General features: G+C 56.1%; 201 protein-coding genes, 8 tRNA genes, 3 rRNA genes and 2 pseudogenes (2 of these 214 running past the window's edge). 140 read left to right on the top strand and 74 right to left on the bottom strand.

Annotated features, from left to right (window positions below):
* The 9 genes from rluD to BJF97_RS21795 form a co-directional block, all read left to right on the top strand.
* Nucleotides 1–484, top strand: partial view of a 23S rRNA pseudouridine(1911/1915/1917) synthase RluD gene (rluD, locus tag BJF97_RS21840; protein WP_032694814.1) — the final stretch only. The gene continues 497 nt to the left of window position 1, outside the view; 484 of the gene's 981 nt are visible here — the last part of the coding sequence; its start codon lies beyond the left edge, outside the window; it ends in the stop codon at nt 482–484.
* The gene (gene yfiH, locus BJF97_RS21835) at nt 481–1,212 is read left to right on the top strand and encodes a purine nucleoside phosphorylase YfiH (protein ID WP_014226432.1); all 732 of its coding nucleotides are present in this window, start codon (nt 481–483) and stop codon (nt 1,210–1,212) included. The genes rluD and yfiH overlap by 4 nt, the downstream gene beginning before the upstream one ends.
* A 127-nt stretch (nt 1,213–1,339) precedes the next feature.
* Complete coding sequence (gene clpB / locus BJF97_RS21830) at nt 1,340–3,913, top strand: ATP-dependent chaperone ClpB (RefSeq protein WP_014226431.1); 2,574 nt, start codon at nt 1,340–1,342, stop codon at nt 3,911–3,913.
* A 451-nt stretch (nt 3,914–4,364) separates the two neighbouring features.
* A 16S ribosomal RNA gene (locus BJF97_RS21820) occupies nt 4,365–5,903 on the top strand.
* An 87-nt stretch (nt 5,904–5,990) separates the two neighbouring features.
* Nucleotides 5,991–6,065, top strand: a tRNA-Glu gene (locus BJF97_RS21815).
* A gap of 190 nt (nt 6,066–6,255) precedes the next feature.
* Nucleotides 6,256–9,272, top strand: a 23S ribosomal RNA gene (locus BJF97_RS21810).
* Nucleotides 9,273–9,472: 200 nt separating this feature from the next.
* Nucleotides 9,473–9,588, top strand: a 5S ribosomal RNA gene (gene rrf, locus BJF97_RS21805).
* The 16S, 23S and 5S rRNA genes sit together here with 1 tRNA gene alongside, the layout of an rRNA operon.
* Nucleotides 9,589–9,849: 261 nt before the next feature.
* On the top strand, nt 9,850–10,305 hold the full coding sequence (locus tag BJF97_RS21800; RefSeq protein WP_032694273.1) for a DUF4385 domain-containing protein: 456 nt from the start codon (nt 9,850–9,852) through the stop codon (nt 10,303–10,305).
* Between the two features lie 273 nt (nt 10,306–10,578).
* Complete coding sequence (locus BJF97_RS21795) at nt 10,579–11,877, top strand: MFS transporter (protein ID WP_004853296.1); 1,299 nt, start codon at nt 10,579–10,581, stop codon at nt 11,875–11,877.
* 2 nt (nt 11,878–11,879) lie between these two features.
* Here the strand turns inward: BJF97_RS21795 and BJF97_RS21790 are convergent, their stop codons facing one another.
* The 5 genes from BJF97_RS21790 to trxC all read right to left on the bottom strand — a co-directional run bounded on the left by BJF97_RS21790 (nt 11,880) and on the right by trxC (nt 17,602).
* Nucleotides 11,880–12,206 (bottom strand): YfiM family lipoprotein, encoded by a 327-nt coding sequence (locus BJF97_RS21790; RefSeq protein ID WP_014839230.1) that lies wholly within the window; start codon nt 12,204–12,206, stop codon nt 11,880–11,882.
* Nucleotides 12,207–12,245: 39 nt separating this feature from the next.
* Nucleotides 12,246–13,601, bottom strand: a complete 1,356-nt coding sequence (gene pssA / locus BJF97_RS21785) for a CDP-diacylglycerol--serine O-phosphatidyltransferase (RefSeq protein WP_014230410.1) — start codon at nt 13,599–13,601, stop codon at nt 12,246–12,248.
* A 93-nt stretch (nt 13,602–13,694) separates the two neighbouring features.
* Nucleotides 13,695–16,373 carry a bifunctional acetate--CoA ligase family protein/GNAT family N-acetyltransferase gene (locus tag BJF97_RS21780; protein WP_014839229.1) on the bottom strand — a complete coding sequence of 893 codons (2,679 nt, stop codon included), beginning with the start codon at nt 16,371–16,373 and terminating at the stop codon, nt 13,695–13,697.
* 35 nt (nt 16,374–16,408) lie between these two features.
* Nucleotides 16,409–17,107 carry a tRNA-uridine aminocarboxypropyltransferase gene (locus BJF97_RS21775; RefSeq protein WP_032694272.1) on the bottom strand — a complete coding sequence of 233 codons (699 nt, stop codon included), beginning with the start codon at nt 17,105–17,107 and terminating at the stop codon, nt 16,409–16,411.
* Nucleotides 17,108–17,176: 69 nt separating this feature from the next.
* The gene (gene trxC, locus BJF97_RS21770; protein WP_004104599.1) at nt 17,177–17,602 is read right to left on the bottom strand and encodes a thioredoxin TrxC; all 426 of its coding nucleotides are present in this window, start codon (nt 17,600–17,602) and stop codon (nt 17,177–17,179) included.
* A 203-nt stretch (nt 17,603–17,805) separates the two neighbouring features.
* Here trxC and BJF97_RS21765 point away from each other — a divergent pair, with 203 nt between their 5' ends.
* Both BJF97_RS21765 and tnpA read left to right on the top strand, forming a co-directional pair.
* Entirely contained in the window at nt 17,806–18,879 is a 1,074-nt protein-coding gene (locus tag BJF97_RS21765) for a tRNA/rRNA methyltransferase (protein ID WP_004123719.1), read from the top strand.
* A gap of 167 nt (nt 18,880–19,046) precedes the next feature.
* Nucleotides 19,047–19,481: an IS200/IS605 family transposase gene (tnpA, locus tag BJF97_RS21760; protein ID WP_014228411.1), complete on the top strand. Its 435-nt coding sequence runs from the start codon at nt 19,047–19,049 to the stop codon at nt 19,479–19,481.
* Nucleotides 19,482–19,564: 83 nt separating this feature from the next.
* On the opposite strand, the gene ung is transcribed toward tnpA, so the two are convergent.
* The gene (ung, locus tag BJF97_RS21755; protein ID WP_014230405.1) at nt 19,565–20,254 is read right to left on the bottom strand and encodes a uracil-DNA glycosylase; all 690 of its coding nucleotides are present in this window, start codon (nt 20,252–20,254) and stop codon (nt 19,565–19,567) included.
* Between the two features lie 311 nt (nt 20,255–20,565).
* On the opposite strand from ung, the gene grcA reads away from it, so the two are divergent.
* Nucleotides 20,566–20,949 carry an autonomous glycyl radical cofactor GrcA gene (gene grcA / locus BJF97_RS21750; protein WP_004104596.1) on the top strand — a complete coding sequence of 128 codons (384 nt, stop codon included), beginning with the start codon at nt 20,566–20,568 and terminating at the stop codon, nt 20,947–20,949.
* Between the two features lie 45 nt (nt 20,950–20,994).
* Here the strand turns inward: grcA and srmB are convergent, their stop codons facing one another.
* Nucleotides 20,995–22,326, bottom strand: a complete 1,332-nt coding sequence (gene srmB, locus BJF97_RS21745; RefSeq protein WP_004853282.1) for an ATP-dependent RNA helicase SrmB — start codon at nt 22,324–22,326, stop codon at nt 20,995–20,997.
* A gap of 132 nt (nt 22,327–22,458) precedes the next feature.
* Between srmB and trmN the strand changes: the two genes are divergently transcribed.
* The gene (gene trmN, locus BJF97_RS21740) at nt 22,459–23,199 is read left to right on the top strand and encodes a tRNA(1)(Val) (adenine(37)-N(6))-methyltransferase TrmN (protein ID WP_032693322.1); all 741 of its coding nucleotides are present in this window, start codon (nt 22,459–22,461) and stop codon (nt 23,197–23,199) included.
* Here the strand turns inward: trmN and nadB are convergent.
* A complete protein-coding gene (gene nadB, locus BJF97_RS21735) occupies nt 23,184–24,803 on the bottom strand; it encodes an L-aspartate oxidase (protein ID WP_032693323.1) in 1,620 nt (539 codons plus the stop codon). The two genes, trmN and nadB, sit on opposite strands and share 16 nt — an antisense overlap.
* Nucleotides 24,804–25,227: 424 nt before the next feature.
* Between nadB and rpoE the strand changes: the two genes are divergently transcribed.
* From rpoE to acpS, 11 genes are all read left to right on the top strand, one after another.
* The gene (gene rpoE / locus BJF97_RS21730; RefSeq protein WP_004104583.1) at nt 25,228–25,803 is read left to right on the top strand and encodes an RNA polymerase sigma factor RpoE; all 576 of its coding nucleotides are present in this window, start codon (nt 25,228–25,230) and stop codon (nt 25,801–25,803) included.
* Nucleotides 25,804–25,835: 32 nt separating this feature from the next.
* On the top strand, nt 25,836–26,486 hold the full coding sequence (gene rseA, locus BJF97_RS21725; RefSeq protein ID WP_004853279.1) for an anti-sigma-E factor RseA: 651 nt from the start codon (nt 25,836–25,838) through the stop codon (nt 26,484–26,486).
* Entirely contained in the window at nt 26,486–27,442 is a 957-nt protein-coding gene (gene rseB / locus BJF97_RS21720; RefSeq protein ID WP_004853278.1) for a sigma-E factor regulatory protein RseB, read from the top strand. The genes rseA and rseB overlap by 1 nt, the downstream gene beginning before the upstream one ends.
* Nucleotides 27,439–27,918: a SoxR-reducing system protein RseC gene (rseC, locus tag BJF97_RS21715; RefSeq protein WP_014230402.1), complete on the top strand. Its 480-nt coding sequence runs from the start codon at nt 27,439–27,441 to the stop codon at nt 27,916–27,918. Before rseB ends, rseC begins: the two co-directional genes overlap by 4 nt.
* 185 nt (nt 27,919–28,103) lie before the next feature.
* Nucleotides 28,104–29,903, top strand: coding sequence for a translation elongation factor 4 (lepA, locus tag BJF97_RS21710; RefSeq protein WP_004853275.1), 1,800 nt, complete (start codon nt 28,104–28,106; stop codon nt 29,901–29,903).
* Nucleotides 29,904–29,918: 15 nt separating this feature from the next.
* Nucleotides 29,919–30,893 (top strand): signal peptidase I, encoded by a 975-nt coding sequence (gene lepB / locus BJF97_RS21705; protein ID WP_014230401.1) that lies wholly within the window; start codon nt 29,919–29,921, stop codon nt 30,891–30,893.
* A 226-nt stretch (nt 30,894–31,119) separates the two neighbouring features.
* Entirely contained in the window at nt 31,120–31,800 is a 681-nt protein-coding gene (gene rnc / locus BJF97_RS21700) for a ribonuclease III (RefSeq protein ID WP_004104573.1), read from the top strand.
* A complete protein-coding gene (gene era / locus BJF97_RS21695) occupies nt 31,797–32,702 on the top strand; it encodes a GTPase Era (RefSeq protein ID WP_004104571.1) in 906 nt (301 codons plus the stop codon). The genes rnc and era overlap by 4 nt, the downstream gene beginning before the upstream one ends.
* A gap of 198 nt (nt 32,703–32,900) precedes the next feature.
* Nucleotides 32,901–33,638, top strand: coding sequence for a DNA repair protein RecO (gene recO / locus BJF97_RS21690; protein WP_004853269.1), 738 nt, complete (start codon nt 32,901–32,903; stop codon nt 33,636–33,638).
* An 11-nt stretch (nt 33,639–33,649) separates the two neighbouring features.
* Nucleotides 33,650–34,381: a pyridoxine 5'-phosphate synthase gene (gene pdxJ, locus BJF97_RS21685; protein WP_014839220.1), complete on the top strand. Its 732-nt coding sequence runs from the start codon at nt 33,650–33,652 to the stop codon at nt 34,379–34,381.
* Nucleotides 34,381–34,761, top strand: a complete 381-nt coding sequence (acpS, locus tag BJF97_RS21680; protein WP_014230399.1) for a holo-ACP synthase — start codon at nt 34,381–34,383, stop codon at nt 34,759–34,761. The genes pdxJ and acpS overlap by 1 nt, the downstream gene beginning before the upstream one ends.
* A 46-nt stretch (nt 34,762–34,807) precedes the next feature.
* On the opposite strand, the gene BJF97_RS21675 is transcribed toward acpS, so the two are convergent.
* On the bottom strand, nt 34,808–35,068 hold the full coding sequence (locus tag BJF97_RS21675; protein ID WP_004114478.1) for a YfhL family 4Fe-4S dicluster ferredoxin: 261 nt from the start codon (nt 35,066–35,068) through the stop codon (nt 34,808–34,810).
* Between the two features lie 166 nt (nt 35,069–35,234).
* Nucleotides 35,235–36,083 carry a MurR/RpiR family transcriptional regulator gene (locus BJF97_RS21670; protein ID WP_014230398.1) on the bottom strand — a complete coding sequence of 283 codons (849 nt, stop codon included), beginning with the start codon at nt 36,081–36,083 and terminating at the stop codon, nt 35,235–35,237.
* A 209-nt stretch (nt 36,084–36,292) separates the two neighbouring features.
* Here BJF97_RS21670 and yfhb point away from each other — a divergent pair, with 209 nt between their 5' ends.
* The gene (yfhb, locus tag BJF97_RS21665; protein ID WP_004853258.1) at nt 36,293–36,928 is read left to right on the top strand and encodes a phosphatidylglycerophosphatase C; all 636 of its coding nucleotides are present in this window, start codon (nt 36,293–36,295) and stop codon (nt 36,926–36,928) included.
* 58 nt (nt 36,929–36,986) lie between these two features.
* Complete coding sequence (tadA, locus tag BJF97_RS21660) at nt 36,987–37,493, top strand: tRNA adenosine(34) deaminase TadA (protein ID WP_014230397.1); 507 nt, start codon at nt 36,987–36,989, stop codon at nt 37,491–37,493.
* Here the strand turns inward: tadA and mltF are convergent.
* Complete coding sequence (mltF, locus tag BJF97_RS21655; protein WP_014839219.1) at nt 37,490–39,106, bottom strand: membrane-bound lytic murein transglycosylase MltF; 1,617 nt, start codon at nt 39,104–39,106, stop codon at nt 37,490–37,492. The genes tadA and mltF overlap by 4 nt on opposite strands.
* A gap of 174 nt (nt 39,107–39,280) precedes the next feature.
* Here mltF and purL point away from each other — a divergent pair, with 174 nt between their 5' ends.
* The 5 genes from purL to glnB all read left to right on the top strand — a co-directional run bounded on the left by purL (nt 39,281) and on the right by glnB (nt 47,613).
* Entirely contained in the window at nt 39,281–43,168 is a 3,888-nt protein-coding gene (gene purL / locus BJF97_RS21650; RefSeq protein ID WP_032693171.1) for a phosphoribosylformylglycinamidine synthase, read from the top strand.
* 562 nt (nt 43,169–43,730) lie between these two features.
* Nucleotides 43,731–45,167 (top strand): sensor histidine kinase, encoded by a 1,437-nt coding sequence (locus tag BJF97_RS21645; protein WP_148673421.1) that lies wholly within the window; start codon nt 43,731–43,733, stop codon nt 45,165–45,167.
* Nucleotides 45,168–45,180: 13 nt separating this feature from the next.
* Nucleotides 45,181–45,885, top strand: coding sequence for a two-component system QseEF-associated lipoprotein QseG (qseG, locus tag BJF97_RS21640; RefSeq protein ID WP_032693159.1), 705 nt, complete (start codon nt 45,181–45,183; stop codon nt 45,883–45,885).
* The gene (gene glrR, locus BJF97_RS21635; protein WP_014230390.1) at nt 45,872–47,209 is read left to right on the top strand and encodes a two-component system response regulator GlrR; all 1,338 of its coding nucleotides are present in this window, start codon (nt 45,872–45,874) and stop codon (nt 47,207–47,209) included. Before qseG ends, glrR begins: the two co-directional genes overlap by 14 nt.
* 65 nt (nt 47,210–47,274) lie before the next feature.
* Nucleotides 47,275–47,613: a nitrogen regulatory protein P-II gene (glnB, locus tag BJF97_RS21630; protein ID WP_002914032.1), complete on the top strand. Its 339-nt coding sequence runs from the start codon at nt 47,275–47,277 to the stop codon at nt 47,611–47,613.
* A gap of 58 nt (nt 47,614–47,671) precedes the next feature.
* On the opposite strand, the gene hmpA is transcribed toward glnB, so the two are convergent.
* Entirely contained in the window at nt 47,672–48,862 is a 1,191-nt protein-coding gene (gene hmpA, locus BJF97_RS21625) for an NO-inducible flavohemoprotein (protein WP_032693157.1), read from the bottom strand.
* A 325-nt stretch (nt 48,863–49,187) separates the two neighbouring features.
* Here hmpA and glyA point away from each other — a divergent pair, with 325 nt between their 5' ends.
* Nucleotides 49,188–50,441 carry a serine hydroxymethyltransferase gene (gene glyA / locus BJF97_RS21620; protein WP_009654385.1) on the top strand — a complete coding sequence of 418 codons (1,254 nt, stop codon included), beginning with the start codon at nt 49,188–49,190 and terminating at the stop codon, nt 50,439–50,441.
* Nucleotides 50,442–50,496: 55 nt separating this feature from the next.
* On the opposite strand, the gene BJF97_RS21615 is transcribed toward glyA, so the two are convergent.
* The gene (locus BJF97_RS21615) at nt 50,497–50,919 is read right to left on the bottom strand and encodes a DoxX family protein (RefSeq protein ID WP_025106587.1); all 423 of its coding nucleotides are present in this window, start codon (nt 50,917–50,919) and stop codon (nt 50,497–50,499) included.
* Between the two features lie 73 nt (nt 50,920–50,992).
* Nucleotides 50,993–52,189, bottom strand: coding sequence for an ROK family transcriptional regulator (locus BJF97_RS21610; RefSeq protein ID WP_032693156.1), 1,197 nt, complete (start codon nt 52,187–52,189; stop codon nt 50,993–50,995).
* Between the two features lie 112 nt (nt 52,190–52,301).
* Between BJF97_RS21610 and BJF97_RS21605 the strand changes: the two genes are divergently transcribed.
* From BJF97_RS21605 to BJF97_RS21590, 4 genes are all read left to right on the top strand, one after another.
* Entirely contained in the window at nt 52,302–55,577 is a 3,276-nt protein-coding gene (locus tag BJF97_RS21605) for a DUF5107 domain-containing protein (RefSeq protein ID WP_032693155.1), read from the top strand.
* 70 nt (nt 55,578–55,647) lie between these two features.
* The gene (locus BJF97_RS21600; RefSeq protein WP_025106590.1) at nt 55,648–57,084 is read left to right on the top strand and encodes a sugar porter family MFS transporter; all 1,437 of its coding nucleotides are present in this window, start codon (nt 55,648–55,650) and stop codon (nt 57,082–57,084) included.
* On the top strand, nt 57,084–57,920 hold the full coding sequence (locus BJF97_RS21595; RefSeq protein WP_014230378.1) for an aldose 1-epimerase: 837 nt from the start codon (nt 57,084–57,086) through the stop codon (nt 57,918–57,920). Before BJF97_RS21600 ends, BJF97_RS21595 begins: the two co-directional genes overlap by 1 nt.
* A gap of 77 nt (nt 57,921–57,997) precedes the next feature.
* On the top strand, nt 57,998–59,131 hold the full coding sequence (locus BJF97_RS21590; protein WP_014230377.1) for a 3-phenylpropionate MFS transporter: 1,134 nt from the start codon (nt 57,998–58,000) through the stop codon (nt 59,129–59,131).
* Here the strand turns inward: BJF97_RS21590 and csiE are convergent.
* Nucleotides 59,128–60,405 (bottom strand): stationary phase inducible protein CsiE, encoded by a 1,278-nt coding sequence (csiE, locus tag BJF97_RS21585; protein ID WP_032693153.1) that lies wholly within the window; start codon nt 60,403–60,405, stop codon nt 59,128–59,130. The two genes, BJF97_RS21590 and csiE, sit on opposite strands and share 4 nt — an antisense overlap.
* Nucleotides 60,406–60,529: 124 nt before the next feature.
* Between csiE and BJF97_RS21580 the strand changes: the two genes are divergently transcribed.
* Nucleotides 60,530–61,168 (top strand): DUF1007 family protein, encoded by a 639-nt coding sequence (locus tag BJF97_RS21580; RefSeq protein WP_014839209.1) that lies wholly within the window; start codon nt 60,530–60,532, stop codon nt 61,166–61,168.
* Nucleotides 61,159–62,139, top strand: a complete 981-nt coding sequence (locus BJF97_RS21575; RefSeq protein WP_032693152.1) for a nickel/cobalt transporter — start codon at nt 61,159–61,161, stop codon at nt 62,137–62,139. Before BJF97_RS21580 ends, BJF97_RS21575 begins: the two co-directional genes overlap by 10 nt.
* Nucleotides 62,140–62,193: 54 nt before the next feature.
* Here BJF97_RS21575 and suhB read toward each other — a convergent pair whose 3' ends face one another.
* On the bottom strand, nt 62,194–62,997 hold the full coding sequence (suhB, locus tag BJF97_RS21570; RefSeq protein WP_004853221.1) for an inositol-1-monophosphatase: 804 nt from the start codon (nt 62,995–62,997) through the stop codon (nt 62,194–62,196).
* A gap of 120 nt (nt 62,998–63,117) precedes the next feature.
* Here suhB and trmJ point away from each other — a divergent pair, with 120 nt between their 5' ends.
* From trmJ to sseB, 11 genes are all read left to right on the top strand, one after another.
* Nucleotides 63,118–63,858 carry a tRNA (cytosine(32)/uridine(32)-2'-O)-methyltransferase TrmJ gene (gene trmJ / locus BJF97_RS21565; RefSeq protein WP_025106595.1) on the top strand — a complete coding sequence of 247 codons (741 nt, stop codon included), beginning with the start codon at nt 63,118–63,120 and terminating at the stop codon, nt 63,856–63,858.
* A 237-nt stretch (nt 63,859–64,095) separates the two neighbouring features.
* Nucleotides 64,096–64,587: a Fe-S cluster assembly transcriptional regulator IscR gene (gene iscR / locus BJF97_RS21560; protein ID WP_004853217.1), complete on the top strand. Its 492-nt coding sequence runs from the start codon at nt 64,096–64,098 to the stop codon at nt 64,585–64,587.
* A gap of 176 nt (nt 64,588–64,763) precedes the next feature.
* Entirely contained in the window at nt 64,764–65,978 is a 1,215-nt protein-coding gene (iscS, locus tag BJF97_RS21555) for a cysteine desulfurase (protein WP_004134936.1), read from the top strand.
* Between the two features lie 26 nt (nt 65,979–66,004).
* Complete coding sequence (gene iscU / locus BJF97_RS21550) at nt 66,005–66,391, top strand: Fe-S cluster assembly scaffold IscU (protein WP_002913991.1); 387 nt, start codon at nt 66,005–66,007, stop codon at nt 66,389–66,391.
* Between the two features lie 19 nt (nt 66,392–66,410).
* Nucleotides 66,411–66,734 (top strand): iron-sulfur cluster assembly protein IscA, encoded by a 324-nt coding sequence (gene iscA / locus BJF97_RS21545; RefSeq protein WP_004104506.1) that lies wholly within the window; start codon nt 66,411–66,413, stop codon nt 66,732–66,734.
* A 73-nt stretch (nt 66,735–66,807) separates the two neighbouring features.
* On the top strand, nt 66,808–67,323 hold the full coding sequence (gene hscB / locus BJF97_RS21540) for a co-chaperone HscB (RefSeq protein WP_004104505.1): 516 nt from the start codon (nt 66,808–66,810) through the stop codon (nt 67,321–67,323).
* A 15-nt stretch (nt 67,324–67,338) separates the two neighbouring features.
* A complete protein-coding gene (gene hscA, locus BJF97_RS21535) occupies nt 67,339–69,189 on the top strand; it encodes a Fe-S protein assembly chaperone HscA (RefSeq protein WP_014230372.1) in 1,851 nt (616 codons plus the stop codon).
* A gap of 1 nt (nt 69,190) precedes the next feature.
* Nucleotides 69,191–69,526 (top strand): ISC system 2Fe-2S type ferredoxin, encoded by a 336-nt coding sequence (fdx, locus tag BJF97_RS21530; protein WP_004104503.1) that lies wholly within the window; start codon nt 69,191–69,193, stop codon nt 69,524–69,526.
* A gap of 1 nt (nt 69,527) precedes the next feature.
* The gene (gene iscX / locus BJF97_RS21525) at nt 69,528–69,728 is read left to right on the top strand and encodes a Fe-S cluster assembly protein IscX (protein ID WP_004104502.1); all 201 of its coding nucleotides are present in this window, start codon (nt 69,528–69,530) and stop codon (nt 69,726–69,728) included.
* Nucleotides 69,729–69,834: 106 nt separating this feature from the next.
* The gene (gene pepB, locus BJF97_RS21520) at nt 69,835–71,121 is read left to right on the top strand and encodes an aminopeptidase PepB (RefSeq protein WP_014230371.1); all 1,287 of its coding nucleotides are present in this window, start codon (nt 69,835–69,837) and stop codon (nt 71,119–71,121) included.
* A 111-nt stretch (nt 71,122–71,232) separates the two neighbouring features.
* Nucleotides 71,233–72,009 (top strand): enhanced serine sensitivity protein SseB, encoded by a 777-nt coding sequence (gene sseB, locus BJF97_RS21515; protein WP_014230370.1) that lies wholly within the window; start codon nt 71,233–71,235, stop codon nt 72,007–72,009.
* A 39-nt stretch (nt 72,010–72,048) separates the two neighbouring features.
* Here the strand turns inward: sseB and sseA are convergent, their stop codons facing one another.
* The 3 genes from sseA to BJF97_RS21500 form a co-directional block, all read right to left on the bottom strand.
* Nucleotides 72,049–72,894, bottom strand: coding sequence for a 3-mercaptopyruvate sulfurtransferase (sseA, locus tag BJF97_RS21510; RefSeq protein WP_014230369.1), 846 nt, complete (start codon nt 72,892–72,894; stop codon nt 72,049–72,051).
* Nucleotides 72,895–73,018: 124 nt separating this feature from the next.
* A complete protein-coding gene (locus BJF97_RS21505) occupies nt 73,019–74,203 on the bottom strand; it encodes an amidohydrolase (protein WP_032693150.1) in 1,185 nt (394 codons plus the stop codon).
* A gap of 35 nt (nt 74,204–74,238) precedes the next feature.
* Complete coding sequence (locus BJF97_RS21500; protein WP_014230367.1) at nt 74,239–75,450, bottom strand: hypothetical protein; 1,212 nt, start codon at nt 75,448–75,450, stop codon at nt 74,239–74,241.
* Nucleotides 75,451–75,850: 400 nt separating this feature from the next.
* On the opposite strand from BJF97_RS21500, the gene BJF97_RS21495 reads away from it, so the two are divergent.
* From BJF97_RS21495 to der, 10 genes are all read left to right on the top strand, one after another.
* Nucleotides 75,851–80,797 (top strand): alpha-2-macroglobulin family protein, encoded by a 4,947-nt coding sequence (locus BJF97_RS21495; protein WP_064388254.1) that lies wholly within the window; start codon nt 75,851–75,853, stop codon nt 80,795–80,797.
* The gene (gene pbpC / locus BJF97_RS21490; protein ID WP_032693148.1) at nt 80,798–83,122 is read left to right on the top strand and encodes a peptidoglycan glycosyltransferase PbpC; all 2,325 of its coding nucleotides are present in this window, start codon (nt 80,798–80,800) and stop codon (nt 83,120–83,122) included.
* Between the two features lie 170 nt (nt 83,123–83,292).
* Nucleotides 83,293–83,724 (top strand): nucleoside-diphosphate kinase, encoded by a 432-nt coding sequence (gene ndk, locus BJF97_RS21485; protein WP_004114414.1) that lies wholly within the window; start codon nt 83,293–83,295, stop codon nt 83,722–83,724.
* A 413-nt stretch (nt 83,725–84,137) separates the two neighbouring features.
* Nucleotides 84,138–85,304: a bifunctional tRNA (adenosine(37)-C2)-methyltransferase TrmG/ribosomal RNA large subunit methyltransferase RlmN gene (locus tag BJF97_RS21480; RefSeq protein WP_004123586.1), complete on the top strand. Its 1,167-nt coding sequence runs from the start codon at nt 84,138–84,140 to the stop codon at nt 85,302–85,304.
* A 277-nt stretch (nt 85,305–85,581) separates the two neighbouring features.
* The gene (rodZ, locus tag BJF97_RS21475; protein WP_032693147.1) at nt 85,582–86,559 is read left to right on the top strand and encodes a cytoskeleton protein RodZ; all 978 of its coding nucleotides are present in this window, start codon (nt 85,582–85,584) and stop codon (nt 86,557–86,559) included.
* Nucleotides 86,560–86,585: 26 nt separating this feature from the next.
* Complete coding sequence (gene ispG, locus BJF97_RS21470; RefSeq protein WP_004104485.1) at nt 86,586–87,707, top strand: flavodoxin-dependent (E)-4-hydroxy-3-methylbut-2-enyl-diphosphate synthase; 1,122 nt, start codon at nt 86,586–86,588, stop codon at nt 87,705–87,707.
* A gap of 91 nt (nt 87,708–87,798) precedes the next feature.
* Nucleotides 87,799–89,073: a histidine--tRNA ligase gene (hisS, locus tag BJF97_RS21465; RefSeq protein WP_014230362.1), complete on the top strand. Its 1,275-nt coding sequence runs from the start codon at nt 87,799–87,801 to the stop codon at nt 89,071–89,073.
* 34 nt (nt 89,074–89,107) lie between these two features.
* On the top strand, nt 89,108–89,728 hold the full coding sequence (locus BJF97_RS21460; RefSeq protein ID WP_004853194.1) for a YfgM family protein: 621 nt from the start codon (nt 89,108–89,110) through the stop codon (nt 89,726–89,728).
* Nucleotides 89,729–89,738: 10 nt separating this feature from the next.
* Nucleotides 89,739–90,917 carry an outer membrane protein assembly factor BamB gene (gene bamB / locus BJF97_RS21455; RefSeq protein WP_004104478.1) on the top strand — a complete coding sequence of 393 codons (1,179 nt, stop codon included), beginning with the start codon at nt 89,739–89,741 and terminating at the stop codon, nt 90,915–90,917.
* Between the two features lie 115 nt (nt 90,918–91,032).
* On the top strand, nt 91,033–92,511 hold the full coding sequence (gene der / locus BJF97_RS21450) for a ribosome biogenesis GTPase Der (protein WP_014230361.1): 1,479 nt from the start codon (nt 91,033–91,035) through the stop codon (nt 92,509–92,511).
* Nucleotides 92,512–92,573: 62 nt separating this feature from the next.
* Here der and BJF97_RS21445 read toward each other — a convergent pair whose 3' ends face one another.
* Genes BJF97_RS21445 through BJF97_RS21440 form a run of 3 tightly spaced genes read right to left on the bottom strand, consistent with a single transcriptional unit; the run spans nt 92,574 to nt 94,873 of the window.
* Nucleotides 92,574–93,836: an O-antigen ligase family protein gene (locus BJF97_RS21445; protein ID WP_032693145.1), complete on the bottom strand. Its 1,263-nt coding sequence runs from the start codon at nt 93,834–93,836 to the stop codon at nt 92,574–92,576.
* A gap of 6 nt (nt 93,837–93,842) precedes the next feature.
* Entirely contained in the window at nt 93,843–94,379 is a 537-nt protein-coding gene (locus tag BJF97_RS34345) for a stealth conserved region 3 domain-containing protein (RefSeq protein WP_148722760.1), read from the bottom strand.
* A 50-nt stretch (nt 94,380–94,429) separates the two neighbouring features.
* Nucleotides 94,430–94,873 carry a Stealth CR1 domain-containing protein gene (locus tag BJF97_RS21440; protein WP_070082981.1) on the bottom strand — a complete coding sequence of 148 codons (444 nt, stop codon included), beginning with the start codon at nt 94,871–94,873 and terminating at the stop codon, nt 94,430–94,432.
* A gap of 438 nt (nt 94,874–95,311) precedes the next feature.
* Here BJF97_RS21440 and BJF97_RS34805 point away from each other — a divergent pair, with 438 nt between their 5' ends.
* Entirely contained in the window at nt 95,312–95,470 is a 159-nt protein-coding gene (locus BJF97_RS34805; protein WP_158657240.1) for a hypothetical protein, read from the top strand.
* Between the two features lie 35 nt (nt 95,471–95,505).
* Nucleotides 95,506–95,721 carry a zinc ribbon domain-containing protein gene (locus BJF97_RS21435; RefSeq protein ID WP_032693143.1) on the top strand — a complete coding sequence of 72 codons (216 nt, stop codon included), beginning with the start codon at nt 95,506–95,508 and terminating at the stop codon, nt 95,719–95,721.
* Here BJF97_RS21435 and BJF97_RS21430 read toward each other — a convergent pair.
* The 3 genes and pseudogenes from BJF97_RS21430 to xseA all read right to left on the bottom strand — a co-directional run.
* Nucleotides 95,718–96,062, bottom strand: coding sequence for a protealysin inhibitor emfourin (locus tag BJF97_RS21430; RefSeq protein ID WP_014230358.1), 345 nt, complete (start codon nt 96,060–96,062; stop codon nt 95,718–95,720). The two genes, BJF97_RS21435 and BJF97_RS21430, sit on opposite strands and share 4 nt — an antisense overlap.
* Nucleotides 96,059–97,087, bottom strand: coding sequence for a M4 family metallopeptidase (locus tag BJF97_RS21425; protein ID WP_032693141.1), 1,029 nt, complete (start codon nt 97,085–97,087; stop codon nt 96,059–96,061). The genes BJF97_RS21430 and BJF97_RS21425 overlap by 4 nt, the downstream gene beginning before the upstream one ends.
* 68 nt (nt 97,088–97,155) lie before the next feature.
* Nucleotides 97,156–98,542, bottom strand: a pseudogene (xseA, locus tag BJF97_RS21420) (exodeoxyribonuclease VII large subunit); the annotation flags it as partial.
* 158 nt (nt 98,543–98,700) lie between these two features.
* On the opposite strand from xseA, the gene guaB reads away from it, so the two are divergent.
* Nucleotides 98,701–100,167 carry an IMP dehydrogenase gene (gene guaB, locus BJF97_RS21415; protein WP_014230355.1) on the top strand — a complete coding sequence of 489 codons (1,467 nt, stop codon included), beginning with the start codon at nt 98,701–98,703 and terminating at the stop codon, nt 100,165–100,167.
* 68 nt (nt 100,168–100,235) lie between these two features.
* Nucleotides 100,236–101,813, top strand: a complete 1,578-nt coding sequence (guaA, locus tag BJF97_RS21410) for a glutamine-hydrolyzing GMP synthase (RefSeq protein ID WP_004853173.1) — start codon at nt 100,236–100,238, stop codon at nt 101,811–101,813.
* Nucleotides 101,814–101,950: 137 nt separating this feature from the next.
* Here guaA and BJF97_RS21405 read toward each other — a convergent pair whose 3' ends face one another.
* Nucleotides 101,951–103,147 carry an MFS transporter gene (locus BJF97_RS21405; protein WP_032693138.1) on the bottom strand — a complete coding sequence of 399 codons (1,197 nt, stop codon included), beginning with the start codon at nt 103,145–103,147 and terminating at the stop codon, nt 101,951–101,953.
* A 98-nt stretch (nt 103,148–103,245) separates the two neighbouring features.
* Here BJF97_RS21405 and BJF97_RS21400 point away from each other — a divergent pair, with 98 nt between their 5' ends.
* Nucleotides 103,246–104,133 carry a LysR family transcriptional regulator gene (locus BJF97_RS21400; protein WP_014230353.1) on the top strand — a complete coding sequence of 296 codons (888 nt, stop codon included), beginning with the start codon at nt 103,246–103,248 and terminating at the stop codon, nt 104,131–104,133.
* Nucleotides 104,134–104,147: 14 nt separating this feature from the next.
* On the opposite strand, the gene BJF97_RS21395 is transcribed toward BJF97_RS21400, so the two are convergent.
* The gene (locus BJF97_RS21395) at nt 104,148–104,339 is read right to left on the bottom strand and encodes a YfgG family protein (protein ID WP_009654356.1); all 192 of its coding nucleotides are present in this window, start codon (nt 104,337–104,339) and stop codon (nt 104,148–104,150) included.
* 370 nt (nt 104,340–104,709) lie between these two features.
* Here BJF97_RS21395 and BJF97_RS21390 point away from each other — a divergent pair, with 370 nt between their 5' ends.
* Nucleotides 104,710–106,929, top strand: a complete 2,220-nt coding sequence (locus BJF97_RS21390) for an EAL domain-containing protein (protein WP_014230351.1) — start codon at nt 104,710–104,712, stop codon at nt 106,927–106,929.
* Nucleotides 106,930–106,968: 39 nt separating this feature from the next.
* On the opposite strand, the gene ppx is transcribed toward BJF97_RS21390, so the two are convergent.
* Complete coding sequence (gene ppx / locus BJF97_RS21385; protein ID WP_004853121.1) at nt 106,969–108,510, bottom strand: exopolyphosphatase; 1,542 nt, start codon at nt 108,508–108,510, stop codon at nt 106,969–106,971.
* Nucleotides 108,511–108,513: 3 nt separating this feature from the next.
* A complete protein-coding gene (gene ppk1 / locus BJF97_RS21380; RefSeq protein WP_070082980.1) occupies nt 108,514–110,574 on the bottom strand; it encodes a polyphosphate kinase 1 in 2,061 nt (686 codons plus the stop codon).
* Nucleotides 110,575–110,751: 177 nt separating this feature from the next.
* On the opposite strand from ppk1, the gene BJF97_RS21375 reads away from it, so the two are divergent.
* Nucleotides 110,752–112,425: a hypothetical protein gene (locus tag BJF97_RS21375; protein ID WP_032693137.1), complete on the top strand. Its 1,674-nt coding sequence runs from the start codon at nt 110,752–110,754 to the stop codon at nt 112,423–112,425.
* Nucleotides 112,426–112,428: 3 nt separating this feature from the next.
* On the opposite strand, the gene bglB is transcribed toward BJF97_RS21375, so the two are convergent.
* On the bottom strand, nt 112,429–113,526 hold the full coding sequence (gene bglB, locus BJF97_RS21370; protein ID WP_032693135.1) for a beta-galactosidase BglB: 1,098 nt from the start codon (nt 113,524–113,526) through the stop codon (nt 112,429–112,431).
* Nucleotides 113,501–114,955, bottom strand: coding sequence for an MFS transporter (locus BJF97_RS21365; RefSeq protein ID WP_032693133.1), 1,455 nt, complete (start codon nt 114,953–114,955; stop codon nt 113,501–113,503). Before BJF97_RS21365 ends, bglB begins: the two co-directional genes overlap by 26 nt.
* 422 nt (nt 114,956–115,377) lie before the next feature.
* On the opposite strand from BJF97_RS21365, the gene BJF97_RS21360 reads away from it, so the two are divergent.
* Complete coding sequence (locus tag BJF97_RS21360; protein ID WP_032693131.1) at nt 115,378–116,736, top strand: glycoside hydrolase family 28 protein; 1,359 nt, start codon at nt 115,378–115,380, stop codon at nt 116,734–116,736.
* A 43-nt stretch (nt 116,737–116,779) separates the two neighbouring features.
* On the opposite strand, the gene purN is transcribed toward BJF97_RS21360, so the two are convergent.
* Nucleotides 116,780–117,421 (bottom strand): phosphoribosylglycinamide formyltransferase, encoded by a 642-nt coding sequence (purN, locus tag BJF97_RS21355; protein WP_014230347.1) that lies wholly within the window; start codon nt 117,419–117,421, stop codon nt 116,780–116,782.
* Nucleotides 117,418–118,455 carry a phosphoribosylformylglycinamidine cyclo-ligase gene (gene purM, locus BJF97_RS21350; RefSeq protein ID WP_004853107.1) on the bottom strand — a complete coding sequence of 346 codons (1,038 nt, stop codon included), beginning with the start codon at nt 118,453–118,455 and terminating at the stop codon, nt 117,418–117,420. Before purM ends, purN begins: the two co-directional genes overlap by 4 nt.
* A 265-nt stretch (nt 118,456–118,720) precedes the next feature.
* On the opposite strand from purM, the gene bglK reads away from it, so the two are divergent.
* The 5 genes from bglK (at nt 118,721) to BJF97_RS21325 (ending at nt 124,045) form a co-directional block, all read left to right on the top strand.
* Complete coding sequence (gene bglK, locus BJF97_RS21345; protein ID WP_014230345.1) at nt 118,721–119,614, top strand: beta-glucoside kinase BglK; 894 nt, start codon at nt 118,721–118,723, stop codon at nt 119,612–119,614.
* Between the two features lie 9 nt (nt 119,615–119,623).
* Entirely contained in the window at nt 119,624–121,054 is a 1,431-nt protein-coding gene (locus tag BJF97_RS21340; protein ID WP_032693130.1) for a 6-phospho-beta-glucosidase, read from the top strand.
* 182 nt (nt 121,055–121,236) lie between these two features.
* Nucleotides 121,237–121,863, top strand: coding sequence for a uracil phosphoribosyltransferase (gene upp / locus BJF97_RS21335; RefSeq protein ID WP_004123492.1), 627 nt, complete (start codon nt 121,237–121,239; stop codon nt 121,861–121,863).
* A gap of 95 nt (nt 121,864–121,958) precedes the next feature.
* On the top strand, nt 121,959–123,248 hold the full coding sequence (gene uraA, locus BJF97_RS21330) for a uracil permease (RefSeq protein ID WP_004853099.1): 1,290 nt from the start codon (nt 121,959–121,961) through the stop codon (nt 123,246–123,248).
* Nucleotides 123,249–123,343: 95 nt separating this feature from the next.
* Complete coding sequence (locus tag BJF97_RS21325; RefSeq protein ID WP_211800913.1) at nt 123,344–124,045, top strand: DnaA inactivator Hda; 702 nt, start codon at nt 123,344–123,346, stop codon at nt 124,043–124,045.
* A gap of 26 nt (nt 124,046–124,071) precedes the next feature.
* On the opposite strand, the gene arsC is transcribed toward BJF97_RS21325, so the two are convergent.
* On the bottom strand, nt 124,072–124,431 hold the full coding sequence (gene arsC / locus BJF97_RS21320; RefSeq protein ID WP_004853095.1) for an arsenate reductase (glutaredoxin): 360 nt from the start codon (nt 124,429–124,431) through the stop codon (nt 124,072–124,074).
* Between the two features lie 9 nt (nt 124,432–124,440).
* Nucleotides 124,441–125,904, bottom strand: coding sequence for a beta-barrel assembly-enhancing protease (bepA, locus tag BJF97_RS21315; RefSeq protein WP_032693128.1), 1,464 nt, complete (start codon nt 125,902–125,904; stop codon nt 124,441–124,443).
* 229 nt (nt 125,905–126,133) lie between these two features.
* Here bepA and BJF97_RS21310 point away from each other — a divergent pair, with 229 nt between their 5' ends.
* A complete protein-coding gene (locus BJF97_RS21310) occupies nt 126,134–127,201 on the top strand; it encodes an AI-2E family transporter (RefSeq protein WP_004123481.1) in 1,068 nt (355 codons plus the stop codon).
* A 78-nt stretch (nt 127,202–127,279) separates the two neighbouring features.
* On the opposite strand, the gene bcp is transcribed toward BJF97_RS21310, so the two are convergent.
* Nucleotides 127,280–127,750, bottom strand: coding sequence for a thioredoxin-dependent thiol peroxidase (gene bcp / locus BJF97_RS21305; protein ID WP_004104423.1), 471 nt, complete (start codon nt 127,748–127,750; stop codon nt 127,280–127,282).
* Nucleotides 127,751–127,753: 3 nt separating this feature from the next.
* Nucleotides 127,754–128,323, bottom strand: coding sequence for a glycine cleavage system transcriptional repressor (locus BJF97_RS21300; protein ID WP_004123480.1), 570 nt, complete (start codon nt 128,321–128,323; stop codon nt 127,754–127,756).
* Nucleotides 128,324–128,476: 153 nt separating this feature from the next.
* Here BJF97_RS21300 and dapA point away from each other — a divergent pair, with 153 nt between their 5' ends.
* From dapA to ypfH, 6 genes are all read left to right on the top strand, one after another.
* Nucleotides 128,477–129,355, top strand: coding sequence for a 4-hydroxy-tetrahydrodipicolinate synthase (gene dapA, locus BJF97_RS21295; RefSeq protein ID WP_004853086.1), 879 nt, complete (start codon nt 128,477–128,479; stop codon nt 129,353–129,355).
* Between the two features lie 16 nt (nt 129,356–129,371).
* Nucleotides 129,372–130,406, top strand: coding sequence for an outer membrane protein assembly factor BamC (gene bamC / locus BJF97_RS21290; protein WP_032693127.1), 1,035 nt, complete (start codon nt 129,372–129,374; stop codon nt 130,404–130,406).
* A 108-nt stretch (nt 130,407–130,514) separates the two neighbouring features.
* Entirely contained in the window at nt 130,515–131,228 is a 714-nt protein-coding gene (gene purC / locus BJF97_RS21285) for a phosphoribosylaminoimidazolesuccinocarboxamide synthase (protein ID WP_004104417.1), read from the top strand.
* A 119-nt stretch (nt 131,229–131,347) separates the two neighbouring features.
* Nucleotides 131,348–132,214 (top strand): KPN_02809 family neutral zinc metallopeptidase, encoded by an 867-nt coding sequence (ypfJ, locus tag BJF97_RS21280; protein WP_014839185.1) that lies wholly within the window; start codon nt 131,348–131,350, stop codon nt 132,212–132,214.
* Between the two features lie 12 nt (nt 132,215–132,226).
* Nucleotides 132,227–134,227 (top strand): tRNA(Met) cytidine acetyltransferase TmcA, encoded by a 2,001-nt coding sequence (locus BJF97_RS21275; RefSeq protein WP_032693125.1) that lies wholly within the window; start codon nt 132,227–132,229, stop codon nt 134,225–134,227.
* A gap of 77 nt (nt 134,228–134,304) precedes the next feature.
* Nucleotides 134,305–135,003, top strand: a complete 699-nt coding sequence (ypfH, locus tag BJF97_RS21270; RefSeq protein WP_004853078.1) for an esterase — start codon at nt 134,305–134,307, stop codon at nt 135,001–135,003.
* Between the two features lie 584 nt (nt 135,004–135,587).
* Here ypfH and BJF97_RS21265 read toward each other — a convergent pair.
* Genes BJF97_RS21265 through BJF97_RS21255 form a run of 3 tightly spaced genes read right to left on the bottom strand, consistent with a single transcriptional unit; the run spans nt 135,588 to nt 137,303 of the window.
* Nucleotides 135,588–135,791, bottom strand: coding sequence for a YpfN family protein (locus BJF97_RS21265; protein ID WP_004123464.1), 204 nt, complete (start codon nt 135,789–135,791; stop codon nt 135,588–135,590).
* Between the two features lie 27 nt (nt 135,792–135,818).
* Nucleotides 135,819–136,946 (bottom strand): succinyl-diaminopimelate desuccinylase, encoded by a 1,128-nt coding sequence (dapE, locus tag BJF97_RS21260; protein WP_032693122.1) that lies wholly within the window; start codon nt 136,944–136,946, stop codon nt 135,819–135,821.
* Between the two features lie 3 nt (nt 136,947–136,949).
* Entirely contained in the window at nt 136,950–137,303 is a 354-nt protein-coding gene (locus BJF97_RS21255) for an ArsC family reductase (protein ID WP_014839182.1), read from the bottom strand.
* Between the two features lie 386 nt (nt 137,304–137,689).
* On the opposite strand from BJF97_RS21255, the gene ypfM reads away from it, so the two are divergent.
* Complete coding sequence (gene ypfM, locus BJF97_RS34330; RefSeq protein WP_100181659.1) at nt 137,690–137,749, top strand: protein YpfM; 60 nt, start codon at nt 137,690–137,692, stop codon at nt 137,747–137,749.
* A 137-nt stretch (nt 137,750–137,886) separates the two neighbouring features.
* On the opposite strand, the gene acrD is transcribed toward ypfM, so the two are convergent.
* Nucleotides 137,887–141,000, bottom strand: a complete 3,114-nt coding sequence (acrD, locus tag BJF97_RS21250) for a multidrug efflux RND transporter permease AcrD (protein WP_004853071.1) — start codon at nt 140,998–141,000, stop codon at nt 137,887–137,889.
* Nucleotides 141,001–141,381: 381 nt separating this feature from the next.
* Here acrD and aegA point away from each other — a divergent pair, with 381 nt between their 5' ends.
* From aegA to BJF97_RS21235, 3 genes and pseudogenes are all read left to right on the top strand, one after another.
* On the top strand, nt 141,382–143,346 hold the full coding sequence (gene aegA / locus BJF97_RS21245) for a formate-dependent uric acid utilization protein AegA (RefSeq protein WP_014230339.1): 1,965 nt from the start codon (nt 141,382–141,384) through the stop codon (nt 143,344–143,346).
* Between the two features lie 58 nt (nt 143,347–143,404).
* Nucleotides 143,405–144,002, top strand: a pseudogene (gene nudK / locus BJF97_RS21240) (GDP-mannose pyrophosphatase NudK).
* A 65-nt stretch (nt 144,003–144,067) separates the two neighbouring features.
* On the top strand, nt 144,068–145,135 hold the full coding sequence (locus BJF97_RS21235; RefSeq protein WP_032693170.1) for a DUF1176 domain-containing protein: 1,068 nt from the start codon (nt 144,068–144,070) through the stop codon (nt 145,133–145,135).
* On the opposite strand, the gene tkt is transcribed toward BJF97_RS21235, so the two are convergent.
* Complete coding sequence (gene tkt / locus BJF97_RS21230) at nt 145,104–147,098, bottom strand: transketolase (RefSeq protein WP_014230336.1); 1,995 nt, start codon at nt 147,096–147,098, stop codon at nt 145,104–145,106. The genes BJF97_RS21235 and tkt overlap by 32 nt on opposite strands.
* Before the next feature lie 289 nt (nt 147,099–147,387).
* Between tkt and maeB the strand changes: the two genes are divergently transcribed.
* From maeB to eutR, 18 genes are all read left to right on the top strand, one after another.
* Nucleotides 147,388–149,667 carry an NADP-dependent oxaloacetate-decarboxylating malate dehydrogenase gene (gene maeB, locus BJF97_RS21225; RefSeq protein WP_004853066.1) on the top strand — a complete coding sequence of 760 codons (2,280 nt, stop codon included), beginning with the start codon at nt 147,388–147,390 and terminating at the stop codon, nt 149,665–149,667.
* Nucleotides 149,668–149,826: 159 nt separating this feature from the next.
* Nucleotides 149,827–150,162, top strand: a complete 336-nt coding sequence (eutS, locus tag BJF97_RS21220) for an ethanolamine utilization microcompartment protein EutS (protein WP_004123425.1) — start codon at nt 149,827–149,829, stop codon at nt 150,160–150,162.
* 12 nt (nt 150,163–150,174) lie between these two features.
* Nucleotides 150,175–150,654, top strand: coding sequence for an ethanolamine utilization acetate kinase EutP (gene eutP, locus BJF97_RS21215; RefSeq protein ID WP_032693119.1), 480 nt, complete (start codon nt 150,175–150,177; stop codon nt 150,652–150,654).
* Entirely contained in the window at nt 150,632–151,324 is a 693-nt protein-coding gene (gene eutQ, locus BJF97_RS21210; RefSeq protein ID WP_032693118.1) for an ethanolamine utilization acetate kinase EutQ, read from the top strand. Before eutP ends, eutQ begins: the two co-directional genes overlap by 23 nt.
* Nucleotides 151,321–152,124: an ethanolamine utilization cob(I)yrinic acid a,c-diamide adenosyltransferase EutT gene (eutT, locus tag BJF97_RS21205; RefSeq protein WP_032693116.1), complete on the top strand. Its 804-nt coding sequence runs from the start codon at nt 151,321–151,323 to the stop codon at nt 152,122–152,124. The genes eutQ and eutT overlap by 4 nt, the downstream gene beginning before the upstream one ends.
* Nucleotides 152,121–153,137, top strand: coding sequence for a phosphate acetyltransferase (pta, locus tag BJF97_RS21200; RefSeq protein ID WP_032693114.1), 1,017 nt, complete (start codon nt 152,121–152,123; stop codon nt 153,135–153,137). Before eutT ends, pta begins: the two co-directional genes overlap by 4 nt.
* Nucleotides 153,138–153,178: 41 nt before the next feature.
* A complete protein-coding gene (eutM, locus tag BJF97_RS21195; RefSeq protein ID WP_000387720.1) occupies nt 153,179–153,469 on the top strand; it encodes an ethanolamine utilization microcompartment protein EutM in 291 nt (96 codons plus the stop codon).
* A gap of 114 nt (nt 153,470–153,583) precedes the next feature.
* The gene (gene eutN / locus BJF97_RS21190) at nt 153,584–153,871 is read left to right on the top strand and encodes an ethanolamine utilization microcompartment protein EutN (protein ID WP_032693111.1); all 288 of its coding nucleotides are present in this window, start codon (nt 153,584–153,586) and stop codon (nt 153,869–153,871) included.
* Nucleotides 153,872–153,882: 11 nt separating this feature from the next.
* Complete coding sequence (locus tag BJF97_RS21185) at nt 153,883–155,286, top strand: aldehyde dehydrogenase family protein (protein WP_032693110.1); 1,404 nt, start codon at nt 153,883–153,885, stop codon at nt 155,284–155,286.
* 10 nt (nt 155,287–155,296) lie between these two features.
* A complete protein-coding gene (eutJ, locus tag BJF97_RS21180) occupies nt 155,297–156,136 on the top strand; it encodes an ethanolamine utilization protein EutJ (protein ID WP_032693109.1) in 840 nt (279 codons plus the stop codon).
* Nucleotides 156,126–157,313, top strand: coding sequence for an ethanolamine utilization ethanol dehydrogenase EutG (gene eutG, locus BJF97_RS21175; protein ID WP_032693107.1), 1,188 nt, complete (start codon nt 156,126–156,128; stop codon nt 157,311–157,313). The genes eutJ and eutG overlap by 11 nt, the downstream gene beginning before the upstream one ends.
* Nucleotides 157,314–157,507: 194 nt before the next feature.
* Nucleotides 157,508–158,740: an ethanolamine utilization protein EutH gene (eutH, locus tag BJF97_RS21170; protein WP_032693104.1), complete on the top strand. Its 1,233-nt coding sequence runs from the start codon at nt 157,508–157,510 to the stop codon at nt 158,738–158,740.
* Nucleotides 158,737–160,140 (top strand): ethanolamine ammonia-lyase reactivating factor EutA, encoded by a 1,404-nt coding sequence (gene eutA / locus BJF97_RS21165; protein ID WP_032693102.1) that lies wholly within the window; start codon nt 158,737–158,739, stop codon nt 160,138–160,140. The genes eutH and eutA overlap by 4 nt, the downstream gene beginning before the upstream one ends.
* An 11-nt stretch (nt 160,141–160,151) precedes the next feature.
* Nucleotides 160,152–161,513: an ethanolamine ammonia-lyase subunit alpha gene (eutB, locus tag BJF97_RS21160; RefSeq protein WP_032693100.1), complete on the top strand. Its 1,362-nt coding sequence runs from the start codon at nt 160,152–160,154 to the stop codon at nt 161,511–161,513.
* A gap of 20 nt (nt 161,514–161,533) precedes the next feature.
* Nucleotides 161,534–162,427 carry an ethanolamine ammonia-lyase subunit EutC gene (eutC, locus tag BJF97_RS21155; protein WP_032693169.1) on the top strand — a complete coding sequence of 298 codons (894 nt, stop codon included), beginning with the start codon at nt 161,534–161,536 and terminating at the stop codon, nt 162,425–162,427.
* Nucleotides 162,428–162,436: 9 nt separating this feature from the next.
* The gene (gene eutL, locus BJF97_RS21150; RefSeq protein ID WP_004853042.1) at nt 162,437–163,096 is read left to right on the top strand and encodes an ethanolamine utilization microcompartment protein EutL; all 660 of its coding nucleotides are present in this window, start codon (nt 162,437–162,439) and stop codon (nt 163,094–163,096) included.
* A gap of 10 nt (nt 163,097–163,106) precedes the next feature.
* Nucleotides 163,107–163,589 carry an ethanolamine utilization microcompartment protein EutK gene (gene eutK, locus BJF97_RS21145; protein ID WP_014230327.1) on the top strand — a complete coding sequence of 161 codons (483 nt, stop codon included), beginning with the start codon at nt 163,107–163,109 and terminating at the stop codon, nt 163,587–163,589.
* Nucleotides 163,590–163,637: 48 nt separating this feature from the next.
* Nucleotides 163,638–164,690, top strand: coding sequence for an HTH-type transcriptional regulator EutR (eutR, locus tag BJF97_RS21140; RefSeq protein WP_032693167.1), 1,053 nt, complete (start codon nt 163,638–163,640; stop codon nt 164,688–164,690).
* A gap of 114 nt (nt 164,691–164,804) precedes the next feature.
* On the opposite strand, the gene hemF is transcribed toward eutR, so the two are convergent.
* Nucleotides 164,805–165,704: an oxygen-dependent coproporphyrinogen oxidase gene (gene hemF, locus BJF97_RS21135; protein WP_014839170.1), complete on the bottom strand. Its 900-nt coding sequence runs from the start codon at nt 165,702–165,704 to the stop codon at nt 164,805–164,807.
* The gene (gene amiA / locus BJF97_RS21130) at nt 165,704–166,579 is read right to left on the bottom strand and encodes an N-acetylmuramoyl-L-alanine amidase AmiA (RefSeq protein ID WP_004870750.1); all 876 of its coding nucleotides are present in this window, start codon (nt 166,577–166,579) and stop codon (nt 165,704–165,706) included. Before amiA ends, hemF begins: the two co-directional genes overlap by 1 nt.
* A gap of 211 nt (nt 166,580–166,790) precedes the next feature.
* Here amiA and BJF97_RS21125 point away from each other — a divergent pair, with 211 nt between their 5' ends.
* The 9 genes from BJF97_RS21125 (at nt 166,791) to cysM (ending at nt 174,296) form a co-directional block, all read left to right on the top strand.
* On the top strand, nt 166,791–167,216 hold the full coding sequence (locus tag BJF97_RS21125) for a GNAT family acetyltransferase (protein ID WP_004853033.1): 426 nt from the start codon (nt 166,791–166,793) through the stop codon (nt 167,214–167,216).
* Nucleotides 167,203–167,652, top strand: a complete 450-nt coding sequence (locus tag BJF97_RS21120; protein ID WP_004853030.1) for a DUF2919 domain-containing protein — start codon at nt 167,203–167,205, stop codon at nt 167,650–167,652. Before BJF97_RS21125 ends, BJF97_RS21120 begins: the two co-directional genes overlap by 14 nt.
* A gap of 63 nt (nt 167,653–167,715) precedes the next feature.
* Complete coding sequence (locus BJF97_RS21115) at nt 167,716–168,291, top strand: RpoE-regulated lipoprotein (RefSeq protein ID WP_014839169.1); 576 nt, start codon at nt 167,716–167,718, stop codon at nt 168,289–168,291.
* 93 nt (nt 168,292–168,384) lie between these two features.
* Nucleotides 168,385–169,284 carry a Dyp-type peroxidase gene (locus tag BJF97_RS21110; protein ID WP_032693095.1) on the top strand — a complete coding sequence of 300 codons (900 nt, stop codon included), beginning with the start codon at nt 168,385–168,387 and terminating at the stop codon, nt 169,282–169,284.
* 225 nt (nt 169,285–169,509) lie between these two features.
* Entirely contained in the window at nt 169,510–170,526 is a 1,017-nt protein-coding gene (gene cysP, locus BJF97_RS21105; protein WP_014230322.1) for a thiosulfate/sulfate ABC transporter substrate-binding protein CysP, read from the top strand.
* Nucleotides 170,526–171,359, top strand: coding sequence for a sulfate/thiosulfate ABC transporter permease CysT (gene cysT, locus BJF97_RS21100; RefSeq protein WP_004123378.1), 834 nt, complete (start codon nt 170,526–170,528; stop codon nt 171,357–171,359). Before cysP ends, cysT begins: the two co-directional genes overlap by 1 nt.
* Nucleotides 171,359–172,234, top strand: coding sequence for a sulfate/thiosulfate ABC transporter permease CysW (gene cysW, locus BJF97_RS21095; RefSeq protein WP_014230321.1), 876 nt, complete (start codon nt 171,359–171,361; stop codon nt 172,232–172,234). Before cysT ends, cysW begins: the two co-directional genes overlap by 1 nt.
* The gene (cysA, locus tag BJF97_RS21090; RefSeq protein WP_014230320.1) at nt 172,224–173,318 is read left to right on the top strand and encodes a sulfate/thiosulfate ABC transporter ATP-binding protein CysA; all 1,095 of its coding nucleotides are present in this window, start codon (nt 172,224–172,226) and stop codon (nt 173,316–173,318) included. Before cysW ends, cysA begins: the two co-directional genes overlap by 11 nt.
* 66 nt (nt 173,319–173,384) lie before the next feature.
* A complete protein-coding gene (cysM, locus tag BJF97_RS21085) occupies nt 173,385–174,296 on the top strand; it encodes a cysteine synthase CysM (protein ID WP_014230319.1) in 912 nt (303 codons plus the stop codon).
* On the opposite strand, the gene BJF97_RS21080 is transcribed toward cysM, so the two are convergent.
* From BJF97_RS21080 to ptsJ, 3 genes are read right to left on the bottom strand one after another with little or no spacing between them, the layout of a single operon-like run.
* The gene (locus BJF97_RS21080) at nt 174,293–174,700 is read right to left on the bottom strand and encodes a YybH family protein (RefSeq protein WP_032693094.1); all 408 of its coding nucleotides are present in this window, start codon (nt 174,698–174,700) and stop codon (nt 174,293–174,295) included. The two genes, cysM and BJF97_RS21080, sit on opposite strands and share 4 nt — an antisense overlap.
* Nucleotides 174,701–174,745: 45 nt before the next feature.
* Complete coding sequence (locus tag BJF97_RS21075) at nt 174,746–175,453, bottom strand: type 1 glutamine amidotransferase (protein ID WP_009654866.1); 708 nt, start codon at nt 175,451–175,453, stop codon at nt 174,746–174,748.
* Between the two features lie 14 nt (nt 175,454–175,467).
* Nucleotides 175,468–176,766, bottom strand: a complete 1,299-nt coding sequence (gene ptsJ, locus BJF97_RS21070; RefSeq protein ID WP_070082979.1) for a MocR-like B6 salvage transcription factor PtsJ — start codon at nt 176,764–176,766, stop codon at nt 175,468–175,470.
* 82 nt (nt 176,767–176,848) lie between these two features.
* On the opposite strand from ptsJ, the gene pdxK reads away from it, so the two are divergent.
* Nucleotides 176,849–177,715 (top strand): pyridoxine/pyridoxal/pyridoxamine kinase, encoded by an 867-nt coding sequence (pdxK, locus tag BJF97_RS21065; protein WP_032693092.1) that lies wholly within the window; start codon nt 176,849–176,851, stop codon nt 177,713–177,715.
* A complete protein-coding gene (locus BJF97_RS21060; protein ID WP_004104337.1) occupies nt 177,712–177,951 on the top strand; it encodes a hypothetical protein in 240 nt (79 codons plus the stop codon). The genes pdxK and BJF97_RS21060 overlap by 4 nt, the downstream gene beginning before the upstream one ends.
* A 41-nt stretch (nt 177,952–177,992) precedes the next feature.
* Here the strand turns inward: BJF97_RS21060 and crr are convergent, their stop codons facing one another.
* The 5 genes from crr to cysZ form a co-directional block, all read right to left on the bottom strand.
* Nucleotides 177,993–178,502 (bottom strand): PTS glucose transporter subunit IIA, encoded by a 510-nt coding sequence (crr, locus tag BJF97_RS21055; RefSeq protein ID WP_000522253.1) that lies wholly within the window; start codon nt 178,500–178,502, stop codon nt 177,993–177,995.
* Between the two features lie 42 nt (nt 178,503–178,544).
* Nucleotides 178,545–180,272, bottom strand: coding sequence for a phosphoenolpyruvate-protein phosphotransferase PtsI (gene ptsI, locus BJF97_RS21050; RefSeq protein WP_032693091.1), 1,728 nt, complete (start codon nt 180,270–180,272; stop codon nt 178,545–178,547).
* A 44-nt stretch (nt 180,273–180,316) separates the two neighbouring features.
* Nucleotides 180,317–180,574, bottom strand: coding sequence for a phosphocarrier protein Hpr (gene ptsH, locus BJF97_RS21045; RefSeq protein WP_002913505.1), 258 nt, complete (start codon nt 180,572–180,574; stop codon nt 180,317–180,319).
* A 381-nt stretch (nt 180,575–180,955) separates the two neighbouring features.
* The gene (gene cysK / locus BJF97_RS21035) at nt 180,956–181,927 is read right to left on the bottom strand and encodes a cysteine synthase A (RefSeq protein WP_032693088.1); all 972 of its coding nucleotides are present in this window, start codon (nt 181,925–181,927) and stop codon (nt 180,956–180,958) included.
* Nucleotides 181,928–182,086: 159 nt separating this feature from the next.
* Entirely contained in the window at nt 182,087–182,848 is a 762-nt protein-coding gene (gene cysZ / locus BJF97_RS21030) for a sulfate transporter CysZ (RefSeq protein ID WP_009654873.1), read from the bottom strand.
* 230 nt (nt 182,849–183,078) lie between these two features.
* Between cysZ and zipA the strand changes: the two genes are divergently transcribed.
* From zipA to BJF97_RS21015, 3 genes are all read left to right on the top strand, one after another.
* The gene (gene zipA / locus BJF97_RS21025) at nt 183,079–184,098 is read left to right on the top strand and encodes a cell division protein ZipA (protein WP_032693086.1); all 1,020 of its coding nucleotides are present in this window, start codon (nt 183,079–183,081) and stop codon (nt 184,096–184,098) included.
* Nucleotides 184,099–184,172: 74 nt separating this feature from the next.
* Nucleotides 184,173–186,197 carry an NAD-dependent DNA ligase LigA gene (gene ligA, locus BJF97_RS21020; RefSeq protein ID WP_032693084.1) on the top strand — a complete coding sequence of 675 codons (2,025 nt, stop codon included), beginning with the start codon at nt 184,173–184,175 and terminating at the stop codon, nt 186,195–186,197.
* Nucleotides 186,190–186,408, top strand: coding sequence for a DUF3820 family protein (locus tag BJF97_RS21015; RefSeq protein WP_004123346.1), 219 nt, complete (start codon nt 186,190–186,192; stop codon nt 186,406–186,408). Before ligA ends, BJF97_RS21015 begins: the two co-directional genes overlap by 8 nt.
* On the opposite strand, the gene BJF97_RS21010 is transcribed toward BJF97_RS21015, so the two are convergent.
* Nucleotides 186,405–187,403, bottom strand: coding sequence for a bile acid:sodium symporter family protein (locus tag BJF97_RS21010; protein WP_004852990.1), 999 nt, complete (start codon nt 187,401–187,403; stop codon nt 186,405–186,407). The two genes, BJF97_RS21015 and BJF97_RS21010, sit on opposite strands and share 4 nt — an antisense overlap.
* 89 nt (nt 187,404–187,492) lie before the next feature.
* On the opposite strand from BJF97_RS21010, the gene BJF97_RS21005 reads away from it, so the two are divergent.
* From BJF97_RS21005 to BJF97_RS20990, 4 genes are all read left to right on the top strand, one after another.
* Nucleotides 187,493–188,419, top strand: a complete 927-nt coding sequence (locus tag BJF97_RS21005; protein ID WP_032693079.1) for a LysR family transcriptional regulator — start codon at nt 187,493–187,495, stop codon at nt 188,417–188,419.
* Between the two features lie 121 nt (nt 188,420–188,540).
* Nucleotides 188,541–189,374 (top strand): xanthosine phosphorylase, encoded by an 834-nt coding sequence (gene xapA, locus BJF97_RS21000; protein ID WP_014230309.1) that lies wholly within the window; start codon nt 188,541–188,543, stop codon nt 189,372–189,374.
* A 60-nt stretch (nt 189,375–189,434) separates the two neighbouring features.
* Nucleotides 189,435–190,691 carry a nucleoside permease gene (locus tag BJF97_RS20995; RefSeq protein ID WP_014839157.1) on the top strand — a complete coding sequence of 419 codons (1,257 nt, stop codon included), beginning with the start codon at nt 189,435–189,437 and terminating at the stop codon, nt 190,689–190,691.
* Nucleotides 190,692–190,789: 98 nt separating this feature from the next.
* A complete protein-coding gene (locus tag BJF97_RS20990) occupies nt 190,790–191,674 on the top strand; it encodes a LysR family transcriptional regulator (protein WP_014839156.1) in 885 nt (294 codons plus the stop codon).
* A 314-nt stretch (nt 191,675–191,988) separates the two neighbouring features.
* Here the strand turns inward: BJF97_RS20990 and BJF97_RS20985 are convergent.
* From BJF97_RS20985 to BJF97_RS20970, 4 genes are all read right to left on the bottom strand, one after another.
* Nucleotides 191,989–192,064, bottom strand: a tRNA-Lys gene (locus tag BJF97_RS20985).
* Between the two features lie 4 nt (nt 192,065–192,068).
* Nucleotides 192,069–192,144 (bottom strand) — tRNA-Val (locus BJF97_RS20980).
* Nucleotides 192,145–192,190: 46 nt separating this feature from the next.
* A tRNA-Val gene (locus BJF97_RS20975) sits at nt 192,191–192,266 on the bottom strand.
* Nucleotides 192,267–192,310: 44 nt separating this feature from the next.
* Nucleotides 192,311–192,386 (bottom strand) — tRNA-Val (locus BJF97_RS20970).
* Between the two features lie 259 nt (nt 192,387–192,645).
* Here BJF97_RS20970 and gltX point away from each other — a divergent pair.
* A complete protein-coding gene (gltX, locus tag BJF97_RS20965; protein WP_014230306.1) occupies nt 192,646–194,064 on the top strand; it encodes a glutamate--tRNA ligase in 1,419 nt (472 codons plus the stop codon).
* A 60-nt stretch (nt 194,065–194,124) separates the two neighbouring features.
* On the opposite strand, the gene BJF97_RS20960 is transcribed toward gltX, so the two are convergent.
* Complete coding sequence (locus BJF97_RS20960; protein ID WP_032694850.1) at nt 194,125–194,517, bottom strand: YfeC-like transcriptional regulator; 393 nt, start codon at nt 194,515–194,517, stop codon at nt 194,125–194,127.
* 4 nt (nt 194,518–194,521) lie between these two features.
* Entirely contained in the window at nt 194,522–194,875 is a 354-nt protein-coding gene (locus BJF97_RS20955; RefSeq protein WP_004852968.1) for a YfeC-like transcriptional regulator, read from the bottom strand.
* Between the two features lie 219 nt (nt 194,876–195,094).
* Here BJF97_RS20955 and BJF97_RS20950 point away from each other — a divergent pair.
* The 3 genes from BJF97_RS20950 (at nt 195,095) to BJF97_RS20940 (ending at nt 197,669) form a co-directional block, all read left to right on the top strand.
* Nucleotides 195,095–195,170, top strand: a tRNA-Ala gene (locus BJF97_RS20950).
* Between the two features lie 41 nt (nt 195,171–195,211).
* Nucleotides 195,212–195,287 (top strand) — tRNA-Ala (locus tag BJF97_RS20945).
* Nucleotides 195,288–195,488: 201 nt separating this feature from the next.
* Nucleotides 195,489–197,669, top strand: a complete 2,181-nt coding sequence (locus BJF97_RS20940) for an EAL domain-containing protein (RefSeq protein ID WP_032694849.1) — start codon at nt 195,489–195,491, stop codon at nt 197,667–197,669.
* A 42-nt stretch (nt 197,670–197,711) separates the two neighbouring features.
* Here the strand turns inward: BJF97_RS20940 and BJF97_RS20935 are convergent, their stop codons facing one another.
* Nucleotides 197,712–198,914: a NupC/NupG family nucleoside CNT transporter gene (locus tag BJF97_RS20935; RefSeq protein WP_004104312.1), complete on the bottom strand. Its 1,203-nt coding sequence runs from the start codon at nt 198,912–198,914 to the stop codon at nt 197,712–197,714.
* A 346-nt stretch (nt 198,915–199,260) separates the two neighbouring features.
* On the opposite strand from BJF97_RS20935, the gene BJF97_RS20930 reads away from it, so the two are divergent.
* Nucleotides 199,261–200,496 (top strand): Nramp family divalent metal transporter, encoded by a 1,236-nt coding sequence (locus BJF97_RS20930; protein WP_025106644.1) that lies wholly within the window; start codon nt 199,261–199,263, stop codon nt 200,494–200,496.
* A gap of 42 nt (nt 200,497–200,538) precedes the next feature.
* Here the strand turns inward: BJF97_RS20930 and BJF97_RS20925 are convergent, their stop codons facing one another.
* Both BJF97_RS20925 and mgrA read right to left on the bottom strand, forming a co-directional pair.
* Nucleotides 200,539–200,889: a DUF2502 domain-containing protein gene (locus BJF97_RS20925; protein WP_014230302.1), complete on the bottom strand. Its 351-nt coding sequence runs from the start codon at nt 200,887–200,889 to the stop codon at nt 200,539–200,541.
* Between the two features lie 130 nt (nt 200,890–201,019).
* Nucleotides 201,020–202,012: an L-glyceraldehyde 3-phosphate reductase gene (gene mgrA / locus BJF97_RS20920; RefSeq protein WP_014230301.1), complete on the bottom strand. Its 993-nt coding sequence runs from the start codon at nt 202,010–202,012 to the stop codon at nt 201,020–201,022.
* Nucleotides 202,013–202,188: 176 nt separating this feature from the next.
* On the opposite strand from mgrA, the gene BJF97_RS20915 reads away from it, so the two are divergent.
* Nucleotides 202,189–203,850 (top strand): alpha-keto acid decarboxylase family protein, encoded by a 1,662-nt coding sequence (locus BJF97_RS20915; protein WP_032694848.1) that lies wholly within the window; start codon nt 202,189–202,191, stop codon nt 203,848–203,850.
* On the opposite strand, the gene BJF97_RS20910 is transcribed toward BJF97_RS20915, so the two are convergent.
* Nucleotides 203,847–205,082: an ion channel protein gene (locus BJF97_RS20910; RefSeq protein WP_014230299.1), complete on the bottom strand. Its 1,236-nt coding sequence runs from the start codon at nt 205,080–205,082 to the stop codon at nt 203,847–203,849. The genes BJF97_RS20915 and BJF97_RS20910 overlap by 4 nt on opposite strands.
* Before the next feature lie 253 nt (nt 205,083–205,335).
* Here BJF97_RS20910 and glk point away from each other — a divergent pair, with 253 nt between their 5' ends.
* The gene (gene glk, locus BJF97_RS20905; protein WP_014839151.1) at nt 205,336–206,301 is read left to right on the top strand and encodes a glucokinase; all 966 of its coding nucleotides are present in this window, start codon (nt 205,336–205,338) and stop codon (nt 206,299–206,301) included.
* Between the two features lie 44 nt (nt 206,302–206,345).
* On the opposite strand, the gene BJF97_RS20900 is transcribed toward glk, so the two are convergent.
* The gene (locus BJF97_RS20900) at nt 206,346–207,089 is read right to left on the bottom strand and encodes a LytR/AlgR family response regulator transcription factor (protein ID WP_032694853.1); all 744 of its coding nucleotides are present in this window, start codon (nt 207,087–207,089) and stop codon (nt 206,346–206,348) included.
* Between the two features lie 11 nt (nt 207,090–207,100).
* On the bottom strand, nt 207,101–208,780 hold the full coding sequence (locus BJF97_RS20895) for a sensor histidine kinase (protein ID WP_161506375.1): 1,680 nt from the start codon (nt 208,778–208,780) through the stop codon (nt 207,101–207,103).
* Nucleotides 208,781–209,178: 398 nt separating this feature from the next.
* On the opposite strand from BJF97_RS20895, the gene alaC reads away from it, so the two are divergent.
* Nucleotides 209,179–210,417, top strand: coding sequence for an alanine transaminase (gene alaC, locus BJF97_RS20890; RefSeq protein WP_009654875.1), 1,239 nt, complete (start codon nt 209,179–209,181; stop codon nt 210,415–210,417).
* Nucleotides 210,418–210,458: 41 nt separating this feature from the next.
* On the opposite strand, the gene ypdK is transcribed toward alaC, so the two are convergent.
* Nucleotides 210,459–210,530, bottom strand: a complete 72-nt coding sequence (gene ypdK / locus BJF97_RS34325) for a membrane protein YpdK (RefSeq protein WP_077777854.1) — start codon at nt 210,528–210,530, stop codon at nt 210,459–210,461.
* A 366-nt stretch (nt 210,531–210,896) separates the two neighbouring features.
* Nucleotides 210,897–212,084 (bottom strand): cyanate transporter, encoded by a 1,188-nt coding sequence (locus tag BJF97_RS20885; RefSeq protein WP_014839149.1) that lies wholly within the window; start codon nt 212,082–212,084, stop codon nt 210,897–210,899.
* Nucleotides 212,085–212,250: 166 nt separating this feature from the next.
* Between BJF97_RS20885 and cynR the strand changes: the two genes are divergently transcribed.
* Nucleotides 212,251–213,183: a transcriptional regulator CynR gene (gene cynR, locus BJF97_RS20880; protein ID WP_014230296.1), complete on the top strand. Its 933-nt coding sequence runs from the start codon at nt 212,251–212,253 to the stop codon at nt 213,181–213,183.
* A 180-nt stretch (nt 213,184–213,363) separates the two neighbouring features.
* Here the strand turns inward: cynR and BJF97_RS20875 are convergent, their stop codons facing one another.
* Together BJF97_RS20875 and BJF97_RS20870 are read right to left on the bottom strand one after the other, a co-directional pair.
* Complete coding sequence (locus BJF97_RS20875; protein ID WP_032694846.1) at nt 213,364–214,227, bottom strand: hypothetical protein; 864 nt, start codon at nt 214,225–214,227, stop codon at nt 213,364–213,366.
* A gap of 595 nt (nt 214,228–214,822) precedes the next feature.
* Nucleotides 214,823–215,077 (bottom strand): hypothetical protein, encoded by a 255-nt coding sequence (locus BJF97_RS20870; protein WP_004852922.1) that lies wholly within the window; start codon nt 215,075–215,077, stop codon nt 214,823–214,825.
* Between the two features lie 670 nt (nt 215,078–215,747).
* Here BJF97_RS20870 and BJF97_RS20865 point away from each other — a divergent pair.
* Entirely contained in the window at nt 215,748–216,083 is a 336-nt protein-coding gene (locus BJF97_RS20865; protein ID WP_014230292.1) for a lysozyme inhibitor LprI family protein, read from the top strand.
* Between the two features lie 81 nt (nt 216,084–216,164).
* Here the strand turns inward: BJF97_RS20865 and BJF97_RS20860 are convergent.
* Together BJF97_RS20860 and BJF97_RS20855 are read right to left on the bottom strand one after the other, a co-directional pair.
* Nucleotides 216,165–216,236 (bottom strand) — tRNA-Arg (locus BJF97_RS20860).
* Nucleotides 216,237–216,310: 74 nt separating this feature from the next.
* Complete coding sequence (locus BJF97_RS20855) at nt 216,311–217,207, bottom strand: formate/nitrite transporter family protein (RefSeq protein ID WP_032694845.1); 897 nt, start codon at nt 217,205–217,207, stop codon at nt 216,311–216,313.
* A 257-nt stretch (nt 217,208–217,464) separates the two neighbouring features.
* On the opposite strand from BJF97_RS20855, the gene mlaA reads away from it, so the two are divergent.
* Nucleotides 217,465–218,226, top strand: coding sequence for a phospholipid-binding lipoprotein MlaA (mlaA, locus tag BJF97_RS20850; protein ID WP_014230289.1), 762 nt, complete (start codon nt 217,465–217,467; stop codon nt 218,224–218,226).
* Nucleotides 218,227–218,288: 62 nt separating this feature from the next.
* Here mlaA and fadL read toward each other — a convergent pair whose 3' ends face one another.
* Complete coding sequence (gene fadL, locus BJF97_RS20845; protein ID WP_014839142.1) at nt 218,289–219,653, bottom strand: long-chain fatty acid transporter FadL; 1,365 nt, start codon at nt 219,651–219,653, stop codon at nt 218,289–218,291.
* Between the two features lie 371 nt (nt 219,654–220,024).
* Between fadL and BJF97_RS20840 the strand changes: the two genes are divergently transcribed.
* From BJF97_RS20840 to sixA, 4 genes are all read left to right on the top strand, one after another.
* On the top strand, nt 220,025–220,309 hold the full coding sequence (locus tag BJF97_RS20840) for a YfcZ/YiiS family protein (protein WP_014230287.1): 285 nt from the start codon (nt 220,025–220,027) through the stop codon (nt 220,307–220,309).
* A 159-nt stretch (nt 220,310–220,468) separates the two neighbouring features.
* Complete coding sequence (gene fadI / locus BJF97_RS20835) at nt 220,469–221,779, top strand: acetyl-CoA C-acyltransferase FadI (protein WP_032694844.1); 1,311 nt, start codon at nt 220,469–220,471, stop codon at nt 221,777–221,779.
* Nucleotides 221,779–223,923 (top strand): fatty acid oxidation complex subunit alpha FadJ, encoded by a 2,145-nt coding sequence (fadJ, locus tag BJF97_RS20830; RefSeq protein WP_032694843.1) that lies wholly within the window; start codon nt 221,779–221,781, stop codon nt 223,921–223,923. Before fadI ends, fadJ begins: the two co-directional genes overlap by 1 nt.
* A 209-nt stretch (nt 223,924–224,132) precedes the next feature.
* On the top strand, nt 224,133–224,618 hold the full coding sequence (gene sixA, locus BJF97_RS20825) for a phosphohistidine phosphatase SixA (RefSeq protein ID WP_014230284.1): 486 nt from the start codon (nt 224,133–224,135) through the stop codon (nt 224,616–224,618).
* 19 nt (nt 224,619–224,637) lie between these two features.
* Here the strand turns inward: sixA and smrB are convergent, their stop codons facing one another.
* Entirely contained in the window at nt 224,638–225,189 is a 552-nt protein-coding gene (gene smrB, locus BJF97_RS20820) for an endonuclease SmrB (protein ID WP_004123257.1), read from the bottom strand.
* Nucleotides 225,190–225,356: 167 nt separating this feature from the next.
* Between smrB and prmB the strand changes: the two genes are divergently transcribed.
* The 6 genes from prmB to BJF97_RS20790 are packed head-to-tail and all read left to right on the top strand — an operon-like array spanning nt 225,357 to nt 229,907.
* On the top strand, nt 225,357–226,289 hold the full coding sequence (prmB, locus tag BJF97_RS20815) for a 50S ribosomal protein L3 N(5)-glutamine methyltransferase (RefSeq protein ID WP_009652591.1): 933 nt from the start codon (nt 225,357–225,359) through the stop codon (nt 226,287–226,289).
* Between the two features lie 37 nt (nt 226,290–226,326).
* Nucleotides 226,327–227,415 carry a chorismate synthase gene (aroC, locus tag BJF97_RS20810; RefSeq protein WP_014230282.1) on the top strand — a complete coding sequence of 363 codons (1,089 nt, stop codon included), beginning with the start codon at nt 226,327–226,329 and terminating at the stop codon, nt 227,413–227,415.
* Nucleotides 227,416–228,240 (top strand): penicillin-insensitive murein endopeptidase, encoded by an 825-nt coding sequence (gene mepA / locus BJF97_RS20805; RefSeq protein ID WP_014230281.1) that lies wholly within the window; start codon nt 227,416–227,418, stop codon nt 228,238–228,240. It begins immediately after the preceding gene.
* A complete protein-coding gene (locus BJF97_RS20800) occupies nt 228,240–229,049 on the top strand; it encodes a sulfite exporter TauE/SafE family protein (RefSeq protein WP_014230280.1) in 810 nt (269 codons plus the stop codon). The genes mepA and BJF97_RS20800 overlap by 1 nt, the downstream gene beginning before the upstream one ends.
* The gene (locus BJF97_RS20795) at nt 229,049–229,597 is read left to right on the top strand and encodes an elongation factor P hydroxylase (protein ID WP_014230279.1); all 549 of its coding nucleotides are present in this window, start codon (nt 229,049–229,051) and stop codon (nt 229,595–229,597) included. Before BJF97_RS20800 ends, BJF97_RS20795 begins: the two co-directional genes overlap by 1 nt.
* A 31-nt stretch (nt 229,598–229,628) precedes the next feature.
* The gene (locus tag BJF97_RS20790) at nt 229,629–229,907 is read left to right on the top strand and encodes a YfcL family protein (protein ID WP_014230278.1); all 279 of its coding nucleotides are present in this window, start codon (nt 229,629–229,631) and stop codon (nt 229,905–229,907) included.
* A 54-nt stretch (nt 229,908–229,961) separates the two neighbouring features.
* Here the strand turns inward: BJF97_RS20790 and mnmC are convergent, their stop codons facing one another.
* Nucleotides 229,962–230,686 carry the 3' portion of a bifunctional tRNA (5-methylaminomethyl-2-thiouridine)(34)-methyltransferase MnmD/FAD-dependent 5-carboxymethylaminomethyl-2-thiouridine(34) oxidoreductase MnmC gene (mnmC, locus tag BJF97_RS20785; protein WP_032694852.1) on the bottom strand. Its footprint extends 1,264 nt past the window's final position, so the window shows 725 of its 1,989 coding nt (coding positions 1,265–1,989); its start codon lies off the right edge, out of view; the stop codon is at nt 229,962–229,964.

The following is a 230,686-nucleotide window of genomic DNA, read 5'->3' as shown; positions in this document are numbered from 1 at the left end:
AATCACCCGCGAGTATGAAGCGGTGGCGATTGGTCACATGACCGCTGGCGGAACGGTGGAAGAACCGATTAGCCGCCACCCGACCAAGCGTACGCATATGGCGGTACATCCCATGGGAAAACCTGCGGTGACGCACTATCGGATCATGGAGCATTTTCGCATTCATACTCGTCTGCGTTTGCGCTTGGAGACTGGCCGTACGCATCAGATTCGCGTACACATGGCGCACATCACTCACCCGCTGGTGGGCGATCAGGTCTATGGCGGGCGCCCGCGTCCGCCTAAAGGCGCATCGGAAGAGTTCATCACCGCTCTGCGTAAGTTCGATCGCCAGGCCCTGCATGCCACCATGCTGCGTTTATACCATCCGATGAGCGGCATTGAGATGGAATGGCATGCGCCAATTCCCCAGGATATGGTTGATTTGATTGATGCCATGCGCGCTGATTTTGAAACCCATAAAGACGATATTGACTGGCTATGACTAAACTGATTGTACCGCAATGGCCAATGCCGGAAGGCGTGGCAGCCTGTAGTTCCACGCGCGCTGGCGGGGTGAGTTTGTCGCCATACGATTCACTTAACCTCGGTGCCCATTGCGGAGACAATCTGCAGCACGTAGAAGAGAACCGTCGGCGTATGTTCGCCGCTGGCGGTCTTCCGTCATACCCGGTGTGGCTGGAGCAGGTTCACGGTACGGCAGTGTTAAAGCTCGACGGCGGGCCGTACGAGTCAAAGCGTGCTGATGCTTCATACTGCAATGTGCCGGGTACGGTATGCGCGGTGATGACCGCTGATTGCCTGCCGGTGCTTTTTTGCAACCGCGCGGGAACGGAAGTTGCGGCTGCTCATGCCGGCTGGCGGGGCCTTTGTGAAGGCGTGCTGGAAGAAACCGTGGCCTGTTTTGCCGATAAACCGGAAAACATCATGGCCTGGCTTGGGCCCGCCATTGGGCCGGACGCGTTTGAGGTTGGTCCGGAGGTGCGTGAGGCCTTTATGGCAAAAGATACTCAGGCGGAGCGCGCATTTCGTCCTGCAGGTGAAAAGTATTTTGCTGATATCTATCAGCTTGCGCGTCAGCGGCTGGCGAGCGTTGGCGTTGAGCAGATTTTTGGCGGTGACCGCTGTACCCTCAGCGAAAAAGATGATTTTTTCTCTTATCGTCGCGACAAGACGACGGGTCGTATGGCAAGTTTCATCTGGCTGATATAACCTCCCGAACTAAGACGATCCAGAAGGCAAACTTATTTTTGCATAGTTCAGGTCTTTAACCTTGAATAATTGAGGGATGACCTCATTTAATCTCCAGTAGCAAATTTGACCTGTTATGGGAGGAGTTATGCGTCTGGATCGTCTTACCAATAAATTCCAGCTTGCTCTTGCCGATGCCCAGTCCCTTGCACTCGGGCACGACAACCAATTCATCGAACCTCTTCATCTTATGAGCGCCTTGCTGAATCAGGAAGGGGGATCGATACGTCCTTTATTAACTTCGGCGGGCATCAATGCCGGAGAGTTGCGCACCAATATTGAACAGGCGTTGAGCCGATTGCCGCAGGTGGAAGGTACCGGCGGCGATGTTCAACCGTCCCAGGATTTAGTGCGTATTCTGAACCTTTGCGACAAGCTGGCGCAAAAGAGAAAGGACAACTTTATTTCGTCAGAGCTGTTTGTTCTGGCAGCGCTTGAATCACGCGGCACGCTGACCGACCTTTTAAAATCCGCCGGGGCCACAACCGCCAACGTGAGTCAGGCGATCGAACAAATGCGCGGAGGTGAAAGCGTGAACGATCAGGGAGCCGAAGACCAACGTCAGGCCTTGAAAAAATTTACCGTCGATCTGACCGAACGTGCTGAGCAGGGCAAGCTTGACCCGGTGATTGGCCGCGATGAAGAAATTCGTCGTACGATTCAGGTTCTGCAGCGCCGTACCAAAAACAACCCGGTGCTGATTGGTGAACCCGGTGTAGGTAAAACGGCCATTGTTGAAGGGCTGGCGCAGCGGATCGTCAACGGTGAAGTGCCGGAAGGGCTGAAGGGGCGCCGGGTGCTGGCGCTCGATATGGGCGCGCTGGTGGCGGGTGCCAAATACCGCGGTGAGTTTGAAGAGCGCTTAAAAGGCGTTTTGAATGACCTCGCCAAGCAGGAAGGCAACGTCATCCTGTTTATCGATGAGCTGCACACCATGGTGGGTGCGGGTAAAGCGGATGGCGCAATGGACGCCGGTAACATGCTGAAACCGGCGCTGGCGCGCGGTGAGCTGCACTGCGTGGGCGCTACGACGCTGGATGAATATCGCCAGTACATTGAGAAAGACGCCGCGCTGGAACGTCGTTTCCAGAAAGTATTCGTGGCGGAGCCGACCGTTGAAGATACCATTGCGATTTTGCGTGGTCTGAAAGAACGTTATGAACTGCACCACCACGTGCAGATCACCGACCCGGCGATTGTTGCGGCAGCCACGCTGTCTCATCGCTATATCGCCGACCGACAGCTGCCGGATAAAGCTATCGACCTGATCGATGAAGCTGCATCCAGCATTCGGATGCAGATTGACTCAAAACCGGAAGAGCTGGACAGACTCGACCGTCGCATCATTCAGCTCAAGCTGGAACAGCAGGCGCTGAAGAAAGAGTCTGATGAAGCCAGCATTAAGCGGCTGGATATGCTGAATGAGGAGCTGGCCGATAAAGAACGTCAATATTCAGTCTTAGAAGAAGAGTGGAAGGCTGAAAAAGCATCGCTCTCCGGAACCCAGACGATTAAGGCTGAGCTGGAACAGGCGAAAATCGCTATTGAGCAGGCGCGTCGCGTCGGCGATCTGGCGCGGATGTCCGAGCTGCAGTATGGCAAAATCCCGGAGCTGGAAAAACAGCTGGCGGCGGCAACGCAATCCGAAGGCAAGACGATGCGTCTGTTGCGTAATAAAGTTACGGATGCGGAAATCGCGGAAGTGCTGGCTCGCTGGACGGGTATCCCGGTGGCCAGAATGCTGGAAGGCGAGCGTGAGAAGCTGCTGCGTATGGAGCAGGAGCTGCATAGTCGCGTCATTGGTCAGAACGAAGCGGTCGAAGCGGTATCGAATGCGATCCGCCGTAGCCGTGCCGGATTATCCGATCCTAATCGTCCAATCGGCTCGTTCCTGTTCCTGGGCCCTACCGGTGTAGGTAAAACAGAACTCTGTAAAGCGCTGGCCAACTTTATGTTTGATAGCGACGATGCGATGGTACGTATCGACATGTCAGAGTTTATGGAGAAACACTCCGTTTCACGTCTGGTTGGGGCGCCTCCGGGATACGTCGGTTATGAAGAAGGCGGCTATCTCACTGAAGCGGTCCGCCGTCGTCCTTATTCCGTCATCCTGCTGGATGAAGTGGAAAAAGCGCATCCGGATGTCTTTAACATTCTGCTGCAGGTACTGGACGATGGACGTTTGACTGACGGGCAGGGGAGAACGGTCGACTTCCGCAATACGGTCGTCATCATGACCTCTAACCTCGGTTCGGATCTCATTCAGGAACGTTTTGGTGCCCTGGACTATAGCCACATGAAAGAGCTGGTTCTGGGCGTGGTTAGCCAAAGCTTCCGGCCGGAGTTTATCAACCGTATTGATGAAGTGGTGGTATTCCACCCGTTAGGTGAAAAACACATTGCTTCTATTGCGCAGATTCAGCTGCAGCGGTTGTATAAACGACTTGAGGAACGCGGCTATGAAGTTCACCTCTCTGATGAGGCACTGAAGCTGCTGAGCGAAAACGGTTACGATCCGGTTTATGGCGCACGTCCTCTGAAACGTGCTATCCAGCAGCAGATCGAAAACCCGTTGGCGCAGCAGATTCTCTCTGGTGAGCTAATACCGGGTAAAGAAGTGCAGCTGGTTGTGAAAAACGACCGGATAGTGGCAGTGCAGTAAATCACAAAACAGCAAAAACGGGCCCGCCGGGCTCGTTTTTGTTTAAAAACCAGGCGATAATGTATTCTCAGCTGCAGCTTTGGTTGAAAAATAAGCGGATGGAGTTTTTTTTTGAAATTCCTCTTGCCACTTCAGAATTACTCCCTATAATGCGCCTCCACTGACACGGAACAACGGCTTACAGCCCGCCGGGTCAGCGGGATTCAGCGATGAATGCCGGCAGAGAAAAGCGAAATTAAACGCTTGACTCTGAATGAGGAAAGCGTAATATACGCCACCTCGCAACGGTGAGCGAAAGCCGCGTTGCACTGCTCTTTAACAATTTATCAGACAATCTGTGTGGGCACTCAAAGTGACATGGATTCTTAACGTCGCAAGACGAAAAATGAATACCAAGTCTCTGAGTGAACACGTAATTCATTACGAAGTTTAATTCACGAGCATCAAACTTAAATTGAAGAGTTTGATCATGGCTCAGATTGAACGCTGGCGGCAGGCCTAACACATGCAAGTCGAACGGTAGCACAGAGAGCTTGCTCTCGGGTGACGAGTGGCGGACGGGTGAGTAATGTCTGGGAAACTGCCTGATGGAGGGGGATAACTACTGGAAACGGTAGCTAATACCGCATAACGTCGCAAGACCAAAGAGGGGGACCTTCGGGCCTCTTGCCATCAGATGTGCCCAGATGGGATTAGCTAGTAGGTGGGGTAACGGCTCACCTAGGCGACGATCCCTAGCTGGTCTGAGAGGATGACCAGCCACACTGGAACTGAGACACGGTCCAGACTCCTACGGGAGGCAGCAGTGGGGAATATTGCACAATGGGCGCAAGCCTGATGCAGCCATGCCGCGTGTATGAAGAAGGCCTTCGGGTTGTAAAGTACTTTCAGCGGGGAGGAAGGCGATAAGGTTAATAACCTTGTCGATTGACGTTACCCGCAGAAGAAGCACCGGCTAACTCCGTGCCAGCAGCCGCGGTAATACGGAGGGTGCAAGCGTTAATCGGAATTACTGGGCGTAAAGCGCACGCAGGCGGTCTGTCAAGTCGGATGTGAAATCCCCGGGCTCAACCTGGGAACTGCATTCGAAACTGGCAGGCTGGAGTCTTGTAGAGGGGGTAGAATTCCAGGTGTAGCGGTGAAATGCGTAGAGATCTGGAGGAATACCGGTGGCGAAGGCGGCCCCCTGGACAAAGACTGACGCTCAGGTGCGAAAGCGTGGGGAGCAAACAGGATTAGATACCCTGGTAGTCCACGCTGTAAACGATGTCGACTTGGAGGTTGTTCCCTTGAGGAGTGGCTTCCGGAGCTAACGCGTTAAGTCGACCGCCTGGGGAGTACGGCCGCAAGGTTAAAACTCAAATGAATTGACGGGGGCCCGCACAAGCGGTGGAGCATGTGGTTTAATTCGATGCAACGCGAAGAACCTTACCTACTCTTGACATCCAGAGAACTTAGCAGAGATGCTTTGGTGCCTTCGGGAACTCTGAGACAGGTGCTGCATGGCTGTCGTCAGCTCGTGTTGTGAAATGTTGGGTTAAGTCCCGCAACGAGCGCAACCCTTATCCTTTGTTGCCAGCGATTCGGTCGGGAACTCAAAGGAGACTGCCAGTGATAAACTGGAGGAAGGTGGGGATGACGTCAAGTCATCATGGCCCTTACGAGTAGGGCTACACACGTGCTACAATGGCATATACAAAGAGAAGCGACCTCGCGAGAGCAAGCGGACCTCATAAAGTATGTCGTAGTCCGGATTGGAGTCTGCAACTCGACTCCATGAAGTCGGAATCGCTAGTAATCGTGGATCAGAATGCCACGGTGAATACGTTCCCGGGCCTTGTACACACCGCCCGTCACACCATGGGAGTGGGTTGCAAAAGAAGTAGGTAGCTTAACCTTCGGGAGGGCGCTTACCACTTTGTGATTCATGACTGGGGTGAAGTCGTAACAAGGTAACCGTAGGGGAACCTGCGGTTGGATCACCTCCTTACCTTAAAGAACCTGCCTTTGTAGTGCTCACACAGATTGTCTGATAGATGTAAAGAAGCAAGACGGCTGCGAAGTCGCGACACCTCGTGTCCCCTTCGTCTAGCGGTTAGGACTCCGCCCTTTCACGGCGGCAACAGGGGTTCGAATCCCCTAGGGGACGCCACTTGCTGGCTGTGAGTGAAAGGCACAACCAACCGATATCTCAAAACTCATCTTCGGGTGACGTTTGAGATATTTGCTCTTTAAAAATCTGGATCAAGCTGAAAATTGAAACGACACACAGTTAATGTGTGTTCGAGTCTCTCAAATTTTCGCGACACGAAGATGTTTCACGAAACATCTTCGGGTTGTGAGGTTAAGCGACTAAGCGTACACGGTGGATGCCCTGGCAGTCAGAGGCGATGAAGGACGTGCTAATCTGCGAAAAGCGTCGGTAAGGTGATATGAACCGTTACAGCCGGCGATGTCCGAATGGGGAAACCCAGTGCAATTCGTTGCACTATCGTTAACTGAATACATAGGTTAACGAGGCGAACCGGGGGAACTGAAACATCTAAGTACCCGAGGAAAAGAAATCAACCGAGATTCCCCCAGTAGCGGCGAGCGAACGGGGAGCAGCCCGGAGTCTGAATCAGCTTGTGTGTTAGTGGAAGCGTCTGGAAAGTCGCAGGGTACAGGGTGATACTCCCGTACACTAAAACGCACAGGTTGTGAACTCGAAGAGTAGGGCGGGACACGTGGTATCCTGTCTGAATATGGGGGGACCATCCTCCAAGGCTAAATACTCCTGACTGACCGATAGTGAACCAGTACCGTGAGGGAAAGGCGAAAAGAACCCCGGCGAGGGGAGTGAAAAAGAACCTGAAACCGTGTACGTACAAGCAGTAGGAGCCCCACCACCAAAGCGTTTCGCTTTACGTGGTGCGCAAAATGCGTAACGACAGCATGATGGACGGTTAACGGAGCGTAAGCGACGTTCAACATCCAGAATCAGGCAGTGGAGCGTTTTGGGGTGGGGTGACTGCGTACCTTTTGTATAATGGGTCAGCGACTTATATTCTGTAGCAAGGTTAACCGTATAGGGGAGCCGCAGGGAAACCGAGTCTTAACTGGGCGTTAAGTTGCAGGGTATAGACCCGAAACCCGGTGATCTAGCCATGGGCAGGTTGAAGGTTGGGTAACACTAACTGGAGGACCGAACCGACTAATGTTGAAAAATTAGCGGATGACTTGTGGCTGGGGGTGAAAGGCCAATCAAACCGGGAGATAGCTGGTTCTCCCCGAAAGCTATTTAGGTAGCGCCTCGTGAACTCATCTTCGGGGTAGAGCACTGTTTCGGCTAGGGGGTCATCCCGACTTACCAACCCGATGCAAACTACGAATACCGAAGAATGTTATCACGGGAGACACACGGCGGGTGCTAACGTCCGTCGTGAAGAGGGAAACAACCCAGACCGCCAGCTAAGGTCCCAAAGTCATGGTTAAGTGGGAAACGATGTGGGAAGGCCCAGACAGCCAGGATGTTGGCTTAGAAGCAGCCATCATTTAAAGAAAGCGTAATAGCTCACTGGTCGAGTCGGCCTGCGCGGAAGATGTAACGGGGCTAAACCATGCACCGAAGCTGCGGCAGCGACACTATGTGTTGTTGGGTAGGGGAGCGTTCTGTAAGCCGTTGAAGGTGGCCTGTGAGGGTTGCTGGAGGTATCAGAAGTGCGAATGCTGACATAAGTAACGATAATGCGGGTGAAAAACCCGCACGCCGGAAGACCAAGGGTTCCTGTCCAACGTTAATCGGGGCAGGGTGAGTCGACCCCTAAGGCGAGGCCGAAAGGCGTAGTCGATGGGAAACAGGTTAATATTCCTGTACTCGGTGTTACTGCGAAGGGGGGACGGAGAAGGCTATGTTGGCCGGGCGACGGTTGTCCCGGTTTAAGCATGTAGGCGGATGTTCCAGGTAAATCCGGAACGTTATCAACGCTGAGGTGTGATGACGAGGCACTACGGTGCTGAAGTGACAAATGCCCTGCTTCCAGGAAAAGCCTCTAAGCATCAGGTAACATCAAATCGTACCCCAAACCGACACAGGTGGTCAGGTAGAGAATACCAAGGCGCTTGAGAGAACTCGGGTGAAGGAACTAGGCAAAATGGTGCCGTAACTTCGGGAGAAGGCACGCTGATGGTAAGTGAAGCGACTTGCTCGTGGAGCTGAAATCAGTCGAAGATACCAGCTGGCTGCAACTGTTTATTAAAAACACAGCACTGTGCAAACACGAAAGTGGACGTATACGGTGTGACGCCTGCCCGGTGCCGGAAGGTTAATTGATGGGGTTATCCTCGCGGAGAAGCTCTTGATCGAAGCCCCGGTAAACGGCGGCCGTAACTATAACGGTCCTAAGGTAGCGAAATTCCTTGTCGGGTAAGTTCCGACCTGCACGAATGGCGTAATGATGGCCAGGCTGTCTCCACCCGAGACTCAGTGAAATTGAACTCGCTGTGAAGATGCAGTGTACCCGCGGCAAGACGGAAAGACCCGTGAACCTTTACTATAGCTTGACACTGAACACTGGTCCTTGATGTGTAGGATAGGTGGGAGGCTTTGAAGTGTGGACGCCAGTCTGCATGGAGCCATCCTTGAAATACCACCCTTTAATGGCTGGTGTTCTAACGTGGGCCCGTAATCCGGGTTGCGGACAGTGTCTGGTGGGTAGTTTGACTGGGGCGGTCTCCTCCTAAAGAGTAACGGAGGAGCACGAAGGTCAGCTAATCCTGGTCGGACATCAGGAGGTTAGTGCAATGGCATAAGCTGGCTTGACTGCGAGCGTGACGGCGCGAGCAGGTGCGAAAGCAGGTCATAGTGATCCGGTGGTTCTGAATGGAAGGGCCATCGCTCAACGGATAAAAGGTACTCCGGGGATAACAGGCTGATACCGCCCAAGAGTTCATATCGACGGCGGTGTTTGGCACCTCGATGTCGGCTCATCACATCCTGGGGCTGAAGTAGGTCCCAAGGGTATGGCTGTTCGCCATTTAAAGTGGTACGCGAGCTGGGTTTAGAACGTCGTGAGACAGTTCGGTCCCTATCTGCCGTGGGCGCTGGAGAATTGAGGGGGGCTGCTCCTAGTACGAGAGGACCGGAGTGGACGCATCACTGGTGTTCGGGTTGTCATGCCAATGGCATTGCCCGGTAGCTAAATGCGGAAGAGATAAGTGCTGAAAGCATCTAAGCACGAAACTTGCCCCGAGATGAGTTCTCCCTGACCCTTTAAGGGTCCTGAAGGAACGTTGAAGACGACGACGTTGATAGGCCGGGTGTGTAAGCGCAGCGATGCGTTGAGCTAACCGGTACTAATGAACCGTGAGGCTTAACCTTACAACGCCGAAGATGTTTTGGCGATTTGAGAAGACAACAATTTCAGCATTGATTACAGATTTTCGGGAACGAAAGATTTTACGCTGAGGCAAGGCGGCAAATGAAGTAAAGGAAGGAGCATACTGTAGTATGTGACTGACTTTACGAATGCAGCCAACGCAGCATCGGTGTAAAAGATTCGTTTCTGACAACAGAATTTGCCTGGCGGCACTAGCGCGGTGGTCCCACCTGACCCCATGCCGAACTCAGAAGTGAAACGCCGTAGCGCCGATGGTAGTGTGGGGTCTCCCCATGTGAGAGTAGGGAACTGCCAGGCATCAAACAAGTGAAGAGCCCATCCTGACGGATGGGCTTTTTGCGTTTTTGTCGTCTGAACCGACCGGACATCGGTTTACCCATAAAATCCATCTCCGCGGTCATTTCTGCCTTTTACTCCCTGCTTTCATCCACATCTTCATAATAATAACCTGCCGGTTTATGCGGGCTCTCTGTATAAAGATACAGAAGATTCCACTAGCCACACTTCCGTCTTATGTACCAGGCTTATAATGTCTATCAGCCAGCCCGTGAGAAAATAATGGCCATTAAGCCTTTTAATTACCAGCAAGACTTTTCCAGCATCGATTTTCGCCAGCATCCGGAGCTTTATCAGGTAGGAAGAGGTGAACAGGGCGTTTTGTTGGTTGAACCCTATAAAAGCGAAATTCTTCCCTACTGGCGCTATAAAGATGAAGCATCGGCGATTGAATCTGCCAGGAGAATTTATCAGCTCTTCGAGTTTTATCGACAGCAGAATGATTTTGTCGGTATGGATATGGCGCGCAAATTTATTCAGATGGGCTACACCCGGGCAAGGCGTTATGCCAATTACAAAGGCGGTAAAAAATACGCGAAGGAGGGTCACCTGAATTCGCGAGGTAATGATCCTGTTAAGGCGGCAGCTGCGGCAGTTTTCAAACAATGGTGGGATAAGCTTCGTCAGGATGAAGATTATCTCCAGCGAAAAAAGAAACATCAGTCTCATTGGGGATAATTTTAAGCATCGATCTTCCTGCCTCACATAAATTTGTGCCGCAATGTCGCCTGTATAAAAACCTGTTCTGGCCCGCTATTCACCATATTTCACTTAGCTAATCCTGAAGAATCTCCTTTTAATCGCGAAAACCTGCAGTACGAAAAAAAATGTGAATGGCATCACAAACTAAAAAATAACAATTATATAACATTTGATTTACTAATCGATTTGTCTGATTGGGCGGGGTCACCCGACGCGGCAGATTGCAGTCTTTGCTGGAGCAGAATTACAATGACAGAAAGCAGTATTAGCGAACGCGGATCCCAGGATCAGGGGGATACCCGGCGCCGTATATGGGCAATTGTGGGGGCGTCATCAGGGAATTTGGTGGAATGGTTTGATTTCTACGTCTATTCATTTTGCTCACTCTACTTTGCGCACATCTTCTTTCCTTCTGGCAACACCACTACGCAATTGTTACAAACTGCAGGGGTATTTGCGGCGGGTTTTCTGATGCGTCCGATCGGGGGATGGATATTCGGGCGCATTGCTGACCGCCGTGGACGTAAAACCTCTATGCTTATCTCCGTATGCATGATGTGTTTTGGTTCACTGGTGATTGCCTGCCTGCCGGGTTATGCAACGATAGGGACCTGGGCACCGGCTCTGCTGCTACTTGCACGCCTGTTCCAGGGCCTGTCCGTTGGCGGAGAATACGGTACCAGCGCGACCTATATGAGCGAAGTCGCGGTGGAAGGAAAGAAAGGTTTCTATGCCTCATTTCAATACGTCACGCTGATTGGTGGGCAACTTCTGGCCGTGCTGGTTGTAGTTGCCTTACAGCAGATCCTCAGCGATGAAGAGCTTCATGCCTGGGGATGGCGTATCCCGTTTGCGCTTGGCGCAGTCCTGGCTATCGTTGCCCTGTGGCTGAGACGACAGCTGGACGAAACGTCTAAACAGGAAACGCGCGCGTTAAAAGAAGCGGGATCGTTTAAAGGATTATGGCGTAACCGTAAGGCATTTATCATGGTGCTCGGATTCACTGCCGCAGGGTCGTTAAGCTTTTATACCTTTACAACCTATATGCAGAAATATCTGGTCAACACCGCAGGCATGAGCGCGGGCACCGCCAGCATGATTATGACCGCTGCCTTATTTGTTTATATGCTTGTTCAGCCGCTTTTCGGCGCGCTTTCGGATAAGATTGGCCGCCGGACCTCAATGCTCTGTTTTGGCGTACTCGTCACCGTCTTCACTGTCCCGATTCTCAATGCATTACAGAACGTGAGTTCACCGTATGCGGCATTTGCTTTAGTGATATGCGCCCTGTTGATAGTAAGCTTCTATACCTCAATCAGCGGCATTCTGAAGGCCGAAATGTTTCCTGCTCAGGTACGTGCCCTGGGGGTTGGACTCTCTTATGCGGTGGCCAATGCGCTATTTGGCGGCTCGGCAGAGTATGTCGCGCTGTCGCTAAAATCAGCGGGAATTGAGCACGCCTTTTACTGGTACGTGACCGTCATGGGCGCGATTGCCTTCCTGGTCTCCCTGACGCTGCATCGTAAAGGCAAGGGGCTACGTTTGTAGCATTACTGATGTGCCAGCTGCCATACCGCATAGCCGGTAGTGGCACCTGCCACATCCCAGGCAAAATCTTTCCAGCTCCAGCCGCTCCCTGACGGGCGGCTGTCCCATAGCTCCTTCGATGCCCCTAAGCTCACGGAAAACATAAAGCCTATAGCGGCACTCCGGTCGCGGCTATAGCCCTGATGCTGGGCATATTCGTTGCCTGCGGCGGAAAGCATGGCTGAGGCGAGGAAGTGTTGGGCTTTATCCTGGCCGCTCCATGAATCATTAGCCATATGGCTGCAGCCAGTCAGTAATAATAATGGGGCAATAAGCATGATGACGCGCATACTAATTCCAGAAAAAGCCCCGCTGGGCGGGGCGTGAATTCAGAGAATACGGCTGATAAGGCGGTCGATTCGAATACGTCGCAGGCGCCTGATCAATTTGCGTACCTTTATCGGGTAATCGGCAATACTTTGCAAATCGCGATAGTGCTGAACGATCGTAGTATGTTTGCGGATGAGATTGAGCTCTTTTTCACGCATTGCGCCGAGCTGGTGTTTTGGATCGTGGATAAGTATCGCGTTTTCCAAATCCAGCCGCCATGCGCGCGGGTTCAGGTTATTGCCGGTCAGCAGCATCCATTCGTCATCAACCCACATGCCTTTCAGGTGGTAGCTGTTATCGTCGTCCTTCCATAAACGGACAATCAGCTGATCGGTATTGACATAATACTGCAGTCGGCTCAGGAAGCGTCGCAGATTGATTTCGTAAAGATAGGGCAGCGCGCCGATAATTTTAAACGGCTGATCTTCCGGAATATAGAAATCATTAGCGGTTTTATCACCAACGATAATTTCGACTTTCTTCCCGCTACGCAGCAGCTGGATGATATTACGTACCAGCAGAGCGGGCAGGTTGAAATAGGGGGTGCAGATAGTCAGCTTATGCTCAGCGCAGGGCATCAAATGAAAAATGGTTTTATTCAGCAGACTCGTCTTCCCGAGGCCCACTAACGGAGTGACCGACAGCTGGTCATCGTCAGCATTGCCGATAAAATGATAGCTGCTATCGCGGAGCTCCTGGCGATACTGGCGGATGTCATTTTTGATTTCCGGACTTTTTGGCCGATCGGCCCTGTCAAGGCGGTTAACGCCACGCCCTTGCACCAGGTTATTCTCAACCCAGTCGAACATCACATCAGCCATTTTACCGTTGCGAATGCACTGGTAGCGGTCGTAGCGATACTTATCGTGTTGATGCAGGTAAACATCATTCAGACTGGCGCCGCTGTAGAGAACGCTGTCATCAATGATAAAACCTTTGAAGTGGAGGACGCCGAGCGCTTCCCGGGTATTGACCGGAACGCCATAAACCGGGATATCGACACCGGGATTTTCCTGCGCCATGCGGCAGTACCAGTCGGCATTGGTGTTTGACGCCGCGACGCCAATACGCCCGCGCTGGGCGCGATGCCAGTCGACCAACACCTGAACATCTAATTCGGGACGCTGACGCTTAGCGTCATAGAGCGCCTGCAAAATTCCTTTGCCGCCATCATCCTGTTCCAGATAAAGCGCAATGATACAAATACGCTGGGTGGCTTGAGCTATCCTGGCCAGTAACGCTTGCCGAAAATCTGCCGGAGCGTAAAAGAACTCGATATCATCAACTGACTGAGAAAGCTTAGGGAGTTGGGCAAGGTGTTGTTGATGTTTATTGCGTTTAAATTTTGACAACATCACAGTGCGTTTCTTCTCTGTTTATTGAAGGGTCTTCTGTACCATGCAGACGACGTAAGCGGGCAATAATACCATTACTACCCGTTAAAGTAGTCAACAATTGCGGCCAGCCGTTTGTAATTGCTCAGGTACAAGCTGTAGAGACAAACTGACAATTCCATCTTCAAGCTGAATATCAACCGAGAATCCTAGCTTTCTGGCGAGTCCGATCATGCCTTTATTATTCGGCATGGTAATGCCATTCAAACGCTGCAGGCCGTGGTTTTGCGTGTAGGCAATCAGCTTTTCCAGGAGCTTGCGGCCTAACCCCATACCCTTCAGGTCGGAGCGCACCAGTACAGCAAACTCGGCATCGATATTATCCGGATCGGAGATCGCTCGCGTTACGCCGAGGATCTCGTTCCCCTCGGCGGTGGTGCGCACAGCAACAAAGGCCATTTCTCGATCGTAGTCGATCTGCGTCATATTGGCTAAATCATCATGAGTAAATTCGTTGATTTCGCTGAAGTAACGATAATAAAGATCTTCTTTCGTGACCTGAGCGATAAAGGCCATAAGCTGCGGCTCATCTTCCGGGAGGATGGGACGGAAAAGACAGCGTTCGCCATTCTTCATCACCACCCACTCCTCCTGCTGCTGAGGGTAAGGGCGTATGGCCAGGCGACTTTCACTATCGCCGGTAAACGGTGCGAGAGTTAACGTGACATCAAGCGCGGTAAACTCGTGGCCGGAAGCCAGAAGAGGGTGAATATCCAGGCGCTGTATTTCCGGACAGTCGACGATCAAATTCGATACCTGTACCAGTAGCTGGCTCAGGCCAGGAATATCGAGAGGGCGCAGCGCGCTGCGGCCGCGCACTTTTTTACTTTTGATGGCCTGGATAACCAGATAGCGCGCAAGGTTCATATTCAACGGCGGGAGCGCGACGGCGGCCTGATCCTCAGCCCGCCATTCGACGCCGCCTTCCCCCAGCATGATCAGCGGCCCAAAAACCGGATCGTGCTCAACGACAACCCGCAGCTCCTGCGCCCCGGCGCGATTAGCCATGCTTTGCACCAGCAGCCCGTGAATACGCGCCTGAGGCCAGGTCATTTTGACGCGATCGATAATCGCGTCCGCGGCCTGCTGTACCTCGGTAGCCGTGCGCAGATAAAGCATAACCCCCTGAACTTCCGACTTGTGCGGAATATCAGGCGAGCGCAGCTTCAGAGCGACGGGGTAGCCAATCTGCTCGGCAATATGTACAGCCTCGGCGCTATCAGCGGCAATCCACGTCGGCAGGGTATGAATACCGTAAGCATGCAGAACGGGGCTCACTTCATGGGTATCCAGCGACGTTGCGCCTTCATTCATTGCCCGTTGCAGCAGGTTGTGCGCTTCGGCAGCGTTAGTGGTTAACGAATTTGACAGGACCGGGGTTTCCCTGAGCTGTTTCTGGTTACGCCGGTACTCCACCATGTGCATAAAAGCGGTAATGGTTCCTTCAGGCGTTCGATAGGTCGGCAGCCCCGCATCGCTAAACAGGCGCCGCGCTTCTTGTGAAGAGAACTCACCGCACCAGTTGGTAAGAACCGTAACGTATTTGCCGCGCGGGTGGCGCTTCAGGGCGTCAATCAGCGCCAGCGCGCTCTCTGTTCCCGGTGCGGCAGCGCTGGGAGAGTGGATCACCAGCAGCGCATCGTAGTCATGGCTATCCAGCAGTACGTTCAACGCTTTGAGGTAATGCTCGCTGCTGGCGTCATCGCGTAGATCCAGCGGGTTGGCAATATCGATGGTTTCAGGTAATGCCTGACGAAGAGCGCTGCTGGTCTCTTCGCTGAGCGCGGCGAGTTTGCCGTTACGCAGCCAGAGCTCATCCAGCGCCAGCGCAGCCGGAGCGGCGCCGTTGCTGATTATCATCAGTTTCTCGCCGCGCAGCGGGCGCATGTGGCTGAGGGTTTCGACCGCTGAGAACAGCTCGTGCGTGTCCTGTACGCGCAATAAACCTGCGCGCTGAATAGCGGCGTCCCAGGCCGGATCCATGCCAGAGTTGACGTGCAGAAGCTTCTGCGCAGCCGGACTGCGTCCGCTTTTAATCACCAGGATCGGCTTATTACGCGATGCGCTACGGGCCGCTGAGACAAAACGACGGGCATCGCTGAGGTGTTCGAGATAAAGCAAAATGGCGCTGGTTTTACTATCGCGAGCGAGGAAATCAAGCAGGTCATCAACGTCGATGTCCAGACTATCCCCCAGCGCAATAAAGTAAGAAAACCCCATCTCACGCTGCTGGGCCCAGTCGAGGATGGTATTGGAGACCGCCGCCGATTGCGAAATAAACGCCAGTTTGCCGCGATGAATAGGCACCGGCGAAAAGCTGGCGTTGAGGCCCTGCCACGGCGCAAGCAGGCCAAGGCTGTTAGGGCCAAGCAGCCGCATCTGGTAGCGGGAGGCGCATTCAAGCAGCGCGGGATACTGTTCGGGGATGGAGGAGAGAATGATGCAGGTTTTGCACCCTTTTTGCCCCAGCGCTTCCAGCAGCTCAAGATTTCGGCGGGCGTTAGTACAAAGCACGGCGAGATCGGGCGTGAAGGGCAGACTGTCGACGTCAGGCCAGGCCAGTACGCCCTGAACCGCTTTCCACGCTGGCGTTACGGGGAGAACGGGGCCGCTAAATCCGCCCGCCAGCAGGTTGCGCATCATCAGATAACCGGCGCGCTGTGGTTTCATTGATGCGCCAATAACGGCGATCGACTTTGGCCGCAGCAATGCTTCCAGGCCTCGTTGGCTCATACCGGTCTCCTTTGATCCCCAGTGACCGGATGATTTTAAACGTTTTCTGTCAGTTGTGCTGTGATACTGCCCTTATGCTGAGTTTTTCCTGCCAGGTAGCGCGTTCTGAATAAGCTGAAGTGCCCGCCAAGGGCCGTGGCTGCGCTTTTATCCCCCGCGAGATCCAACAGCGCAATCGCGACTTCGGCAGTACAGTATTGGCCTTCTGCGTGAGCTTCCCGCAGGTGATAAGTGGAGATACGCGACAGATCGACGGAAATCATCGGCAGCGCGTCAAGCCAGGGGCTTTTACGGAACATTTTTCGCGCTTCGGGCCAGGTGCCGTCGAGCATAATAAACAGCGGTGGTTTACCCGGGGGCGGTGAATCAAGTACCTGACGCTCCGGGCCAGCATAAGAGGCAGGAAAAACCACCATCGGCTGATATTGCGCGTCGGCGACGAGATCGAGAAGCGCCTGCGGCGGTTCGGTTCGTGACCACTGAAAGGCCTCCGTATCCGGCAGTATATCGGCAATCAGGCGACCGGTATTGCTGGGCTTCATTGGCTCGGTATCGAACATCACCAGGCAAAAACGGCTGGCGGCAGCAGCCGGCTTGAGGGTGGCGCAGAGGCACTGCTTCAACGGCAGCAAGCAACGCTGGCAGCGGTGGATACGGTTGCCGCGAGCAAGAAAAGGCCGGGTGGCGCGCGCGAGGCGTTCGGCGCGAAGGCGAAGGACGGCGTTATCAGTCATGGGGATCGCTAAGAAAAAACGCCATTGTCGCAGAGGAGAAAACGGGGCACAAGCGGTGCCCCGTGAGGTTTACTGCTGGCCTGCTTCGTTTAGCCAGCTATCGAAAGGTGCTTTAGGTACGGCACCATTGAGCATGTCGATAACTTCGCCATTTTTAAACATCATAATGGTCGGGATGCTGCGAATGCGGAAGCGAGCGCTCAGTTCACGCTCCATCTCGGTATTCACTTTCACGAAACGCATTTCGCCGCTGCGTTCTTCAGCCACATCTTCAAAGATTGGCGCAAAGTTACGGCAGGGGCCACACCACGGCGCCCAGAAATCAACAACCACGGGCAGATCGTCCTTCAGCAGTTTATCCAGCGTTGCCCCGGTCGCGTTGATCACATCGCCATCAAAAAGATCGTGACCGCAGCGCCCGCATTTCGCGCCATCGGCGCTACGATCGTCGGGGATGCGGTTCAGAGCCTGACAACTGGCACAAACGGTATTCATAACTAACCTCTGGTTATGGGTTGCAGCGCGGCACGTGGCCGATTTGTTTCTGTAATGTTACATATTATCGATGCACTGCGAATAAAGGACAATGAGTTTTATTCAATGAATACGATAGACTCAGGCTTTTAAATGAAATAATGGCTAAGTGATGGCACATCGGGTAATCTGCGCGCTTCGCGCAGCGCAGGTGGAGAAAATGAATGAGCGACGACGAACTGAAAAATAAAAGCGGCAAGGTCAAAGTGATGTATGTCCGCAGTGATGATGATTCTGACCGACGTACCCATAACCCGCGTACCGGGAAGGGCGGGGGACGTCCAGGAAAGTCTCGTGTTGACGGTCGTAACCGCCCTGCGCGCGATGAAAAAGAGAGCCGCGGTGGCGATCGTAAACGTGACGATCGCAAGCGTGAAGGCTTTGGCGGCGAGGGCTCCTCTCCGTGGCGTACCGTATCCCGCGCGCCGGGCGATGAGGCGCCGGTAAAAGCGGATCACGGCGGGATCAGCGGAAAAAGCTTTATCGATCCTGAAGTGCTGCGCCGCCAGCGCGCGGAAGAAACCCGCGTTTATGGTGAAAACGCCTGCCAGGCGCTCTTCCAGAGCCGTCCGGACGCCATCGTTCGCGCCTGGTTTATCCAGAGCGTGACCCCGCGCTTCAAAGAAGCTCTGCGCTGGATGGCGGCGAATCGTAAAGCCTATCACGTGGTCGATGAAGCAGAGCTGGCGAAAGCGTCCGGCACTGAACACCACGGCGGGGTTTGCTTCCTGATTAAAAAGCGCCACGGCACTTCCGTTGAGCAGTGGGTGGCTAAAGCCGACGCTGAAGATTGTGTTCTGGCGCTGGAAGATGTCGGCAACCCGCACAACCTCGGCGCGATTATGCGCAGCTGCGCGCACTTTGGCGTCAAAGGCGTGATTGTGCAGGATGCCGGCGTTATGGAGTCCGGCGCCGCGATTCGTACTGCGGAAGGCGGCGCGGAGCACGTTGAGCCGATTACGGGCGACAGCTTCATCGATACGCTCGAGCGCTTCCGTAAAGCGGGCTACGCGATTGTTTCTACTTCCAGCCATAACGGGACTCCGCTGTTCAAAGCCGAGCTGCCGAAGAAAATGGTGCTGGTGTTAGGGCAGGAGAGTGACGGTCTTTCTGACGCCGCTATCTCCAGCGCCGATCTGAACATCGCGATTGAAGGCACCGGCAACGTTGAAAGCCTGAACGTGTCCGTAGCAACCGGCGTGCTGCTGGCTGAATGGTGGCGGCAGAACAAGGCGTAACACCCTGTCTCAGAGTCAAAATGCCAGCGTAATGCTGGCATTTTTATTGTCATCCCTAAACCACCTCCTAGGGAGGTGGTGATTGCTCCTGTAAGGCTATAGCCTGAAGAATGCCCATGTCGGAATATCTCTGCTTACTCACCACAAGTAAAAGGAGACAAACCGACATGGGACTTTACAGGAGTTCATCACATGTATATTGGCGTTGCAAATACCACATAGTCTGGACACCCAAGTACCGATTCAGGATCCTGAAAGATAAGCTGGGTAAGGAGCTGTACAGGACGATCTATATCCTCTGTGGAATAAAGGATTGTGAGGTTCTGGAGCTAAATGTTCAGCCCGATCATGTACATCTGGTCGTCATCATTCCACCAAAGATCTCGATATCAACTCTGATGGGCCATCTAAAAGGACGCAGTGCCATCAGGCTTTATAACCGTTTTCCACATATCAGGAAGAAGCTATGGGGGAATCATTTTTGGTCGCGAGGCTACTTTGTCGATACGGTGGGAGTGAATGAAGAAATTATCAGACGATATGTGAGGCATCAGGAGAAAACGGAACAAACGTATGAACAGCAGATGGAATTGCTAGAGTAATCAGCGGAAGGTGACAATAGCCCCCCTTACAGGGGGCATTCTCAAAAGCCACCTTCTCAGAAGGTGGTCTTTTACTTTCAGAGCTATTCGCTTTCAGCCGGTAGCCTGGGCAGCCAGTCAATGGGCGCTTCGCCGCGTTCGGTCAGCCACTGATTCGCCTGCACGAAATGATTACTGCCAAAGAACCCGCGGTGGGCGGAGAGCGGCGACGGATGCGGCGCTTTGAGCACGCAGTGGCGCTGGCGATCGATTATCGCGCCTTTCTTCTGCGCATGCGAACCCCACAGCAGAAAGACGACGCCTTCCCGATGCTGGTTAATCAGCGAAATGACTTTATCGGTAAAGGTTTCCCAACCGAGGCTGGCGTGAGAGTGCGCTTGTCCGGCACGTACCGTTAATACGGTATTGAGCAGCAACACGCCCTGGCGCGCCCAGCTTTCGAGATAACCGTGAGTCGGGCGCTGAAAGCCTGGTATCGTCCCTTCCAGTTCTTTGTACATATTCAGCAGCGATGGCGGGATCTGAATGCCCGGTAGAACCGAGAAGGCGAGGCCGTGCGCCTGCCCGGGTCCGTGGTAAGGATCCTGGCCGAGAATCACCACTTTAACGTCGCTTAGCTCAGTATAACGAAACGCGTTAAAGACATCTTTTTGCGGGGGATAGATGGTGATTCCCGATTGCCGCTCGTCAGCAACGGTTTTCAGGGTATTAACAAAATAGGGTTGCTGCTTCTCTTCTGCCAGCACGTCATGCCAGGTTAATGGGGCGGTCATTTTGCTCTCCTGCAAAGTGTCATTGCCATAGCTTAACTGCATCTTTCAACATCACAAAATTTGCCCCACGCGATTGACGTTCTTTATGCAAAAAAAATTGAAAACTTACAAATTTATTTGGTGGGTGGCATGGCGTAACTTGATGTAAAACAATAATATCCGCCTATGACCACTTTTGTGATGTGGTTTTTGTTGATTTAAATCAAAGAATGCCGGGGGTACGGCTGATATATATACACTCATAGAACAATGGTTTTACCAATTGGCCGCGAAGGCCAATAATCGAACAAACCCTGCCTGGGAGGCATAAAATGATTACTGGTATCCAAATTACTAAAGCTGCAAACGACGACCTGCTGAACTCTTTCTGGCTGCTTGATAGCGAAAAAGGCGAAGCCCGCTGCCTGTGCGCGAAAGCCGGTTTTGCTGAAGATGACGTGGTTGCAGTGAGCAATCTGGGTGAAATCGAATACCGTGAAATCCCGGTAGACGTGAAGCCTGAAGTCCGCGTTGAAGGCGGTCAGCACCTGAACGTTAACGTGCTGCGTCGCGAAACTCTGCTGGACGCGGTTGAACATCCGGAAAAATACCCGCAGCTGACCATTCGCGTGTCTGGCTATGCGGTACGCTTTAACTCTCTGACTCCGGAACAGCAGCGCGACGTTATCGCCCGTACTTTTACTGAAAGCCTGTAAGATTCCGTTTTAATGTGAAAACGCCGGGATATCCCGGCGTTTTTTTTACTCTTCGTTTGACTTCTGCGGAGCATCCGCTGCGCTTGGTTTACGACGCTTACCAATGTTTTTGGTATCGCGATGGCGTTTTTTCACGCGCGGTTTCTCTTTTTCTTTCTCTTTCTTCTCTGCACGCTTGGCTAAAACCTTCTTGGAAGGTTTACCGGTTTGCTTCTCGCTGGGTGCGCGAGTGGTCGGGCGCAGTTCATCGATGACGCGGGCTTTTAACGGCTCTTCAATATAGCGGCCAATTTTACCCAGCAGCAGATGGTCGTGGGCTTCGACCAGAGAGATGGCCGTTCCCTTTTTACCCGCGCGTCCGGTACGACCGATACGGTGCAGATAGATGTCGGCCGTGCGCGGCAAGTCGAAGTTGAAAACGTGACTGACGTCCGCGATGTCGATCCCGCGCGCGGCAACGTCGGTGGCGATTAACACGTTAATACGGCCATCGGTCAGACGGCTAATCGCTTCATTACGTTTTGCCTGCACCATCTCGCCTTCCAGCCAGCAGGTGTTGATACCCGCTTCACGCAGCCAGCCCGCCAGCTCATGCACGCGCTCGCGCTTACGGACGAAGACGATAGAACGCGTCGCTTCCGGCTGCTTTAGCAGATGGACCAGCAGAGCGGTCTTATGCTTGACGTCATCGGCGCGGTAATACCACTGGTGAATCTTTTTACGCTCGCGGGTGGAGGGGGTCGCAGAGACTTCCACCGGTTCTTCCAGCAGACGCTCAGCAAAATCTTTAATGGCGTCACCTTCGAGGGTGGCGGAGAACAGCATGGTCTGTTTACGCCAGCGGGTTTCACCGGCAATGTGTTCGATATCCTGCGCGAAGCCCATGTCCAGCATGCGGTCCGCTTCATCAAGGATCAGCGTTTCAACGGCGCGGCAATCAAAGTTTTCTTCTTTAATATATTGCAGCAGGCGACCGGTCGTGGCGACCACGATGTCCTGGTTCTCGCTGAACACTTCGGCATGGTTCATATAGGCGACACCGCCGGTGATCGTGGCGATATCCAGATGAGTATGTTTTGCCAGCTCACGCGCATGGTCGGCAACCTGCATCGCCAGTTCGCGCGTGGGGGTCAGGATAAGAATGCGCGGCGGACCAGACTTCTTGCGCGGAAAATCGAGCAGATGCTGCAACGCTGGCAGGAGATACGCCGCCGTTTTACCGGTGCCGGTCGGGGCTGAACCGAGAATATCACGGCCATCAAGCGCAGGCGGAATAGCGGCGGCCTGAATGGCTGTCGGGCGTGTGAAACCTTTATCCTGGAGGGCGTCCAGCAGGTTTTCGTCGAGTTCAAGTTCGGAAAAAGTCGTTACAGTCATGATCTACCTCTGAGTGGACCGCCGATTATAGACGTTACGGACGCAATGTTCATCTGTTTGTAAGGCTATCTGTTCTCCGGTATTGTGCATAGCCTTAAGCTCAGGAGTTTTTTGCCCGCAAGGTTATCGAGGATGTCCCAGTCGAAGTTCGCGCTGCCGCGCAATGGTTTTACGTTTAAGCAGTTTTTTGTCGCCCACGATCGCTGTGCGATGAAAGTGGGTACCGACGGCATTTTACTCGGCGCATGGGCCCCCATCGCTCAGGTTAAGCGCGTGCTGGATATCGGCGCGGGCAGCGGTCTGTTAGCGCTGATGCTCGCGCAGCGAACCGGCGAGGCGGTCATCGTGGATGCCGTGGAGCTGGATGAAGAAGCGGCAGAACAGGCGCGAGAAAACGCCGCGGATTCTCCCTGGGCCGAGCGCCTGCAGATTCATCAGGCGGATATTCAGCAATGGCAGCCGCAGCAAACCCGGCGCTATGAGCTGATTGTCAGCAATCCGCCTTTTTTCGCTGAAGGTGTACCTTGCGCCACCTCGCAGCGCGAGCAGGCTCGCTATACCTCCTCCCTCGATCACGCAACATTATTAACCTGCGCCGCCGAGCTTATTACGGAGGAGGGGGTTTTCTGCGTCGTGCTTCCGGTCGACATTGGTAACGCCTTTGTGCAGCGGGCGCAGAATATGGGCTGGCATCTGCGTCTGCGTACCGACGTGGCGGAAACGGAAGTGCGCCCGCCGCATCGGGTTCTGTTGGCTTTTTCGCCGACGGCGGGGGAGGAGTGCTTTAGCGACAGATTGGTCATCCGTGGGCCAGAGCAGCAGTATTCCGAAGGATTTACCGCTCTGACCCAGGACTTTTATCTTTTTATGTGAGCCAGCGGCGAGAGCACCGACGGCCCGCTCTCCGGCAACTGGTCAGGATAGTCCAGCGTATAGTGAAGCCCGCGGCTCTCTTTACGCAGCATGGCGCAGCGCACAATCAGCTCGGCAACCTGCACCAGGTTTCGCAGCTCCAGTAAATTATTGGAGACGCGGAAGCGGGCGTAGTATTCGTCCAGCTCCTGCTGCAGCATAGTAATGCGGCGCAGGGCGCGCTCAAGACGGCGGGTGGTGCGCACGATGCCGACATAATCCCACATCAGCAAGCGCAGCTCATGCCAGTTGTGCTGAATCACGACCAGTTCATCAGGTATTTCAACCTGGCTTTCGTCCCATGATGGCAGTTCATTGACCGCCTGCGCGAACGGCAGACGCTTAACGATATCTTCGGCGGCGGACCACCCGTAGACGAGGCACTCAAGCAATGAGTTTGATGCCATCCGGTTAGCGCCGTGTAATCCGGTATAGCTTACTTCGCCGATGGCATACAGCCCGTCGACGTCGGTGCGCCCGTGATCGTCAACCATGACGCCGCCGCAGGTGTAGTGCGCGGCAGGAACCACGGGCACCGCTTCTTTTGTCAGATCGATGCCCAGCCCCAGCAGCTTCTCGTAGATCATCGGGAAGTGGTGGCGAATAAATTCTGCCGGTTTATGGCTGATATCCAGATACATGCAGTCAGCGCCAAGGCGCTTCATCTCATGATCGATGGCTCTGGCGACGATATCGCGCGGAGCCAGCTCGCCGCGCTCGTCAAAGTCCGGCATAAACCGCGTGCCGTCAGGGCGTTTCAACAGCGCGCCCTCGCCGCGCAGCGCTTCCGTCAGCAGGAAGTTGCGCGCTTGCGGATGGTACAGCGCGGTTGGGTGGAACTGATTAAATTCGAGGTTGGCGACCCGGCAGCCGGCACGCCAGGCCATCGCGATACCATCGCCGGAAGAGACATCAGGATTCGTCGTATATTGATAAACTTTAGCCGCGCCGCCGGTAGCCAGCACCACGGCCTTTGCGCTACAGGTTTCAACCGCTTCTTTATTACGATTCCAGATCCACGCACCCACCACCCGGCGCGTGCCGGGCAGGCCGATTTTATCGGAGATAATAAGGTCAACGGCGTTACTGCGTTCCAGTATGCGGATATTTGGGTGGGCCAGCGCCTGGCTCACCAGGGTAGTCTCAACGGCTTTACCGGTCGCATCGGCGGCGTGGAGAATTCTGCGGTGGCTGTGACCTCCCTCGCGGGTCAGATGGTAGCTCTCTTCGCCGTTCGCCTGAACCTGAGTATCAAACAGCACGCCCTGATCGATTAGCCACTGAACGCAGGGTTTGGCGTTGCTCGCCACGAATGAGACCGCATGGCGATCGCAAAGACCCGCTCCGGCTATCAACGTATCCTCGATGTGCGAGTCAACGCTATCGGTTTCATCAAATACGGCGGCAATACCGCCCTGAGCGTAGAAAGTAGAACCTTCACTGATAGGGCCTTTGCTGAGAACCGTGACCGCGCAGCGTTCCGCCAGGCGTAAGGCAAGGGATAATCCGGCAGCGCCGCTGCCAATAATCAGCACATCACAGGAGGAATCGGAAGTTGTTTTCATGGCCTTTGTTTAATTTACTAAACACAATAAGCGAACAATAGCACCAGCCAGCGAGAAATCGTACATTTTTTTTACTCAGCGTTGTGAGGACTAAACATAACGGCGTAATGAGGCGGGCTGTAAATGGAAAAAAGGTTTTGCGAAGCGGCTCGTGAGCTTCAGATTTTATAGTGAAATAAAAGCCGGGTTACGTTACCCTTCTGGCGGGTCTTGCGCTTTTTCTTATTATCTTACATATCGTTTAGCGACCGGGACATATAATGAGAGATAACAATCCGTCAGCCGGTGCCGGACGAAAAACAAAGGCGTAACGGAACTTTATTGTTTTCAGACACTCCAACCCTCTGCTTGCTCACTTGATGCAGTAATTGGGTGGTGTTTTTGAATACGCATGGGAATTGGGTTTGGGGAGACATTACCTCGGATGAGCGAGCAGTTAACGGATCAGGTCCTCGTTGAACGGGTCCAGAAAGGAGATCAGAAAGCATTTAACCTGCTGGTGGTGCGCTATCAGCATAAGGTTGCAAGTCTGGTCTCCCGCTACGTGCCGCCGGGCGATATCGCTGACGTTGTTCAGGAATCGTTCGTTAAAGCATGGCGTGCGCTGGATTCTTTCCGGGGGGATAGCGCTTTTTACACCTGGTTATATCGCATCGCCGTAAACACGGCGAAGAATTATCTGGTTGCTCAGGGACGCCGTCCGCCATCCAGCGATGTTGATGCGAATGATGCTGAAAACTTCGAAAGTGGCGGGGCATTGAAAGAAATTTCGAACCCTGAGAACTTAATGTTGTCAGAAGAGCTGAGACAAATAGTTTTTCGTACCATTGAATCGCTTCCGGAAGATTTACGCATGGCAATTACCTTGCGGGAGCTGGATGGCATGAGCTATGAAGAAATAGCCGCCATCATGGATTGTCCGGTGGGTACAGTGCGTTCGCGCATCTTCCGGGCGCGAGAAGCTATTGATAATAAAGTTCAACCGCTAATCAGGCGTTGACGATAGCGGAATACTGGAAAAGGGTATCAGGCATGCAGAAAGAAAAACTTTCGGCCTTAATGGATGGTGAAACGCTGGATAACGAACTGCTCAACGAGCTGGAGCGTTCATCTGAAATGCAAAAAACCTGGGAGAGCTACCATCTCATCCGCGATACGCTGCGAGGCGATACGAGTGAGGTGCTCCATTTTGATATCTCAGCTCGCGTCATGGCCGCCATTGAAAACGAGCCCGTTCGTCAGACGGTTCCTCTAATTCCTGAATCTCAGCCCGCACCGCACCAGTGGCGTCAGATGCCTTTCTGGCAAAAAGTACGCCCGTGGGCCAGCTCGCTTACCCAGATGGGCGTTGCCGCGTGCGTATCCCTTGCTGTGATTGTCGGCGTTCAGCAGTATAATGGCCAGTCTGATTCATCCCAGCAGCCAGAGGCGCCGGTGTTTAACACCATGCCGATGATGGGTAAGGCCAGCCCGGTCAGCCTGGGCGTGCCGGCGGATGCTTCGGCAGGTAGCGGTCAGCAGGCTCAGGTGCAGGAACAGCGCCGCAGAATTAATGCTATGCTGCAGGACTATGAATTGCAGCGTCGCCTGCATGCGGAACAGCTTCAGTTTGGCCAGGCCCAGACTCAGCAAGCCGCTGTTCAGGTGCCGGGCTATCAAACTTTAGGAACACAATCGCAGTAATGAAGCAACTTTGGTGTGCCATGTCGCTCATGGCAGGCAGCCTGTTCTTCTCCGTCAACGCCTCGGCTGATACATCGTCCGGGGCGTTGTTGCAGCAGATGAACCTGGCCAGCCAGTCCCTTAATTACGAGCTTTCTTTCGTCAGCATCAACAAGCAGGGTGTTGAGTCGCTGCGTTATCGACACGCTAAACTAAACAATCGCACCCTGGCACAGCTGCTCCAGCTTGACGGGCCGCGTCGGGAGGTGGTGCTGCGCGGAACGGAAATCAGCTATTTTGAGCCCGGACTCGATCCTTTCACCCTGAACGGCGACTATATCGTTGATTCGCTGCCTTCATTGGTCTACTCCGACTTTAAACGTCTGTCATCCTATTACGACTTCATTTCCGTGGGGCGGACGCGTATTGCCGATCGTTTATGCGATGTTGTGCGCGTCGTGGCTCGCGATGGCACCCGCTATAGCTATATCGCATGGTTAGATGCTGAAACTAAGCTGCCTCTGCGCGTCGATCTGCTTGACCGCGACGGCGAAACGCTTGAGCAGTTCCGCGTCGTCTCGTTCAACGTTGGCGATAACGTTAGCGCCAGTATGGAAACCCTGTCTAAGGCTAACCTGCCTCCGCAGCTGTCGGTGCCGGAAGGGGGCAATAAGGCCAACTTTAACTGGGCGCCGACCTGGCTGCCGCAGGGCGTGGCCGAAGTCTCCAGCAGCCAGCGTCGTCTGCCCACTTTCGATGGCCCGGTAGAGTCCCGTTTGTATTCCGATGGGCTGTTTAGTTTCTCTGTCAATATCAATCGCGCCACGGCAAATAGCAGCGATCAGCTGCTGCGTACCGGCCGTCGTACCGTGGCGACTACCGTGCGTGATAACGCAGAGATAACCATCGTTGGCGAGCTGCCGCCGCAAACGGCGAAGCGTATTTCCGATAGTATTAAATTCAGGGCAGTACAATGATTAAAGAGTGGGCGACGGTCGTTTCCTGGCAAAATGGCGTTGCGCTGGTGCACTGCGATGTGAAAGCCTCCTGCAGCAGCTGTGCTTCTCGCGCCGGTTGCGGAAGCCGGGTGCTGAATAAGCTTGGGCCGCAAACCAGCCATACCCTTAGCGTCCCCTGCGAACAGCCGCTGTCGGCCGGGCAAAAAGTCGAACTGGGCATTGCCGAAAGCAGCCTGCTCGGGTCGGCGGTATTGGTTTATATGGCGCCGTTAGTCGGTTTGTTCGTGATGGCATCGATATTCCAGGTGCTGTTTGCCAACGACTTTGCCTCGCTTTGCGGGGCAATTTTGGGCGGCGTTGGCGGGTTTCTGGTCGCTCGCGGTCTTTCGCCTGGCTTAGCCTCCCGGCAGTCGTGGCAGCCGGTTATTATCAGCGTCGGTTTACCGCCAGATTTAGTCCGCATTGAGACGCCTTCCTCCCAGCTGGGTCAGTGATTTCACTGGCCCTTATCTTTATTTACAACTCCCGCAGGAACTCATCATTTACTCCGGTTATGCTAGCGGTAAGAGCATTTCCTGGTTTCGTGGATGTAGTGTAGAATGCGGCGTTTTCGGATTAAAAAACGTCAGGCACAGAACAGCGGCCTCATGATTCGCGTAAGGCATAATTAACTCTAAATATGAAGAATATACGTAACTTTTCAATCATCGCTCACATCGACCACGGTAAGTCGACATTGTCTGACCGTATTATCCAGATTTGCGGTGGCCTTTCCGATCGTGAAATGGCAGCCCAGGTTCTGGACTCCATGGATCTTGAACGTGAGCGCGGTATCACTATCAAGGCGCAGAGCGTCACCCTGGATTACAAAGCGACTGATGGCGAAACCTATCAGCTGAACTTTATCGACACCCCCGGCCACGTCGACTTCTCTTATGAAGTTTCTCGTTCGCTTGCCGCCTGTGAAGGCGCTTTGCTGGTGGTTGATGCCGGCCAGGGCGTCGAAGCCCAGACGCTGGCTAACTGCTATACGGCGATGGAAATGGACCTTGAAGTCGTACCGGTCCTGAACAAAATCGACCTGCCCGCAGCCGATCCGGAACGGGTAGCGGAAGAGATTGAAGACATCGTTGGTATTGATGCCACCGATGCGGTGCGCTGTTCAGCGAAGACCGGCGTTGGCGTACCGGACGTGCTGGAGCGCCTGGTGCGCGATATTCCGCCGCCGGAAGGCGATCCGGAAGCGCCGCTGCAGGCTCTGATTATCGACTCCTGGTTTGATAACTACCTCGGCGTCGTTTCTCTGGTGCGTATCAAAAACGGCACCATGCGCAAAGGCGATAAAATTAAGGTGATGAGTACCGGGCAGGTGTATAACGCCGATCGCCTGGGCATCTTCACGCCGAAGCAGGTGGACCGTACCGAGCTGAAATGCGGCGAGGTAGGCTGGCTGGTTTGCGCCATTAAAGACATCCTTGGCGCGCCGGTCGGCGATACGCTGACGCTTGCGCGCAACCCGGCAGATAAAGCGCTGCCCGGCTTTAAAAAGGTGAAACCGCAGGTCTATGCCGGCCTGTTCCCGGTCAGCTCCGATGATTATGAAAACTTCCGCGACGCGCTGGGCAAACTGAGCCTCAACGATGCTTCTCTGTTCTATGAGCCGGAAAGCTCTACGGCGCTGGGCTTCGGTTTCCGCTGCGGCTTCCTGGGTCTTCTGCATATGGAGATCATCCAGGAGCGCCTGGAGCGTGAATACGATCTGGATCTGATCACCACGGCGCCGACGGTAGTCTATGAAGTCGAAACCACCTCGAAAGAGGTTATCTACGTCGACAGCCCGTCGAAGCTGCCGCCGCTGAACAATATTCAGGAGCTGCGCGAGCCAATCGCGGAGTGTCACATGCTGCTGCCGCAGGAGTTTTTGGGCAACGTCATCACCCTGTGTATCGAAAAACGCGGCGTACAGACCAACATGGTCTACCACGGCAATCAGGTTGCGCTGACCTATGAAATCCCGATGGCGGAAGTGGTGCTCGACTTCTTCGACCGACTGAAGTCTACCTCCCGCGGCTATGCGTCGCTGGACTACAACTTCAAGCGCTTCCAGGCTTCCAACATGGTGCGTGTGGATGTGTTGATTAACGGCGAGCGTGTGGATGCGCTGGCGCTGATCACGCATAACGACAATGCGCCATACCGTGGCCGCGAACTGGTAGAGAAGATGAAAGAGCTGATCCCGCGTCAGCAGTTCGATATCGCTATCCAGGCTGCCATCGGCAACCATATTATTGCCCGCTCTACCGTCAAACAGCTGCGTAAAAACGTCCTGGCGAAATGCTATGGCGGCGACGTCAGCCGTAAGAAAAAGCTGCTGCAGAAGCAGAAAGACGGTAAGAAACGCATGAAGCAGGTCGGTAACGTTGAGCTTCCGCAGGAAGCGTTCCTCGCCATTCTGCACGTTGGTAAAGACGGCAAATAACCCTAAGGAGTTGGCATGGCGAACATGTTTGCCCTGATCCTGGTCATCGCTACTGTGGTGACGGGTCTGTTGTGGTGCCTGGATAAGTTTATCTTTGCGCCAAAACGTCGCGAAAGTCAGGCCGCTGCGCAGGCGGCGACCGGCGACCAGTTGGACAAGAAAACGCTGAAAAAGGTCGGCCCGAAACCGGGCTGGCTGGAAACCGGCGCGTCAATCTTCCCGGTACTGGCGATTGTGCTGGTGGTTCGCTCATTCATTTATGAGCCCTTCCAGATCCCCTCCGGCTCGATGATGCCGACGCTGCTGATCGGCGATTTTATTCTGGTTGAGAAGTTTGCCTACGGCATTAAAGATCCGATTTACCAGAAGACGCTGATCGAAACCGGACATCCGAAGCGCGGCGATATTGTCGTCTTTAAATATCCGCAAGATCCGCGCCTGGATTATATCAAGCGTGCGGTCGGTTTACCGGGTGATAAAGTGACTTACGATCCGATTGCCAAGCAGGTCACTATCCAGCCGGGCTGTAGTTCTGGCCAGGCCTGCGGCAACGCGCTGCCGGTCACTTACTCCAACGTTGAGCCGAGCGATTTCGTACAGACCTTCTCCCGCAGCAACGGCGGCGAAGCGACCAGCGGTTTCTGGCAACTGCCGAAAGGCGAGACGAAAGCCGATGGCATCCGTCTGGCCGAACGTAAAGAGACGCTGGGCGAAGTGACGCACCGTATATTGACCGTACCGATTGCTCAGGACCAGGTGGGGATGTATTACCATCAGTCCGGTCTGCCGCTGGCGACCTGGATTGTCCCGCCGGGGCAGTATTTTATGATGGGTGACAACCGCGATAACAGCGCCGATAGCCGTTATTGGGGCTTTGTGCCGGAAGCGAATCTGGTGGGTAAAGCAACCGCAATCTGGATGAGTTTCGAAAAACAGGAAGGCGAATGGCCTACCGGCGTACGTTTATCGCGTATCGGTGGTATCCAGTAAATCTTTCCTGCTTTATTCACGCTGCCGACGCAATAACGGCAGCGTGAATTATTTAAAATTTAAATCTATTCAAACTAACGACATCCCTTGTCGTTGCGTATAGAATATCCCCCCGAAGTTTTAGGTTGTCTCTCGTAAGATTGACACAGCACACGAAACCGCGTTGGTTTTTACTCAGGTCGGTTTCGTGTGCTGCATTTTTGACGCATTCATCTATTGGTAACGCATGAACCCCATCGTAATTAATCGGCTTCAACGGAAGCTGGGCTACACTTTTCATCATCAGGAGCTGTTGCAACAGGCATTAACTCACCGCAGTGCCAGCAGCAAACACAATGAGCGCCTGGAATTTTTAGGCGACTCAATATTGAGCTTTGTGATCGCGAACGCGCTCTATCATCGTTTCCCTCGGGTAGACGAAGGCGATATGAGCCGCATGCGCGCGACCCTGGTACGAGGCAACACGCTGGCAGAAATCGCCCGCGAGTTCGAATTAGGTGAATGTCTGCGTCTTGGGCCGGGTGAACTGAAAAGCGGGGGCTTTCGCCGTGAATCTATACTGGCGGACACCGTTGAAGCGTTAATCGGCGGGATTTTCCTCGACAGCGATATTCAGAACGTTGAGCGCCTTATTCTCTCCTGGTACCAGAGTCGTCTGGATGAAATCAGCCCGGGTGACAAGCAAAAAGATCCGAAGACGCGCTTGCAGGAGTATCTGCAGGGGCGCCATCTGCCGCTGCCGTCTTACCTGGTGGTACAGGTTCGCGGTGAAGCGCACGATCAGGAATTTACTATCCACTGCCAGGTTAGCGGCCTGAGTGAACCGGTGGTTGGCACGGGTTCTAGCCGTCGCAAGGCGGAGCAGGCTGCCGCCGAACAGGCGCTGAAAAAGCTGGAGCTGGAATGAGCGAAGAAAAGAACTACTGCGGATTTATTGCCATCGTTGGTCGTCCAAACGTGGGCAAATCCACATTGCTGAACAAGCTGCTCGGGCAGAAGATCTCGATCACTTCCCGAAAAGCGCAGACGACGCGTCACCGCATCGTTGGTATTCATACTGAAGGCCCGTATCAGGCGATCTACGTCGATACCCCGGGCCTGCATATGGAAGAAAAACGCGCGATTAACCGTCTGATGAACAAAGCGGCAAGCAGCTCCATTGGCGACGTAGAGCTGGTTATTTTCGTCGTTGAAGGTACCCGCTGGACGCCGGACGACGAGATGGTGCTCAACAAGCTGCGCGATGGTAAAGCGCCGGTGATTCTGGCGGTCAACAAAGTCGATAACGTACAGGAAAAAGCCGATCTTCTGCCGCACCTGCAGTTCCTTGGCAGCCAGATGAACTTCCTTGATATCGTGCCGATTTCCGCGGAAACGGGGCTGAACGTTGATACCATCGCCGGTATCGTGCGTAAGCATCTGCCGGAAGCGATTCATCACTTCCCGGAAGATTACATCACCGACCGCTCTCAGCGCTTTATGGCTTCCGAGATCATTCGTGAAAAGCTGATGCGTTTCCTCGGCGCTGAACTGCCGTATTCCGTTACCGTGGAAATCGAACGTTTTGTAACCAACGAGCGCGGCGGCTACGATATCAACGGTCTGATTCTGGTTGAGCGTGAAGGGCAGAAGAAGATGGTGATTGGCAACAAAGGGGCCAAAATCAAAACCATCGGTATCGAAGCGCGTAAAGACATGCAGGATATGTTTGAAGCGCCGGTTCACCTCGAGCTGTGGGTGAAAGTGAAGTCCGGCTGGGCTGATGACGAACGCGCGCTGCGCAGTCTCGGTTACGGCGACGATCTCTAAGTTTGGATACTCTATGGCTTTCGAGGTGCAGGACAAAACACAAAGTGTTTTGAACAGCGCTTGCGCTGGCTGCGAAGGAGCGAGGCCAGAGGCTGAGTCACGCGGCAAGACCGCGAGTCCCCGGAAGCTTACTTCAGTAAGTGACTGGGGTGAGTGGGCGCAGCCAACGCACCTGCGGCTTGAAAGACGACGAGTATGATGGAAGGCTGGCAACGCGCTTTCGTACTGCATAGCCGTCCCTGGAGCGAAACCAGCCTGATGCTGGACGTCTTCACGGAAGAATCCGGCCGCGTGCGCCTTGTGGCTAAAGGCGCACGTTCCAAACGTTCGAACCTCAAAGGCGCGCTTCAGCCTTTTACTCCCTTACTGCTTCGCTTTGGCGGGCGCGGCGAAGTCAAAACGCTGCGCAGCGCGGAAGCCGTCTCGCTGGCGCTCCCTCTCAGCGGCATCACGCTCTACAGCGGCCTTTACGTCAACGAACTTCTCTCTCGCGTGCTTGAGCACGAAACGCGCTTTTCCGAACTCTTCTTCGATTATTTGCACTGTATCCAGTCTCTGGCTGGCGCAAGCGGCTCGCCGGAACCGGCGCTACGGCGTTTTGAACTGGCGCTGCTGGGGCATCTGGGATATGGCGTGGATTTCCTGCACTGCGCCGGCAGCGGAGAAGCGGTTGACGACGCAATGACCTATCGCTACCGTGAAGAAAAAGGCTTTATCGCCAGCGTGGTTATTGATAACAACACCTTTACCGGGCACCATCTTAAGGCGCTGGCGAGCCGTGAATTTCCGGACAGCGATGCGCTGCGCGCGGCAAAGCGTTTCACCCGTATCGCCCTGAAGCCCTATCTGGGCGGGAAGCCGCTAAAAAGTCGCGAGCTTTTTCGTCAGTTTTTGCCCGCGCGGGCAGCGCGAGCCGATAAAACAAATAACGATTAACGAGGATTGTCATGGCTGAATTACTGTTGGGGGTCAATATTGACCACATTGCGACATTACGCAACGCTCGCGGTACCGCTTATCCGGATCCGGTACAGGCGGCCTTTATCGCCGAGCAGGCCGGCGCTGACGGTATTACCGTCCATCTGCGCGAAGATCGTCGCCATATTACCGATCGCGATGTCCGTATTTTGCGCCAGACGCTGGATACCCGCATGAACCTTGAGATGGCGGTGACGGAAGAGATGCTGAAGATTGCCTGTGAGACTCAGCCCCATTTTTGCTGCCTGGTACCGGAAAAACGTCAGGAAGTGACCACCGAAGGTGGACTGGACGTGGCGGGCCAGATCGACAAAATGCGCGACGCCTGTAAACGCCTTGCCGATGCCGGTATCCTGGTTTCGCTGTTTATTGACGCGGACAACGCGCAAATTAAGGCCGCAGCGGACGTTGGCGCGCCTTATATCGAAATTCACACCGGATGCTACGCTGATGCGCAAACTGACGCTGAGCAGGCAAAAGAGCTGGAGCGTATTGCCAAAGCGGCGACCTATGCCGCCAGCCTGGGGCTGAAGGTTAATGCCGGTCACGGTTTGACCTACCATAACGTGAAGGCCATTGCCGCGCTGCCGGAAATGCACGAGCTGAACATCGGCCACGCGATCATTGGCCGTGCGGTGATGAGCGGCCTGAAAGAGGCGGTGGCGGAAATGAAGCGCTTGATGCAGGAAGCGCGCGCCTGATGGCCATTCTCGGACTGGGTACTGATATTGTAGAAATTGCCCGTATTGAAGCGGTAATTGCCCGCAGCGGCGATCGTCTGGCGCGTCGCGTCCTGAGCGATAGCGAGTGGGCGATATGGGAACAGCATCAGCAGCCGGTCCGTTTTCTGGCCAAGCGTTTTGCCGTTAAAGAAGCGGCGGCCAAGGCGCTTGGTACCGGCATCCGCAATGGGCTGGCGTTTAATCAGTTTGAGGTTTACAACGACGAGCTGGGTAAGCCAAAGCTGCGATTGTGGGGCGAAGCGAAGAGTCTGGCCGAGCGCATGGGCGTAAGCAGCATTCACGTGACGCTGGCCGACGAGCGTCACTATGCCTGCGCCACGGTGATTATCGAAAGCTAGAGTGTTACAGGCCGGAGAGGTCGGTTAACGCCGCCATCCGGCAATATCACAGTTTGTCCGCGTGGTGCAGCAGGACAAACTTATCCCACAGCTGCTCTTCATTTTCGTTATGGGCCGGATCTTTCAGAATGGTATTTGGGATCGGGCACACCTTCTGGCAGGTCGGCGTATCATAGTGGCCAACGCATTCGGTGCAGCGATCGCTGTTAATTTCATAAATGCTATCACCCATGGATATCGCCTCATTCGGGCACTCCGGCTCGCACATATCGCAGTTGATGCATTTTTTGGTGATTAACAGCGCCATCAGGAAATTCTCAGAAACAACACAAACAGGGCGGGCATTATACGCTCATTTTCCGCCCGGGCCAGCTCTTTTCCACCGCGGGGCGACCATCCGCAGCGGAGAAATTTTGCCCGGCCTGAGCCAATAAGAGAGAGTGTGCTTTTGACAGCGGGCAGGGCACTCGGGGTTACACCAGCTTTTTCACCAGCGCTTCGCTATGGCGAATCCGCTCCGGAGCGTGCTCAAGATCCTGCTGCACCAGTCCCATAAACAGAAGATCGGTCAACATCATTTGCGCGCTGGTGGAGGAGATCGCAGCGCTACGCGTGGCCTGCTCTTCCGCAATGGTGTACAGGCACAGCGTCGCCTGCTGCTGAAGCGCGTTGGGGTTAAAACCGGTGATCGCCAGGATCTGGCTTCCTACCCGCAGCGCTTCACCGGCCGCCATATTGATCTCGCGTCGTTCACCGGAATAGGAGATGGCCAGCAGCAGATCGTCCGGAGACATCGCCTGTACCGTCGCCAGCAGGGCGTGCATATCCTGTTCTGATACCGCGTTAATGCCGATTTTCATCAGCTTCCAGCTAAAGTTTCTCGCCACCAGGCCCGACGCGCCGATGCCGGTAATGATGACCCGACGGGCGTGGCGCAACAGCGTGACGGCTTCCAGCAGCTTCTCTTCGGTGTTGACGTCCAGCGAGGCGTGCATGGCCGCGACGTTATCTTTAATCAGCTTTTCGCCAACCAGGCGCAGGGGATCGTCACCGCGAATCTGGTTATGCACCGGTACGGATTGCGGAGTCGGCGCGCTTGCCAGGGCTTCGCTCAACGCCAGCTTTAACGCCGGGAAGCCTTTGAACCCCATCTTCTGCGCAAATTTCACTACGCTTGACTGGCTGACGCCGGCTTCGCCCGCCAGCTGCTGCGAGCTGAGGTGGCGGGTTTGATCCGGTTGAGCCAGAATGAAATCGGCCAGTTTTTTATCGCTTGCGGCCAACGTCGGATAGCGCTGGCGAATACGGGTCAAACAGTTCATAGCGGCTCCGGAGGACAGCTTCACCCTCGGCTGAAAGAATTTTGTATTCGATTATAAGAGGATTATCGCGAATTAAAAATTCTGTGCCTAAGATTTCTCGGCAAAGACGTTTTCTTAATACGGATTCAACAGCAGCGTATGTTTTCGCTATTGGCGACGTAAGGCTGTTAAGCTATTGGTTATCATGCGATCGTTCAGGGGAGTGGGTTTTGAATAGCAGCACGCGGAGAGTGGTTTTCTTTGATCTGGATGGAACCTTGCATCAGCAGGATATGTTCGGCAGCTTTTTGCGCTATGCCCTGCGCCATCAGCCGCTGAACGCGCTGCTGCTGCTTCCTTTATTGCCGGTTATCGCGGCCGGACTGATGTTATACGGTCGCGCCGCGCGCTGGCCGATGAGCCTGCTGCTCTGGGCATCAACCTTCGGACGCAGCGAGCAGCAGCTTAAACGCCTGGAGGCCAATTTTGTTCGCTGGTTTCGCCAGCACGTCACGGCATTCCCGGTTGTTCAGGCGCGGCTTAAACATTATCTGACCAGCACGGACGCTGACGTCTGGCTGATCACCGGTTCGCCGCAGTCGCTGGTTGAACAGGTCTATTTTGATACCGCCTGGCTGCCGCGGGTGAATCTGATCGCCAGCCGAATGGAGCGACGCTACGGCGGTTGGGGGTTAACCCTGCGCTGTCTCGGTAATGAAAAAGTGACGCAGCTGGAACAAAAGATCGGCGCACCGCTGCGCTTGTATAGCGGCTACAGCGACAGCGAGCAGGACAACCCGCTGCTCTCTTTTTGCCAGCACCGCTGGCGGGTGACGCCGCAGGGCGATCTTCAGCAGTTAGAATAGTGTGTAATACATAGCGCCCATGTATAATGCGCCCCGCTTTTCTGCAGGAGTGCCCGCTTTGTCTGACCATGAATTAAATGATGAATACTGGATGCGTCACGCCCTGACGCTGGCTAAACGCGCCTGGGAAGAGGGCGAGGTGCCGGTCGGCGCCGTGCTGGTGCATAATCATCAGGTCATCGGCGAGGGCTGGAATCGGCCCATTGGCCGCCACGATCCCACCGCGCACGCCGAGATTATGGCGCTGCGTCAGGGCGGGCTGGTGTTGCAAAACTATCGCCTGATTGACGCAACGCTGTACGTTACTCTCGAGCCCTGCGTGATGTGCGCCGGGGCAATGGTGCACAGCCGTATTTCCCGACTGGTGTTTGGCGCCAGGGATGCGAAAACCGGCGCCGCCGGGTCGCTGATTGATGTGCTGCATCATCCGGGCATGAACCATCGGGTAGAAATAGCGGAAGGTGTTATGGCGGAGGCCTGTTCCGGCATGCTGAGCGATTTCTTCCGCTGGCGGCGGGAAGAGAAAAAAGCGCTAAAGCGAGCGGGCCAACAGGCGCAAGATTAATGCCCCATTCCGGGGATTTTTAATTTTGCGTTATCGACCAGCGTTTCGGCGCGAAAGTTAAAAAAGGACCTGGTGTACTGCTCTTCTTTATCCAGCTCATCCGGCATGACCGCCGGATAGTGTTCGCCTAAGGCCGCCATCTGCGCGTCTTTTTTCTCTTTTTCAGAGAGATAGCCCACGAGGCTAATATGATATTTGCGGATATTTTCGACGTAGGCGTAGGCTTCGTGCCCGCGTGCAAAGCCGTACTTCAGTCGGCTGTAGTAGTTTTTCTGGCTTAGCAACGGCAGACGCTGCTTCACATCGGCCCAGCTATTCGGGTTGCCTTTCTGCTTTTTGGTCAACGCCATCGCGTCAAGCATGTGCGCGTAGCCCATATTATAAGCCGCCAGCGCAAACCAGATGCGCTCGTCCTGTGGGACCGACTCCGGCACTTTATTCATCATGTCCTGTAAATAACGCATGCCGCCGTCGAGGCTTTGCTCGGCGTCGGTACGATCGGTCAGGCCCAGGCTTTGCGCCGTATTGCGGGTCAGCATCATTATCCCGCGAACGCCCGTCGGAGAGGTGGCCTGCGGATCCCAGTGCGATTCCTGCCATGAGATAGCCGCCAGCAGCCGCCAGTCTATCTGTCGGGCGTATTTTTCAAACATCGGCTGCAGGTCAGGGAGGACGCTCTCCACGGCGCGCAGGAAGGTGCGGGTGTCAACGTAGTCAAAATCGTTGCCGTGGCCGAGGTATTTCTCCTCCAGCCTCGCCAGGGTGCCATCTTCGTTAATGTTATTGAAGAAATCGAGCATTGCCGCCGGCAGGGAATTATCCTCACCTTTTTCGCTAAACCAGGTGACCGGCTGTTCGTCGCTGATATCGAGGGCGACGGCCAGCTCCGGGTGGACGCGCTGGAACAGACTGACGGCGACCGAATCAGCGACGGTATAGTCGAGTTTGCCATCGATAACCGCCTGCATCAGCGCCGTCGTGCCGCGCTTATCGTCCACGTGCCACTCAAGGTCGGGATATTTTTGCTTTTTCAATGCCTGGAGATCGTTAATCGCCACGTGCCCGGGAGCGATGGCCAGCTGCGCGGCGGTGATGTTTGCCAGGGTGCGCGGACGCAGGTTGCCTTTGCGATACACCAGCTGTTGCGAAACGGAATAGTAGGTCGGCCCGACCTGATAGTTTTTCACCCGCTCGGAGTTGTAGACCAGCCCGGCTGCCAGCATGTCGGCTTTGCCTTCATCGAGGTCGTCGAATAGCTGGCTGATATTCTGCCTGACGGTGACTTTGAGCTCGACGCCGAGGTAGTCGGCAAACTGCTGCGCCAGCTCATAATCAAAACCGTAGGTCTTGTCATTGATGGTCGCGAAGGTCATCGGCGAATTAATGGTGCTGATTCGCAGTTCTCCGCGCGCCATGATCCCCGCCACGCGGTTTTCTGGTTTTCCCATCCACGGGAGAGACGGCCACAGGGCAGCCGCCAGCAGGAGGGTCACAATGCCGATGAGCAGATAATTAATCTTTAGTTTTTTCAGATAGTTAATCTTCTGCAGCTTCGCGTTCCTCAGCAGATTATGACCAGAAAAAGTAAAAGGTTGTCCTGGAATGAGCGGCATTTTGCTTAAGAATGCGCCAGTTGGCAACTTATTCGCGAGATGAGTCACATTAATTGATAAACCCCGGCAATCATTTTATTTCTACGCAAACGGTTTCGTCGGGGCGCAGGATTCACTATAATGGCGCCCGTTTCCCCCCTGGCTCACCATGAAAGCTTCGAAGACGAGAGACTTATGATGGAAATTTTGCGTGGTTCACCTGCACTGTCGGCATTCCGTATCAATAAACTGCTGGCACGTTTCCAGGCGGCCAACCTTCCGGTCAGCACCCTTTATGCCGAGTACGTTCATTTTGCCGACCTCAGCGCCCCGCTCAGCGGCGACGATCGCGAGAGCCTGGCAAGATTGCTCAAGTATGGCCCGAACTTAAGCAGCCATACCCCGACCGGCAAGCTACTGCTCGTTACCCCCCGTCCCGGCACCATCTCTCCCTGGTCTTCTAAAGCTACCGACATCGCCCATAACTGCGGCCTGTCACAGGTTTTGCGCCTGGAGCGCGGCGTGGCGTATTACGTCGAAGCGAGCAGCCTGAATGACGAACAGTGGTCGCAGGTGGCGGCCGAACTGCATGACCGCATGATGGAAAGCGTCTTTGGCGCGCTGGAAGAGGGTGAAAAACTCTTCGCCCACCATCAGCCAACCCCGGTCACCAGCGTTGATCTGCTGGGCCTGGGCCGTCAGGCGCTGATTGACGCCAACCTCCGTCTGGGGCTGGCGCTGGCGGATGATGAAATCGACTATCTGCAGGATGCTTTCCAGAAGCTGGGTCGCAACCCGAACGATATCGAACTCTATATGTTCGCGCAGGCTAACTCCGAGCACTGCCGACACAAGATTTTTAACGCCGACTGGGTCATTGATGGCGAAAAGCAGCCGAAGTCGCTGTTTAAAATGATCAAAAACACCTTCGAGAAAACCCCGGACTACGTGCTGTCTGCTTATAAAGACAACGCCGCGGTAATGGAAGGTTCAGCCGTGGGGCGCTACTTCGCCGACCACGAAACCGGCCGCTACGACTTCCACCAGGAAGACGCGCATATTCTGATGAAGGTCGAAACCCATAACCACCCGACGGCAATCTCTCCGTGGCCGGGCGCGGCGACCGGTTCCGGCGGCGAAATTCGCGATGAAGGCGCCACCGGGCGCGGCGCGAAGCCGAAAGCGGGTCTGGTGGGCTTCTCGGTTTCCAACCTGCGTATTCCGGGGTTTGAGCAGCCGTGGGAAGAGGATTTCGGTAAGCCGGAGCGTATCGTCACCGCGCTGGATATCATGACCGAAGGCCCGCTGGGCGGCGCGGCGTTTAACAACGAATTTGGTCGTCCGGCGCTCAACGGTTACTTCCGTACCTATGAAGAGAAAGTGAGCAGCCACAACGGCGAAGAGCTGCGCGGCTATCACAAGCCCATTATGCTGGCGGGCGGTATCGGCAACATTCGCGGCGAACACGTGCAGAAGGGCGAGATCGTCGTCGGCGCGAAGCTGATTGTTCTCGGCGGTCCGGCGATGAACATCGGTCTTGGCGGCGGCGCGGCCTCTTCAATGGCTTCCGGCCAGTCCGATGCCGATCTCGATTTCGCCTCCGTACAGCGCGACAACCCGGAAATGGAACGTCGTTGCCAGGAAGTTATCGACCGCTGCTGGCAGCTGGGCGACGCTAACCCGATTCTGTTTATCCACGACGTCGGCGCCGGCGGTCTGTCGAACGCGATGCCTGAACTGGTCAGCGACGGCGGACGCGGCGGTAAATTCCAGCTGCGCGATATCCTCAGCGATGAGCCGGGCATGAGCCCGCTGGAGATCTGGTGTAACGAATCGCAGGAACGTTATGTGCTGGCGGTCGCGCCGGAGCAGCTGCCGCTGTTTGATGAGCTGTGCCGCCGCGAACGCGCGCCGTACGCGGTGATTGGCGAAGCGACCGAAGCGCTGCATCTGAGCCTCGACGATACTCACTTTGACGATCGCCCGATCGACCTGCCGCTTGACGTGCTGCTGGGCAAAACGCCGAAAATGACCCGCGACGTGCAGACGCTCAAAGCCCAGGGTCAGAGTCTGGAACGCCAGGGAATCACTATTGCCGACGCGGTGAATCGCGTGCTGCACCTGCCGACCGTGGCGGAGAAAACCTTCCTCGTCACCATCGGCGACCGTACCGTCACCGGTATGGTGGCGCGCGATCAGATGGTGGGTCCGTGGCAGATCCCGGTGGCTAACTGCGCGGTGACCACCGCCAGTCTCGACAGCTACTATGGCGAAGCCATGTCCATTGGCGAACGCGCGCCGGTGGCGCTGCTGGACTTTGCCGCTTCCGCCCGTCTGGCGGTCGGCGAGGCGCTGACCAACATCGCGGCGACGCAGATTGGCGCGCTCAATCGCGTGAAGCTGTCGGCAAACTGGATGGCCGCAGCCGGTCACCCGGGCGAAGACGCCGGTTTATATGAAGCGGTAAAAGCGGTTGGCGAAGAGCTCTGTCCGGCCCTCGGACTGACCATTCCGGTGGGTAAAGACTCCATGTCGATGAAAACCCGCTGGCAGGAAGGCACTGAACAGCGCGAGATGACCTCTCCGCTGTCGCTGGTGATTTCCGCCTTTGCTCGCGTGGAAGACGTACGCCGTACCGTCACCCCACAGCTCGCGACCGAAGACAACGCCCTGCTGCTGATTGATTTAGGCAAGGGGAACAATGCGCTGGGCGCGACCGCGCTGGCGCAGGTTTATCGTCAGCTTGGCGATGTGACCGCCGACGTGCGCGATGTCGCGCAGCTGAAAGGCTTCTGGGACGCAATGCAGGCGCTGGTGGCCGAAGGTAAGCTGCTGGCGTGGCACGACCGGTCTGACGGTGGCCTGCTGGTCACGCTGGCCGAGATGGCCTTTACCGGCCACTGCGGCGTCAAGGTTGATATCGCCGCGCTCGGCGAGGATCGTCTGGCCGCGCTGTTTAACGAGGAGCTTGGCGGGGTGATTCAGGTTCGTGCCGCCGACCGCCAGGCGGTGGAAGCGCTGCTGGCCGCTCATGGTCTGGCGGATTGCGTTCACTATCTTGGCAAGGCCACGACGGGCGATCGCTTTGTCATCGAGGCCGACGGTCATCCGGTATTCAGCGAAAGCCGCACAACGCTGCGCATGTGGTGGGCAGAAACCACCTGGCAAATGCAGCGTCTGCGCGATAACCCGGAGTGCGCCGACCAGGAGCACGAGGCGAAAGCCAACGATGCCGATCCGGGCCTCAACGTGAAGCTCTCCTTCGATATCAATGAGGATATCGCTGCGCCTTATATTGCCACCGGCGCGCGTCCGAAGGTTGCGGTGCTGCGCGAGCAGGGCGTGAACTCCCATGTAGAAATGGCCGCGGCGTTCCATCGCGCGGGCTTTGATGCCATCGACGTGCACATGAGCGACCTGCTGGCGGGCCGTACCGGTCTTGCTGACTTCCAGGCGCTGGTGGCCTGCGGCGGCTTCTCCTACGGTGACGTTTTAGGCGCGGGTGAGGGCTGGGCGAAATCGATTCTGTTCAATGAGCGGGTTCGCGACGAATTTGCCACCTTCTTCCATCGTCCGCAAACCCTGGCGCTGGGCGTGTGCAACGGCTGCCAGATGATGTCTAACCTGCGCGAGCTGATCCCGGGCAGCGAGCTGTGGCCGCGCTTTGTGCGTAACCAGTCCGACCGCTTTGAAGCCCGCTTCAGCCTGGTTGAAGTGACCCAGAGCCCGTCTCTGCTGCTGCAGGGGATGGTGGGGTCAATGATGCCGATTGCCGTATCCCACGGTGAAGGGCAGGTGGAAGTTCGCGATGGCGCGCATCTGGCGCAGCTGGAAAGTAAAGGCCTGGTGGCGCTGCGCTTCGTCGACAACGTCGGTAAGGTGACGGAAAACTATCCGGCTAACCCGAACGGTTCGCCGAACGGTATCACCGCGGTGACCAGCGAAAGCGGGCGCGCGACCATCATGATGCCGCACCCGGAACGCGTGTTCCGCACCGTGTCGAACTCCTGGCATCCGGAAAACTGGGGCGAAGACAGCCCGTGGATGCGTATTTTCCGCAACGCGCGTAAACAGCTGGGCTAAAACCGCTCACAAATCGCATTAAGCCTCCTGCCCGCGCAGGGGGCTTTTTTATTGGTGAGGCGTATCGACAGCAGGTGTCGGGGATCGCCGACAAACGCGCTATAGCGGTGTCGTCAAAAGGTGACACTTAACATATTGATTTATAATAGCATTGCTAAACCATTCATCCGGTGTTGCTAATCAGCGACACTTTGCGCGAAAACCGACCATCATCATTCATGCCCATGAATAGTAAAAAGGTATTATATTTCATTGTGTTAATAAAATGTTTTGAGATGTGGCATAGTTCGTGCATAATCATAACCAGTGGCTCATTCACCTTCTTATGTCAGCCCCTTCGGGACGCGCTACATAAACTTCGAATGACGCACAAACAGGTGCCTGCCGTCCAACTCCTGATAACAGCTCCGCTTTATCAGTCATCGGGCGAAACGTCGAGTAAGGCACCGCCTCATTTCTTAATAAAGCCAGGCTCCTGTAGCCTGGCTTTATTATTTCCGGCGTAGATGTTTATTGCGTCCTCGGTTAGCATCGTCATGAGCTAATGATTGAGACCCTATCCGTGAAGCGACTCTCCCTTTTCCCCCGTTCGCTGCGCCAGCTGGTCACGCTATCCTTCGTGCTGATCCTGCTGCCGCTGCTGGTGCTGGCATGGCAGGCGTGGCAAAGCCTCAACGCGCTGAGCGCGCAGGCGGCGCATATCAACCGTACTACCCTTATCGACGCCCGCCGCAGCGAAGCGATGATTAACGCATCGCTGGAGATGGAGCGTAGCTACCGTCAGTACTGCGTGCTGGACGATCCGACGCTGGCGCGGGTCTACCAGAATCAGCGCCAACGCTACAGCGAAATGCTTGATGCTCACGCGGGCGTCCTGCCCGATGAGAAAATCTGGCAGGCGCTGCGTCAGGATCTCGACGATCTGGCCGAGCTGCAGTGTAAAAATAGCGGTCCGGCGGCGAAGTCAGCCGCCAGCCTGGAAGCGTTTGCCTCGGCCAATAGCGACATGGTGCAGGCAACCCGAACGGTGGTCTATTCGCGCGGGCAGCAGCTGCAGCAGGAAATCGCCGAGCGCGGGCAGTTCTTCGGCTGGCAGGCGCTGGTGCTGTTCCTGCTCAGCCTGGCGCTGGTGCTGCTGTTCACCCGCATGATTATCGGCCCGGTGAAGGGCATTGAGAGAATGATCAACCGACTGGGGGAGGGGAAGTCGCTGGACGACGCCGCGCTGTTTACCGGTCCGCGCGAGCTGCGCTCCGTCGGTAAACGCATTATCTGGCTGAGCGAACGCCTTGCCTGGCTGGAGTCCCAGCGTCATCAGTTCCTGCGCCATCTTTCCCATGAGCTGAAAACGCCGCTGGCCAGCATGCGCGAAGGGACGGAGCTGCTTGCCGACCGGGTGGCCGGGCCGCTGACGCTCGAGCAGCAGGAGATCGTTGAAATTCTCGATAACAGCAGCCGCAACCTGCAAAAGCTGATCGAGCAGCTGCTGGATTACAACCGTAAACAGGCCGATGGCCCGATTGCGCGCGAGACGGTAAACCTGGCCGAACTGGTGGAAAATGTGGTTTCTGCCCATAGCCTGCCGGCAAGAGCTAAAATGATGCATACCGAACTGTTGCTCAGCGAGCGTTTATGCGAAGCGGAGCCCGCTCTGCTGGTGAGCGTCCTGGATAATCTCTACTCCAATGCGGTGCACTATGGTGCTGAATCCGGTAACATTCGCATTCATAGCTATCGGCACGGCGAGCAGGTGCGCATTGACGTCATTAACGACGGCGAGCCGATCCCGTCCGCAGAAAGAAACATGATTTTTGAGCCTTTTTATCAGGGAAGCCACCAGCGTAAAGGGGCGGTAAAAGGCAGCGGTCTGGGGCTGAGCATTGCCCGCGACTGCGTACGGCAAATGCAGGGCGAGCTGAGCCTGGTTGATGAGAAGTCAGGGCTAATCTGTTTTCGTATCACGCTCCCCGTCGCCGAGTCTGGAAAAAATAACGTATAACTATCGGGTGAATATGTCCCACTTCTTCGCATTTGTCCGTCCCCTCAGGGGATGGCTGCTGTCAGGCATGTCCTGCCTGGCGCTGGCGGGATGTTCCGCCTCTACATCACCACACGCCGCGGATGGCAAAACGCTCTCCGCGCTGCCGCAGCATCAGGTCGCCGATTTTCTTTCGGTGGAGTGCGCCGACATCTGGAGCCTGCAAAGCGAGGCCAGTGATAAAAACCCGCTTTACTGGCTGCGGGGAATTGACTGCGCGGACCGCCTTGCTCCGGTACAGGCGCGGGCTGAAGCCCGGCAGCACGATGCCGACAGCTGGCAGGATGCCTTTAAACGCGGCATTTTACTGGCCGATGCCAAAATCACGCCCAACGAACGTCGCGATCTGGTGGCCAGTCTGGATGCCTTCAGCCCGCAAATCGCCGCCCAGGTTCGCCCGCTTTATCAGCTCTGGCGCGATGCCCAGGGCCGGCAGCTTCAGCTGATTGAGGAGCGCTCCCGCTACGCCAAATTGCAGCAGACAAGCGATGCGGAGCTGGAGACGCTGCGTCAGCAGGAAATTGAACTTCGCAGTCAGCTCGAACTGACGACCCGCAAGCTGGAGAATCTCACCGACATCGAGCGCCAGCTCTCCAGCCGTAAACCCGGCGGGAACTTCAGCCCGGACGCCGGGCACGGCGGCGAGAAGGTCCCGGAGGTGATTCATGACGATCCGTAAACCCGCCCGTCTGCTGCTGGTGGACGACGATCCGGGGCTGCTAAAGCTGCTGGGCATGCGTCTTGTCAGCGAAGGATACAGCGTACTGACCGCCGAGAGCGGGCCGGAGGCCCTGCGCACGCTGAGCCGTGACAAAGTCGACCTGGTAGTCAGCGACCTGCGGATGGACGAGATGGACGGCCTCCAGCTGTTCAGCGAAATCCAGAAGGTTCAGCCGGGAATGCCGGTGATCATTCTCACCGCGCACGGTTCCATTCCGGACGCCGTTGCCGCGACCCAGCAGGGCGTATTTAGCTTTCTCACCAAGCCGGTGGATAAAGACGCCCTGTATAAAGCGATTGATGACGCGCTGGAGCAGAGCGCACCCACCACCGACGAGCGCTGGCGCCAGGCGATTGTGACCCGCAGCCCGCTGATGGAGCGTCTGCTGGAGCAGGCCGGGATGGTGGCGCAGTCGGACGTCAGCGTGCTGATTAACGGCCAGAGCGGTACCGGCAAGGAGATTGTCGCCCAGGCAATTCATAACGCCAGCCCGCGCCGCGATAAACCTTTTGTCGCCATTAACTGCGGCGCGCTTCCCGAGCAGCTGCTGGAGTCGGAGCTGTTTGGCCACGCCCGCGGCGCTTTTACCGGCGCGGTCAGCAATCGCGAGGGGCTATTCCAGGCCGCAGAAGGCGGGACTCTGTTTCTTGATGAAATCGGCGATATGCCGGTGGCGCTGCAGGTTAAACTGCTGCGCGTCCTGCAGGAGCGTAAAGTGCGCCCGCTGGGCAGCAACCGCGATATCGACATTGATGTGCGGATTATTTCTGCGACCCATCGCGACCTGCCGAAGGCCATGGCGCGCGGCGAGTTTCGCGAAGATCTGTTTTATCGTCTCAACGTGGTGAATCTGAAAATCCCGCCGCTGGCCGAGCGTACGGAAGATATTCCGCTGCTGGCGAACCATCTGCTGCGCCAGTCCGCCGATCGCCACAAACCCTTTGTTCGCGCGTTCTCCACCGATGCGATGAAGCGGCTGATGGCCGCAAAATGGCCGGGCAACGTGCGCCAGCTGGTGAACGTGATTGAGCAGTGCGTGGCGCTAACCTCTTCGCCGGTCATTAGCGACGCCCTGGTGGAGCAGGCGCTGGAAGGGGAAAACACCGCGCTGCCGACCTTTGTTGAGGCGCGGAATCAGTTTGAGCTCAATTACCTGCGCAAGCTGCTGCAAATCACTAAAGGCAACGTCACGCATGCGGCGCGGATGGCGGGGCGCAACCGCACCGAATTTTATAAGCTGCTGTCGCGCCACGAGCTCGACGCTAACGACTTTAAAGAGTAGCTCCGGATGATGGCGCAAGTTATGATACGGTTAGCAACCGGTTACGCGACTAAAACAGGAACACCATGAAAAAGATTGATGCGATTATTAAACCCTTCAAACTGGATGACGTGCGTGAAGCGCTGGCCGAAGTCGGCATCACCGGTATGACGGTAACGGAAGTGAAAGGCTTTGGCCGTCAGAAGGGGCATACCGAGCTGTATCGCGGCGCGGAGTATATGGTCGATTTTCTGCCGAAAGTGAAAATCGAAATCGTTGTCACCGATGATATCGTCGACACCTGCGTGGATACCATTATCCGTACGGCGCAGACCGGCAAAATCGGCGACGGTAAGATCTTTGTTTTCGATGTCGCGCGCGTGATTCGTATCCGCACCGGCGAAGAAGACGACGCGGCGATTTAAGCTGACAAACCGAATGGCGGCCCGATACTTTCCGGGCCGCCTGCCTTTATCGCTCTGTTTATAGCACCTTGTGCGGGCCGAAGCACTCGTAATGGATGTTGTCGCTGCCCACGCCAAGCCCTACCAGCTGCTTCGCGGCAAACTGCATAAACGCCACCGGGCCGCAGAGATAGAACTGCATCTGCGGGTCGCCGATCTTGTCGGCCAGGGCCGTTAAATCCATCAAACCTTCGCTGTCAAACGCGCCGGCGTCACGGTCCGCTTCGCTCGGGCTGCGGTACCAGACGTGAGAAGTAAACTTCGGCAGGGTTTCACCCAGCGCTTTCACTTCCTCCGCGAAGGCGTGCACTTCGCCATTCTCTGCCGCGTGGAACCAGTTCACCTGCGCCGGATGCTGTGCTTTTGCCAGCGTGTCCAGCATCGCCAGCATCGGCGTCTGACCGACGCCGCCGGAGAGCAGCGTGACCGGCGTTTCCGGCGCCACGTTGAGGAAGAAATCGCCGGCCGGCGCGGCCAGGTAAATCACGTCGCCTTCTTTCGCAGAATCATGCAGCCAGTTTGAAACCTGGCCGCCGTTTTCACGCTTAACCGCAATGCGATAGCCTTTGCCGTCGGGTTTGCGGGTCAAAGAGTACTGACGAATTTCCTGATGCGGAAAGCCTTCCGGCTTCAGCCAGACCGCCAGATACTGGCCTGGATGATATTCCGCTACCGCGCCGCCGTCGACCGGCTCAAATTCAAAGCTGGTAATTAGCGCGCTGCGCGGCGTTTTTTTGACGATGCGGAATGCGCGGGTGCCTTCCCAGCCGCCGGTTTTGCTGGCGCTTTCGCTGTAGATTTGCGCTTCACGATTAATAAAGACGTTGGCCAGCACGCCGTAGGCCTTGCCCCAGGCATCCAGCACTTCCTGACCCGGGCTGAACATCTCGTCAAGGGTGGCCAGCAGGTGGGTGCCGACAATATTGTACTGCTCGGGCTGGATCTGGAAGCTGGTGTGCTTCTGGGCGATTTTTTCCACCGCCGGCAGCAGGGCGGGCAGGTTCTCAAGATTGCTGGCATAGGCGGCAATGGCGTTGAACAGCGCCTCGCGCTGGTCGCCGTTGCGCTGATTACTCATATTAAAGATTTCTTTGAGTTCGGGATTATGAGCAAACATGCGGTCGTAAAAATGAGCGGTCAGTTTCGGACCGGTTTCAACCAGCAGAGGGATGGTGGCTTTCACCGTAGCGATGGTTTGTGCGTCGAGCATAGCAGCTTCCTTTATAGGTTATCTTAATGATGCATTTAAAATGCATCTTATAAAAATAACCCTGCTTTGTAAATGGTTCTTTAACACTTTCCCATAAGGCAGTTACAACATGAATTATTTGCATCACAAACCTGAAAAGAAATCCGTTGATAATCGAAGGTGCTTTATTGCTCAAAGCCTTGTGTAACGCGGAGCCAATCGTTTGCGTAAAATCCTTTGTCAAGACCTGTTATCGCAGAATGATTCAGTTATACTGTGGGCCGTTGTCCAGGTGGACCGCCTTTTTAGGCCGAAATTTTATTGTTAGCTGAGTCAGGAGATGCGGATGTTAAAGCGTGAAATGAACATTGCCGATTATGATGCCGAACTGTGGCAGGCTATGGAGCAAGAAAAAGTACGTCAGGAAGAGCACATCGAACTGATCGCCTCCGAAAACTACACCAGCCCGCGCGTTATGCAGGCGCAGGGCTCTCAGCTGACCAACAAATACGCTGAAGGATATCCGGGCAAGCGCTACTACGGCGGCTGTGAATACGTCGATATCGTAGAGCAGCTGGCTATCGATCGCGCCAAAGAGCTGTTCGGCGCTGACTACGCTAACGTGCAGCCGCACTCCGGCTCCCAGGCTAACTTCGCGGTCTATACTGCACTGCTGCAGCCGGGCGATACCGTTCTGGGTATGAACCTGGCGCAGGGTGGTCACCTGACTCACGGCTCCCCGGTCAACTTCTCCGGCAAACTGTACAACATCATTCCTTACGGCATCGATGAGTCCGGTAAAATTGACTATGAAGACATGGCTAAGCAGGCTCAGGAACATAAACCGAAGATGATTATCGGTGGTTTCTCCGCTTATTCCGGCGTGGTTGACTGGGCAAAAATGCGCGAAATCGCTGACAGCATCGGCGCATACCTGTTCGTCGACATGGCCCACGTTGCCGGTCTGATCGCCGCTGGCGTTTACCCGAACCCGGTTCCGCATGCTCACGTCGTGACCACCACTACCCACAAAACCCTGGCCGGTCCGCGCGGCGGCCTGATCCTGGCGAAAGGCGGCAGCGAAGAGCTGTACAAAAAACTGAACTCTGCCGTATTCCCGAGCGCCCAGGGCGGCCCGCTGATGCACGTTATCGCGGCGAAAGCCGTTGCGCTGAAAGAAGCGATGGAGCCGGAGTTCAAAGTTTACCAGCAGCAGGTAGCGAAAAACGCGAAGGCAATGGTAGAAGTGTTCCTGAACCGCGGCTACAAAGTGGTTTCCGGCGGCACTGAAAACCACCTGTTCCTGCTGGATCTGGTCGATAAAAACCTGACCGGTAAAGAAGCGGACGCTGCGCTGGGCCGTGCTAACATCACCGTCAACAAAAACAGCGTGCCGAACGATCCGAAGAGCCCGTTTGTGACCTCCGGCATCCGTATCGGTTCTCCGGCGGTCACCCGTCGCGGCTTTAAAGAAGCGGAAGTGAAAGAGCTGGCCGGCTGGATGTGCGACGTGCTGGACAACATCAATGACGAAGCGGTCATTGAGCGCGTGAAGGGTAAAGTTCTGGATATCTGCGCACGCTTCCCGGTTTATGCGTAAGCGTTAGCGTTGACATCAAAAAGGCCGCTGATGCGGCCTTTTTTGCGTCTGTTGATTAGCGGCGGTCGAGCGAAATCGCCCCGGGACCGGTTATCGCCAGCAGCAGGAAGGCGCCGGCAATACTGATGTTTTTCCAGAAGTTAATCATGTTCGGCAGAACCGCATCGCCGGTCATATCCCAGTAGTGATGGCCAATCACCGCTGTACCGAGGGTATAAAAAATAAAGATCACCGCCAGCGGGCGGGTGAAAAAGCCCAGCACAATTAAAATGGCCGCCGGCACTTCCATAATAATGGCAATGATGGCCGCAAGCGTTGGCATCGGCGCGCCGGAGGAGGCCATGTACTGCACCGTGCCGCTAAAGCCGAGCAGCTTGGGATAGCCGAAAAGAATAAACAGCACCACCACCGCGATACGCGCAATCAGCAGCAGCAGAGAGCGGGAGGAGCCAAAGTCAAAGTAGCGTAGAGTGTTCATAATCAGCTCGTTATGAGAGACGTGTGATTTAAACGTAATACACAAATTTGCGCTCCGCCACGTCCGCTGACGATTAACGCAGCGTTTGCAGCTGTTCCTCCACGTACAGATAACCGATCCCCATCAGCTGCTGGGCGCGGGTCAGTTTGCCAAAGCCGATTTGAGTGGCGTGCGCTCGCGGCGTATCGCCGTGGTCAAAGGGATTAAAGCCGGTTTGTTTAACGATACTTTCCAGCCATTGTTCGCCAAAGGCGCAGCTGCGTCCGTATAGCCAGATCTGATTAATATTCAAAATATTTAAGAAATTATAAAGGCTTAAGCCAATGGCGTTGGCCGCGCTATCAACCCATGCGCGAATATGCACGTCTCCCTGTTCCCAGGCTTCAATGAGCGATGCCGTGGTTAATTGCTCGGGAGAGCGCTGCGCTTCCGGCTGCGTTTTAAGCCACATCCGCGCCTGCTTTTTCAACGCGCTGAGGGACGCTACGGTTTCGAGGCAACCGTATCTCCCGCAGTCGCAGGCCCTGCCGTCAGGATTCACAATCGTGTGTCCTATCTGCCCGCTGCCGTAGAGGCTTCCTCGATAAATCTGATCGTTAATCACAAATGACGAGCCGATACCGTAATCGACGTTAATCACGCAAAAATCCGGCTGTATACCCTGATGCTGCCACTTCTCCGCCAGCGCCAGCATCACGCAGTCATTATCCACCCGCACCTGCACGCCGAGCTGTTCCTCCAGCAGATACTTTTTTTCAATCGGCGTTTTCCAGCGCGCCTGGGGCATGGTTTGTGACACCCCGGTTACCGGATCAACCTGCCCATGAACGCCAAGCGCGAGATTGATGCTGTGCTGCGGGTAGCGGCGGTGTATACGTCGCCAGCATTCCACGATGGCCTCCAGAAGGGCCTGCGGCGTGGGGGCATCGATGGGCAAATGCTGGTGACCGTCAACCGCCAGCAGTCGGGCATCGGCAAGCTGATACTCAATGCTGGTCGGCGTGATATTCATGCATAGCGTCCAGGCACCGTGTTCGGGGATCTGGTAGCTTCCGCTGTTCACGCCGCGCTTGCTCATTTTTTCCGTGGAATGGCCGATCAATCCCTCGCTAAGCAGTTCGGCAAGAATGTTGCTCACAGCCGGAATAGAGAGCCCGGTGAGCTGGGAAAGCTGGGATTTACTGAGCTGTTTCTCCCGCCAGAGGTGGGAGAGAAAAATAGATTTGTTGGCCTGCCTGACCCGGGCGTTATTCAAACCGGTGCGCTGCATACACTTAACTCCCTTAACTATATTGCGTGAGCGTTGCGCATTTTAGCAGCTAAATGGCGATATAAACTCCTCTCATAGCAAGTTTTACTTTATTTCGTTTAGTGGAGGCGTCATGTACGGTTCGGTTAAGGTCTGGCAGGAAACAATTACATTACTTACGTGGACGACGGGGGCGGAGGATCCGAACCCCATGTTTCTGGAAAAGCGCGTTTATCAGGGTTCCTCCGGCAACGTCTATCCCTACGGCGTGATCGATACCCTGACCGGCGAGCGTGAAATGCGCGATTATCAGGCAGTATGGATGGAGAATGATTTCATTCGTATCATGCTGCTGCCGGAGCTCGGCGGACGTATTCACCGGGCGTATGACAAAGTCAAACAGCGCGATTTCGTCTATTACAATGAAGTCGTTAAGCCCGCCCTGGTAGGGCTACTGGGGCCCTGGATCTCCGGCGGTATCGAGTTCAACTGGCCGCAGCATCACCGCCCGACGACCTTTATGCCGATCGATTTTTCGATCCAGCGCGGGAAAAACGGCGTGCAGACCGTATGGATGGGGGAAGCGGAGCCCATGCGCGGTTTACAGGTCATGACCGGGTTTACTCTCTATCCTGACCGCGCGCTGATTGAAATCACCGGTAAGGTTTTTAATGGTAACGCAACGCCGCGTCATTTCCTGTGGTGGGCCAACCCGGCGGTCAAAGGCGGCGATGCTCACCAGAGCGTGTTTCCACCCGACGTCACCGCCGTATTCGATCACGGCAAGCGCGATGTTTCCGCTTTTCCCATCGCCACCGGCACCTACTACAAAGTGGACTATTCTGCGGGCGTCGATATCTCCCGTTATAAAAACGTTCCGGTACCCACCTCGTATATGGCGGAGAAATCGGACTACGACTTTGTCGGCGCTTATCACCACGACGAGCGGGGTGGGCTGCTGCATGTTGCCGACCATCACGTCTCGCCGGGCAAAAAACAGTGGAGCTGGGGCTATGGCGACTTTGGCCAGGCGTGGGACCGCAATCTGACCGACGAAAATGGCCCCTATATCGAGCTGATGACCGGCGTCTACACCGATAACCAGCCTGACTTTACCTGGCTTGCGCCTTATGAAGAGAAGGTTTTTGTGCAAAACTTCCTTCCCTACAGCGAGCTGGGGATGGTGCAAAATGCCAATACGCAGCTGGCGCTGAAGCTGGTTCGCGAGTCTGAGCAGCTGCAGCTCGGCGTTTACGCCATTGCGCCGCTGGAAAATATTGTTGTTGAACTCAGCGCGGAAAAGCAGCCGCTGTATGAAACTCCGCTTACGCTGAAGCCCGGCGAGAGCTGGCAGCATACGCTGCCGGAAAATGACGCCCGGCGCTTAACCATTAAGGTGAAAACCGCAGACAACCAGCCGCTGCTGGATTATCAGGAACATATTACTCAGCAGACGCCCCTGCCCGAACCTGCCTGCGCGCCGGCGATGCCGGAAGAGATTCACAACGGCGATGAGCTCTATTTTATCGGCCAGCATCTTGAACAATACAATCATGCAAGCCGCTATGCCGCGGATTACTATCGCCGGGCGATAGCCCTCGATCCGCAGGATTACCGCAATAATGTTGCCCTCGGGACGCTGGCGTTTAATTGCGCCGACTGGGGGCTGGCGGAGCAATGTGCCCGGGCCGCGCTACTTCGCGCCCATCGTCTGAATAAAAATCCGCGCGATGGCGAAGCCAGTATGCTGCTTGGCAGCGCGCTGGAAAGGCAGGGCGATGAAGCTGGAGCATGGGATTGCTATTACAAAGCGTCCTGGAGCGGTAACTGCCGCGATGCCGCCTGGTGGGCGCTGGCAAGGCTGGCGATGAAGCGTGGCGATACCGCCGACGCGCTGGAAAAGGTTAACACCAGCCTGCAGTTCAACGCCAGCAACCATCTGGCTATGGGGCTGAAAGCGCTGGCGTTAGCGGACAGCGGGCGGGCGAAGGAAGCGCAGGCGTATATTGTCCTCTGCCTCGAACAATACCCGTTGAGCTATCCGCTGCACTGCGCGCGCTGGATGATTGCGCCGGGCGATGAGGCGCGCGCGAGCCTGCTGCGCGTAACGGGGCGCAGAGGGATCAACGGCAGCCTGCTGGCGGGCTGGCTGCTCTCCATCGGTCAGAAGCAGGCGGCGAAGGAGGTGCTTGAGGTTCTGGATTGCCAGGAAGCGCTGCCGATGCTGTGGCGCGCCTCGTTAAGCGATGATGCGAATAAACGGCAACGGTTAATTGCCGAAGCCGAGCGCTGCCATGTGCGAAAAGTGCGTTTCCCCAACACGCTCGATGAAGTCCAGATGCTGCAAACCCTGAGCGATAGCGCTTTTGCCCGCTATCTGCTCGGTTGCTTCTGGTACAGCAAACGTCGCTATGAAGAGGCGGTAAGCTGCTGGCGCGAGACGCTGGAAAAATCTCCCGACTATGCGCCCGCTCATCGTCTGCTGGGGGTCTACGCCTGGAACAAACAACAGGATGCCGTGCAGGCGCTGGCTTATCTGCAGCGGGCCGTAGAGCTTGAGCCCGAAAACGCGCGCTTCCTCTTTGAGCTTGATTTCCTGAAAAAATCACTGGGTACGCCGGTAAACGAACGACTGGAAACGCTGGCGGCGCGCAAAGCGGTGGTGCTGAAACGGGATGACCTGACCGCTGAGCTGTTAAGCCTGTGGAACGCGGCCGGCCATTACGCCGATGCCGCCGCTATTCTCGGTACGCGCGTATTTCATCCCTGGGAAGGCGGGGAGGGGAAAGTTACCGGCCAGTATTTGCTCAATCAGCTCCATCGCGCTTTACAGTTGATCGAACGTAAGGCGTTCACGCAGGCCGCTCGCTGCCTGAATGAAGCGTTACGCTATCCCGATAATCTGGGAGAGGGGCGGCTGCCCGGGCAGACGGACAACGATATCTGGTATTTGCTGGGCTATTGCGCGGAACAGACTGGGGATGCGCACCGGGCAGCGGAATATTACCAGCTTGCCCTGCAAGGGGGCTCAACGCTGGACGCCGGGCGTTACTACAACGATCAGCCCGCCGATTACCTTTTCTGGCAGGGCATCGCGCTGCGTAAGAGCGGTAATCCGGCGCAGGCCGAGCAGCACTTCCAGAATTTTATCGCCTGGGCCAGGCAGCATCGGGATGACGTTCCGCAAGCCGACTTTTTTGCCGTCTCTCTCCCGGATCTGGTGGTGCTCGATGTTTCAGCGCAGCAGCAGCATCAGCAGCACTGTTTGTTTATTGAAGCGCTGGGCCATCTGGGGCTGGGCAACGTATCCGCCAGCCAGCAGGCGATGCAGCGGCTGCTGCAGCTGAACCCGGCTCATGATAAGGCGCATCTGATTCGCCACGCCCTGCAAAGCGGCATGTTTTCCTGAACCTGAAACGGGCGGGCCTGGCCCGCCTGAACCCTACTGTTCCCTGCGTTTCCCTTATAGAGGAATCATTATGAATAACGCGCAGACACATCTGAAAATGGGCTACGTCTGGACTATCTGTCTGGTCGCCGCCTGCGGTGGTTTACTCTTTGGCTATGACTGGGTGGTGATTGGCGGCGCAAAGCCGTTTTATGAAGCCTGGTTTTCCATTACCGACCCGGCGCAGTCCGGCTGGGCAATGAGCTCGGCGCTGGTGGGCTGCGTTTTCGGCGCATTAATCTCGGGATGGTGCGCCGATAAACTGGGGCGCAAGCTGCCCTTAATACTGTCCGCCGTGCTGTTCAGCGCTTCGGCGTGGGGGACGGCGGTAGCCAGCAGTTTCGACATGTTTGTGGTTTACCGCATTGTGGGCGGCGTGGGGATTGGTCTGGCATCCGCGCTCAGCCCGCTTTACATCGCGGAAGTCAGCCCGGCAGAAAAAAGAGGGCGCTTTGTTGCGATAAACCAGCTCACTATCGTGATTGGCGTGCTGGCCGCTCAGCTTATCAACCTGATGATTGCGGAACCCGTAGCGACGGGGGCTACGCAGCAGATGATTGTGGAGACCTGGAACGGGCAGATGGGCTGGCGCTGGATGTTCGGCGCGGAACTGGTGCCTGCGCTGGCGTTTCTGGTGCTGATGTTTTTTGTTCCTGAGTCGCCGCGCTGGCTCATGAAGGCCGGTAAGCCGGATCGCGCCCGGGCCGCGCTGGAGCGCATTGGCTCCGCCGACTATGCCGACAGGATATTACGCGACATCGCGCACACGCTGGAAAAAGATAACCATAAAATATCCTACGGCGCGCTGCTGGCTCCGCAGGTTAAACCGATCGTTATCATTGGTATGGTCCTCGCCGTCTTCCAGCAGTGGTGCGGAATTAACGTCATCTTTAACTACGCGCAGGAGATTTTTGCCTCGGCGGGATTCGATATTAACAGCACGCTGAAATCGATCGTCGCAACGGGGATCGTCAACCTGGTGTTTACCCTCGCCGCGCTGCCGCTGGTGGATAAAATCGGCCGCCGTAAATTAATGCTGCTCGGTGCCTCAGGGTTGACGCTGATCTATGTTCTGATTGCCGCCGCCTATGGCATGGGCATCATGGGCTGGCCCGTTCTGCTGCTGGTGCTGGCGGCGATTGCTATTTACGCCTTGACCCTGGCGCCGGTTACCTGGGTACTGCTGGCGGAAATCTTCCCCAACCGCGTTCGCGGACTCGCGATGTCCTTAGGCACCCTGGCGCTGTGGATTGCCTGTTTCTTATTAACCTACACTTTCCCGCTGCTTAATGCCGGACTGGGCGCGGCGGGCAGTTTCCTGCTGTATGGCGTCATTTGCGCTGCCGGCTACCTCTATATTCTGCGCAACGTGCCGGAAACGAAGGGGGTCACTCTCGAAGCCCTGGAAGAGCAGCTGGCGCAACGTCATGCGGGCGCTCAGGCGATGAAGCAGGAGCAGACGCGCTAATGGCGGAAGAGTGGATTCTGGAAAACGCGCATCTGCGGATGCGCGTCGCTTCTCTGGGCGGCAAAGTGCAAAGTTTATACTCGCGGCATTATCAGGCGCCGGTGCTGTATGAAAACCCCGCCGGCGGCATGTTTCCGATGCTGCCGCTGGCCAATCGCGTCGCCGGGAACCGCTTTATTTTTCAGGGACGTGAGATAGTTCTGCCTCGCCACCACGCCGACGCGCACTTTTTTCTCCACGGCGACGGTTGGCTGCAGCGCTGGGATATGATTGCGCGCGGCGGCGACTATTGCGTGTTACAGCTGCGTCGGCAGCATGCCTGCGGTTTCGATTACCTGGCGCAGATCCGCTACCAGCTGCTGCGTAACCAGCTGGTGGCTGCGCTGACGCTTACCCACTGCGGTAGCACGCCCATCCCCTATGGCTGCGGTTTTCATCCGTTTTTTCCTTTTGATAAGCGCGGTACGGTGCAGTTTGCAGCCGCCGGCTACTGGCCGGAAGGGGAGCAGCATCTTCCTCTCGGCTGGCAAGGCCAGTTGCCCGGCTACGCCGATTTCAGCCACGCGCAGTACGGTGAGGATCGCTGGCTGAACGTGGGCTATTCCGGCTGGAGCGGGCGGGCGAGGGTGAGTAGTGATGTGATGGATATCACAATTCTTTCGCAAACTCCGTGGTTGATGCTTTTCAGAATGCAGGGCGAGCCGTTCCTTTGCCTCGAGCCGCAAAGTCATCCGGTAAACGCCCATAACATGGACGGACAGCCGGGGCTGCGGGTTTTAGGCGCCGGAGATACGCTGAGTTTTTCGCTGAAAATAGACGTACAGGGGCGCGAATAGCGCCATATCTGGGGCGAGGGTATCTTGCGCCCGCCCCGCTTTATCGCCAGACTGTCGCCTCCATTCGGGAGGGAATCATGGTCTTACACTCCACGCGCTGGCTGGCGCTAAGTTACTTCACCTATTTTTTTAGCTACGGCATCTTCCTGCCTTTCTGGAGCGTCTGGCTTTCCGGACTTGGCCTGACGCCGGAAACCATCGGCATGCTGCTCGGCGCCGGGCTGGTGTCGCGCTTTCTTGGCAGCCTGCTGATTGCGCCGCGGGTCAGCGACCCGTCCCGTCTTATCTCTTCTCTGCGCATTCTGGCGCTGCTGACGCTGCTCTTTGCGCTCGCATTTTGGATCGGCCACCAGGTTGCCTGGCTGATGGTGATTATCGTCGGCTTTAACCTCTTTTTCTCGCCGCTGGTGCCGCTGACCGACGCGCTGGCGAATACCTGGCAAAAGCAGATCACCATGGACTACGGGCGCGTGCGCCTGTGGGGGTCGATAGCTTTCGTCATTGGCTCGGCGCTGACCGGGAAGCTGGTCAGCCTGTATGACTACCGGATGATACTGGTGATGCTCAGCGTCGGTATTGCCTCCATGCTACTCGGCATGCTGCTGAAGCCGTCGGTGCAGCCGCAGGGCGAATCCCGCCAGCAGGAAGCGGCCGGCCTGGCGGCCTGGCTTACGCTGGTGCGGCAAAGCTGGCGCTTCCTCGCCTGCGTCTGTTTGCTACAGGGCGCGCACGCCGCCTACTACGGATTTAGCGCTATCTACTGGCAGGAAGCGGGCTATTCGGCCTCCGCCGTGGGCTACCTGTGGTCGCTTGGCGTGGTGGCGGAAGTGGTGATTTTCGCGCTGAGCAAAAAAGTTTTCCGCCGCTTTAGCGCCCGCGACCTGCTGCTGCTGTCCGCGGTGTGCGGGCTGATTCGCTGGTCGTTGATGGGCTGGACGACGGCGCTACCCTGGCTTATCGTCGCGCAGATCCTCCACTGCGGCACCTTCACGGTGTGCCATCTGGCGGCGATGCGCTACATTGCGGCGCGTCAGGGCAGCGAAGTGATCCGCCTGCAGGCGGTCTACTCCGCCGTCGCGATGGGCGGCAGCATTGCGGTGATGACGGTCTTTGCCGGTTTCCTCTACCAGCATCTGCACCAGGGCGTTTTCTGGGTGATGGCGCTGGTGGCCTTACCGGCGCTGGTGGTGCGGCCAAAAGCGGTGGCTTAGGCCTCCAGCATTTTGCAAATCTGCTGCTGCTGATGATCGCTGAACGTCTCTTCGGCGTGGAACAGCGGCGGCGAAAACAGCGGCAGCGCCGTGGCATAGGGAGTGACGATCAGCGTCACTTCCTTCGGCGCGCCCTCTTTCTGAAAGGTGCTCACGCTCAAATACTTTATATTGAGCGGCAGCAGGGTTAACTCGCGCAGCTGCTGCTCCAGCGACTGCTCAAGGTCCGGGTTATCATCGGTCAGCAGAACCACCTGTTTCTCCTGCAGATCGCTTTTTTGCATCAGCCAGGCGCCGAAGATCACCGCGATTAAACTGACTTCCTCCTGGCTAAAGCGTACCTGCCAGCTGGCTTCAAACTCCGCCAGCGCAGCCTGCGTTGTGCGCATCAAACGGGGATAAAGACGGCCAATCTCCTCCGGCAGCGCGTTATCGATACCGATAGCGAAAACGCTGCGGTGTAGCGCCTGCGAAAGGTGAATATAGAGCTGATCGCTCAGCCCCTGTTCATCGCTAAACGGACGGCCCGCCAGGTCCTGAAAGCGGTGAATCAGTCCGGAAATGGCCAGATGCAGACGGCGATCGTGCTGATGACCATCGCGGATAGGATCGGGGGTTTTCAACAGCATAAACAGCAGGGCCAGAAACAGCTGTTCTCCGGCATGGGGCGTTGCCGCAACCCGCCGCTGCCAGTGGCGGACAATCTCCTCGGCGAGGGAAAACTCGGCGGCGGCTTGCGCCCAGCGCTGCTGCTCGTGGGTGAAAGTGGGGCTCTGTCCAAGGTGGTGCTGCAGCAAACAATACTGTAAATAAAGACGCAGAAAATGCACGTCGCGGCAGTCAAACTGCCGGTTCAGGGCGCGCGAGCAGCGGTTGACCAATGCCTGAAGATTGGTGTCGTCATACAGCGTGCGTGCGATACCCTGCTGTTTAAGCTGCGTTTTCAATGCCGGGGTAAAATGGTGGCTGACAAAATGCGGGCACAGGCGCAGCCCGCGGCGCAGGCCGTGCAGCAGGCATAAACGTTGATCGAGCGCGGCGCCTTCCATCCGATAGCTGCCGTCCGCTTGTGAAGCAAGGGTCAAGCGGTGATAACGCTGAATCTCGCGTCCCGTCTCCGCAATGTCCTGCCGGGCGGTATCCTCATCAACCTGGGTGAGGTTACCCAGCCATTCGGGCGTCACGGATTGCCCGGGCAGATAAAACATCAGGAGCACCTGGCTACGGCGCTGTGGACTGGAAAGCACAGATGGTGGTTCAATCACTGTCATCATCCGGTTAGTTCCAGTTAGGGTTTTCGTTAAGAGTAGTTAATGTATTGAGGGTGAACAGGGCATTTCCGGGTCTTTACATCAGGATTGCTGGCGGGGTTCACAGAATTTTTCACGCGAGGAACAGATGAAGAGAGTGAAACAATGCGTCAGCGTAGCGTTTTTCATGTTTTTATCGCTATCTGCGGCGGCGCATCCGCACAGTTTCATCAGTTTGCAAACGGAGGCCGTGGCGGAAAATGGGCTGCTCACCGGCTTTAAAATGCGCTGGACGATGGATGAAATCACCTCCGCCGATCTGCTCTATGATGCGGGCAACGCTAAACCCGGTAGCGAAATCTGGAAAAAGCTGGCGGCGGAAGTGATGGCGAACGTGCTGGGCCAGCACTATTTCAGCGAGCTATGGCACAACGGCCAGCGGGTGAAGTTTGATAATCGGCCCGCTGGTTATGGCCTTGAACGCAGCGGTCATCAGGCGGTGCTCACCTTTACCCTGCCGCTGGCGAAGCCGCAGCCTCTGGCCGGGCAAACCTTCACCTTTTCCACCTACGACCCGACCTATTATGTTGATATGTATTACGACAAAGACGCAGACTTCACTCTACCGACGGCGATGAAGACAAGCTGCTCGGCAAAAGTGATGACGCCGAAGCCTAACGAAAAAATGTTGTCCTACGCGCAGTCGCTGGATAAAGCGGATGCGCCGCCGGAGGATATGGAACTGGGGAATTACTTCGCGCAAAAGGTGACGCTGCAATGTCAGTGATTTTTGCTCAAACCGGCCGTTCGCCGCGCTGGCGTCAGCTGTGGCCGCTGGCGCTGTTTCTGCTGCTGGCAGCCGGAGCTGGCTTCTGGCTATGGCGGGCCTGGCCGCAGGTGCTGCTGCAAAGCGCGGTCTGGCAGCGCGCGCTGAATGTCGAACTGAGTCGGCTTCTGCAGGCGGTTGCGGAGAATCCTGCCGCCGCCGGGCTGTCGCTGCTGGGGTTTAGCTTCGCCTACGGCGTCCTGCATGCGCTGGGGCCGGGGCACGGTAAGGTGGTCATAACCACCTGGCTGGCAACCCATCCGTCGAAGCTGAAATCGAGCATCGGCCTGACGCTGGCCGCTTCGCTGCTGCAGGGGCTGGTGGCCATCGCCTTAGTGGTGGTGGTACTGACGCTGCTGCGGCTGCCGGCAAGACAGCTGCATCTGAGCAGCTTCTGGCTGGAAAAGGGAAGCTATTTGCTGGTCGGCGCGCTGGGCCTTTTGCTGTGCTGGCGGGCGCTGAAAAAGCTGCGGATGCTGCTGCGCCGACCGACATTCATCGCCTTCACCGCGCATCACGTTCATCACGCCAGCTGCGGCTGCGGGCACCAGCATCTGCCGGCGCCGGAACAGCTGCAAAGCGGCGATGACTGGCGGGCGCGGCTGGCTATCGTGCTGTCAATGGGGATGCGGCCCTGCTCGGGAGCCATTATGGTGCTGTTGTTCAGCAAGGTTATCGGCGTATTTGGCTGGGGCATGGCGGCCGCGATGGCGATGGCGGCGGGAACCTCGCTGACGATTAGCGCGCTGGCGCTGCTGGTTCATGGTTTCCGCCAGCTGGCGGTCAGGCTGAGCGCGAATCGGGCGCCGGCGCTGTGGAAGCAGATCGGTTGGGCAACGCTGGCGCTGGCCGGCGGCGTGATTTTACTGGCGGCGGCCATCGTGATGTGGAGTAGCGCGATGCCATCGGGCGGCGGCCTGCGGCCGTTTTAATGCGATAAAAAAAGGAAGCCGCGGCTTCCTTTTGGTTTTTCATGCGGTGAGAAATTAACGCTTCAGCGCTTCACTCAGATGCTCGCGCATATTGGCCAGCATCGCTTTCACGACGCGCGGGTTGCCTGCAACGATGTTGCCGGTCAGCAGGTAGTTATGGCCGCCGGTAAAGTCGCAGACGATAGCGCCTGCTTCACGGGCGATCAGCTCGCCTGCCGCGAAATCCCACGGTTTCAGCGCGATTTCAAAGTAGCCGTCAACCCGGCCAGCGGCAACGTAGGCCAGATCCAGGGCCGCGGAACCGGTGCGGCGGAAATCCGCGCATTCGGTGAACATGTTGCCGAGGATATTCATGTAAGAGGTCGCGTGCTGTTTTGCTTTGAACGGGAAGCCGGTGGCGATGATCGTGCCATCCAGATCGCGAGCGCTGCTGCCGCGCAGGCGGTAGCCGTTCAGCTGCGCGCCCTGACCGCGGGTCGCGGTGAACAGTTCGTTACGCATCGGATCGTAAACCACGGCCACTTCAGTACGGCCTTTAATGCGTACGGCGATGGAGACGGAAAAGTGCGGCAGACGTTTGACGAAGTTGGTGGTGCCATCCAGTGGATCGATAACCCATTGAACATCCTGATCTTCACCAGCGTGCTCACCGCTTTCTTCGGTGATGATGGTGTGCTGCGGGTAAGATTTGCGAATGGTTTCGATAATCATCGCCTCGGCGGCTTTATCGACGTTAGTCACAAAATCATTGCTGCCTTTCTGGCTGGTTTCTACGGAGTCGGGGGTTTCGTAGTGCTTGGCAATTAAATTACCCGCCTTGCGCGCTGCGCGCACGGCGATGTTCAGCATCGGATGCATCGGTATCTCTCACTGGATGTTAAAGAACGGGAAAAAACGGCGCATATAGTAACAGTGAAATCTCCTTATGTCTTCGTTTTATGATAGCATGCACGAATAATCTTTAGCCGAAGAACCATAATGCTGCAAAATATTCGAATCGTACTGGTAGAAACCTCACACACCGGCAATATGGGCTCCGTCGCCCGCGCAATGAAAACCATGGGGTTAACCAACCTGTGGCTGGTCAATCCTCTGGTCAAACCCGATTCTCAGGCCATCGCTCTGGCGGCCGGGGCCAGCGACGTCATTGGCAATGCCCACATCGTTGATACCCTTGATGAAGCGCTGGCGGGCTGTAGCCTCGTCGTGGGGACCAGCGCGCGCTCCCGTACGCTGCCGTGGCCGATGCTCGACCCGCGTGAATGCGGCCTGAAAAGCGTTGCCGAAGCGCAGCATGCGCCGATCGCGCTGGTATTTGGCCGCGAACGCGTCGGCCTGACTAACGAAGAGCTGCAAAAGTGTCACTACCATGTGGCAATCGCTGCCAACCCGGAATACAGCTCGCTGAACCTGGCGATGGCGGTGCAGGTTATCTCCTATGAAGTGCGTATGGCCTGGCTGGCGGCGCAGGAGCAAAATGAACCTGTCGTCGAGCATGAAGAAACCCCGTATCCGCTGGTGGATGATTTAGAGCGTTTCTACGGTCATCTGGAGCAGACGCTGCTGGCAACCGGGTTTATCCGCGCCAGCCACCCGGGCCAGGTGATGAACAAACTGCGCCGTTTGTTTACCCGCGCCCGCCCGGAAAGCCAGGAGCTGAACATCCTGCGCGGCATGCTGGCGTCAATTGAGCAGCAGCAGAAAAATAAAGAGTCATAGTGCACGCCGTTGCCCGGCGGCGCGGTACTGCGGGCTCCCTCTCTCCTTGTGGGAGAGGGCCGGGGCGAGGGCACCAGGCCGCGCTGAAGTGAAACGGCACGGAAAGCCAAATACCTGACTAAAACAGTCAAGTAAATAGTTGACCAATTTACTCGGGAATGTCAGACTTGCCCTTGCTATGCAATACCCATATTAATAAAAAGCCCGGGCAGGGGCGAGTTTGAGGTTAAGTAAGACATGAGACTGACATCTAAAGGGCGTTATGCCGTGACCGCGATGCTTGACGTTGCGCTCAACTCTGAATCGGGTCCGGTTCCGTTGGCTGATATTTCAGAGCGTCAGGGAATTTCGCTTTCCTATCTGGAACAGCTGTTCTCTCGCCTGCGCAAAAATGGCCTGGTTTCCAGCGTACGTGGTCCAGGCGGCGGTTATCTGTTAGGTAAAGAAGCGGGTAGCATCGCGGTTGGCGAAGTTATCAGCGCAGTGGACGAATCCGTTGACGCCACCCGTTGTCAGGGTAAAGGCGGCTGCCAGGGCGGCGATAAGTGTCTGACTCACGCGCTGTGGCGCGATCTGAGCGAGCGATTGACCGGTTTTCTGAATAACATCACGCTGGGCGAACTGGTGAATAACCAGGAAATCCTTGATGTCTCCGGCCGTCAGCACAACCATGAATCCCAGCGTAGCACCCGCGCTCAGGACGCCATCGACGTCAAACTGCGCGCGTAGTTCTCGTTCAGTTTCATCTTGCAGCTATCGGCTGCAAGCTGAAACGAGCTGAGTAAAAAAGATAAAAAAGATTTTCGAATCAGGCCAGGATGTTCCGACATCCTGTGTACTCGGTCGTACATCCAGCCGGTTGCCTGATTCCTTGCATTGAAGCGATGTACGGAGTTTATAGAGCAATGAAATTACCGATCTATCTCGATTACTCCGCAACCACGCCGGTGGACCCGCGTGTTGCCGAGAAAATGATGCAGTTCCTGACCCTGGACGGGACCTTTGGTAACCCGGCCTCGCGTTCACACCGTTTTGGCTGGCAGGCTGAAGAGGCGGTAGATATCGCCCGTAATCAGATTGCCGAGCTGGTCGGCGCTGACCCGCGCGAAATCGTTTTTACTTCCGGCGCGACGGAATCCGACAACCTGGCGATTAAAGGTGCAGCCAACTTTTATCAGAAAAAAGGCAAGCACATCATCACCAGCAAAACCGAACATAAAGCCGTGCTGGACACCTGCCGTCAGCTGGAGCGCGAAGGGTTTGAAGTGACCTACCTCGCCCCGCAGCGTAACGGCATTATCGATTTAAAAGAGCTGGAAGCCGCGATGCGTGATGACACCATCCTTGTTTCCATTATGCACGTGAATAACGAAATCGGCGTGGTACAGGATATCGCTACCATCGGCGAGATGTGCCGCGCCCGCGGTATCATTTACCACGTTGACGCGACCCAGAGCGTGGGCAAACTGCCTATCGACCTGAGCCAGCTGAAAGTTGATCTGATGTCCTTCTCCGGCCACAAAATCTATGGCCCGAAAGGCATCGGCGCGCTGTATGTGCGTCGTAAACCGCGTATTCGTATCGAAGCGCAGATGCACGGCGGCGGTCACGAGCGCGGTATGCGCTCCGGGACGCTGCCTGTCCACCAGATCGTCGGTATGGGTGAAGCTTACCGTATCGCGAAAGAAGAGATGGAAAGCGAAATGGCCCGCCTGCGCGGCCTGCGTAACCGTCTGTGGGACGGCGTAAAAGATATGGAAGAGGTCTACCTGAACGGCGATCTCGAGCAGGGCGCGCCGAACATTCTCAACGTCAGCTTTAACTACGTTGAAGGCGAGTCGCTGATTATGGCGCTGAAAGACCTGGCGGTCTCTTCCGGTTCCGCCTGTACTTCCGCAAGCCTCGAGCCGTCCTACGTGCTGCGCGCGCTGGGGATGACCGACGAGCTGGCGCATAGCTCTATTCGTTTCTCTTTAGGTCGTTTTACTACCGAAGAAGAGATTGACTACACCATCAATCTGGTTCGCAACTCCATTGGTCGTCTGCGCGAACTTTCTCCGCTGTGGGAAATGTTCAAGCAGGGCGTGGATCTGAACAGCATTGAATGGTCACATCACTAATTCGGCACCAATAAGGAGAATTCATCATGGCTTACAGCGAAAAAGTTATCGATCATTACGAGAATCCGCGCAACGTCGGCTCCTTCGACAATAGCGACGAAAACGTCGGCAGCGGCATGGTTGGTGCACCGGCGTGCGGCGACGTGATGAAGTTGCAGATTAAAGTCAACAATGAAGGTATCATTGAAGACGCGCGTTTCAAGACCTACGGCTGCGGTTCCGCTATTGCTTCCAGCTCCCTGGTGACCGAGTGGGTGAAAGGGAAATCGCTGGACGAAGCTCAGGCGATCAAAAACACCGATATCGCAGACGAGCTTGAGCTGCCGCCGGTGAAAATTCACTGCTCTATTCTGGCGGAAGACGCGATTAAAGCCGCGATTGCGGATTACAAAAGCAAACGTGAAGCAAAATAATTAAGAGTTGAGGTTTGTTATGTCGATTACTTTAAGCGACAGTGCAGCAGCGCGAGTCAACACCTTTCTGGCCAACCGCGGTAAAGGGTTTGGTCTGCGCCTGGGAGTCAGAACTTCCGGCTGCTCGGGTATGGCTTATGTACTGGAGTTTGTTGACGAGCCGGCGGCAGAAGACACCGTGTTTGAAGACAAAGGCGTGAAGGTCGTGATCGACGGCAAAAGTTTGCAGTTCCTCGACGGCACGCAGCTGGACTTCGTCAAAGAAGGTCTTAACGAAGGGTTTAAGTTCACCAACCCGAACGTGAAAGACGAGTGCGGCTGCGGCGAAAGCTTTAACGTGTAATCGGTTATCCCTGACCCCACCGTAGTCTCGCTGCGCGTGGGGTTTGCTTTATCTCGTTAACCCTGAGGTTGCTATGGACTATTTTACCCTCTTCGGGTTACCGGCCAGCTATACCCTTTCGTTAGAACCCCTGGCTGCCCGGTACCAGGAGCTACAGCGCCAGTATCATCCCGATAAGTTCGCCAGCGGCAGCGCGGCTGAACAGCTCGCCGCGGTGCAGCAGTCCGCCACCATTAATCAGGCGTGGCAAACCCTTCGCCATCCGCTGACCCGCGCCGAATATCTCCTTTCACTTCACGGTTTCGATCTCGCCAGCGAGCAGCATACCGTGCGCGATACCGCGTTCCTGATGGAACAGCTGGAACTGCGCGAAGAGCTCGATGAGATAGGCAAGGCGAAAGATGAAGCGCGGCTGGAAAGCTTTATCAAGCGGGTCAAAGCGCAATTTGATACCCGGCATCAGCTGATGGTTGAACAACTGAATAACGAGACGTGGGAGGCGGCGGCGGATACCGTGCGCAAGCTGCGTTTTCTCGATAAACTGCGAAGCAGTGCGGAACAACTCGAAGAAAAACTGCTCGATTTTTAATTTTCGGAAGCAATTATGGCCTTATTACAAATTAGTGAGCCCGGACTGAGCGCCGCGCCGCACCAGCGACGTCTGGCGGCGGGTATCGACCTGGGCACCACCAATTCACTGGTGGCTACCGTGCGTAGCGGCCAGGCCGAAACTCTGCCCGACCATCAGGGGCGCTATTTGCTGCCGTCGGTGGTGAACTATCAGGCTTCGGGTTTGACGGTGGGCTATGACGCGCGACAAAACGCCGCGCTGGATCCGGTCAACACCATCAGCTCCGTCAAACGCATGATGGGCCGCTCTCTGGCCGATATCGAGGCCCGCTATCCACATCTGCCTTATCAGCTGCAGGCCAGCGAAAACGGCCTGCCGATGATTCAGACTACGGGAGGTTTGCTCAATCCGATCCGCGTATCTGCCGACATTCTAAAAGCGCTGGCCGAACGCGCCACCGAGGCGCTGGCGGGCGAGCTCGACGGCGTGGTGATTACCGTGCCGGCCTACTTCGATGATGCTCAGCGGCAGGGAACCAAAGACGCGGCGCGTCTGGCGGGCCTGCACGTGCTGCGTCTGCTGAACGAGCCGACCGCGGCGGCGATAGCCTACGGCCTGGACTCCGGTCAGGAAGGGGTCATCGCGGTTTACGATCTCGGCGGCGGTACTTTTGATATCTCCGTGCTGCGCTTGAGCCGCGGCGTGTTTGAAGTCCTGGCCACCGGCGGCGATTCCGCGCTCGGCGGCGACGATTTCGATCATCTGCTGGCCGATTATCTGCGCGAGCAGGCTGGCCTGAGCGATCGCAGTGATAACCGCCTGCAGCGCGAGCTGCTTGACGCGGCGATCGCGGCGAAAATCGCCCTCAGCGATGCCGAGACGGCGCGGGTGAACGTCGGCGGCTGGCAGGGGGAGGTGACCCGTAGCCAGTTTAATGCGCTGATCGCCCCGCTGGTCAAACGCACCTTGCTGGCCTGCCGTCGCGCGTTGAAAGACGCCGGCGTTGAGGCGCAAGAGGTGCTGGAAGTGGTGATGGTGGGCGGCTCGACCCGCGTGCCGCTGGTGCGCGAACGCGTCGGCGAATTCTTTGGCCGTACGCCGCTGACCTCTATCGACCCGGATAAAGTCGTCGCCATCGGCGCGGCGATTCAGGCGGATATCCTGGTAGGCAATAAGCCGGACAGCGAACTGCTGCTGCTTGATGTCATTCCGCTCTCTCTGGGGCTGGAAACCATGGGTGGCCTGGTGGAAAAGGTTATCCCGCGTAACACCACCATTCCGGTGGCGCGCGCGCAGGAGTTCACTACCTTCAAAGATGGTCAGACGGCGATGTCTATCCACGTTATGCAGGGCGAGCGTGAGCTGGTGCAGGACTGCCGCTCCCTGGCGCGCTTTGCGCTGCGCGGCATTCCGGCATTACCGGCGGGCGGGGCGCATATTCGCGTGACCTTCCAGGTGGATGCCGATGGCCTGCTGAGCGTGACGGCGATGGAGAAATCGACCGGCATTGAGGCCTCTATCCAGGTGAAACCGTCCTACGGTCTGACCGATGGCGAGATCGCCAGCATGATTAAAGATTCGATGAGCTACGCCGAACAGGATGTCCAGGCGCGTATGCTGGCCGAGCAAAAAGTTGAAGCCGCGCGCGTACTGGAAAGTCTGGTCAGCGCGCTGGCCGCCGACGCCGCGCTGTTAAGCGCCGCAGAGCGTCAGGCTATCGATGACGCCGCGGAGCAAGTGCGCGCCGCAGCGGCAGGCGATGATGCCGATGCAATCAAAGAAGCGATTAAAAATATCGACACACAAACCCAGGAATTTGCCGCACGTCGTATGGATCAATCGGTCCGTATCGCGCTGAAAGGCCAATCCGTGGACGAGGTTTAAAATGCCAAAAATTGTTTTTCTGCCCCACCAGGACCTGTGTCCGGATGGCGTAGTTGTGGAAGCTGAGACCGGTGAGACCATTCTTGATGCAGCGCTGCGTAGCGGTATTGAGATTGAACACGCCTGCGAAAAATCCTGTGCCTGCACCACCTGCCACTGCATCGTGCGTGAAGGCTTTGACTCGCTGGCGGAAAGCACCGAAGATGAAGACGACATGCTGGATAAGGCCTGGGGGCTTGAGCCCGACAGCCGTCTGAGCTGCCAGGCGCGGGTGACTGACGAAGATTTGGTCATCGAAATTCCGCGTTACACCATCAACCACGCACGCGAGCATTAATATGGGACTGAAATGGACCGATAGTCGTGAAATCGGCGAAGCGCTGTACGACGCTTTCCCGGATCTCGACCCGAAAACCGTTCGCTTCACCGATCTGCATCAGTGGATTTGCGATCTGGAAGAGTTTGATGACGATCCGAACGCATCCAATGAAAAAATTCTTGAGGCGATTCTGCTAGTCTGGTTAGACGAAGCAGAATAATTTTCGCGTCATGATTTATCCGGTGGTTTAAGCCGGATGAATCAACGAGCGAAAGAACTTTACGGGCTGCCATACGGCGGCCCGTTTGCTAAGAAGGATAATGATAATGACCGAAGCTATGAAAATTACGCTTACCGCTCAGCCAGCCGATGCGCGCTGGGGAGAAAAAGCATCTTACAGCATTAATAACGACGGCATCGCCCTGCATCTGAACGGCAAAGACGACCTCGGTTTGATTCAGCGCGCGGCGCGAAAAATTGACGGCATGGGCATCAAACATGTCGCGCTTGACGGCGAGGGCTGGGATACCGATCGCGCATGGGCATTCTGGGCCGGCTATAAAGGCCCGAAAGGCAGCCGCAAAGTGGAGTGGCCGGCCCTCGACGATGCGCAGAAAAGCGAACTGGATAACCGCCTGACCATTATTGACTGGGTCCGCGACACCATCAACGCCCCGGCGGAAGAGCTGGGGCCGGAACAGCTGGCGCAGCGTGCGGTAGACCTGCTGTGCAGCGTGGCCTGCGATAACGTCTCTTATCGCATCACCAAGGGCGAAGATCTGCGCGAGCAGAACTACCTGGGCCTCCACACCGTCGGCCGCGGCTCCGAGCGTCCGCCGGTCCTGCTGGCGCTGGACTATAACCCAACCGGCGACAAAGAAGCCCCGGTGTACGCCTGCCTGGTCGGTAAAGGCATCACCTTTGACTCCGGCGGATACAGCATCAAGCAGAGCGCGTTTATGGACTCGATGAAGTCCGATATGGGCGGCGCGGCGACGGTAACCGGCGCGCTGGCGTTCGCCATCACGCGCGGCCTGAACAAGCGCGTGAAGCTGTATCTGTGCTGCGCCGATAACCTGATTAGCGGTAACGCCTTCAAACTGGGCGATATTATTCACTATCGCAACGGCAAAACCGTGGAAATCATGAACACCGATGCGGAAGGTCGCCTGGTGCTGGCGGACGGCCTGATCGATGCTTCGGCGCAAAAGCCGGCGCTGATCATCGATGCCGCCACGCTGACCGGCGCGGCGAAAACCGCGCTTGGCAATGATTATCACGCGCTGTTCAGCTTTGATGATGCGCTGGCGAATCGCCTGCTGGCGAGCGCGCAGGCTGAAAACGAAGCTTTCTGGCGCCTGCCGCTGGCTGAGTTCCACCGCGGCCAGCTGCCGTCCAACTTTGCTGAACTGAACAATACCGGCAGCGCGGCCTATCCGGCCGGCGCCAGCACCGCGGCGGGCTTCCTGTCCCACTTCGTGGAGAATTATCATGAAGGCTGGCTGCATATCGACTGTTCGGCGACCTACCGCAAATCTGCGGTTGAGCAGTGGTCGGCGGGCGCGACCGGCCTCGGCGTGCGCACTATTGCTAATTTGCTGACCGCGGAATAACCCTTTCCCCTGACCCTCCCCCTGATGTTTCAGGGGGAGGTCACGTTCGGCTTTCTCCCGCTTCCTTCGTGGAGAGAGCCGGGGTGAGGGGATTTTCGTTGTGGAACTACTATGTCCGAAACTAAAAATGAGCTAGAAACCCTGCTGGAGAAGGCGGCTACCGAGCCAGGCCATCGTCCGGCGTTTTTCCGTACGCTGCTGGAAGCTACCGTGTGGGTACCCGGAGCCGCCGCTCAGGGCGAGCAGGTCGTTGAAGACAGCGTGCTGGATCTGCAGCACTGGGAAAAAGATGATGGCACATCGGTCATTCCTTTTTTCACCTCGCTGGAAGCGCTGCAGCAGGCCGTTGAGGACGAACAGTCTTTTGTGGTGATGCCGGTGCGCACGCTGTTCGCCATGACCCTCGGCGAAACGCTCTATCTCAATGCCAAACTCGCCACCGGCAAAGAGTTTGCGCCGCGTGAGATTAGCCATCTGCTGGGGGAAGAGGGCAGCCCGCTCAGCACCCAGACCGTGCTTGAAGGCGGAGAGTCGCTGCTGCTGTCTGAGGTTGCCGAGCCGCCCGCGCAGATGGTGGACTCGCTGACCACGCTGTTTAAGACCCTGAAAACGGTGAAGCGCGCGTTTTTATGCTCTATCAAAGACAGCGCCGATGCGCCAGCCAACCTGCTGATTGGTATTGAAGCGGAAGGCGATATTGAGGAGGTTATTCAGGCGACCGGCAGCGTGGCGACCGATACGCTTCCCGGCGACGAGCCGATTGATATCTGTCAGGTGGTGGAGGGGGAAAAGGGGATTAGCCACTTTATGATCGCCCACATCACGCCGTTTTATGAAAAGCGCTGGGGCAGCTTCCTGCGCGACTTTAAGCACAATCGGATTATTTAACTCAACGGGGGCTCAGGCCCCCGTTGTTCTCTTTACTGCCTACTGCGCCGGTTCAATCGGCAAATCCGTCCGCGCCCCCCATTCGCTCCATGAGCCGTCGTACAGGCTAACGCCGTTAACGCCGAGGGTGGTGAGCGCCAGCACGACGACCGCCGCCGTTACGCCGGAGCCGCAGCTGGCAATAATCGGCCGTTCAAAATCGACGCCCTGACGCGCGAAGATCTCGTTGAGTTCATCGGTGGTTTTGAGTTCGCCGTTAATCACCAGTTCCGTCCACGGTACGTTTAGCGCGCCGGGAATATGCCCGCTGCGCAGTCCCGGTCGCGGCTCTGCCACCTGGCCATTAAAGCGTCCTGCCGGGCGCGCATCGACGATCTGCGCCGATCCTTCGTGGCTGACCAGCAGCACATCGGTCAGGCGCTTGATCGCCAGCGGATCGACGCGGCCGTCAAAATCACCTTCCGGCAGTTCGGGGAGGCCCTGCTCCAGCGGTAGCCCATCGCGGCGCCAGCCCTCCAGCCCACCGGCGACAATCGACACCTTTTCAACGCCGAACGTGCGCAGCATCCACCAGGCGCGCGGCGCGGAGAAGAGATTGCCTTCATCGTATACCACCAGATGCTTATCGCTGCTGACGCCAAGTTCGCGCATGGCGACGGCAAACGCCTCCGCGCGCGGCATCATGTGCGGCAGCGGGCTGGTGTGGTCAGAGAGGGCTTCGATATCGAAAAAGACGGCGCCGGGAATATGGCCTGCCTGATACTCAGCGTTAAGATCGCGCTCTTCCTGTCCCGGGGGGGCCATCCGCGCGTCGATAATCTGGATTTCCGGGTCATCAATATGCTCTGCCAGCCAGTCGGCAGCGACAAAAAACGAGGTAGACATGAGTGCCTCCGTGTCATCAACAATAGAGTGATTGTTGTTGTTTTTTGCGATATCGACAAGGCATTTTCAAGGAGAGGCGGCGGGAATGTGATATTCCCCCGAGCGGCGTCGGGGGAGAGTTGGCTTAAAACGCGTTTTGCTGCAGGTAGCGCCAGGCGTACTGCGCGTACAGTTCAGCGCCGCTTTTCATCACCTGCTCGTCGATATTAAAGCAGCCGTGATGGTGCGCGTAGTCGCTGCCTTTCTCTTTATTGCCCGAGCCGAGCAGCGCAAAGGCGCCGGGGATATTTTGCATATAAAAACTAAAATCTTCTCCGCCGGTGGTCGGTTTTTCATTGAAAAGGACGCCATCGCCGAACGCGTCGCGGATAACCGACTGCGCCAGCAGCGCGCTGCGCTCTTCGTTGATCACCGGTAGCGTACCGTAGCAGTAGTCAACCTGAGCGGTCGCCCCATATACCGCGGCGGTATGCTCGGCATAGCGGGTAATGGCCGTTTCCAGGCGCTGGCGCGCTTCCAGGCTGAAGCAGCGCACGGTACCGTCAAGAACGGCGTTTTCGGCAATGACGTTAAAGCGCGTGCCGACATACATTTTGCCGATGGTGACTACCGCGGACTCCAGCGGGGAGGTTTCTCGCGCCACAATAGCCTGCAGATTCATCACGAAAGCGGAAGCGACCACCGCCGCATCGACGCAGGCCTCCGGCATCGAACCGTGGCCGCCGCGGCCGCGGAAGGTCACTTTCAGCAAATCGGCTGAGGCAAAGGAGGAACCGACGTTGCAGGAGATTTTGCCGGATGACGTGCCGGACCAGATATGCATCCCGAAAACGTTATCCACGTTATCGATAGCCCCCTGCTGAATCATCGCCTTCGCCCCCTCGGCAATCTCTTCCGCAGGCTGAAAGATCAGCCGGACGTTGCCCGCCAGCTGCTCGCGGACGTCATATAACGCACGGGCGGCGGTCAGCAGCATGGCGGTATGGGCGTCATGGCCGCAGGCGTGCATTTTCCCGGGAGTTTGTGATTTATAGTCGAGCGGGTCGTTCAGCTCCACCACCGGTAACGCATCCATATCGGCGCGCAGAGCCACGGTTTTACCCGGCTGGCCGCCGGCGATGTCGGCGATGATTCCGGTGGGATGCGTCCGGCGGTAAGGGATACCGATGGCCTCCAGTCCGGCGGCGACGCGATCCGTGGTGCGCTTCTCCTCCCAGGGAAGTTCCGGATGGGCGTGCAGGTCGCGACGAAAAGCGATCATCGCCTGTTCTTCTCTGGCGATAATCGCGGTGATGTCAGGGTTAATCATCAATGGCTCCATCATTTGCTAAAAATTCAACGCGCTCAGCCGACAGCGGGGGTCAGATAGCCGACCAGAATTCCGGCTAACACCACCGAAACCATGGTGACGGAGACGAATCCGCCGACCAGCATCGGGCCCAGCATATGGTGGGTCAGCATCTGGCGCTCTTTTTCATCGTGGGTGAGGGCGTTGATGGCCTCGTTGGTAATAATATAGTCGGCGGGGAAACCGTACAGCGCGGTCAATGAGATGGCGAAAGCCATCGGGCCGCTGACGCCAAGCAGTTTCCCGACCAGCCAGGAGACAACAAACATCCCGATCGCCGCCGTGGCGATTAACACCACCATCGGGAAAAGCAGGCGCAGCAGCATCTCCGGCGTGGCTTTGTTTAAGGTATCAAAGATAAATAGCATCAATGCCATAATGGCGAAGCCAAAGCCGTTCGCCTTATGCAGCATATGCTTTTCAAGAAAGCCTAACGAGGTAAACACCACGCCAAAAAACAGGCACAGCACGAAGGGGCTGATATTCACGATCGGCTTCGCGAGGTCGGCGACAAGCCAGGCCAGACAGCCGACCAGCGCCAGCCGCAGGAATTTAAAGTAGTTGCTGTTGTAGCTAACGGGGATTTTACTGAACAGGCGCGGCATTTTCTCCTCGCCAACGGTGAGCATCGCGTGCTCATCGGCGATGTTATCGGGTCGGTGCTCGCCGCTGCGGTAGCGGGCAAGCAGCGTTTTACCTTCACGCTGCAGCATGATGGCGGTGAGCGGATATCCGGCAAACCCCTGCATTACGTAAATCAAAATGGCAAAAACCGACAGGTCGACCAGGCCGGCGCTGCTCGCGCCCTGCGACATAATCAGCGATGAGACGATACCGCCGACCAGCGGAGGAATGGTGACCAGCGCGGTGTTGCGGTCGAACAGCGCCAGGCTCACCGCAAAGACCGCCGCCGCGATCCCGGCAATGCCGGCGAGGGAGATGACTACGGTCTTCCACTGCTGCGCCAGCTCTTTTAGCGACAGCAGGGTGCCCATATTGGTGATTAACAGATACATCAGCATTATGGCAACCGGCGTGCCGATTCCGGCCCGGCTGATAATATCTGCCGGGAAAAATGTCCAGTACCCGATTAAAAACAGGACCGCACAGACAAATACGGAGGGAATCCAGGCTTTTGTGCGGGTTGAAACAACGTCGCCGATATAAAGAATTAAAATAATAATCGACAGTGCGACCATCTGAGACATAAATAACTTCCATATTATTAATCCCATATATATTTATATGAGATGGGTTGATGTTGTGCTATCTGGTAAACGCTGGAACGTACAGTCAATATCATCGCCGGCGTAATAATTTATATTTTAAAGGCAATGATATCCCGAACAATAAATAGAAAACGCGAGCCTTGTCAATTTATATGGGCGGAGAGAATGGGATTTCAGAATAAAAAGTATCGATAGCTGAGGATATTAAAAGTTGATATAAGAAAAATCGTAGCGTGGTATATCCGTTAAATTAATCCACTCCTGCTATCCGTGGTCCCTACCAATATTGCTTGCTAGCGCGCTATTGGTAATTCTGCCGTTAACGCATAATAATGTGTTCACTGAATTTATCTGGCCTGCGGGCCGAGGGGTTAGAAGGATGAAACCATTTCGTTTGGCGGCGCTATCTCTGGCGCTACTTACCGCGCTATCGTTGACCGCCTGTGACGACAGCGGCAAACCGCAGGCGGTCGCGTCGGCGCCATCCGCGGCGGCAGATAGCGCTCCCGCGAAGCCGGACAGCGCCCAGCTGGCGGCGCTGGCTGAAAAAAGCAAAGGCAAAGCGTTAACGCTGCTGGATGCTTCTGAAGTTCAGCTCGACGGCGCGGCGACGCTGGTGCTGACCTTCTCTATTCCTCTGCAGCCGGATCAGGATTTCTCCCGCAGCGTGCATCTGGTCGACAAAAAAAGCGGCAAAGTCGATGGGGCATGGGAGCTGGCGCCCAACCTTAAAGAGCTGCGTCTACGCCATCTTGAGCCAAAACGCGAGCTGATCGTTTCGCTCGACCCCACCCTGACCGCGCTGAATAAAGCGACCTTAGACAGCAGCGTTGAAAAAACCATTACCACCCGCGACATCGCCCCGAGCATCGGCTTTGCCAGCCGCGGCTCGCTGCTGCCGGGGAAAGTGGTGGCCGGACTGCCGGTGATGGCGCTGAATGTCGATAACATCGACGTCAATTTTTTCCGCATCAAACCTGAATCGCTCTCCGCCTTCGTCAGCCAATGGGAATACCGCAATTCCCTGAGCAACTGGGAGTCGGACGAGCTGCTGAAGATGGCCGATCTGGTCTACACCGGCCGTTTTGACCTTAACCCGGCGCGCAATACGCGCGAAAAACTGCTGCTGCCGCTGGCGGATATCAAGCCGTTGCAGGAGCCGGGCGTCTATATCGCGGTGATGAACCAGGCGGGCCGCTACAGCTATAGCAACGCCGCGACGCTGTTCACCCTCAGCGATATCGGCGTATCCGCGCACCGCTACCACAACCGGCTGGATGTCTTTACCCAGAGCCTGGAAAACGGCGCGGCGCAGTCCGGTATCGATGTGCAGCTGCTGAACGCCAAAGGGCAAACCCTGGCGCAGGCGAAGAGCGACGCTCAGGGGCACGTGACGCTGCAAACGGACAAAGAAGCGGCGCTGCTGCTGGCGCGTAAGGACGGGCAAACCACTCTGCTGGATCTCAAACTTCCGGCGCTGGACCTGGCTGAATTTTCCATCGCCGGTGCGCCGGGCTTCAGCAAGCAGCTATTTATGTTTGGCCCACGGGATCTCTATCGTCCGGGCGAAACGGTTATTCTCAACGCGCTACTGCGCGATAGCGACGGTAAACCGCTCCCCGAGCAGCCGGTGAAGCTGGAAGTCGTGCAGCCGGATGGCCAGGTTATTCGTTCGACGGTCAGCAAACCGGTTAACGGCCTGTATCAGTTGACTTATCCGCTCGATAGCGGCGCGGCGACCGGGATGTGGCACATTCGCGCCAGCACCGGCGACAACCAGCCGCGCGAGTGGGATTTTCACGTTGAAGATTTTATGCCTGAGCGCATGGCGCTGAATCTCACGCCGCAAAATGCCCCGGTTTCGCCGGCTGCGGATGTCAGCTTTGCCGTGAGCGGGGCGTATCTGTACGGCGCGCCGGCCAGCGGCAACCCGCTGCAGGGTAAACTGTTCCTGCGTCCGCTGCGCGATGCGGTGCCTGCGCTGCCGGGCTTCCAGTTTGGCGACATTGCCGAAGAGAACCTTTCCCGCAGCCTGGATGAAGTACAGACCACCCTGGACGATCGCGGACATGCGGAAGTCACCGCCGCCAGCCAGTGGCAGGAGAGCCGCTCGCCGCTGCAGGTGATCCTGCAGGCCAGCCTGCTGGAGTCCGGTGGCAGACCGGTCACGCGCATCGTCAGGCAGCCGATCTGGCCGGCCGAAACGCTGCCGGGTATCCGACCGGAATTTGCCCTGAAAGAGGTTTACGACTATCGCACCGACAGCACTATCAAGCAGCCGGTGGTGGATGAAAACGGCACCGCCGCGTTTGAGATTGTGTATGCCGACGCCAAAGGTGAGAAGAAAGCGGTCTCCGGGCTGCAGGTTCGGTTGATTCGCGAACGCCGCGACTACTACTGGAACTGGTCCGAGAGCGAAGGCTGGCAGTCGCAGTTCGATCAAAAAGATCTTCAGGAAGGCGAGGAGTCGCTGGATATTTCAGCCGGACAAACGGCGAAAGTGAGCTTCCCGGTCGAGTGGGGTTCTTATCGCCTGGAAGTTAAAGGGCCGGATGATGCGGTCAGCAGCGTGCGCTTCTGGGCCGGATACAGCTGGCAGGATAACAGCGATGGCCAGGGGGCGGCGCGTCCGGACCGCGTCACCATGAAGCTGGACAAACCGGCCTATAAACCGGGCGATACGATCAAGCTGCATATCGCCGCTCCGGCAGCCGGTAAAGGCTACGCGCTGGTGGAATCAAGCGAAGGGCCGCTGTGGTGGCAGGATATTGACGTCCCGGCGGAAGGGATGGAGCTATCGATCCCGGTGGATAAAGCGTGGAATCGTCACGACCTCTATCTCAGCACCCTGGTGATTCGTCCGGGGGATAAATCCCAGTCCGCGACGCCAAAACGGGCGGTGGGTCTGCTGCATCTGCCGCTTGGCGATGAAAATCGCCGTCTGAACCTGACGCTGGAAGCGCCGGATAAAATGCGCCCCAACCAGCCGCTGAAGGTCAACGTTAAGGCCAGCGTCAAAGAAGGCGAGACGCCGAAACAGGTTAACGTGCTGCTCTCCGCCGTCGATAGCGGCGTACTTAATATCACCGACTATGCAACGCCGGATCCGTGGAACGCTTTCTTTGGCCAGAAACGCTACGGCGCCGATATTTACGATATCTATGGTCAGGTGATCGAAGGGCAGGGGAGACTCGCCAGCCTGCGCTTCGGCGGCGACGGTGATGAACTCAAACGCGGCGGCAAACCGCCGGTTAATCACGTGACGATTATCGCTCAGCAGGCGCAGCCGGTGGTGCTGGATGAGAAAGGCGAAGGGACGGTGACTTTGCCGATTGGCGACTTTAACGGCGAACTGCGGGTTATGGCCCAGGCGTGGACCGCAGAGGATTTTGGCAGCAGCGAAGGAAAAACGATCGTGGCGGCGCCGGTTATTGCCGAGCTGAATATGCCGCGCTTCCTCGCCAGCGGAGATACCACTCGCCTGGCGCTGGATCTCAGCAATCTGACCGATAAGCCGCAGACCCTCAACGTTGCGCTGGCCGCCAGCGGTCTGCTGCAGCTTGAAGGGGGAGAAATACCGCCGGTGCATCTGGCTCCCGGCGCGCGCAGCACGCTGTTTGTGCCGGTTCGCGCGCAGCAAGGCTTTGGCGATGGTCAGGTGAATGCCACCATCAGCGGCCTGAACCTGCCGGGTGAAACCTTCGCGCCGATGCAGAAGCAGTGGCAGCTGGGCGTGCGTCCGGCTTTCCCGGCGCAAACCGTGAATTCCGGCGCTGTCCTCCAGCCGGGTGAAAGCTGGCAGGCTCCGGCGGCGCAAAGCGAGGGCTTCTCGCCCGCGACGTTGCAGGGGCAGCTGGTGTTCAGCGGTAAGCCGCCGCTGAACCTGGCGCGCTATATACGCGACCTGAAAGCCTATCCTTACGGCTGCCTGGAGCAGACCACCAGCGGGCTGTTCCCGTCGCTCTATACCAACGCCGCCCAGCTTAAAGCCCTGGGGATCGGCGGCGATAGCGATGAAAAGCGACGCGCGGCGGTGGATATCGGCATTTCTCGTCTGCTGCAGATGCAGCGCGATGATGGCGGTTTCGCCCTGTGGGATAAAGAAGGGCCGGAGGAGTACTGGTTGAGCGCCTACGCGATGGACTTCCTCGTCCGGGCGGGCGAGCAGGGCTACAGCGTACCAACGAACGCCGTCAATAACGGCAACCAGCGCCTGCTGCGTTATTTACAGGAGCCGGGGCTGATGACCGTCCGCTATAGCGATGATGCCCAGGCCAGCCGCTTTGCCGCTCAGGCCTACGCCGCGCTGGTACTGGCCCGGCAGCAGAAAGCGCCGCTCGGCGCGCTGCGCGAAATCTGGAGCCGTCACGACCAGGCGCGTTCCGGTCTGCCGCTGCTGCAGCTGGGCGTGGCCCTGAAATTGATGGGCGATGCGCCGCGCGGCGGCGAAGCCCTGAAGCTGGCGCTGACGACGCCGCGGCAGGACGCGAATCGCTGGCTCGGCGATTACGGCAGCGAGCTGCGCGACGATGCGCTGAAGCTGGCGCTGCTGGAGGAGAACAAACTGCTGCCGGAAGCGCAAAATACGCTGCTCAGCCATCTGGCGGACGAAGCCTACGGCCAGCGCTGGCTCTCGACGCAGGAGAGTAACGCCCTGTTCCTGGCCGGGCGTACGCTGCAGGATCTCCCCGGCAGCTGGCAGGCGCAAACCTCCGTGCAGGCCGAACCGCTCTCCGGCGAGAAAGCGCAAACCCGCAACCTGACCGGCGACCAGCTGGCGGCCTTGCAGGTGACCAATACCGGCCAGCAGCCGCTGTGGCTCCGTCTCGACAGCAGCGGATATCCGCAGAACGCGCCGCAGCCGGGGGGCAACGTACTCGGCATTGAACGGCAAATTTTCGATACCCAGGGCCAGCAGAAATCGCTCTCTTCGCTGCGCAGCGGCGAACTGGTGCTGGTGAAGCTGGAAGTGACGGCTAAGCGTAACGTCCCGGACGCGCTGGTGGTGGATTTACTCCCGGCGGGGCTGGAGCTGGAAAACCAGAATCTGGCCAACAGCAGCGCCAGCCTGCAGGAGAACGGCGAGGTGGTGCAGAATCTGCTTAACCAGATGCAGCAGGCCGATATTCAGCACATTGAGTTTCGCGACGATCGCTTCGTCGCCGCGGTGGCTATCAATGAAGGCCAGCCGGTGACGCTGGTTTATCTGGCGCGCGCGGTGACGCCGGGCACCTATCAGGTACCGCAGCCGCAGGTCGAGTCAATGTACGTGCCGCAGTGGCGGGCAACCGGCGCGGCCAGCGGACCGCTCACCGTTGCACCCTAAATGCGGGCACTGAAGCGCATTAAACGCCGCTGGCGCTGGCTGGCGGCGTTTATTTTTTTGCTGTGGCTGCTGCTGCTGGCCGCCGATCGCCTGTGGCCGCTGCCGCTGCGCGAGGTGACGCCTGCCCGAGTGGTGGTGGCGGAAGACGGGACGCCGCTGTGGCGTTTCGCCGACGTGCAGGGCGTTTGGCGCTATCCGGTGACCCTGGCTGACGTTTCGCCGCGCTATTTACAGGCGCTGATCCAGTATGAAGATCGCTGGTTCTGGGATCACCCCGGCGTTAATCCGTTCTCGATCGTTCGCGCTGCCTGGCAGGATCTCACTTCCGGGCGGGTGATCTCTGGGGGCAGCACCCTGACCATGCAGGTGGCGCGCCTGCTCGATCCGCATCCCCGAACCTTTGGCGGCAAGCTGCGTCAGCTATGGCGCGCGCTGCAGCTGGAGTGGCATCTGTCAAAAAGCGAGATCCTCACGCTCTACCTCAACCGGGCGCCGTTCGGCGGTACGCTGCAGGGGATCGGCGCAGCCAGCTGGGCCTATCTCGGTAAACCGCCCGCGCAGCTCAGCTATGGCGAAGCGGCGCTGCTGGCGGTACTGCCGCAGGCGCCGAGCAGGCTGCGTCCGGATCGCTGGCCGGAGCGAGCGCAGGCGGCGCGCGATAAGGTGCTGCTGCGGATGGAAAATCAGGGCGTGTGGCCGGCGCAGCCGGTACGAGAAGCTATCGAAGAGCCCGTCTGGCTCTTTCCGCGGCAGATGCCGCAGCTGGCGCCGCTTTTTGCCCGCCGCGCGCTGGCGAGCAGCCGCGCAGAGAAGGTGGTAACGACGCTGGATGCCGGACTGCAGCGGCAGCTGGAAGACCTGGCGCTGAACTGGAAATCGCGTCTGCCGCCGCGCAGCTCTTTAGCGATGATCGTGGTCGACCATACCAATATGAAGGTGCGCGGTTGGGTAGGGTCGGTGGATATCAACGATGATAGCCGCTTTGGTCATATTGATATGGTCTCGGCGATCCGCTCCCCGGGCTCGGTTCTGAAGCCGTTTGTTTATGGTATGGCGCTGGATGAGGGGCTGATCCATCCGGCTTCGTTGTTACAGGATGTGCCGCGACGGTTTAGCGACTACCGGCCGGGGAATTTTGACAGCGGTTTTCACGGGCCGGTGAGCGCCAGCGACGCGCTGGTTCGCTCGCTGAACCTTCCGGCAGTGCAGGTGCTGGAGGCCTACGGGCCGAAGCGTTTTGCCGCCAGGCTACGCAATGCCGGATTGCCGCTGATGCTGCCCGCCGGCGCGGAGCCGAATCTGTCGCTGATCCTCGGCGGAGGCGGCGCGCGTCTGGCGGATATCGTGGCGGCGTACAGCGCGTTCGCCCGCCATGGTAAGGCGGGACAATTGCGCATCACGCCAGACTCACCGCTGGTTGAGAGGCCGCTGCTGTCGCCGGGCGCCGCGTGGATCGTGCGGCGCATACTGGCCGGCGAAGCGCAGCCGGTGCCCGATGCGTCGCTGGTGCAGGTGGTGCCGCTGGCGTGGAAAACCGGAACCAGCTACGGCTACCGCGATGCCTGGGCGATCGGCGTGAACGCCCGCTATCTGATAGGTATCTGGACCGGGCGACCCGACGGCACGCCGGTCGTCGGGCAGTTTGGCTTCGCCAGCGCGGTGCCGCTGCTGAACCAGGTGAATAATATGCTGCTGGCGCGCCCGGCGATGAGCCGCGGCGGATTGCCGACAGACCCTCGCCCGTCGTCGGTCAGCGCCGGGACGGTTTGCTGGCCCGGCGGGCAGAATTTACCCGCGGGCGACGCGAACTGCCGCCGACGGCTGGCCACCTGGCTGCTCGATGAGAGCCAGCCGCCGACCCTGCTGCTGCCCGGCCAGGAAGGTATCCGCGGGATTCGCTTCCCGGTGTGGCTGAATGAGAAAGGGCTGCGGGTGGCGGCAGATTGCCCCGGCGCGGTAGAGAAAAGCCTCGACGTCTGGCCCCTGCCGCTTGAACCCTGGCTACCCGCAGGCGAACGGCGTCGCGTCAGGCTGCCTGCGGTTTCGGCGGCGTGTCCGCCGGTGCAAACCGCGGATGCCGCTCCGCTGGTGCTCTCCGGTCTTCGTGAAGGCGCGGTGGTTAAACGGCTGCCCGGCGAGCAAAAGGTGATGCTGCCGCTGCAAACGACCGGCGGGGAGGGGCGCCGCTGGTGGTTTCTTAACGGTGAGCCTCTGCCGGCGGAAGGCGCCAGCGCGACCCTTAACATCGATCGCCCTGACCGTTATCAGCTGGTGGTGATGGACGAGGCGGGGCAAATTGTTGCCGCGAACTTCACCGTGCAATAAACGTAACGTGCCTTAATTGGCGGGATTTGTTGTTTAAGGTCGCTTTTTTTTAAAAAAATGTTACCTAAACACATAGGCAATCGCCTTAGATGATGATTATAATTCGCGCCGTATTTATCGGTCTCATCTGCTCATCTGCAAAACAGAACAACATATATAAAGAGGTTATCATGGCTATTGAACGTACTTTTTCCATCATCAAACCAAACGCGGTGGCAAAAAACGTTATTGGCGGCATCTTTTCTCGCTTTGAAGCTGCAGGGTTCAAAATTGTTGGCACCAAAATGCTTCATCTGACCGTTGAGCAGGCTCGCGGCTTCTATGCTGAGCACGAAGGTCGCCCGTTCTTTGACGGTCTGGTTGAATTCATGACTTCCGGCCCGATCGTGGTTTCCGTGCTGGAAGGCGAAAATGCGGTTCAGCGTCATCGTGACCTGCTGGGCGCAACCAACCCGGCGAACGCGCTGGCGGGTACCCTGCGCGCAGACTACGCTGACAGCTTCACCGAGAACGGCACCCACGGTTCCGATTCCGTTGAATCCGCTGCGCGCGAGATCGCGTTTTTCTTTGCTGAAGGCGAGGTTTGCCCGCGCACCCGCTAATCTCCCGCGTCTTTCACGCCACCGCTTTGTTGGCTTCATTCGCGCACCCCGGTCACATAGTTATCTATGCTCCCGGGATTTGCGAATTCGCCGCCTCGCCGTGACGTAAAATACTTTGGAGATACCCATCCTCGTCGTCTTTTCGACTATCGCTGTGTTGGCTGCGCGCGTTCACCCCGGTCGCTTATCTATGCTCCCGGGGCTTCACTTGCTTACCGCCTTGCGACAATCGAAAATCCTTAGAGGATCTGCCAGGCAGTTACAGATTTTTTCATCATTGCTGCGTGCAAACGTGGTATTGATGGACCAGAATTTGTAGAATACAGCGCTCCGGATGAGCAGTCGCTCCCGGGGCGTTTCTTTTTTCAACCCTCCAGGGGCCATAACGTGTAATAACGAGGCCGGAATCAATTATGTCTGAACAAATAGTCACACCTGATAGCGCCGCTCTGACGGTGCCGAACAAAGATGCCAAAATCAACCTGCTGGATTTGAATCGTCAGCAGCTGCGCGAGTTTTTCAAAAACATGGGCGAAAAGCCTTTCCGCGCCGATCAGGTGATGAAATGGATGTATCACTACTGCTGCGATAACTTTGACGAGATGACCGATATCAACAAAGTTCTGCGCGGCAAATTAAAGGAAGTCGCGGAGATTCGCGCCCCGGAAGTCGTTGAAGAGCAGCGCTCCAGCGACGGTACCATTAAGTGGGCGATTGCCGTTGGCGATCAGCGCGTCGAAACCGTGTATATCCCGGAAGACGATCGCGCCACCCTGTGCGTTTCTTCCCAGGTGGGCTGCGCGCTGGAGTGTAAATTCTGCTCTACGGCCCAGCAGGGCTTTAACCGCAACCTGCGGGTTTCGGAAATTATCGGCCAGGTCTGGCGCGCGGCGAAAATCGTCGGCGCGGTGAAGACCACCGGCGTACGTCCGATTACCAACGTGGTGATGATGGGGATGGGCGAGCCGCTGCTGAACCTGACTAACGTGGTGCCGGCCATGGAGATCATGCTCGATGACTTCGGTTTTGGTCTCTCTAAACGTCGCGTCACGCTCTCCACTTCCGGCGTGGTGCCGGCGCTCGATAAGCTTGGCGATATGATTGACGTCGCGCTGGCCATCTCTCTGCACGCGCCGAACGATACCATTCGTGATGAAATCGTGCCGATCAACAAGAAATACAATATTGAGACCTTCCTGAACTCGGTGCGTGGCTATATTTCGAAGTCCAACGCCAACCAGGGACGCGTCACTATCGAATACGTCATGCTGGATCACGTCAACGACGGCACCGAGCATGCGCACGAGCTGGCCGCGCTGCTGAAAGATACGCCGTGCAAGATCAACCTGATCCCATGGAACCCCTTCCCGGGCGCGCCGTATGGCCGTAGCTCCAACAGCCGTATCGACCGTTTCTCCAAGGTGTTAATGGAGTATGGTTTCACCACGATCGTGCGTAAAACCCGCGGCGACGATATTGATGCCGCCTGCGGTCAGCTGGCCGGCGACGTTATCGACCGTACCAAGCGTACGCTGCGTAAACGTATGCAGGGCGAAGCCATCGACGTGAAGGCGGTCTGATAATCAATGATGCAGCGCACAGCCCTGGCGGTGCGCTGCATATTTATGTGGAATCGCCGGGCGAAATACGCTGTTGTGGTTAATAATTACGGTGCGTTTTTGTCGACTTTGAGGCAGTATGTAGCGGTACAACAACCGCTTAGCATTCAATATTGATAAGTCTCTGTGATACCAGGTCATACGGACTTATACTGTTTGTCTGACGTTGAGCAGATGTCTCGCGGCGCGGGGTCACCGGCGCTGAATTTTAAATTTCACGTACCAGTAGTTGTAGCGAATGAATACTGAAGCCACTCAAGACCATCAAGAAGCAAACACCACGGGCGCGCGTCTGCGTAATGCCCGCGAACAACTCGGGCTCAGCCAGCAGGCGGTGGCTGAACGCTTATGCCTGAAGGTTTCCACGGTTCGTGATATTGAAGACGATAAGGCACCCGCCGATCTTGCTTCAACCTTCCTGCGCGGCTATATCCGCTCTTATGCCCGCCTTGTGCACATTCCTGAAGAAGAGCTGCTGCCGATGATGGCCAAGCAGGCTCCGATCCGGGCGGCGAAAGTTGCCCCCATGCAGAGCTTCTCGCTGGGTAAACGCCGTAAAAAGCGCGACGGCTGGCTAATGAGCTTTACCTGGCTGGTGCTGTTCGTGGTGATTGGCCTCAGCGGCGCCTGGTGGTGGCAGGACCACAAAGCGCAGCAGGACGAGATCTCCACGATGGCCGATCAATCCTCCGCCGAACTGAATGCGGGCGATAGCAACAGCCAAAGCATCCCTCTGGATAATCAATCGGCGAATTCTGCACCGGATACCGCCGCCAACAGCGCGCCTGTAGAAACGTCTCCGGCGCCAGCGGCGTCGACTCCGGCCCCGGCTCCGGCTCCGGCCGAGAATAACGCCGTTGTCGCGCCTTCTCAGGCCAACGTCGATACGGCGGCAGCGCCGGCAACTTCGCCGTTACCGACCGACCAGGCAAACGTGACCACTGCGGCGGCCTCCGCCCAGGATCTGGTGCTGAATTTTACCGCCGACTGCTGGCTGGAAGTGAGCGATGCGACCGGTAAAAAGCTGTTCAGCGGTTTACAGCGTAAAGGCGGTAACCTCAATCTGAGCGGCCAGGCGCCTTATAAGCTGAAAATCGGTGCCCCGGCGGCGGTACAGATACAGTATCTGGGTAAACCAGTCGATTTGAGTCGTTTTATCAGAACTAACCAGGTTGCACGTCTGACCCTCAATGCCGAACAATCACCGGCGCAGTAACAGACGGGTAACGCGGGAGATTTTTCATGCATAACCAGGCTCCGATTCAACGTAGAAAATCAAAGCGAATTTACGTTGGGAATGTGCCGATTGGCGATGGCGCTCCCATCGCCGTACAGTCGATGACAAACACGCGCACCACCGATGTGGCGGCGACGGTAAATCAAATTAAAGCCCTTGAGCGCGTTGGCGCGGATATCGTGCGCGTTTCGGTGCCGACGATGGACGCGGCGGAAGCGTTCAAGCTTATCAAACAGCAGGTTAGCGTACCGCTGGTTGCCGATATCCACTTCGATTACCGCATTGCCCTGAAGGTTGCGGAATACGGCGTTGATTGCCTGCGCATTAACCCGGGCAATATCGGTAACGAAGAGCGTATCCGCATGGTGGTGGACTGCGCTCGCGATAAAAATATCCCTATCCGCATCGGGGTGAACGCCGGCTCTCTGGAAAAAGATCTCCAGGAAAAATACGGTGAACCCACCCCGCAGGCGCTGCTGGAATCGGCAATGCGCCATGTCGATCACCTCGATCGTCTCAACTTCGATCAGTTTAAAGTCAGCGTGAAAGCTTCCGATGTGTTCCTGGCGGTTGAATCCTACCGCCTGCTGGCGAAACAGATCGATCAGCCTCTGCACCTCGGGATCACCGAAGCGGGCGGGGCGCGCAGCGGCGCGGTGAAGTCCGCGATCGGCCTCGGCCTGCTGCTGTCTGAAGGGATCGGCGATACGCTGCGCGTCTCCCTGGCGGCGGATCCGGTTGAAGAGATCAAAGTGGGCTTCGATATTCTCAAGTCGCTGCGCATTCGCTCTCGCGGAATCAACTTCATTGCCTGCCCGACATGTTCACGTCAGGAGTTTGACGTTATCGGTACCGTTAACGCGCTGGAGCAGCGCCTGGAAGATATCATTACGCCGATGGATATTTCGATCATTGGCTGCGTGGTAAACGGTCCCGGCGAGGCGCTGGTTTCCACCCTCGGCGTGACCGGCGGCAACAAGAAAAGCGGCCTGTACGAAGACGGCGTACGTAAAGACCGACTGGATAACGACGATATGATCGATCAGCTGGAAGCGCGTATTCGCGCTAAAGCATCGATGCTTGATGAGGCGCGTCGCATCGATATTCAGCAGGTTGAAGCGAAATAACGTGTTGGGAAGCGATACGCTTCCCGTGTATGATTGAACCTGCGGGCGCGAGGCGCCGGGGTTCATTTTTGTATATATAAAGAGAATAAACGTGGCAAAGAACATTCAAGCCATCCGTGGCATGAACGATTATCTGCCGGGCGAAACCGCTCTCTGGCAGCGCATTGAAGGCTCACTGAAGCAGGTGCTTGGTAGCTACGGTTACAGCGAAATCCGTTTGCCGATTGTAGAGCAGACCCCGTTATTCAAACGCGCTATCGGCGAAGTGACCGACGTGGTTGAAAAAGAGATGTACACCTTTGAGGACCGTAACGGCGATAGCCTGACTCTGCGTCCGGAAGGTACCGCTGGCTGCGTACGCGCCGGCATCGAACATGGTCTCCTGTACAATCAAGAACAGCGCCTGTGGTATATCGGGCCGATGTTCCGCCACGAACGTCCGCAAAAAGGGCGCTATCGCCAGTTCCACCAGATTGGCGCGGAAGCGTTCGGTCTGCAGGGGCCGGATATTGATGCCGAGCTGATTATGCTGACCGCCCGCTGGTGGCGCGAGCTGGGCATCTCCAGCCACGTTGCGCTGGAGCTGAACTCTATCGGTTCGCTGGAGGCTCGCGCTAACTATCGCGACGCGCTGGTGGCCTATCTTGAGCAGTATAAAGATAAGCTGGACGAAGACTGCAAACGCCGCATGTACACTAACCCGCTGCGCGTGCTGGATTCTAAAAACCCGGACGTCCAGGCGCTGCTGAACGACGCCCCGACGCTGGGTGACTATCTTGATGAAGAGTCCAGAGCGCATTTTGCGGGACTTTGCGCGCTGCTGGATGATGCCGGTATCCGCTATACCGTGAATCAGCGTCTGGTGCGCGGTCTCGACTATTACAACCGCACCGTGTTTGAGTGGGTCACCACCAGCCTCGGTTCCCAGGGCACCGTCTGCGCCGGCGGCCGTTACGATGGTCTGGTTGAGCAGCTTGGCGGTCGCGCAACCCCTGGCGTCGGCTTTGCGATGGGGCTGGAACGTCTTGTTTTACTGGTTCAGGCAGTGAATCCGGAATTTAAAGCCGATCCTGTTGTCGATATATACCTGGTAGCCTCCGGAACTGACACCCAGTCCGCAGCAATGCGTCTGGCTGAACAGGTACGCGATGCGTTACCCGGCGTTAAGCTGATGACCAACCACGGCGGCGGCAACTTTAAGAAGCAGTTTGCGCGCGCTGATAAATGGGGCGCTCGCGTTGCGCTGGTGCTGGGCGAATCAGAAATCGCTGACGGAAACGTGGTAGTGAAAGATTTACGCTCAGGAGAGCAAACTACCGTAACGCAGGATAGCGTTGCCGCGCATTTGCGCACACTTCTGGGTTAATCTCCCGGGAATCATTAGTCAGGAGAAGGACTGCGTGGAACTTTACAATAACGAAAACGATCAGGTCGACGCGCTGAAGCGTTTCTTTGCTGAAAATGGCAAGGCGCTGGCCGTTGGGGTGATTTTGGGCGTTGGCGCGCTGGTTGGCTGGCGCTACTGGACCTCCCATCAGTTGGATACCGCCAGAGGCTCGTCCCTGGCTTATGAAAATGCGATTTCCGCCCTCAAATCGGATAAACCAGAAGCGCTGAACGCTGCGCAGAAATTTGCCGCCGACAGCAAAAACACCTATGGTGCGTTTGCTTCTCTTGAGCTGGCGCAGCAGTTTGTCGATAAAAACGACCTGCAGAACGCTGAAAAGCAGCTTCAGCAGGGGCTTACGGCCGCTTCTGATGATAACCTGAAATCGGTTATCAATATGCGTCTTGCTCGCGTCCAGCTGCAGCTTAAGCAGCCTGATGCCGCGCTGAAAACCCTGGATGCCGTGAAAGGCGAAGGCTGGACCGCGATTGTCGCTGACCTGCGCGGCGAGATCCTGCTGAGCAAAGGCGATAAGCAAGGGGCGAAAGCAGCATGGGAAGCGGGTGCGAAAAGCGATGCCTCACCGGCGCTCAGCGAAATGATGCGTATGAAAATAAATAATTTGTCCATCTGAGAGGGACTCGATGCAATTGCGTAAATTACTTCTGCCAGGGCTGCTTTCCGTTACCTTATTGAGCGGCTGTTCGCTGTTTAACAGCGAAGAAGATGTGGTGAAAATGTCGCCACTGCCGACGGTGGAAAACCAGTTTACGCCGTCCACCTCCTGGAGCACCTCCGTTGGCGGCGGTATTGGCGAATTCTACTCTAATCTGCACCCGGCTTTTGCTGATGGCGTCGTGTATGCCGCAGATCGTAAAGGTACCGTTAAAGCCCTTAATTCAGGCGACGGCAAAGAGGTGTGGTCGGTTAATCTGGCAGAGAAAGACGGCTGGTTCTCCCGCGCGCCTGCGCTGCTCTCCGGCGGCGTGACCGTCTCCGGCGGCCACGTTTATATCGGTAGCGAAAAAGCGAAAGTTTATGCGCTGAACACCAGCGACGGCACCGTCGCGTGGGAAGCGAGCGTGGCGGGTGAAGCGATTTCTCGTCCGGTCGTCAGCGACGGCATGGTGCTGATTCATACCACTAACGGTCAGCTTCAGGCGCTGAACGAAGCCGATGGCGCGGTGAAATGGACCGTTAACCTTGATATGCCAGCGCTCTCCCTGCGCGGCGAATCCGCTCCGGCTACCGCCTACGGCGCAGCTATTGTGGGCGGCGACAACGGTCGCGTCAGCGCGGTGCTGATGCAGCAGGGCCAGATGATTTGGCAGCAGCGTATCTCTACCGCGACCGGTCCGACTGAAATCGACCGTCTTAACGACGTCGACACAACGCCGGTTATCGTGAACGGCGTGATTTACGCGCTGGCCTACAACGGCAACCTGACGGCGCTGGATCTGCGCAGCGGCCAGATTATGTGGAAACGCGAACTGGGTTCAGTGAACGATTTCATTGTCGACGGCAACCGTATTTACCTGGTTGACCAGAATGACCGTCTGCTGGCGCTCACCACCGACGGCGGCGTGACGCTGTGGACGCAAAGCGATCTGCTGCACCGTCTGCTGACGGCGCCTGTGCTGTATAATGGCAATCTGGTTGTTGGCGATAGCGAAGGCTATATGCACTGGGTCAACCCTGAAGATGGTCACTTTGTGGCTCAGCAGAAGGTGGACAGCTCAGGCTTCCTGACCGATCCGGTTGTTGCTGACGGCAAACTGCTGATTCAGGCGAAAGACGGCACGCTGTACGCGATTACGCGTTAACAACAGCGGTAGTCTATTTTTGAGAAACGGCCCCTGGCAGACAGGGGCCGTTTTGGCTTTTTTAAAAACGCCGTGAAAACGGGCGTTGTATCGATTTTTGTATGAGGCATTTAACATGATACCTGTGGTCGCGCTTGTCGGGCGCCCTAACGTTGGAAAATCCACGCTCTTTAACCGCTTAACGCGCACTCGCGATGCGTTGGTCGCGGATTTCCCCGGGCTGACTCGTGACCGTAAGTACGGTCGTGCTGAAGTGGAAGGCCGCGAATTTATCTGTATCGATACCGGCGGGATCGACGGTACCGAAGATGGCGTAGAAACGCGAATGGCGGAACAGTCGCTGCTGGCGATTGAAGAAGCGGACGTGGTGCTGTTTATGGTCGATGCGCGTGCGGGCCTGATGCCGGCGGATTCGGCAATTGCGAAACATCTGCGCTCCCGTGAGAAACCGACTTTCCTGGTGGCAAACAAAACTGACGGTATCGATGCCGATCAGGCGATTGCCGATTTTTGGTCGCTGGGGTTAGGCGAGATTTATCCTATCGCCGCTTCCCATGGCCGCGGCGTCACCAGCCTGCTCGAGCACGTGCTGCTGCCGTGGGTTGACGAGGTGAACCCGCCGGAAGAAGTGGACGAAGACGCAGCATACTGGGCGCAGTTCGAAGCCGAGCAGAACGGCGAAGCGCTTGAAGAGCCGGAAGATGATTTTAACCCGCAGGATCTGCCGATTAAGCTGGCGATTGTGGGCCGCCCGAACGTGGGTAAATCAACGCTCACCAACCGTATCCTGGGTGAAGATCGTGTGGTGGTTTACGATATGCCGGGAACCACTCGCGACAGCATCTACATCCCGATGCAGCGCGATGAGCGTGAATACGTCCTTATCGATACCGCAGGCGTGCGCAAGCGCGGCAAAATTACCGATGTCGTCGAAAAATTCTCGGTGATCAAAACGCTGCAGGCGATTGAAGACGCCAACGTGGTGCTGCTGGTGATTGATGCGCGCGAAGGGATTTCCGATCAGGATCTCTCCCTGCTGGGCTTTATCCTCAACAGCGGTCGTTCGCTGGTGATTGTCGTCAATAAATGGGACGGCCTGAGCCAGGAAGTAAAAGAGCAGGTGAAAGAGACCCTGGACTTCCGTCTGGGCTTTATCGACTTTGCCCGCGTGCACTTTATCTCCGCGCTGCACGGCAGCGGCGTAGGCAATCTGTTTGAATCCGTGCGCGAGGCGTACGACAGCGCAACCCGTCGCGTGGGTACCGCTATGCTGACCCGCATCATGACCATGGCTGCCGAAGACCATCAGCCGCCGCTGGTGCGCGGCCGTCGCGTGAAGCTGAAATATGCCCACGCCGGTGGTTATAACCCGCCGATCGTGGTTATTCACGGTAACCAGGTTAAAGATCTGCCGGATTCTTATAAACGCTACCTGATGAACTACTTCCGTAAATCGCTGGAAGTGATGGGCACGCCGATTCGTATTCAGTTCAAGGAAGGGGAAAACCCGTTTGCCAACAAACGCAATACCCTGACGCCGAACCAGATGCGTAAGCGTAAACGCTTGATTAAGCACATCAAGAAAAGCAAATAACGAATCACAACTACGCCGATTGTTAAAAAGCCCGCGTGCGGGCTTTTTTGTATCTGTTGTTATTACTCAGCTTCATTGCCTTTTTTAAGGGGAGGAGATGGGGTATCCTCAACCAGCAAAGCTCCAGTTAAACCGGTGTAAATAATCAACCAGCCGATTAACATGATGACGAATCTTACATGAATGAAAAGAGAATCTACCGTACCAAAAAATAATACCGGCAAACATAGAAATAAAGCGGCATAAGATGGTTTCTTTTTTGTCATGTAATAGATAAGCGTTATATAGAAAAAAAATAAAAACAGGCCGCTGGCAGCTCCCTGAAGCGACATCGTTTCAATCAAATCATTATGTAAATGATAGGGTATATTGCGTAAGGCTTCTGGATTTCCATTTTCTTTTTTATTGATAAAATCAGCCAGGATTTGATATCTCTCTTTTGCGCTGACTCCTCCGGGGTGGGTTATGATTTCGTTTATCCCGGAATACCACATCGTTAATCTTGCTCCTATTGATGTGTTATTGTTTTGCTGATAAAGAGTTATATCGGTTATAACCTCGCTCGCTCTCTTATAAACATTTGGCGAGAATACACCAATCATTAGTGAAAATAAAATAAATGAAAGTGCACAAATAGATAATGCTTTCCATTTCGCTACGGCATATTTTTTAAATAAAATATAAAGCAGAATTACAGGATACACGATTAAAGCTGATCGAGTCTCAGTTAATAGCAATATATATAGCGAAGAAAAAACAATGAATGAAGCTAATACTTTTCTGTAAGGTATGCTGATACGCAGAAGCGAATAAAGCGTCAAGAGCGAATACATAGTATAAAGCGCAGCGCTTAAGGTAGATGAAGTATTTATACGAAGACGCTCACCGGGAGCAATGATTTTGCAATATACTGCATATAATGTCAGGGTAATAAAACCGAATAAGAGGTAGTAGGTTGTTTTTTTCTGTTGGCCTGTTCCTGATAGCCTCATGAACGCCGGGAACAGTGATATCACTACAGAGCCGATGATCAGATAAGTACCCGTTTTGGGATAATTAGTATCAGCGCGATAGATCTCCGTAAGATGTGAAGGAAACCTCCAGGACCATAATAGCTGTGATGCTCCAATAAGGAAGATGGCTGCACCTAATATTAAATCCTGACGGGTGATTCTTAATTTCTTAAAATAAAAAAAAGAGCCAATAATTACTACTGAGGAATAGATGTAAAATATATTCCGACCAAGCAATTGCTCAGGGATGATAATGCTATTTGATATTACTGCTAAAAGTAATACGAAATTTATATATTTCTCCTTTATCATATCAATTTACATCTCAATCTCAAACTTTGACGTTTTTCCTAACTTACAACTTAGCGTGTCCGATACTTTCTGACATGCAAATTCAAAAAGTGTATTATTCTCAAGATCATCATTCAGGCAGATTTGCGGAACGTTGCTTTTCAGGGCCTGAATGGCGTGATCAAGCTGCTGCCGATCGCCAGTTAAATTAAAATGACTGCCTAATCTTTTAGGATTGCATGGATTAAATTTTCCTGAAGCTAAATGCCAATATCTGAAAATATATTGATTTAAATTATAGCCGTCTCTGAATCTGGATTTTGAGGTTCTTTCCAGTATTTCTCTTATTTCACCATGAGACCAAACTTCCTCAAAAGTAGATTTTAGGAAGGGTTGTGGTAAATGCCTTCCGAAAAAACCAGTGAAGTTTCTTGCTTTCTTTTTAGATATATTTTTCTTAATATATCGACCATATTGCAAGTTATAATATTTTGTTATGTTTTTTTTGATGGACTCTCTGCGATTGAAAAATGTATTAATAACTGAGGCATTGGTCGTTAACATTAGGTTTGAAATGTTATTATCAATTGATATAGGGTTAATGTCATTCTCGATTAAAAATCATTAGGTAAATTTTTTTTAAAGTAAAACTCTGGAGTGATGGGAGAGTTTAATAACATATCGTCATTGAAATATACAAACTGATCACTTAATCCTTTTATTTTATGAATATTAACTTCAATTGCTCGTGAATTGAATGTAGGTAAATATTCTTTATCAATGATGTCGCTATGTCGGACAAGATTTATTTTATGATAGCTTTTATCCAGCCATGAAGGAACCTGTCCACAGGTGACCAGATGGACTTTGCGAACCCAAGGTGCGTAATTTTCGACAGCCCTGAACCAGTATTTAAACAACCCCATATCTCTGAAGCGTGATGGCGTGACTGCCAACTTATAAGTATCACTGTAGATAGTTTTATAACGTATAAAATCGTCCTGCCAACACCTATCATCGGAGTCGACCCATAAAACAACAAAATCAATATCGGACACCGCTCTCTCCTTTAATAGCCAGGTTGGTTATTTTAATCTCTGTTAATATTTGTTTTGTGAATGTTTTATCTAAACATATTTTCGCTATGTATTAAATTATTGTGAAATCTCGTTTTATGTGATAGTTATCAAAGTTAATTTTGACGGTAATTTATCATTGCTGATTTTTATTTTTTGATGTTGGGTGCGTTTTTATATTTATGTGATGTTTTTATAAGTTATTGAATGCAAACGTTGAGTTTGCTAATGGTTAATTGTCAGAAGGCTTTGTTAATAACGTTGTTATCAGAATTACCTTGTAACATTTTTGATAATCTTCTTATCAAAGTTTTGCACTGTTCTTCGATAATCAATCTCTAACTCTTTATCAAAAGGTATCGCCAGATAAGTTGAGTCGATGGCAAACGTATTCATTATTGATCGCGCTCAGGGGCGATTATGAACAATTATCTCGGCGGATATATTTTCGGTGAGCACAGCCTAATTGAACGTGATCTGGAAGAAATTCGCGGGCTCACCCTGCGGCGAACCAGTGAGGCTGAACAACCCCTACAGCGACAGCAGCAACTTCGCGGACTGTACTCGCTATTGACGTGATAAACTAGCGGTATTCAATGTGAGAAGGAGTCACCATGGAATTTGATTGCCCCGTGTGCCATACGCAGCTTGCTGTGCAGGGCAATAGCGCCCACTGCGAGCGTTGTGCGAAAGAGTATGTTGTCGAAGCCCGCTGCCCGGACTGCCACAAGCCGCTGGAGGTGTTAAAAGCCTGCGGCGCGGTGGATTATTTTTGCCAGAATGGCCACGGGCTGATTTCGAAAAAACGCGTCGAGTTTGTGCCGATTTAATCTTTATCGCTGACGCAGCCTTCGCCGTCGCGCCAGAGTTCAACCAGTGAATCTGGCGCACGATCCTCCGGGATGAGAATAATCAGGCTGTGGTAGCGCTGCTCGCTGACGATCTGGATGCGAAAAAAACGCTGGTCGCCCCGGCCAGGCGAGTCGGGCTGGCCGGGCGGCTTGCCCAGCGGTAGCGACTGTTGGAGAATCGTCGCGATCCGCTGCTTCTGTTGCTCGTTGAGCTTCGCCACGACGATCTTACGCATTCCGCTGAGCGCTGGGATCCAGGCAACGCCACCCTCGCGCGCCAGCTCAATCACCGCGTCATCGCTAAGATCGGCAAGATTCATAGCACCACTCCGACCCGCTCCCAGGCCTGAGTAATCGCCTCTGCGGTCTCTTTGCCAGAGCGTTTCTCGCCGTGGCGAATCGTCAGCCTGGCAAAGGCTGAGAAATCGGCGTCTTTTGCCAGAGATTGATCGCACACCGCGTCGTACCAGGCGTATCCCGCTTTCTCCCATGCAAAACCGCCGAGGGTGCTGGCGGCGAGATAAAAGGCGTGATTAGGAATGCCGGAGTTGATATGCACGCCGCCGTTATCCTGCTGGGTATGAACAAAATCTTTCATATGGGCGGGTTGCGGATCTTTGCCAAGGACAGGGTCATCGTATGCGGTACCCGGCTGCGACATTGAGCGCAGACCTTTGCCGTGGATGCCTTTCGCGAGTAGCCCCTCGCCAATGATCCAGTCCGCTTTGTCTGTCGTCTGCTGGCGCTGATACTGTTTGACCAGCGAACCGAAAACATCGGAAAGCGATTCGTTCAGCGCGCCGGATTGTTCGAAATAGATGAGACCGGCTTCGCTCTCCGTCACGCCGTGGCTTAGTTCGTGCGCCACCACGTCAATGGCGATAGTAAAACGATTAAAAATCTCGCCATCCCCGTCGCCAAACACCATTTGTTGGCCGTTCCAGAATGCGTTTTGATATTCGTGACCATAGTGGACGCTGCCGGTGAGCTTCAATCCGCGGTTATCCAGCGAATCGCGCTGGTAGCTCTTCCAGAAAAAATCATGGGTGATGCCGAGATAGTCATAGGCTTCATCAACGGCAACGTCGCCGTTGGAGGGCTGTCCCTCAAAACGGACCTGAGTACCCGGTAGATCCTGGGTCTGCCCGGCATCATAAATGTCGCGTTCAAGCAGGCCCGGCGTGGTGACGTGGGGCGCGGCAGGGCGCCCCGGAACGTGCGCCATCAGGGTCTGAACGTGGCTGAGGGTATTCTGCGCGCAGCGCTGCTGCTGAAGGGAACCGCGATCGACAATGCGGCGTAAAATGTAGGGCGGAATCACATAACGAGGATAAGCATCTGGCATATCACGCTCCTTAGCCGGATAGAACCGTTTAAAAAGGGCATGACAGCAGTATAGTTATCCTCGGTCGAAATGGCAGGCTTATCCGGCTTTTTTGCGGGAACGGGTTTTCTTCACCGGCGTGATGTTCTTCACTTCGCTCTCTACCCAGCCATCGTTCAGACGGGTAGTGAGAACGTCTCCCTTGCGCACCTGTTTCGTTTGTTTCAGCACCTTGCCGTCGCTGGCGGAAGTGACGCTATAGCCGCGGGCCAGCGTCGCCAGCGGGCTGACGGCTTCCAGGTGCGTGACCATATTACCGAAGCGTTCACGTTGCTCGCCAAGACGCGCGCGGATGTTTTCCGCCAGCCGGTATTCCAGTTGTTGAATACGGCTCTGGGCGCGGTGAATTCGCGGCTGTGGGTTTTGTTGATTCAGGCGCTGCGCGGCGCGCTGCTGGCGCTGGTCGGCGCGCTTTATTTGCGTCTCAAGAGCGAAACGCATGCGCTGACGCAATCTTTCAAGCTCCGTTTGCTGACGGGCCAGCCGCAGCTGAGGATGCTGCTGCTGCAGGCGGTGAAAAACCTGGGTAAAGCGACGATGGCGGTTGGCAAGGAAGTAGTCCATCGCCATTTCAAGGCGCTGCTGCCCGGACTGGAGCTGGCGCAGCAGCTCCTGCTGGTTGCGGCTGACCATTTCCGCCGCCGCGGAAGGCGTCGGGGCGCGCAGGTCGGCGACAAAATCGGCGATAGTGACGTCAGTCTCATGGCCTACGGCGCTGACGATGGCAATAGGGCTGGCAAAAATCGCCCGCGCCACTCGCTCATCGTTAAAGCTCCATAAATCTTCCAGCGAACCGCCGCCGCGCCCGACAATCAGCACGTCGCACTCCTGGCGCGCGTTGGCCAGCTCAATCGCGCGAACGATCTGCCCCGGCGCATCTTCCCCCTGGACGGCGGTCGGGTAAATAATCACCGGCAGGGAAGGATCGCGGCGCTTGAGCACGTGTAAAATATCGTGCAGCGCAGCACCGGTTTTAGAGGTGATGACGCCGACGCAGTGCGCGGGAGAGGGGAGCGTTTTTTTATGCTGCTGATCGAACAAGCCTTCCGCCGCCAGCGCGGTCTTGAGCTGCTCATACTTCTGCTGAAGCAGACCTTCGCCCGCAGGCTGCATGCTTTCCACGATGATCTGATAATCGCCGCGCGGCTCGTACAGCGTGATATTGGCGCGGACCAGCACCTGCTGCCCGTGCTGCGGACGGAACGTCACGCGGCGGTTGCTGTTGCGGAACATCGCGCAGCGCACCTGGGCGTTATCGTCTTTTAGGGTGAAGTACCAGTGGCCGGAAGAGGGCTGGCTGAAATTGGAAATCTCGCCGCTGATCCATACCTGGCCCATTTCACGTTCGAGCAGCAGTCGAACCGACTGATTGAGGCGGCTAACCGTGTAAATTGAGGGGGATTGAGATGGCAACATGTGAGCAAGATCAAATTCTAAATCAGCAGGTTATTCAGTCGATAGTAACCTGCTGGGAGGGGATCGCAAGTATTATTTGCAAAAAAGGGTAGATGCAATCGGTTACGCTCTGTATAATGCCACGGCAATATTTATCCACCCTGGTCGAGATATTGCCCATGCTACGTATCGCTAAAGAAGCCCTGACGTTTGACGACGTCCTCCTCGTTCCCGCTCATTCAACCGTTCTGCCAAATACCGCCGATCTCAGCACTCAGCTGACGAAAACCATTCGTCTGAATATTCCAATGCTCTCTGCTGCAATGGATACCGTGACGGAAGCGCGTCTGGCAATTGCCCTGGCACAGGAAGGCGGCATCGGCTTTATTCATAAAAACATGTCCATCGAGCGCCAGGCGGAAGAAGTTAAGCGCGTGAAGAAGCATGAGTCCGGCGTGGTTACCGACCCGCAGACCGTCCTGCCGACCACCACCCTGCGCGAAGTGAAAGAGCTGACTGAACGCAACGGTTTTGCTGGCTATCCGGTGGTGACCGAAGACAACGAGCTGGTCGGCATCATCACCGGTCGCGACGTGCGTTTCGTCACCGACCTGAATCAGCCGGTGAGCGTTTATATGACGCCGAAAGAGCGTCTGGTGACCGTTCGCGAAGGCGAAAGCCGCGAAGTGGTTTTTGCCAAAATGCATGAAAAACGCGTTGAGAAAGCGCTGGTTGTGGATGACAGCTTCCATCTTCTCGGCATGATCACCGTTAAAGATTTCCAGAAAGCGGAGCGTAAACCGAACGCCTGTAAAGATGAGCAGGGTCGCCTGCGCGTCGGTGCGGCGGTGGGTGCGGGCGCCGGTAACGAAGAGCGCGTGGATGCGCTGGTTGCCGCGGGCGTAGATATTCTGCTGATCGACTCCTCTCACGGCCACTCTGAAGGCGTATTGCAGCGTATCCGCGATACCCGTGCGAAATATCCTGACCTGCAAATCATCGGCGGCAACGTGGCGACCGGCGCGGGCGCACGTGCGCTGGCGGAAGCCGGCTGCAGCGCGGTGAAAGTGGGTATCGGCCCTGGCTCCATCTGTACGACTCGTATCGTGACCGGCGTGGGCGTTCCGCAGATCACCGCCGTTTCTGACGCGGTTGAAGCGCTGGAAGGCACCGGTATCCCGGTTATCGCCGACGGCGGTATTCGTTTCTCCGGCGATATCGCGAAAGCGATTGCCGCAGGCGCAGCCGCCGTCATGGTTGGCTCAATGCTGGCCGGTACCGAAGAGTCTCCGGGCGAAATCGAACTCTATCAGGGCCGTTCGTACAAATCTTACCGCGGTATGGGTTCCCTTGGCGCGATGTCTAAAGGTTCCTCCGATCGCTACTTCCAGACCGATAACGCCGCCGACAAACTGGTACCGGAAGGTATCGAAGGCCGCGTCGCCTATAAAGGCCGCCTGAAGGAGATCATTCACCAGCAGATGGGCGGCCTGCGCTCCTGTATGGGCCTGACCGGTTGTGGTACCATCGACACCCTGCGGACCAAAGCGGAATTCGTGCGCATCAGCGGCGCGGGTATCCAGGAGAGCCACGTTCACGACGTGACTATCACCAAGGAATCCCCGAACTACCGCATGGGCTCCTGATTTTCATCGCCCGGCCACGCGCCGGGCGATTTATTTAACCTGTATCACTTGCCTCGGAATTATCGTCAATGACGGATAACATTCATAAACATCGTATTCTTATCCTGGACTTCGGTTCTCAGTACACCCAGCTGGTTGCGCGTCGCGTTCGTGAATTAGGTGTCTACTGTGAACTGTGGGCATGGGACGTGACTGAAGCTCAAATTCGTGAGTTTAATCCTAACGGCATTATTCTTTCCGGCGGCCCGGAAAGCACCACCGAAGATAACAGCCCGCGCGCGCCGCAGTATGTCTTTGAAGCCGGCGTGCCGGTATTCGGCGTATGTTACGGCATGCAGACCATGGCGATGCAGCTGGGCGGCCACGTTGAAGCCTCTAATGAACGTGAGTTTGGCTATGCGCAGGTTGAAGTGCAGACCGATAGCGCCCTGATTCACGGTATCGAAGATGCGCTGAGCGCGGATGGTAAGCCGATGCTGGACGTCTGGATGAGCCACGGCGACAAAGTCACCGCCATCCCGTCTGACTTCGTCACCGTTGCCAGCACCGAAACCTGCCCGTTCGCCATTATGGCTAACGAAGAGAAACGTTTCTACGGCGTACAGTTCCACCCGGAAGTCACCCACACCCGTCAGGGTCTGCGCATGCTGGAGCGTTTCGTACGCGATATCTGCCAGTGTGAAGCGCTGTGGACCCCGGCCAAAATTATCGACGATGCCATCGAGCGCATTCGTCAGCAGGTTGGCGACGATAAAGTGATCCTCGGCCTGTCCGGCGGCGTGGATTCCTCCGTGACCGCCATGCTGCTGCACCGCGCCATCGGCAAAAACCTGACCTGCGTCTTTGTGGATAACGGTCTGCTGCGTCTGAATGAAGCCCAGCAGGTTATGGATATGTTTGGCGATCGCTTCGGCCTGAACATCGTTCACGTCGAAGGCGAGGCGCGTTTCCTGGCCGCGCTGGCGGGCGAAAACGATCCGGAAGCGAAGCGTAAAATCATCGGCCGCGTGTTCGTTGAAGTGTTTGACGAAGAAGCGCTGAAGCTGGAAGACGTGAAATGGCTGGCGCAAGGGACCATCTACCCTGACGTCATCGAGTCCGCGGCTTCCGCAACCGGTAAAGCGCACGTCATCAAATCTCACCACAACGTGGGCGGCCTGCCGAAAGAGATGAAGATGGGCCTCGTTGAACCGCTGCGCGAGCTGTTCAAAGATGAAGTGCGTAAGATTGGCCTCGAACTGGGTCTGCCGTACGATATGCTGTACCGCCACCCGTTCCCGGGGCCGGGTCTGGGCGTGCGCGTGCTGGGCGAAGTGAAGAAAGAGTACTGCGACCTGCTGCGCCGCGCGGACGCAATCTTCATTGAAGAGCTGCACAAAGCCGACCTGTACAACAAAGTGAGCCAGGCGTTCACCGTGTTCCTGCCGGTCCGTTCCGTTGGCGTCATGGGCGATGGCCGTAAGTACGACTGGGTCGTTTCCCTGCGTGCGGTTGAAACCATCGACTTTATGACCGCACACTGGGCGCATCTGCCGTACGATTTCCTCGGCCGCGTATCCAACCGTATCATCAATGAAGTCAACGGTATTTCCCGCGTGGTGTACGACATCAGCGGTAAGCCGCCGGCGACCATTGAGTGGGAATAAACTTTATTCTTTGCGTTAATTGAATAAAAAAATAATGCCATTAATGATTGACGTCATTAATGGCATTTTTCTTAACAATATCGCCGAATTACGGCATTCCCTGAGACGATGAATACCGATACACCGGGTTTCTACTGTCAACCCCGTTCTTCAATTGCCGCTGGCGTATTCTCCCGCTGACACCATGCAACGGCCATCGCCAGAGCTGCCACCACCAGGGCCAGCGCGGCGGAAACCGCTAAACTGCCCCTTATCCCGAGATGATCATTCAGCCACGCGTAGGCAAACGGCGAGGCGGCGGCCAGCAGCTGCGCGGGAATCAACAAAATACCGGTTCGTCGGGCATAATCCTCGGCGGCAAAAAGCTGCAGCGGCAGAGTGGCTTTAAAAACGGTCGTCAGGCCGTTGATCGCGCCGTAACCCAGCACAAATCCGCCGGCCGCCCACGACAGATATGGCCCGCTCAGGCCGAGCGCAAAGCAGAGCGGCATCAACAGGGTGGTCAGTATCGTTAGCCGCAACGGCGTAAGGACAGAACCGGATGCCACTTCGAGAAAGCGCGCGCCGGTTTGCCCAATCCCCCACAGCATTCCCACCGCGACAGGAAGCCCGACGCTGGCGATATACTCGGGGAGATGCGTCGAGGTACCGTTGGAAACAAAGGTTACCAGCGCAATCAGCGACGCGTACAGGAGGGCAGGGCGTTTATCGCGGCGGGAGAGCCGCTGGCGTTGCATTATCCGTTTCGGTGACGGCAGTCTGTGATTTGGCATTTTCCACAGCAGCATCGCGCTAAGCAGGCCAAACAGGGCATAAATCAGCAGCGCATGCCGCCAGTCCATCTGCGTCAACAACCCGGCGCCGAGCGGCCAGAACAGAGCCGAAGCCAGGCCGCCGGCCAGCGTCACGCGCGAGATAGTTAATCTGGCGCTTTGCCCATAGATATTCACCAGCGCGGCGAACAGCGCGTCGTAGAGCGCCAGACGCATCCCGGCGCCGGTCAGAACCCAGGCGGCGAACCAGCCCGGTAGACTCTGGACGTAAGCCATTATCAGGCAGCCCGCTGAAATCATCAGCGTACCCGTGACCACCACCCGTTGGCCCCCAAAGCGGGCCAGTAGCCGGGCGACAAACGGGGAGAGCATCGCCATCATCAGCATGGCGATAGTCAGGCCAAAGTAGATTTCCGTTGCGGCCCAGCCGGTCTCCTGAGCAATAGCTCTGGCGAAAGTGCCGGGCATATAAAATGAGACTCCCCAGTTTATTAGCTGGTTGCACCCGGCGGCAAGCGTGACGGCGCCCGGCGCGGAGAGTGGTTTTGCAGATGTTTTCATGATCGTCCATTTTGTTACGCTGTTGTCGGCAGCATACCCTGCACGCTATTGTGGAGGCAGGCCGGTCCATTTATGACCCTTATAAGAGAAACTTTGTGATGATGACGCTCAATCTGGGAAATCTGGCGACGTTCCGCCTGGTGGTACAGCGCGGAAGCTTTTCCGCCGCAGCTGACCTGCTGGGGCTGTCGCAGCCTGCGGTAAGTCTGCAGGTACGTCAGCTGGAACAATTTCTCCAAACCAGACTGCTTGAGCGAACAGGACGAGGCATCAAAGCGACGGCGGCCGGCATCGCCCTGCTGGCGCACAGCGAGCGGATTGAACTGGCGGTGGGCGCGGCAGTGCAATCGGTTAGCGAATTCAATCGAGAAATCAGCGGCTCGATAACGTTGGGTACCGGGGCGACCGCCTGTATCCACCTGTTACCGCCGCTGCTGCAGAAGCTGCATCAGGATCACCCTCTGCTGACGGTGAGGGTCACGGTTGGCAATACCCTGGAAGTGGTTCGGGCTATCGAGGAGAACCGGCTTGATCTGGGCCTTTGTACGCTTCCGGCGAACGGACGCAGCCTGGCGGTGACGCCGGTTTTAGATGAAGAGTTTGTCGGTATTTTTAGCGATGCTCAGGACGACCTGCCCTCGCCGCTGACGCCAGAGGTTCTGCAATCATTGCCGCTAATTGCTTTTGAAGCGGGGAGCGGAACCCGGGATCTGATTGACGGCTGGTTTCGCCATAATGGACTGATGGTCGTGCCAGTCATGCAGTTAGGCAGCATTGAGGCGATTAAGCGGATGGTGCGAGCGGGACTGGGATACAGCATCGTGCCGCGTATGGCGGTAGAGGATCCGCAGGATCGCGTCGGCCTGAACGTGCAATCGTTGACTCCGCGCCTGTATCGGCAGTTAGGCATCGTCATGCGGCAGGATAAAATCATCAGCAAAGGCATCGCTGAAGTGCTGCGTTTGCTCTCTCAGGCCGGTTGCTGAACAGCGTACCGCGCTTATTTTTGTACCGGCGTTTTTAGCGGATCTGAAGGTTCAACGGTGATAGTGGATTGCTGCGATTGCTTTTTGTCCTGATGATGGTACCAGGCACCGATGGAGGAGTAGACAAAGCGTCCAAAGAAGAAGATAAAGCTGATAAGCAGTACGATACGGGTCATGCGACGGTTAAATCGATGTCGTTTACGCATACTGGGTGCCTGACTCACAAAAGGTTCCTTAAAGTATACCCAAAGGATGGGCGATGTGCGTATTAAGGCACAGTAACGCGGAAGGGTCAATTGATGAGGATGTAAAAATCCCAGGGGTAAAACATTAATTAATGTTATATAAGATAATCCTCGTATTTACATGCTTTCTGCTTATCGCAAATTGATGTTAAAAAAAAGACATTATTAATATTAGCGACGTGATTTTTTGATTTATATCAATCGTCTATTCTCACCGACAACTAAAATCACCAGCCAGTTCCGCGTTGTTATTCCTTGCGCGATTATGACGGTTGGTTGGATGCCTGCCTGAATATACCCTGCAGGATTTAGGGTTATCCGTAGAGCATCTATGAACATTATTAAACTTTACAGAAGATATCGGGATAAATGGTGGTCGCTGCCGCTCATCTTACCCATCCTTTTACTCCCCCTGGCAAGATGGGCGAACACCGTTGCTGTACTGAATGGTAATGAAGTTTATCTTTACTATTTACCTCTGGCGTTAGTGCTGAGCCTGATGCTGTTTTTCGGCTGGGCTGCTTTACCGGGGATCGTTGTCGGTTTGCTGCTTTCCATTACGCGCGGCATGGCGCTGGAAGACTCCATCGGCGTGATTTTCCATTTTCTTATTCCGACCGTCCTTTGCTGGGGCGGGTATCGCGTTTTTGTCCCGCGAAGGCAGCAAATCTCGCATGGCAATGTGCGACTGATGCCTCAACGATTGTTCTGGCAAATGTTGCTGCCATCGCTGATCTTTCTTATCCTTTCCCAGCTCGCCGAGTATTTGGGGATCCATCCTCGCGCGACCGGGTTGATTGGGGTCAACCCCTTAAGTTTGCGTTCGCTTATCACCTTTCAGGCCCTGATGGCCGGATGCCTGACCGGCGTGCCGCTATGCTACTTTCTGATTCGAATTATCCGCAACCCGCTCTATATTCGGGGTTTTGTTTCTCAGATTCGCCTGCAGATCGATCCGAAAATAAAGCCCTTAGAGTTTATTTTATGGGCGGTAGTGCTGTTAATTTTATTAGTTTTGCTATTAATGCCGCTAAGTAGTACGAGCACTATTTTTAGTACAAATTATACCTTGTCCTTGCTTATGCCGGTGATGCTGTGGGGGGCGATGCGTTTTGGCTATCGCTTCATTTCATTGGTCTGGTCCCCTATATTAATTGTTATTATCCACTTTCATTATCAATATCTCCCGCATTCACCGATTTACAGTAATCAGCTGGCTATTATCTCCTCAAGCTATCTGGTGTTTTCATTTATTATCGCCTATATGGCGATGCTGGCGACGCAGCAGAGAATTTTTTATGCGCGGATGCGGCGGATGGCCTTCATTGATCCGGTTGTACGCTTGCCCAATATCCGCGCGCTGAGCCGGGCGTTAAATAAATCCTCCTGGTCAGTGCTGTGCTTCTTACGCATTCCCGAGCTGGAAATATTGGGCCGTCATTACGGCGTTCTGTTGCGCATTCAGTACAAGCAGCTGCTGGCCGAGTCGCTTGGCGATCTATTGCAGCCCGGGGAGGATATCTATCAGATGGCCGGGCACGAGCTGGTTATCCATCTGCACAGTGAAGACCATCAGCAGCGAGTCCCCCTGCTGTTTGACCATCTCAAAAAGTTTCGCTTTGTCTGGAACGGTATGCCGCTGCAGCCGCCCGTGGGATTCAGCTATTGCAACGTTCGCTCTCCGGTGATGCATCTGCATTTACTGCTTGGAGAACTCAGCGGCGCGGCTGACCTTTCCCTGGCGACCGGAAGTCCTGAAAATTTACAGCGTCGCGGCGCCATTAATACGCAGCAGGAGCTGAAAGACAAAGTCATGATAATGAATCAGCTGGTGAAGGCGCTGGAGCACGATCGCTTCGTTCTGATGGCACAACCGATCGTCGGCATCCGGGGGGATAGCTATCATGAAGTTCTGCTGAGAATGCTGAACGACAACGATGAAATCATCATGCCGGATGTCTTTTTACCAGTGGCGCACGAGTTTGGACTGTCGGCGCGTATCGATAGCTGGGTCCTCGAACATACGTTGATCTTTATGGACAAGCGGCGCAAAAAGCTTCCTGGAATGCGCCTGGCGATAAATATCTCGCCGTTTTCAGTGAGTAACAGTTATTTTCATCAGCAGGTAAAAACGCTGCTGGAGCATTATGACATTGAACCCTGGCAGATTATTTTTGAGCTGACGGAGAACCATTCACTGACCAATCCCGAGCAGGCGCGGAAAACCCTGGCGCAGCTTCAGGACCTGGGCTGTCGGGTAGCGATTGATGACTTTGGCACCGGCTATGCCAGCTACGCGCGGCTGAAAACGATGAATGCGGATCTGCTGAAAATCGACGGTAGTTTTATTCGTAATCTGGTGACCAGCAGTCTGGACTATCAGGCCGTTGCCTCTATTTGCCTTCTGGCGAGGATGAAAAATATGCAGGTGGTGGCCGAATATGTCGAAACGCCCGAGATTCGGCAGGCTGTGGTTTCGCTGGGGATTGATTATATGCAGGGCTATGATATCGGCAAACCGGCCCCGCTTGAGGCGCTGGTTGAGGATTGATAAGCGAATGGGCCGGACGTCCGGCCCATATGCGCGAAACTAGCTTGCCGCGTCAGGCTTCTCTTCTTCGCTGATTTTCAGCCACCAGTCAGGCACCCCTTCCCAGTATTCCTGCTCTTTTTCCAGGTCGAGCAGCACCAGCGCATTCTGGCTAAACCAGTCGTGCGGGAAGGTCAGCGTCCAGTGGTTTGCCTCGGTTTTCAGCGTAAGGCTCGGCGGCGTTGTCGTTGCCTGACGCTGGTTATTCAGCAGCACGCCAAGGCGCAGCAGCTGAATTAACGGCAGAAACTGCTTCTTCTTAAACAGCGTGAAACGCGGTAAATCATCAAGCTTAATCGCTTTACGGTGATAGCGAACTAAGGTGGCCATCAGCATCTGCTGTTCCTGATTAAAGCCCGGCAGATCGCTGTTTTGCAGGATATAAGCCGAATGACGGTGCATGCCGCTGTGGTTAATATTCAAGCCGACTTCATGCAGCATGGTCGCCCATTTCAGCAGCGCCGCCAGATGGGGGTTCGCGAGCTTGGGATTCTGCTCCTGCCATTGCTCATAAATATGCGTGGTGGTCTCCAGCACCCGACGCGCCTGCTCGCGGTCGATATTGTACTGGTTCGCCAGGCTCTGCGCGGTGCGGCTACGGATATCCTGGTGACGGAAACGTCCTTCCATCTCGTACAGTACGCCTTCGCGCAGCGCGCCGTCGGACAAGCGCAGCTCTTTAATCGCCAGCGCGTCAAACACCCCGCACAGGATAGCCAGACCGGGCGCAAAAACGGCTTTCCGATCTTCAGACAGCCCGGGCAGGCTTAGCGAGTCGAAGTTTTTATACTTCAGCAGCTCTTCGACCAGCATCTCGAGGCGCTCGGGAGTGATGAAGCCGTCTTTCTCGCCCATGGCCACCAGCACTTCGTGAGCGGCTTTAATGGTGCCCGACGCGCCCAGGGCGACGTTCCACCCCTGGATGCGGAACTGCCAGGCCAGAGTTTCCAGCTTCTGCACGGCGGAAAGACGCGCGCGCTGGAAATTCTCTTTGTTGATGACGCCGCCAGCAAAGTAGGCCTGAGAGAAGCTCACGCAGCCCATACGGCGGCTTTCCACCAGACGAGGCTCGAAATCCTCGCCGATAACCAGCTCGGTAGAGCCGCCGCCGATATCGATGACCAGCTTACGGCCTCGCTCCGGCTGCGTGTGCTCCACGCCCATAAAAATCAGACGCGCTTCTTCGTTGCCGGGAATGATTTCGATCGGGTAGGGGATGACCTGCTCCGCGCGCTTGAGGAACTCTGCGGCGTTTGTCGCCTGGCGCAGCGTGTGCGTGCCGACGATACAGACGCTTGATGGGTCAAAACCCTGCAGGCGCTCGGCGAACAGCGACAGGCAGTTCAGCCCGCGCGCAATAGCCTCTTCGCTCAGTACAGAGTTTTCATCCAGGCCGTCGGCCAGATGTACGCGCTGTTTCAGACGACCGATGATCTGCATTGCCCCGTCAACGACACGGGCGATCACCATATGAAAACTGTTTGAACCGAGGTCGACCGCAGCGAACTCCTGCGGCCGAGGGGCATTTTCGTTTATTGGCATAGGTTAATCGGGCTGTTCAAGTGATTTGAGGTAGTCGTATATCGCCATCTGTGCGCGCACTTTGCGGCGATTGCCGCGCGGCACGTAGCGATTACTCAGTTCTTTATCAAGATAGCGTGCTTTCACCGTATCGTTGAAGAGGAGATCGAAAATATCCAGCACCCGCTGTTTCAGGCGCGGATCCAGCAGCGGCGCGGCCACTTCGATACGATAGTCAATATTGCGCGTCATCCAGTCCGCGGACGATAGCCAAACCTGCTTATCGCCGCCGTTTTCAAAGCAATAAACGCGGTCATGCTCAAGGAAACGGTCAACAATGCTGGTCACGCGAATATTTTCGCTGATTCCTTCCAGACCGGGGATCAGCGAGCACATACCGCGAATAAGCAAATTAACCGGCACGCCGGAGCTGGAAGCGGCGTAGAGACGGTCTACCAGCCCCTTATCGACCAGGTTGTTCAGCTTCAGCATGATGCCCGACGGCTGACCATTTTGCGCGTTGGCGATTTCACGATCGATCATCTCATAAAGCAGGCGACGCGAGTTTTGCGGCGACACCAGCAGATAATCGAAGCTGACCGGGCGGTAGGGGTTTTCGATAAAGTTAAATACCCGGCGGACTTCATTGGTGATGCGCGCATCGGCGGTCAGCAGCGAGTAGTCGGTGTAAAGACGGGCGGTTTTTTCGTTAAAGTTGCCGGTGCCGATATGCGCATAGCGCACGACTTCATCGCCCTCTTTGCGCGAAACCAGGAACAGCTTGGCGTGGATCTTGAGGCCCGGCGCGGAGAAGATAACGTGCACGCCGGCTTCGGTCAGGCGTTTAGCCCAATGAATATTGGCTTCTTCATCGAAACGCGCCTGCAGCTCCACGACCACCGTCACTTTCTTACCGTTATGGGCGGCGTGAATCATCGAGTCGATAATCCGTGAATCTTTCGCGACGCGGTAGATGTTGATTTTGATAGCCAGCACGCTTGGGTCGAAAGAGGCCTGGCGCAGCAGCTCAAGGACGTGTTCAAACGTATGGTACGGGTAGTAAAGCAGCACGTCGCGTTCGCGGATTGCGTCAAAGCCGTTGCGGAATTTATCAAACCACAGATGACGCAGACGCGGCATCGGTTTGTTGACCAGATTGGCTTTGCCGACGTTCGGGAAGCCGATAAAGTCTTTAAAGTTGTGGTAACGACCGCCCGGCAGCATTGAATCGTAGTTGGAGATGGAGAGCTTATCGCGCAGCATTTCGACCATCGCGTCGGGCATATCGCGCTGATAAACGAAGCGCACCGGCTCGGCGGTCAGACGCTGTTTCAGGCTGGAGGACATCAGCTCCATCAGGCTCGATTCCATCTCGTGCACCAGATCGTATTCGGCGTCACGGGTCATTTTCATCGAGTAGGCGTTCAGCGCGTCGTAATCAAAAAAGCCCTTGAAGATATCATCCAGGCAGTAGCGCAGGATGTTATCTAACAGAATCATCGGCTTGCGGCGGCGAGGCGCTTCCGGCGGCAGGTTCACAAAACGCGGCACCTTGTCTGACGGAATTTCAAGCAGCGCGTAATTGATGGTATCCCCGCGAATAATCTCGACGGCCAGGTAGGTGTAATCATCCTTCAGGAACTGCACCAGATCCGTTTCGCGGTTAATCAGGATTGGCGTGATGTGCTGACGAAGATACAGCTTGAAGTAGTTACGCAGCCAGGACTGCTGGTTGACGGAGAGCTGGCGTTCGTTGATCAGGAAAATCTGGTTACGCGCCATTTCCAACAGCAGCTCGTTGTATAAGCCGTCAAACTCCTGATCGGCCTTGAGCACGCGGGCCTGAATTTTGCCCAGCAGATGGCGAGAGTGTGCGGTACTGCCTTGTTCTTCGCTGATGATGATGCGGCGCTTCAGCTCGGCAAAGCGCACTTTATAAAATTCATCGAGGTTATTAGAGTAAATCCCTAAAAAGCGCATGCGCTCGATCAGCGGGTTGCTTTTGTCCGCCGCTTCCTGAAGTACGCGCTCGTTAAAGGATAACCAGCTGAGTTCTTTTTCGATGTATATCTTTTCCTGGCCCATTACAGCTCACACTCCGGTAGATGTATGTTGCTATTTCATTATGGCGAGCTTTGCCACTGAATGTCCAATTATGTCAAAGAAGTATGACTGTTTTCTTTCAGTATATAGCGAAGAAAAACAGACGATTTTCGCGACTTACGTTATGTTCAAGGCAAGGTGAGATTCAGGAGCAAAACCATGTGGGAGACGCGAGCGTTAGAACTGAATAATCAGGATATATGGAACTGGTCATCGGTATGCAATCTGGTCAGGTATGCCTCTCAGCATGGCTTTAATACTATCGTGGTGGGGCAGGCAGATCTCTTCGGTAAGCTGGTGTCCCCGAAGGGATATACGCCTTTCCACTATAACGATAGCGTTTCCAGCCAGCAGAGAGCGCGCTGTATCTACCTTAATCGTCTCGCCATGTATTGCCGCGAGCAGGGGCTGCGATTTTATTTACAGGCAAAAGAGCTGGATTTCCCAACGGAATTGCTGTTGTCGCATAAGTATCTACTGGATAACCAGCAAGGGATCCTTTTTGATGTGGATTTCTGGAGCCGCTGGCTGACAGACAAAATTCGCGGCGTTTGTCAGGGAATTCCAGCTTTAACAGGGCTAATTATTGCGCTTTCCAGCACCGATGGTTTATTGCCGATTACGCGCCCTAAATGGGATATAAACGCCAGGGATGAGCCTGAAAATACCCGGCAACCGTCGCAAAGCTTTGTGCTCTATCGCCGTTGTTTTCAAGCGCTCAGCCAGGTGGTTACCGCACAAAATAAACATCTGGTTTTGCGGGTTTTCCCTGCAAGTAATGATGATCTTGGTACCGTTCTCGATGCTATCGAGCCGCTTCCGCCAACCGTTTCGGTATCGATCAAGTTAACGCCAGAACGTTTCTGGCCAGCATTTCCAAATAATCCCGCACTGCTTCAGGTCACTATGCGAGACGTCTGGGTTGATATTGATTTAGCAGGCGAAGAGGTGGGCTGGGGCGTTATGCCTTTCTTGCGCATTGATGAGTTAAAAGGCCGACTGCTGTGGTGCCAAAGCGCGAATCCCAGAATCACCGGTGCGATATGCAAAACCAGTTGGGAGAGCGTTGATAACCACTGGGTACCGGAAACGTTAAGCGAATGCAATCTGTTTGCCTGTAGCCAGCTGTTAGGTCATGGTGCGGGAAAGACCCAGGAGCAGCTGTTGGATCTCTGGCTGGCTGAGCGTTACGGCTGGTGCCCCGATGTTACAGTCGCCCGCCGTTTTCAGCAGCTACTTGAGCAGGCAACGGAGGTGCTTTACCAGGCGATTTATGTTCGCGATCACGTTTTTCACCGCCATAGTCAGCTACCGGAAAGCTACGGTCAGGCAGTATGGAGTTTGTACAGCCAGCTGGCGCGTAATCACTGGCTGCCGGGGTCGGCCAAGGATATCCACTTCACGCGTGACGATCCGCAAATATCGATGGAAAACCTCACGCGAATTGCGCAAGAGAAGGATGAGGTAGCGGCAGATGCCCTGAAGCTATGCGCGCAGGCGCTGGAGTTTGCCGAGAATGCCGAGTTTCCCACGGCGCTCTATCGGCTCTGGCAGAATGAATGGCGGGGGCTCGCACTCTACTGTCAGCTGTTCACGCATGCACAGAAAGCTTTTTTTACGCTGCATTTTGCTCGTGAGGTGGAGAATAGCTGGAGTATGAGAGAAATCTGCCATATCAACGTGCAGGCGTTGTATCAGGGGGCATCCGAAATGGAGATGCTTTGCCAGCAGATGAACGAAGCATCGCCTGGGTTTTATATCATGTTCGATGCGGGTCGGGTTCGTAGCCTGGCTGATAGCCTGAGTAGCGAACTATCGGCACTCAGGCATTAGGTATTAACGCGTGCGGTATAAAGCCTCGACCAGGCTGAGCATCGCCAGCGCCTGGCCATATGGCATCGCAGTTAGGGGGATTCGTCGGTAATGGTCAAGGTCGTGTCCCATTGCCGTGCCAAATGAAACCTGGGTTAATTCTCCCTCCGGCGAGATATGCTCAATAATGCCTGCGATTGCTCGTTCGGCAACGGGTAGATAGCTGTCGTCGAGGTAGCCGAGACGTATCGCTTTCAGGATACCGGCTGCGAATCCCCCTGTTGCTGAGGCTTCAGCGTAGCTTGTTGCATCATCTAATAGCGTCGGCCATAGCCCGTTTTCACATTGACAGCGGGCGAGGGCGGATACCTGGCCCTGCAGGATGTTACAGAGCTGGCGATAGAAGGCGTCATGCTCATCAAGATTGAGCATTTCCAGTAGTTCAGGAATCGCCAGTGTTATCCAGCTATTGCCACGAGCCCATCGGGCACCGGCAAAATGATGCCTGCCGTCGAAATTCCAGCCGTGAAACCATAAACCACTTTTTCTATCCGTAAGGTAGTGAATGTGCTGTAGAAATTGAAATTTTGCTTCTTCTACCCAGTAAGGTTTTTGCAATAAAAGCCCAATCCTGGCCAGAGGCAGGACCGCCATCATCAAGGTGTCATCCCAGATTTGCTGATAATGCGCGTTTTCGTAGGTGACATGCTGCATGCAGCCTTCATCAGTGCGCGGAATCTGACGATAAAGCGCATCTCCCCACACTTCCAGATACGCGCGCCATTCGTGACGCGCGTCCTGCTGGTAGCGACTGGCAAGCGTCAAAAAAGGGATCGCGGTATTAATATTCTTCTCCGGCGTTCCTTCGGCGAAACGGGCGCTGAACCAGTCGTCAATAATCTGCCTGGCGCGAGATGAGCCGGTAAGTTCATGGTAGCGGTAGAGACCAAACAAGCCGATACCATGTGTCCATTCCCATCCAGCCCAGCCTTTTGTATCAATCACGCGCCCGTCAGGCAGGCGCTGCAGGAATTGACCATTGTCATCCTGAATTGCGGTGAGGCTATCGATCAGTTTTTCGATAAGACGGATGATTTCAGGATGGCTTATTTTCTGCGACATAGAGATTCCCTTGCGTTGTCGTTTCAGCTGTATGCTGCCAGTGGGTATTCATATGCGGATGCCCGGTAAGCAACTCTACGGTTTGTCGTACCTGCGTTGATGCATCTTCGGGTTTACCGCCAGACCGCAGACGCTCTAGCTCGAAGGTAAGCGTCTTATGACACTCCTGGCTTAGACGAAAGCGAAACGCGCCGTACATCGCCAGCAGAGTGAGTAAACCCGGTCCGATAAGGAATACCCACCAGATGCCGTTTAGCGCGGCGGCATCTTGCGACTCTGCGCCTTTGGTAAAGCCAAACGCCTCCAGCGCCAGTCCAACAATAAACAGGGCCAGCGCCTGGGAAAATTTGCGCGTTAGCATCATGACGCCCGCGTAAATGCCTTCACGTCTGACGCCGGTATAAGCTTCATCCACATCAGGTAAAAAGTTGTAGACGTTCCATGGGATAAGATAGGTTCCGCCGCGTGCGATGCCCATCACGATGGCCCCGCCGAATATGAATCCTGATAAATGGCTAATGGAGGCGGAAAGCTGGCTGAACCACAGTAGAGCGCACATAATCAGTGCAATTGCCAGTTTGTAGGCGTTGCCGTTGCCGATGCGAATACAAAGCCAGGTAAAGAAAGGGATGGCAAAAAATTGAAATAGCGTCATCAGGCTCATTGCCTGGGAAGCTAAGGATGCGCCGACCTGAAGTACATATGTAAGATAGTGCATAAACAGCGAGCCGAAAATATCCAGGGCGACGGCTCCGCCAACGTACATCATGATGTGAATGCGAAAAGTACGTAAACGGAAAGTTGAAGCCATTTCTCGATACAGCGAAATAATTGTTTTCCCCATCCCGCGCTGAGCCGAAGGCGGCGGGAGATTCTCCCGTTCCCAGGTTCCCCGCCAAACGAAGATCCACGGTAGGGCGAAGAGTACGGAAAAGACCAGGCCGATATATAAAAATGCCTGCGATTTATCGGCGACGTGCGCCAAAATTTGTCCTGGGATAAGTGCAGATAAAAACGCTGTCGCCTGGGCAAATAGCATCCGCGCGCCAGACATTTTTGAACGCAGATCGTAACGCGAGGTCATCTCCGCAGGCAGCGTATCGTAGGGCACCATCAAGAGGGTAAAAACGGTGCTGAATAACAAATAAGTACCAAGATACCAGGCATAGCCAAAACCGCTTACCCACATCAGGGCAAAGCAAAAGGAGAGCGGCGCGCCGATAATAAAGAATATTCGGCGTCGCCCCCAGCGCGTGCGAATATTGTCGGTGATATAACCCATGATCGGGTCGGTGATGCCATCCCAAATTTTGGCGATCGCAAAAATGGATGCTGCGGCGGCGGGAGAAAGGCCCGCCACTTCAATATAAAAATAAAGCAGCCAAAGCCCGGTGATCGTCATTGCCCCGCTGCCGAAGATATCGCCCATCCCCCAGCAGAGAATATTGCGTGTTTTTACTTCCCGTGGTGCCGTTACTGTCCTCGTCATTTTTCCTGTCTCTTCTGTCAGTAAAGAGGAAGTAGCACAGTAAAAGAGGTGAAAATTTTGCGGAATCGTCATTAAGGCGCTTTTGTTAAGAACTGAGAGCGGGGCGGAGAAAGCGGATTAAATGAAATAAATAGCGTGATATGGCCGGCAGTATTAGGACGGGCGAAAAAATGAAATGTGATAGCCATCGCTATTTCTGCGGAAGGAGCGAGAAGAAATGTGTCCGAAATCACAGATGAACTGCGGGAAAAAAGGACGTTGTGAGAACGGCGACAGATTACTTATGTCGATGCTGTTTTGCCCTACGGCGATCGATAATGACTGTGTTCAGATAGCATTCCCATTTCATCTCAGGAAATCCTATGAACATTTTTCTTTCAAACTGGCGCCCGCACGCAGATGGTATTACTCGCGACACTGAGATTTTTCAAAAAGCGCTGGATACCTTATCGCAAGCGGGCGGCGGTACGCTGGTGGTGGAAAGTGGAAAATATTACCTTGGCGGGTTACGCATGGGGTCAAACACCTGCCTGTGGTTGTCACCCGGTGCAGAACTCATCGTCAGCGATAATTATGCTGACTTCACCCAGGCAGTGGCCTTAAGCCGCGCAGAGTGCTCAGACCGGGCTTTCCTCTATGCCCAGGATGCCGAAAATATCTCGATTTGTGGGGGCGGTACTATTTACGGTAATGCCGATGGTTGGTTCTCCTCATCGGTTGATGATATGGGCTATCGCACGCCCGCCGAACAGCGGCCGCGCATGATTCTTCTGGAAAATTGCCAGCGGGTCAGGCTGGAAAATATCTGTATACACCATGCGCCGATGTGGACAATTCATCTTGTTTCATGTTCACAGGTGGTGATGGATGGCATTACCGTCGATAACGATCTGACAATGGCAAATACTGATGCGCTGGATATCGATAGCTGTCAGCAGGTACACGTTGCTAATAGTTTTTTTAGTGCGGCGGACGATGCAATTTGTCTGAAAACCACCGATAAACCGGCGGCTATCCAACGTCCTTTACGTCAGGTGACGATCGTCAATTGTACCCTGCGCTCAAAAAGCTGCGCTTTTAAAATCGGCACGGAAACCTGGCAAGATATTGAAGATATTGTGGTCAGCAACTGCACTATCTATGATTCGAATCGCGGTATCGGCCTGATTTCACGAGATGGCGGCCGGCTACGAAGAATGCTCTTTACCAGCATGACTTTTGAGTGTGTGGCGGCGCCAGCCTGTCACTGGGGGGAGGCGGACCCGATTTTCCTCTCCGCGCGCCGCAGGAATCCGCAGATCGAGCCCGGTGAGATTACGCAAATCCAGTTTCGTGGGCTTTGCGGAGAATGTGAAGGCGCCATCAATATGCACAGTGAAACCCCTTCCATGATCAACCGAATACGACTCGAGAGTATTCAGCTTACCCAGCGACTGCATTGCCACGGTCGGCAGGGGAATTATGATATTCGTCCGCCGTGTAATCCTCTTTCGCCAACAGGAATGGGTATCGATAACGCCTGGTGCCTCAACCCAGAAACGGGAAAGGCCTGGGGAGTCGAACCCTATCCCGGAGGGCTACCCGTCCTGTTTGCGCAGGGGGTTTCCGATTTAGTCATCAGAGAACTTGATTGGCAGCGTCCAGTTCCCCTACCGGCAGGCTGGAATACGCAAGCGCTGTGTCTGGAAAAATGCGAGCGGTCATCCGTGCGGGAAACCTGAGCTAATGAAAAACGCCTCCAGCGGACGCCAGAGGCGGGAAAGTTTACTCTTCTGCCGCATATCCCTGCGGTGGAAGAGGAACATCATCAAGCCAGGCTTCGTTTCCTTCCGCGCGCAGGCGGCCATCGACAAACCAGCTGATAGCCAGGGGATAGATATCGTGTTCCTGCGCCTGTACGCGGGCGGTAATGTCGTCCTCGGTATCTTCAGCGAAAACCGGCACCTTTGCCTGCAGAACCACCGGACCTCCGTCCAGCTCATCGGTCACAAAATGCACCGACGTCCCGTGCTCCTCATCGCCATTTTCCAGCGCCTGACGATGGGTGTGCAGCCCCGGATATTTTGGCAGCAGGGAAGGGTGGATATTCAGCATGCGCCCCTGGTAGTGGGCGACAAAAGCCGGGCTAAGAATACGCATGTAGCCGGCGAGAACCACCAGATCCGGCGCGTAAGCATCGATCTCGTGCATCAGCTCGCGGTCGAAAGCTTCCCGGTTGGCAAACTGGCTGGCGGCGAGCGCGTGAGCCGGAATATTGGCCGCGCGCGCGCGCTCAAGGCCGAACGCGTCGGCCTTGTTGCTGAAGACTGCACGCAGGGTGCCGTTGATTTTTTTCCGGGCGCAGGCGTCAATAATCGCCTGCAGGTTGCTACCGTTACCGGAAATCAGCACCACGATGTTTTTCATTCAATGACCACACGCTGTTCGGAATCAGAGGCTTTGATATACCCTATTTTCCACGCGCTTTCACCTTTGTCGTTCAGGAAGGCAATGGCTTTATCCGCCGCTTCCGCCGGCAGCGCGATGACCATGCCGACGCCGCAGTTAAAGGTGCGATACATTTCGTGGCTGCTAACGTTACCCGCGGTTTGCAGCCAGTTGAACACGTCCGGCCACTGCCAGGAGGATTCATCAATGACCGCCTGGGTGTTGTCCGGCAGCACGCGCGGGATGTTTTCCCAGAAGCCGCCGCCGGTCAGGTGGGCGATGGCGTGCACGTCAACGTTGGCGATCAGGTCGAGTACGGATTTCACATAAATGCGGGTCGGCGCCAGCAGATGGTCGGCCAGCGGCTTACCGTTGAGATCGGTGGTTTGCGGATCAACGCCGCTGACTTCGATAATTTTGCGCACCAGAGAGTAGCCGTTAGAGTGCGGGCCGCTGGAAGCCAGCGCCACCAGCACGTCGCCATCGGCCACTTTGCTGCCGTCGATAATTTCTGATTTTTCTACCACCCCAACGCAGAAACCGGCCACGTCATAATCTTCGCCGTGGTACATGCCGGGCATTTCCGCCGTCTCGCCGCCCACCAGCGCGCAGCCTGACTGCAGACAACCTTCGGCAATGCCGCTGATTACGCTCGACGCAGTATCGACATCCAGTTTGCCGGTCGCGTAGTAATCAAGGAAGAACAGCGGCTCTGCGCCCTGAACCACGAGGTCGTTTACGCACATAGCGACCAGGTCGATACCGATAGTGTCGTGACGCTTGAGGTCCATCGCCAGACGCAGCTTGGTGCCGACGCCGTCGGTGCCGGAGACCAGAACCGGTTCGCGATACTTCTGCGGCAGCGCGCACAGCGCGCCGAATCCGCCCAGTCCACCCATCACTTCCGGGCGGCGGGTTTTCTTCACCACGCCCTTAATACGGTCGACGAGAGCGTTGCCTGCATCAATATCCACGCCGGCATCTTTATAGCTGAGAGAGGTTTTATCGGTCACTGCGAAGTCTCCACGCGTTTGCGGTAGCAATAAAAAACGGCGCAATTCTAACAGGGATAGCAAACGTTTGCGAGCCTGCTTTGCAGCCGATGCAAAACGGCCGTTAAGTGCGCAAATTTGATACTGTTCACGAAAATGAAACCGGGTACATTCTTCTGCTTGCCAGCGTTGTCGGGAATAATCATCATGCCAGTGAAACCGGTTTCTTTCCTGATTTCTGGAGAGATAAACCGCGAATGTGATGGATTCTGGAGGAAAGCTGAGGATGAACATTGCCGCATTTGATATCGGTGGCACGGCGTTAAAAATGGGGGTAATGACGCGCGAAGGCACGCTGCTGGAGAAAGGAAAGCAGAACATCGTCGACAGCGACGGCGACCAGATCCTGCAGGCGATGCTGGCGTGGATCGCCGCTCACCCGGCGTGTGAAGGGGTGGCAATCAGCGCGCCCGGCTACGTTAACCCGCACACCGGCTTTATCGAAATGGGCGGCGCCATCCGTAAATTCGATAACTTCGCCATCAAACGCTGGCTTGAGCAGCAGGTTCGCCTGCCCGTGGCCATTGAGAATGATGCCAACTGCGTGCTGCTGGCCGAGCGCTGGCGGGGGAAAGCCGCCGACATGAGCAACTTTCTGGTCCTGACCATCGGCACCGGCATCGGCGGGGCGATTTTCTGTAATAACCAGCTGGTCCACGGCGCGCGCTTCCGCGCCGGCGAGTTCGGCTATATGCAAACCGCGCGTCCGGGCACCCGCGATGTGCGGCGCTATTCGATGAACGAAAACTGCACGCTGCGCGTGCTGCGCCATCGCTACGCTGAACATATCGGCAAGGCGCTGGATGACGTCACTGGCGAAGAGATTTTTGACCGCTACGATGCGGGCGACGCCACCTGTCGACGTCTGGTCGCTGAATTCTTTAACGGCCTGGGTACCGGGCTTTACAACCTCGTCAACTTATTCGACCCGCAAACGATTTTGATCGGCGGCGGGATTGTGGAACGACCGGGCTTTCTGGCGCTGCTGCGCGAACATCTGGCCTGGTTTGGCATTGCGGAATATATCGACACCGTCAGCCACGGCAACGATGCCGGGCTGGTAGGCGCGGTTTACCATTTCAATCAGCAATACCGGTCGCAGAGCGGCGACTGCGCATAGGGAGAGAACATGTCCGGATTTAAAGAAGGTTTTCTGTGGGGCGGCGCGGTGGCGGCGCATCAGCTGGAAGGCGGCTGGAAAGAGGGCGGTAAAGGGGTGAGCGTCGCCGACGTGATGACCGCAGGCGCGCACGGCGTACCGCGCGAAATCACCGATGGCGTGCTGCCGGGGAAAAACTACCCCAACCACGAAGCGATCGATTTTTATCATCGCTATAAAGATGACATTCGCCTGTTTGCCGAAATGGGCTTCAAATGCTTCCGCACCTCCATTGCCTGGACGCGCATCTTTCCGCTGGGCGATGAGCAAGAACCTAACGAGGCCGGGCTGCAGTTTTACGACGACCTGTTCGATGAGTGCCTGAAGCACGGTATTGAGCCGGTGATTACGCTCTCCCACTTCGAAATGCCGTACCATCTGGTGACGGAGTACGGCGGCTGGCGTAACCGTAAACTGATTGATTTCTTCGTCCGCTTTGCCCGGGTGGTATTTACCCGCTACCAGCACAAAGTGAAGTACTGGATGACCTTCAATGAGATCAATAACCAGGCCAACTTCCACGAAGATTTTGCGCCGTTCACCAACTCCGGACTGAAATATCTGCCGGGGGAGGACCGCGAGCCGGTCATGTTTCAGGCGGCGCACTATGAGCTGGTCGCCAGCGCGCTGGCGGTTAAAGCCGCCCGCGAAATTAACCCGTCATTGCAGATTGGCTGCATGATCGCCATGTGTCCGATTTACCCGCTGAGCTGCGCGCCCAACGACATGATGATGGCGATGAACGCCATGCATCGCCGCTACTGGTTTACCGACGTTCATGTGCGCGGCCGCTATCCGCAGCACCTGCTGAACTACTTCGAGCGTCGCGGTTTTGCGCTGGACATCACCGAAGAAGACCGCGTGGCGCTGACTCAGGGCTGCGTCGACTATATCGGCTTTAGCTACTATATGTCGTTCGCCACAAAAGCAACGGATGATAATCCGCAGCTGGATTACGATGAAAGCAAGAGTCTGGTTTCCAACCCGTACGTGCAGAAGTCAGACTGGGGCTGGCAGATTGATCCGGTCGGGCTGCGCTACTCCCTGAACTGGTTCTGGGACCATTACCAGCTGCCGCTGTTTATTGTGGAGAACGGCTTTGGCGCCATCGACGTGCGCGAAGAGGACGGCTCGGTGGATGACCAGTATCGTATTGACTACCTTTCCGCCCATATCGCCGAGATGAAAAAAGCGGTTGTTGAGGATGGCGTCGACCTGATGGGCTATACCCCGTGGGGCTGTATCGACCTGGTTTCCGCGGGAACCGGTGAGATGAAAAAACGCTACGGCTTTATCTACGTGGATAAAGATAATGAGGGCAACGGTACGCTGGCACGTAGCCGTAAGAAATCTTTTGCCTGGTATCAGCAGGTTATCGGCAGCAACGGCGAAAATCTATAAACGGCCGTAAAGCCCCATTCAGCCCCGCCTTCGCGGGGTTTTTTTATTTTGTCTTATACTGGCTCAGGCAGCGTAAAGCATTTTGGTTGATCCCGGTCAAACATATCGGCTATGGCGTAAAAGGAAAAAGGCGGTATAATCCGGCGATTTTTTTTGTGGCTGCCCCTCAGAGGAGAAAGAGAATGAAGATCGTGGAAGTGAAACACCCACTCGTCAAACACAAGCTGGGCCTGATGCGTGAGCACGACATCAGCACCAAACGCTTCCGTGAACTCGCCTCAGAAGTTGGCAGCTTACTGACTTATGAAGCTACTTCCGATCTGGCGACCGAAAAAGTCACCATCGAAGGCTGGAACGGCCCGGTAGAAATTGAGCAGATCAAAGGCAAGAAAATTACCGTAGTGCCGATTCTGCGCGCGGGTCTGGGGATGATGGAAGGCGTGCTTGAGCACGTGCCGAGCGCGCGTATCAGCGTGGTGGGCATCTATCGTAACGAAGAGACCCTTGAGCCGGTGCCTTACTTCCAGAAGCTGGTATCCAACATCGACGAACGCATGGCGCTGGTGGTTGACCCGATGCTGGCGACCGGCGGCTCCATGATCGCCACCATCGACCTGCTGAAAAAAGCGGGCTGCTCCAGCATTAAGGTGCTGGTTCTGGTGGCGGCGCCGGAAGGCATCGCCGCGCTGGAGAAAGCGCATCCGGACGTTGAGCTGTACACCGCGTCCATCGACCAGGGCCTGAACGAGCACGGATACATTATTCCGGGACTCGGCGACGCCGGCGATAAGATTTTTGGTACGAAATAAATGATGAAGTAGAAAAAGCCGACTTTGAGAGTCGGCTTTTTTTTGAATAAAACACACCAACAGCAATCAACAAACGACTCTCAGAGGAAAATGCCATGACGCGCCGTGCTATCGGGGTGAGTGAAAGACCGCCGCTTTTACAGACAATCCCGCTTAGTTTGCAACATCTGTTCGCCATGTTTGGCGCAACGGTACTGGTGCCCGTTCTGTTCCATATCAACCCGGCCACGGTACTGCTGTTTAACGGCATCGGAACGCTGTTATATCTTTTCATCTGCAAAGGCAAAATTCCGGCTTATCTTGGATCGAGCTTTGCGTTTATCTCCCCGGTGCTGCTTCTGCTGCCGCTGGGCTACGAAGTCGCTCTCGGCGGCTTTATCATGTGCGGCGTACTGTTTTGCATCGTCTCCTTTATTGTCAAAAAAGCCGGAACCGGCTGGCTGGACGTGATGTTCCCGCCGGCGGCGATGGGCGCGATTGTCGCAGTTATCGGCCTGGAGCTGGCGGGCGTGGCGGCGAATATGGCCGGTCTGCTGCCCGCTGACGGGCAATCGCCGGACAGCAAAACCATTATTATTTCGATGGTGACGCTGGCGGTGACGGTTTTCGGTTCGGTGCTGTTCCGCGGTTTCCTGGCGATTATCCCGATTTTAATCGGCGTCCTGGTCGGCTACGCGCTCTCCTTCGTGATGGGCGTCGTCGATACCACGCCCATCGCCGAGGCCCACTGGTTCGCGCTGCCGACCTTCTACACCCCGCGCTTTGAATGGTTTGCGATTTTCACCATTCTCCCCGCCGCGCTGGTGGTGATCGCCGAGCACGTTGGACATCTGGTAGTCACGGCCAATATCGTCAAAAAAGATCTGATCCGCGATCCGGGCCTGCATCGTTCAATGTTTGCCAACGGCCTGTCTACGGTGATCTCCGGCTTCTTTGGCTCCACGCCAAACACCACCTACGGCGAGAACATTGGCGTGATGGCGATCACCCGCGTCTACAGCACCTGGGTTATCGGCGGCGCGGCGATCATCGCGATTCTGCTCTCCTGTGTCGGCAAGCTGGCGGCGGCGATCCAGATTATCCCGCTGCCGGTAATGGGCGGCGTCTCGCTGCTGCTGTACGGGGTTATCGGCGCTTCGGGTATTCGCGTGCTGATCGAATCTAAAGTCGATTACAACAAGGCGCAGAACCTGATTCTGACCTCCGTTATCCTGATCATCGGCGTCAGCGGGGCAAAAGTGCATATCGGCGCCGCCGAGCTGAAAGGCATGGCGCTGGCGACCATCGTTGGCGTCGGGCTGAGCCTGATCTTCAAACTGATTAGCGTGCTGCGTCCGGAAGAGGTGGTTCTCGACGCCGCGGATAGCGAAGAAGCAAAACATTGATCCTTATACCGGGCGGCGATCCTGCCCGGTTCTCTCCTTGCGTATTTCTGTGCTAAACTCTCCGCGTTTTTCTGCAAGCCTATGTTGAGGTCCATCTGAACGCACCGGCACAGCTCTCTTTGCCACTGTATCTTCCCGATGATGAAACTTTCGCGAGTTTCTGGCCGGGCGATAACCCTTCTCTTCTTGCCGCCCTTCAGAACGTGCTGCGGCAGGAACATAGCGGATACATCTACATCTGGTCACGCGAAGGGGCGGGGCGCAGCCATCTCCTGCACGCGGCCTGCGCGGAGCTCTCCCAGCGCGGCGATGCGGTGGGCTACGTACCCCTGGATAAACGGACGTGGTTTGTTCCTGAAGTGCTGGACGGGATGGAGCACCTGTCGCTGGTTTGTATCGATAATATTGAGTGCGTAGCGGGCGATGAACTGTGGGAAATGGCGATTTTCGACCTCTACAACCGCATTCTCGAGTCCGGTAAAACCCGGCTGTTGATTACCGGCGACCGACCGCCGCGCCAGCTCAAGCTTGGCCTGCCGGATCTGGCTTCGCGTCTTGACTGGGGGCAAATCTACAAGCTGCAGCCGCTGTCGGATGAAGACAAGCTCCAGGCGCTTCAGCTTCGCGCCAGACTGCGCGGTTTCGAAATGCCGGAAGACGTCTGTCGGTTCCTGCTTAAGCGGCTGGATCGCGAAATGCGTTCGCTGTTTATGACGCTCGATCAGCTCGATCGCGCTTCCATTACCGCCCAGCGCAAGCTGACCATTCCTTTCGTGAAAGAGATCCTCAAGCTTTAGCGGGCCGCGGCCTGAGGATCAACAACTTAGTTAACGATTTCCAGAACCTGCTCCGGCGGGCGACCGATACGGGCCTCGCCGTGGCTAACGACGATAGGCCGTTCAATCAGCTTTGGATTATCAACCATCGCCTGGATCAGCGCATCTTCGCTAAGCTGCGGGTTAGCGAGATCGAGGGATTTATAGAGATCTTCTTTCTGGCGCATTAAGTCGCGCGCGCTGGCCATCCCCAGCATCTTCAGCAGCTGGCGCAGCGTGGCGGCATCCGGCGGCGTCTCCAGATAGAGCACCACTTCGGGGTCGATGCCGTTAGCCTTCAGCAGGCTCAGCGTGTCGCGACTCTTGGAGCAGCGCGGGTTGTGATAGATTTTGACCGTATCGGACATGAGGTCTCCTTACATTTTCTGGTACGGTTTGAAGCGTTCCTGCAGCTGACGCAGCTGATCGATACGCGCATCGTAGCGGGCCTGCTGCAGACTGCCTAATTTTACCTGTGAGCTGGCGCTGCTGAGCAGGGTAATGGCCTGATCGAGTCGGCCAACCAGCGCCATGCCTTCCGCTCGGGCTGCCAGCTCCTGATCGCGATTTCCCAGTTTAGCTTCCGCTTGCGCCAGCAAATCCCAACCATTGACGTCATCTTTATTATTGAAGGTATAGCGGTTAAGGATCGTCGCCGCTTCCCCCGGCTGCCCGCCTTCCAGCAGGGCGTTGGCGAGGTTGAGCTGCAGCACCGGATTAGTACGCAGCTCGCGGGCGCTCTTCAGGCGATTAATCGCGTCGGTGGCTCTCTTTTGCCCGAGATCGATATCGGTCGCCAGGTCAAGGTACCAGGCGTTCTGCGGTTCGGCGCTCAGCAGCGGCTGCAGCGTTTTGCGCGCCAGATCGTAGTTGTTGTTGCCCATTGCCAGCAGCGCGCGGCCGTATTGGGCGGCGTGCTGTTGGCGAATATTGCCTTTTTCCCAGCTGCTCAGCAGGTCATTGCCCAGCTTATTATCGCCGGAGGTGTACATGCCCAGCGTTCTGGCCTTCGCCAGGTAGAAGTCAGCGGAGGACTGCACGACAACCGGGCGCATCTGATTGGCGCGGTTACGGGCGTCGGCGAGACGGCTTTCCGGTAAGGGGTGGGTCAGCAGCATTTCCGGCGGCCGGGTCGAGTAGCGCGACTCGTCGAGCAGCTTACCCATAAACGCCGGCATTGCCTGCGGGTCGAACCCGGAGCGCTGAAGGACCTGAATGCCAATGCGGTCGGCCTCTTCTTCGTTTTGACGAGTAAAGCTGATCAGCCCCTGCTGGCTGCCCGCCAGGGTGCCGGTCAGCGCGGCCATTCCGGCCTGCGGGCTGGCCATCGCCAGCAGAATCGACCCCAGCGCGCCGACCCAGGTCAGCGGAGCGTTACGCTTTTGGTCTTCCATCGCGCGGGCGAGATGGCGCTGGGTGACGTGAGAAATTTCGTGCGCCATTACTGACGCCAGCTCGCTTTCGTTATCTGAATAGCGGAACAGTGCCGAGTGCAGTACGACGTTACCGCCGAAGAAAGCAAAGGCGTTTATTTGATCGTTATTAATCAGATAAAAGTGGAACGGGGTGCGAACGGAATTGGCGTGCGACACCAGGCGCATGCCTAAACCGTTAATATACTGCACCAGCAGCGGATCGTTGATTAACGGCGCGCTGCCGCGCAGCTGGCGCACGTAGTAATCTCCCATCTGCATTTCCTGGCCGATGGAGAGCGTGCTTCCTGCGGAGGTGCCCATGTCCGGCAGAGTGTCTGCGGTATCGGCAAAAGCAGGTAATATTGAACCCAGCGTCAGCGACGCTATGACGGTCGCCACCAGCGTTTTCTTCAACTGCCTGAACATAACCTCTGTCCTGTAATGTAGGTGTGCCAGTTTGACCGATTGTGCGGCGTAATGTTCCCTGACCGCAAGCAGGTCCAGCGAGTTTAGCCGTCGTTCGCGGCGTTGCAAATATGATATTCATCCGGCCAGTAATGTTTGTGGTTTTACCCATAAAAAGCGAAGTCTTTTTTGTGACATTTCGATACAATTCCTGAGATTGTTACAGCTCCGCTCTTCAGGGAAGGGTTTTATGCTCCAGATGTTAATGCAGTGGTACCGTCGTCGGTTCAGCGACCCGGAGGCGATAGCGCTGCTGGTCATTTTGCTGGCTGGGTTCGGCATTATGTTTTTCTTCAGCGGCCTGCTGGCACCTTTGTTAGTGTCGATTGTTCTGGCCTATCTGCTGGAGTGGCCCACCGTCAGACTGGAGCGTATCGGGTTTTCACGTACCTGGGCCACCTCGGTCGTTCTGATTCTGTTCGTCGGCATTCTGCTGCTGATGGCGTTTGTGGTGATGCCGGTTGCCTGGCAGCAGGGCATTTATCTGATTCGCGATATGCCCGGGATGCTGAATAAACTTTCCGATTTCGCCGCCACGGTGCCGCGCCGTTATCCGGCCTTAATGGATGCCGGCATTATCGACGCGATGGCGGAGAATATGCGCAGCCGCATGTTAACCGTCGGCGACTCGGTGGTGAAATATTCGCTGGCCTCCCTGGTCGGGCTGCTGACCCTGGCGGTCTACCTGGTGCTGGTGCCGCTGATGGTTTTCTTTCTGCTGAAAGATAAAGAGCAGATGCTTAATGCCGTGCGCCGGGTGCTGCCGCGCAACCGCGGCCTGGCCGGGCAGGTGTGGAAAGAGATGAACCAGCAAATTACCAACTATATTCGCGGTAAGGTGCTGGAGATGATCGTCGTCGGCGTAGCGACGTGGATTGGCTTTATCCTTTTTGGCCTTAACTATTCGCTGCTGCTGGCGGTGCTGGTGGGGTTCTCGGTATTAATCCCCTATATCGGCGCGTTTGTGGTCACCATTCCGGTGGTGGGCGTGGCGTTGTTCCAGTTTGGCGCGGGAACCGAGTTCTGGAGCCTGTTTGCGGTGTACCTGATTATTCAGGCGCTGGACGGCAACCTGCTGGTGCCGGTACTCTTCTCGGAAGCCGTTAACCTGCATCCGCTGGTCATTATTCTGTCGGTGGTTATTTTTGGCGGTCTGTGGGGATTCTGGGGCGTGTTCTTCGCTATCCCGCTGGCGACGCTCATCAAAGCGGTGGTGCACGCCTGGCCGGATGGCCTGATAGTGGAAGACGAGCATTAGCGCGAAGCCGCAAGGAATGCCCTAAAAAAAGACGCCGGGTGGTTGAGAACGACCCGGCGTCTTGCGTTTGTCTTAGCGTCAGGCGTTTTCTTTCAGCCAGTTCAGCACCACGTCGTGGTGATTGCTGGTTTTGAAATCATCAAACACATGTTCGATTTTGCCGTTGGCGTCGATGAGGAAGCTAATACGATGGATACCGTCGTAGGTTTTCCCCATAAAGGTTTTTTCACCCCAGATACCGAACTGCTCGCATACCTGATGATCTTCATCAGACAGCAGAGTGAAGTTCAGCAGCTCTTTTTCGGCGAAACGGGAGAGTTTTTCTGGTTTATCCGTACTGATACCCAGTACTTCAACGCCTGCTTTTTTCAGGTCGTCCATATTATCGCGTAAACCGCACGCCTGTACGGTGCAGCCCGGGGTCATGGCTTTCGGATAAAAATAAACCAGAACACGCTGTCCCTGGAAGTCGGTCAAATTTACTTCCTCGCCGTCCTGGTCCGGTAAGCTAAATTTCGGTGCAATATCACCGGCTTTCAGTGGGTTCATCACTCAAACTCCATCCTGTTCATCATGCTGTGAATAATTAACAATGTTAATACTGCCTTGTGCATTCAGTTCTGTACATAGGGCTTTGAACGCTTGTTCGATATTTGATGCATTTTGCGTAGTCGGGCTGTGGGCGGTGATTTGAATAAAAAGCTGTGCTGACTCGTCGTTCGCTCCGGGCTGAGTGCGGGAAACCAGCTCGGCAATGTTCATTTTCCACGTATCGCACAGCGCCGTAAACCGCTCAATGATATGCGGCGAATCCGGCACCTCAACCTGAACCCAGACGGTGTTCTGCATCGCCTGAGGTGGCCTCGCGGTTGTACGCTTCATCACGATAAGCAGATCCAGCTCGGCGCCTTTCAGCGGCAGAGTGGATTCAATCAGGTTAATTGCATTCCACGAGCCGGAAAGCAGCATGATAAACGTAAACTCATCGCCAAGCATGGCCAGCCGACTGTCTTCAATATTACAGCCGCAGCTGCTGACGTGACGAGTGATCGTATTCACGATGCCTGGGCGGTCAGCACCCAACGCGGTAATAACCAGATAGTGTTGTAATGAGGCTGTCAAACCTGTTCTTCCTTTAAAAAGGTGAGGTAACGTTAGGAAAGCATAAAAAAAACCGGCATACAACATCCCTGATGGCATCGGGTCTCTTGCTTTTATTACGACTCCAAACGTAACATTGAGAATCTTGTCCCACTTATGCTCTGAGGATGGCCCATGTTTACGGGAAGTATTGTAGCGCTTGTCACGCCAATGGATGAAAACGGCAATGTCTGCCGGTCAAGCCTGAAAAAACTGATTGATTATCATGTCGCCAGCGGAACCTCGGCGATCGTTTCGGTAGGGACTACCGGAGAGTCCGCAACATTGAGCCATGAAGAGCATGGTGATGTGGTGATGCAGACGCTGGAGCTGGCCGACGGGCGTATCCCGGTCATTGCCGGTACCGGTGCAAATGCAACCGCAGAGGCGATTAGCCTGACCAAGCGATTTAACGATAGCGGCGTGGTTGGCTGCCTGACGGTAACGCCGTATTACAACCGTCCGACCCAGGAAGGGCTGTTCCAACACTTTAAAGCTATCGCAGAACATACTGACCTGCCGCAAATCCTGTATAATGTGCCGTCCCGTACCGGTTGCGATATGCTGCCTGAAACCGTTGGTCGTCTGGCGGAAATTAAAAATATTATCGGTATTAAGGAAGCAACGGGGAACTTAAGCCGCGTTCATCAGATCAAAGAGCTGGTTTCAGATGACTTTATTCTGCTGAGCGGCGATGACGCGACCGGAATGGACTTTATGCAGCTTGGCGGTCATGGCGTGATTTCCGTAACGACAAACGTTGCGGCGCGCGAAATGGCCGAGATGTGCCGACTGGCGCTAGCAGGTCAATTTGCCGAAGCTCGTGCGATTAACCAGCGTCTGATGCCATTGCATACCAAATTATTTGTCGAACCCAACCCTATCCCGGTCAAATGGGCCTGTAAGGCGTTGGGTCTTGTGGCGACCGATACGCTACGCCTGCCGATGACCCCGATTACCGAAAACGGTATTAAGGTCGTGACCGCAGCGCTGAAGCATGCCGGTTTGCTGTAAAGTTTAGGGAGATTTGATGGCTTACTCAGTACAGAAGTCGCGCCTGGCGAAGGTTGCGGGTGTTTCGCTGGTTCTACTCCTCGCGGCCTGTAGTTCTGACTCGCGCTACAAGCGTCAGGTGAGCGGCGACGAGGCCTATTTGCAGGCTACGCCGCTTAGTGAACTTCACGCGCCAGCAGGGATGATCCTGCCGATTCAGGTGGGTGATTATAATATTCCGGTTGCGACCAGCACCGGTAACACTGGCAAAGCCCTGGACATTCGTCCGCCGGCCCAGCCACTGGCGCTGGTCAGCGGCGCGCGTACGCAGTTCAGCGGTGATACCGCGACGCTGATGGTGGAAAACGGGCGCAGCGGTTCGCTTTGGGCGCAGGTGGCAAGCATCGTGCAGTCGAAAAACTACACTATCGCGAAACGCGACGATGCCAGCCAGACGCTGAATACCGACTGGGTCGAATGGAATCGCCTCGATGAAGACCAGCAGTACCGTGGTCGCTATCAAATCTCAGTTAAGCAGCAGGGCTATCAGCAGGCGGTGATCGTGAAGCTGGTGAATCTGGAGCAGGCGGGTAAACCTGTTGCCGATCCGGCTTCACTGCAGCGCTACAGTACCGCCATGCTGAACGTCATCTCCGAAGGTCTGGATCTGAACGCCACCAGCGCGCAGAACGCCGCGCAGAAAAACGCCGGGGCGACCTTCGACGTGCAGAGCGGCGCTGATGATACCGGCCTGCCGATGCTGATCGTTCGCGCGCCGTTTAACCTGGTGTGGCAACGCCTGCCGGGCGCGCTGGAAAAAGTGGGCATGAAGGTCACCGATAGCTCTCGTTCTCAGGGCAGCTTCTCCGTCACCTACAAACCGCTTTCCGACAGCGGCTGGACCGATCTGGGCGCCCGCGACCCGCAGCTGGTTTCCGGCGATTATAAACTGCAGGTCGGGGACCTCGATAACCGCAGCAGTCTGCAGTTCATCGACCCGAAAGGCCATACGCTGACGCAGTCGCAAAATGATGCCCTGGTCGCCGTATTCCAGGCTGCATTAAGTAAGTAATTAACAGGGCTGGAGCAATCCGGCCCTTTTTAATGTATAGTGACGCAAACGTGTGCGTCGGCAGAAAAGCACAAATTTTTATCGTTAATCATCACTGGAGTGACAAAGATGCAAAAGCAAGCTGAGTTGTATCGTGGTAAAGCGAAGACGGTATACAGCACCGAAAACCCGGATCTGTTGATACTCGAATTCCGTAACGATACGTCAGCAGGGGACGGCGCTCGCATTGAGCAGTTCGATCGTAAAGGCATGGTGAACAACAAGTTCAACCATTTCATTATGAGCAAGCTGGCGGAAGCGGGTATCCCGACCCAGATGGAAGCGCTGTTGTCCGATACCGAGTGTCTGGTTAAAAAGCTGGATATGGTGCCGGTGGAGTGCGTGGTACGTAACCGCGCCGCCGGTTCGCTGGTGAAACGCTTAGGGATTGAAGAGGGCATCGAACTGAACCCGCCGCTGTTCGACCTGTTCCTGAAGAACGACGCCATGCACGACCCGATGGTCAACGAATCCTACTGCGAAACCTTTGGCTGGGTGAGCAAAGAGAACCTGGCGCGTATGCAGGAGCTGACCTACAAAGCTAACGATGTGCTGAAAAAGCTGTTTGACGATGCGGGCCTGATCCTGGTGGACTTCAAGCTGGAGTTCGGTTTGTTCAAAGGCGAAGTGGTGCTGGGGGATGAATTTTCTCCGGACGGCAGCCGTCTGTGGGATAAAAAGACCATGGATAAAATGGACAAAGACCGCTTCCGCCAGAGCCTTGGCGGCCTGATTGAAGCCTACGAAGAAGTCGCTCATCGCCTGGGCGTGAAGCTCGACTAATCCCCTACGCCAGGAGAAGTTTTCTTCTTCTGGCGCTCTTCTTGCTGTTTCCTGTGGTAATCCTCCGCTGAACCGCCTACGATCTTATTCATTGGTTAATATGATGAATTGAGGTGCTTATGCGCTGGCAAGGACGTCGCGAGAGCGACAATGTGGAAGATCGTCGTGGTCAATCTGGTTCACCGATGGGCGGTGGAGGCGGTTTTCGTCTCCCCAGCGGTAAAGGCGGTATTGTACTGCTGATTATTGTTCTGGTGGCGGGCTATTACGGCGTGGATTTAACCGGCATGCTGACCGGCGAGCCGGTATCTCAACAGCAAACCACCCAACGCTCCATTAGCCCGCAGGATGAAGAGGCCGCGAAATTCACGAAGGTGATTCTGGCGGACACGGAAGATACCTGGGGCGCTATTTTTAAAGATATGGGCCGTCAGTATCCGCAGCCCAAACTGGTGATGTACCGCGGCGCGACGCGGACCGCCTGCGGCACTGGTCAATCGGTCATGGGGCCTTTTTACTGCCCGGCGGACAGCACGGTGTATATCGACCTGTCATTCTACGATGAGATGAGAAACAAGCTTGGCGCCGGCGGCGATTTCGCCCAGGGCTACGTTATCGCCCACGAGGTTGGCCATCACGTACAAAAGCTGTTGGGTATTGAATCGAAAGTGCGTCAGCTACAGCAAAACGCTTCGCAGGCGGAAGCGAATCGTCTGTCGGTAAAAATGGAGCTACAGGCGGACTGTTTTGCCGGCGTCTGGGGCTACAACATGCAGAAGCAGGACTACATGGAGACCGGCGATCTGCAGGAAGCGCTGAACGCCGCAGAGGCGATTGGCGACGATCGCCTGCAGCAGCAGAGCCAGGGGCGCGTCGTGCCGGACAGCTTTACCCACGGAACGTCGCAGCAGCGCTACACCTGGTTTAAACGCGGCTTCGATAGCGGCGACCCGGCGCAGTGCAACACCTTCGGCAACGCGCTGTAATGCTCTTCTGTCATGGATGAACTGCGTCACCTGACGGCGCAGATGGCGCGCGAAGGTATTCGTCGTCTGCTGGTTCTCAGCGGCGACGATGCCTGGACTCAGCTTCAGGCGCAACAAATACGCACAGCGCTGGCCGGAGACGGACTGTGGGTTGGCCAGCGTCCGATGCCCGAGCCGTACGTCTCGTCTGCTGCCCTGAAATCGCTGCTGGGCCGCGAATTCCAGCACGCTTTTTTCGATGCCCGCGAGGGTTTTGATGTTGCCGCTTTCGCCGCGTTAGCCGGTACGCTACGCGCCGGTAGCTGGCTGGTATTGCTCACCCCCGACTTCGCCCAATGGCCGGCCCGTCCTGATGCGGATTCCCTGCGCTGGAGCGACGCTCCCGACCCCATCCCTACGCCGAATTTTGTTTATCGTTTTTGCCAACAGATTAGTGCGGATAACGCGTCCATTCTCTGGCGGCAGGGCAATGAACTTGCGGTGCCCGCGTTACCCGTGCGCCCACCATGGCATCCCGCCGACGGACATCCGCAGGCGGAGCAGGCTGCCGTGCTTGCCGAACTGGCCCGGTTCCCTCCCGGTATTGCGGCGCTAACCGCCGAGCGCGGGCGAGGCAAGTCCGCGCTCGCGGGGATGCTTATTCGCCATCTGGGGGGAGATGCCATCGTCACGGCACCGGCGCGGGGAGCAGCGGAGGTGATGGCGACATTCGCCGGGGAGGCTTTCCGCTTTATGGCCCCCGACGCACTGCTGGCTTCCGGCTGCACCGCCGGATGGCTGATTGTCGATGAAGCCGCGGCCATCCCCGGGCCGCTGCTGCGCCAGCTGGTCTCCCGCTTCCCGAGGACGCTGTTGACCACTACCGTTCAGGGGTACGAGGGGACGGGACGCGGCTTTTTGCTTAAGTTTTGCGCCAGTTTTGCGCACTTACGGCAGTTTAGCCTGACGACGCCCATCCGTTGGGCAAGCGGCTGCCCGCTGGAGGCGGCGATTGCGCGGCTGCTGCTGTTCAACGACGAGACCTTTCAGCACGCGCCAGGCGGCGATATCGTGCTGGAAAGCGTCAGCCAGAAGCGCTGGCGGCGACAGCCTGCGTTACCGGAAGCGATATATCAGCTGCTCTCCGGGGCCCACTATCGCACGTCGCCGCTGGACCTCCGGCGCATGATGGATGCGCCGGGGCAGCATTTTACCTGCGCCCGCGGCGGGGAGCGCATCGCCGGGGCGCTATGGCTGGTGGAGGAGGGCGGTCTTGAGCCGCCGCTTAGCCTGGCGGTGTGGGCCGGCTATCGCCGTCCGCGCGGCAATCTGGTGGCGCAGTCGCTGGCGGCGCACGGCGGTAGCCCCCTGGCGGCTACGTTGACGGGCCTGCGTATCAGCCGTATTGCCGTGCATCCGGCTCGCCAGCGCGAAGGGCTGGGGCAGCGGCTGGTGGCCCGGGCGGCGTCGCAGGCTGCGGACCGGGATTATCTCTCGGTGAGTTTTGGCTATACGCCTGAGCTGTGGCGCTTCTGGCAACGCTGCGGTTTTACGCTGGTGCGGCTGGGCACGCATCGGGAAGCCAGCAGCGGCTGTTACACCGCGATGGCGCTCTATCCTCTCAGCGAAGCGGGCCATCGCCTGGCACGCGAAGAAGCCCAACGGCTGCAGCGCGACGAATTCTGGCTGCGCGAGTGGCGAGATGAACCTGTGCCGCTGACGGCGCTGAAAGCGACTATTCTTACTGAAGAAGACTGGCTGGAGGTGGCGGGTTTTGCTTTTGCCCATCGTCCGCTGCTGACCTCGGCGGGTAGCCTCAATCGCCTGCTTATATTGGTGGAGCTGCCGCTTCCGGCGCTGCGGGCCCGCCTGCAGCAGCAGGATGAGGCCGCGCTTTGCCAAACGTTAGGTTTATCCGGACGGAAAGCGCTGCTGGCCAGGCTGCGCGAAGAAGCGGCGCAGGCGCTGCTCAGCCTGGATGAAAACCGCGCCAACGACCTGCGCCGGCAGGTTCAAATGCTGCAATTTTTTTAACTAACTCCTTCAGTTAAATGGCATGGTCATATTTCGCCTGCGGCGTAAACTTCCTTGCAGACATTAAGGAGACAGCCATGAAACACGATCATTTTATTGTTCAAAGCCCCGCGACACCTGCACAGCAACTGCTGCTGCTGTTTCATGGCGTCGGCGATAACCCGGTGGCCATGGGGCAAATCGGTAGCTGGTTTGCGCCGCTGTTTCCCGATGCGCTGATTGTCAGTATCGGCGGCGCTGAGCCGTGCGGTCCGCCTCCGGGACGCCAGTGGTTTTCCGTGCAGGGCGTTAGCGAAGAAAACCGCCAGCAGCGAGTGGATGCCATCATGCCGACCTTTATCGAAACGGTGCGCTACTGGCAACAGCAGAGCGGCGTCAGCCCGCAGGCGACGGCGCTGATCGGCTTCTCACAGGGGGCGATTATGTCGCTGGAGAGCATTAAAGCCGAGCCGGGTCTGGCATCGCGGGTGATCGCCTTTAACGGCCGCTATGCGACGCTGCCGGAGACCGCGACGACCGCGACCACTGTTCACCTGATCCACGGCGGTGAAGATCGGGTGATCGATCTGGCGTGGGCGGTGGCGGGGCAGGAGGCGCTGCAGCAGGCCGGCGGTGACGTGACGCTGGATATTGTTGAAGATCTGGGGCACGCGATTGACGATCGCAGTATGCAGTTTGCCCTCGATCATCTGCGCTTTACCGTACCGAAGCACTATTTCGACGAAGCCCTCAGCGGCAGCACGCCGAAAGACAGCGATATTATTGAATTGCTGTGAATAATAAACCCGGAGGCGGCGCGATGCGCCTGTCCGGGCTACCGGACCTGCAGACGAGCTGGAAACCCGTAGCCCGGGCAAGGCGCGTTAAGCGCCGCCCCGGGAAAAGAGCGCAGAGTGGGGTAATTTCCCGGAGGCGATGCTGCGCATCTTGTCCGGGCTACCGGACCTGCAGACGAGCTGGAAACCCGTAGCCCGGGCAAGGCGCGTTAAGCGCCGCCCCCGGGAAAAGAGCGCAGAGTGGGGTAATCTTCCGGAGGCGATGCTGCGCATCTGTCTGGGCTACCGTACCTGCAGACGAGCTGGAAACCCGTAGCCCGGGCAAGGCGCGTTAAGCGCCGCCCCCGGGAGAAGAGCGCAGAGTGGGGTAATCTTCCGGAGGCGATGCTGCGCATCTGTCCGGGCTACCGGACTTGCAACGAGCTGGAAACCCGTAGCCCGGGCAAGGCGCGTTAAGCGCCGCCCCCGGGAAAAGAGCGCAGAGTGGGATAATTTCCCGGAGGCGATGCTGCGCATCTGTCAGGGCTACTTGACCCGCGTCGAACTCACCGGGCGATTGCTTTATGGCAATCCGCGGTAAGATGTTACTTCTTCTTCGACGGGTCGTTCTTCGGCCAGTCGTCATCGTCGTCCCACTTGTCGTTGAAGTCGCGATGCGGGGGCAGATCCGGTTTATTGTTGAGAAATTTTTTGTGGTCAACGCGGGTCAGATCTTTAATCACGTTGATCATCACGCCCACCAAAAATACCAACACCAGAACCCACCAGTATTTCGTTAGCCAATCCATGCGCTTACCTCTTCTCTATTGATGCCGTCAGGCGACCAGCTGTTCCATGATGCGTTGGTACATCCGCGCCAGCAGCTGGAGGTCGGCGGCATTCACACACTCGTTTATTTTATGAATGGTGGCGTTCACTGGCCCCAGTTCAACCACCTGCGCGCCCATACGCGCGATAAAGCGCCCGTCGGAGGTGCCGCCGTTGGTCAGCAGCTGCGGTTTTATTTCATTATAGTGCTCAATGGCGTTAACCACCGCATCAACCAGCTTACCGCGGCTGGTCAGGAACGGCTGGCCTGAGAGCCACCAGTCGACGCTGTAGCGCAGCGCGTACTTCTCCAGCAGCGCCACGACGCGCGCTTTAATCATTTCATCGGTCAGCTCGGTGCTAAAGCGGAAGTTGAACTGGACGAACATATCACCGGGAATCACGTTGTTGCTGCCGGTGCCGGCCTGCACGTTAGCGATTTGCATACTGGTCGGCGGAAAGAACTCGTTGCCCTTATCCCATTCGATATTCACCAGCTCCGCCAGCATCGGCGCGGCGCGGTGCACCGGGTTATCGGCGTGATGCGGGTAGGCCACGTGCCCCTGCACGCCGTGAATGGTCAGGTTGCAGGTCAGCGAGCCGCGACGGCCGTTTTTCACCACATCGCCGACGACTTCGGTGCTGGACGGTTCGCCGACCAGGCAATAATCCAGGCGCTCGTTGCGCGCCATCAGCGCTTCAACAACCTTAACGGTGCCGTTTTTGGCGCTGGCTTCTTCATCAGAAGTGATCAGGAAGGCCAGACGACCTTTATGATTCGGATACTGAGCGACAAAACGTTCGGCGGCGACGACCATTGCCGCGAGCGAGCCTTTCATATCCGCGGCGCCGCGGCCAAACAGCATGCCGTCGCGAATGGTGGGTTCAAAGGGGGGATTAATCCAGCGATCGGCGTCCCCCGACGGGACGACATCGGTATGGCCGGCAAACGCCAGCGTTTCCCCGCGCCCGCGCCAGGCCCAGAAGTTTTGGGTATCCCCGAAATCCATCGGTTCAACGGTAAAGCCAATCGCACGCAGGCGTTCAATCATTAACGCCTGGCATCCCGCATCATCGGGGCTGAGGGAAGGGCGGCGAATAAGCTGCTGAGCCAGCTCAATGACCGGGCAAGACATAGACTACACCTCGTTAAACTGCTGATAACTTGATTCACTGAAACCCAGCAGCATAGGCTGACCGGGCGCGCAGAGCAATGGGCGTTTAATGATTGCCGGCATTTCCAGCATCAGTTTTGCCGCAGCGTCGGCGTTATTGATACCGGCGCGGACCGTTTCATCCAGCTTGCGCCACGTCGTCCCCCGGGTGTTAAGCAGGGCTTCCCAGCCGAGTTCAGCGATAAAGCTATCTAATAAAGTGCGATCCAGACCATCGACACGATAATCATGAAAGCGATATTCTATCTGCTGTGTCTCCAGCCAGCGGCGAGCCTTTTTTATGGTGTCGCAGTTTTTTATCCCGTACATGGTAAGCATGATTAAACCTTTTCCGTTGAATTAAACGATTGGCTAAGAATGTTCCGAATATATAAGCCCTGAATAAATAATACGTGAAATGCTTTAATAAATATCGTTTTTTCCCGTCGGGATATATTCATCGTTACATTTTGGCTGTTTTTTAAACGCTCCCTGACGGTGTTTCCTGGCCTCAAGGCGGATCCCGGTGATTCAGGCTGATGAACAAATGTTGCTAAATGTTGCTGTTGGTCACATTAAAATGCGCAAAATCGGCTCATAGTACTTACGAATGAAAGAGAACGTTCCGCAGGGGGTAATGAAAGTTATCAGTACGATAGCGCAAACAGGCTTTTAACCATCAATGAATTTGCATAAAATCACCCATAATAATAAGAGAGGCTATTATGATTGAACACGAACTGGGGAACTGGAAAGACTTTATCGAAGGCATGCTTCGTAAATAGTTTTCCGCAATAAAAGCATGGCGATTTCACAGGCAGAATAATAATGCAGTTGAAGCGACCACATGAAAAAGGCGACCTGTCCGGTCGCCTTTTCTGTTATTTGGCCCTGGCGAAAATATCGTCAGGGCGCGTCCCGATTATTGCGGCCGTTCCTTGAGCGGGAAGCGGCGACGTACCAGCACAAAGAACAGCGGCACGAAGAAGATAGCCAGCACCGTAGCGGAAATCATCCCGCCCATCACCCCGGTGCCGACGGCATGCTGGCTGCCGGAGCCCGCCCCTGTGCTGGTGGCCATCGGCAGTACGCCGAAGATAAACGCCAGTGAGGTCATCAGGATCGGCCGCAGACGCTGGCGGCAGGCGGAGAGCGTGGCGGTAAGCAGATCTTCGCCTTTCTGATTCAGCTCATTGGCAAATTCGACAATAAGAATGGCGTTCTTCGCCGACAGGCCGATAACCGTCAGCAGGCCTACCTGGAAATAGACATCGTTTTCCAGGCCGCGCATCCAGGTGGCCAGCAGCGCGCCGATAACCCCCAGCGGCACCACCAGCATCACCGAGAACGGCACCGACCAGCTTTCATACAGCGCCGCCAGGCACAGGAACACCACCAGCAGCGAAATGGCGTACAGCGCCGGCGCCTGCGCCCCGGAGAGCCGCTCCTGATAAGACATCGCCGTCCATTCGAGACCAAAGCCGTTCGGCAGCTGCTGGGCCAGCTCTTCCATAATCGTCATGGCGGTACCGGTACTGACGCCCGGCGCGGCTTCACCGACGATCTCTACCGCCGAGTAGCCGTTGTAGCGCTCCAGACGCGGCGAGCCGGTCTCCCAGCGCGAGGTCGCGAAGGCGGAGAAGGGCACCATCGTACCGCTGCTGTTGCGCACGTACCACAGGTTGATATCGTCCGGCAGCATGCGATACGGCGCGGCCGCCTGAACGTAGACCTTCTTCACGCGGCCGCGATCCATAAAGTCGTTGACGTAGCTTGACCCCCACGCGGTCTGCAGGGTGTCGTTGATATCGTCGATAGAGACGCCCAGCGCCTGCGCTTTACGCTGATCGATGTCCACCTGAAGCTGCGGGCTATCGTCGAGGCCGTTGTGGCGGACGCGGGTGAGCTGGTTATTTTTTCCGGCCAGCTCCAGCAGGGTATCGCGGGCGGCCATCAGCGCTTCGTGTCCGTTGCCCGCGTGATCCTCCAGCTCCATATCAAAACCGGCGGAACTGCCCAGACCGCTGATGGCCGGCGGACTGCTGGCAAAGACGCGCGCTTCTTTAATTTTGTTAAACGCTTTGGTTGCGCGTTCGATGATGGCAAAAGATGAACCGGTTGTGGGATCGCGTTCGTCCCAGTCCTTCAGGCGTACGAACATACGCGCCACGTTCTGGCCGTTGCCGCCGGGGCCGGAGCCGATGGTTGCGAACACCGATTCGACGTTTTGCTTCTCATTGTTCAGGAAGTAGTCTTCCGCCTGCTGCACCACCTTCAGGGTTTGCTGCTGGGTTGAGCCGCTCGGCAACTGCACCGAAGTGGTAAACATGCCGCGGTCTTCCAGCGGCAGGAATGACGTGGGCAGATGCAGAAACAGAAAGACCATCCCGCCCAGCAGCAGGACGTAGATCATTATCCAGCGCAGCGAACGATGAAGAATTTTGCCGACCGCGGTTTCGTAGCGGCTGGCGTTACGGTTAAACGTGCGGTTAAACCAGCCAAAAAAGCCCCTCTGCCCGTGGGTTTCGCCTTTATGAACGGGTTTAAGCAATGTGGCGCACAGCGCCGGGGTGAGGATCATCGCCACCAGCACCGACAGCACCATCGCCGAGACGATGGTAATCGAGAACTGGCGGTAGATCGCGCCGGTGGTGCCGCCGAAGAAGGCCATCGGCACAAATACCGCCGATAGCACCATGGCGATACCGACCAGCGCGCCCTGAATCTGCCCCATTGATTTTCGCGTCGCTTCACGCGGCGAGAGGCCCTCCTCGCTCATGATACGCTCGACGTTCTCTACCACCACGATGGCATCGTCCACCAGCAGGCCTATCGCCAGCACCACCGCGAACATGGTTAAGGTGTTGATGCTGTAGCCGCAGGCGTAAAGGACGGCAAAGGTTCCCATCAGCACCACCGGAACGGCGATGGTCGGGATCAGCGTGGCGCGGAAGTTCTGCAGGAACAGATACATCACGAGAAAGACCAGCGCGATGGCTTCAAGCAGCGTTTTCACGACGTCGGTAATCGACGCCTTAACGAATGAGGTGGTTTCGTAAGCGACTTTATATTCCAGGCCGTGCGGGAAATATTGCGACAGCTCGTTCAGACGGCTGATGACGCGTTCAGCGGTCGCCATTTCGTTTGCGCCAGAGGCCAGCTTAACCCCCAGCCCGGACGCCGCCTGGCGGTTGTAGCGGCTGAGGTAATCGTATTTTTCCGCCCCCATCTCGACGGTGGCGACGTCGCCAAGGGTGACTTCCGAACCGTCCTGATTAACCCGCAGGGTAATATCACGGAACTGTTCCGGCGTTTGTAACAGCGATTGTGAATTAATCGTCGCGTTGAGCGCCTGTTTATCCACCGACGGCGTGCCGCCCAGCTGGCCGACGGCGATCTGCGCGTTTTGCGAAGAGATGGCATCAGTGACGTCTTTCGCCGTCATCTGAAAGCTGTTGAGTTTGGCCGGATCGAGCCAGATGCGCATCGAATACTGCGAACCATAGGCGTCAATATCTCCGACGCCGTTGACCCGGCTGAGCGGGTCCTGAATATTACTGGCGACGTAGTCGGCGATATCCTGTTTATCCATACTGCCGTCGGTAGAGACGAAGGCGATCGTCAGGATATTGGTATCCCCGGTTTTACGCACCGTTACGCCCTGGTTCTGGACGGCCTGCGGCAGTTTGCGCATCGCCGACTGTAGCTGGTTCTGCACCTGCTGGACCGCTTCATCCGGATCGGTCCCGGCGGTAAAGCTCAGCGTCACGGTGGCCTGGCCGGTGCCGCTGCTCTGGGATGACATATACATCAGGTTATCGAGGCCGGTCATATTTTGCTCGATAACCTGGGTGACCGTATTTTCCAGCGTCTGTGCCGAAGCGCCCGGATAGTTCGCTGTGATCCGTACGTTAGGCGGGGCAAGGTCGGGATATTGCTCAACGGGAAGCGACAAAATTGCGAGCGTACCGGTCAGGCATAAAAGTATTGCCAGTACCCACGCAAAAATGGGGCGATCGATAAAAAAATTCGCCATCAGAATTAGGACCTCATTTTGCACATTTTTTTGTTATTGCACAGCCTGTGACACTCTAGCGGCAAGCCCTCAGGCAATCGTGGAGAAAATAAGGAGATAGTGTAATTTATCGTGTGCCTTTTATGGCAGCGTAAAGAACTCTCTTTCTTCCTCTACCTGCTCCTTCCTTTCGGCGCGCCGCCGCGGTGGCGCAAACGTAGCGCATTATTACTTAGCTAAATAAAACGTGATTTCATTTAAGTCAAAAAAATTGATCCACCTCGGGTTATTACCAAAAAATCGGCAACCTGTGCAAATGCACATTGTTCCGGCACCGTTTTGTCGGGTAATAGATAAGCATGCGAATTGAGGGGTTATTCACCACGAAGACTGAAGGATGTCATGAACCACTTTATTTTAAGCGATAGTCATAAGTGCATCGGATGCAAGGCTTGTGAAGTTGCCTGCGTCATGGCGCACAACGATGAGCAGCATGTTTTGACCCCGCAGCGTTTTTTGCCGCGCATTACGGTTATCAAAAACGAGCAAAAACGTAACGCCGTAACCTGCCACCATTGTGAAGGGGCGCCGTGCGCCCGCAGTTGTCCCAATGGCGCCATCAGCCAGCTTAACGACAGCGTCCAGGTTAATCAGGAGAAATGCATCGGCTGTAAATCCTGTATGGTTGCCTGCCCGTTTGGCGTGATGCAAATCGTCCTGACGCCGGTACAGGAGGAGAGGGTCAAAGCGACGGCGCATAAATGCGATTTGTGCAGCGGTCGCGAAGAGGGGCCCGCCTGCGTACAAAACTGCCCGGCCGAAGCGCTGGTACTGGCAACGGACAGCACGCTGGTGAATCTGGCGAAACAGCGGCGTCAGCGCGCGGCGCGTCTGGGCCACCCCGGCGCGGCGATGGCGCCTTGCTCCGCGGGCAAAGTCGCGCAGATGGCCGCGACGCCGCCGCGCGGCGAGCCCGACAAGCTATCCGCCGAGGCGCGTAAGGCCAATTTTAGCGAAATCTATCTGCCGTTCAGCGCCGGGCAGGCCAACCGCGAGGCGGAGCGCTGCCTGACGTGCGGCGAGCACAGCATTTGTGAATGGACCTGTCCGCTGCATAACCACATTCCGCAATGGATTGAACGCGTGAAAAAGGGGGATATTTCCGCCGCCGTGGAGCTTTCTCACCAGACCAACTGCCTGCCGGAAATTACCGGCCGCGTCTGCCCGCAGGATCGCCTGTGCGAAGGGGCCTGCACGCTGCGCGATGAGCACGGTTCGGTGACTATCGGCAACATTGAACGCTATATCTCCGACCAGGCGCTGGCCAACGGCTGGCGGCCGGATCTTTCTCAGGTCGTTGAAAGCGGCAAGCGGGTGGCGATTATCGGCGCGGGTCCTGCCGGGCTCGCCTGCGCCGACCGTCTGGTGCGTAACGGCGTGAGTCCGGTGGTCTTTGACCGTCACCCGGAAATTGGCGGTCTGCTGACCTTTGGTATTCCGGCCTTTAAGCTGGATAAATCTCTGCTTGCCCGGCGGCGGGAAATCTTTACCCAGATGGGCGTGCGCTTTGAGCTGAACTGCGAGATAGGCAAAGATATCCCGCTGACGACGCTGCTTGATGACTATGACGCAGTATTTATTGGCGCCGGAACCTATCGCTCGATGAAAGCGGATCTGCCGAATGAAGACGCGCCCGGCGTATATGACGCGCTGCCGTTCCTGATAGCCAACACCAAACAGGTGATGGGGCTGCTTGAGCTGCCGGAAGAGCCTTACGTCAACACCGAAGGGCTGAACGTCGTGGTGCTCGGCGGCGGCGATACGGCGATGGACTGCGTGCGTACCGCGCTGCGCCACGGCGCGAAGCAGGTTACCTGCGCCTATCGTCGCGATGAAGCCAATATGCCCGGTTCGAAGAAAGAGGTGAAAAACGCGCGCGAAGAGGGAGCGCAGTTTGAATTTAACGTCCAGCCGGTCACCCTGGAGCTGAACGAGAAGGGACACGTCAACGGCGTACGCTTTCTGCGTACCCGGCTGGGCGCGCCGGACGCTCAGGGGCGCCGCAGCCCGTCGCCAATCCCCGGAAGCGAGTTTGTCATGCCCGCCGACGCGGTGATCATGGCCTTTGGTTTCCATCCGCACGGTATGCCGTGGCTGGAATCGGTGGGCGTTAAGCTCGATAGCCGGGGTCGAATCAAGGCCAATGTGGAAAGCCGCTACCGCTACCAGACCACCCATCGCAAAGTGTTTGCCGGCGGCGATGCGGTGCGTGGCGCCGATCTGGTGGTGACCGCCATGGCGGAAGGCCGCCACGCGGCGCAGGGGATAATGGACTTCCTCGAGGTTAAATCGATTCCGCTTCACTGACGACAAAGCGGGCTTCACAGCGTAGTATGGCATCGTCATTTCACGCTGTGGGGCTCGTATGTCACTCAATATCAACATTATCAAAGATAAAATCCTCTCCGAAAACTGGTTCCTTTTGCGCAACATGACCTATGAACTGACGCGCAGCGACGGCAGCGTGGTTCGCCATAGACGCGAAGTCTACGATCGCGGCAACGGCGCTACCATCTTGCTGTATAACCGCCATAAGCAGACCGTCGTGCTGGTTCGCCAGTTTCGCATCGCGACCTGGGTAAACGGCAACGAAGACGGGATGCTGATTGAAACCTGCGCCGGGCTTCTGGACAGCGATGAGCCGGAGGAGTGCGTGCGCAAAGAAGCTATTGAAGAGACCGGTTTCGAAGTCGGTGAAGTGCGCAAACTGTTTGAACTGTTTATGTCGCCCGGCGGCGTCACCGAGCTTATCTATTTCTTTATTGCCGAATATAACGATACTCAGCGGGCCAACGATGGCGGCGGCGTTGATGATGAAGATATTGAGGTGCTGGAGCTCCCTTATCATCGGGCGCTGGAGATGATGGCGAACGGGGAGATCCGCGATGGCAAAGCGGTGATCCTGCTGCAATATTTGCAAACCTCCGGGCTGATGAACGGGGATCTCTGATAAATCCGATTGAGTAAAACCTCGCCGCTGGTGAACATAGCCGCTGTGTATGGCGTTTTCTCCGGGGTTGTGCCGCTCATGTTGCATCGGGTTATTTTGTTTCTGCTTTTCGGTTTACTGCCGACGTCGCTGGTGCGGGCGGCGCCGGCACAACAGCTCTTCAATGACTGGCAGGTAACCTGCAACAATCAGAACTTCTGCGTGGCCCGCAACGTCGGGCTGCATCACGGCCTGGTCATGACCCTCACCCGCAGCGCCGGGGCGGCCACCAGCGCCAGCCTGCGCATTGAACTCGGCGGCGTGGGCAACCCGGTCGCGGCGCTGGCGCCGATTGCGCCGCGTCTTCGCCTCGATGGTAAACCCCTGTCTCTGGGCGATAAACATTGGCAGATCGCCGACAAACTGCTTGAAACCGACGATAGTGTCACCATTGATGCCTTTCTGCAGCAGGTGCAGGCAGCAAAGGCGATAACCCTTGAAAATGGCCTGCAGGCCATCTCTTTACAGGGGCTGAAAGCCGCCCTGCTGTTTATCGATAGCCGGCAGAAGCGCGTGGGGAGCGAAACCGCGTGGGTAGGGAAGGGGGAAGAGCCGCCGCTCAGCGTTCCGCCCGCCCCGGCGCTGCGCTCGGTGGCGAGAATCGACGTGGCGGAGTCCCCCCTCAGCCGCGATGAACTTAACGATCTCATGGATTATGGCAACGAGCGCATGAACAGCAGCGCCTGTTCGCTGGATCCGTTTCGCCGCGAGGTGCGGGTTGCCGCGCTGACCGACGATAGGGTGCTGCTGATGACCAGCTGCGAAGCGGGCGCCTACAACACCATTTGGCTGGCCTGGCTGGTGTCGCGCCAGCGGCCGTATATTGCTCATCCGGTACGGCTCACTCTGCCTTTCCAGCCCCCCGGCGACGGGCCGCGCGATGTCGAACTGGTAAACGCCCGCTACGACGATCGACGCCAGGAACTGGTGACGCTGGATAAAGGGCGCGCGCCCGGCGACTGCGGGACGCAAACGCGCTGGCGCTATGACGGCCAGCGGTTTAGCCTGGTACGCTACGCGCGGCAGCCGCAGTGCGATAACTGGCAGGGGCCAGACGCCTGGCCCACGCTATGGGTTACCCGTTCAGTACCTCGTCCCCTACGGTAACGATATGCTCAACGGTAAAGCCGAAGTAAGGGAAGAGCTTATCCGCGGGGGCCGATTCACCGTAGCCGGTCATGCCGACGATTTTGCCTTTTAGCCCCACATACTTATACCAGTAGTCGGCGATGCCGGCCTCAACCGCGACGCGGGCGCTGACGTCCGACGGCAGGACCGATTCCCGGTAGGCTTCCTCCTGGGCATCAAACACGTCGGTCGATGGCAGGGAAACCACGCGCACGTTCACCCCTTTGGCCAGCAGCTTCTCCGCCGCCAGCACGGTGATCTCGACTTCCGAACCGGTAGCTATCAGGATCAGGTCCGGCTTGCCGCCAGCGTCCTTCAGCACGTAGCCGCCGCGGGCGATATTCTGTACCTGCTCCGGCGTGCGCGCCATTTGCGCCAGATTTTGCCTTGAGAGGATCAGCGCCGTCGGCCCGCTGTGACGTTCGACCGCCAGCTTCCACGCCACCGCGGCCTCCACCTGATCGCACGGTCGCCAGGTGCTGAAGTTTGGCGTCAGGCGCAGGCTGGCCAGCTGTTCTACCGCCTGGTGCGTCGGACCATCTTCGCCGAGACCGATGGAGTCGTGGGTATAGACCATAATTTGCCGCGCTTTCATCAGCGCCGCCATACGCGCCGCGTTGCGGGCATATTCGACGAACATCAGGAAGGTGGCGGTATAGGGGACAAACCCGCCGTGATGCGCGATGCCGTTGGCGATGGCCGTCATCCCGAACTCGCGTACGCCGTAGTGGATATAGTTACCCGCCGGATCCTCTTTCAGCGAAGTCGACCCTTTCCAGATGGTCAGGTTGCTGGGCGCGAGGTCAGCGGAGCCGCCCAGCAGTTCCGGCAGATGCGGGCCGTAGGCATCGAGGGCATTTTGCGAAGCCTTGCGGGTGGCGATTTTCGCCGGGTTAGCCTGCAGATCGGCAATATACTTCCGCGTCGTTTCATCCCACGACTCAGGCAGTCCGCCGCTCATGCGCCGCGTAAACTCCGCCGCCAGCTGCGGATGGGCCTGCTGATAGGCGGCAAACTTCTCCTCCCAGCTTTTCTGCGCCTTTTGTCCCTTTTCACGCGCGTCCCAGGCCCGGTAGATCTCTTTCGGGATCTCAAACGCCGGGTGATGCCAGCCCAGCTGCTGGCGCGCCAGCGCCACTTCCTGTTCTCCCAGCGCGGCGCCGTGGGCCTCTTCTTTCCCGGCTTTATTCGGCGAACCAAAGCCTATCACCGTACGGCAGATAATCAGCGAGGGTTTGTCCTTCACGCTCTGGGCTTCCAGAATCGCTTTCTTCACGGCTTCGGGGTCGTGGCCGTCAATTTCATGCACCACATGCCAGTGATAGGCCTCAAAGCGTTTTGCCGTGTCATCGGTAAACCAGCCTTTGGTTTCGCCATCAATGGAAATGCCGTTGTGGTCGTAGAAGCCGATCAGCTTGCCCAGCCCTAACGTCCCCGCCAGAGAGCACACTTCGTGAGAAATCCCCTCCATCAGGCAGCCATCGCCCATAAACACGTAGGTGAAGTGATCGACGATCTCATGGTCTGGCTGATTAAACTGGGCCGCCAGCGTGCGCTCGGCGATAGCCAGGCCCACGGCATTTGCCAGTCCTTGCCCCAGCGGACCGGTGGTGGTTTCCACTCCCGGCGTATAGCCAATCTCCGGGTGGCCCGGGGTTTTTGAATGCAGCTGACGGAAGTTTTTTATCTCTTCGATGGGCAGGTCATAGCCCGTCAGATGCAGCAGGCTGTAGAGCAGCATCGACGCGTGGCCGTTGGAGAGAATAAAGCGGTCGCGATCGTACCATTGCGGGTTTTCAGGATTGTGCTTGAGGAAATCGTTCCATAGCACCTCGGCGATATCGGCCATACCCATTGGCGCGCCGGGGTGGCCGGAGTTGGCTTTCTGGACTGCATCCATACTCAGGGCGCGGATGGCGTTGGCTAGTTCTCTACGGGACATAATGTGCTCCTGAAACAATAGGTTACATGAGTTTTTATTGGATTAGGATAGAGAGGGTGATGAGTTGCATAACTAAAAAGCATAGCAGACGGGGCTATCCTTGCTTCTGAAACTAAGTTACATAAACAATATAAATCGATAACAAATATAACTTTGTTATGGCGAGAGTTTGGCGGTGTTCAAAGTTTACGAAGCCGTCAGGCGAGATACTAGGTGGCCCTTTAGGGTGAACACCAGGTACGCGATAACGTTTCACCCCCTACGATCGATACGTGAAAGGAACGATAAAATGGATGAGCAGTTAAAACAAAGCGCCCTTGATTTCCACGAATTCCCGGTCCCCGGAAAAATCCAGGTCTCCCCGACAAAACCGCTGGCTACCCAACGCGATCTGGCCCTGGCCTACTCGCCGGGCGTTGCCGCGCCCTGTCTGGAAATCGAGAAGGATCCGCTGGCAGCCTATAAATATACCGCGCGCGGCAACCTTGTGGCGGTGGTCTCCAACGGCACGGCCGTTCTGGGGCTGGGCAATATCGGCGCGCTGGCCGGTAAGCCGGTGATGGAAGGCAAAGGCGTTCTGTTTAAAAAATTCGCCGGTATCGATGTGTTCGATATTGAAGTCGATGAACTGGACCCGGACAAATTTATCAACGTCGTCGCGGCGCTGGAGCCGACCTTCGGCGGTATCAACCTTGAAGATATCAAAGCGCCGGAGTGCTTCTACATCGAGCAAAAGCTGCGCGAGCGCATGAATATTCCGGTTTTCCATGACGATCAGCACGGGACAGCGATTATCAGTACCGCGGCGATTCTTAACGGTCTGCGGGTGGTGGAGAAAAACATCTCCGACGTGCGGATGGTGGTCTCCGGCGCGGGCGCGGCGGCGATTGCCTGTATGAACCTGCTGGTGGCGCTGGGGATGCAGAAACACAACATCGTGGTCTGCGACTCGAAAGGCGTTATCTATAAGGGCCGCGAGCCGAATATGGCGGAGACGAAAGCGGCCTATGCGGTTGAAGACAGCGGCAAACGCACGCTGGATGACGTGATTGACGGGGCGGACATTTTCCTCGGCTGCTCGGGCCCGAAAGTGCTGACTCAGGAGATGGTGAAGAAAATGGCCCGCGCGCCGATGATTCTGGCGCTGGCTAACCCGGAGCCGGAGATTCTGCCGCCGCTGGCGAAAGAGGTGCGCTCCGACGCCATTATTTGTACCGGCCGCTCCGACTATCCGAACCAGGTGAACAACGTGCTGTGCTTCCCGTTCATCTTCCGCGGCGCGCTGGACGTCGGCGCAACGGCGATTAACGAAGAGATGAAGCTGGCGGCGGTGCACGCGATTGCTGAGCTGGCGCACGCTGAACAGAGCGAAGTGGTGGCCTCCGCCTACGGCGATCAGGATCTGAGCTTCGGCGCGGAATATATCATTCCGAAGCCGTTCGACCCGCGGCTGATCGTCAAGATTGCTCCGGCAGTGGCGAAAGCGGCGATGGACTCCGGCGTCGCGACCCGCCCGATCGCCGATTTTGATGCGTACATCGAGAAGCTCAGCGAGTTCGTCTACAAAACGAACCTGTTTATGAAGCCGATTTTCTCGCAGGCGCGCAAAGAGCCGAAGCGGGTGGTACTGGCGGAAGGCGAAGATACCCGCGTACTGCACGCGACTCAGGAGCTGGTCTCCCTTGGGCTGGCGAAACCGATTCTGATCGGTCGTCCCGGCGTCATTGAGATGCGCATCCAGAAGCTGGGACTCCAGATCAAAGCCGGGGTTGATTTTGAGATCGTCAATAACGAATCCGATCCGCGCTTCAAAGAGTACTGGAATGAATATTACACCCTGATGAAGCGCCGCGGGATCACCCAGGAGCAGGCGCAGCGGGCGGTGATCAGCAACACTACGGTCATTGGCGCGATCATGGTGCAGCGCGGCGAAGCCGATGCGATGATCTGCGGCACCATCGGTGACTATCACGAGCACTACAGCGTCATTCAGCCGCTGTTTGGCTACCGCGAAGGGGTTCATGCGGCCGGGGCGATGAACGCGCTGCTGCTGCCGAGCGGCAACACCTTTATCGCCGACACCTACGTCAACCACGATCCCTCGCCGGAGCAAATTGCCGAGATCACCCTGATGGCGGCAGAAACCGTTCGTCGATTCGGGATTGAACCGCGGGTGGCGCTGCTGTCGCACTCGAACTTTGGTTCCTCGGACTGCCCGTCCGCCAGCAAAATGCGTCAGGCGCTGGAGCTGGTGAAGGCGCAGGCGCCGGAGCTGATGATCGATGGCGAAATGCACGGCGATGCCGCGCTGGTGGAAAGCATTCGTAATGAGCGGATGCCGGACAGCCCGCTGAAAGGTTCGGCCAATATTCTGGTGATGCCGAATATGGAAGCGGCGCGTATTAGTTACAACTTACTTCGCGTCTCCAGCTCTGAAGGCGTCACCGTCGGACCGGTGCTGATGGGCGTCGCAAAGCCGGTGCATATCCTGACGCCAATTGCTTCGGTACGGCGTATCGTGAATATGGTCGCGCTGGCGGTTGTTGAAGCGCAAACTCAGCCGCTGTAATTTTTATTTAATTATTTCAGGCGCGGGAATTCTCCCGCGCTTTTTTATTTCTGTTTATAAGTGATCTATCTCACCTTTCAAATCAACTTGCCGAATTTTGTTATTTACTCCAGCGGAAACTTGTCACGATAAGCGCAAGTTTTAGCGGAGCGGTGAGCCATGGATAAAGAACGCATCATTCAGGAATTTGTACCCGGCAAGCAGGTGACGCTGGCGCATCTGATTGCGCACCCTGGGGCAGAACTGGCGAAAAAGATCGGCGTTCCCGAATCCGGCGCTATCGGCATTATGACCTTAACCCCTGGAGAAACCGCCATGATCGCCGGTGATTTAGCGATGAAGGCCGCCGATGTGCATATCGGTTTTCTCGACCGGTTTAGCGGCGCGCTGGTGATTTATGGCTCGGTCGGCGCGGTAGAAGAGGCGCTGCTGCAGACGGTGAGCGGGCTTGGCCGATTATTAAATTACACCCTCTGCGAGTTAACCAAAAGCTAATTAGAGGCGGCAATGAAACGTATTGCATTTGTCGGTACGGTGGGTGCGGGAAAAACAACGCTATTTAATGCGTTGCAGGGGAATTATTCCCTCGCGAGAAAAACGCAGGCCGTGGAATTTAACGAGAAAGGCGATATTGACACCCCGGGGGAATATTTCAGCCATCCGCGCTGGTACCACGCATTAATTACCACGCTGCAGGATGTCGATACGTTGATTTATGTCCACGCGGCAAATGATACCGAAAGTCGCTTACCCGCCGGGCTACTGAATATTGGCGCGAATAAACGACATATCGCCGCGATCAGCAAAACGGATATGCCGGACGCCGACGTCGCCGCGGTGCGGCAACTGCTGTACGGGATGGGGTTTCAGGAGCCGATTTTCGAACTCAACGCTCACGACCCGCAAAGCGTAGAGCATCTGGTGAATTACCTGAGTGAGCTCAGCCAAAAGGAGGAAGGGGCAGGTGAAGAAACTTATCACAGCTAACGATATTCGTGCGGCCCACGCGCGAGGCGAAGAGGAAATATCGGTTGTGCTGCGCGCCAGCATCATCACCCCGGAAGCCCGCGAAGTCGCGGAGCTGCTGGGCGTCGCCATCCAGGAGTGCGATGAATCCGCGCCAGAGCCGGCAGTCCCGGCGGCAGAGGAAAAAACCGAAAGCCAGCGCATTCGCGAAACCATTATCGCGCAGCTGCCGGAAGGGCAGTTTACCGAAAGCCTGGTGGCGCAGCTGATGGAAAAAGTGATGAAGGAGAAGCAGTCGCTGGGGATTGACGCGATGCAGCCCAGCTTTAAGGCGGTCACTGGTAAAGGCGGCGTAAAGGTCATTGACGGCAGCAGCGTGAAATTCGGCCGCTTCGACGGCGCCGAACCGCACCGCGTCGGCTTAACGGATTTGGTCACCGAGCAGGACGGCAGCAGCATGGCCGCCGGGTTTATGCAGTGGGAAAACGCCTTCTTCCCCTGGACGCTGAACTATGACGAGGTCGACATGGTGCTGGAGGGCGAACTCCACGTGCGCCATGAAGGTGAAACCATGGTGGCCAAAGCCGGGGACGTGATGTTTATCCCGAAAGGTTCGAGCATTGAATTCGGCACGCCGTCGACCGTGCGCTTCCTGTACGTCGCCTGGCCTGCGAACTGGCAATCGCTATGAAAGATTTTATTACCGAAGCCTGGCTCAGAGCGAACCATACGCTCAGCGAAGGGGCAGAAATTCATCTGCCCGCCGACGCCCGTCTGACGCCTTCGGCCCGGGAGCTGCTGGAAAGCCGCCGTCTGCGCATTAAGTTTCTCGACGAGCAGGGCAGCCTGTTTGTCGATGACGACGCGCAGCAGCCGCAGCCGGTACACGGTTTAACCAGCAGCGGTACGCATCCGCAGGCCTGCTGCGAGCTGTGCCGCCAGCCGGTAGACAAAAAACCGGACACCCTGACCCATCTGACGGCGGAAAAAATGGTCGCCAAAAGCGATCCGCGGCTGGGCTTTCGCGCCGCCCTCGACGCCACCATCGCCCTGGCGGTATGGCTGCAAATCGAACTGGCGGAGCCCTGGCAGCCCTGGCTGGCGGATATCCGCTCGCGCCTGGGCAATATTATGCGCGCCGACGCCGTGGGTGAACCGCTGGCGGCGCAGTCTATCGTCGGGCTGAACGAGGATGAACTGCATCGCCTTTCCCACCAGCCGCTGCGCTATCTCGACCACGATCATCTGGTGCCGGAAGCCGGCCACGGCCGCGATGCCGCGCTGCTCAATCTGCTGCGCAGCAAAATACGCGAAACGGAAACGGTCGCCGCGCAGGTCTTTATTACCCGCAGTTTTGAGGTCTTACGTCCGGACATTCTGCAGGCGCTCAACCGCCTCTCCAGCACCGTCTACGTGATGATGATTTTATGCGTGGCAAAGCATCCGCTAACCGTCAGCCAGATCCAACAGCGTCTGGGAGGTGAGCAATGATTATCCAACGCGCGCGTCAGCTGGCTTTGCGTTCGCCCGCCCGGGTGGTGTTTCCGGATGCCTTGGACATTCGCGTTCTTAAAGCGGCGCACTACCTCCAGCAGCAGGGGCTGGCAAAGCCGATTTTGATCGCCAGCCCCTTTGCCCTGCGCCAGTTCGCCCTCAGCCACCGCCTGCCGATGGACGGTATGCAGATCGTCGACCCGCACAGCAACCGGCAAATGCGCGAAGCGTTTGCCCGGCGCTGGCTGGATCGGGCCGGAGAAAAAACGCCGCCGGACGCGGAGGAAAAACTCAACGACCCGCTGATGTTTGCCGCCGCCATGGTCAGCGCCGGGAAGGCCGACGTGTGTATTGCCGGCAATCTCTCCTCGACGGCGAACGTGCTGCGCGCCGGATTGCGCATTATTGGCCTTCAGCCTGGCTGCAAAACGCTGTCGTCGATCTTTCTGATGCTGCCGCAGTACGTCGGACCGGCGCTGGGATTTGCCGACTGCAGCGTGGTGCCGCAGCCGACGGCGGCGCAGCTGGCGGATATCGCTATCGCCAGCGCTGAGACATGGCAGGCGATTACCGGCGAGGAGCCGCAGGTGGCGATGCTGTCTTTCTCCAGCAACGGCAGCGCCCGCCACCCCAACGTCGCCAACGTACAGCAGGCCACAGAGATCGTGCGTCAGCGCGCTCCGCAGCTGATGGTGGATGGCGAACTGCAGTTTGACGCCGCCTTCGTGCCGGAGGTCGCCGCGCAAAAAGCGCCCGCCAGTCCGCTGCAGGGGCGGGCCAACGTGATGGTTTTTCCATCGCTGGAGGCGGGCAACATCGGCTACAAAATCGCCCAGCGCCTGGGCGGCTATCGTGCGGTCGGGCCGCTGATTCAGGGGCTGGCCGCACCGCTCCACGACCTCTCCCGAGGCTGTAGCGTGCAGGAAATTATCGAACTGGCGTTAGTGGCAGCCGTGCCGCGCCGGAGTGACGTAAGCGGCGAGTACCGCTTACCCACGCAGGTTGAATGAACGGTCCCGTTCTGGACCCCCTTAAGTAAGAGGAAAACACAATGGAAGCATTAGGAATGATTGAAACCCGGGGCCTGGTTGCGCTGATTGAGGCCTCTGATGCGATGGTGAAAGCCGCGCGCGTGAAGCTGGTTGGCGTGAAGCAGATTGGCGGCGGTCTGGTGACCGCGATGGTGCGCGGCGACGTGGCGGCCTGCAAAGCCGCTACCGATGCCGGCGCCGCTGCGGCGCAGCGCATCGGCGAGCTGGTATCGGTGCACGTGATTCCGCGTCCGCACGGCGATCTGGAGGAGGTGTTCCCCATCAGTTTTAAAGGCGACAGCAACATCTGATGGTCGGGCCGGATAAGACGCGCCAGCGTTGCCCTCCGGCATTAACGCGCGCCATTGCCTGATGGCGCTGCGCTTATCCGGCCCACGACTTACCACGCAATTCAGGGAGGCGGTATGAAACTGGCAGTCGTCACGGGACAGATTGTCTGCACCGTCCGCCATCAGGGGCTGGCGCACGACAAGCTGCTGATGGTGGAGATGATTGATGCCGCGGGCAAGCCCGACGGGCAGTGCGCCGTCGCCATCGACAGCATCGGCGCGGGGCCCGGCGAATGGGTGCTGCTGGTGAGCGGAAGCTCGGCGCGACAGGCACACCGCAGCGAGGCGTCTCCTGTCGATTTGTGCGTCATCGGTATCGTCGATGAAGCGGTGACCGGCGGTCAGGTGATTTTCCATAAATAGGACTGAACATCATGAACCAACAGGATATTGAACAGGTGGTGAAAGCCGTACTGCTGAAAATGACGGCCAGCAGCCAGCCGGACAGCGCCGTTCATGAGATGGGCGTCTTTGCCTCCCTGGATGACGCCGTCGCGGCGGCAAAGGTGGCCCAGCAGGGGTTGAAAAGCGTGGCGATGCGTCAGCTGGCGATTCACGCCATCCGTGAGGCGGGCGAAAAACACGCCAGAGAATTAGCGGAGCTTGCCGTCAGCGAAACCGGCATGGGTCGCGTTGAAGATAAATTTGCCAAAAACGTGGCCCAGGCGCGCGGCACGCCGGGCGTGGAGTGCCTTTCTCCGCAGGTGCTCACCGGCGATAACGGCCTGACGCTGATTGAAAACGCGCCCTGGGGCGTGGTGGCCTCGGTCACCCCCTCCACCAACCCGGCGGCGACGGTAATTAATAACGCCATCAGCCTGATTGCCGCGGGCAATAGCGTGGTGTTCGCCCCGCATCCGGCGGCGAAAAGGGTTTCCCAGCGGGCGATTATGCTGCTCAACCAGGCGGTGATTGCCGCGGGCGGTCCGGCCAATCTGCTGGTCACCGTGGCGAACCCGGACATCGAAACGGCCCAGCGGCTGTTTAAGTACCCCGGTATTGGCCTGCTGGTGGTCACCGGCGGTGAAGCGGTGGTGGAGTCCGCGCGCAAGCATACCAATAAACGTCTGATTGCCGCCGGCGCCGGTAACCCGCCGGTAGTGGTCGACGAAACGGCCGACCTGGCGCGCGCCGCGCGGTCCATCGTCAAAGGCGCCTCGTTTGATAACAACATCATCTGCGCCGACGAAAAGGTGCTGATTGTGGTCGATAGCGTCGCCGACGAGCTGATGCGCCTGATGGAAGGCCAGCAGGCGGTGAAGCTCAGCGCGGCCCAGGCCGAGCAGCTTCAGCCGGTGCTGCTGAAGAATATCGATGAGCGCGGCAAAGGTACGGTCAGCCGTGACTGGGTGGGACGTGACGCGAGCAAGATTGCCGCCGCCATCGGCCTGAACGTGCCGCCGCAGACGCGCCTGCTGTTCGTGGAAACCCCGGCCAGCCATCCATTTGCCGTGACGGAACTGATGATGCCGGTGCTCCCTGTCGTACGGGTGGCCAGCGTCGATGACGCTATCGCGCTGGCGGTGCAGCTGGAGGGCGGCTGCCACCATACGGCGGCGATGCACTCGCGCAATATCGACAACATGAATCAGATGGCGAACGCCATTGATACCAGCATTTTCGTTAAAAACGGGCCGTGCATCGCCGGGCTCGGGCTGGGCGGAGAGGGCTGGACCACCATGACCATCACTACGCCAACCGGGGAGGGGGTGACCAGCGCGCGCACCTTCGTTCGCCTGCGGCGCTGCGTGCTGGTGGATGCCTTCCGAATTGTATAAGGGATGACTCATGGCACACGACGAACAACGTTGGCTCACCCCCAGACTGCAAAAAGCGGCCGCCCTGTGTAATCAGACGCCTGCCGCCAGTGAATCACCGCTGTGGCTGGGCGTGGATTTAGGCACCTGCGACGTGGTGTCGATGGTTGTCGACAGCGAAGGGCAGCCGGTGGCGGTGTGTCTGGACTGGGCTGACGTCGTGCGTGACGGCATCGTCTGGGATTTCTTCGGCGCCGTCACCATCGTGCGCCGCCATCTCGATACGCTCGAACAGCAGCTTGGCTGTCGCTTCAGCCACGCGGCGACCTCGTTTCCGCCGGGCACCGACCCGCGTATTTCGATCAACGTACTCGAATCTGCCGGGCTGGAAGTTAGCCACGTGCTGGATGAACCGACCGCGGTGGCGGATCTGCTACAGCTCGACAACGCGGGCGTGGTGGATATCGGCGGCGGCACCACCGGGATCGCTATCGTCAAACGGGGCGAGGTGACGTACTCCGCCGATGAAGCGACCGGCGGTCACCATATCTCCCTGACCCTCGCCGGTAACCGCCGCATGCCGCTGGAAGAGGCGGAGCAGTACAAGCGCAGCAACGCCCAGGAGATCTGGCCGGTGGTGAAGCCGGTATACGAAAAGATGGCCGAGATTGTTGCTCACCATATCGAAGGCCAGGGCATTGCTGATTTATGGCTGGCGGGCGGCTCCTGTATGCAGCCGGGCGTGGACGCGCTGTTTCGCAAGCGCTTCCCGGAATTACGGGTGCATTTACCGCAGCACAGCCTGTTTATGACCCCGCTGGCGATAGCCAGCAGCGGGAGAGATAAAGCGGAGGGAATCTATGCAAGCTGAACTGCAGACGGCGCTCTTTCAGGCATTCGATACCCTGAATCTGCAGCGGGTGAAAACCTTCAGCGTGCCGCCGGTGACGCTGTGCGGCCTCGGCGCGCTGAGCGCCTGCGGTCAGGAAGCGCAAGCGCGAGGCGTAAGCCATCTGCTGGTGATGGTCGACAGTTTCCTGCATCAGGCGGGAATGACCGCCGGGCTTGCGCGCAGCCTGGCGATGAAGGGGGTGGCGATGACCGTCTGGCCCTGTCCGCCGGGAGAGCCGTGCATTACCGACGTCTGCGCGGCGGTGGCGCAGCTGCGCGAATCGAAGTGCGACGGCGTGGTGGCCTTTGGCGGCGGTTCGGTGCTTGACGCGGCGAAAGCGGTCGCGCTGTTGGTCACCAACCCGGAGCAGACGCTCAGCGCGATGACGGAAAGCAGCGTACTGCGCCCGCGTCTGCCGCTCATTGCGGTGCCGACCACCGCCGGAACCGGCTCGGAAACCACCAACGTGACGGTGATTATCGATGCGGTCAGCGGGCGCAAGCAGGTGCTGGCCCACGCCTCGCTCATGCCGGACGTGGCGATTCTCGACGCCGCCCTGACCGAAGGCGTTCCGCCGCCGGTGACGGCGATGACCGGGATTGACGCGCTGACCCACGCCGTTGAGGCGTACAGCGCGCTCAACGCGACGCCCTTCACCGATAGCCTGGCGCTTGGCGCGATAGCGATGATCGGCCAGGCGCTGCCGAAGGCCGTGGGCTACGGCCACGACCTCGCCGCCCGCGAAAGCATGCTGCTGGCTTCGTGTATGGCGGGAATGGCCTTTTCCAGCGCGGGTCTTGGCTTGTGTCATGCGATGGCGCATCAGCCCGGCGCGGCGCTGCATATTCCACACGGGCAGGCCAACGCCATGCTGCTGCCGACGGTAATGCGGTTTAACCGCATGGTATGCCGCGAGCGTTTCAGCCAGATCGGCCGGGCGCTGACCGCTAAAAAAACCGACGACCACGAGGCTATCGCCGCCGTAGAGGCGCTGATCGCCGAAGTCGGCCTGAGCAAACGACTCTCTGACGCCGGGGCGAAGCCCGAACATTTCAGCGCATGGGCGCAGGCGGCGCAGGAGGACATTTGTCTGCGCACCAATCCACGCACCGCCACCCGGGAGCAGATTATCGAGCTGTACGCGGCGGCGCGCTGATGCGGCCATTTTCCCGGAGGCGTGTGGCTGTCCCGGCTCGCGCTGCGCTTAGCCGGGCTACAGGATCGCAGCCGTCTGCTATTCCGTAGCCCGGGTAAGGCGTTCACGCCGCGACCCGGGAAAGCCCCCGGAGCGCGGTTAATGCCCCGGCGTTCACAGTATCTACAAATCATAAATGACAGGGAGTAAAGGCTATGGGAATTAACGAAATCATCATGTACATCATGATGTTCTTTATGCTGATTGCCGCCGTGGACAGGATCCTGTCGCAGTTTGGCGGCTCGGCGCGCTTTCTCGGCAAGTTTGGCAAAAGCATCGAAGGATCCGGCGGCCAGTTCGAAGAGGGGTTTATGGCGATGGGCGCGCTGGGCCTGGCGATGGTCGGGATGACCGCGCTGGCGCCGGTACTGGCACACCTGCTCGGGCCGGTGATAATTCCGCTGTATGAAATGCTCGGCGCCAACCCGTCGATGTTCGCCGGAACGCTGCTGGCCTGCGATATGGGCGGCTTCTTCCTCGCCAAAGAGCTGGCGGGCGGCGACGTGGCGGCGTGGCTCTATTCCGGCCTGATCCTCGGGGCGATGATGGGGCCGACGCTGGTGTTCTCCATTCCGGTCGCGCTCGGCATCATCGAGCCCTCCGACCGCCGCTACCTGGCGCTGGGCGTGCTGGCCGGGATCGTCACGATTCCGATCGGCTGCATCGCCGGCGGCCTGGTGGCCATGTACTCCGGCGTGGAGATTAACGGACAGCCGGTGGAGTTCACTTTCGCGATGATCCTGATGAATATGATCCCGGTGCTTATCGTCGCGGTGCTGGTGGCGCTGGGGCTGAAGTTTATTCCGGAAAAAATGATCAACGGCTTCCAGATCTTCGCCAAATTTCTGGTGGCGCTGATCACCATCGGCCTGGCCGCGGCGGTCATCAAGTTCCTGCTCGGCTGGGATCTGATCCCGGGGCTCGACCCGATCTTTATGGCTCCCGGCGACCAGCCCGGCGAGGTGATGCGCGCCATTGAAGTCATTGGCTCGATCTCCTGCGTGCTGCTCGGCGCTTATCCGATGGTGCTGCTGCTGACCCGCTGGTTTGAAAAGCCGCTGATGCGCGTCGGTAATCTGCTGAAAATCAACAATATGGCTGCCGGCGGGATGGTAGCGACGCTGGCCAACAACATCCCGATGTTCGGCATGATGAAGCAGATGGATACCCGCGGCAAAGTCATCAACTGCGCGTTCTCCGTCTCCGCCGCTTTCGCGCTGGGCGACCACTTAGGCTTCGCCGCCGCCAACATGAACGCCATGATCTTCCCGATGATCGTCGGCAAGCTGATCGGCGGCGTCACCGCCATTGGCGTAGCGATGCTGCTGGTGCCGAAAGATGAAAACGCACCGGCGGCGGCGAAAACCGAAGCGGAGGCGCAATCGTGAAAACTCGCCAGCTGCTGAGCGTCGGTATCGATATCGGCACCACCACCACTCAGGTGATCTTCTCCCGCCTTGAGCTGGTTAACCGTGCGGCGGTGTCGCAGGTGCCGCGCTACGAATTCATCAAACGCGAAATTAGCTGGCAAAGCCCGGTCTTCTTTACCCCGGTTGATAAGCAGGGCGGTCTGAAGGAGGCCGAACTCAAGGCGCTGATTCTGGCGCAGTATCAGGCCGCCGGGGTTGCCCCCGAATCGGTGGACTCCGGGGCGATCATTATTACCGGTGAAAGCGCGAAAACCCGTAACGCCCGTCCGGCGGTGATGGCGCTCTCGCAGTCGCTCGGCGACTTTGTGGTGGCCAGCGCCGGGCCGCATCTGGAATCGGTGATTGCCGGTCACGGCGCCGGCGCGCAAACCCTTTCTGAACAGCGGATGTGCCGGGTGCTGAACATTGATATCGGCGGTGGTACTTCAAACTACGCGCTGTTTGAAGCGGGAAAAATCAGCGCCACCGCCTGCCTGAACGTTGGCGGGCGCCTGCTGGAGACCGACGGCCAGGGGCGGGTGGTTTATGCCCATCAGCCGGGACAAATGATCGTCGATGAGGTTTTTGGCGCAGGCGCCGATGCGCGCGCGTTGAGTGCTTCGCAGTTAGCGCAGGTGGCGCGCCGGATGGCGGAGCTGATCGTCGAAGTTATCGACGGCACGTTCTCTCCGCTGGCGCAACGGCTGATGCAAACCGGCCTGCTGCCCGCAGGCGCGGTACCCGAGGTGATAACCCTTTCCGGCGGAGTGGGCGAGTGCTACCGCAACCAGCCCGCGGATCCGTTCTGTTTTTCTGATATTGGGCCACTGTTGGCCACGGCGCTGCATGAGCATCCGCGGCTGCGGGAGATGAACGTGCAGTTCCCGGCGCAAACCGTACGCGCCACGGTGATTGGCGCCGGCGCGCACACGCTCTCGCTTTCCGGCAGCACCATCTGGCTGGAGGGGGTTCAGCTCCCGCTGCGCAATCTGCCGGTGGCGATCCCGCTTGATGAAGCCGATCTGCTGAGCGCCTGGCAGCAGGCGCTGATGCAGCTCGACCTGGATCCGGGATCGGATGCTTACGTGCTGGCGCTTCCTGCTTCGTTGCCGGTGCGCTACGCCGCCCTGCTGGTGGTGATTGACGCGCTACTGGCTTTTGTCGCGCGCTTTCCCAACCCGCATCCCCTGCTGGTGGTGGCCGAGCAGGACTTTGGCAAAGCGCTGGGCATGCTGCTGCGCCCGCAGCTGCAACAACTCCCGCTGGCGGTCATCGATGAGGTGAGCGTACGGGCGGGGGACTATATCGACATTGGTACGCCTCTTTTTGGCGGATCGGTTGTGCCGGTGACGGTGAAATCACTCGCATTTCCTTCCTGAGGGAACGACTTATGAAACTAAAGACCACATTGTTCGGCAATGTTTATCAGTTTAAGGATGTAAAAGAGGTGCTGGCTAAAGCCAACGAACTGCGTTCGGGGGATGTGCTGGCGGGGGTGGCTGCGGAAAGTTCGCAGCAGCGCGTGGCGGCGAAGCAGGTGCTCTCCGATATGACGGTCGCCGATATTCGTAACAATCCGGTGATTCCTTATGAAGAGGACTGCGTGACGCGCCTGATTCAGGATGACGTCAACGAAACCGCCTATCAGCGGATTAAAAACTGGACCATCAGCGACCTGCGCGAATACGTGCTTAACGATGAGGTCACCAGCGATGACATCGTGTTTGTGCGCAAAGGGCTGACCTCAGAAGTGGTGGCGGCGGTGGCGAAGGTCTGCTCCAACGCCGACCTGATCTACGGCGCGAAGAAAATGCCGGTGATTAAAAAAGCCAACACCACCATCGGCCTGCCGGGCACCTTTAGCTGCCGCCTGCAGCCGAACGATACCCGCGATGACGTGCAGAGCATTGCCGCGCAAATCTACGAGGGGCTCTCGTTCGGCGCGGGCGATGCGGTGATCGGCGTTAACCCGGTAACCGATGACGTAGAAAACCTGACCCGCGTCCTCGATACCGTCTACGGCGTTATCGACAAGTTTAATATCCCGACCCAGGGCTGCGTGCTGGCGCACGTTACCACCCAGATTGAAGCGATCCGTCGCGGCGCCCCGGGGGGGCTTATTTTCCAGAGCATCTGCGGCAGCGAAAAGGGGCTAAAAGAGTTCGGCGTGGAGCTGGCGATGCTCGATGAAGCGCGGGCGGTCGGCGCCGAGTTTAACCGTATCGCCGGGGAGAACTGCCTGTACTTTGAAACCGGGCAGGGCTCGGCGCTGTCGGCCGGCGCGAACTTCGGCGCCGACCAGGTGACGATGGAGGCGCGCAACTATGGCCTGGCGCGGCACTACGATCCGTTCCTCGTCAATACCGTGGTGGGCTTTATCGGGCCGGAGTACCTCTATAACGATCGGCAGATTATTCGCGCCGGTCTTGAAGATCACTTTATGGGCAAGCTGAGCGGCATCTCGATGGGCTGCGACTGCTGCTACACCAACCATGCCGACGCCGACCAGAACCTCAATGAAAACCTGATGATTCTGCTCGCCACCGCCGGCTGCAACTACATCATGGGCATGCCGCTCGGCGACGACATCATGCTCAACTATCAGACCACCGCGTTTCACGATACCGCTACCGTCCGTCAGCTGCTGAATCTACGGCCGTCGCCGGAGTTCGAACGCTGGCTGGAAACCATGGGCATTATGGCAAACGGTCGTCTGACCCAACGGGCGGGCGATCCGTCACTGTTCTTTTGATGACGCGGGGATGACACATGATGGATCAAAAGCAGATTGAAGAAATTGTACGTAGCGTGATGGCGTCAATGGGACAACCGCAGACGGCAGCAGCAGCGCCTGAGGCGACGGTGACGAAATGCGCCAGCCGGTGCGAGGTCGCCGCGGAGAGCTGCGCGCTGGATTTAGGTTCGCCAGAGGCGAAAGGCTGGATTGGCGTGCAGCAGCCGCATCGTGCGGAAGTGCTGGCCGAACTGAAGCGCAGCACCGCGGCGCGCGTGTGTACCGGCCGCGCCGGTCCGCGTCCGCGCACCCTCGCGCTGCTGCGCTTCCTCGCCGACCACTCGCGCTCCAAGGATACGGTGCTGAAAGAGGTACCGGAGGAATGGGTGAAAACCCAGGGATTGCTGGAGGTGCGCTCCGAAATTAGCGACAAAAACCTCTACCTGACGCGCCCGGATATGGGCCGTCGGCTGAGTCCGGAGGCGATTGACGCGCTGAAGGCGCAGTGCGTGGCGAATCCTGACGTTCAGGTGGTGGTATCCGATGGCCTCTCTACCGACGCGATTACCGTCAACTATGAAGAGATCCTGCCGCCGCTGCTGTCGGGCCTGAAGCAGGCCGGACTGAAGGTCGGTACGCCGTTCTTCGTCCGCTACGGGCGGGTCAAAATTGAAGATCAGATTGGCGAAATTCTCGGCGCGAAGGTGGTCATCCTGCTGGTAGGCGAACGTCCGGGGCTGGGGCAGTCGGAAAGCCTCTCCTGTTACGCCGTGTATTCGCCGCGCGTGGCGACCACCGTCGAAGCGGACAGGACCTGTATTTCCAATATTCACCAGGGCGGCACGCCCCCGGTAGAAGCCGCGGCGGTGATTGTCGATTTGGCCAAACGCATGCTGGAGCAGAAGGCTTCCGGCATCAACATGACTCGGTAAGGAGGCATCATGCCTGCATTAGATTTAATTCGCCCTTCGGTGACGGCCATGCGCGTGATTGCCTCAGTGAATGACGGCTTTGCCCGCGAGCTTAAATTACCGCCACATATACGTAGCCTCGGACTCATCACGGCGGATTCGGATGATGTGACTTATATTGCCGCTGACGAAGCGACAAAACAGGCGATGGTGGAAGTGGTCTACGGTCGTTCTCTTTACGCCGGCGCGGCCCACGGCCCTTCGCCAACCGCAGGTGAAGTGCTGATTATGCTGGGCGGCCCGAACCCGGCGGAAGTGCGCGCCGGTCTGGATGCGATGGTGGCGCATATCGAAACTGGGGCCGCGTTCCAGTGGGCCAACGATGCCGAAGATACGGCGTTTCTGGCGCACGTGGTGTCGCGTACCGGCTCTTATCTCTCGTCTACCTCCGGCATTGCGCTGGGCGATCCGATCGCTTATCTGGTGGCGCCGCCGCTGGAGGCGACCTTCGGTATCGATGCGGCAATGAAATCGGCCGACGTGCAGCTGGTGACCTACGTGCCGCCGCCGTCGGAAACCAACTATTCCGCCGCCTTTTTGACGGGAAGCCAGGCCGCCTGTAAAGCCGCCTGTAACGCCTTTACCGATGCCGTTCTGGATATTGCCCGTCATCCAATCCAGCGCGCGTAAGGGGGAAGCGATGATCAACGCCCTGGGATTACTGGAAGTGGACGGCATGGTGGCCGCCGTTGACGCGGCGGATGCGATGCTGAAGGCGGCCAACGTGCGGCTGCTCAGCCATGAGGTTCTTGACCCCGGCAGGCTGACGCTGGTGGTGGAAGGCGACCTGGCGGCGTGCCGGGCGGCGCTGGATGCCGGCAGCGCTGCGGCGCAGCGTACGGGGCGCGTTATCAGCCGTCGGGAGATTGGACGCCCGGAAGAGGATACCCAGCGGCTGATCGCCGGTTTTCAACGGCTGCCGCAAACGCCGGAGCCGCCGGTGGTCGTGGAATCCTCAGAACCCTTGCTGACGCTGCTCTCTTCGACGCGTCAGGGAATGACGGCAGGGGAGGTGGCCGCCCATTTCGGCTGGTCGCTTGAAGAGGCCAGGAAGGCGCTGGAGCAGCTCTTTTCTACCGGAGCGTTGCGTAAACGCAGTAGTCGCTATCGCTTAAAAAATTAACCAGTCGGAGGTGCCGGGAACGCGAAAGTGCTCCCGGTTTATCAGATCATGAAAAAGAAAAAACCGACCAACCTGCACCATCTTTATCATGAAGCATTACCCGAAGACGTTAAACTGACGCCGATGGTCGAGGTGGACAACGTCCATCAGCGGCGGACCACCGATGTCTATGAACATGCCCTGACGATTACTGCCTGGCAGCAGATTTACGATCAGCTGCATCCGGGGAAATTTCACGGTGAATTTACCGAAATCCTGCTCGATGATATTCAGGTCTTTCGCGAATATACCGGCCTGGCGCTGCGTCAGTCCTGCCTGGTGTGGCCGAACTCCTTCTGGTTCGGTATTCCGGCAGCCCGCGGCGAGCAGGGGTTTATTGGCTCACAGTGTCTCGGCAGCGCCGAAATCGCCACCCGACCCGGCGGCACCGAGTTTGAGCTCAGCACGCCGGATGATTACACCATTCTGGGCGTAGTGATCTCGGAGGATGTCATTTCCCGCCAGGCCAGCTTCCTGCATCACCCGGAGCGGGTGCTGCATATGCTGCGTAACCAGTCGGCGCTGGAGGTCAAAGAGGAGCACAAGGCGGCGCTGTGGGGCTTTGTGCAGCAGGCGCTGGCGACGTTTAGCGAGAATCCGGAGAACCTTCATCAGCCCGCGGTGCGTAAGGTGTTGGGCGATAATCTCCTGCTGGCGATGGGGGCGATGCTGGAGGAGGCGCAGCCGATGATTACCGCTGAGAGCATTAGCCACCAGAGCTATCGGCGTTTGCTTTCCCGGGCGCGGGAGTACGTGCTGGAGAATATGTCGGAGCCGCTGACGGTTCTCGATTTATGTCAGCAGCTGCACGTCAGCCGCCGTACGCTGCAAAACGCCTTTCACGCCATTCTGGGGATTGGGCCGAACGCCTGGCTGAAGCGCATTCGTTTAAACGCGGTGCGCCGGGAGCTGATTAGCCCGTGGTCGCAGAGCACGACGGTTAAGGATGCGGCGATGCAGTGGGGATTCTGGCACCTGGGCCAGTTCGCTACCGATTATCAGCAGCTGTTCGCCGAGAAACCGTCGCTGACGCTGCATCAGCGGATGCGGCAGTGGGCGTGATGACGATCTATTTAGCGGATGGCGATTCGCGCCGTCATCGCAGGCCTGATAAGCGTAGCGCCATCAGGCAAAACGGCGCCGTATCTGGCCTGCGAACCGCACCATCAGGCAACGTTAAACCCAATCGCGCACCTGAATAAACTCGCTCAGCGCCGCTTCCGGGCTGCCCGCTTCCGGCTGGTAGTCGTATTCCCAGCGCACCAGCGGCGGCATCGACATCAGAATGGATTCGGTGCGGCCGCCGGTTTGCAGGCCGAACAGAGTACCGCGATCCCACACCAGGTTGAACTCCACGTAGCGCCCGCGGCGGTAGAGCTGAAAAGCGCGCTCGCGCTCGCCCCAGACCCTCTCTTTACGCCGCTCGACAATGGGCAGATACGCATCGGTGAAGCCATTGCCCACCGCCTGCATAAAGTCGAAACAATGGTCAAAGTTCGGGGTATTCAAATCATCAAAAAACAGGCCGCCGATGCCGCGCTGCTCGTTACGATGCTTGAGGAAGAAGTAGTCGTCGCACCACTTTTTATAGCGCGGATAAACCTCTTCGCCGAAGGGCTGGCACAGGTCGCGGGCGGTGCGATGCCAGTGAACGGCATCTTCTTCAAAGCCGTAGTAGGGGGTTAAATCGAAGCCGCCGCCGAACCACCATACCGGCTCGGCGCCCGGTTTTTCCGCGATAAAGAAGCGCACGTTAGCGTGGCTGGTGGGGATATAGGGGCTGCGCGGGTGCACGACCAGCGAGACGCCCATCGCTTCAAAGCTGCGGCCCGCCAGCTCAGGGCGGTGCGCGGTTGCGGAGGCCGGCATCGCCTCGCCGTGCACGTGCGAAAAGTTAACGCCAGCCTGCTCAAAGATACCGCCATCGCGCAGCACCCGGCTGCGTCCGCCGCCGCCGCCTTCCCGCTGCCAGCTATCTTCGATGAATTCGCTGCCGTCAACGGCGCTGAGCTTTTGGCAGATAGCATCCTGGAGCTGGAGAAGGAAAGCTTTTACCTGGTGCGCATCGGGTCTCATTAACGTCTCTTCGAATGGGCTTTCTGGTTATCGAACCAGTGGAAATAGCTGATAATGCCGTTGGCAATCGCCGTGGCGATTTTCTGCCGGAACGCGGTGGTGCCGAGCAGTTTTTCTTCGTTCGGATTGGTAATAAACGAGGTTTCTACCAGAACCGACGGAATCGACGGCGATTTCAGCACCACAAACGCCGCCTGCTCGGTATTGCGGCTGTGCAGCTTATGCACCGGCTTGATCTTTTTCAGGATATGCGAACCGAGCGTCAGGCTGTTTTTGATGGTATCAGTTTGTACCAGGTCGAACAGCACTTGCTGCAATAGGTGGTCTTTATCCGTCGTTTTCTTGCCGGCCACTTCATCCGCCCGGTTTTCACGGTCCGAGAGATACTTTGCCATGGCGCTACTGGCGCCGCGGTTGGAAAGGGCGAAAACGGAGGCGCCGGCCGCGCTCGGGTTGGTGAAACCATCGGCGTGAATTGACATAAAAAGATCGGCGCCGTGCTGGTGGGCGATCTCCACCCGGTCATAGAGCGGAATAAAGGTATCGCCGCTGCGCGTCAGGCGCGCATCGATGCCGTTGCTGCGCAGAATGCTGCGCACGTTTTTAGCGATCGCCAGCACGACGTGCTTCTCTTTTGAACCGTTATGGCCGATAGCGCCGGTATCAATACCGCCATGGCCCGGGTCGAGCATCACGACGCGTTTGGCGCCTTTTTTCTTCGCTGCGGGTTTGCTGTGCCCATTGGATGTTTTCAATGGCTGTTGTTCTTTCGCGCTGGCCTGTGAGGCGATCCCTGAAAGCGTGATTGCTGCCAGCCCGGCTTTCAGCACCTGGCGGCGCGAAGCAAGTATTTTTAATGGTTTAAAAGTGCTCATTCGGCCTGAATTGCAAACAAGTGGTAACCAATGTTATATCGTATCGTCTTTTCTGATACGACCATTCAAAATAAGAATTGTTTTACTTTTCATTTCAATACATGACAAAGTCATAGTATGCCATTTTTTGCGGCTCATTGCGCCTGATATTGGCTATCGGGCACAATCACGCCATAATCTCTGTTTTTAACCGTCAATGGTGGGGAATACCATGGAGATACGCGTTTTTCGCCAGCAAGATTTCGAAGAGGTCATCACCCTGTGGGAGCGTTGCGATCTCCTTCGCCCATGGAACGATCCGGAAATGGATATTGAACGTAAGCTGAACCACGATGCCAGCCTGTTTCTGGTCGCCGAAGTTAACGGTGAAGTGGTTGGCACGGTGATGGGCGGTTATGACGGGCATCGCGGGTCTGCCTATTATCTTGGCGTGCATCCTGAATATCGCGGTCGCGGTATTGCTAATGCGCTGCTTAATCGGCTGGAGAAAAAGCTGATCGCCCGCGGCTGTCCGAAAATAAATATTATGGTTCGCGAAGATAATGATGTGGTGCAGGGGATGTACGAACGCCTTGGCTATGAGCATTCAGACGTGCTGTGCCTCGGCAAGCGCTTAATTGAAGATGAAGAATACTGAGTTTATCCCCGCCGATTTCGATACCCACGGCCGCCTGCGTTTGCCGTTTCTCTTTTGGTGCGTGCTGCTGCTTCAGGCGCGGACGTGGGTGCTATTTCTGATGGCCGGCGCGTCACGTCAGCAGGGCGACGCGCTGCTGAATCTGTTTTATCCGGACCACGATAATTTTTGGCTGGGATTGCTCCCCGGCATTCCGGCGGTGCTGGCGTTTATCATTAGCGGGCATCGTCAGCGCTTCCCCCGGCTCTGGCCCATGATGCGCTGGCTGCTGGTGCTTTCCCAGCTCTTGCTGTTGGTCTGGCAACCGCTGTTGTGGATGAGCGGCGAGTCGCCTTCGGCGGTGACCATCGGCCTGCTGGCGGCGGATCTTTACGCGCTCTGGTGGCTGTTAAGCAGCCGTCGGCTGAAAGCCTGTTTTCGCGAAGAACAGGTTTAACGGCACTTTTTGCCGATCGCGCACTCCAACTTGCGTTGAATACATCAGAAAGGACACTCAGTCATGAAATCGCTACGTTTACTTCTCTGCGCACTACCGCTGGCTTTAACCGGCTGCTCAACGATGAGCTCGGTGAACTGGTCGGCGGCTTATCCGTGGAACTGGTTTGGTTCCTCTATGGAGGTGAGCGAACAGGGCGTAGGCAACCTGACAGCGTCAACGGCGCTGAGCGAGCAGGCGATCGGCGACGCGCTCGGCAGCAGCTACCGCCTGCGCAGCGGCATGAAAACGGCTAACGGCAATATTGTGCGCTATTTCGAAGCGTTAAAAGATGACAAGGTCGCGCTGACCATCAACGGCGAGAGCGGGACTATTAGCCGCATCGACGTGCGCGATAGCAATATCAAAGCCGCCAGCGGCGTGAAAATCGGTACCCCGTTCAGCGATATCTACAGCAAAGCGTTTGGCAACTGCCAGAAAGGCAGCAACGATAACGGTGCCGTGGTGGAGTGCAAGGCCGAGGGTAGCCAGCATATCAGCTATGCCTTCACCGGCAACTGGAGCGGCCCTGAAGAGCTAATGCCCTCCGACGACACACTGAAAAACTGGAAGGTGAGCAAGATTATCTGGCGTCGCTAATTTGATCTGAAGTGATTCGGGGTCCTGAAAAAGCGGGTACAATAGCGCCTTAAAAAGCCACAGCGTTGTGGTTGTACTATTTCAGGAGGAGCGATGTCTCAGGTTCAGAGCGGCATTTTGCCGGAACATTGCCGTGCGGCGATTTGGATTGAAGCAAATGTCAAAGGCGATGTTGACGCCCTGCGCGAAGCCAGCAAGGTGTTTGCCGATAAGTTAGCCACCTTTCAGGTGAAATACCCGGAAGCGAAGCTGGGGGCGGTGGTCGCTTTTGGCCATAACGTCTGGCGTCAGCTAAGCGGTGGCGTCGGGGCTGAAGAGCTAAAAGACTTCCCGTCCTACGGCAAAGGTCTGGCCCCGGCCACCCAGTATGATGTGCTAATCCACATTCTGTCCGCGCAGCATGAGCTGAATTTTTCTGTCGCTCAGGCGGCCCTGTCCGCTTTTGGCGCAGCGATTGATGTCAAAGAAGAGATTCACGGCTTTCGCTGGATTGAAGAGCGCGATCTGAGCGGCTTTGTCGACGGTACTGAAAACCCGGCGGGGGAAGAGACCCGCCGTGAAGTGGCGGTGATTCAGGATGGCGTCGATGCGGGCGGCAGCTACGTATTTGTGCAGCGCTGGGAGCACAACCTCAAGCAGCTTAATCGCATGAGCGTTCCCGATCAGGAGATGATGATCGGCCGTACCAAAGAAGCCAACGAAGAGATTGACGGCGACGATCGTCCGGATACCTCTCACCTGAGCCGCGTGGATCTGAAAGAAGAAGGTAAAGGGCTGAAGATTGTGCGTCAGAGCCTGCCGTACGGTACCGTCAGCGGCACCCACGGCCTCTACTTTTGCGCCTACTGCGCGCGTCTGCACAATATTGAACAGCAGCTGCTGAGCATGTTCGGCGATACCGACGGTAAGCGCGACGCGATGCTGCGTTTTACCAAACCGGTGACCGGCGGATACTACTTCGCGCCTTCGCTGGATAGACTGCTGGCGCTGTAAGATCTCCTCCTGACCCTCTCCTGCGGGGAGAGGGAACCGTTCGGCGCGGCCGGCAGGCGTCGAACGTTTTCCGGTTCTGCATGCGTGATTCAGATAAGCTTTGCCATTCCCTTATTCTCTTTTCGACTTCCAAATCGCCAAACGGTATATAAAACCGTTACTCCTTTCATAGCCGTTATAAATATGATGATCAGCAGAAAATCATCATATTGATAAGGGTGCGCAATGGCCGTTAAATCACTAAAAAAAGGATATCTGGCGCTGGCTGCTTCTGTGCTGCTGGTTGCGCAGGCGCAGGCGACGGAATTGCTGAACAGTTCCTACGATGTTTCCCGCGAGCTGTTTGCCGCCCTTAACCCGCAGTTCGAACAGCAGTGGGCGAAAGATAACGGCGGCGATAAGCTGACGATTAAACAATCTCATGCCGGGTCATCAAAACAGGCGCTGGCGATCCTGCAAGGGCTGAAGGCCGACGTGGTGACCTACAATCAGGTGACCGATGTCCAGATTCTGCACGACAAAGGCAAGCTGATCCCCGCCGACTGGCAAAGCCGTCTGCCGAATAACAGCTCGCCGTTTTACTCCACCATGGGCTTCCTGGTGCGTAAAGGCAACCCGAAGAATATCCACGACTGGAATGACTTAGTGCGTTCCGACGTGAAGCTGATTTTCCCGAACCCAAAAACCTCCGGCAACGCGCGTTACACTTATTTAGCGGCGTGGGGCGCGGCGGACAAGGCTGACGGCGGCGATAAAGCGAAAACCGAGCAGTTCATGACCCAGTTCCTGAAAAACGTCGAAGTGTTTGATACCGGCGGTCGCGGGGCTACCACGACCTTCGCCGAGCGCGGTCTGGGCGATGTGCTGATCAGCTTCGAATCGGAAGTGAATAACATCCGCAAACAGTATGAAGCGCAGGGCTTTGAGGTGGTTATCCCGAAGACCAACATCCTGGCCGAGTTCCCGGTGGCGTGGGTGGATAAAAACGTCCAGGCCAACGGTACCGAGAAAGCGGCAAAAGCCTATCTCAACTACCTGTACAGCCCGCAGGCGCAGACCATCATTACCGATTACTACTACCGCGTGAATAACCCGGACGTGATGAACAAACTGAAAGATAAATTCCCGCAGACTGAACTGTTCCGCGTGGAAGATAAATTTGGCTCCTGGCCTGATGTGATGAAAACCCATTTTGCCAGCGGCGGTGAGCTGGACAAACTGCTGGCGGCGGGGCGTAAGTAATGTTTGCAGTATCGACTAAACGCGTGCTGCCGGGCTTTACCTTAAGCCTCGGGACCAGCCTGCTGTTCGTCTGCCTGATCCTGTTGTTGCCGCTCAGCGCGCTGGTGATGCAGCTTGCCCAGATGAGCTGGGCGCAGTACTGGGACGTGGTGACCAACCCGCAGGTGGTGGCGGCCTATAAAGTGACGCTGCTGTCGGCGTTTGTCGCCTCCATTTTTAACGGCGTGTTCGGCCTGCTGATGGCGTGGATCTTAACCCGCTACCGCTTCCCGGGCCGCACGCTGCTTGATGCGCTGATGGATTTGCCGTTTGCGCTGCCGACGGCCGTTGCCGGCTTAACCCTCGCCTCGCTCTTCTCCGTGAACGGGCTGTACGGCGAGTGGCTGGCGAAATTTGATATTAAAGTCACCTATACCTGGCTCGGTATCGCGGTGGCCATGGCCTTTACCAGCATCCCGTTTGTGGTGCGTACCGTGCAGCCGGTGCTGGAAGAGTTGGGCCCGGAATATGAAGAAGCGGCGGAAACCCTGGGCGCCACGCGCTGGCAGAGCTTTCGCAAGGTGGTGCTGCCGGAGCTCTCCCCGGCGCTGATGGCGGGCGTTGCGCTGTCCTTTACCCGCAGCCTCGGTGAGTTCGGCGCGGTGATTTTTATCGCCGGCAACATTGCGTGGAAAACGGAAGTGACCTCGCTGATGATTTTTATCCGTTTGCAGGAGTTTGATTACCCGGCGGCGAGCGCGATTGCTTCGGTGATCCTCGCGGCCTCGCTGCTGCTGCTGTACTCGATTAACACTCTGCAAAGTCGCTTTGGTCGACGTGTGGTAGGTCACTGATGGCGGAAGTTACGCAATTGAAGCGATACGATGCGCCCCGCATCAACTGGGGTAAATGGTTTCTGATCGGTGCGGGCGTGCTGGTTTCCGCGTTTATTCTCGTCGTGCCGACGGTGTATATCTTCGTTCAGGCCTTCAGCAAGGGGCTGATGCCGGCGCTGGAAAACCTGGCGAACCCGGATATGCTGCACGCCATCTGGCTGACCGTGCTGATTGCATTGATCACCGTGCCGGTGAACCTGGTGTTCGGCACGCTGCTGGCGTGGCTGGTGACGCGCTTTAACTTCCCGGGACGTCAGCTGCTGCTGACCCTGCTGGATATTCCTTTTGCCGTGTCGCCGGTGGTAGCGGGCCTGGTTTATCTGCTCTTTTATGGCTCCAACGGGCCGCTGGGCGGCTGGCTGGATGAGCACAACCTGCAGATCATGTTCGCCTGGCCGGGCATGGTGCTGGTGACGGTCTTTGTGACCTGCCCGTTTGTGGTGCGCGAGCTGGTGCCGGTGATGTTAAGCCAGGGGAGCAACGAAGACGAAGCGGCGGTGCTGCTGGGCGCATCAGGCTGGCAGATGTTCCGCCGCGTCACGCTGCCGAATATCCGCTGGGCGCTGCTTTACGGCGTGGTGCTGACCAACGCCCGCGCGATTGGCGAGTTTGGCGCCGTTTCCGTCGTCTCCGGCTCTATTCGCGGTGAAACCCTGTCGCTGCCGCTACAGATTGAGCTGCTGGAGCAGGACTACAATACTGTCGGCTCCTTTACTGCCGCCGCGTTGCTGACGCTGATGGCTATTTTGACCCTGTTTTTGAAGAGTGTGGTGCAGTGGCGTTTAGAAAATCAGGAAAAACGTCAGCATCAGGAGGGAAATCATGAGCATTGAGATTGCCAATATTAAGAAGTCTTTTGGTCGCACCCAGGTGCTGAATGATATCTCGCTGGATATCCCTTCCGGACAAATGGTGGCGCTGCTCGGGCCGTCTGGCTCCGGTAAAACCACGCTGCTGCGTATTATCGCCGGGCTTGAGCATCAGACCAGCGGGCACATCCGCTTTCACGGCACCGACGTGAGCCGTCTGCATGCCCGGGATCGTAAGGTGGGCTTTGTATTCCAGCATTACGCGCTGTTCCGCCATATGAACGTATTCGACAATATTGCGTTTGGCCTGACCGTGCTGCCGCGCCGCGAGCGCCCGAATGCGGCGGCCATCAAAGCGAAAGTGACCAAACTGCTGGAGATGGTACAGCTTGCGCATCTGGCGGATCGCTTTCCGGCACAGCTCTCCGGCGGGCAGAAGCAGCGCGTGGCGCTGGCGCGTGCGTTAGCCGTTGAACCGCAGATACTGCTGCTGGATGAACCCTTCGGCGCGCTGGACGCCCAGGTGCGTAAAGAGCTGCGTCGCTGGCTGCGTCAGCTGCATGAAGAGCTGAAGTTCACCAGCGTCTTCGTTACCCACGATCAGGAAGAGGCGATGGAAGTTGCCGACCGCGTGGTGGTGATGAGCCAGGGGAACATTGAGCAGGTTGACGAGCCGGAGCAGCTCTGGCGCGAACCGGCGACCCGCTTTGTGCTGGAATTTATGGGCGAGGTGAACCGTCTGCAGGGCACCATTCGCGGCGGACAATTCCACGTGGGCGCGCACCGCTGGCCGCTGGGCTATACCTCCGCGCATCAGGGGCCGGTCGATCTGTTCCTGCGTCCGTGGGAAGTGGACGTCAGCCGCCGAACCAGCCTCGATTCACCGCTGCCGGTGCAGGTGCTGGAAGCTAGCCCTAAAGGTCACTACACGCAATTGGTGGTACAACCGCTGGGCTGGTATACCGAGCCGCTGACCGTGGTCATGCGCGACGACGTCCCGCCGCACCGGGGAGAGCGCCTGTTTGTCGGTCTGCAGCATGCCCGTATTTATCACGGGAAGGAACGCATTGAGACGCGCGAGGATATTGCTCTGGCGGAGTCAGCCTGATAGGTTATCGCGTATGTTTTTCGCCCGGTGGCGTAATGCTTACCGGGCTTTTTATTGGGCAAAACCGTGAATACATTAGAACAAACAATCGGCAACACGCCTCTGGTCAAACTGCAGCGCATGGGGCCGGACAACGGCAGCGAAATCTGGGTCAAACTTGAAGGCAACAATCCGGCGGGGTCGGTGAAAGACAGGGCGGCCCTGTCGATGATTGTCGAGGCCGAAAAGCGCGGAGAGATTAAACCCGGAGATGTGCTGATTGAAGCGACCAGCGGCAACACCGGCATTGCGCTGGCGATGATCGCCGCGCTTAAAGGCTATCAGATGAAGCTGCTGATGCCGGACAACATGAGCCAGGAGCGCCGTGCCGCCATGCGCGCCTACGGTGCGGAGCTGATTCTGGTCACCAAAGAGCAGGGAATGGAAGGCGCGCGTGACTTAGCGTTAGCCATGGCGCAGCGCGGCGAAGGCAAGCTGCTCGATCAGTTCAACAACCCGGACAACCCGTACGCACACTACACCACTACCGGGCCGGAAATCTGGCAGCAGACCGACGGGCGGATCACCCATTTTGTCTCCAGTATGGGCACCACCGGCACCATTACCGGCGTATCGCGTTTTCTGCGCGAGCAGGATAAAGCGGTGAGTATCGTGGGGCTGCAGCCGGAAGAGGGGAGCAGTATTCCCGGAATTCGCCGCTGGCCTGCCGAATATATGCCGGGCATTTTTAACGCACAGCTGGTGGACGCGGTGCTCGATATCCATCAACAGGATGCCGAAAACACCATGCGGATGCTGGCGGTGAAGGAGGGGATTTTCTGCGGCGTCAGTTCCGGCGGCGCGGTGGCGGGCGCGCTACGCGTGGCGGGTGAAAATCCTGGCGCGGTAGTGGTAGCGATCGTTTGCGATCGCGGCGATCGCTACCTTTCTACCGGCGTATTTGGCGAAGAGCACTTTACCCAGGGCGCGGGAATTTAAACCTCGGGCGCGTCGAGCAGGTCCGTACCGTAGGAGTTATCCACGGTGCAGAGCCAGCGTTCGCCCTGCTGACGAAAGACATAGGTTGCGCGCCGCGTGACCTGTGTTATCCCGTCTTCCGCCGTCGGGATATCCAGCCGGGTCTCCATAATCACCAGCGCATTGCCGCCGCCTTCGATAATCTCCATTTTTCCCTGCGTCACCACCAGCCGGTGCTGGAAATAGTCGGCAATGGCGATAAACGCGTTGCGGATATTTTCTTTGCCCCGCACCACCATGCCTGGCTTGACGACCAGCGCGGCGTCTTCAGCGTAATACTCCATCAGTGTCGCGTAATCCTCCTGGGAGATAGCGCGATCGCAGGCTTCGATGGCGGCTTTAAGCTGTGGGTTGGGATTGTGCATTTCTGGCGATCCTCGAATTGTCGGGCTTTAATAAGAGCCTTTTGCTTACTTTGCCGTCAGCTTATCAAGAAACGCCCACAGCTTCTCATTCATTTCGCGATAATCCCAGGCACGCATCTCCTGTTCACTACGAATGAAACGCCTGCCTCTGGCGGCGCTAAGCTCCTGCTGCGAATGGGCGATCAGCAGCTCAATGACCTCAGCATCAAACTCCATGTGGCACTGGAAGCCATAAACCCGGTCGCTGTATTTCACAATTTGCCGCGGGCAGCCTTCGCTGGAGGCCATCACTTCTGCCTCCGGGGTCAGGCCTGGCATATCGTTATGCCAGTGGCCGACGACCAGCGAGGGGCCAAAATGGGCCAGTTTGTCATCCTGCAGGCCCGCGGTGGTGAGCGTGATGGGATAGTGACCCACCTCTTTTTCCGGACTTTGCATGACCGGCGCGCCCAGCGCTTCACCGATAAGCTGCGAGCCGAGGCATATCCCTACCACGATCCGTCCTGCGGCAATGGCCTGCGCAATCAAACGCTGCTCGGCGTGGCTATCAAACCAGGGGCACTCAGATAATGTCGTGCGCGGCGACTGCGGACCGCCGAGCACAACCAGCATATCAAAAGCGTTGGCGTTTTCCGGTAGCCTGTCCCCCGCGTATACCCGCGACCAGCTGATACCGTAGCCGCGCGCCTGCGCCCAGTGCAGGTAAGCTCCCGGCGCTTCAAAGACTTCATGGACGATAAAGTGGATCTGCATAGCGTTAACTCCCGTCACTGTTGTTGTAATATCTGGTATAAGTCATTGGCGAGCTTATTCATTTCATTGTCGCTGAGCGTCGCAAGCGACAGCCTCAGCCCGTGCGAAGGGGCGCGAATGCCGAACGTTTCGCCTTCGCGAACCAGCCAGCCGGCGTGCGCCAGACGGAGCGCTACCGGCTGGCTCGGCTCTTCCAGCGGGAACCAAAAATTAAGGCCGTCTCCCGGCGTCAGGTGGGTGATTCCGCGGCTGGCGAGGGCGGCAATCAGCTTTTCATGCTGCTGACGATAGTGGCGCCGGGTTTCCGCCAGAGAGGCCATAAAGGTGTTGTCGTTAAGGCAGGCGATGACCAGATCCTGCAACAGATGGCTGACCCACTGGCTACCGGAATTAAGCCTCACTCGCAGCGCCGCCGACGTGTCAGCGTCGCTGGCGACGATGGCCAGACGCAAATCGGGTCCCAGGGTTTTTGACAGGGAGCGTACCAGCGCCCAACGCTGACTTTCCGCGGCGATAGGGGAGTACCAGGGCGTGGCGGAGAGCAGCGCGAAATGGTCGTCTACAATCACCAGAACCTGCGGATAGCGGGCCAGTATTTCGCGTATTGCCCGGGCGCGGGATTCGCTGAGGCTACAGCCGGTCGGATTGTGCGCGCGCGGGGTAATAATGACCGCCCGGGCGCCGTTGCGCAGCGCCTCTTCAAGGGCCTCAGGCTGCATGCCTTCCCCGTCGACCGGTACCGGCGAAGGGCTAAAACCGGCGTAGCGCAGCATATTGATGCTGCTGAGAAAGCAGGGGTCTTCGATGGCCACGCTATCGCCGGGCAGCAGCAGGGCGCACAGCAGGCGCTCAAGCGCATCGACAGCGCCGCTGGCAAGGTTAATATCGGCATCCAGGTTCACATCGTTGTTAACCCAGCGACTGGCCCACGCGGCCAGCCGTGGTTCAACCGCCGCATCGCCGTACAGACGAGGCGCTGGCGCAATTGCGCCGAGATAGTGCTTGATGTTTGCCAGGCGAGTGGGGTCGGGATTGCCGCTGGAGATATCCTTCAGCGGCGAAGAGGGATCGCCACCTTCAAGGGCGGGAAGGGTATTATGGGTTTTTATGGCGGTACCATTACGCCCCTGGCTGATAGCCAGGCCAGAGGTCACCAGTCGCTTATAGGCGGCAGCGACGGTATTGCGGTTAACCGACAGCTTGCCCGCCAGCTCGCGGACCGGCGGTAAAACATCGCCAGGCTTGAGTGCGCCGCTTTGTACCAGATGGCGGATGCTATCGAAGATCTCACTGGCAGTTTTTCCAACGATCATTATTGACCTATGACAAAATGAATTTTAGCATAGGACGAATGATAATCAGAGTATGACCCGCTGTCCAGCGGGGGGAGAAAGGATGGGCCAGCAAGATGAAATACAATCGGTGCTCTTCAACGATAAAAGTCGGGCGCTTCAGGTCGATATTGTGGCCGTGCAGTCGCAGGTGGTCTACGGCAGCGTAGGCAACAGTATTGCGATACCGGCGATAAAGCAGCACGGCCTGCGGGTCATCGCGGTGCCGACGGTGCTGTTCAGCAATACGCCGCACTATGATACTTACTATGGCGGCGTTATCCCGGAAGAGTGGTTTGCCGGCTATTTAAAGGCGCTGGAGGAGCGTGACGCCCTGCGCGAGCTGCGGGCGGTAACGACCGGCTATATGGGCAGCGCCGTGCAGATTAAGCGTCTGGCGCAATGGCTGCTGCGCATTCGCGAGCAGCATCCTGAACTGTGTATTCTCGTTGATCCCGTCATTGGCGATGTGGATAGCGGCATCTACGTCAAGGCCGAGATCCCTGAAGCCTATCGTACGCATTTGCTCCCGCTGGCGCAGGGGATCACGCCCAATCTGTTTGAGCTGGAGACGCTAAGCGGTCTGCCTTGCCATAATCAGCAGGAGGCGATTATTGCCGCCCGTAGTCTGCTCTCTGATTCACTGAAATGGGTCGTTATCACCAGCGCGCCGGGAGAAAATAGCGCCACGATCAACGTGCTGGTGGTTAGCGCGCAGTCGGTCGAGGTGGTTGAACATCCGCGCGTTGAAACCGATCTGAAGGGAACGGGCGACCTTTTTTGCGCCGAGCTGGCGAGCGGCCTGGTATGCGGAATGCCGCTGGGCGAGGCCGCCCACGCTGCCGCACAGCGGGTGCTGGCGGTTATGACCTGGACCAATGAACAGGGCTGCGATGAGCTCATTCTTCCGCCGCGTAGGGAGGGAGAATGAAGAGCTATCGTTTAGTGGTGCGTCAGCAGGGAAGAGTCGTCGGCCATTTTGAGACCACCGGCAGCGAAGCCCTTGAGGATGTCTGCGAAGTGGGCTCTTTATTTGGCGCCGTTGGCGGATATCAGTGTGATTTACAGGTTTCTGACAGCGAGAAGCGGATTCTGGAAAGCGGCCCGGAAGGGATGAAAATACTTTCGCGGGAGAAGTGCTATCGGCCGTTTAAAGCGGCGAGATAAAAAAATGGCGCCCGAGAGGCGCCATTCTTCTGCGGCAAGAATTACTTCTTGATGCGGATAACCGGTGTTTCACCCACGGTTACGCTACCGGACAGTTTGATCAGCTCTTTGATCTCGTCCATGTTGGAGATAACAACCGGAGTCAGGGTAGACTTGGCTTTCTCTTCCAGCAGCGGCAGATCGAATTCGATAACCGGGTCGCCGACTTTCACACGCTGGCCTTCTTCGGCGATACGTTTGAAGCCTTCGCCTTTCAGCTCAACGGTATCAATACCGAAGTGAACGAACAGTTCAATGCCGCTATCAGATTCGATTGAAAAAGCATGGTTGGTTTCAAAAATTTTACCGATGGTACCATCTACCGGCGCAACCATTTTGTTGCCAGTAGGTTTGATAGCAATGCCATCACCCACAATTTTTTCCGCAAAAACTACATCCGGCACGTCTTCAATGTTGACGATCTCGCCAGAGAGCGGGGCAACAATCTCAATAGTTCCGGTGTCTTTTTTATCATCAGAAACCAGAGATTTCAATTTATCGAACAAACCCATGATCTTCTCCTAAGCAGTAATTTGGGCCGCGCATCTCGTGAATTAGCAGATTGTTTTTTCTTCAATGAACTTGTTAACCAGCGTCATTAACTCGTCCGTTGTCGGTTGAGCAAGAGCCTGCTCTGCTAATACTTTCGCATCTTCGAAGTTCGTGTTACGGATAATCTTCTTGATGCGCGGGATGGAAATGGCGCTCATAGAGAACTCGTCCAGACCCATACCCAGCAACAGAAGTGTAGCACGTTCATCGCCCGCAAGCTCACCGCACATGCCAGTCCATTTGCCTTCAGCATGAGAAGCATCAATAACTTGCTTAATCAGCGTCAGCACGGACGGGGACATTGGCTGGTAAAGATGTGAAATCATATCATTACCACGGTCAACTGCCAGAGTATACTGCGTTAAATCATTGGTACCGATACTAAAGAAATCAACTTCTTTGGCTAAGTGACGCGCAATTGTCGCAGCGGCTGGGGTTTCCACCATCACGCCAATCTCAATTGCCTCATCAAAAGCTTTACCTTCGAGCTTAAGTTCCTGTTTGTAGATTTCGATCTCTTTCTTCAGTGCACGCACTTCTTCAACAGAGATGATCATCGGGAACATGATGCGCAGTTTACCGAAAGCGGAAGCGCGCAGGATGGCACGAACCTGGTCGCGCAGAATCTCTTTGCGATCCATGGCGATGCGCACTGCGCGCCAGCCGAGGAACGGGTTCTCTTCTTTCGGGAAGTTCATGTACGGCAGCTCTTTGTCGCCGCCGATGTCCATGGTGCGAACGATAACCGCCTGCGAGCCGCACGCTTCGGCAACGGCTTTGTATGCTGCGAACTGTTCTTCTTCAGTCGGCAGCGAGTCGCGGTCCATGAACAGGAATTCTGTACGATACAAACCAACGCCTTCCGCGCCGTTACGTTCGGCACCTTCAACGTCGCGTACGGTACCGATGTTGGCGCAGACTTCAACCTGATGGCCGTCCAGCGTAATGGCCGGCAGGTCTTTCAGCTTAGCCAGTTCCGCTTTCTCTTCAGCGACCTGAGCCTGCAAGTTGCGCAGTTCTTCGATTTGTTGGTCGCTCGGGTTAACCAGAACCTGATTATTCACCGCGTCGAGAACCAGATAATCGCCGTTTTTCACCTGGCTAGTTACGCTACCGGTGCCCACGATGGCCGGCAGTTCAAGGGAACGCGCCATGATAGAGGTATGGGAAGTACGACCGCCCGCGTCGGTGATGAAACCCAGCACCTTGTTCAGGTTCAGCTGTGCGGTTTCAGACGGGGTGAGGTCAGCGGCTACCAGGATAACTTCATCCTGAATCGCGCTCAGATCGATGATGGCCAGACCGAGGATGTTGCGCAGCAGGCGCTTACCGATGTCGCGTACGTCAGCGGCACGCTCTTTCAGGTATTCGTCATCCAGTTCTTCCAGGGCAGTAGCCTGACCTTCGATAACTTCATTGGCTGCCGCATCGGCAGTCATATGCTTATCTTTAATCAGGGCTATGATTTCCTGCTCAAGCTCCTCATCTTCCAGCAGCATGATGTGCCCTTCGAAGATGGCTTCTTTTTCTTCACCGAAGGTTTCACCAGCTTTGGTTTTGATGACCTCCAGCTGGGCGGAGGCCTTGGTGCGGCCATTCAGAAAACGTTCAACTTCCTGATCAACCTTATCGGCAGAAATTTTCTTCCGGTCGATGACAATTTCATCTTCTTTCAGCAGAAGTGCCTTGCCGAAAGCGATACCCGGGGATGCTAAAATGCCTGAAATCATAACCCTACCTTACTTGTGACTGATATTAAAAAGAACCCGTGAACTTACTCGAGTTCAGCCATCAGTTTTACCAGATGCTCAACTGCTTTTTGCTCGTCTTCGCCTTCGGCAGAGAGAGTGACAACGGTACCCTGGGTCAGGCCCAGAGTCTGCAGTTTGAACAGGCTTTTGGCGCTGGCGCTTTTGCCGTTGGAGGTTACAGTGATCTCAGAAGTGAAGCCTTTTGCTTCTTTAACAAACTGAGCAGCAGGGCGGGTGTGCAGACCGTTCGGAGCGGTAATAGTAACTTCTTGCTGGAACATTATATTTCCCCAACTTATAGGTTTAGTGTTGTGGACCTAAAGTTTAGCCTAACGGCCAAACTTTAGCCTGTATCGTTAGCGCCGGCATCACGTATCCGGCTCCGGCACCATCAGCGGAAAATCGCTGTGGAAACCTTCAGGCCGTTAACGTCTACCACGTCATTAAACATTATGCCGCTAAAGGAAGACTTGAACCAAATCATAAAATCGATTCAGCTTATGGAAATCCAAATCGGAATAATTTCGCGCATCGAAATAAATGTGCTGGTTAAATACCAGACCCAACGAAGTGAATCAATGCCAGGAGGGGTAAAAGTTTGATGTGCGCCACAAAAAAGCACCTGAAAAGGTGCTTTTTTACACGATATTAACAAGCTGGCATTACTGTTGCAGTTCTTTCTCGGTGAAGAGATCGGCAAACAATGCGGTGCTTAAATAGCGCTCACCTGAAGAGGGTAGGATAACCACAATATTCTTGTTGGTAAAGGCTTCATCCTCCTGCAGCTTCAGCGCAGCGGCAACGGCAGCGCCGGAAGAGATGCCGGCCAGAATGCCTTCCTCTTCCATCAGGCGACGGGCGGTGGAAATGGCTTCATCATTGGTAATAGCCACTACTTTATCCACCAGCTTCAAATCCAGGTTGCCTGGGATAAAGCCTGCGCCAATACCCTGGATTTTGTGCGGGCCTGGCTTCAGCTCTTCGCCTGCCAGCGCCTGGGCGATAACCGGGGAGTCGGTAGGTTCAACGGCAACGGTAATCAGATCTTTTTTACCTTTGGTGCCTTTGATATAGCGGCTCACGCCGGTCAGCGTACCGCCAGTACCGACGCCGGAGATGAATACGTCGATTTGACCATCGGTATCTTCCCAGATTTCCGGGCCGGTGGTTTTTTCATGAATTTCCGGGTTTGCCGGGTTGCTGAACTGCTGGAGCAGGAGGAATTTTTCCGGGTTGCTGGCGACAATTTCTTCGGCTTTCTGGATGGCGCCTTTCATCCCCTTGGCGCCTTCGGTCAGCACCAGGTTAGCGCCCAGGGCCTTCAGCAGCTTGCGGCGTTCGATGCTCATGGTCTCCGGCATCGTCAGCGTCAGTTTATAACCGCGCGCCGCAGCCACATACGCCAGCGCGATACCGGTATTACCGCTGGTCGGTTCCACCAGCTCAACGCCGGGCTTCAGCACGCCGCGTTTTTCGGCATCCCAAATCATATTGGCACCGATACGGCATTTTACGCTAAAGCTCGGGTTACGAGATTCTACCTTTGCCAGGATGCGTCCGTTACCGATGCGGTTCAGTCGTACCAGCGGCGTATGGCCGATAGTCAGGGAGTTATCTTCAAAAATCTTACTCATGGCCCGTCCTTAACTGTATGAAATTTGGGAGTACGGCTTCAGCATACCCGCTTAAAGAATATGCGGAAGTAAGGATTTAGCATATCTATATTCAGAAGAGAAATAATGGCAAGCCAGAAGTAATAAGGAGCGGCATAAGCCGCTCCGAAAGCGATAGCGCTACTTCCACATGGCGTGTTTGTCACGGTAGCAATCGACCCACATCGCCGTCGCGCCGCAAATCGCGACGGGCAGGATGACCAGGTTTAGCACCGGGATCATGGTAAACAGGCTGGTCAGGGCGCCAAACTGCATATTGGTCACTTTACGCGTGCGCAGCGCCTGACGCATCGTTTTAAACGGCACCTTATGGTTATCAAAAGGGTAATCGCAGTACTGAATCGCCAGCATCCAGGCGCTGAACAGGAACCACAGCACGGGGGCGACGGTCTGGCCGATACCGGGGATAAAGTAGAGAAGCAAAAGGACGATGGCCCGCGGCAGGTACCAGGCGAACTTCTGCCACTCGCGCTTCATGATGCGCGGCACATCTTTCAGGATGCCGAAAACCCCGACATCCGGCGGCGTCGCGCCCGTCAGGCGCGCTTCAAGCTGCTCGGCCAGCAGGCCGCTAAAGGGCGCGGCAATCCAGTTGGCGATTGTCGAGAAGAAGTAGCCGAAGACAAGCAGAATAGAAATGACCACCATGGGCCACAGCAGATAGTTAAGCCATTGCAGCCATTCAGGAACATGGCTCATCAACGAAGGGATCCAGCTGTCCAGACGCGTGAACAGCCACCAGAATGCGCCGCCCATCAGAATAATGTTGACGAGTAAAGGGAGGAATACGTATCGACGGATCCCCGGCAGCCCGATCAGCTTCCAACCCTGCGAAAAATAATAGACGCCACTGCGCGGGGTCGTTACGGATGATGAAACCATAGTCAGGTAATGCTCCTTTTTTGACATCCAGGCTGAATGCCGGGCTATTTTATCGGGTTAGCAGACAATAACCAGTTAGGAAATGTTCGAAAAAACAGCAAAAAGCACGATTTAGTTCATCTTTATGTAGTGAAAGCCCCCGACGCACTTGCACTTGATGTAATCGGCAAATACTCTTAGTGAGTAAATGTTTGCCGTGGTGGCAAGGTGTTAGAACAACAGAGAATATAATGATGCAGGATTTGCGTCTGATATTAATCATTGTTGGCGCGATCGCCATAATCGCTTTACTGGTGCACGGTTTCTGGACCAGCCGTAAAGAACGCTCCTCGATGTTTCGCGATCGCCCACTGAAACGTATGAAGTCTCGCGACGATGAAGCGTCGGAAGGCGACGACTTTGATGACGATGTTGAAGGCGTTGGTGAAGTCCGGGTTCATCGGACCAGTCATGCGCCGAATGGCGTTCATGGGGAGCATGAAGCACCTCGTCAGCCGCAGCACCAGTATCAGCCTCCTTATGAGCGTCAGGTGCAACAGCCACCTGTGCGCCCGGAAGAGCCTGTCCGTGCACCGCAGCCGCCGCAACATCAGCCCGTTCACGCCCAGGCCCCGGTCCAGCAGCCGCAGCGCGCTGTGCCGCCTCAGCAGCCGGTACAGCCGCAGCCGCAGCCCGTTCCGCATGTGCAGCAACCCGTTCAGCATGCGCAGCAGCCCGTTCAGCATGTGCAGCAGCCGGTTCAACAACCTGCCGCCGCTCCAGAGCCGCAGCCGGCGCCGGAACCTCAGGCCCCTGAGCCGCAGCAGGCCGCGCCGCAGCCTAAAGAGCGTAAGGAGACGGTCATCGTGATGAACGTCGCTGCGCATCACGGTTCGCAGCTCAATGGCGAGCTACTCATCAATAGCATCCAGCAGGCGGGCTTCAAATTTGGCGATATGAATATTTTCCATCGCCACCTCAGCCCGGACGGCAGCGGTCAGGTGCTCTTCAGTCTGGCCAATATGGTTAAGCCTGGCACCTTCAATCCTGACAGCATGGCGGATATGATGACGCCCGGGGTGACTATCTTTATGCAGGTTCCGTCCTTTGGCGATGAACTGCAAAACTTTAAGCTGATGCTGCAGTCCGCGCAGTACATTGCCGATGAAGTCGGCGGCGTAGTGCTGGATGACCAGCGTCGTATGATGACGCCGCAAAAATTGCGTGAATATCAAGACCGAATTCGTGAAGTGAAAGAGGCTAACGCCTGATTCATCTTCTTGCGTTTCATCTACTTATCCTGAACCCCCGCCCGTCGGGGGTTTTTTATCATTGATGGTGTGATATGGAATCGAACGAACAAAAACTGACTGAACTGCGAACCACGCTTCGCCATCATGAATATCTCTACCACGTCATGGATACGCCGGAAATCCCTGATGCGGAATACGATCGGTTAATGCGCGAACTGCGCGAGCTGGAAGCTCAGCACCCTGAGCTGATCACCCCGGACTCGCCCACCCAGCGCGTCGGTGCCGCACCGTTAGCCTCTTTTAGCCAGATTCGCCATGAAGTCCCGATGCTGTCGCTGGACAACGTTTTTGATGAGGAGAGCTTCCTCGCGTTCAACAAGCGGGTACAGGATCGCCTGAAAAATACCGATAACCTGACTTACTGCTGCGAGCTCAAGCTGGATGGCCTGGCGGTCAGTATCCTTTATGAAAACGGCCTGCTGGTGCAGGCGGCGACCCGCGGCGATGGAACGACCGGTGAAGATATTACCTCGAACGTGCGTACCATTCGCGCGATTCCCCTGAAGCTACGCGGTGACAATATTCCGCAGCGGCTTGAGGTGCGCGGAGAGGTGTTCCTGCCGCAGGCAGGGTTCGAAAAAATTAATGAAGAGGCGCGGCGAACCGGAGGTAAAGTCTTTGCTAACCCGCGTAACGCGGCGGCGGGGTCTTTACGCCAGCTCGATCCGCGAATTACCGCGAAGCGTCCGCTCACTTTCTTTTGCTACGGCGTGGGCGTGCTGGAAGGCGGCGAGCTGCCTGCCAGCCACTCGGCGCGCTTGCAGCAGTTTAAGTCCTGGGGGCTGCCGGTCAGCGAGCGTGTAAAGCTCTGCCATACGCCAGAGGAAGTGCTTACTTACTATCGCCAGGTTGAAGAGGATCGGCCGAAGCTGGGGTTTGATATCGACGGCGTGGTCATCAAGGTCGATTCGCTGGCGCTGCAGGAACAGCTTGGCTTCGTAGCCCGCGCGCCGCGCTGGGCGGTGGCGTTTAAGTTTCCGGCGCAGGAGCAGATGACTTTCGTGCGCGACGTTGAGTTTCAGGTCGGGCGCACTGGCGCCATCACGCCGGTTGCGCGTCTGGAGCCGGTACACGTCGCCGGGGTCCTGGTCAGCAACGCGACGCTGCATAATGCTGATGAAATCGAGCGTCTGGGGCTGCGTATCGGCGATAAGGTGGTCATTCGCCGCGCCGGCGATGTTATCCCTCAGGTCGTGAACGTCGTGCTCTCAGAACGCCCGGAGGAGACGCGTGAGATCGTGTTCCCCACCCATTGTCCGGTATGTCATTCCGACGTTGAACGCGTGGAAGGCGAAGTGGTGACGCGCTGTACCGGCGGTCTGATCTGCGGCGCCCAGCGTAAAGAAGCGCTCAAGCATTTTGTCTCCCGTCGCGCCCTGGACGTTGACGGTATGGGCGATAAAATCATCGATCAGCTGGTTGAAAAAGAGTACGTGCATACGCCGGCCGATCTCTTCCAACTGACGCCGGGTAAACTCACCGGGCTCGATCGCATGGGGCCCAAATCAGCGCAGAACGTGGTGGATGCCCTGGAGAAGTCCAAAGAGACCACCTTTGCCCGTTTCCTTTATGCGCTGGGGATCCGCGAAGTCGGTGAGGCGACGGCAGCCGGTTTAGCGGCCCATTTTGGCACCATTGAGGCGCTGGAGCAGGCTTCAATTGACGATCTGCAAAAAGTGCCCGATGTCGGGATTGTGGTTGCCACGCACGTGCGTAATTTCTTTGCCGAAGAGAGCAACCGCGAAGTGATTGCTCAGCTGCGTAAAGAAGGCGTCCGCTGGCCGGCGCCGGTCGTGGTCAATGCGGAAGAGATTGATAGCCCCTTTGCCGGCAAAACGGTGGTTCTGACCGGTAGCCTGAGTCAGCTCTCCCGTGACGATGCGAAAGCCCGGCTGGTTGCGCTGGGGGCGAAGGTGGCGGGCAGCGTGTCGAAGAAGACCGACCTGGTCATCGCCGGGGAGGCGGCGGGCTCTAAGCTTGCCAAAGCGCAGGAGCTGGGAATTGCGGTGATCGATGAAGACGAAATGCTGCGTTTGCTCGGAGAGTCGCGTGGATAAAGATCAGCTTATTGAGATTGCCAATACGGAAATGCCGTTTGGTAAATACAAAGGGCGGCGCTTAATCGATGTGCCGGAAGAGTATTTGCTGTGGTTTGCCCGTAAGGATCAATTTCCCGCCGGGCATCTTGGCGAGCTGATGGCATTAACGCTATTGATTAAAACGGAGGGGCTGACCAGCCTGGTCGAGCCCCTTAAGCGCCCGCGTTAGGCTTCGGAGGCGCGGCTTTTCTCCTGCGCCTGTAACGCTTCGGCCTGGCGCTTATAGCGCCGCGCCAGCACCGCACAGACCATAAGCTGAATCTGATGGAAGATCATCAGCGGCAGCACCATTATCCCCAGGATAGAGGTCGGGAAGAGAATGTTGGCCATCGGAATGCCGTTCGCCAGGCTCTTTTTCGACCCGCAAAAGACAATCGTAATTTCATCCGCTTTATTAAACCCGCACCTGCGCGCCACAAAGACGTTAATCGCAATCACAATCGCCAGCAGCACCATGCTGACAATAACGATAAACAGCAGCGAACCGACGCCGACTTTGTGCCAGATACCGTTAACAACCGCCTCGCTGAACGCCGAATAGACCACCAGCAGGATGGAGGTCTGGTCGGTTTTCGAGATCCACTTTTTATGCTTTGCCACCCAGTTGCCAATCCACGGACGAGAGAGATGTCCCAGCACAAACGGCAGCAGCAGCTGCAGCATGATTTTGCCAACCTGCTCCAGACTCCCCCCCGCACCGTGCAGGTTCATCAACAGGCCGACCAGCAGTGGCGAAATGAAGATCCCCAGCAGGCTTGAGGCCGAAGCCGAGCATACCGCAGCCGCCACGTTGCCGCCCGCCAGAGAGGTAAACGCAATGGCTGACTGGACGGTGGCGGGAAGAATGCAGAGATAAATAAACCCGGTATAGAGCGCCGGATCGACGTTAACGGGCGCCCACCAGGCGAACAGCACGCCAAGTACGGGAAAAACGATAAATGTGCTGCACATGACCCAGAGATGTAAACGCCAGTGGCTGCCCCCGGCAACGATCGCCTCACGGGAGAGCTTGGCGCCGTGCATAAAGAAAAGCAGCGCGATGGCGGCGGTGGTTAAATGTTCAAAGAAGGGGACAAATCCGCCGCGCGCAGGAAAAAAGGAGGCCAGCAGGACGACGGTGACTAACGTCAGGGTGAATGGATCAAGAATGCGGAAAAATTTCATAAACGCTCCTGAAAATCGATGTCGCTATTGTGCTTTCTTTAGTTTGAGAAATAAAATCGATTTATTGCATCTATTCATGAAAAAAAGAGATGAATTATTCGCTACGTCAGTTGAAGGTTTTTGTGACCGTTGCTCGCGTCAAAAGCTTTAGCCGGGCAGGGGAGAGTATTGGCCTGAGTCAGTCAGCGGTAAGCCACAGCGTGAAAGAGCTGGAACATCAGACCGGCGTACGCCTGCTTGACCGAACGACGCGCGAAGTGGTGCTCACGGAAGCCGGACAGCAGCTGGCGGCCCGGCTTGAGCGCCTGCTGGATGAGTTAAACGGCACGTTGCGTGAGGCCGGGCGCGTCGGGCAGCAGCTTATGGGAACCGTGCGGGTGGCGGCCAGCCAGACCATTTCCGCCCATCTGATCCCGCAGTGCATCGCCTACAGCAACCGTCGCTATCCGGAGATAGATTTCGTTCTGCACGATCGCCCCCAGCAGTGGGTGCTGGAGAGCATCCGTCAGGGAGAAGTGGATTTTGGCATTGTTATCGACCCTGGCGCAGCGACCGATTTGCAGTGTGAGGCGGTTCTCGCTGAACCTTTCCTGCTGCTTTGCCGTCGCGATCACCCTTTCGCTAAAAGGGACGCGGTGAGCTGGCATGCGCTGCATGACCAGCGGCTGGTGTTGCAGGATTATGCTTCTGGCAGCCGGCCGCTGATTGACGCCGCGCTCGCGGGATTCGCCGTTACCGCAAATATCGTGCAGGAAATCGGTCATCCGGCCACGCTATTTCCAATGGTTGAGTCGGGGATAGGCATCAGCATCCTACCTGCGTTAGCGCTGCCGCTCCCTCAGGGAAGTCATCTGCAGGTGAAGCGACTCACCCCGGTGGTGGAACGCCAGCTGATGCTGGCGCGGCGTAAAAACCGCTCGCTATCGACAGCCGCAGAGGCGCTGTGGGAGGTGGTGCGGCAGCAGGCTGGCCAGTTGACCGCCTTACGCGAAAACGACCCCTTGTATCAGAAATGAAATCAATAGCTTTTTAATATCAAACGTCCGGGAAAACTGTATTGGTAATCGATTGCGTAGCATCGTTATAACAGCATGGTAGCCAATCACTTTATCGATCTTTCAGTTTTAAGGACAGCTTATGAGCGACACGCTTTTCTCACAGAATCCCTGGTATAGCGCCGATATTATTCGCGGATATAAGCCGGATTTTACGCCGCGGGTGGCCTTTATCCTGGGGTCGGGTCTCGGGGCGCTGGCGGAACAAATTGAAGATGCGGTGGCGATATCTTACGAAAAGCTGCCCGGCTTTCCGGTGAGTACCGTGCACGGCCATGCCGGCGAACTGGTGCTTGGAAATCTGGCCGGCGTACCCGTTGCCTGCATGAAAGGGCGTGGGCACTTCTATGAAGGTCGGGGCATGACGGTGATGACTGATGCCATCCGGACGCTAAAGCTGCTGGGGTGTGAACTGCTGTTTTGTACTAACGCGGCCGGTTCTTTACGTCCGGAAGTGGGACCGGGAAGTCTGGTGGCGCTCAGCGATCATATTAACACGATGCCGGGTACGCCAATGGTGGGCCTGAATGATGAGCGCTTCGGCGAACGCTTCTTCTCCCTGGCCAACGCCTATGACGCGGATTACCGCGCCGTTCTGCAGCGCGTAGCTGAGGAGGAGGGGTTTCCGCTGACTGAAGGCGTATTTGTCTCTTATCCCGGGCCGAATTTTGAAACGGCGGCTGAGATTCGCATGATGCAGATTATCGGCGGCGATGTGGTGGGGATGTCCGTCGTACCGGAAGTCATCGCTGCCCGCCATTGCGAGCTGAAAGTGGTGGCCGTCTCAGCCATTACCAATCTGGCTGAGGGCCTCGGCGATGTGAAACTATCTCACGCGCAAACCCTGGCGGCGGCCGAACTCTCCCGGCAGAACTTTATTAACCTGATCTGCGGCTTCTTACGCAAACTGGCCTGAAAAAATAATAAATATTGACCCCGCTTGCGGGGTCTTACTTTAATGGCAAGGAACGGAAAAATGGGTATCGCCTCTCGCTTAAAACTCATGTCGTTTTTGCAATATTTTATCTGGGGTAGCTGGCTGGTCACCCTGGGTTCTTACATGATAAACACACTGCATTTCACCGGGGCAAATGTCGGCATTGTCTATAGCTCCAAAGGGCTGGCAGCCATTATCATGCCCGCCATTATGGGGATCGTTGCCGATAAATGGCTACGTGCAGAACGGGCCTATATGCTCTGCCACCTGGTCTGCGCGGGAGTGCTTCTTTATGCAACGACCGTCACCGATCCGGAGATGATGTTCTGGGTAATGCTGATTAACGCGATGGCCTATATGCCGACTATCTCGTTGTCTAATAGCATCTCCTATTCCTGTCTGGCGCAGTCCGGCCAGGATCCGGCGACCGCGTTTCCTCCTGTTCGCGTATTTGGCACCCTTGGTTTTATTGTCGCCATGTGGACGGTGAGCCTGATGGGGCTGGAGCTGAGCAGCGCGCAGCTGTATATCGCCTCTGCCGCGTCGTTATTACTGGCGATTTATGCGCTTACGCTACCGAAAATTGCTGTGACCGAGAAGAAATCTGGCGCCACATTGGCCGCGAGGCTGGGACTGGATGCATTCGTATTGTTTAAAAATCCGCGGATGGCCATTTTCTTTTTCTTCGCGATGATGCTCGGGGCGGTACTGCAAATAACCAACGTCTTCGGTAACCCCTTTCTGCATGATTTCGCCCGCAACCCGGCGTTTGCCGACAGCTTTGTCGTACGCTATCCCTCTGTTTTACTTTCGGTTTCGCAGATGGCGGAAGTCGCCTTTATTCTCACCATTCCGTTCTTTCTGAAACGCTTTGGCATTAAAACGGTCATGCTGATGAGTATGCTGGCGTGGACGCTGCGCTTTGGCTTTTTTGCCTTTGGCGATCCGTCTCCGTTCGGTTTTGTTCTGCTGCTGATGTCGATGATCGTTTACGGCTGCGCATTCGACTTCTTTAATATTTCAGGGTCGGTGTTCGTAGAGCAAGAGGCGGGGGCGCATATTCGCGCCAGCGCGCAGGGGTTGTTTATGACCATGGTGAACGGTGTTGGCGCATGGGTAGGTTCGGTTCTCAGCGGCATGGCCGTGGATTACTTCTCTGTTGATGGCGTAAAAGAGTGGCAGACCATCTGGCTGGTGTTCGCGGCCTATTCATTGCTGCTGGCGGTTACTTTTGCCGCGTTCTTCAAATATAAACATGAACCTGAGAAGTTAATGAAAAAAGCGCTGACGCATTAATCCTCTTCCGCGGCGGGCACATGTTCCGCCGTTTCATTTTTTCTGATGCAGTGTGGTAACTTTGCGCATTATCTCTATGCCTCAGGAGCGCATGACCCATGGAACGCACGCATCGTATCGATCTGAAGTTATTGCGCTATTTTCTGGCTGTTGCAGAAGAGCTGCATTTTGGTCGTGCGGCGGCCCGTCTGAACATGTCGCAACCTCCGCTCAGCATTCACATTAAAGACCTGGAGCAGCAGCTTGGCACGCTGCTGTTTGTTCGCCACTCCCGCAGCGTGGCGTTGACCCACGCAGGAAAAATCCTGATGGAGGAGTCGCGTCGTCTGCTTTCCAGCGCGAATCAGGCGCTGGCGCGCGTGGAACAGATTGGGCGGGGTGAGGCGGGACGGGTAGAGCTTGGCGTGATAGGTACGGCTATGTGGGGAAAAATGCGTCCGGTGATGCGGCGTTTTTTGAAAGAGAACCCTAACGTAGAGGTGCTTTTCCGCGAGAACATGCCCGCCATGCAGATGGCGATGCTGGAACGACGCGAGCTGGACGCCGGCGTCTGGCGGATGGCGACAGCGCCTTCTCCTGGATTTACCAGCCTGCGCTTGCACGAATCCTCTTTTCTGGTGGCCATGCCGGAAGAGCATCCGCTTGCCGCGCGTAAGGCGACCCCGCTTGCGGCGTTGCGTAACGAATATTTTGTCACCATGCCTTCAATACATACCGACTGGACGTTTTTGCAGCGCGTGTGCCAGAGCGCCGGATTCTCACCGATGATTATCCGTGAAGTGATGGAGCCGCAAACGGTTCTGGCGATGGTCAGTATGGGGATAGGTATTACGCTCATCGCTGATAGCTATGCGCAAATGACGTGGCCGGGGGTGGTGTTTCGTCCGCTGGAAGAACGCATACCCGCAGATTTGTATATCGTCTATGACCAACAGCAGGCGACGCCCGCGCTGGAGAAGCTGATTGCGGCGCTGGTGAATTGATGGTCAGTGGCGGATAGCAAGATGAAGGCCTGTGCCGGCTTTGTAAGCGCAGATAGCAAAAAAGCGCCGCCAGCGCCATTTTTACATTGGCGGGTCGTGCAGGATGACTCGTTTCGCTCGCCCTCCGGGCCGTCGCCGCAGGCGGCTCCGTTGTCTCTCTTCGCTACTCGTCTCATCCTGAGACTCGCCCTTCGGGCAACGCTACGCGTTGTGCAAAATTGTTCCCGACAATTTTGTCGACTCGAACCTGCGGCAGGTTCGAATCTTATATATCGCAGATAGCAAAAAAGCGCCTTTAGGGCGCTTTTTTACATTGGTGGGTCGTGCAGGATTCGAACCTGCGACCAATTGATTAAAAGTCAACTGCTCTACCAACTGAGCTAACGACCCGAAGTGGTGGGTGATGACGGGATCGAACCGCCGACCCCCTCCTTGTAAGGGAGGTGCTCTCCCAGCTGAGCTAATCACCCACTTCGGTACTTCATTTTACGGCAAGAAATCCAGCTGGCGAGAAAGTGGTGGGTGATGACGGGATCGAACCGCCGACCCCCTCCTTGTAAGGGAGGTGCTCTCCCAGCTGAGCTAATCACCCACTTCTCAATTTCTTGCTACACGGCGGAGACTACGTAAAGTAGTTGGTGGGTGATGACGGGTTCGAACCGCCGACCCCCTCCTTGTAAGGGAGGTGCTCTCCCAGCTGAGCTAATCACCCCCGCTGTGTGGAGTCGCATTATAGGGAGAGTTGAAAATGAGTCAACGCCTTTTCTAAATAATTTGTTTGTTCGTCGTAAAATTAAACAAAACGATCGCAATGTCATCCGTGGCGCATGATTTATAAACAAAAAGGGGAAAGCGTGACGTTGAAACGGTAACAACATTGAGGAATCAGCCCACGGTGTTAGAATATTCCTCCATAAAATCCAACGAACACTGCCGCGTGTCGGCACCTTTATCAAACGTAAGGCCACTTCATGAAAATCAAAACTCGCTTCGCGCCCAGCCCGACAGGCTATCTGCACGTTGGCGGCGCGCGTACTGCTCTCTATTCCTGGCTTTTTGCACGTAACCACGGCGGTGAGTTTGTGCTGCGTATTGAAGATACCGATCTTGAGCGCTCCACGCCGGAGGCCATTGAAGCCATTATGGATGGAATGAACTGGCTGAGCCTGGAATGGGACGAGGGTCCGTACTTCCAGACCAAGCGTTTTGATCGCTACAACGCCGTTATTGATGAAATGCTGGCAGCGGGCACGGCCTATAAATGCTATTGCTCTAAAGAGCGTCTGGAAGCGCTGCGTGAAGAGCAAATGGCAAAAGGCGAGAAGCCCCGCTACGACGGTCGCTGCCGCCATGGCCACGAACATCATGCTGATGACGAACCTTGCGTCGTCCGTTTCGCCAACCCGGAAGAGGGTTCCGTTGTTTTTGATGACCAGATCCGCGGTCCGATCGAATTCAGCAACCAGGAGCTGGACGATCTGATTATCCGCCGTACCGATGGTTCTCCAACCTACAACTTCTGCGTCGTGGTTGACGACTGGGATATGGAAATCACCCACGTTATTCGCGGCGAAGACCATATCAACAATACCCCGCGCCAGATTAACATCCTGAAAGCGCTGAATGCGCCGGTGCCGGTTTACGCCCACGTCTCGATGATTAACGGCGACGACGGTAAGAAACTGTCCAAGCGCCACGGTGCGGTCAGCGTTATGCAGTATCGCGACGACGGCTACCTGCCGGAAGCGCTGCTGAACTATCTGGTGCGTCTGGGATGGTCCAGCGGCGACCAGGAGATTTTCTCTCGCGAAGAGATGATTAAACTGTTCAGCCTGGGGGCGGTGAGCAAATCGGCGAGCGCGTTCAATACGGAAAAGCTGCAGTGGCTGAACCACCACTATATCAACTCGCTGGCCCCGGAGTACGTGGCAACGCATTTACAGTGGCACATTGAGCAGGAAAATATCGACACCCGTAACGGCCCGCAGCTGGCTGAGCTGGTGAAGCTGCTGGGCGAGCGCTGCAAAACCCTTAAAGAGATGGCGGCGAGCTGCCGCTATTTCTATGAAGATTTTGCCGAGTTTGATGCCGATGCGGCGAAAAAACATCTGCGTCCTGTTGCTCGTCAGCCGCTGGAAGTGGTGCGCGACAAATTAGCCGCCATCAGCGACTGGACGGCGGAAAACGTCCATCATGCGATTCAGGCGACGGCCGATGAGCTGGAAGTGGGGATGGGAAAAGTGGGAATGCCGCTGCGCGTCGCGGTGACCGGTGCGGGTCAGTCTCCGGCGCTTGATGTGACCGTCCATGCGATCGGTAAATCACGTAGCGTAGAACGTATCAACAAGGCGCTGGCCTTTATTGCTGAGCGCGAAAGCCAGCAATCCTGATCCTGATACAGCGATTGTTAAACGGCGGGGATAGCGAACCCCGCCGTTTTTTTTTGCCCGTTACTTCGCATCAGTAATGCCAAGCCGGGACAGAAACCCGCTGATCCCCTCGCGCGCAAGAAAATCCCGCAGGTGCAGCTGCTCAGTTGGGGTCATCAGGTGCATGGTCTCGACAATCTGGCGCCAGATTGTGTCCGCATCGTTCACAAAGTATTTGACGGGCGGTTCCGCCAGCTGGTTATCCATGGTCAGATGCCGCAGCGCCGGGATATTTGCCAGGAAATCGATCACCGACCTGTCGATGACGATAAGGCGAGCGCGTCCGCCTTTGACTCCGGGGATCGGTTCCGTCCGCCATTTTTGTTCTCTGGCCCAGCGGTTTATGGTTTGCCGGGCGAGGTTAAGGCAATCGGCGAGCTCCGCTGGGGTCATTTTATCTTTAAGTTTCATCATGCTTTCACCGATCGCGAATGCCGAGTCGGTTGAGTAACCCGGTGATTCCTTCACGCAGCAGCAGCGACATCAGCAGCTTTTGTTCTCCCGGCGTCATCTCTTTACACAGGGTAAGCAGCAGAGATTCGAGATCGTTATCCGTTGCGGAATAGGGGACAGGGTTTTCGGCCACGCGCTGCGCGCTGCGAATAAACTCGCGAACCTGCTCATTAACATGTACGAGGCGCGCTTTGCCACCCTGTACGCCGGGGCGCGGGGACGTTTGCCATCCCTCTTTACGTACCCATTTGTTAATCGTTTGCCGACTGAAGCCAGTCAGATGCGCTATTTCTTCAGGTGTCATTCGTTCCTTGAGCATACTATTTCCTGAGTAAATATGTGGGAATTAGTTGCACATGTTATAGCATCCTTTTAAAGGAAAGAGTGACATGTTTAACTTCTGGCTGCGATAAGGCTCGCAATGTCAGCCGTTTGCCTGCTTTTTCAGCGATCAAATAGCCGGGATTGATTTTGCCGTTGACACCTGGCGAAGGAATTCATATTATGCCGCCCGTCAACACGACACGCTTTACGTTACGGGGCTATAGCTCAGCTGGGAGAGCGCTTGCATGGCATGCAAGAGGTCAGCGGTTCGATCCCGCTTAGCTCCACCAACACCTGCACCCATCAGGTTTGGTTCGTAAAGAGGTCCTGTGGGGCTATAGCTCAGCTGGGAGAGCGCTTGCATGGCATGCAAGAGGTCAGCGGTTCGATCCCGCTTAGCTCCACCAAATTCGGAACCCTCGCTACGGCGGGGGTTTTTTGTTTGTCTGGCGGAGGAAATGTAAAGCATTCTCTGAATAAGTCAGCAAACCTCTGCGTTAAGTAATTTCAGATTTTTTCACTATTTAAAATCTTGCCTGCCTTTATTAAGCAACATAATATCTGTTTCCTGAATATATTTGTTGCAGCCGGAGTTTTAATTAACAATAATGATTGATCATCTTAACATTAAGATCAAAAAAACTCTGCTGGCGCTCCTGGTCTGCTTTATCGCAATTCCGCTGTCCCGATTTATTTCCCCACAAACCATTATTGACGGAAATCAAATTTATCTGGCATGGCTACCGCTGAGCTTAATGTATTCCGTACTTTTTATTTTTGGCCGCTACGCCGTTGCGCCATTGATTATCGCGTTTGCGATCACTAATGCCTGGATAATCGATCTGACGCTAACCCAGGCGCTGATCCTGCTATTTTGCCAGCTCTTCTCGGTTTTCCTGTCCTGCGCGATTGTTCGCTTTCAGCTTGGAAGGCGCTGGCGCGCTGGGCTGACGGCAAAACATATGGGCGCGAGGATTTTTTGGGGCGGTTTTTTTTCACCGCTCCTTTTGAAGGTCACCATGTATCTGGCGGGGCGTTTTTTTGCTTTTCCGTTGGCAATATCCAGCTATTTCGGCAGTATGTCGGTTATTTACACCATTATTGATATACAAAGCCTGATTAGCGCCGCATTAATTTTCACGACATTTTTTTATTATCCGTTGCGGATGATTATCAGTCCACGTTATGCACGAGCATTCTGGCGCAATCTTTGCCACTCATGGCGGGCGGGCGAGCAGCGGGTATTTACGTTGTATTGGTTTGTGGCCCTGGCGGCAATATTACTGGTGCTGTGTACGCCTTATGATTCTGTTTTTATTGCCGGTTATTTAGTCCCGCTTATTTTCATTTTATACTTCATTGGTATTAGCCGCCTGGGGCATACGCTGATTCGCATTTCATGGTCCGTTTCAGCCTTTTTACTCGTGGCGTATAACCAGAATTTTTTACACGGCGTACAAACTGAATATTCACTGTCGTTTGTCCTTTCGGTACTCATTTGTTTCACTATCTGCCTGTTTTATATGGCGGATATCTACGCTCGCAGTGAAAGAATGAAGTTCAGATGGCGGGATCAGGCGGAAGAAGATCCGCTAACCGGTTTACCGAATCTGCGCGCGCTGGAGAGTCACCTGCAGCGGAATCCTGCTGTGGCCATCAGCAGCCTGCGCATTCAGAATCTGGACTTCCTGAGCCGCCATTATGGCATGATGATGAGAGTGGAGAGCAAACGGCAGATAGCCCGGAAGCTACAGCCGCTATTAGCTCCCGGCGAGCGAATATTTCAGCTTCCCGGCAGCGAGCTACTGCTGGTACTGAAGGGGCCGGAGCCAGAGGCGCGGTTAAGTCATATTGTTTCCACGCTTAACCATAAAAAGTTTAGCTGGAATAACCAGGCGTTGGATCTGGAATTTGGCGCATCGTGGGGCGGCTACCGCGGCATAGAATCTGAGCTTCACCCGATGCTTGGTCAGCTTAGCTGGTTATCGGAGCAGGCCGGCGCTGCGCGGCGCGTATTACCGCTGGACGCGGCGCAAGAGCAGATTTCCGATCAAACGAGCGAACAGGTACGGCTGCTGGCGAAGATTAAGCAGGCGCTTAACGAACGTGGGCTGGTGCTGTACGCCCAGCCTATCCGTGACGCCTCCGGAGAGGGGTATTACGAGATACTGAGTCGTATGCGCTGCGGTAATACCATCATTACGCCCGATCGGTTTATCCCGCTGATTGCGCAGTTTAACCTGAGCCAGCGTTTTGATATGCAGGTGCTGGAAACGCTGTTTAGTTCGCTCAATCACCATCAGGGTCAGCATTTCTCCGTCAACCTTCTGCCCTATACGCTGATGCAAAAGGATAGCGCGACGCAAATCATCGCGCTGTTTAAACGCTATAACCTGTCGGCGGAGGCGATAACGATTGAAGTTACCGAAGAGCAGGCGTTTTCCGATGTCGAGACCAGCATGCATAACATCCAGCTGCTGCGAGATTTCGGTTGCGGTATAGCGATTGATGACTTTGGTACCGGCTACGCTAACTACGAGCGTCTGAAAAGCCTGCGGGCCGATATCCTGAAAATTGACGGCTGCTTCGTGCGTGATATCGAGACCGATCCGCTGGACGCCATTATGGTCAAATCCATTATTGAAATGGCTAAGGTTAAGAAGATGAAAGTGGTGGCGGAATACGTTGAAACGCCGGAGCAGCGGGAAAAGCTTCTCGAGTTAGGCGTCGATTATCTCCAGGGATATCTGGTGGGTAAGCCGCTGCCGTTGAGCGAACTGCGGGCATGAAAAAGCCGGGACTTGCCCGGCTTTCGCGATACCGCTGACGAATTACAGTACCAGCGCGGCGATAGACGCAGAGAGCACGCTCACCAGCGTAGAACCGTACACCAGCTTCAGGCCGAAGCGGGAAACCACGTTACCTTGCTCTTCGTTCAGGCCCTTAATCGCGCCGGCGATGATACCGATAGAAGAGAAGTTGGCGAAGGAGACCAGGAAGATAGAGATGATGCCTTCCGCACGCGGAGAGAGCGTGGCGGCAACTTTCTGCAGATCCATCATGGCGACGAATTCGTTAGAAACCAGCTTGGTGGCCATAATACTTCCTACCTGCAGCGCTTCACCTGCCGGTACGCCCATCACCCACGCAACCGGATAGAAGATATAGCCGAGGATCCCCTGGAAGGAGATGCTATAGCCGAACCAGCCGGTGACGGTGGCGAACAGGGCGTTCAGCGCGGAAATCAGCGCGATAAAACCAATCAGCATGGCGGCCACGATAATCGCCACTTTAAAGCCTGCCAGGATGTATTCACCCAGCATCTCGAAGAAGCTCTGTCCTTCATGCAGGTTAGACATCTGCAGATTTTCTTCGCTTTCGTCAACGCGATACGGGTTAATCAGCGACAGCACGATAAAGGTGCTGAACATGTTCAGTACCAGCGCCGCAACTACATATTTCGGCTGCAGCATGGTCATGTACGCGCCCACGATAGACATGGATACCGTAGACATCGCGGTCGCCGCCATGGTGTACATGCGGTTGCGGGACATCTTGCCAAGAATATCTTTATAGGCGATGAAGTTTTCGGACTGGCCCAGAATCAGCGAGCTGACAGCGTTAAAGGATTCCAGCTTGCCCATGCCGTTGATTTTGGACAGCACGGTACCAATCGCGCGAATGACGATAGGCAGAATACGAATATGCTGCAAAATACCAATCAGCGCAGAAATAAAGACGATCGGGCACAAAACCTTCAGGAAGAAGAACGCCAGGCCTTTGTCGTTCATGTTGCCGAAGACGAAGTTTGTCCCTTCGTTGGCGAAACCGAGAAGTTTTTCAAACATCTCGGAGAAGCCCTTCACAAAACCCAGACCAATGTCAGAGTTCAGGAAGAACCAGGCCAGCAGCACTTCAATGACAAGCAGCTGAATGACATAACGAATACGAATCTGCTTACGGTTGTGGCTGACCAACAGGGCCAGAATGGCCACCACTACGATCGCGAGAATAAAGTGCAGGACGCGGTCCATATTTGCTCCAAATATGAGGCAGGTTAAATTTCTGTGCACATTCTATGTAACAAGCGCAAAGAAAACGAGAGTCAGCACACACTATTGCAAGGATATGTGACTAATGGCAAAAATAGTGATCAACCATGCATTTTTGTTATGTTACGTAAAGGTTTTAAAAGTTGCTCGGTTGTACTATTCTGGTGATTAATTAAAAGCGTTTATCAGTTCCCCGGTTTTCCGTTGCCAACCCGCTATCGTTCTCTCCTATCACAGCAATCATTATCATCGCTCCAAATGAACTTGATAATCATTCGCATTTTGATAGCATAAAACATAGCAAAGGCTATATTTCCAGAGGCAGAAAATGACCAACAGTCGCGTTGAGAATAGCAGCGGTCGCGCAGCGCGCAAGATTAAGCTCGCCCTGATGGGGCCGGCGTTCATTGCTGCCATTGGCTATATCGATCCGGGTAACTTCGCCACCAACATTCAGGCCGGCGCCAGCTTTGGCTACCAGCTGCTGTGGGTGGTGGTATGGGCTAACCTGATGGCGATGCTGATTCAGGTGATGTCGGCGAAGCTGGGCATCGCCACCGGTAAAAATCTGGCGGAGCAAATTCGCGACCACTACCCGCGTCCTGTGGTGTGGTTCTACTGGGTGCAGGCCGAAATTATCGCTATGGCGACCGATCTTGCCGAGTTTATTGGCGCGGCTATCGGATTTAAGCTGGTGCTCGGCGTGTCATTGCTTCAGGGCGCTGTATTGACCGGAATTGCGACGTTCCTGATTCTGATGCTGCAGCGTCGCGGTCAAAAGCCGCTGGAAAAAGTGATAGGCGGGCTGCTGTTGTTTGTCGCCGCAGCGTATGTCGTTGAGCTTATCTTCTCCCAGCCCGCGCTGGCACCGCTGGCGAAAGGGATGATCGTTCCTTCACTGCCGACCAGCGAAGCGGTGTTTCTTGCCGCCGGGGTATTGGGGGCGACCATCATGCCGCATGTTATCTACTTACACTCATCGCTCACTCAGCACCTGCACGGGGGGACGCGCAAAGAGCGCTATAACGCCACGCGCTGGGATGTCGCCATCGCCATGACCATCGCGGGTTTTGTTAACCTGGCCATGATGGCGACCGCCGCCGCCGCCTTCCACTTTAACGGCCACACCGGGATTGCCGACCTCGATCAGGCCTATCTGACGCTGGAGCCCTTACTGAGCCACGCGGCAGCTACCATCTTTGGTCTGAGCCTGATAGCGGCGGGTTTATCCTCCACGGTTGTGGGAACCCTGGCAGGGCAGGTGGTAATGCAGGGCTTTATCCGCTTCCATATCCCGCTGTGGTTTCGCCGGGCGATCACCATGCTGCCGTCGTTTATTGTCATTTTAATGGGGCTGGATCCCACGCGTATTCTGGTGATGAGCCAGGTATTGCTGAGCTTTGGTATCGCCCTCGCGCTGGTGCCGCTGCTGATATTCACCAGCGATTCCCGATTAATGGGCGACCTGGTCAATTCCCGGTGGGTAAAACTGCTGGGGTGGGGGATAGTTGCGGTCGTTGTGCTGCTTAACGGCTGGCTGATTATTGGAACGATATTCAGTTAAGCGTGACGATGAAAAAGGGAGCCGAATGGCTCCCTTTTGCGATTAATGATGGCCGTGGCCATGTCCGCGTCCGCCGCCTGGCCCACGCCCCCAGCCGCCGCGTCGGTCATCGCGATCTTTCCAGCCTTCACGATAGCCGCGTTCGTAGGCTTTACCTTTATCCCAGCCGCGATGCCAGCCGTTGTCGTGACGGCGCCAGCGGTTATCGCGCCACTCATAGTGTCGACGCCAGTAATCACGGTCGCGCCAGCCGCCACCGTCCCAGTAGTTACCGTAATTGTCGCGATCGCCAATTTGTAATTTTATTGATGGCAACAGGGTGATTTCACCAGCGTTAGCGACCAATGGCGCTGAAGCCAGAAGCACTGCAGCCAAAATCAGTGACCTGAACATACTCTTCTCCTTCACGATCGGGGCCGTTGTCGGCCTGTTAACCTGATATTACGGGGCGGTAAAGCCCCGCCGCATCGGAGGAACTCCTAAATCGCAAGTGAGAGCACTTTTTGCTAAAGTAACAATGAATTTACACCGCAAGGATCGCGTCAATGGTGGCCCGTTCTTCGGCGCTGAAATGGCGGTTTTCCAGCATGCCAACCGCATCGTCGAGCTGCGAAGTTTTACTGGCGCCAATCAGTACCGACGTCACTTTCTCATCGCGCAGTACCCAGGCCAGCGCCATCTGTGAGAGCTTTTGCCCGCGGGATTCGGCCAGCGTATTCAACTGACTAATCTTTTCCAGCTTGCTTTCAGTAAGCTGCTCCGGTTGCAGGAACCGGCTGCCGCTGGCGGCGCGGGAGTCCGCCGGGATACCGTGCAGGTAACGGTTGGTGAGCTGGCCGCCCGCAAGCGGTGAAAACGCTATACTTCCCACCCCCGCGCTCTGCAGGAAATCGAGTAACCCCTCCTCGACCCAGCGTTCAAACATCGAATATTTGGGCTGATGAATCAGACACGGCGTGCCGAGATCGTTAAGGATATTGACGGCTTCCCGGGCCTGTTCGAGCGGATAATTCGATAATCCGACGTAGAGCGCTTTCCCCTGGCGGACGATGTGGTCCAGCGCGCCCATGGTTTCCCGTAGCGGCGTTTCGGGATCGGGGCGGTGATGGTAGAAGATGTCGACATAGTCGAGACCCATTCGCTTAAGGCTCTGGTCGAGGCTGGCAATCAGGTACTTGCGCGATCCCCAGTCGCCATAGGGGCCGTCCCACATGGTGTAACCGGCTTTACTGGAGATAATCAGTTCATCGCGATAGGGCAAAAAATCCTCTTTCAGGATGCGGCCAAAATGACTCTCCGCCGAACCCGGCGGTGGCCCATAGTTGTTGGCTAAATCAAAATGAGTCATGCCGAGATCGAATGCGTGACGCAGAAGCTGGCGGCTGGTTTCCACCCGCGTTTCGTCGCCAAAATTGTGCCAAAGCCCAAGAGAAATCGCCGGTAGCTTTAGTCCGCTATGACCGCAGCGGCGGTACTCCATCGTTTGATATCGCGTGGCGTTTGCCTGGTAAACCATACTTCCTCCGCAGATAAAACAGGGTTGTGTATACGTTTACACTAAAGAATGTTTGCCGCGGAGTACACACCCTGAAGGCGTAAATTTTGCTTTCCACCGCCATTGTTGAGCGCAATCTGGACAGCGCACCTGCTTATTCAATACTCAACTTACCTGCACGAGAGGAGAGTAAGGATATGCAACCGACTTATACCATTGGCGATTATCTGCTGGATCGTCTCGTAGATTGCGGCATAGACCGCTTGTTTGGCGTACCGGGTGATTACAATTTACAGTTTCTCGACAGCGTTATCGCGCAGCAGAGCTTAGGGTGGGTAGGTTGTGCTAGCGAGCTAAACGCCGCCTATGCCGCCGATGGCTATGCGCGCATTAAGGGCGCGGGCGCGCTGTTGACCACCTATGGCGTCGGTGAACTGAGCGCGCTCAACGGCGTTGCCGGGAGCTACGCTGAGCATGTACCGGTCCTGCATATCGTCGGCGCTCCCTGTACCGGCGCACAGCAGCGCGGCGAGCTGCTGCACCATACGCTTGGCGACGGTGATTTCAGCCACTTTTCGCGTATGAGTGAACATATTACCTGCTCTCAGGCGGTGCTGGCGGCGGGAAATGCCTGCCATGAAATAGACCGGGTACTGAGTGAAATGCTGACCCAGCATCGCCCCGGTTATCTCATGCTGCCGGCCGATGTGGCCAAAGCAAAGGCCACCCCGCCAGCTCACCGCTTGCTTATTCACACGCTGCCCGCCGACGAGAACCAGCTGGCGGGGTTCCGCGAGCACGCCGAGCGGATGCTCAGAAGCAGCCGTCGCGTATCGCTGCTGGCGGATTTTCTCGCCCAGCGCTATGGGCTACAAAACGCTCTGCGAGAGTGGGTGGCGAAGGTGCCGGTTGCTTACGCCACGATGCTGATGGGCAAAGGGCTTTTTGATGAGCAGCAGCCTGGGTTCGTCGGGACTTACAGCGGGATAGCCAGCACAGAGGATACCCGCGATGCCATTGAAAGCGCGGATACCATTATCTGCGTCGGCACGCGTTTTACCGATACCATTACCGCCGGTTTCACCCAACACCTTCCGCAGGAAAAAACGATAGAAGTCCAGCCCTTCGCCGTGCGGGTTGGCGATCGCTGGTTTAGCCGGGTACCGATGGAAAAGGCGCTGGATGTCTTAATCGAACTCTCTGCCAGCCTGGCGGCAGAATGGCATGCGCCAAATGTTCAGGCGCCGGGCGTCAGCGGCGCGCCAGAGGGGAGCCTGACGCAGAAAAACTTCTGGAGTACGGTGCAGAAACAGCTGCGCCCGGGAGATATTATCCTTGCCGATCAGGGGACGGCCGCTTTTGGCGCCGCCGCGCTTAAGCTGCCCCCTGACGCAACGCTGATTGTCCAGCCGCTATGGGGATCGATAGGCTTTACCCTTCCGGCAGCCTACGGGGCGCAAATCGCGGCAGCTGACAGAAGGGTGGTGCTGATTGTTGGCGATGGCGCTGCGCAGTTAACTATTCAGGAGCTGGGGTCGATGCTCAGAGACAAGCAGCGCCCGCTGATCCTGTTGCTCAATAACGAAGGCTATACGGTCGAGCGCGCAATTCACGGCCCCGAGCAGCGCTATAACGATATTGCGCTCTGGGACTGGAATCGCCTGCCTGACGCTTTTGCGCCCGATGTCCCTTCCCGATGCTGGCGAGTGACGCGCACCCACGAACTGCAGGAAGCGATGAATAGCAGCGTCGCCTCAGACAGGCTGACGCTGGTGGAGGTGATGCTGCCAAAAATGGATATTCCCGACTTTCTGCGCACGGTCACTCAGGCGCTGGAAGAGAGAAACAGCCGGGTTTAATCTCCACGCTTCCTGGCAATCATCAAGGGTTTACCGGCCAGCAGCAGCCAGGCCGGAAGCATGACGATACACAGCAGCGGAAGCAGCGTGGAATCGGGCACCACGACCGCTGCCATAAACAGGCTCAACCAGCCATCACGCGTCACTACCAGCGTCAGTCCGAGGATGGCGCAGGAAACGGTGATGGCTGCCGGCACGGCATCCACGTGTGCGTGAAGCATCAGGCCTAGCGCGACGCCGACGAACACCGCCGGAAAAATTCGACCGCCGCGAAAACCACAGGCGGCCGCCAGCACCAGCGCCGCCAGCTTCACCAAAGCAATAAGCATGTAATCGCTGGCGGTTAACGTCTGGCTGAAGGCTAATTGCTGCATTTCATCCAGGCCTTTAAACAGCGTGATATGCCCGCCGACGACGCCCAGGATCCCCAATAAAAATCCGCCAATACCGAGGGTTAAGATCGGATTTTTCAGCCGCTGCATCAGCGCGTGCAGGCGCGGTAAGCACCAAACGCCAACCATGCCGACGGCAATAGCAATCAGCGTCACGATAGCCCCGCTAAAGATATCGACAAGCTGCCACCGCTCGTAGTGCGCAATAGGTAACGAAAAGTTGGGGTGGAAAAACAGCCCGGTGGTCAGAGAGCCCGCCGCCGCGGCAAGTAAGGGGGCGAAGAGTCGGTCCCAAAGCGGGACATCGTTACTGCTGTTCAGCGTTTGCGAAAAGATCAGCGCCGCGGCAACAGGCGTGCCAAATAGCGCCCCGATAGTGCCGGAGGACGCCAGGATCGTCCAGTCCAGCGCGCTGACTCGCGGGAAAAGGCGGGAGCCAAGCGCCACCGTGAGGGCGATATTAATCACCATGATAGGATGCTCCGGCCCGAGGCTAACGCCGCCCGCCAGGCCGACGATCAGCGCAGCGAGCAGGCCGGGCAGAGCGCCGGGACTCACCGGTGCGCCAATGAGTGACTCGGTGGCCGGATCGGGTCCGGCGTGACCAGGACTAAAACGCACGACCAGACCTACGGCGATGCCGGTGCCGGTGAGGATAGCTATCGTCCAGAAAGGGCCGCTGGCGTTCATGCCCAGCAATCCAGGCAGGCTACTCCAGAGAATATTCTGCAGCATGGCTGCCGTTTTCATCGCCACAATCAAGACCAGGCTGGCAGCAATACCAATCACGATTGCGGGTATCGATAATAACAGCATCGTTCTGGCGCGCGGGTGCAGCATGAAAATATCCTTCTGAAGGTTTCGACGCACTACTTTGCCCGGGCGCGTTAAGGTCGTTGGCGCAAATGGTGCTGAAACGATAAAGTAAAGAGCTGGCCTGACGATCGGCCGCACAATAATTTCATAAATTACAGCCTAACTGTGACGTAGGTCGCTAAACAAAGGGCGCTTATGCGTTGGTCGTTGTTGTTAGGACGTCATGAATTTAGAGTGTGCCAAAGAATCATTTTGACTTTAGCGGAGCCGTAACGGAATGACAAAATTTGCTTTAGTAGGGGACGTTGGCGGAACGAATGCTCGTCTGGCGTTATGCGATCTGGCAAGCGGGGAGATCTCCCGTGCTAAGACCTATTCCGGGCTCGATTATCCCAGTCTTGAAGCCGTTGTTCAGGTCTATCTGGAAGAGCATAACGTCCGGGTCGAAGACGGCTGTATTGCCATCGCCTGTCCGATTACCGGCGACTGGGTGGCGATGACCAACCACACCTGGGCATTTTCTATCGCTGAGATGAAAAAGAACCTGGGTTTCTCGCATCTGGAAATCATTAACGATTTTACCGCGGTATCGATGGCGATCCCCATGCTAAAAGCTGAACATCTGATTCAGTTTGGCGGCGCGGAACCGGTGGAAGGCAAGCCGATTGCCGTCTACGGCGCCGGTACCGGGCTGGGCGTTGCTCATCTGGTACACGTTGATAAGCGCTGGGTGAGCCTGCCGGGTGAGGGCGGCCATGTGGATTTCGCCCCCAATAGCGAAGAGGAAGGCATTATTCTCGAAGAGCTGCGCAGCGAGCTGGGGCACGTCTCCGCTGAACGCGTCTTATCTGGGCCGGGGTTGGTTAATCTTTACCATGCGATCGTGAAGTCTGACGGGCGTCTACCGGAAAATCTGCAGCCTAAAGATGTGACCGAACGCGCGCTGGCCGATACCTGCATCGATTGCCGCCGCGCGCTGTCGCTGTTTTGCGTCATTATGGGCCGATTTGGCGGTAACCTGGCGCTGACCCTCGGCACCTTTGGCGGCGTGTATATTGCTGGCGGTATCGTGCCGCGCTTCCTTGAATTCTTCAAAGCCTCCGGCTTTCGCGGCGGTTTTGAAGATAAAGGCCGATTTAAAGCCTTCGTCCAGGATATTCCGGTCTATCTGATTGTCCACGACAATCCGGGACTGCTGGGCTCCGGCGCTCACCTGCGTCAGACTCTGGGGCAGATTCTGTAAGCCCCGTCTCTTACCCGAATAAAATGATTATTCGGGTAAATCCTCTACAAATGCATGAGCTGGCGAAACTCTTTCACCTTGCTGCGGCTCACCGGTACCTGAAACTCAAGGTCGCGTAGCCGCAGAATATAGGTGTTGTTGAACCAGGGTTCGATTTCGCGAATTTTGCTCAGGTTGACGCAGTACGAGCGGTGACAGCGAAAAAAGTGCGCCGGCGGTAGCTTGTTGCAGAACTCCGTGATATTCATCGGCATCACGAAGGACTCCTTGCGGGTATAAACGAACGTCATCTTTTCATGCGCTTCCGCGTAGTAAATATCGTGGATGCTGGTAACGATAATCCGTTCATCTTTAACCAGATTAATCGTGTCGTTTTCCCTGGCTGGATTGGCCGCTGCCCCGCTACCGGCGCTGACCTGCTGCTGTTGCTGCCAGGCGCCGGTCAGCTTTTGCAGCATGTTGATAATGCGCGATTCCTGGTAGGGCTTGAGAATATAATCAAACGCCTCCAGCTCAAAGGCTTCCACCGCATGCTCTTTCCACGCGGTAATAAAAACGATAAAGGGCTTATGCGCGAACTGGCTGATGTTTTGCGCCAGCAGTACGCCATCCAGAGATGGAATATTGATATCGAGAAAAATGGCGTCGACTTTGTTGTGCTGTAAAAACTTCAGCACATCCAGACCGTCGTCAAAGGTACCGACAATCTCCATTTCGCTATGAGTGTTAATCAACCAGGTGAGCTCTTGCTGCGCGAGGAACTCATCTTCCACAATGATGACCTTCATTTTATCTCCGCTCATGACAGCAGCGACTCCGTAGCCACCTGGGGCGCGTGTTGGGTTGGCACATAGAAGGCAATTTCGGTCCCCGGCGTCAGGCGTCGGATATGCAGTCCTTCCCCGTACAGTAGCTTGACCCGGTGATGAACATTGAGTAAACCGATTTTATTTCCCGGCATTTCGTCAGCCTCTACCCTCGCTACCACCGCAGGGTCGATACCGTTCCCCGTATCGCGAACGCTAATTCGTACCCGATTCCCGCACTCATTGATGCCAATGGTCACCACGCCTTTTCCTTTGCAGGGCTGAATCCCGTGGACGATAGCATTCTCCACCAGCGGCTGAATTAGCAGGCTGGGGATCATAAAGCTGACTTCATCATCAATATCATAAATCACCGTCAGCTTGTCGCCGAAGCGAGCCTGTTCAATCGCGATGTAATCCTTGATTTGATACAGCTCCCTTTTGATATCTATCTGTTCATCATCTTTTAATTCAATGTTGTAGCGTAAATAGCGCGACAAATTAAAAATTAACTGACGCGCGGTGTCCGGATTCATGCGAATCGACGATGAAATGGCGTTCAGCGCATTAAATAAGAAATGGGGATTGATTTTGCTTTGCAGCGCCCGCAGCTCGGCTTTATTGGCCATTTCACGCAGCTGTTCAGCGCGGGAAACCTCCAGCTGCGTAGAGATGATTTGCGACAGGCCTACCGCCATTTCCTGCAATGAGGAGGTGATGCGGTGTGCGTGGCAGTAATAGATTTTTAGCGTACCGGTGACGACGCCTTTTTCCCACAGCGGAATGACCAGCATAGAGTGTATTTCCGGCGTGCGATGAGCTTCATCATTGTTTTTAATAATGATTTTCCCATAGCGGATCGCCTGTTGCGTCGTTGGGCTGATAAAGTCATCGTTATCGCGGTAGTTGATTTCCCCGACGCCGACGTAGGCCATCACGTGCTGGGTATTGGTAATCGCGACGGCATCGGCACTGATATCGCGGCGGATAATGTCGCATACCTGACGCAGGGACTCGCTGTTGACGTGGCGAAATAGCGGGAGAGTTTTGTTGGCGATGTCGAGCGCCAGTTTTGCCTGACGGGCGGCGCTGGCTTCCTTTTCCCCCTCAACGCTCTGCACCAGCAAAACGATAAAGCCGATACATACGCTGCCAAGGATCATCGGAATACCAATCTTAGACACGATGTCTATCCCCAGCGCGAATGAAGGCGCCCACACGATCACGAGAATCATGGTTAAGGTTTCGCATAGCATCCCGGCGAGGATCCCCGCTTTCCAGCGCTGGGCTTTCGGCACTTTACGACCAATAAAACCAGAGAGCAGACCGGCGACAATGCTGGTAATAAAGCAGGGGACGGCGGTGACGCCATCAATATCAATCAGGTAGCGATGTACGCCGGCGATCGCGCCGACGATAGCCCCAACCCACGGGCCGAACAGGATCCCGCCGGACATGACCGCGATAATACGCACGTTGACCAGCGATCCCTCGACCGGTACGCCTGACCAGGTGCTAAAGAGGGCAAAGAGAGAGAAGATTGCGGTAACGGCCAGCAATTCTTTAGGGGTGTGCGCGGATTTATGCAGAAGTTCACGAAACAGGCGCAGGCGAATGAGGAAAAAGAGACAAATCAGCATTAATGCCGCGCGGTCAAAAACCGCCAGCAGCATAGTAAATATTTCGTGCATGTGTGCGCCGTGTTAATCGCGAGAAAGCAACATGATAGAAAACCTCGCGGCAGAAGGCCAGCTGAAGGCATGAATAGGGAAAAGTCTTACAAATAAAAGGGGATTAATAACAAACACCCGCGATTCAATAGCGTCTACGGATGAGCAAGCATTTAAGTAAAATTAAAGATATCAGTATGTTAATTTTGATGGAGTAGGCGAGGAGGGGAAAGAACGTTGCTGCCGTATTTAGTCGTACTGATACCCGTTTTTATCGCCAGAAATTATTTTTCTCTGCCCCTCTCGACAGCAGGAAAATTTTCGGGTTATTTTCTAAACGTGCTGCACAGGCAGCAGCGTCGCTCGGACGGTCCGGGCGCTAACGTTAATCCGAGGAATCTATGGCTGAATTCAGTCCTGAACGCCGTTTTACGCGTATCGATCGTCTCCCCCCTTACGTTTTTAATATCACTGCTGAACTAAAAATGGCTGCGCGACGCCGCGGCGAAGATATTATTGATTTCAGCATGGGTAACCCCGATGGCGCCACTCCGCCGCATATCGTTGAGAAACTCTGCACCGTTGCCCAGCGTCCCGATACCCACGGCTATTCTACTTCCCGCGGCATTCCGCGCCTGCGCCGGGCGATTTCTCGCTGGTATCAAGAGCGCTATAACGTTGAGATCGATCCGGAATCAGAAGCGATAGTCACCATTGGTTCAAAAGAGGGGCTGGCGCATCTGATGCTGGCGACGCTTGACCATGGCGATACCGTACTGGTGCCAAATCCCAGCTATCCCATCCATATTTACGGTGCGGTGATTGCCGGAGCCCAGGTACGTTCGGTACCTCTGGTCGAAGGCGTGGATTTCTTCAACGAGCTTGAGCGCGCGATTCGTGAGAGTTACCCGAAGCCGAAAATGATGATCCTCGGTTTCCCCTCCAACCCGACCGCACAGTGCGTCGAACTGGAGTTCTTTGAGAAAGTCGTGGCGCTGGCGAAGCGTTATGACGTGCTGGTGGTGCACGATCTGGCCTATGCCGATATTGTTTACGATGGCTGGAAAGCGCCCTCTATCATGCAGGTCCCCGGCGCGCGCGATGTCGCCGTCGAATTCTTTACGCTCTCTAAAAGCTATAATATGGCGGGCTGGCGTATCGGCTTTATGGTCGGTAACAAAACGTTGGTTAATGCGCTGGCGCGCATTAAAAGCTATCACGATTACGGCACTTTCACCCCTCTACAGGTTGCGGCGATTGCCGCGCTTGAAGGCGATCAGCAGTGCGTTCGCGACATTGCCGAGCAGTATAAACGTCGTCGCGATGTGCTGGTGAAAGGGCTGCATGAGGCCGGATGGATGGTGGAATGTCCGAAGGCGTCAATGTATGTCTGGGCGAAGATCCCGGAGCAGTATGCGGCGATGGGCTCACTGGAGTTTGCTAAAAAGCTGCTGCAGGATGCAAAAGTCTGCGTTTCTCCGGGCATTGGCTTTGGAGACTATGGCGATACCCATGTACGCTTTGCGTTAATTGAGAACCGCGATCGTATCCGCCAGGCGGTGCGCGGCATTAAATCAATGTTCCGTGCCGACGGGCTGCTTCCCGCGTCGGCTAAGTTGACCAGCGAAAGCCACGAATAAAAAAAGGAGCCGAAAGGCTCCTTTTTTTTACACCGTTAAAGCTAGATCATCAGGGCGAAAGTTCCGGCCCAAACGATGACCATAAAAGAAATGCCCATTAAGAAATATTTCACGACTCATCACTCCGCGCTCTCGGCGAGACGCCTTAAATGAATTTGCTCTTCATTGCCTGCTCAGCTATCGCTCACGAAAACGACGCTTTTTCAGCGGGCGGTAGCTGTAAATTCTGAGCGTAAACGGCTCCAGATGGCGCTAATGTACGCCTAAAAAATGAGGGAAACAAGAGCCATTTTTTTATTAATTTTTAGTTACTTACGAGTGTCGTGATTCGGCGACACATTAATTTCATTCGGTATTAAATTTCATTCTGGCGACGGTCATTAACAACAGTTTTTGTACTGATATAGTTGTTTGATTTTGTGCTTTTTTCTGCCTGAATGCGGGAGGTGTTAACTATCCCGCATGAGGAGATGACGGGTTTAGCGAGCGGCTGAATCCTGATGTTGCCACTCTTGCGGGTAGCGTGCGGGAGCGAAACGCAGCGTTATGGCCATTAGGGCCAGGACGCAGGCGGCGTGAAGCATCCAGTCGAGCTGGTAATTGCCGCTTAAACTCCGCAGCAGTCCCGACAGCCAGGGGGAAAGCCCGGCGACAATAAAGCCTACTCCCTGCATAAACGCGACCAGTCGGCCCGCAATGGCGGGGTGCCTGGCGTGATCGAGCGCCAGGACCAGACACAGCGGAAATGCGCCGCCAAGCCCAATACCGCAGCAGATGGCCCAGACAAGCGGTACCTGCTGCGGTAGCCAGATAAAACCGCAGAAGCCGACAAGCTGTAAGGCCAATGCCAGCATCAGAAGCGTTCGTCGATCCTCATGTCTGGCCAGGATGGGCAGCAGGAGCGCTCCGCCGGTCTGGCCGATGGTCATTAACGCCAGCAGGGTACCGCTGAACTGCGCGCTGTAGCCCGACTGCATATAGTAAGGCGGCAGCCAGGCAATCAGGCTGGCATAGCCGCCGTTGATCAAACCAAAATAGAGGCTGAGCGTCCACGCGCGACGATGGCGAAAAAGCGTGACCCGGGTTGTTGATGGCGTCCGGGCGGGTAACGTTCGGCTTAGCGGCCACCAGCAGAGGAGCGCGGCGGCGGCGGGTAACGCCCACCACGCAAGCGCGTGATACCAGATAGCGCTATGCTGCGCCAGCCACGGCGTGAATGCGGCGCCCAGGCCACCGCCGCCCATCAGCGCCGCGGACCAGAGCCCCATCACCTGCGGCGTCCGACGATGAAAAAGACGCTTTATCACCGCGGGAATGAGCGCCTGAATAATACCAATGCCGATTCCGCCAAGGAGCGCGCTGCTGAGTAATAGCGCGCTCTGCGGTACCAGTTCGCGAAGTAAAGCCCCGGCGACGATCGTTAACAGGCTGAGGGAGATACTTTGACGCTCGCTGAAATGACGGTTAATCCAGCCGCCGGCTAGCGCCAGCAGACCCATGGCGATCACCGGTAGCGCGGTGAGCAGAGAGGCAAGCGTGAAGCTCATGCCGCTTGCCTGCTGGATCTGCGGAAGGAGGGGGCCAACAGAGGTCAGCAGCGGACGCATATTGATACCGATAAGCACCAGTACCAGCAGCATCGTGCCATTACGTTGCGTCAGGTTCATCGTTGAGTGGCCGGCGTTTGTTTCGCAGTGGGGAAGGTATTGAGGCAGCTCATGCCGATCTCCTGTGGCGTTTGGTAAAGAATCGCGAGCAGAGTACGTAACTTATTTCATAAGTTAAAATACTTAATTATGATTGAGTTCATTTGAATTTCTTATGGATGAATTCATGCTGCCGCGACACCTCAACTACTTCATTGCCGTTGCTGAACACGGCGGCTTTACGCGAGCGGCAGCCATCCTGCATGTTTCACAGCCGGCTTTGTCGCAGCAGATTCGACAGCTGGAAGAGACGCTGGGAGTACGGCTTTTTGATCGCAGCGGGCGCAACACTTGCCTGACGGACGCCGGCAAGGTCTGGTTAATTTATGCGCGCCGGGCTTTACGGGAACTGGCCGAGGGGCAGCGCGCGCTCCATGATGTTGACGATTTGCAGCGCGGCACCTTACGTGTGGCGATGATGCCAACCTTTACCCATTATTTTATGGGGCCGCTGGTGGCTTCGTTTTATCAACGTTACCCGAATATAACGCTGGATATACAAGAGCTGGCGCAGGATCGAATGGAGACTCTGCTGCTCAATGATGAGCTGGATATCGGGATCGCTTTCGACGGTAGCGATTCGCGGGATATTGTGTCTCAGCCGCTGCTCTCTGAAACCCTGGCGCTGGTGGTTGGCCGCTCTCATCCTCTGGCGGCGACCCGTCGTGTGGCGCTGACGGCGCTCAATCAGGCGTCACTGATTCTGCTAAGCTGCGCTTTTGCTACTCGCGAACAAATCGATCGCGACTGCCGACAGCGCGGTATTCAACCGAAAGTGCAGATGGAGGCCAACTCGATTAGCGCAGTGCTGACCGTGGTTGAACGCACGTCGTTGGCAACCTTGCTTCCTGCTGCTATTGTTCAGGGGCGTGACGATTTAACCGCGATCGAACTCGTGCCATCATTACTGGAAAGAACCGCGTGTTTGATACAGCGAAAGGGGGCCTGGCAAAGCGCCGCGACCCGAGAGTTTATACCAATGGCACATCAGGCTGCGTCAATATTGAGCGCAGGGCAGGGTTTTCAGGAATCCACTGGCGGAGACTTAACGTCATGTTGATTCGCTGTATATGAAGTGATTCATAAACATCAGGAGCGTTTATAGAGAACAGTTTTATTGTGAAGTCAGATGTATATATGAATTCATATTGAAATGCATTTCACATTTGCTACTGCGTTGCGCGCCCTGTACCTATAGCGCTGAAATGATTCATTCTGATATAATTAAATTAAAGAAGTATCATTCGAACGTATATTCTGACGTCGGAAGATTAATGCTGCCGTAGCTGGAAACCACGCCTTCAGACCTGAGTTTATCCATAGCCCTATTAAATATTTTATTTTTTTTGTTTTCAGTCGCGTTAAGCATGTTATCGCCAAAATGTGGATTGGATTGGATGATGTGATTGATAAATTCAATGAGCAACTTATTTTGCATAATCGTTGAGGGTGTCACCATATCTTGCTCCTCAGGTAAATGTAAGGCTTTTTCAGAAAGTTCGAGAGGGCGACTGCTGATGGTATGTTCATAAATTTTCTCAATCGCCTGACTTGTGATGTAAAGCTTACTCAGCGTGATGGTTGGTCTCTCATCCTCGTCCGGTATGAAGTGACAGAAGAGGACATTGGTGGCCGGTGATATGATGCTTATCCTCTCCTCGGTAATCATGCCATCAGGCGTTTCTAAGATCTCCATTAAATTTCTTGTGTGGCAGTACCATAACCCGGAGACGGAAACCCGGAGTTTCAGCTGGGTAATCGGCATACCATATTGGGCTTCCTGATTTGCTTCACTATCATTAAATTTAAAAATTTTGTTAATTTTGGAATGCCGTGACCAAGATCTTTCGCTGATGCTCAATTCATCAACATTGGGTGCGTTAAGAAAATAGAGATTATTACTGCTCTGGCCATGTTGGAACGCACCTTTTAATGTTCCGTTAATTTTACCTACTTTTATGCACAGGCTTATCGCGCCAATATCATGCCAATGAAGCAGATCTTCTATTTCACAATTCAATAATTTTTTAGCGCGAGATATTGAACAGTATTCCAGGGGGGGAAGATTGTTTAGTTTCCATATGTTTCTTTCTTTTCTTTCCATGGTCTATATCATCTTATGAAAAATAGGGGGTTATGGTTTTCTTAAATTGACCTCTATCGACGTTGCGACGATTTAGATTCATACAAAATATTTATCAAAACAGATGTTTTATATCAAACTTTGATATTGGCATGTCATGTTGAATCTGGTCAGAATATTATCTCTAATGCATCTTATCAGCTTTCCTGTAATAATTAAATGTATCGCGGCTAAAAAAATCCGCAGTACTCATTATCCTTGTGATGAATTAATGACTTTTAATTATTTTGTTGGTGCATTGAATTTCCAATAATTATATGAAATTACTAATAATGCAGGAGGCGATATTGAGTCAAAAGGCTGATGATTCATCGAAAGCGGAACCTGCTTGAAAATCCTCGGATAGACGATGCGGCTGGTGAACGGACAGAAGAGGGATCGCCATGGGTCAGGCCTGTATCGTGTCAATGCTTGTTTTGATGCGGGCTCGTGTGCAAAGAATCCTGCTATATCTGCCATAAGCAAAACAGAATTTCCCTTGCTGGAATCGGGCTTGCGTACTGTGCGGAGCATATTTGTGAAAGTACGGTGGGGTTATACCCCCACCGTACTGTTTTTACTTTTTCACTGCGTTTTTGGCCGCAGTTTTTGCGTTGTCGCAGGCTGCCTGGTTTTTAGCACAGGCGTCTTTGGCTGCTTTTGCTTCTTTCTGCGCATCCGCTTTTGCCGTGGACTTTGCCTGGGCGCACTGCGTCGCGTTATTCTGGCAGGCTGACTTAGCTTTTGAAACGACCTGACCATTTGCCGCGCTGGCAGCGCCACAAGCCATAAGCGCACAGATACCCAGTGCCATTGCGAGTTTTTTCATCATATCTATCCGTATAACCAATTTAGGTAAGGCAACAGGCTGTCCGCAAGTCCCGTACAGAACCCGATTCTTGTCGCAGACATCCTGCCGCAATATGAAGCGGATGGCTGAGAAGATAGCTTTTCATCCGCCATAAACCGCCGGACGCGCTGCTTTTAAGCAACGCTGATACTGAAAGAACAGCAGTTCAGCGCATCCGGCAGCGGGAAGAATACGTGACGTCAGGGATTTATCTACCGGCATTGTTTTGCGAATCGTAACGCAGGGAAACAATCAACAATGATAACTACTGTGAATGTTAAAATTTAATATATGTAATTGATTTTAAATGGAATTGAATTTATATATGGAATATCAGGCCAGACATAATTATGAAAAGCGTTACGGTAGAAAAATTTTTTCCCTCTCTGGCAAGCGATACCGTGACCCGCGTTGATGCAATTCTGACCGATACTTCAGCCAGGCTGTGGGGCGTTTTATCGTCGGGAAAAAAGATTTTGCGGAAGGCGCGCGGCTAACCCAATGGGAGCCTTAAGGTGGATTAACTATAATTATCGACAGCACGGATAGTTCAGAGCGTCAGTGTGTCAAAAGCTTACGCTGGGCTTCGTAGCGAGGGGCACTCGTTATAAACGGGTAGCACAAATGGCGGGAGTGCGGAAATGGAGCGCGTATGAAGATAAGAGAAGTACTGATGACTATTGCTGTGCTGTATCCGATAGCGGGGTATTCCGCGAGTTTTGATTGTCAGAAAGCGACGCAGGCGGATGAAAAGGCTATCTGCGCTAACCGGAGCCTGAACGATATGGACGTGGTGATGGCGACGAAGTATGAGTTTCTGCGGGGGCTTTTTCCAATGGGGACGCGTGGCGAGATGATGGATGCACAAAAAACATGGCTCCATAGCCGGCAGAAATGCGGCAGCGACAGCCGTTGTTTGACGAAATCATACGAAGACCGGCTACAGCAACTTGATGAGATCTATGCAGGAATCGATAAACCTCTGTGATTCATCTGCTTCGGGGCTGGCGTTGTTCTGCGGTGGTGATGATTAAACGAATGCTGTGAACGGAGGTGAATAATTCAAAAGTGTCCCCTGCAGGAATCGAACCTGCAACTAGCCCTTAGGAGGGGCTCGTTATATCCATTTAACTAAGGGGACGAAGCGCCGGGATTATAGCGTTATTTTCGGCGCTCGTTAAGCTTGTACAGGCCAACTGCTTAATCTATAGCCATTTAGCGCTTTTTGGCCTCCTCGGCTGCACGAGCTTTCTTCTCATGACTCATGTCATTGCGAATCTGGGCATGGCTTAGTAAAGCGAAAATAAAGGTCCCGCCGCATATGTTGCCGGCAAGCGTTGGCAGAGCAAAAGGCCAGATAAATTCCTGCCACGGTAGCGTCCCGTTAAATACCAGGTAGAAAATCTCGACGCTGCCAACCACAATATGCGTGGTGTCCGCGAGGGCGATAAGCCAGGTCATCAGAATGATGACGACAATCTTTGCAGAACCTGCGGCAGGAAACATCCACACCATGGTGGCGACCAGCCAACCGGAGATAATCGCATTGGCAAACATCTCCAGCGGCGGGTTTTGCATGACCTTCAGGCTAATTTTAAGAAAGGCTTCGCGAGTGGGCTCATCGAACACAGGCATAACATCGAACGCCCAGGCCGCGATAGCGGTCCCGATTAAGTTACCTGCCAGCACAATCCCCCATAAACGTAACAGCAGGCCGATGTTGCCTGGCGTGGGTTTATGCATAATAGGCAGGACGGCGGTGACGGTGTTCTCGGTAAACAGCTGTTGGCGAGCGAGAATGACGATCACAAAACCAAAGGTATAACCAAGATTTTCCAGCAAGAAGCCGCCGGGAAGTTCGTTCAGATGGACATGGAAGATACCTTTGGCGACCAGCGAGGCCCCCATTGAAAGCCCGGCGGCAATCGCTGACCATAATAGCGCCATGGCATCGCGTTCGAGCTCTTTCTCGCCCTCCTGGCGAATCACTTCATGAGTGGCCATCGCCTGTGAAGGCAGGCGTTCTTCATCAACCTCAATTTCTTCACCATTCTGCTTTTCTTCACTCTCTACTTCAACATCCTCATTATCATGGTGAGTTTGCGGTTTCATAACTTTTCCTCAACGGCGGGTCTTTATTATAATCCTAGAGCGGTTTCGGCTGTTCGGGTCGGATAAGCTCCTAAATTCTTCACAATGACAAGATTAGCAATACGGAAATTGCAAAATGTGTATAGAATCGGGACACCAACAATGATGCTAAAAAAGGCTATGCTGAAAGCAGGCACATGCTTACGGGCGATATCTTTATGGAGGCAGCTGTCCCCCGATAACCCCCAGCGATAGCTTAAATTAACAGGGAGACACCTATGAATTTTCGCCTGTCGGCGCTTGCGCTTGGCGCCACATTGCTGGTGGGATGCGCCAGTTCGAGTTCTGGCGATCGGCCGCAGGGGCGTTCAGATCCGCTTGAAGGCTTTAACCGTACCATGTTCAACTTCAACTTCAACGTTGTCGATCCCTATGTCCTTCGCCCCGTCGCGGTGGCGTGGCGTGATTACGTTCCGCAGCCGGCGCGTAACGGGCTGAGTAATTTTACCAGCAACCTCGAAGAGCCGGCGGTAATGGTGAACTCCTTCCTGAAAGGCGATCCCTATAAAGGAATGGTGCATTTTACGCGTTTCTTCCTGAACACCATCCTTGGTATGGGTGGCCTGGTTGATGTGGCCGGGATGGCGAATCCGAAACTACAGCGCGTTGAGCCTGCCCGCTTCGGTAGCACGCTGGGTCACTATGGCGTCGGCTATGGTCCATATGTGCAACTGCCTTTCTACGGCAGCTTCACCCTGCGTGATGAGGGTGGCGATATGGCTGATGACCTGTATCCGGTTCTTTCCTGGCTGACATGGCCGATGTCTATCGGCAAATGGATGGTTGAGGGCGTTGAAACGCGCGCGCAGCTGCTGGATTCAGACGGCTTGCTCCGTCAGTCCTCCGATCCGTATATTTTAATGCGTGAAGCCTACTTCCAGCGTCACGACTTTATCGCCAACGGCGGTAAACTTTCCCCGAATGAAAACCCGAACGCGCAGGCGATTGAGGGCGATCTCAAAGATATCGATTCACAGTAACCGACGGGTAGAAAGTAAAAAGGGTGAACATCATGTTCACCCTTTTTTGTGGCTTCACATTATCAGAAACGGTAGTTGAAGTTCGCGCCGTACAGCCAGGCTTTACCTTCTGATTTAAAGGTATACGGCCCTTCTGTAAATTCAACGTGCTGACCGTGCATATAAGACACACCGACGTCGACTGAGGCATCTTTATTAAAGGCGTAAGTCGTACCGGCGCTGAGCCACAGGCGATCCTGGTCCGGAATAGAGATAGAGCGATTGGAAGCCGGGACCGGGCTATCATCAAAGGCGATACCGGTACGGAAGGTCCAGTTATCGTCGTGGTAATAGGTCGTACCCAGCGCGATACGGTAGGAATCTTTAAAACCTTCGTCCTTGTAGAACAGCGTTTCACCACCGCTGGTTTTGGTCGCTTTCAGCTCCTGGAACTGGCTCCAGCTGGTATAGGCAAGGCTGTAGTGAACGGCCCATTTTGGCGCCACGCGGTTATAACCTGATACTTCCCACATTTCTGGCAGATTCAACGTCAGAGAACCGCCAATCGTGGAGCCGCCGGTGCCGTACGGCAGGCCCAGGCCCAGAGCGGAGTTGATGGGGTTGAGGGAAGACGGCAGGCTGCTCTTGTAATCCCCGTCAAAATCAACTTTGACTTCAGAGCGGTAGGTTAAGCCGTAGCGGTTGTTTTTATCGACTTCATATAAAATACCGGCATTCCAGCCAAAGCCCCATTCATCACCCTTCAGACGAGCAATTTGGGTGTCGCGGCTGATACCGCCGGCCTGTTGACCGATGGCCGCAGCCTGAGCCGGGGAGAGTTTGCCGGCTTTCACCATTCCCGGTAGCTGTGCGCCGATAATTTCCGGTAAATCACCCGCATAGCGCTCTAATTTTGCTCGAGCGTACACGGCGTCAAAGCCCAGACCAAAACTCCAGTGGTCGTTGAGACGATAAGCGCCGCTCAGGTTCAGGTTAAGCGTTTCGAGATCGGTGGTACCGCCCATCGAGCCCGCGGCAAAATCGTTGTTGAACTCGGTGGCTAAACCATAGTTAGAGGTCAGGGAAGCTCCCCAACCGAACTGGTCGTTAATCGGCGCCACGAAGTGCAGATTTGGCACCCATGCGGTAGGCGCAATATTGTCCTGGCTGGCGTCATTACCGATAACTGAACTACCGGTGACGTTGACATCAGGGTCGACGAAAATAGCGCCGCCGGAGAAGGTTGGACGGTCGAACATCATGATTAACGCCGGGTTACGACTGGCGTTTCCCGCATCATCAGCAATAGCGCCTTCACCTGAATAGGCGCGACCAAGGCCCGATGAAGAGAATTCGTTTAGCTGAAAGCCTGCTGACCAGGCCTGGGTTGAAACGAGTGCTACAGCCACTGCAAGGGCAGATTGGGTAAGGCGGGTTTTCTGGCTCATGCCCATAACCTCATAGAGTTATTTTTATTTAAACAATGTTACATGCTGTAACAGGAGCGCGAAGTGTAGGGTCTGCTTTACGACAGAGAAATCAGACCAGTGCGCTGAGTATAGGTCTGACCAGATGATATGTTGCAAGTTTGTTTATAAGTTTTTTCAATTGTGATCTAAGAAACGCGATCCAGTTGGCAAATTTGCCCGGGTACCTGTTACCCAAAGTAGGCGCTTTTTGTTTTGGATCATTTTTAAGTGTGATTTCGGTCACTTATCCCGTTTGTCGCCATTAACGACTGGAGGCAGGCATGCCCGGGGCGTAAAATACGCACATTATTTGTCTGGCACCTTGAGTGCATATACAGAGGAAATCTACGATGAGTAAATGCAGTGCTGATGAAACCCCGGTTTGCTGCTGTATGGATGTTGGCACCATTATGGACAACACCGATTGCACCGCCTCTTATAGCCGCGTGTTTGCGAACCGTGCCGAAGCCGAAGAAACGCTCGCCGCATTAAGCGAAAGAGCGCGTAACGTTGAATCAGAGCCGTGCAAAATCACCCCGACCTTTACCGACGTTGATGGTGGCGTGAAGCTGGATATCGATTTCGTGTTCAGCTGTGAAGCTGAAACCCTGATTTTCCAGCTCGGCTTGCGTTAATCCTTCCCTTAATGCCCCTCATGGCAGGGGCGTTACCTTTTCTAATCAATGTGTTTTGGCTCCCACTTTTTCGGTTCCCCGATTGGCTTAATGTAAAATATTAGTTAAAACTGTTATCAGGTCAGACCACTTTGTTTTATCGGTTAACAGGGGAGCGTTATGAGTCAGGCATTACCGCTAGTCACCCGCCAGGGCGATCGTATCGCGATAGTCAGCGGTTTACGTACTCCGTTTGCCCGACAGGCGACGGCTTTTCACGGCGTGCCGGCCGTTGATTTAGGTAAGCTGGTGGTCGGCGAAATGCTGGCTCGCAGCAACATCCCCGCGGACATAATAGACCAGCTGGTATTTGGCCAGGTGGTGCAGATGCCGGAAGCGCCGAACATCGCCCGGGAAATTGTGCTGGGGACCGGCATGAGCGTGCATACCGATGCCTACAGCGTCAGCCGCGCCTGTGCGACCAGCTTTCAGGCGGTAGCCAACGTCGCGGAAAGCCTGATGGCAGGCACTATTCGCGCGGGTATCGCCGGCGGAGCCGACTCCTCTTCCGTATTACCTATTGGCGTCAGCAAAAAACTCGCCCGAACGCTTGTTGATGCCAACAAAGCTCGCACCCTGGGACAGCGTCTGAAGCTATTTTCTCGGCTGCGTTTGCGCGACCTTCTGCCCGTACCGCCAGCGGTTGCCGAATACTCAACCGGCCTGCGGATGGGCGATACCGCCGAGCAGATGGCGAAAACGTGGGCTATCACGCGCGAACGGCAGGATGCGCTGGCGCTGCGTTCACACCAGCTTGCCGCCAGAGCCTGGGAGGAAGGTAAGCTCTCGGCAGAAGTGATGACGGCGTACACGCCGCCGTTCCGTGAACCGCTGGAACAGGATAATAATATTCGTAAAAATTCAACCCTGGCGGATTACCAAAAGTTACGCCCGGCCTTCGATCGTCAACACGGGAGCGTAACCGCCGCGAACAGTACGCCGCTAACCGATGGAGCGGCGGCGGTGATCCTGATGACCGAATCCCGGGCTAAAGAGCTGGGCCTTGTTCCGCTGGGCTATCTGCGAAGCTACGCTTTCACCGCGATTGATGTTCGCCAGGATATGCTGCTGGGCCCGGCGTGGTCGACGCCGCTGGCGCTGGAAAGAGCGGGGCTGACGCTGGCTGATTTGACCCTGATTGATATGCATGAAGCTTTTGCCGCGCAAACGCTGGCCAACCTGCAATGTATGGCCAGCGATCGCTTTGCCCGCGAAGTGCTTGGCCGCTCTCAGGCTACCGGGGAAGTGGACGAGAGCAAATTTAACGTGCTTGGCGGCTCGATTGCCTACGGTCATCCCTTTGCCGCCACCGGCGCGCGGATGATTACCCAAACGCTGCATGAACTGCGGCGGCGCGGCGGCGGATTTGGTCTGGTCACCGCCTGCGCGGCGGGTGGGTTGGGTTCAGCGATGGTTCTGGAGGCCGAATAATGGAAACCGTATCGGCATTTGCGCTTGAGGTTCGCCCGGACAATATCGCCGTCATCACCATTGACGCGCCCGGTGAAAAAATGAATACCCTGAAAGCTGAGTTCGCCAGCGAGGTACGGGGGATCATCCGCCAGATCCGCGACAATAAGGAACTGCGCGGCGCGGTGTTTATCTCGGCAAAAGCGGATAACTTTATCGCCGGGGCGGATATCAATATGATTGCCCGCTGCCATTCCGCGCAGGAAGCGGAGGCGCTTGCCCGTCAGGGTCAGCAAATCATGGCCGAGATCCACGGTCTGTCGATTCCGGTGATTGCCGCTATCCACGGCGCATGCCTGGGCGGCGGCCTTGAGCTGGCGCTGGCCTGCCACGGGCGGGTATGCAGCGATGACGATAAAACCCGGCTTGGCCTCCCGGAAGTTCAGCTGGGGCTGCTGCCCGGCTCTGGCGGAACTCAGCGTCTACCGCGATTAATTGGCGTCAGCGGCGCGCTGGAGATGATCCTGACCGGTAAGCAGCTTCGCCCGCGTCAGGCCCTGAAGGCAGGGCTGGTTGATGAGGTGGTGCCGCAGACTATCCTGCTGCAAACCGCGATTGAACTGGCGCTCAAAGGTCGCCCGGCAAGCCGCGCTGTTCCGGCGCGCGAACGTATTCTCGCAGGCCCGCTTGGCCGCAGCCTGCTGTTTCGTCTGGTCGCGAAAAAGACGCATCACAAAACCCAGGGGAACTACCCGGCAACTGAGCGCATTCTGCAGGTGATTGAAACCGGACTGGCGCAGGGCTGCAGCAGCGGATACGCCGAGGAGGCCCGCGCTTTTGGCGAGCTGGCGATGACGCCGCAATCGCAGGCGCTACGGTCGATTTTTTTCGCCAGCACCGATCTGAAAAAAGATCGCGGCGCGGATGCTGATCCCGTCGCGCTGCGCAGCGTGGGCATTCTGGGCGGAGGACTCATGGGGGGCGGTATCGCTTACGTCACCGCCTGCAAAGGCGGATTACCGGTACGCATTAAGGACATCCAGCCGCGCGGGATAAATCACGCGCTGAAGTACAGCTGGGATCTGCTCGATAAACAGGTGCGTCGCCGCTATCTGCGCGCCAGCGAGCGCGATCGCCAGATGGGGTTAATATCCGGTTCGCTGGATTATCAGGGATTTGCACATCGCGATGTGGTGATCGAAGCGGTGTTTGAAGACCTTACGCTCAAGCAGAAGATGGTCAGCGAAGTTGAACAGCACTGCCGCCCGGAGACGATCTTTGCTTCTAATACGTCGTCTTTACCGATCGGCGAGATCGCGGCGCATGCAAGCAGGCCGCAGCGGGTCATCGGGCTTCACTTCTTTAGCCCGGTAGACAAAATGCCGCTGGTGGAGGTGATTCCACATAGTGGTACGGATCGGCAAACAATTGCGACGGCGGTTAAGCTGGCGAAACTGCAGGGTAAAACGCCGATTGTCGTCGCCGATAAAGCGGGCTTTTATGTTAACCGCATTCTGGCCCCCTACATAAATGAAGCCATGCGCCTGTTGATGGAAGGCGAGCCGGTAGAGCATATTGATAACGCTTTGGTTAAATTCGGTTTTCCGGTTGGCCCTATTCAGCTCCTTGATGAAGTGGGAATCGATACCGGTACCAAAATTATCCCGGTGCTGGAGGCCGCATGGGGAGAACGTTTTAGCCCGCCTGCAAACATCATTAGTTCGATTCTGAATGACGATCGCAAAGGGAGAAAAAATAACCGGGGTTTCTATCTTTATGCGGCAAAAGGGCGTAAAAGCAAAAAACGGCCCGATCCTGCAATCTACGCTTTACTGGGTATTTCCTCACCGCAGGCGCGCTTGTCCGCGCAGCAGGTGGCGGAACGCTGCGTGATGATGATGCTTAACGAAGCGGCGCGCTGCTTCGATGAGCGAGTGGTTCGCAGCGCCCGCGATGGTGATATCGGCGCCGTATTTGGCATTGGTTTTCCGCCGTTTCTTGGCGGCCCGTTCCGCTATATGGATACCCTGGGAGCGGGGGAGGTCGCCGCGATATTACAGCGCCTGGCTGCTCAGTACGGCCCGCGTTTTACACCATGTGACACTTTGTTACACATGGCCGAGCAGGGGGCGACCTTTTGGCCCGCTGAGGAACGTACGACCTAAGTTGTGGTCAAAGAAGGTAAATCCGGTAATGAACGGCGCTGCGCTTTGGCGATTTTGTAAGCAATAGTTGACTATACTTACGCCATTGAGGTAAAAAACAGCGTTTCATTCGTTGAATGGATCAGGCACAATGCCCGGCCACCGGGTCACCTGCGTATCGTCTACGTGGGTAAGACCGCGGTGCTTCTGGTTAACAAAAGCGGTGCAATATGCAAGTTTTTATCATGCGTCACGGCGACGCTGCCCTCGATGCAGCCAGTGACTCGGTTCGTCCATTAACCGTCTGCGGTTGCGATGAGTCTCGTCAGATGGCTACCTGGCTGAAAGGTCAAAAAGTGGATATTGAGCGGGTTCTTGTGAGTCCCTACCTGCGTGCAGAACAGACGCTGGAAATTGTTGGGGAGTGCATGAATCTGCCAAAAGATGTCGACGTGATGCCGGAACTCACGCCGTGCGGCGACGTTGGCATGGTTAGCGCTTATCTGCAGGCGCTGGCGAATGAAGGTGTGGCGACGGCGCTGGTCGTGTCTCACCTCCCTCTGGTGGGGTACCTCGTCTCAGAGCTGTGCCCGGGGGAAACTCCCCCGATGTTCACCACTTCGGCGATTGCCTGCGTCACGCTTGATGCCAGCGGCAAAGGCGAATTCAACTGGCAAATGAGCCCCTGCAATTTGAAGATGGCGAAGGCTATCTGATACCCTCCGGGGCTGACGTTTACGGAAGCTCCGGCGGTTGCCACTCTTCTACTTCAATCAGTACCAGCAGTGCGGCGTCTCCGCCGTACTCTTTTGGTGCCTGATGAAACGCCATAATATGCGGGTGCTGGGCCAGCCACAGCGGCGTTTGCTGTTTAAGAATATGCTTTCCATGCCCGTGCATCACGCAGGCGCAGAATACGTGCTCGCGACGGCAGGCGGCAATCAAGGCCCCCAGTTCCTGCTTGGCCTGCTGCTGGGTTAAACCGTGCAGGTCGAGAAACAGCTCCGGCGAATAATCACCCCGACGCAGCTTTTTCAGCTCAAAATGGCTGACGTCCGAGCGCACATACTTAACCGACCCTTCGGTATTCAGCAGCGGCTGAAACTCATCGGAAAAATAGTGGCTGTTATCCGCCTGCTCCTGGAGCAGCCGCTTGGGCGGTACTTCAGCGATTTTTTTACGCTGCGGGCGATGAACGATGGTGTCCTGCTTAATCTGACGCGTGCCGGTCATCAGCTGCCGGAACAATGCCTGATCCTCCTCGCTTAGCGATGTTTTCTTTTTCATTATCTGATCTCATTTTTTCTTTGTCGGTAGTTTACCCGACTCGCCACGCATCCAGGCAAGGAAAACCTATTTTTCCCCCTCCGCCTGACGTAAGAATGCTGATTTATCCCCGTCTTCGTGGCAAACTAGCCGCCGAATTTATAGCAGAGCGTGCCCTGGGGGATAGCGTGGATAAAATTTTTGTTGATGAAGCCGTGAATGAGCTTCATACCATTCAGGACATGCTGCGTTGGGCGGTAAGCCGCTTCAGCGCTGCAAATATCTGGTACGGACACGGCACCGATAACCCGTGGGATGAAGCCGTACAGCTGGTGATGCCTTCGCTGTATCTGCCGCTTGATATTCCGGAAGATATGCGTACCGCGCGTCTGACTTCCAGCGAAAAACATCGCATCGTTGAGCGCGTCATTCGCCGTATTAACGAGCGCATTCCGGTCGCTTATTTGACCAACAAAGCCTGGTTCTGCGGCCATGAGTTTTACGTCGATGAACGCGTGCTGGTGCCGCGCTCGCCGATTGGCGAACTCATTAACAACCATTTTTCCGGCCTGATTGACCACTATCCGCAGCACATCCTTGATATGTGCACCGGCAGCGGCTGTATCGCTATCGCCTGCGCTTACGCTTTCCCGGAAGCGGAAGTCGATGCGGTGGATATTTCCCCTGACGCGCTGGCCGTTACCGAGCAGAACGTGGAAGATCACGGCTTAATTCATAACGTTACGCCGATTCGCTCCGATCTGTTCCGCGATCTGCCGAAGGTGCAATACGATCTGATCGTGACCAATCCGCCGTACGTCGATGAAGAAGATATGTCCGACCTGCCGGGTGAATATCGCCATGAACCGGTCCTGGGGCTGGCTTCCGGTAGCGATGGTCTGAAGTTAACCCGCCGGATCCTCGCCTGCGCGCCGGATTATCTCAGCGATGACGGTATCCTGATTTGTGAAGTCGGTAACAGCATGGTACATCTGATGGAGCAATATCCTGACGTGCCATTTACCTGGCTGGAGTTTGAAAACGGCGGCGATGGCGTCTTTATGCTGACTAAACCGCAGCTGATTGCCGCCCGCGCGCATTTCGGTATTTATAAAGACTAAAACAACACGCAAACATAACGACAAAAACGGAGCCGTGATGGCAGGAAATACAATTGGACAACTCTTTCGCGTCACGACGTTCGGCGAGTCGCATGGCCTGGCGCTGGGCTGCATCGTTGACGGCGTGCCGCCAGGCATTCCGCTAACCGAAGCCGATCTCCAGCACGATCTCGATCGCCGTCGTCCGGGAACCTCACGCTATACCACCCAGCGCCGCGAGCCGGACCAGGTGAAGATCCTCTCCGGCGTATTCGAGGGGGTGACCACCGGGACCAGCATTGGCCTGCTGATTGAGAATACCGACCAGCGTTCTCAGGACTACGGCGCCATTAAGGACGTTTTCCGCCCGGGACACGCTGACTACACCTACGAGCAGAAATATGGCCTGCGCGACTATCGCGGCGGCGGTCGTTCCTCTGCGCGTGAAACCGCCATGCGCGTGGCCGCAGGGGCGATTGCCAAGAAATTCCTCGCCGCGAAATTTGGTATTGTGATTCGCGGTTGCCTGACCCAGATGGGCGATATCCCGCTGGCGATAAAAGCGTGGGATCAGGTAGAGCAGAACCCGTTCTTCTGCCCGGATCCGGACAAAATCGAAGCGCTTGATGAACTGATGCGCGGCCTGAAAAAAGAGGGCGACTCCATCGGGGCGAAGGTCACCGTGGTGGCCGATGGCGTACCGCCGGGACTGGGCGAGCCGGTATTCGACCGTCTGGATGCCGATATCGCGCACGCGCTGATGAGCATCAATGCGGTGAAGGGCGTGGAAATTGGCGATGGTTTTGAGGTGGTGAAGCTGCGCGGCAGCGAAAACCGCGATGAAATTACCAAAGCGGGCTTCCAGAGCAACCACGCGGGCGGCATTCTCGGCGGCATCAGCAGCGGTCAGCAGATCGTGGCGAATATCGCGCTGAAGCCGACCTCCAGCATCACCGTCCCGGGTCACACGATCAATCGCTTTGGCGAAGAAGTTGAGATGATCACCAAAGGGCGTCACGATCCTTGCGTCGGTATTCGTGCGGTACCTATTGCCGAAGCGATGCTGGCGATCGTGTTAATGGATCACTTTATGCGTCAGCGCGCGCAAAATGGCGACGTGACGACATCAATTCCACGCTGGTCATAGATGAAAAACACCGTTATCGCACTGCTGGCGCTCCTCGCCAGCGGTACCAGCCTGGCGGCGACGCCGTGGCAGAAAATTACGCAGCCCGTTAGCGGCAGCCCGCAGTCCATTGGCGCGTTTGCCAATGGCTGTATCGTTGGCGCGCAGGCGCTGCCGTTAAACGCCACTGGTTATCAGGTGATGCGTACCGATCAGAATCGCTACTTCGGCCATCCGGACCTCGTGCAGTTTATTCAGCGTCTGAGCAATCAGGCGCACAATAAAGGCATGGGAACGGTGCTGATTGGCGACATGGGTATGCCGGCCGGCGGGCGCTTTAACGGCGGCCACGCCAGCCATCAGTCCGGACTGGATGTCGATATTTTTCTTCAGCTGCCGCAGGCGCGTTGGAGTTCAGCTCAGCTGCTGAAGCCGCAGGCGCTGGACCTGGTGGCCCGCGACGGCAAACGCGTAGTGCCGTCGCTGTGGAGCCCGCAAATCAGCCAGCTGATTAAGATGGCGGCGCAAGATAGCGACGTTACGCGTATTTTCGTCAACCCGGCGATTAAGCAGCAGCTGTGCCTGGATGCCGGTAGCGATCGCGACTGGCTACGCAAAGTTCGCCCATGGTTCCAGCACCGAGCGCATATGCACGTGCGCCTGCGCTGCCCGGCCGACAGCCTCGAGTGTGAAGACCAGGCTCCGCCTCCGGCGGGCGATGGCTGCGGTGCGGAATTGCAAAGCTGGTTTGAACCCCCTAAGCCAGGATCAACCCCTCCTGTTAAGAAGACGCCGCCTCCGCTGCCGCCTTCCTGCCAGGCGCTACTGGATGAGCATATTCTTTAATGGATAGTTTTATCGACGTTTTTATGGTGTCACCGACGGTACTGGTCGTACTGTTTTTCGTGGCCATTCTGGCGGGATTTATCGATTCACTGGCGGGCGGCGGCGGGTTATTGACCGTCCCGGCCCTGATGGCGGCGGGTCTTCCCCCTGCGCAGGCGCTGGCCACCAACAAGCTGCAGGCCTGCGGCGGGTCGCTGTCCGCTTCGCTTTATTTCATCCGCCGCAAGGTGGTGAATCTTGCCGACCAGAAGCTCAATATTCTGATGACCTTTCTCGGCTCGACGGGCGGCGCGCTGCTGGTCCAGCACGTCCAGTCCGATATTCTCAAGCAGATACTGCCAATCCTGGTTATCGGCATTGGCCTCTATTTTCTGCTGATGCCGAAGCTCGGCGAAGAGGACCGGCAGCGACGTCTGTACGGTCTGCCGTTTGCCCTGGTGGCTGGCGGCTGCGTCGGTTTTTACGACGGTTTCTTTGGTCCGGGCGCCGGATCGTTTTACGCGCTGGCTTTCGTCACCCTCGCGGGGTTCAACCTGGCGAAATCGACCGCGCATGCAAAATTGCTTAACGCGACGTCTAACGTTGGCGGCCTGCTGTTGTTTATTATTGGCGGCAAGGTGATATGGGCTACCGGCTTTGTGATGCTGGCCGGGCAATTTATCGGCGCCCGCGCGGGATCGCGGCTGGTGCTGAGCAAAGGACAGTCACTGATTCGACCGATGATCGTCGTGGTGTCGGCGGTGATGAGTGCAAAACTGCTTTATGACAGCCATGGACAGGAGTTCCTCCAGTGGCTGGGGATGAACTAATGAACAGCACGCATAAATATGAACAGCTGATTGAAATTTTCGACGGCTGTTTTGCTGAAGATTTTAATACCCGTCTGATTAAAGGCGATGACGAACCGATCTATCTTCCGGCAGATGATGACGTGCCTTACAACCGTATCGTCTTTGCCCACGGCTTTTACGCCAGCGGACTGCACGAGATATCGCACTGGTGCATTGCCGGGAAGGCGCGACGTGAGCTGGTAGATTTCGGTTACTGGTACTGTCCGGACGGTCGCGACGCGATGACCCAGTCTCAATTTGAAGACGTTGAGGTGAAGCCTCAGGCGTTTGACTGGCTGTTTTGCGTGGCGGCAGGATACCCATTTAACGTCAGCTGCGACAACCTGGAAGGGGATTTTGAGCCCGATCGGATCGCTTTTCAGCGGCGCGTGCATGCCCAGGTAATGACCTATCTGGAGCAGGGGATCCCTGAGCGTCCCGCGCGTTTCATTCAGGCGCTGCAAGAATATTACCAAACGCCGCCCTTGACGGCAGAACAGTTCCCGTGGCCGGAAGACCTGCACTAAGGCCACACTTTACATACTATGAGGAAAGAAGATGATCGCGGAGTTTGAATCACGCATTCTGGCGTTAATTGATGATATGGTCGACCACGCCAGTGATGACGAACTGTTTGCCGGCGGTTATCTGCGCGGCCACCTGACGCTGGCGGTGGCCGAGCTGGAAGGAGAGGGCGAGCATACTGCGCAAGCGGTACATGACAAGGTATCCCGGAGCCTGGAAAAAGCCATCAGCGCGGGCGAACTGTCGCCGCCGGATCAGGTTCTGGTGCAGGAAATGTGGAACAGTTTGTACCAGAAGGCGATGCAGAAATAGCTCTGCCCTCCGCCAAAGCCCGGCATTCGCTCAGCCGGGCTCTATTTCCCGCAATTATTTCACCGCTTTCCCTTTCAGCAGTTTTCTTACCCACAGTCGGTTAGGATTCAGCGCCGCCAGCGTTTCTTTATCCATGGGTAATGGCTCATTGCTCATTTGCGACGCCAGAATTTCAGCCGCCAGCGGCGCGGAGCACAGGCCGCGCGAGCCCAGAGCTCCCAGCATATACAGGTTGCGGTAAACCGGCGCTTCTCCGGCCTGCTCCTGACGTTCAGCCAGCGAGGCATATTCGCGTAAGGTGGCCTCATAATCAGGCACGTTGCCGACCATCGGCAAATGATCGCGGGTTGCGCAGCGCACGCCGCTGCGGGCCTGATTAGCGCTTACGTCTACCTCCCGCGTCCATTCCGCCTGCGGGAAACAGTCAATCAGGCGCTGACGATTCTGCTGCTGATCCTCGGCGCTAAACGCGGCCTCTGCCTGTCCGCGGTGGTAGCTTGCGCCAATGCAGTGTTGCTGATTATGCGGGTTTTGCGGCGTCAGGTAGCCGTTGTAGCACAGGACCTGGCGCAATTTCGATAGCCCTGGCGTCGTCGGAATATGGCTAACCTGACCGGCAACCGGGTACATGGGAAGATGCTCCGTCTGGCTAAAGCGGGTCAGCTGATGGCCGTTGGCCAGCACCACGACCTCGTGGTACTGCCGCTGGTTTAATTGCCAGCCGTTGTTGTCTGCGCTGAGCTCCGTGACCGGATAATCGTAGCGCACGCGCAATCCGC

Source organism: Klebsiella sp. LTGPAF-6F (assembly GCF_001753185.1).
GTDB classification, from domain to species: Bacteria; Pseudomonadota; Gammaproteobacteria; order Enterobacterales; family Enterobacteriaceae; genus Klebsiella; species Klebsiella michiganensis.
Note: the sequence above shows the minus strand (reverse complement) of the source record. Positions and strands in the feature narration are given on the sequence as shown.

Excerpts from the sequence above, each read along its gene's own strand:
- yfiH (WP_014226432.1), top strand. The coding sequence starts at position 481 with ATGACTAAACTGATTGTACCGCAATGGCCAATGCCGGAAGGCGTGGCA.
- clpB (WP_014226431.1), top strand. The coding sequence starts at position 1,340 with ATGCGTCTGGATCGTCTTACCAATAAATTCCAGCTTGCTCTTGCCGAT.
- BJF97_RS21800 (WP_032694273.1), top strand. The coding sequence starts at position 9,850 with ATGGCCATTAAGCCTTTTAATTACCAGCAAGACTTTTCCAGCATCGAT.
- BJF97_RS21795 (WP_004853296.1), top strand. The coding sequence starts at position 10,579 with ATGACAGAAAGCAGTATTAGCGAACGCGGATCCCAGGATCAGGGGGAT.
- BJF97_RS21790 (WP_014839230.1), bottom strand. The coding sequence starts at position 12,206 with ATGCGCGTCATCATGCTTATTGCCCCATTATTATTACTGACTGGCTGC.
- pssA (WP_014230410.1), bottom strand. The coding sequence starts at position 13,601 with ATGTTGTCAAAATTTAAACGCAATAAACATCAACAACACCTTGCCCAA.
- BJF97_RS21780 (WP_014839229.1), bottom strand. The coding sequence starts at position 16,373 with ATGAGCCAACGAGGCCTGGAAGCATTGCTGCGGCCAAAGTCGATCGCC.
- BJF97_RS21775 (WP_032694272.1), bottom strand. The coding sequence starts at position 17,107 with ATGACTGATAACGCCGTCCTTCGCCTTCGCGCCGAACGCCTCGCGCGC.
- trxC (WP_004104599.1), bottom strand. The coding sequence starts at position 17,602 with ATGAATACCGTTTGTGCCAGTTGTCAGGCTCTGAACCGCATCCCCGAC.
- BJF97_RS21765 (WP_004123719.1), top strand. The coding sequence starts at position 17,806 with ATGAGCGACGACGAACTGAAAAATAAAAGCGGCAAGGTCAAAGTGATG.
- tnpA (WP_014228411.1), top strand. The coding sequence starts at position 19,047 with ATGGGACTTTACAGGAGTTCATCACATGTATATTGGCGTTGCAAATAC.
- ung (WP_014230405.1), bottom strand. The coding sequence starts at position 20,254 with ATGACCGCCCCATTAACCTGGCATGACGTGCTGGCAGAAGAGAAGCAG.
- grcA (WP_004104596.1), top strand. The coding sequence starts at position 20,566 with ATGATTACTGGTATCCAAATTACTAAAGCTGCAAACGACGACCTGCTG.
- srmB (WP_004853282.1), bottom strand. The coding sequence starts at position 22,326 with ATGACTGTAACGACTTTTTCCGAACTTGAACTCGACGAAAACCTGCTG.
- trmN (WP_032693322.1), top strand. The coding sequence starts at position 22,459 with ATGTCCCAGTCGAAGTTCGCGCTGCCGCGCAATGGTTTTACGTTTAAG.
- nadB (WP_032693323.1), bottom strand. The coding sequence starts at position 24,803 with ATGAAAACAACTTCCGATTCCTCCTGTGATGTGCTGATTATTGGCAGC.
- rpoE (WP_004104583.1), top strand. The coding sequence starts at position 25,228 with ATGAGCGAGCAGTTAACGGATCAGGTCCTCGTTGAACGGGTCCAGAAA.
- rseA (WP_004853279.1), top strand. The coding sequence starts at position 25,836 with ATGCAGAAAGAAAAACTTTCGGCCTTAATGGATGGTGAAACGCTGGAT.
- rseB (WP_004853278.1), top strand. The coding sequence starts at position 26,486 with ATGAAGCAACTTTGGTGTGCCATGTCGCTCATGGCAGGCAGCCTGTTC.
- rseC (WP_014230402.1), top strand. The coding sequence starts at position 27,439 with ATGATTAAAGAGTGGGCGACGGTCGTTTCCTGGCAAAATGGCGTTGCG.
- lepA (WP_004853275.1), top strand. The coding sequence starts at position 28,104 with ATGAAGAATATACGTAACTTTTCAATCATCGCTCACATCGACCACGGT.
- lepB (WP_014230401.1), top strand. The coding sequence starts at position 29,919 with ATGGCGAACATGTTTGCCCTGATCCTGGTCATCGCTACTGTGGTGACG.
- rnc (WP_004104573.1), top strand. The coding sequence starts at position 31,120 with ATGAACCCCATCGTAATTAATCGGCTTCAACGGAAGCTGGGCTACACT.
- era (WP_004104571.1), top strand. The coding sequence starts at position 31,797 with ATGAGCGAAGAAAAGAACTACTGCGGATTTATTGCCATCGTTGGTCGT.
- recO (WP_004853269.1), top strand. The coding sequence starts at position 32,901 with ATGGAAGGCTGGCAACGCGCTTTCGTACTGCATAGCCGTCCCTGGAGC.
- pdxJ (WP_014839220.1), top strand. The coding sequence starts at position 33,650 with ATGGCTGAATTACTGTTGGGGGTCAATATTGACCACATTGCGACATTA.
- acpS (WP_014230399.1), top strand. The coding sequence starts at position 34,381 with ATGGCCATTCTCGGACTGGGTACTGATATTGTAGAAATTGCCCGTATT.
- BJF97_RS21675 (WP_004114478.1), bottom strand. The coding sequence starts at position 35,068 with ATGGCGCTGTTAATCACCAAAAAATGCATCAACTGCGATATGTGCGAG.
- BJF97_RS21670 (WP_014230398.1), bottom strand. The coding sequence starts at position 36,083 with ATGAACTGTTTGACCCGTATTCGCCAGCGCTATCCGACGTTGGCCGCA.
- mltF (WP_014839219.1), bottom strand. The coding sequence starts at position 39,106 with ATGCCGCTCATTCCAGGACAACCTTTTACTTTTTCTGGTCATAATCTG.
- purL (WP_032693171.1), top strand. The coding sequence starts at position 39,281 with ATGATGGAAATTTTGCGTGGTTCACCTGCACTGTCGGCATTCCGTATC.
- qseG (WP_032693159.1), top strand. The coding sequence starts at position 45,181 with ATGTCCCACTTCTTCGCATTTGTCCGTCCCCTCAGGGGATGGCTGCTG.
- glrR (WP_014230390.1), top strand. The coding sequence starts at position 45,872 with ATGACGATCCGTAAACCCGCCCGTCTGCTGCTGGTGGACGACGATCCG.
- glnB (WP_002914032.1), top strand. The coding sequence starts at position 47,275 with ATGAAAAAGATTGATGCGATTATTAAACCCTTCAAACTGGATGACGTG.
- hmpA (WP_032693157.1), bottom strand. The coding sequence starts at position 48,862 with ATGCTCGACGCACAAACCATCGCTACGGTGAAAGCCACCATCCCTCTG.
- glyA (WP_009654385.1), top strand. The coding sequence starts at position 49,188 with ATGTTAAAGCGTGAAATGAACATTGCCGATTATGATGCCGAACTGTGG.
- BJF97_RS21615 (WP_025106587.1), bottom strand. The coding sequence starts at position 50,919 with ATGAACACTCTACGCTACTTTGACTTTGGCTCCTCCCGCTCTCTGCTG.
- BJF97_RS21610 (WP_032693156.1), bottom strand. The coding sequence starts at position 52,189 with ATGCAGCGCACCGGTTTGAATAACGCCCGGGTCAGGCAGGCCAACAAA.
- BJF97_RS21605 (WP_032693155.1), top strand. The coding sequence starts at position 52,302 with ATGTACGGTTCGGTTAAGGTCTGGCAGGAAACAATTACATTACTTACG.
- BJF97_RS21600 (WP_025106590.1), top strand. The coding sequence starts at position 55,648 with ATGAATAACGCGCAGACACATCTGAAAATGGGCTACGTCTGGACTATC.
- BJF97_RS21595 (WP_014230378.1), top strand. The coding sequence starts at position 57,084 with ATGGCGGAAGAGTGGATTCTGGAAAACGCGCATCTGCGGATGCGCGTC.
- BJF97_RS21590 (WP_014230377.1), top strand. The coding sequence starts at position 57,998 with ATGGTCTTACACTCCACGCGCTGGCTGGCGCTAAGTTACTTCACCTAT.
- csiE (WP_032693153.1), bottom strand. The coding sequence starts at position 60,405 with ATGATGACAGTGATTGAACCACCATCTGTGCTTTCCAGTCCACAGCGC.
- BJF97_RS21580 (WP_014839209.1), top strand. The coding sequence starts at position 60,530 with ATGAAGAGAGTGAAACAATGCGTCAGCGTAGCGTTTTTCATGTTTTTA.
- BJF97_RS21575 (WP_032693152.1), top strand. The coding sequence starts at position 61,159 with ATGTCAGTGATTTTTGCTCAAACCGGCCGTTCGCCGCGCTGGCGTCAG.
- suhB (WP_004853221.1), bottom strand. The coding sequence starts at position 62,997 with ATGCATCCGATGCTGAACATCGCCGTGCGCGCAGCGCGCAAGGCGGGT.
- trmJ (WP_025106595.1), top strand. The coding sequence starts at position 63,118 with ATGCTGCAAAATATTCGAATCGTACTGGTAGAAACCTCACACACCGGC.
- iscR (WP_004853217.1), top strand. The coding sequence starts at position 64,096 with ATGAGACTGACATCTAAAGGGCGTTATGCCGTGACCGCGATGCTTGAC.
- iscS (WP_004134936.1), top strand. The coding sequence starts at position 64,764 with ATGAAATTACCGATCTATCTCGATTACTCCGCAACCACGCCGGTGGAC.
- iscU (WP_002913991.1), top strand. The coding sequence starts at position 66,005 with ATGGCTTACAGCGAAAAAGTTATCGATCATTACGAGAATCCGCGCAAC.
- iscA (WP_004104506.1), top strand. The coding sequence starts at position 66,411 with ATGTCGATTACTTTAAGCGACAGTGCAGCAGCGCGAGTCAACACCTTT.
- hscB (WP_004104505.1), top strand. The coding sequence starts at position 66,808 with ATGGACTATTTTACCCTCTTCGGGTTACCGGCCAGCTATACCCTTTCG.
- hscA (WP_014230372.1), top strand. The coding sequence starts at position 67,339 with ATGGCCTTATTACAAATTAGTGAGCCCGGACTGAGCGCCGCGCCGCAC.
- fdx (WP_004104503.1), top strand. The coding sequence starts at position 69,191 with ATGCCAAAAATTGTTTTTCTGCCCCACCAGGACCTGTGTCCGGATGGC.
- iscX (WP_004104502.1), top strand. The coding sequence starts at position 69,528 with ATGGGACTGAAATGGACCGATAGTCGTGAAATCGGCGAAGCGCTGTAC.
- pepB (WP_014230371.1), top strand. The coding sequence starts at position 69,835 with ATGACCGAAGCTATGAAAATTACGCTTACCGCTCAGCCAGCCGATGCG.
- sseB (WP_014230370.1), top strand. The coding sequence starts at position 71,233 with ATGTCCGAAACTAAAAATGAGCTAGAAACCCTGCTGGAGAAGGCGGCT.
- sseA (WP_014230369.1), bottom strand. The coding sequence starts at position 72,894 with ATGTCTACCTCGTTTTTTGTCGCTGCCGACTGGCTGGCAGAGCATATT.
- BJF97_RS21505 (WP_032693150.1), bottom strand. The coding sequence starts at position 74,203 with ATGATTAACCCTGACATCACCGCGATTATCGCCAGAGAAGAACAGGCG.
- BJF97_RS21500 (WP_014230367.1), bottom strand. The coding sequence starts at position 75,450 with ATGTCTCAGATGGTCGCACTGTCGATTATTATTTTAATTCTTTATATC.
- BJF97_RS21495 (WP_064388254.1), top strand. The coding sequence starts at position 75,851 with ATGAAACCATTTCGTTTGGCGGCGCTATCTCTGGCGCTACTTACCGCG.
- pbpC (WP_032693148.1), top strand. The coding sequence starts at position 80,798 with ATGCGGGCACTGAAGCGCATTAAACGCCGCTGGCGCTGGCTGGCGGCG.
- ndk (WP_004114414.1), top strand. The coding sequence starts at position 83,293 with ATGGCTATTGAACGTACTTTTTCCATCATCAAACCAAACGCGGTGGCA.
- BJF97_RS21480 (WP_004123586.1), top strand. The coding sequence starts at position 84,138 with ATGTCTGAACAAATAGTCACACCTGATAGCGCCGCTCTGACGGTGCCG.
- rodZ (WP_032693147.1), top strand. The coding sequence starts at position 85,582 with ATGAATACTGAAGCCACTCAAGACCATCAAGAAGCAAACACCACGGGC.
- ispG (WP_004104485.1), top strand. The coding sequence starts at position 86,586 with ATGCATAACCAGGCTCCGATTCAACGTAGAAAATCAAAGCGAATTTAC.
- bamB (WP_004104478.1), top strand. The coding sequence starts at position 89,739 with ATGCAATTGCGTAAATTACTTCTGCCAGGGCTGCTTTCCGTTACCTTA.
- der (WP_014230361.1), top strand. The coding sequence starts at position 91,033 with ATGATACCTGTGGTCGCGCTTGTCGGGCGCCCTAACGTTGGAAAATCC.
- BJF97_RS21445 (WP_032693145.1), bottom strand. The coding sequence starts at position 93,836 with ATGATAAAGGAGAAATATATAAATTTCGTATTACTTTTAGCAGTAATA.
- BJF97_RS34345 (WP_148722760.1), bottom strand. The coding sequence starts at position 94,379 with ATGTTAACGACCAATGCCTCAGTTATTAATACATTTTTCAATCGCAGA.
- BJF97_RS34805 (WP_158657240.1), top strand. The coding sequence starts at position 95,312 with ATGAACAATTATCTCGGCGGATATATTTTCGGTGAGCACAGCCTAATT.
- BJF97_RS21435 (WP_032693143.1), top strand. The coding sequence starts at position 95,506 with ATGGAATTTGATTGCCCCGTGTGCCATACGCAGCTTGCTGTGCAGGGC.
- BJF97_RS21430 (WP_014230358.1), bottom strand. The coding sequence starts at position 96,062 with ATGAATCTTGCCGATCTTAGCGATGACGCGGTGATTGAGCTGGCGCGC.
- BJF97_RS21425 (WP_032693141.1), bottom strand. The coding sequence starts at position 97,087 with ATGCCAGATGCTTATCCTCGTTATGTGATTCCGCCCTACATTTTACGC.
- guaB (WP_014230355.1), top strand. The coding sequence starts at position 98,701 with ATGCTACGTATCGCTAAAGAAGCCCTGACGTTTGACGACGTCCTCCTC.
- guaA (WP_004853173.1), top strand. The coding sequence starts at position 100,236 with ATGACGGATAACATTCATAAACATCGTATTCTTATCCTGGACTTCGGT.
- BJF97_RS21405 (WP_032693138.1), bottom strand. The coding sequence starts at position 103,147 with ATGAAAACATCTGCAAAACCACTCTCCGCGCCGGGCGCCGTCACGCTT.
- BJF97_RS21400 (WP_014230353.1), top strand. The coding sequence starts at position 103,246 with ATGATGACGCTCAATCTGGGAAATCTGGCGACGTTCCGCCTGGTGGTA.
- BJF97_RS21395 (WP_009654356.1), bottom strand. The coding sequence starts at position 104,339 with ATGCGTAAACGACATCGATTTAACCGTCGCATGACCCGTATCGTACTG.
- BJF97_RS21390 (WP_014230351.1), top strand. The coding sequence starts at position 104,710 with ATGAACATTATTAAACTTTACAGAAGATATCGGGATAAATGGTGGTCG.
- ppx (WP_004853121.1), bottom strand. The coding sequence starts at position 108,510 with ATGCCAATAAACGAAAATGCCCCTCGGCCGCAGGAGTTCGCTGCGGTC.
- ppk1 (WP_070082980.1), bottom strand. The coding sequence starts at position 110,574 with ATGGGCCAGGAAAAGATATACATCGAAAAAGAACTCAGCTGGTTATCC.
- BJF97_RS21375 (WP_032693137.1), top strand. The coding sequence starts at position 110,752 with ATGTGGGAGACGCGAGCGTTAGAACTGAATAATCAGGATATATGGAAC.
- bglB (WP_032693135.1), bottom strand. The coding sequence starts at position 113,526 with ATGTCGCAGAAAATAAGCCATCCTGAAATCATCCGTCTTATCGAAAAA.
- BJF97_RS21365 (WP_032693133.1), bottom strand. The coding sequence starts at position 114,955 with ATGGGCGATATCTTCGGCAGCGGGGCAATGACGATCACCGGGCTTTGG.
- BJF97_RS21360 (WP_032693131.1), top strand. The coding sequence starts at position 115,378 with ATGAACATTTTTCTTTCAAACTGGCGCCCGCACGCAGATGGTATTACT.
- purN (WP_014230347.1), bottom strand. The coding sequence starts at position 117,421 with ATGAAAAACATCGTGGTGCTGATTTCCGGTAACGGTAGCAACCTGCAG.
- bglK (WP_014230345.1), top strand. The coding sequence starts at position 118,721 with ATGAACATTGCCGCATTTGATATCGGTGGCACGGCGTTAAAAATGGGG.
- BJF97_RS21340 (WP_032693130.1), top strand. The coding sequence starts at position 119,624 with ATGTCCGGATTTAAAGAAGGTTTTCTGTGGGGCGGCGCGGTGGCGGCG.
- upp (WP_004123492.1), top strand. The coding sequence starts at position 121,237 with ATGAAGATCGTGGAAGTGAAACACCCACTCGTCAAACACAAGCTGGGC.
- uraA (WP_004853099.1), top strand. The coding sequence starts at position 121,959 with ATGACGCGCCGTGCTATCGGGGTGAGTGAAAGACCGCCGCTTTTACAG.
- arsC (WP_004853095.1), bottom strand. The coding sequence starts at position 124,431 with ATGTCCGATACGGTCAAAATCTATCACAACCCGCGCTGCTCCAAGAGT.
- bepA (WP_032693128.1), bottom strand. The coding sequence starts at position 125,904 with ATGTTCAGGCAGTTGAAGAAAACGCTGGTGGCGACCGTCATAGCGTCG.
- BJF97_RS21310 (WP_004123481.1), top strand. The coding sequence starts at position 126,134 with ATGCTCCAGATGTTAATGCAGTGGTACCGTCGTCGGTTCAGCGACCCG.
- bcp (WP_004104423.1), bottom strand. The coding sequence starts at position 127,750 with ATGAACCCACTGAAAGCCGGTGATATTGCACCGAAATTTAGCTTACCG.
- dapA (WP_004853086.1), top strand. The coding sequence starts at position 128,477 with ATGTTTACGGGAAGTATTGTAGCGCTTGTCACGCCAATGGATGAAAAC.
- bamC (WP_032693127.1), top strand. The coding sequence starts at position 129,372 with ATGGCTTACTCAGTACAGAAGTCGCGCCTGGCGAAGGTTGCGGGTGTT.
- purC (WP_004104417.1), top strand. The coding sequence starts at position 130,515 with ATGCAAAAGCAAGCTGAGTTGTATCGTGGTAAAGCGAAGACGGTATAC.
- ypfJ (WP_014839185.1), top strand. The coding sequence starts at position 131,348 with ATGCGCTGGCAAGGACGTCGCGAGAGCGACAATGTGGAAGATCGTCGT.
- BJF97_RS21275 (WP_032693125.1), top strand. The coding sequence starts at position 132,227 with ATGGATGAACTGCGTCACCTGACGGCGCAGATGGCGCGCGAAGGTATT.
- ypfH (WP_004853078.1), top strand. The coding sequence starts at position 134,305 with ATGAAACACGATCATTTTATTGTTCAAAGCCCCGCGACACCTGCACAG.
- BJF97_RS21265 (WP_004123464.1), bottom strand. The coding sequence starts at position 135,791 with ATGGATTGGCTAACGAAATACTGGTGGGTTCTGGTGTTGGTATTTTTG.
- dapE (WP_032693122.1), bottom strand. The coding sequence starts at position 136,946 with ATGTCTTGCCCGGTCATTGAGCTGGCTCAGCAGCTTATTCGCCGCCCT.
- BJF97_RS21255 (WP_014839182.1), bottom strand. The coding sequence starts at position 137,303 with ATGCTTACCATGTACGGGATAAAAAACTGCGACACCATAAAAAAGGCT.
- acrD (WP_004853071.1), bottom strand. The coding sequence starts at position 141,000 with ATGGCGAATTTTTTTATCGATCGCCCCATTTTTGCGTGGGTACTGGCA.
- aegA (WP_014230339.1), top strand. The coding sequence starts at position 141,382 with ATGAACCACTTTATTTTAAGCGATAGTCATAAGTGCATCGGATGCAAG.
- BJF97_RS21235 (WP_032693170.1), top strand. The coding sequence starts at position 144,068 with ATGTTGCATCGGGTTATTTTGTTTCTGCTTTTCGGTTTACTGCCGACG.
- tkt (WP_014230336.1), bottom strand. The coding sequence starts at position 147,098 with ATGTCCCGTAGAGAACTAGCCAACGCCATCCGCGCCCTGAGTATGGAT.
- maeB (WP_004853066.1), top strand. The coding sequence starts at position 147,388 with ATGGATGAGCAGTTAAAACAAAGCGCCCTTGATTTCCACGAATTCCCG.
- eutS (WP_004123425.1), top strand. The coding sequence starts at position 149,827 with ATGGATAAAGAACGCATCATTCAGGAATTTGTACCCGGCAAGCAGGTG.
- eutP (WP_032693119.1), top strand. The coding sequence starts at position 150,175 with ATGAAACGTATTGCATTTGTCGGTACGGTGGGTGCGGGAAAAACAACG.
- eutT (WP_032693116.1), top strand. The coding sequence starts at position 151,321 with ATGAAAGATTTTATTACCGAAGCCTGGCTCAGAGCGAACCATACGCTC.
- pta (WP_032693114.1), top strand. The coding sequence starts at position 152,121 with ATGATTATCCAACGCGCGCGTCAGCTGGCTTTGCGTTCGCCCGCCCGG.
- eutM (WP_000387720.1), top strand. The coding sequence starts at position 153,179 with ATGGAAGCATTAGGAATGATTGAAACCCGGGGCCTGGTTGCGCTGATT.
- eutN (WP_032693111.1), top strand. The coding sequence starts at position 153,584 with ATGAAACTGGCAGTCGTCACGGGACAGATTGTCTGCACCGTCCGCCAT.
- BJF97_RS21185 (WP_032693110.1), top strand. The coding sequence starts at position 153,883 with ATGAACCAACAGGATATTGAACAGGTGGTGAAAGCCGTACTGCTGAAA.
- eutJ (WP_032693109.1), top strand. The coding sequence starts at position 155,297 with ATGGCACACGACGAACAACGTTGGCTCACCCCCAGACTGCAAAAAGCG.
- eutG (WP_032693107.1), top strand. The coding sequence starts at position 156,126 with ATGCAAGCTGAACTGCAGACGGCGCTCTTTCAGGCATTCGATACCCTG.
- eutH (WP_032693104.1), top strand. The coding sequence starts at position 157,508 with ATGGGAATTAACGAAATCATCATGTACATCATGATGTTCTTTATGCTG.
- eutB (WP_032693100.1), top strand. The coding sequence starts at position 160,152 with ATGAAACTAAAGACCACATTGTTCGGCAATGTTTATCAGTTTAAGGAT.
- eutC (WP_032693169.1), top strand. The coding sequence starts at position 161,534 with ATGGATCAAAAGCAGATTGAAGAAATTGTACGTAGCGTGATGGCGTCA.
- eutL (WP_004853042.1), top strand. The coding sequence starts at position 162,437 with ATGCCTGCATTAGATTTAATTCGCCCTTCGGTGACGGCCATGCGCGTG.
- eutK (WP_014230327.1), top strand. The coding sequence starts at position 163,107 with ATGATCAACGCCCTGGGATTACTGGAAGTGGACGGCATGGTGGCCGCC.
- eutR (WP_032693167.1), top strand. The coding sequence starts at position 163,638 with ATGAAAAAGAAAAAACCGACCAACCTGCACCATCTTTATCATGAAGCA.
- hemF (WP_014839170.1), bottom strand. The coding sequence starts at position 165,704 with ATGAGACCCGATGCGCACCAGGTAAAAGCTTTCCTTCTCCAGCTCCAG.
- amiA (WP_004870750.1), bottom strand. The coding sequence starts at position 166,579 with ATGAGCACTTTTAAACCATTAAAAATACTTGCTTCGCGCCGCCAGGTG.
- BJF97_RS21125 (WP_004853033.1), top strand. The coding sequence starts at position 166,791 with ATGGAGATACGCGTTTTTCGCCAGCAAGATTTCGAAGAGGTCATCACC.
- BJF97_RS21120 (WP_004853030.1), top strand. The coding sequence starts at position 167,203 with ATGAAGAATACTGAGTTTATCCCCGCCGATTTCGATACCCACGGCCGC.
- BJF97_RS21115 (WP_014839169.1), top strand. The coding sequence starts at position 167,716 with ATGAAATCGCTACGTTTACTTCTCTGCGCACTACCGCTGGCTTTAACC.
- BJF97_RS21110 (WP_032693095.1), top strand. The coding sequence starts at position 168,385 with ATGTCTCAGGTTCAGAGCGGCATTTTGCCGGAACATTGCCGTGCGGCG.
- cysP (WP_014230322.1), top strand. The coding sequence starts at position 169,510 with ATGGCCGTTAAATCACTAAAAAAAGGATATCTGGCGCTGGCTGCTTCT.
- cysT (WP_004123378.1), top strand. The coding sequence starts at position 170,526 with ATGTTTGCAGTATCGACTAAACGCGTGCTGCCGGGCTTTACCTTAAGC.
- cysW (WP_014230321.1), top strand. The coding sequence starts at position 171,359 with ATGGCGGAAGTTACGCAATTGAAGCGATACGATGCGCCCCGCATCAAC.
- cysA (WP_014230320.1), top strand. The coding sequence starts at position 172,224 with ATGAGCATTGAGATTGCCAATATTAAGAAGTCTTTTGGTCGCACCCAG.
- BJF97_RS21080 (WP_032693094.1), bottom strand. The coding sequence starts at position 174,700 with ATGCACAATCCCAACCCACAGCTTAAAGCCGCCATCGAAGCCTGCGAT.
- BJF97_RS21075 (WP_009654866.1), bottom strand. The coding sequence starts at position 175,453 with ATGCAGATCCACTTTATCGTCCATGAAGTCTTTGAAGCGCCGGGAGCT.
- ptsJ (WP_070082979.1), bottom strand. The coding sequence starts at position 176,766 with ATGATCGTTGGAAAAACTGCCAGTGAGATCTTCGATAGCATCCGCCAT.
- pdxK (WP_032693092.1), top strand. The coding sequence starts at position 176,849 with ATGGGCCAGCAAGATGAAATACAATCGGTGCTCTTCAACGATAAAAGT.
- BJF97_RS21060 (WP_004104337.1), top strand. The coding sequence starts at position 177,712 with ATGAAGAGCTATCGTTTAGTGGTGCGTCAGCAGGGAAGAGTCGTCGGC.
- crr (WP_000522253.1), bottom strand. The coding sequence starts at position 178,502 with ATGGGTTTGTTCGATAAATTGAAATCTCTGGTTTCTGATGATAAAAAA.
- ptsI (WP_032693091.1), bottom strand. The coding sequence starts at position 180,272 with ATGATTTCAGGCATTTTAGCATCCCCGGGTATCGCTTTCGGCAAGGCA.
- ptsH (WP_002913505.1), bottom strand. The coding sequence starts at position 180,574 with ATGTTCCAGCAAGAAGTTACTATTACCGCTCCGAACGGTCTGCACACC.
- cysK (WP_032693088.1), bottom strand. The coding sequence starts at position 181,927 with ATGAGTAAGATTTTTGAAGATAACTCCCTGACTATCGGCCATACGCCG.
- cysZ (WP_009654873.1), bottom strand. The coding sequence starts at position 182,848 with ATGGTTTCATCATCCGTAACGACCCCGCGCAGTGGCGTCTATTATTTT.
- zipA (WP_032693086.1), top strand. The coding sequence starts at position 183,079 with ATGATGCAGGATTTGCGTCTGATATTAATCATTGTTGGCGCGATCGCC.
- ligA (WP_032693084.1), top strand. The coding sequence starts at position 184,173 with ATGGAATCGAACGAACAAAAACTGACTGAACTGCGAACCACGCTTCGC.
- BJF97_RS21010 (WP_004852990.1), bottom strand. The coding sequence starts at position 187,403 with ATGAAATTTTTCCGCATTCTTGATCCATTCACCCTGACGTTAGTCACC.
- BJF97_RS21005 (WP_032693079.1), top strand. The coding sequence starts at position 187,493 with ATGAATTATTCGCTACGTCAGTTGAAGGTTTTTGTGACCGTTGCTCGC.
- xapA (WP_014230309.1), top strand. The coding sequence starts at position 188,541 with ATGAGCGACACGCTTTTCTCACAGAATCCCTGGTATAGCGCCGATATT.
- BJF97_RS20995 (WP_014839157.1), top strand. The coding sequence starts at position 189,435 with ATGGGTATCGCCTCTCGCTTAAAACTCATGTCGTTTTTGCAATATTTT.
- BJF97_RS20990 (WP_014839156.1), top strand. The coding sequence starts at position 190,790 with ATGGAACGCACGCATCGTATCGATCTGAAGTTATTGCGCTATTTTCTG.
- gltX (WP_014230306.1), top strand. The coding sequence starts at position 192,646 with ATGAAAATCAAAACTCGCTTCGCGCCCAGCCCGACAGGCTATCTGCAC.
- BJF97_RS20960 (WP_032694850.1), bottom strand. The coding sequence starts at position 194,517 with ATGATGAAACTTAAAGATAAAATGACCCCAGCGGAGCTCGCCGATTGC.
- BJF97_RS20955 (WP_004852968.1), bottom strand. The coding sequence starts at position 194,875 with ATGCTCAAGGAACGAATGACACCTGAAGAAATAGCGCATCTGACTGGC.
- BJF97_RS20940 (WP_032694849.1), top strand. The coding sequence starts at position 195,489 with ATGATTGATCATCTTAACATTAAGATCAAAAAAACTCTGCTGGCGCTC.
- BJF97_RS20935 (WP_004104312.1), bottom strand. The coding sequence starts at position 198,914 with ATGGACCGCGTCCTGCACTTTATTCTCGCGATCGTAGTGGTGGCCATT.
- BJF97_RS20930 (WP_025106644.1), top strand. The coding sequence starts at position 199,261 with ATGACCAACAGTCGCGTTGAGAATAGCAGCGGTCGCGCAGCGCGCAAG.
- BJF97_RS20925 (WP_014230302.1), bottom strand. The coding sequence starts at position 200,889 with ATGTTCAGGTCACTGATTTTGGCTGCAGTGCTTCTGGCTTCAGCGCCA.
- mgrA (WP_014230301.1), bottom strand. The coding sequence starts at position 202,012 with ATGGTTTACCAGGCAAACGCCACGCGATATCAAACGATGGAGTACCGC.
- BJF97_RS20915 (WP_032694848.1), top strand. The coding sequence starts at position 202,189 with ATGCAACCGACTTATACCATTGGCGATTATCTGCTGGATCGTCTCGTA.
- BJF97_RS20910 (WP_014230299.1), bottom strand. The coding sequence starts at position 205,082 with ATGCTGCACCCGCGCGCCAGAACGATGCTGTTATTATCGATACCCGCA.
- glk (WP_014839151.1), top strand. The coding sequence starts at position 205,336 with ATGACAAAATTTGCTTTAGTAGGGGACGTTGGCGGAACGAATGCTCGT.
- BJF97_RS20900 (WP_032694853.1), bottom strand. The coding sequence starts at position 207,089 with ATGAAGGTCATCATTGTGGAAGATGAGTTCCTCGCGCAGCAAGAGCTC.
- BJF97_RS20895 (WP_161506375.1), bottom strand. The coding sequence starts at position 208,780 with ATGCTGCTGGCGGTTTTTGACCGCGCGGCATTAATGCTGATTTGTCTC.
- alaC (WP_009654875.1), top strand. The coding sequence starts at position 209,179 with ATGGCTGAATTCAGTCCTGAACGCCGTTTTACGCGTATCGATCGTCTC.
- BJF97_RS20885 (WP_014839149.1), bottom strand. The coding sequence starts at position 212,084 with ATGAACCTGACGCAACGTAATGGCACGATGCTGCTGGTACTGGTGCTT.
- cynR (WP_014230296.1), top strand. The coding sequence starts at position 212,251 with ATGCTGCCGCGACACCTCAACTACTTCATTGCCGTTGCTGAACACGGC.
- BJF97_RS20875 (WP_032694846.1), bottom strand. The coding sequence starts at position 214,227 with ATGGAAAGAAAAGAAAGAAACATATGGAAACTAAACAATCTTCCCCCC.
- BJF97_RS20870 (WP_004852922.1), bottom strand. The coding sequence starts at position 215,077 with ATGATGAAAAAACTCGCAATGGCACTGGGTATCTGTGCGCTTATGGCT.
- BJF97_RS20865 (WP_014230292.1), top strand. The coding sequence starts at position 215,748 with ATGAAGATAAGAGAAGTACTGATGACTATTGCTGTGCTGTATCCGATA.
- BJF97_RS20855 (WP_032694845.1), bottom strand. The coding sequence starts at position 217,207 with ATGAAACCGCAAACTCACCATGATAATGAGGATGTTGAAGTAGAGAGT.
- mlaA (WP_014230289.1), top strand. The coding sequence starts at position 217,465 with ATGAATTTTCGCCTGTCGGCGCTTGCGCTTGGCGCCACATTGCTGGTG.
- fadL (WP_014839142.1), bottom strand. The coding sequence starts at position 219,653 with ATGAGCCAGAAAACCCGCCTTACCCAATCTGCCCTTGCAGTGGCTGTA.
- BJF97_RS20840 (WP_014230287.1), top strand. The coding sequence starts at position 220,025 with ATGAGTAAATGCAGTGCTGATGAAACCCCGGTTTGCTGCTGTATGGAT.
- fadI (WP_032694844.1), top strand. The coding sequence starts at position 220,469 with ATGAGTCAGGCATTACCGCTAGTCACCCGCCAGGGCGATCGTATCGCG.
- fadJ (WP_032694843.1), top strand. The coding sequence starts at position 221,779 with ATGGAAACCGTATCGGCATTTGCGCTTGAGGTTCGCCCGGACAATATC.
- sixA (WP_014230284.1), top strand. The coding sequence starts at position 224,133 with ATGCAAGTTTTTATCATGCGTCACGGCGACGCTGCCCTCGATGCAGCC.
- smrB (WP_004123257.1), bottom strand. The coding sequence starts at position 225,189 with ATGAAAAAGAAAACATCGCTAAGCGAGGAGGATCAGGCATTGTTCCGG.
- aroC (WP_014230282.1), top strand. The coding sequence starts at position 226,327 with ATGGCAGGAAATACAATTGGACAACTCTTTCGCGTCACGACGTTCGGC.
- mepA (WP_014230281.1), top strand. The coding sequence starts at position 227,416 with ATGAAAAACACCGTTATCGCACTGCTGGCGCTCCTCGCCAGCGGTACC.
- BJF97_RS20800 (WP_014230280.1), top strand. The coding sequence starts at position 228,240 with ATGGATAGTTTTATCGACGTTTTTATGGTGTCACCGACGGTACTGGTC.
- BJF97_RS20795 (WP_014230279.1), top strand. The coding sequence starts at position 229,049 with ATGAACAGCACGCATAAATATGAACAGCTGATTGAAATTTTCGACGGC.
- BJF97_RS20790 (WP_014230278.1), top strand. The coding sequence starts at position 229,629 with ATGATCGCGGAGTTTGAATCACGCATTCTGGCGTTAATTGATGATATG.